Origin of the sequence: Noviherbaspirillum sp. Root189 (assembly GCF_001428545.1) — a bacterium.
In the GTDB taxonomy this organism is placed as follows: domain Bacteria; phylum Pseudomonadota; class Gammaproteobacteria; order Burkholderiales; family Burkholderiaceae_D; genus Noviherbaspirillum.
The window spans coordinates 57,347-226,649 of record NZ_LMHZ01000013.1; the positions used below are offsets into that span (position 1 = coordinate 57,347).

Below are 169,303 nucleotides of genomic sequence, written 5' to 3' on the forward strand. Positions count from 1 at the left end.
TGACTTGTGCCCTATTGCACTAATGGAACGTCCAGTGAAGCGCTGCAGCGACGGTATAATTCCAGCATGAATGCACCGCATCCCGTTCCTCGTCCGATACAGGCACTTTCCGACCAATTGATCTCGCAGATCGCCGCCGGCGAAGTCGTCGATCGCCCTTCTGCCGTGGTCAAGGAATTACTGGAGAACGCGCTCGATGCGGGCTCGACGCAGATTACCGTTCGACTGGAAGAAGGCGGCGTCAAGCGCATTGCGATTACCGACAACGGTCGCGGCATTCCGCCGGACCAGCTGCCGCTCGCGCTCGCGCGGCATGCGACCTCCAAGATCGCGTCGCTGGATGACCTGGAACATGTCGGCACCCTGGGCTTTCGCGGAGAGGCGCTTGCATCGATTGCTTCCGTGGCGCAGCTGACGTTGACATCGCGCTGCGCAGACGCGCCGCATGCCTGGGAAATTGTCGGCCACCAGACCAACCAGGTCACTCCCGCGTCGGGAGCCCAAGGTACCACGGTCGACGTGCGCGACCTGTACTACAACACCCCGGCGCGCCGCAAATTCCTGAAATCCGAACAAACGGAATTCGGTCATTGCGCGGAAGTGGTCCGTCGCATTGCCCTGTCTCGGCCCGATGTCACTTTCTCGCTGTCGCATAACGGCAAAACGATAGACCACTGGAATGTCTCGGGTGTCGAGAAGCGCAGCGCGCATATTCTTGGAGAGGAATTCGCCAGTGCCCGCCTGCCGCTGGACGAAAACTCAGGATCTCTGCGCCTGCACGGATTTGTCGGCCTGCCGACCGCATCCAAGGCACGCGCCGATAGCCAGTATTTTTATGTCAATGGCCGCTTCGTCCGTGACAAGCTGCTGACGCATGCGGTGCGTGCTGCCTATCAGGATGTTCTGCATGGCGATCGCTATCCCTGCTACGTGCTCGGACTGGACCTCGATCCCGCCCTGGTCGATGTGAACGTGCATCCGTCCAAGATCGAAGTGCGTTTCCGGGATAGCCGCGCCGTACATCAATTCGTGTTTCACGCAGTGAGTCGTGCGCTGGCCCAGACCTCGGCAACCGCATTCGGTACAGCGCCCCCGCCTGTCACGGCCACATCCGGCACGTTGGGCACATTGGGTACTTCGGGCACGCTGCCATGGGTGCGCGAACAGAAGCAGACCGCTTTCAGCATGCCGTTCTCTTCCGGTGCAGGCGTTGCGCAAACAAGCACGGCCTACGGCGCCCTGTTTTCCCCTTCTCCTTCTTCAATCACGCCAAGCGGAATGGAAGAGCGGCCTGGCAACATGCAGACAACAGGCTTCATTCCCGAATTGCAGCGCACCTATGGCGCGACACCGGCGCAGAGTCTGCCCGATGATGAATACCCGCTTGGTTTTGCGATTGCCCAGCTGCACGGCATTTATGTTCTTGCACAGAACACGAAAGGCCTGGTGCTGGTCGACATGCATGCGGCGCACGAACGCATCCTGTACGAGCATCTGAAAAATGCGCTCGATGCGGACGCCCTGCAAATCCAGCCGCTGCTGATCCCGGTGACCTTTTATGCAGATCCGGTTGAAGTCGGCACCACGGAAGAAAACCAGCAAGCCTTGCAGGCGCTTGGGTTCGATATCAGCGCATTGTCGCCGACCACGCTGGCGGTGCGTGCCATTCCTGCGTTATTGAAAGATGCGGATGCGCAGACGCTGGCGCGCGATGTGCTGCGGGATGTGCGCGAGTTCGGCGGTTCACGGGTACTGGTCGAGCGCCGCAATGAAATGCTCGGCACCCTGGCCTGTCATACCGCCGTACGTGCCAATCGCAGCCTGACAGTGCCGGAAATGAATGCGCTGCTGCGCCAGATGGAAGCGACCGAACGCGCCGACCAGTGCAATCATGGTCGGCCGACGTGGGTGCAACTCGCCCTGTCGGACCTGGACAAGCTGTTCCTGCGCGGCCAGTAAACACGTGAATACCGTCATCGGACCACTCGCGCAGTTCGCGCAAGCGCCCCTGCTGTTGCTCATCATCGCCTTCATGATGCTGCAACCCTTGTCGACCGATCTTTACCTGGCGTCGCTGCCGAGCCTGGCGAGCAGTTTCGGCGTATCGCCATCGACGGTACAACTGACGCTATCACTGTTCGTGATTGGCTTTGGCGGCGCGCAGCTGGTTATCGGACCGCTGTCCGATCGCTTCGGCCGTCGTCCTATCCTGCTCTGCGGACTTGCGCTCTATCTTGCGGCAAGCCTACTCTGCGGGCTGTCGACATCGATTGCCATGCTTATTTCAGCGCGCTTCCTGCAGGCGCTCGGCTGCTGCGCCGCGGTCGTCATTGCGCGCGCGGTGGTTCGCGATGCGTACGAACCCGAACACAGCGTACGCGTCGTGGCCAGTGCCAGCACCTGGCTGTCGCTGGCCCCGATCGTCGGCCCCATCCTGGGCTCGTATCTTCAGGTGACGTTCGGCTGGCGCGCCGCTTTTGCCGCGCATGGAATCTTTTCAGCCTGCCTGCTGGCAGTGTGCCTGCGGCATATGCCCGAAACCAATATGCACAAGAATCCGCGCGCCACCGAATTATCGGGCCTGCTGGCGAATTATCGGATGGTATTGGGCGCACGCGAGTTCTGGGCGCATGCGCTGCCCGGCGCTTTTTCCTACGGCGCCATCTTTGCATTTATTTCGGGATCTTCTTTCGTCCTGATCCAGGTGCTCAATGTGCCGACCGCATGGTTTGGCTACTGCTTTGCATTGGGCGTCTCGGGCTACATGATCGGCACTCTTGTCTGCCGCCGACTGCTGCCGCGAATTGGTGCCAGTGGAGCGTTCCGTATCGGCAGCCTGGTATCGTTGCTCGCCGGCGGCGGCTTCCTGCTTGCAGCGACGGTGGGCATTGCACATTGGTCGCTGATGCTGGCCGCCATGTTTTCGGCAATGCTTGCCCACGGGATCAATTTCCCGATCGCGCAGTCTGGTGCAGTCTCGCCGTTTCCTGCACAGGCCGGCACGGCGGCGGGTTTAATGGGAGCGCTGTATATGAGCGTTGCTTTTGCGGTAGGCACGATCATCGGCGTTACCCATAATGGCACGCTGTATCCATTGGCGATCATTTCCTGCATCTTGGGACTGCTGATCTTTATCTCGGTGCGCACCATTCCGGGCACCATCCTGAAAACCGCGTCATGAATTATTCCGCAAAGCCGCTGGTAGTGGCGATCATGGGCCCGACCGCGTCTGGCAAGACCGCTGCGGCGCTCAACATTGCACGTCATCTCCCGGTCGAGATCATTTCCGTGGATTCGGCACTGGTTTTTCGGGGGATGGACATCGGCACCGCTAAGCCGACACGTGAAGAACGCGCCCAGGCACCGCATCACCTGATCGACATCCTCGATCCGACTCAAGCCTATTCGGTCATGCAATTCCGCGATGACGCGATAAGACTGGTCGCGGAAATTGCAGGTCGCGGCAAGCTGCCACTGCTGGTAGGCGGCACCATGCTTTACTTCAAGGCATTGCGTGATGGTCTTGACGCATTGCCGCAAGCCGACCCGGATGTACGCGCCAGACTGGATGCCGAGGCTGTACAGGTTGGCATGCCCGCCATGCATGCCAGACTTGCCACACTCGATCCCGAAACCGCGGCACGCTTGAAACCTAACGATTCGCAGCGCATTCAGCGTGCGCTGGAAATCATCGAGCTGACCGGCCAGCCGATGTCCGAGTTGCTGGCAAAGGCTCCAAAGAGTGAGCTTCCTTTCGACCTGCTGCCGCTTTCCCTTGAACCATCCGACCGCAGTGTGCTGCACAAACGTATTGCGGACCGCTTTGTCGCCATGCTTGATCAGGGTGACAGCGGCCTGATCGGCGAAGTCAAACAGCTGCGCGCGCGCGGCGACCTGCATCTTGGCCTGCCCTCGATGCGCTGTGTCGGCTATCGTCAGGCCTGGGAATACCTGGATGGCCAGTACGGGTTTGAAGCGCTGCAAGAAAAGGGGATCGCCGCCACACGCCAGCTCGCCAAGCGGCAACTGACTTGGCTGCGGTCGATGCACGACCGCATCGTAGTCGACTGTATCAAGCCGGATGCATCGGCACAGATTGTTGACCAAGTGACAAATCATTTGCGACACCGGGCAACCAGTTCCACGTGACAATGCCGCTCGCACATCTTGACAGACGTAATCAGAGACCGCATAATCTATGGCTATTCTGGTGATATAGCTCAGTTGGTTAGAGCACAGCACTCATAATGCTGGGGTCGGTGGTTCAAGTCCACCTATCACCACCAAATACCGAAGGCCGTAACCTGTCAAATGGGTTACGGCCTTTTGCTTTGTATGACTGTTAGGCCAACAGTTCGTGATGCTTGTTGCCGATCATGGAAAACCATTCACGCTGAAATGAACATTCCCTCAGAAGCGGTGATCGACAACCGACGCGTCCAGATGGCGCCTCATGCAAGAATCGCCTCCGCGTTTACCTTGCCACCTGCTTCTATCCACAGCCCGATGTAGCCTCAATTCCCCTTCTGAACGTCGTCCATTTATCCCTCTTGGCGGATACGCCCCGTTCTCGTATTCCATTTCGCTGCATTTGATTGCGCTCGGCTCAAATCATGGCGCGAGCATGCATGCACGTTTTTTGCAGGAGCATTTTTTGAACATCACCGCACAGTCCGATATCAAAACCAATGTATTAAGCGGCATCACCGTATCGTTGGCGCTCGTGCCCGAAGCCATCGCCTTTGCCCTCGTCGCCCACGTGAGTCCACTGACGGGTCTTTATGCAGCCTTTATCGTTTGCCTGATCACTGCGGCTTTGGGCGGACGTCCCGGCATGATTTCCGGCGCGACCGGTGCGCTGGCCGTAGTGATGGTCTCTATCGTCGTGCAGCACGGACCGGAATATCTCTTTGCCACCGTCATTCTGATGGGGATGCTGCAAATCCTGTTTGCATTGCTGAAACTCGGCAAGCTCATTCGGATGGTGCCTCACTCGGTCATGCTGGGCTTCGTCAACGGTCTGGCGGTCGTTATCTTCATCGCACAGTTCGGCCATTTCAAACTTGCCGGCCCGGACGGCATGCCTGTCTGGATGGCGGGAACGGCGCTGTACACCATGCTCGGATTGGTTATCCTGACAATGGCAATCATTTATCTGCTGCCCAAAGTGACCAATATCATTCCCTCCTCGCTGGCCGCGATCCTGATCGTGTCGGGCCTGGTCGCCGGACTGGGCATTCAGACCAAAACCGTCGGCGATATGGGTTCCATTGCCGGCGGACTGCCGCAATTCCATATTCCCCAGGTTCCTTTGACACTGGATACGCTCTACATCGTTTTTCCCTATGCACTGATTCTGGCCGCAATCGGGCTGATCGAGTCGCTGTTGACCCTCAACCTGATTGACGACATCACGAACACACGAGGCAAGCCAAATCGCGAGTGCCTGGCGCAGGGCACCGCCAATGTGGTTGGAGGCTTCTTTGCCACGATGGGCGGATGCGCAATGATTGGGCAGAGCATGATCAACATTAACAACGGGGCACGGCAAAGATTGTCGGGTCTGGTAGCCGCCGTTTTTCTGCTCGGCTTCATCTTGTTTCTCTCCCGCTGGATCGAAATGATTCCGTTGGCCGCACTAGTTGGACTGATGTTTGTTGTCTGTGAAAAGACATTTGAATGGAGCAGTCTCCAGGCGTTGCGCAAGATCCCGAAGCAGGATGCGATGATCGTGGCGGGTGTCACGATCATCACCGTGCTGACGGATCTGGCCATCGCTGTTTTTGCCGGCGTCGTGTTTGCGTCCCTCGTGTTCGCATGGCAGCACGCTAAACAGATCCAGGCAAAGGCGACGATGGATGCTCAAGGCTGGAAGGTTTATGAACTGCAAGGCTCACTTTTCTTCGCATCGACGGCAAATTTCCTGAGCCTGTTCGATCCGGCCAACGATCCGCAGCATGTCGTGATTGAATTCCGGCATGCCCGCGTTGTGGATCATTCCGCGGTGGAGGCAATTGATTCGCTGGCGGCGCGTTATCAGCAGGCGGGAAAGACGTTACATCTTCGCCATTTAAGCGCCGATTGCCTTGAACTGCTGGACAAGGCAAAGGGTATGGTGAAGGTGAATGAATTTGAAGACCCGCACTACCATATCGCGGATAACAAGCTTGGCTGATTGTTATCGTCGTCAATGAACGGCCAGGGTAATACCGATCCCAACCCATAACGCACCATGAGATCGCGTCTTTTTCCGGGGGCGCCGAGCTGCCTGCCGGCGTTGCACTCGTCGTCAATAGCCCGCTATTGACTCCTCCTGCGCCTTGCCAGTCAAAAAAATCCATCGATCTCATTTGTCACGTTACTGGCGCCGGTTTCCCTGTGCAGTCGAAGCGGTAGGTGCTCTCGCCCTGTCCATCCCGTTTCAGGGTGAGTTCGACCTTGCAATTGGCATCCGGTTGCACGCTTACTGTTACCTGACCAAGTCGTGTGGGTCGTGCGGCGAGCGCGGTAATCTGCCCTTGCTGGCTGATGCGCGAAGTGCCGGCACCCGCCTGCTGAAGTACATCCATCCTGAAGCCGAGCCGAACGTCATTAACGCTCTTGACATACGGGACCATCACCATTTGCCCGCCGCCGGGAGTCGAGTCCAGCCAGACTTGAAGGTCTGCATCTGCCACCATGATGTAATTCCTTTAGAACGATGGTAAAAAGGCGGGCATATTGTGCCCGCCTTCAAAGCTGCGAGCCTCGCATCAGAGAGGCTCAACGTTCAACTATTAGTGCTGCCAGATAGCTGCATGGTTTGTGTTGCCAGCCTGATTGATCGATGCAACATGACCATTTCCGGTTTGCAGGATAGCAGCAGTATTACGTGCGGCGTAGCTCGCGCCATCGCCATGCTGCGCGATAGTCGCGAAGCTTCCATTGCCAGCCTGCGCAACGTTAGCATAGCTCCAATCACCAGTTTGAGCGATCGATGCATTCAATGCGTTACCGCCGCCCTGATTGATCAAGCCATCATTGTTGTTGCCTGCCTGAACGATCTTGGCCGAGGAATTGCCCGCGTTGTTTTGCGTCACGGATGCTGCGTTCAGTGTGCCGTCCTGTGCAATGGTTGCGGAACTGCTGTTACCACCGTTCTGCATGATTGTCGCTGTCTGGAACGAGCCGTTCTGGTAGACCGATGCGATATCCTTGTAGCCATTGGTCTGCGTAACGTTCGCGAGATTGCTATTGCCCGACTGAGTGATATTGGCATCGAACAAACCTTGTACCACACCGCCACCTGGGGAAACGGTACCACCGCTCTGGTGAATGCCTGCAACCTGGTTGTTGCCGGACTGGTCGATCGTTGCCTTGCTAAAGTCGGCCAGGCCGCCTTGTGTAATATTTGCCGTTTGCACCGCACCGGACTGGTTGATAGACGCGTTGCTCGACCAGGTATTCGTCTGCAGAACGTTGGCCTTGCTGCCGCTTCCCGATTGCACCACCGTTGCGCTGCCTTCTTTCGTGCCGGCATTCTGATTGATAACGGCACTCTGGTTGTCACCAGTTTGCGTCACGGTCGCGGTCTGGTTATAGGTGTTGTTCTGGTTTACCAGCGCATCGCTCTGATAGCCGTTTGACTGCGTTACCTTCGCTACGTTGGCATTGCCGCCAGTCTGGTTGACATTGGCGGTGAACTTGCCTTCAGAAACCGCCCCACCAGGGAAATAGCTTGCGCCGCTCTGATTGACAGTGGCATTTTGGTTGCTGCCGGACTGGAACACGTTAGCGTTGCTGTAATCAGCCAGACCGCCTTGAGTCACATTGGCAGTGTTCGAAGAATCGAACTGCGTCACAGTAGCGTTGCTGAACCAGGTATTGGTTTGCAGGACGTTTGCCTTGTTGTCGCTACCGGCTTGAGTGATGACAGCACTGCCGTCGTGCGAGCCCGCGTTCTGCGTCACCGATGCTGCCTGGCCGTTGCCGGACTGATTCACTTGCGCGGATTGGTTCTGCACGCCGTCCTGCAATACCGTAGCGGTATTACCAGCAGCGAAGCCATCAACCTGATTGACGGTAACACTGCCGTTGACGGAATTAACTGTTGTGACAGTCGCAGTCTGGTTTGCACCACTCTGGCTGACCAGTGCCTTGTTGACGGAGCCGGACTGGGTGATAGTTGCGTTCTGGCTGCTACCGGTTTGCGTTGCGACAGCCTGGTTGGCATTACCGGATTGGGAAGCAGTCGCCTTGCTGTTTGTGGCTGCATCTTGCGTGATACCAGCAACGTTGCCGTTGCCATTCTGGTCGATTGCGGCAGTCACGGCGCTGCTGTTCTTTTGCAGGATGCCTGGCACGGACGCTGGATCGCTTGGCGTTGCGCCCGGTACGCCTGCCTTGTTGCCGTTACCGTTCTGTGTGATGGCAGCGGAAGAACCCGACACGGCGTTTTGTTCAATGTACGCGTCGTTGCCGGAACCGGTCGACGAGATGGTCGCCTGTGCAAAGGCGGGCGATGCAGAGTAGGCGAGGCTGATACCGAGTGCGAGTGCTGTCAGTTTAATTTTCAATTCATTCTCCTAAATGATAAGGGCTGTAATGCTGAGGTGATCTAGTGCCCCTAGTACTGGATTACCTTTGCTGCAAGACCGTTTCCATGCTGCTGTACCAACAAGTTTGGACTGAGCGGATTCTGTTGAATGTTGACTACGTTGCGGTTGCCGGCCTGCTCGATCGCTATGCGATTGGCATCCCCCATTTGCGCCACGTTGGCGCGATTCGCATGCCCGGCCTGGACAAGGCTGATGTCGTTGCCGCTTCCCGCCTGACTGGAGGCAAACTGGTTCGATTTGCCGTTTTGAATCGCGTCAACTTCATTACCGTAGCCACTCTGGCTGATCTGCCCGGAGTGCTGGTTTCCTTGTTGTTTGAGGATGGCGTCATTCAACTCACCGACCTGGCTGATGCGCGCCTGATGACCGTGCGAGTTACCAGACGTCAGTTCGGCAGGACCGAGTTCGGAGCGAGCGGCCATGTCCATGGCGGATGCCAGCAATGCACCAGTCAGCCCTATCGCCAGAATGGCGGTATGTGCCGCTGTCCGGATTGCGCCGGCAGCGCGAGACAACGTAATACGCATGACGATGGCCATCATGGTACCTTTCATAAAATGGTGAAAAGGATGAGAAGTGGCGTAGTGGTCTAGTGGCCGACCATGCTGTCGTGTCTGGCTTCTGCGACAGGCGTGTCGTCGAGCTGGCTCAGGTATTCACTCTTTTCCTTCAGGTAAGCCTGCAAGATGGGAGAGTGCCAGTCGTCTTCACTCTTGAGTGCCCACATCTTGTCTTGCAGTCCCTGCACAATCAGGTGAGCCACCCCGGCTTCGATCGCTTCGTTGACACAGAGCTGAGAAGGTTCGTTGCGGGTATAACCCGCTTCCAGTTCGAGCAGTTCCTTGAAGTTCACGAAGCGAAACACGCCGGTCGACAATTCGTAGGAATAGATGGTCTTGGTGGTCGAGACCGCGTTGAGAATCTGGCCGCTGCGTATGTCCACCGTCCGCAGAGTCACAGTGACCTGGTCTACCCGGTATTGCGACTTTGGACCGACGCCGAGATACCGGGCACCTGCGCCGCCGGTCTTGACATTGGTTTCGTATGCGACGATACCGCCTTCGATCAGGATGGTTGCCGGAACCAGTGCCGGAAGATTGATCTGATGGCTCTTGTCCTGGGGCGTCTCGAGGGCGCGGACAATCTTGCGTTCGGTCAGGAGGTTTTGCAGATTCTCTCGCTCGACCGGCGTGAACCAACCGGAATCCTTGAGCGCTTTCACCAGCATCGATGCCGCGCCTTGAGTCACGGTTGTCGAGAAAGAACTGTCCGGTGAGGGCTTGTATTGGCCGGTTTGATCGCGGAAGCCATAGACGGCGGCAACCACCTTGCCTTTCGGTTCTGGCAGGCGCAGTAAATCGCGGGTCACGCGGGTCGGCGGTGTCAGCTTCGCATTAGCGGCGACATTGGATGGCGATTGCATCGACGCGCATCCTGTCAGGCCTAGCAAAAGTGAGCCGCACAATAATAAAGTCTTTGAGCAAGCAAAAATTCTTGCGGTGAAGGAGAGGACATTCATTGCTGCCCTACCTGAAAGGAAGTAGAGGCACCGGTTACCTTGTCCGTTGTGGTGACTTGCAGCAGACCGCCGCCGAGATCGCTGATCTGAATAGAAAAATTGCCGGTATTTACCGTGCCTGGCATAAGCTGCCCGTTCGACCCCATGATGCCGGAAGTCGCGGCAGAGGCAAGGCGACTGAGCACTGAGCGCTCCAGGATGTCGTTGAACTGCTGCAGCGAAGTCTGCTGTGTGCTCTGCGTGATCACAGGTGCGTCGGGATCCTTGGTTTTGTTCTGCGCCTGGGCGGCATTCAGCAACACGGAGCCATTGAGGGGGCTCCCGCCGAAAGCAGGGTTGACCGGCGTATAAACCAGTTCAGTCGCGCTGCATGCAGATGCCCAGCTAACCAGCGCAATGATCGCCGCGAGGCGGAAGATGTGGCAGAGTGGCTTACCGCTTTCCATTTGCTATACCCCTGTGGTTCAAAGTTCATCCGGGCCAAGGTCCGGCTCGCGGAATAAGAGACGCTCAACTTCCATATCGGCGACCATTTGTGCAACGACTTCGGTCGCCTGCTCGCTCAATGCCCGGATACCCACGCGGGCGGTCGGCAGGGGTGCCTGAAAGACCCGACGCCGCGCGAACTCGATCCAGATCTGGCTGCCCCAGCGCGCCGAAGGACGTTCCATGACCGAAATGGCATATCGCTCGCTCAAATCCCGGTCTCGCCATGCGGCGACAAAGCACTGAAAGAACTCCTGCCCGGCGACTGTGACGGTCTGGTTAACCACGATGCCGCCATAAGTCTCCGGTAAAGATGAAGGGGACATTGCTGCGGCATTCGAAGTCCCTCCGATAAACCAGGACGCGTAAAGAACGAAGCCAGCCGTGATGAAGCGAGGAATTATTTTTACTGCTTTCCCATCCCGGATCTGCACGTGCATAGCTTCAGTTCAACATTTGCCGATCGATGGCATCAGCGAGACGAATGCGCCCTCTTTGGTCATCAAAGAAGAGGCGAAAGCTCAAGCTCGTATCGAATAGGCAATCTTTAAATTTCATAAATAGTCTCAATACAGGTCAAGCTCGTGTTCTTTGGAAAGGCAATACGAGCGATTCACACATCAAAGATTATTAATTCAGCAACAAAAGAGCCGCGATGTTGATGTATGTTTTGACAATTGTCAATAATATAATTGACGAAATTGAAAGTTCTGTAAGCAAAGGTTGCGTTTGTTGCAATTGTTGCAATTGTTGCAATTGTTGCAATCAATCTAAGCCCTCGGCGGCAAGCCTGTTTGAAGGGGTAAAACACCTCGGTGCTATAATGCGGTCGCTTGTCTGCCAGACTTGGCCAACGTATTGGCCAACTCAACGACCTCGCAGACAGAAGCTGGATTGCCGCTGAACTCGCGCGGCGAGTTTTGCCCCGCTGGGGTGGCTTTTTAACTAACGGGGTTTTGAGATGTGGCGACGCCCCCTCTTCCTTTTTTCCTTTTTCCTCGTCCTGTCTTCTCTGGCATCTGCCATGGACAGGCCGTTTCCAGCGCACACCAAGCGAGGCAAGATGACGCCTGCGCCTTATCCCGGCATCGTGATTCAAGGGCAATCGCGACAGCTCGCCCCGGGCGCACGGATCTGGAATGAGGACAATCTGGTGCAGATGCCCGCGTCCCTGCGCGGCAGCGACCTTGTGGTCAATTACACCGAAGACGCCAACGGACACATAGACCGGGTCTGGATCCTCACCGCTGACGAGGCAAGCGAGCCGGTCAGCAAACAAACGAATAGCAGGCAGTAATCAGCCATGTCGAAAAAAGTCTTTATCAAAACCTTCGGCTGCCAGATGAACGAGTACGACTCGGACAAGATGGCAGACGTACTGAACGCCTCCGATGGCCTTGAGAAGGTGGAAACGCCGGAAGAAGCGGACGTCATCCTCCTGAACACTTGCTCGGTGCGCGAAAAGGCGCAGGAAAAGGTGTTTTCGGATCTTGGTCGCCTGCGTGAACTCAAGCAGGCGAAACCGGATCTGGTGATTGGTGTAGGCGGCTGTGTCGCTTCCCAGGAAGGTGAAGCGATCGTCAAGCGTGCGCCGTATGTCGACGTCGTGTTCGGACCACAGACCTTGCACCGCCTGCCGGAACTGATCAACCAGCGCCGCGCGACCGGTCGCTCGCAGGTTGATATCAGCTTCCCGGAAATCGAAAAGTTCGACCATCTTCCTCCCGCCAAGGTCGACGGCGCCACCGCATTCGTATCGATCATGGAAGGTTGCAGCAAATACTGCAGCTATTGCGTGGTGCCATACACCCGGGGCGAAGAAGTGTCGCGCCGTTTTGACGATGTGCTCACCGAAGTCGCCGGACTGGCGGCGCAGGGCGTCAAGGAAATTACCCTGCTCGGCCAGAACGTCAATGCCTATCGCGGCGCGATGGCTGATGGTGAAATTGCGGACTTTGCGCTGCTGATCGAATACGTTGCGGAGATTCCGGGCATCGAACGGATCCGCTTCGTGACCAGCCATCCGAAAGAATTTACCCAGCGCCTGATCGATACCTATGCGAAAGTGCCGAAGCTGGTCGATCACCTTTACCTGCCGGCACAGCATGGCTCCGATCGCATCCTGATGGCAATGAAGCGCGGCTACACCGTCCTCGAATACAAGTCGGTGATCCGCCGCCTGCGCGAAGTCCGGCCCAACATATCGGTGTCGAGCGATTTCATCGTCGGTTTTCCGGGAGAGACGGAAGCCGATTTCGACGCCTTGATGAAGCTGATCAACGATATCGGCTATGACACCAGCTTTAGTTTTGTCTTCAGCCCTCGCCCCGGCACACCGGCCGCAAACTTGCAGGATGAGACGCCTTACGAAGTCAAGCTGAAGCGTTTGCAGCACTTGCAGGCCACGGTCGAAGCCAATGTACGCAAAATCAGCCAGGCAATGGTCGGCAGCGTCCAGCGTATCCTGGTGGAAGGCCCGTCGAAGAAGGATCCGCAAGAACTCCAGGGCCGGACCGAAAATAACCGCGTGGTCAATTTCGCGGCGGGACCGCATCCGGAACGTCTGATCGGCCAGCTGGTTGACGTAGATATAGTGCAGGCTTTCCCGTATTCGTTACGCGGCGAACTTGTTATTAAACAGTGAATCTCAGCGACACCTATAACTCACTTTGACACTCAAAATTCCTGCTCATACTCAACAATTCATTCCCGAGCCGCTGGATAACAAGCGGCTCGCGCATCTATGCGGGCCGATGGACGAAAACCTTCGGCAAATCTCCGCCGCTCTGGATGTCACCATCTTCCGCCGAGGCGAAAAATTCATTATCAGCGGCAACAATTCGCCGCGCGCCGTGGAACTCCTCGAAAACTTTTACCAGATCGCTGAAAACCCGATTTCGGTAGAAGACGTGCAGCTTGCTCTGGTCGAGCAACGTGCGGTCAAACAGGAAGATGAAGAGAAGAAGGCTGCCGACGAACCCGACGATACCGAACTGGTTGCGCCTGCGCTAAAAACCCGCCGCAGTGACCTGCGTGGTCGTACGCCGCATCAGAACCAGTACCTCAAGGCCATCCTCGAGCATGACGTGACTTTTGGGGTAGGGCCCGCCGGTACCGGCAAGACCTACTTGGCCGTCGCCTGTGCCGTCGATGCGCTGGAACGTGATGCGGTCAAACGTATCGTGCTGACTCGTCCGGCAGTCGAAGCCGGTGAACGCCTTGGTTTTCTTCCAGGTGACCTGACACAGAAAGTCGATCCTTACCTGCGACCACTCTACGATGCACTGTACGATCTGCTCGGCTTCGACAAGACGCAGAAAATGTTCGAGAAGCAAGTCATCGAGATCGCACCGCTGGCCTATATGCGCGGCCGCACGCTGAACCATGCGTTCATCATTCTCGACGAGGCGCAAAACACTACGCCGGAGCAAATGAAGATGTTTCTCACGCGCATCGGTTTTGGCAGCAAGGCCGTGGTGACCGGCGACGTCACGCAGATCGACTTGCAGCGCACACAGAAAAGCGGACTGGTCGATGCGGTACAGATCCTCAAGAACGTCCGCGGTATTGCCTTTACTCACTTTACAAGCGCGGACGTTGTCCGTCATCCCCTGGTTGCCCGTATCGTCGATGCCTACGACGCTGTCAGCACACCGAGGAGCGCAATCGCAAGACATGTCGCAAAAAAATAAGCTGACGTTGTCTGTCCAGTATCCGGATACGCGACTCAAGGACCTGATTCCCCGCACAGACATCCGGCGCTGGGTGCAGGCTGCCTTGTTCGCGCCGGCCGAACTGACCATTCGCTTCGTGAATGCCGACGAAGGCCGCGTGCTGAACCGTGAATACCGGGGCAAGGATTACGCCACCAATGTGCTGACTTTCGCCTACACCGAGGATGAAGAAAGCGAAGTGACGCAAGCGGATATCATTCTTTGTACGGATGTGCTGCAGCGCGAAGCCGATGAGCAAAAGAAGTCGGTGCAAGCGCACACCGCGCACCTGGTGGTGCACGGTGTGCTGCATGCACAAGGTTACGACCATGAAACCGATGACGAGGCGACCGAAATGGAGCAGCTCGAAATAGAAATTCTGACAAGCCTCGGCGAAACCAATCCGTATGCGGAACAATAGAGCATTTTCGCCTAGACTGTACGAAACCAGCTCTAGATTTGGGACAAGTCCCGGCGGAAGCTTTTTTGAGTTTTTGACCACCCATTTGTTGTATCCTATACCCTCCTGAACTACGGCTACCCGCCATATGCAAGATCACCCTAGTGGTGCCAAATTCCTTGACACCAAACCACAGCGGTCACTGTTCGAACGCCTGACCGCGCTGATTTCCCCCGAGCCCGAAAACCGTGCGGAGTTACTCGAAATCCTGCACGACGCGCATGAGCGCAATCTCATCGACGCCGACGCCTTGTCGATGATCGAAGGGGTTTTTCAGGTATCCGATCTTTCCGCCCGCGACATCATGGTTCCGCGTCCGCAAATGGATGTGGTTGACCTGAGCAAGTCGATTGAAGAATGGATGCCTGCCGTGCTGGAAACCGCCCACTCGCGTTTTCCCGCGATTGATGGCGACCGCGACAAGGTCGTCGGCATCCTGCTGGCAAAGGACTTGCTGCGTTATTACGCCGAAGAATCCTTTGACGTGCGCGACATGCTGCGTCCCGCGATTTTTATTCCCGAGTCCAAACAACTGAATGTGCTGCTGCGCGATTTCCGTGCCAATCGCAATCATATGGCGATTGTCGTTGACGAATACGGTGGCGTGGCAGGACTGATTACCATCGAAGATGTGCTTGAGCAAATCGTCGGCGATATCGAAGACGAATACGACTTCGACGAAGAGGAAGACAATATTCTTCCTGTGAGCAACGGTTCGCGTGGCTTGCGCTGGCGCGTAAAGGCGCTGACGGAAATTGCACAGTTTAATGAAGCGCTGGGCTCATCGTTTTCCGATGATGATGTCGACACCATCGGCGGTCTGGTGGCCAACCATCTCGGCCGTGTGCCGCGCAAGGGCGATGTATTCGATATCGATCAGCTGCGCTTTGAAGTGCTGCGTGCGGATGCGCGTCAGGTCCACGTACTGCTGGTGGAAAAACTGCTCCCGGCCCAGCGTCCAGAGTCCATGTCTTGAACGTTGAAGGGCGCGGACTGTTCTCCCTGCTTTCTCATTGTGCATCGCCGCGTGAGGCCCGGCCTGCAAGCGCATGCACAGCGCAGCCACTGCATCGCCGGCATCATGCGGATTGCCCATGCGGCACGCGTGGCAGGCGCACTCTACGCAACCTGCAAGACTCATAACAACAACACACCCTGACTGCGTGAAACCCAGCCCATCCTTTCGCCCATCCTCGTATGCCGTCACACTCATCGCCCTTGTCGCAGGCGGTCTGAATGTGTTCGCCTTTGCGCCATTCCATCTGTGGCCACTGCAGATCCTGACGCTGGCATTGGTTTTCTGGATGGCCCTGCGCGAGTCCTCGCCTGCTCGTAGCGCATGGATAGGCTGGGCCTACAGCGCGGGTACGCTGATCACCGGCGTACATTGGCTTTACATCAGCATGCACCGTTATGGCGGGATGCCTGCATGGATGGCGGCGTTGGCCGTGGTACTGCTGTCAATGGCGCTCAGCGTATATGCCGGCATTGGTTTCGGCCTTGCCAACTGGTTGCGCCGTCGATGGTCGGCAACCACAGGTGTTACCGCGCTGATGCTGCTCCCTGCCATGTGGACCCTGGCCGAATGGTTGCGTGGCTGGATGTTGACGGGTTTCCCCTGGGTCAGTTCAGGCTACGCACATTCGGTGGGGCCGCTCGGTGGATTCGCGCCGCTGGTGGGCGTCTATGGACTGGCGCTGGGCTCGGCTCTGGTCGCGGGATGCATTGCCTTGCTGCCATGGAGACAAGGACCATTGGTGCTGGCCGCCGTTCTGCTCGTGCTCGGTTTTTCGCTTCGGCAAGTGGAATGGACAACACCGCATGGCGAGCCTATTTCTGTACGCCTGCTGCAAGGCAATGTGCCACAGGAAATGAAGTTTGCGCCTGAAGTATTGCAGTCAACCCTGTCGCTCTATCACGACATGATTTCAGCGCAACCGGCGAACCTGATTGCAACACCGGAAACGGCGCTTCCTTTACTGTCCAGCCGTCTTCCGCCGGATTACCTTGCTTCGCTGTCAACGTTCGCACGTGATACCGGCAGTCACGTGATTGTGGGCCTGCCCTTCAGCGATGGGCCAGGTCAATACGCGAACAGCGTGGTAGGACTCTCCCCTTTCTCGACTACATCGACCACATCGACCGTACCGACATATCGTTATGACAAGCACCATCTGGTGCCCTTTGGCGAATTCATTCCGCCTGGCTTCCGCTGGTTCGTCGACATGATGAACATTCCACTCGGCGATTTCGGTCGAGGCCAGCTATTGCAGGCACCGTTTGCCGTGCGTGATCAATGGGTCATGCCCAATATCTGTTACGAAGACCTGTTCGGCGAAGAGATCGCGGCACAGCTAGCGGCAGGCGGCATGTCGGGCAGGCCACAGCCGACCATCCTGCTTAATGTGTCAAACATCGCATGGTTTGGCGATTCGATTGCATTGCCCCAACACTTGCAGATTTCTCAATTGCGGTCGTTGGAAAGCGGCCGCCCGATGCTGCGCTCGACCAATACCGGCGTCACTGCGGTCATCAATCATAAGGGCGACGTCATTGCCCGCCTTGCGCCGTTCGAACGCGCGGTGCTGGCCGCCAATGTGCAGGGTTATGACGGCCTCACGCCCTACAGTCGTTTTGGCAATAGTCCTGTCATTGCAGCCACCATCCTGCTGATCGCCGCAGCGTTCTGGCGCCATCGTGGCGGACGCAAGAATGCGCCTGCTGCTGCCAAAACCCGCTAAAATCTACGGTTTGGCAATTTTCCCTCTTGGCCCCGGGCTGCTCGCACAGCCGGGCAACGATACGATGCTCACATTTCAACAAGTCATTCTCAAGCTGCAGGAGTATTGGGATGCGCAAGGTTGCGCGCTGCTCCAGCCCTACGACATGGAAGTCGGTGCCGGCACCTCGCACACCGCGACCTTCCTGCGCGCGATCGGACCGGAGCCCTGGCGTGCCGCCTATGTGCAGCCGTCGCGCCGCCCGAAGGACGGCCGCTATGGCGAGAACCCGAACCGCATGCAGCACTACTACCAATACCAGGTGGTGCTGAAGCCGGCACCGGAAAACATTCTCGACCTCTATCTCGGCTCGCTGCAAGCACTTGGCCTGGACCTGAAACAGAATGACGTGCGCTTTGTCGAGGATGACTGGGAAAACCCGACGCTTGGTGCCTGGGGCCTCGGATGGGAAGTCTGGCTCAACGGCATGGAAGTGACCCAGTTCACTTACTTCCAGCAGGTCGGCGGCCTCGACTGCAAGCCGGTGCTTGGCGAAATCACCTACGGTATCGAGCGCCTCGCGATGTACCTGCAGGGCGTTGAAAATGTCTACGACCTGGTATGGACAGAATGGGAAGAAAACGGCGTGACCAAGCGCCTCACCTACGGCGACGTGTTCCACCAGAATGAAGTCGAGCAGTCGACCTTCAACTTCGAACATTCCAATACCGAATTCCTGTTCTCGCTGTTCGGCAACTACGAATCCGAAGCCAAGCGCCTGCTGGAAGTGCCGCTCGCGCTGCCGGCGTATGAAATGATCCTGAAGGCGGCACATACGTTCAACCTGCTGGACGCGCGCGGTGCGATCTCCGTCACTGAACGTGCGGCGTATATCGGCCGTATCCGTAACCTGTCGCGCGCCGTCGCGCAGGCGTACTATGAGTCACGCGAGAAGCTGGGTTTCCCGATGTGCGGCGACGCGCGCAAGGCAGCCTGAGCCCAGGGTCCCGGGCCGCAAGCACCAGGCCTTAAGTTCCGAGCAGCTGGCACAAGGCCGGCCACCACCGTAAAGACAACCAGTCCCGGCACACGCCGGGACGACCGCAAAAAATGACACAAACACTGTTAGTCGAACTGCTTACCGAAGAACTTCCCCCAAAGGCGCTCGCCAAGCTGGGCGATGCATTTGCCAACGGTATTCTCAATGGCTTGAAGTCGCGCGATTTCGTCGAGGCCGATGCGGTTGCCACCGCTTACGCGACGCCGCGCCGCCTTGCGGTCACGGTCACCAGGGTACGCGCCACATCGCCGGACAAATCGATTCGCGAAAAGGTTTTGCCGGTGGCGGTCGCGCTCGACAAGGAAGGCAATCCCGCAGCGCCGCTGGCGAAGAAACTCGCTGCGCTCGGCTTCCCGGATCTCAAGGTCAGCGACCTGGAACGCGCTTCCGACGGCAAGGCGGAAAGCTTCTTTTATACCTACACCGCGCCTGGCTCGACGCTGCAGAATGGCCTGCAAACGGTGCTTGAGGAAACACTGGGCAAGCTGCCGATTCCCAAGCTGATGAGCTACCAGCGCCCGGACGGCAGCACCGTCCAGTTCGTGCGTCCGGCACACAAGCTGATCGCGCTGCATGGCGCCGACATTGTGCCGGTTAGCGCACTCGGCCTGAGCGCGGATCGCACCACGCTCGGCCATCGCTTCCTGTCGCAGGGCGAACTGAGCATCGCCGACGCGGAATCGTACGCCGCGACCTTGCAGGAAAAGGGCAAGACCATTCCCTCCGTCAGCGCGCGCAAGGAAAGAATCCGCGACGAACTGCTGGCGAAGGCCGGCGGCGACAAAGTACTGATGCCAGAATCGCTGGTCGATGAGGTCACCGCGCTGGTGGAATGGCCCGTTGTGTATGAATGCAGGTTCGAAGACACCTTCCTGTCGGTACCGCAGGAATGCCTGATCCTGACCATGCAGACCAACCAGAAATATTTCGCCCTGACCGATGCGGCCGGCAAGCTGCGTTCGCGTTTCCTGATCGTGTCCAACCTGGAAACAAGCGACCCGCAACACATCATCGGCGGCAATGAGCGCGTCGTGCGTCCGCGCCTGTCCGACGCCAAATTCTTCTTTGAGCAGGACAAGAAAAAGAAGCTGGCCGACCGCCTGCCGGGACTGGCCAATGTGGTCTATCACAACAAGCTGGGCACACAGGGACAGCGTACCGAGCGTGTCAAAACCCTGGCTGGCCGCATCGCAGCCATGCTGCAGGCCGACGTGGCGCTGGCCGAACGCGGCGCGCTGCTGGCCAAGGCGGACTTGCTGACCGACATGGTCGGCGAATTCCCCGAGTTGCAAGGCATCATGGGCACTTACTATGCGCGTCATGACGGTGAGCCGGACGAAGTCGCGCTCGCCGCATCGGAACACTATCAGCCGCGTTTTGCCGGCGACGCCCTGCCCTCCACCATGACAGGGACGGTGGTCGCGCTTGCCGACAAGCTGGAGACTCTGGTCGGCATCTGGGGCATCGGCCTGCAGCCGACCGGCGACAAGGACCCGTTTGCCTTGCGTCGCCACGCTCTCGGCGTGCTGCGCATGCTGGTCGAGAAACGCCTGCCGCTGTCGCTGAACACGCTGCTGCAGGATGCGGCCCAGCTGTTTGCCGGCAACGCGAACTTCAAGGATCCGACCGCTGAAGTCGCAGCCTTCATGCTGGATCGTCTGCGCGGCCTGCTGCGTGAGCGCGGCTATGCACAGAATGAAATCGAAGCGGTCGTCGCACAGAATCCGGACCGCCTGGACAACATCGTCGAGCGCCTGGATGCGGTCAAGGCCTTTGCCGCGCTGCCCGAAGCCGAGTCGCTTGCGGCAGCCAACAAGCGCATCACCAATATTCTCAAGAAGACCGACGGCGCCAACAAGGGCGTGCAGCAGGGACTGCTGAAGGAAGTCGCGGAAGAAGGCTTGTATTCGGCAATGACGCAGCTCAAGCCGCAGGTCGATGCCGCTTTTGCCAAGGGAGATTTCTCCGGCACGCTGAAGTCACTGGCGCAACTGCGCAACAACGTCGATGCCTTCTTCAATGACGTGATGGTCATGGCGGAAGACGAACAATTGCGCAACAACCGTCTCGCCCTGCTGTCGGACCTGCACGGCATGATGAACCAGGTGGCAGATATTTCGAAGCTGGCCGCTTAAGGCGGAGCAAACGCATGAAGCTCATCATTCTGGATCGTGACGGCGTCATCAACCATGACTCGGACGAATTCATCAAGTCGCCGGACGAATGGGTACCGATCCCCGGTTCGCTGGAAGCGATCGCCCGTCTGAACCAGGCGGGTTATCGGGTCGTCGTGGCGACCAACCAGTCCGGCATTGCGCGTGGCCTGTTCAACATCGTCACGCTCAATGCCATCCACCAGAAGCTTCATGCCGCGGCTCAGCAGGTGGGGGCCGATATCGATGCGATTTTCTTTTGCCCGCATGCCGCCGACGATCACTGCGATTGCCGCAAGCCGAAGCCCGGCATGTTGCAGGAAATCTCGCGGCGATTCGAAGTCAGCCTCAAGGGCGTACCGAACGTCGGTGATTCGCTGCGTGACCTGCAGGCGGGTTTCGTCGTCGGCTGCTCGCCGTATCTGGTACTGACCGGAAAAGGTGAAAAGACACGCGACAAGGGCGGTCTTCCCCCGGGAACGACTATCCATAACAACCTCGCCGCCGTCGTCGACCATCTGCTGAAAAGCCCGGCGGGTCTTCCCAGCGCGGCGTAAGCGGCTGCGGGTATTGCGCCAGGCCCGCCGCCACCCTTCTATAATCATTTTTTGCCGATGGCTCGGCTGTATCCGGAGATGTCATGTCCCACCCGATTCTTTTTCTGCGTTCGCTGATCTTCATGCTGCTGATGGCGATTGCCACGCTGATCTGGGCACCCATGTGCTTCGTGTTTGCGCCGCTGCCGTACAACCAGCGCTACTTCCTGACCGGCTTGTGGAACAAGTTTGTGATTAACGCCGCACGACTGGTATGCGGCATCCGGTATCAGATCAAGGGCGCTGAAAACCTGCCCGACTCGCCAGCCATCGTGCTGTCCAAGCACCAGTCCGCATGGGAAACGATTTTCCTGTTTTATGCATTGCCGCGGCCGCTGGTCTATGTGTTCAAGAAGGAGTTGTTGTACATCCCCTTCTTCGGCTGGGGACTGGCATTGCTGCGCATGATCCCGATCGACCGCAGCAAGACCAAGGACGCATTTGCGATGGTGGTCGAACAAGGCAAGAAGCGCCTTGCCAGCGGCCAGTGGATCATCATGTTCCCCGAAGGCACGCGCTCCTACGTCGGTTCACAAGGCAAATACAAGAGCGGCGGTGCGCGCCTCGCCATCGATACCGGCGTACCGGTGATCCCGATTGCCTTGAATGCGGGCGAGTGCTGGCCCAAAAATTCCTTCATCAAAAAACCTGGTTTGATCACGGTATCGATCGGCAAACCGATTCCCACCACCGGGCGGAATTCGAACGATGTCATTCAACAAGTTGAAAATTGGATAGAATCGGAGATGCGGGTGATTTCCTCGCCCGGAATTTATTCAAACAACAAGGTCCCAAATTCTCTTGAAGCTGCTACGCCAGACTCCGCCTGATCCCCAACAGCTCGCGCTGCAGCTCGACTTTTTTTCACCCGACACGCCTTCGTCGCAACCGCGTGTCGACCGGCCGGCACCGCAACATGTGCCGCCTACCGGCAACATCCCATCACGGGAAACGCCTGAACTTATCTCCCTGCCACCCGCATCCGGCCCCAAGGCGGCAACGCCAGGGCGACGCCGCGTGCAGGTTGGCGATTACCTTCTCGAATACCGACTGCAGCGCTCGAAGCGGCGCACCATCGGTTTTCTGATCGACGAGGATGGCTTGCGGATTACCGCGCCGAGATGGGTGCCGATCGCGGAAATCGAAAGCGCCATCCGCGAAAAGCAACGCTGGGTCCTGACCAAGCTCAGCGAGCGGCGTGAACGTTCCGCACGCCGGCTGCAGCCGCAGATGCAATGGTGCGACGGTGCAACCCTGCCCTACCTGGGCAACGACATCACGCTACGCATTCTTGCCACGCAGGCTGCCGGCGTTGCCTACGATGCGGATGCGCGCGAACTGACAGTCTGCCTGCCACCCGACGCGGGTGAACAACAGTTGAAAGACCGGGTCCAAGGATGGCTGCAGGCCGAGGCTAAACGCATCTTCGCGGAGCGCCTGCCTGTGTATGCAGAAAAACTGGGCGTGACGTATCAGTCGTTCGCGTTGTCGTCGGCAACCACGCAGTGGGGTTCCTGCACTGCCGAAGGCAGGATCCGACTCAATTGGCGGCTGATCCATTTTGGCCTGCCAATGATTGACTATGTCGTGGCGCATGAACTGTCGCACCTGCGCGAGATGAATCACAGCCCGCGCTTCTGGGCGACGGTGCAGTCCGTCTTTCCCGAGTTTCAGGCAGCAAAACGTGTCTTGCGTGACAGCGGACCGGAAAGCCTGCCAATTTTTTAAAAGGATTCAGTATGCGACTTCTTCACACCATGCTGCGGGTCGGCGACCTGCAACGCTCCATCGATTTTTATACCAAGGTGCTGGGCATGAGCCTGTTACGCACCACCGACCGCCCCGAGCAGAAATACACGCTCGCCTTCGTCGGCTACGGAAAGAACCCGGAACACGCCGAACTCGAACTGACCTATAACTATGGCGTCGACAAGTACGACCTCGGCACTGCCTACGGCCATATCGCGATCGAGGTCGACGATGCGTACAAGACCTGCGAAGCCGTCAAGGCACAGGGCGGCACGGTGACGCGCGAAGCAGGCCCGGTCAAAGGCGGCGACACGGTCATTGCCTTCGTGCAGGACCCCGACGGCTACAAGATCGAGTTCATCCAGCGTCATTGATTTCCTGCGTGAGATTTCCTGCGTGAGCACGTTCGGCCCACAGGCCCGGAACGGCTTGTATTCGCTAGCCTGCCTGACCAGGGGCAGGATTAGCGGCAGAATCGGAACACGAATGGTCCGAAATCTCTTTCCTGCGGGTGCCGTCAGGCTGCGACCACTTTGCGGCATACATGGCATTGTCTGCATGCTTGAGTAGCTGCTGCACTCTGTCGCCATGCTCGGGGTATTGCGCAATACCGATGCTGGGCGTCACCTCGACATGATACCCATCGAGATCGAAAGGCCGGTCGAAGGCGCCGCGGACTTTCTCGACGACCGACGTGATGTGCTCCTGCAGATGCACGCTTTCAAGGAGCACCACAAACTCGTCGCCGCCAATGCGGGCAACCGTGTCCGAATGCCGCACCGATTCCAGGAGGCGGCTTGCCACTTCCTGCAACAGCAAGTCGCCTGCGCTGTGGCCATACTCGTCGTTGATCCGCTTGAAGCCATTCAGGTCCAGAAAGAGCAGCGCCAGCTTGCCATGCTGTCGTTCCACCCGTGCGAGCGCGGATTCCAGGCGGTCATATAACAAGCCTCTGTTGGGCAGATTGGTCAGTATGTCGTGGTGTGCGGTGTGCTGCAAGCGCGCGTACAACTGCTTGCGCTCGATCGCAGTGGCAACCTGCGTGGAAACGAACTGCAGCAGTTCCTTTTCCCTTTCGGTGTAATGCACCCCACCTGCGTAGCTGGTTAAAACAAGGGCACCGATCGTGCCTCGCTGCGTATTCAGCGGAACGCCCAGAACGGACACCGCTTCCGCATCAACGAGCGCGTGTAATTCATGGGGAAAGGCATGCGGCAGGTCCGCCCTGAGCAGTCGCGACTGGCGGGTACGGATGATCTCTTCACAAAAGACCTCGATGGCCGACTGCCTGAGTGCAAGATCCTTGCTGTCGTATTCATCGACATGATAAGGAAAGCTGAGCCGCTGGTGCCTGTCATCGTGCAGTACCACGGAAAAATTCAGCGCAGGCAGCAGCTTGCCGATAATCTGATGAATCTGTCGGAACAGGCCGGGAAGGTCTTCCGCCACATGCGCGGCCTCGGAGATTTCGTACAGCGCGGCCTGCATCAGTTCGGCCTGCTTGCGCTCGGTGACGTCACGGGCAACAGCAATACGCAAGCGATCCGCTTCGGACCATCTTGCCGACCACATGATGTGCACCAACTGCCCGTCCTTGCGCACGTAACGATTCTCGAAATGCGGCATGGGCCGCCCCGACATGATGCTATTGGCAGCCTGCAACGTGCGGGCCCGGTCTTCAGGCGCGACAAACTCGATCATGTTCCGCCCTACCATTTCATCGGGCCTGTATCCAAAGATGCGTTCGCATGCGGCGCCAATGAATACAAAGTAGCCATCTGTGTCGACAACGCAGATGGCATCAAGCAGCATGTCGGTAAAACTTGCCAAAGTCGCAAAGTTCTTTGTATCCATGCGCGAGCCCATGATTTATTAAGGTGACAAAGCGCACTTGCCATTCCGGTGCAGAACGCCATAAGGCACGCGTGATTACGCTTAATTTAACATTGTCTACTCGTGAGCGCACATCCCGATACTGTTCAGTTCTTGCCTGCAAGCATGACGCGACGCAAGCCTCCGGCAGGTCGATGTAAACCGGCTTCAACCCGAAGGTGTTCCTGCTTGTCTTTAGTCTTTCTTGCCGAGGCGATTGGCCAACGCGACAAATTGTTCCAGCGGTACTGCCTCGGGCCGCGCCTGCGGATCGACACCGGCATCGACCAGATCGTTTTCGCTGAACATGCCGGCGACGCAGTTGCGGATGACTTTGCGGCGCTGTGAAAACGCCTTCGTCACGACCTGTTCCAGCGCGGTGACCTCACAGGGCAAGGGGTTCGTCACCGGAATCATGCGGACAATCGCGGAGTCCACCTGTGGCGGCGGATCGAAGGCCGTCGGCGGCACGACAAACAACAGGTCCATGTGATAGCGCCATTGCAGCATCACCGACAAGCGGCCATACGTCTTGCTGCCAGGTTCGGCCACCATGCGTTCGACGACTTCCTTTTGCAGCATGAAATGCTGGTCCTGCACCTGTGGGGCGATGTCGGCCAGATGGAACAGCAAAGGACTGGAGATATTGTAAGGAAGGTTGCCAACCACCCGCAGCTTGCGACCCGGCTCGGGCGTGATGGCTGCAAAGTCGAACTTCAGTGCGTCGCCTTCATGCACCTGCAAGCGTTGCGGATCGAAATTCTTGCGCAGCCGCGCGACGAGGTCACGATCGAGTTCGACCACATGCAGCTGCTTCAGCGATTCGAGCAACAAGCGGGTCATGGCCGCCAGTCCCGGGCCGATCTCGACCATGGTGTCGTCGGGCTGCGGATCAATTGCGCGAATGATGTCGTACAGCACGGCCTGATCGGTCAGGAAGTTCTGGCCGAAGCGTTTGCGAGGAATATGTTTCATGAATGGATAAGTTGTTTGCCTGGCTGGTGGCCTGGTGGGCATCAGCAAAGCCTGTGTTCAATGGCCTGACCGCGCCATGGCCGACGCCGACGCTGACGCGGCGGCCATGTCCGCCGCGACGCGGATCGCCACGACCATGCTGCCATGTTCCGCCCTGCCCAGTCCCGCAGCGGCGAGATCGAGTGCGGTGCCGTGGTCGACCGAGGTGCGAATGATGGGCAGGCCCAGGGTGATATTGACGCCGCGGCCAAAGCTGGCATGCTTCAGCACGGGCAAGCCCTGATCGTGGTACATGGCGAGTACGCAGTCGGCCTGTTCGAGATACTTGGGTTGAAACAGGGTATCGGCGGGATAAGGTCCGCTCGCCAGAATGCCCTTTGCACGCGCCGCTTCCAGTACGGGCGTAATGACGTCAATTTCTTCGCGCCCCAGATAACCGCCCTCGCCCGCATGCGGATTGAGTCCGGTAACGAGAATACGCGGTTGCGGCAAGCCGAATTTGCGCTGCAGGTCCGCGTGCACGATGTCCAGTGTACGCATCAGGCCATCAAACGTGATGGCTGCCGACACGTCCTTGAGCGGCAGGTGCGTGGTGGCGAGTGCAACCCGCATCAGCGGCTCGCCGCCGGCCAGCATCATCACAACCTGTGGCGTGCCGGTTTTTTCAGCAAGGTATTCGGTGTGGCCGGTAAAAGGCACGCCGGCATCGTTGATGACGCTCTTTTGCAATGGTGCCGTGACGACGGCATTGAAGCGACCTTCAAGCGCGCCTGTGATCGCCGCATCCAGCGTATGGAGCACCGCGTGGCCGTTACGTGGGTCGAGTCGCCCCGGCACTGCCGGTTCAGCGAGCGGACAATCGATGACCGCGATCTGGTCACGTGACAGACGTGGCAATCCGTTATTGGCCACTGCCATTGTCGACAGGGCGACCAGCCGGATGGCCGGATCAAGTTCGCCAGCGATCATCGACAACAACGCGGCGTCGCCGATCAGTACGCTGGTGACCTCGTCACGCAGTTCCCATGCGGCCCGGATCGAAATCTCGGGACCGATGCCCGCAGGCTCGCCGCAGGTAATGGCAATGGTTGGCCTGCTCATGGAGGGTCCGGGTCCGATCAGCGTGCGTCGTCGAAACGGTATTCGACGTAGGCACGGTCGCGCACCTGGCGCAACCAGTCCTGAGTCGCCTCTTCAAGCTTGCGTTCACGGATGGCCTGGCGCGCAATCAGGCGCTGACGTTCCTGGGACACATCGTCCTTCTTGCGCTCGACCACCTGGATCAGGTGGTAGCCGAACGGCGACTCGATCGGTTCGCTGACCTGCCCCGGTTGCAGCGCATCCATCGCGCGCTCGAATTCAGGTACGGTGTCGCCCGGATAGATCCAGCCGAGGTCGCCGCCACGGGAGGCTGACAAGTCGTTCGAGAACAGCTTTGCCAGGTCTTCGAACTTGGCTGCGTTGTTGTCGAGGCGCTGTTTGAGCTCAGTCAGCTTGCGCTTGGCGTCGGTCGGCGAAACGATCTGGTTGGTCTTGATCAGGATATGGCGCACATGGGTCTGCTGCACGGAAGCAGTACCCGGGCTCTTCATCACGCTGGCTTCACGCTCACCGCCAAACTTGACGACGTGGAAGCCGCTGTTGCTCCTGATGACGGGCGACACGTCGCCGGCTTTCATGTTGGCGATGGCTTCGACATACAGTTGCGGCAGGCGCTCCGGGGTGCGCCAGCCGAGGTCGCCGCCGGACAAGGCATCGGTGGAATCGGAATAGGTCGCGGCCAGCTTGGCAAAGTCGCCGCCGGTCTGCAACTGACGCTGCACTTCATCGGCCTTGCGGCGACGTTCGGCGATCTGTTCCGCGGTGGCATTTTCCGGAATGCGGATCAGGATATGCGCGACATTGAATTCCTTTTGTCCGGCGACGGTACCCTTTTCCGCTGCAAGGTAGTTATCAACCTCGGATTCGCTGATCTGGATCTTGTTGTCGACTTCGCGCTCGCGCAGGCGCTGCATCACGATGTCGTCACGGATGTCTTCACGGAAACGTGCGAAAGGCGTGCCATCCTTTTCAAGCTGTGTACGAAATTGCGAGAGCGTCATCTTGTTCTGCTCGGCGATGCGGGCAATCGCGCGATCAAGCATGGTGTCGTCGACCCGGATGCCGTATTCCTTGGCGAGCTGAAGCTGGGCGCGATCGACGATCATGCGCTCCAGCATCTGGCGCTGGAATTCCGCTTGCGGCGGCAAGGCGATGCCCTGGTTGCGCATGCGGCGCTCGACGAGACGCAGGCGCTCGACCAGTTCCTGGCGGGTGATCACTTCGTTATTGACGACCGCAATGATGGAATCGGCGAGGTAAATGCGTGGCGCGGCGGGTTGCGTAGCCGGTGCAGGCACGCCTGGTGCCATGCTTGGCGCAGGCGGCTGTGACGGCACCGGGCCGAGGCCAGGTTTGAACTGTGCGTGGGCCTGCAGCAGGAAGCCTGTGCCGCAAACGAGCACCGCCGCCAGTGCGATGCGTCGTACCGGATTCTTTGCGATTCGCTTAGTCTGGAATGTAGTCATGATGAAGGTGCTTCGTAAGGTGTCTTAAGGATTACCGGGCTGGTTGACCAGCTGGTAGCCGGGTATGTTTTCGCGCAGGGCGGTCAGCGGATTCGAACCAAGGCGCGTCAGGCCATTGAGTTCCAGCTGGAAAAAGAGCGACGACGTGGCATTCGATGCCGCGGTCGGGGTGCGCTGCCCGACGATACGGAATACCCAGCAATCGGCTTTATATTCCAGTCCGAGCAAGCCTTCCGCCACTTTATTATCGGGCAGCGAATAATTTACGCGTGAGACGCCGTACCAGCGATTGGCGAACGGCCACTGCGCGGAAACATCGATCTGCTCGAGGTTGTTGATGCGGTCGCGGCGATACTTCAGGTTCAGCACGCTCTTGGGCGCGGGCTGCCACTGAACGCCGTAGTTGGCGCGGCTGACCGAATCAAGAGTCTGGCTGTATTGGAGGTTGCCCTCGACACTGAAAGCCGATGTCAGGCGTCCGTAAGCGGACAACAGCAGATCGGACCGGCTTTCATTGCGCGTGGTGCCGAGCGTTACGCGTTGCTCATTGAAATAGAAGCGCTGGCCGATCGCCAGACGCATCCGCTCGGCGCCGGTCGGCTCGATGTAGCGCGAGATCAGCGCCGCAGTGATTTCATTGGCATCGCTGACGCGGTCGTTACCGACAAAGCGATTCTCGCTGAACAACTGGGCAAAACTGAGGTCGGCTTCAGCCGTATCGAAAATCGGAAACGCGCTTTGATCGCGATATGGCGTGTACACGTAGAACAGACGCGGCTCCAGCGTCTGCGTCATGGCGTTGCCGAAAAACTTTGCATCACGCTCAAACACCAGTCCGCTGTCCACCGACACGGTCGGCAGGTAGCGCGACAGCCGGTCCGGCGCTCCGGCAGGCTGATCGCGCAGGCTGTATTCGGTGCCATGCAGGGACAATTTGGGCGTAATGAAATAGCCGGGGCGGATAATCGGGTAGGAAATCCGCGGATTCACCAGGAAGCGCTCGCCGGTGATCAGGTCGGGATGATAGAAATGGGTCAGCTCCGTATCGACGTTCCAGTCGAACCCCGTGGCATCCTGCCTGCCCGTCTGCAAAGTCAGCTGTGGCAGGCGGTCATACGGGCGCACGATGGGCGCGGCCGGGTCCTGCAGTACCTGGAAATTCGATACGCGAGCCGCGGCCGTCCAGAAATTGCCGGCATAGGTCAATGCCATGTCGCGACCCAGCAGGCGCTGCGAACTAGCGGTCAGCGTCCGCGAAAAGTCGTCCGGATAGCGGTCATCCGAGGCGGCATTGATATTCCAGGCATAAGTCAGGCCGGGCGCAAGGTTCTGGGTATGCGTTGAAGAGATGGCATAACGGTCGGTGCCGGTCTGGCGGTCATGCGGCAGGTATTCGGCGCGTGTCTGGCCGAAATATCCATCCCCGAGGTAACGCGCTTCGGCTCCCAGCTGGAGGCCCCGCCGCGCATACAGCTTGGGATACAGCGTCAGGTCGCGGTTGGGAGCGATGTTGAAATAATAAGGCAGCGTGACTTCCAGTCCGCCCCGGTTGGTCGTGCCGATCGTTGGCGGCAGCACGCCGCTCTTGCGCTCCTTCGACAATGGGAAGGACATCGCCGGCGCGGCCAGAATGGGCAGGCCCTTGAAGTAGACGACGGTTTTCCTCGCATAGCCTTCCTCCCGCCCGGCATCCAGATTCATCGTGCTGGACTTCAGATACCAGTCAGGATCCGGGCCCTCGCAGGTACTGTAGGTACCATCGGTGACCGTGGCGCGGTCCTCTCCCTCGAAATCGATGCGTTCCGCGCCGCCCTGCGCATTGTTGCGCTGCAAATGGTAGGTGGGGTTCGTCACATACCCTTCCTGCGCTTCCATCTTCAGGCGCAGTTCATCTCCGGTATAGGTATCGCCGAAACGGCGCATCCTGATATTGCCGGAGGCTTCCACCTCGTCTTCCACGATGCGGTACGTCGCCGTATCCGAATTCACTGTTGTCGGGCCACGGATAATCTCGACGTCCTGTTCGAGAATCATTTCGCGGTCCGGACGACCGCTCATCTTTTCGGCACTGATCGTGGCCGGAGCGTTCTTGTCTTCCGCAGTCTGGCGGGGCGCAGGCCCGGTCTGGGCCGTTGCCAGCGACGGCACAACGGCCACCGTGACGGCGGCGGCCATTAGTCGAAGCAATAGTTGCGATGGTGGAAATGCGGAAAACCGGTTCATGAAAAGAAGGAGGGCGGCTGGGGCTTTTTTGGAATGAATCCCTTATTATATGGGAACTGTGCGACACGTCGTCGCGATCACCACTTCGTGGGAACAGTAGAAATGGTGCAGCAACAAGCACCTTTGAAACGCCATCTACACTGCAAGCCACTCGATAACTCTTTGATTCTTAGGAATTTTTAAGAGGGCAGCCTTGAGCAAAAATCGTGGGCTCTCTAATTGCGTCCAGCGCAAATAGTACTCCACGTCCGGCACAAAACCTTAAATATTTGCAATTTCGATACCGCAACGATCAGCTGGCTGACCGCCCGGTAGTGTTATTAGGAATTCATTTCGCTCAAAAAGCAGGTTAAGTGTTGCCTTAATACAACGAGAACTCGTAAACACCTAACCTACCGGTGCGCACTCGTTAAACAAACGTTCCGTACCCGGAGCGTGGAAGGCAAGTTACTCGTAGCTCCGGACATGGCTGCTGCATCACAAACAAGATCGCGCAACACTCTAAGATGCCTTGTCGTACCCGATCAGTGAAAGTCTTTCTCTGATTGATGCTGCGACCGAGTGTACGACCACTCGTTGCCTACTCGGGCATGCGTGACTGGTAACGGTCAGGTGTGAAGCCCCGACGACAATGTACCCCCGCCCCGGCGGCACATACCTTACGCAAGTAAGGTTGTGGACACTGTTAGCAGCAAGACGGTGAAGGGGCTAGGCAAATGCTGCATGGGTAACATATCGTGAACTGACGTTCGAACCCTCGTAAATATAAACAGGCCCAAGCTGCTTCTGGCCTGAACTAAACAGTATGTGATTGGTTATTCCTGTGGTTCCTGGGAATACGTCGTCATGTAATCACCGGGGGAGAGTCAGACCCTAAACAGCTAGTCACGATGTAGTCAATCGTGTCGACATCATAGGGAACGTGGTAAACCCGACTCGCCGCCAATCTAGTAGTTACCAAGTTGGCAAGTGACCCGCAAGGGAAGCCCACGGCGGAGCGGGTATGGGATGACGGAGAAAGCGAAAGCTGGGCTGTAATGGCCCAGATAGGGATTCCGAATTTGTCCCGACACGAAAGTGTGCAGACTTCCGTCTGGTGCAATAGTCGTCAAACGACTGTATAGGCAAAAACGTAGTTTTCACAATCACCCCGAAGGGATGTAGTCGATCCCTTCGGGGAGAGATTGCGTCCTCGGCGGATACCACTACCACGAGGTACAGCAATGGAAGTAATAACCAGCACTCTGGAAAATTCTGCGTCCTCGCGCATTCCCCTCGAATGGGCTGCCATTGACTGGCAACGCGTTCAGAAGAATGTGAGAGCCATGCAGATTCGCCTAGCGAAGGCAACGAAGGACAGCGACTGGCGTCGGGTGAAAGCCCTGCAACGGTGGCTGACCCGCTCGTTTAGCGCGCGAGCGCTAGCAGTTAAACGAGTGACCGAAAATCAAGGTAAGCGAACGGCCGGTGTGGACCAGTATCTTTGGGACACGCCACCACAAAAGTTCGCAGCAATTGCGGATTTAAAGAAGCGACGGTACCGACCCCTGCCTCTGCGTAGGGTTTACATCCCTAAGGCCAATGGGAAGGAACGCCCATTGGGTATCCCGACCATGAAGGACAGGTCCATGCAAGCGTTACATTTGCTGGCACTTGACCCGGTCTTAGAAAGCCTGAGCGACCCAAACTCGTACGGGTTTAGGAAAAATCGCTCTACAGCCGATGCAATGTCCCAAATCTTCCTACAGACTTGCCGGAAGACATCGGCGCAATGGGTGCTGGATGCGGATATTGAAGGCTTCTTTGATAACATCAATCATAAATGGTTACTTAGCCAAGTCCGTATGGACAAAGCAGTACTTCATAAGTGGTTGAGCTCTGGGGTAATTGACCGGAAGCAGTTGCTCGCTACCACAGCAGGAACACCGCAGGGTGGCATCATCAGCCCTGCATTAGCCAACTGGACGCTGAATGGATTGGAAACGGGTCTAATTTCACACCTTCGGACGAAATTTGGACCATCGAAACTAGCTAAATTGAAAGTCGGTGTGACTCGATACGCCGATGACTTCGTTGTGACAGGCGCTTCACAAGAGTTGCTGGAACGCGAAATCATGCCTTGGATTGCCACATTCTTGGCCGAGCGTGGGTTGCGGCTATCAACAGCCAAAACCAAGATCGTGCACATTGACGACGGTTTCGATTTCCTTGGGTGGAATTTCCGCAAATACAATGGAAAACTGCTCATCAAGCCTAGTAAGAAGAACGTGAAAGCGTTTTATGAAAAGCTAAGGAACACCATAAGCAACAGTCTCGGACTTACGCAGGCAACCTTAATTAACCTGTTGAATCCGATGCTACGCGGCTGGGCTCAATACCACAGCCCTGTAGTCGCTAAACAGGCGTTCTCTCGCTTAGAGTGGCTGCTATTTTGGCGGCTCATGCGGTGGGCGAAACGCCGACATCCAAATAAGAGCGTTGATTGGCTCCGCCAGAAATATTGGCGATCGGTTGGCGATCGGAACTGGGTGTTTGCGGCCGATGTGGAGGTTGATGGTACGAAAAATGCGATAGAACTATACTCGCTTGCTGGGACTACCATCCTGCGACATAAGAAAGTCAAAGGGACATACAACCCTTACGACTTACACGACGAAATGTATGGTGAAACTCTCCGTCAGGAACGCTTGTTGAAGAACATGCGGTATCGGAAGGAATGGGCAACGCTATACATTGCCCAGAGTGGCTTGTGCGCACACTGCGGCTTTGCGATGGATGTGGATACAGGGTGGCACGACCATCACGTCCAGCCAAGGGCTGCGGGGGGCTCCGATGCTCTCAGAAATCGCGTACTATTGCATCCAGAGTGCCATCAGCAGGTCCATCGCCTTGACATAAAAGTTACGAAACCGGTTCCTGTATAGGAACTTATATTGTGCTTGAGCCGTGTGCGGTGAAAGTCGCACGCACGGTTCTTAGGGGGGAGGGGTTCTGGCAACAGACTCTTCCTACCCTACCCTATCCCTAAACGGATTGTCTCCACTTCCCAGGTTGTTTCATGTCTGTAAATAACGCATCCGATACCCGTCTTAACGAAGCAAAACAATGGCTCGCAACACTGCCTGAAATCAAGATCCACACCGAATCGATCCGTCCGGCGTCCTCGGATGCCAGCTTTCGCCGGTATTTCCGGGTTGATGCCGCTGATGGCACCGGTAACAACACCTATATCGTCATGGACGCGCCTCCGCCGCAGGAAGATGTACGTCCATTCATCCACGTTGCTGAACTTTTTGGCAAGTCCGGCGCGTCGGTGCCCCATATCCTGGCTCAGGATGTGGAACGCGGCTACCTGCTGCTAAGCGACCTTGGTTCGACCACTTACCTGAATCAGCTTAACCACGACACCGCCCACAAGCTTTACCTGGACGCAATCGATTCGCTGATCCTGATCCAGGCGCAGAGCCAGCCCGGCGTGTTGCCGGAATATGACCGCGCCCTGCTGCAGCGCGAACTGATGCTGTTTCCCGACTGGTATGTCGGCAAGCACCTTGGCGTCACCATGACGGAAAAGCAAACCGAGACCCTGAACAAGGTGTTCGACGTCCTGCTGGCCAACAACCTCGCCCAGCCCCAGGTGTTCGTGCACCGGGATTACCATTCACGCAACCTGATGGTGACGGCCAAGGGCAATCCGGGCATCCTCGATTTCCAGGACGCGGTCTACGGCCCGATTACCTATGACCTCGTATCGCTGCTGCGCGACGCCTACATCCAGTGGGACGAGGAAATGGTGCTGGACTGGACCATCCGCTACTGGGAACGCGCCCGCCGGGCCGGGTTGCCGGTCAACCCGGACATCGATGCGTTTTACCGCGACTTTGAGTTCATGGGCTTGCAGCGTCACCTGAAGGTGCTGGGTATTTTTGCGCGCCTGTATCACCGTGACGGCAAGGATGCCTATCTCAAGGACCTGCCGCTTGTGATGGAATACACGCGCAAGGCGGCCGGCCGCTACATCCAACTGGCCCCGCTGATCCGTCTGCTGGACGAGCTGGAAGAAAAAGGCCCATCCGTAGGCTTTACGTTTTAAGGCATACAATTTACTGCGTCAGGGTAGGTGCACCATGTCCATGTGTAGCGCAATCTGGCTGTGCAGGGCTTGCCCGCCCGCCGTAGTCCATGCATTTCAGAAAGCCATTTAATGAAAGCGATGATTTTCGCCGCCGGTCGCGGTGAGCGGATGCGTCCCCTCACCGACACCTGCCCCAAGCCACTGCTGACCGTCCGGGGCAGGCCGCTGATCGTCTGGCACATCCTGAACCTGGTCCGTGCCGACATCAAGGATATCGTGATCAACCATGCGCATCTCGGCCACATGATTGAAGAGGCACTGGGGGACGGGTCCAAATTCGGCGCACGCATCAGTTACTCGTCCGAAGGCAAGGCGCTGGAAACGGCGGGCGGTGTGGCGAAAGCCCGCCATCTGCTGGGTGAGGAACCATTTGTCGCGGTCGCGGCCGATATCTATTGCCCGCACTTCGATTTCGAACAGGTGAAAGAAGCCTTGCAGGACAACGATATGTGGGGCAACCCGCATCCGGCCGACAAGCGCGACGTTGCATGGCTTTACCTGGTGAAGAACCCGGCGCACAACCTCAAGGGGGATTTTGCGCTGAACAGTTTTTCTATCGCCAATGAAGGCGATCCGCGCTATACCTTCTCCGGCATTGGCGTCTATCGCACCGAGATTTTCGATTCGGTTGAGCCCGGACAATCGGCGCCGATCGCTCCCATCCTGCGCGAGTATGCGTCGCGCGGACAGGTGGGCGGCGAAGTGTATCGCGGCGACTGGACCGATGTCGGCACCCCGGAACGGCTTGCTCAGTTGAATGTTTGAGTTGAATGGCTGGATTAAACGCCCAAAGAACGCCTAAAGGAAAACCGCAGATGAAATCATACGCAGCACGACGCGCAGCACTGATGGCCCAGATGCAGGCAAAAGGCGGCGGCATCGCCATCATTCCCACCGCACCGGAAGTCATGCGCAACCGCGATGCCGACTATCCATACCGGCACGACAGTTATTTCTACTATCTGTCCGGCTTTACCGAGCCGGAAGCGGTCATCGTGCTGGTGGCCGGCAAGACCAACCAGGCCATCCTGTTCTGCCGCGAAAAGAATCTGGAACGCGAAATCTGGGATGGCTACCGCTATGGTCCGGAAGCGGCGCGCGAAAGCTTTGGCTTCGACGTCGCCCATCCCGTCGCCGCGCTCGATACCGAGATGCCCAGGCTGATGGCGGATGCGCCGGCGCTGTTTTACGCGCTCGGCAGCGACAGCAAGCTCGACGCTCAGGTGCAGAACTGGCTGCAGGCGGTTCGCATGCAGTCGCGTGCCGGTGTGGCGGCGCCATCGGTCGTCCATGACGTGCATGTGCTGCTGAATGAAATGCGCCTGATCAAGGATGCCGATGAAATCGCCATCATGAAGCGCGCGGCCGCCATCTCGGCCGAAGCACATCGCCGCGCGATGCAGATTTCACGCCCCGGCTTGCGTGAATACCATCTGGAAGCGGAGCTGCTGCATGAATTCCGCCGCAATGGTTCGCAATATCCCGCCTACGGCTCCATCGTCGCCACTGGCGCCAACGCCTGCGTACTGCACTACCGCGCCAGCGACGCCGAAATCCACGATGGCGACCTGGTCCTGATCGACGCCGGCTGCGAGCTCGACAGCTATGCCTCCGATATCACCCGCACCTTCCCCGCGAACGGCAAATTTACCGGCCCGCAACAGGAGTTATACGAGATTGTGCTGGCGTCGCAGGCCGCTGCCGTTGCAGAGACGCGTCCCGGCAAGCGCTTCATGGATGGTCATGACGCTGCGGTGAAAGTACTCGCCCAAGGCATGCTCGACACCGGACTGCTCGACAAGAACAAGGTCGGCTCGCTGGACGACGTCATCGAAAAAGGCGCGTTCCGCCAGTTCTACATGCACCGTACCGGCCACTGGCTCGGCATGGATGTGCATGACGTGGGCGAATACCGCGAAATCGGCGCGACCGGCTCGGAAAAACCATGGCGCCAGCTGCAGTCGGGCATGGTGCTGACCATCGAGCCGGGCATCTATGTGCGTCCGGAAGCCGGTGTGCCGGAAAAGTACTGGAATATCGGCATCCGTATCGAAGACGATGCCGTGGTGACGGAGAACGGCTGTGAACTGATCACGCAGGATGCGCCGAAAACAGTTGCCGAGATCGAATCGGTCATGAAACGCTAATGTATCAACCGACGTACCAATCAACGATGGCAACGGTTACAACGATGGCAGGAACACCGTACGACATCGCCATTTGCGGCGCCGGGCCGGTGGGCCTGACGCTGGCATTGCTGCTCGTCAAACGCGGCATGCCGGCGAGCCGCATTGCGCTGATCGATGCAAAACTGCCCGAACAGTCCGCACAGGATCCGCGTTCGATTGCCCTGTCTTATGGCAGCCGGCAGATCCTGGAAGATGTCGGCTGCTGGCCGATTGACGCAGACGAGATCCACGAAATCCATGTATCGCGGCGCGGCCATTTCGGGCGTACGCTGATTGACCGCAATGAATACCGGTTGCCGGCGCTGGGCTATGTGGCGCGTTACGGGTCTGTGGTTTCAGCACTGAATTCGGTCGCGGCGCATGTGGGCATCACCATGCTGCGCCCGATGCATGTCAGCTCGTCGTCCGAGCGCCATGACCATGTGGAGCTCCAGTTTGCCGAAGGCCATTCGGTGACCGCGCAAATCATGGTGCAGGCTGAAGGCGGTGTGTTTTCGGATCAGGCTGCCAAGGCCCTACGGCGCGACTATGAACAGACGGCAATCATTGCGCATGTCGCCACGAGTGCGGCCTTGAAGCATCGTGCCTTCGAGCGTTTCACCGACCAGGGTCCGCTAGCCTTGCTGCCGCAAGATGGTGGCTATGCGATGGTGTGGTGTGTACGACCGGATACTGCTTCCCGACTTTACGGGTTATCCGATGCGGCGTTTCTTGCGGAACTTGGCACTGCCTTTGGCGGGCGCGTGGGACGGTTCACGGGAATCAGTCAGCGGGTGACTTATCCGTTGGGATTGAATGCCAATCCTGCGGCGTCGGCCAGGACGGTAGCGATTGGTAATGCGGCGCAGACCTTGCATCCGGTTGCCGGGCAGGGATTGAATCTCGGTTTGCGGGATGCGGTTGTGCTGGCGCGGTTGCTGGCGAGTGAATTGACGGCTTCGGCGTTGCAGCGGTTTGCTGAAGAGCGGCAGGTTGATCGCGGAGTGACGATACGGTTGACGGATGCGTTGGCGCGGGTGTTTGCGAGTGCGCCGGATGGGGCGTTGTCGCAGGCTTTGCTGGGGTTGGCGCTGGGGGTGGTGGATGCTGTGGGGCCGGCTAAGCGGGTGTTGGCGGAGCAGATGATGTTTGGGCGGCGGGCTTAGTTGTAGGTGGTTTGTAGTTGGTTTTTTCTTCTCTTCGGTGAATCGGTGCTGTTTTTTCTTCGTGGATGCTAGCCGGGACTGGCCCCGGCGGGCCACTTACCTTCTTTGCTTCGCCAAAGAAGGTAAGCCAAGAAAGGCGACCCCGCTTCGCCGCCCTTCGGGTTCCCAAAAGAGCAGNGCCGGGACTGGCCCCGGCGGGCCACTTACCTTCTTTGCTTCGCCAAAGAAGGTAAGCCAAGAAAGGCGACCCCGCTTCGCCGCCCTTCGGGTTCCCAAAAGAGCAGCGCCGCAAGCGGGAAGCGCAGAACTCGCCTGCGGCTCAGACAGCTGCTCTTCTTTTTCCGCTTGCAGCGCTGCTCTTTTGGCGTCTGCACAGGGGCATTTCAACCCATCCCCACCCTGACCCTCCCCTTGAAGGGGAGGGAACGTTCTTGATGTTGGAAAGTGGTGAAGATGGATTCCTGTTCGAGGAACGCACTGTCCGAAGGATGTGCCGTCCGCAGAGAGCATCGACTTCAGCAATCAGCAATCAGCAAGGCGATGCGCAGCGAGCGAGCCGAGGTTCCCTCCCCTTCAAGGGGAGGGCTAGGGTGGGGATGGGTTTAAAAAATCCCCTGTGCAGACGCCAAAAGAGCACGGGCCAAAACGGATAAAGAAGCGAAACCTGTCTGAGCCGCAGGCGAGTTTGTTTCGCTTCCCGTTTTGGCCCGCGCTCTTTTGGGTACCCGAAGGGCGGCGGCACCGATTCACCGAAGTGAAGTGAAGTGAAGTGAAGAAAAAAACCAATACATCAAGCCGACTTCAAAGACACCAACACCTCATCCAGCATCTTCTTCGCATCCCCAAACAACATCCGATTGTTTTCCTTATAGAACAGCGGATTATCCACCCCCGCATATCCCGAAGCCATACTCCGCTTCATCACAATCGACGTTTTCCCTTTCCAGACTTCCAGCACAGGCATGCCAGCGATCGGGCTGGTCGGATCCTCCATCGCCGCAGGATTGACGATGTCATTGGCGCCAATTACCATCGCCACATCGGTACCCGGGAAATCCTCATTGATCTCATCCATCTCCATGACGATGTCATAAGGCACCTTCGCTTCCGCCAGCAGCACGTTCATGTGCCCAGGCATACGGCCCGCCACCGGATGGATGCCGAAGCGCACATTCACCCCCTTCTCACGCAACACCTTGGTGATTTCAAATACGGTGTGCTGTGCTTGCGCAACCGCCATGCCGTAGCCCGGCACAATGATCACACTTTTCGCGTCACGCAGCAGTTCAGCCGTTTCCCCGGCAGTCACCGCAGTGACTTCGCCCTCAGGTTGGGCCGCCGCGCCAGCAACGGCTTTCGGTTTCCCGCTGTCGCTGCCAAAGCCGCCGGCAATCACGCTAAAGAAGTTGCGGTTCATCGCGCGGCACATGATGTACGACAGGATCGCACCGCTCGAACCGACCAGCGCGCCGGTCACGATCAGCAAGTCATTCGACAACATGAAACCGGTCGCCGCCGCCGCCCAGCCGGAATAGCTGTTGAGCATCGACACCACCACCGGCATGTCGGCGCCACCGATGGCCATCACCATGTGGATACCGAACAACAAAGCGATCACGGTCATGATGATCAGCGGGGTCATGCCGGCGGAAATCGATTCCGCGCGCAGGAACTGCACGCCAAACCAGATCACGATCAGCAGGCCGATCAGATTCAGCAGGTGACGGCCCGGAAGCAGCAGGGGCTTGCCACCGATGCGGCCGGACAGTTTGCCGAAAGCGATGATGGAACCGGAAAAGGTCACCGCGCCGATCAGCACACCGATATAGATTTCGGCTTCGTGGATCGCTTTTTCCGCCCCGGAGAAGTTCGCCGATGCCGCCGGATCGATAAAGCTTGCATAGCCGACCAGCGTTGCAGCCAGGCCGACCAGGCTGTGCATCAATGCGACCAGTTCCGGCATCTGGGTCATTTGCACCGTACGCGCCGCGTACAGGCCGATGGCGCCGCCGACCACCATGGCGCCGACGATCCACGGAATGCCGATTGCTGTGACATGCGGGCCAAAGATGGTGGCCAGCACCGCCAGCGCCATGCCGATGATGCCGTACAGGTTGCCACGCCGGGAAGTTTCCGGATTCGACAAACCACCCAGGCTCAGGATGAACAGGATGGCTGCACCAAGGTAGGCGACTGTTGTGAGACTTTCAGACATTGATCGCTCCCTTATTTGCGGAACATCGCCAGCATGCGGCGCGTGACGGCGAAGCCGCCGAACATATTGATGGTGGTAAGCACGATGCCGATCACGGCCAGCCAGCGGATCCAGTCACCCGGACGCTCGGCACCCGCGGCCAATGGCGGCGCAATCTGCACCAGTGCGCCGATGGCGATGATGCTGGAGATGGCATTGGTTACGCTCATCAGCGGTGTATGCAATGCCGGCGTTACGTTCCACACCACCATGTAGCCAACGAAGCAGGCCAGTACGAATACCGTCAGGTGACCGAGGAAAGCCGCGGGTGCGTAGGCGCCGATCAGCCAGAACAGGACGGCCGCTACACCGAAGATGATCGCGATGCGGCTGCCCGACGCCGGCGCACCGCCAGCGCCGTGGCCATGGCCCTTGGGCGCCGGCGCGATGGCCGGCTTGGCTGCCGGCGTTGCCGGAGCGGCCGAAAGTTTTGGCGGTGGCGGCGGCCAGGTGATATTGCCTTCCTTGATGACGGTGGTGCCGCGAATCACCTCGTCGTCCATGTTGACGTTGATGGTGCCGTCCTTGTTCTTGCACAGTTCTTCCGTCAGGCGCAGCAGGTTGGTCGCGTACAGCGTGCTTGCCTGCTTGGAGAGCCGGCTCGGCAGGTCGGCATAACCGATAATGGTCACGCCGTGCCTGACGACGACCTGGCCCGGTTCGGTCAGCTCGCAGTTGCCGCCCTGCTCGGACGCGAGGTCGACAATGACGCTGCCCGGTTTCATGGACTGCACCATCTCGGCGGTGATCAGCTTGGGAGCCGGTTTGCCGGGAATCAGCGCGGTCGTGATGATGATGTCGACTTCCTTTGCCTGTTTGGCAAAGGTGTCGCGCTGGGCTTTCTGGAAGCCTTCGCTCATGACCTTGGCGTAACCGCCGACACCGGAGCCTTCCTCGGTGTAGTCGACCCCGACGAATTCGCCGCCCATGGATTTAACCTGGTCGGCCACTTCGGGACGGGTATCGTTGGCGCGCACGATCGCGCCTAGTCCGGATGCCGCGCCAATCGCAGCAAGTCCGGCGACACCGGCACCGATCACGAACACCTTGGCGGGCGGCACTTTGCCTGCAGCCGTAATCTGGCCGGTAAAGAAACGGCCAAAATGATGGGCGGCCTCGATCACTGCACGGTAACCGGCGATATTGGCCATCGAGCTCAGGGCATCCATCTTCTGCGCGCGCGACATGCGCGGCACGCTGTCCATGGCCAGCACGGTGACTTGTTTTGCGGCCAGCTGCTGCATCAGTTCGGGGTTCTGCGCGGGCCAGAGGAAGCTGATCAGGGTGGTGCCCGGACGGATCAGGCCGACTTCTTCGGGGCTTGGCCCACGTACCTTGAACACAATGTCCGAAGTCGACCACAGCTGCGCTGCGTTATCGACAATCTGCGCCCCGGCGGCGCGATACGTGTCGTCGCTAAAGTTAGCCGCGTCTCCTGCCCCGGACTCGACAGTGACAGAAAAACCCAGCTTGATGAGCTTTTCCACAACGTCCGGTACGGTGGCAACGCGCTTTTCGCCGGGAAAAACCTCCCGGGGTACTCCAATGATCAGAGCCATACGCTTCCCTTATTGATATGAATTGTGATGTGTCCACCGCAGGGTGAGCATCCACCTTACGGTCGCAGTTTCAAGCCTAATATTACAAATGATTAATTTTTACGCTGATCTTACATGGATTTCAAAAATTAGCACAACCGTTCTTTTTTATATTTTTGTCGAAATTTGCTTCTAAATCGAGCGGTCTTGGGTAGCAAAGCGCGATTTCCACGCTCCGCCATGTTGAAAAAATTGAATGTACCAGCTTTTCTGGTGAAGTTGAGCAACGGACAAGTAGTGTTGCGGAAAATCAAGATGCCTTTTCGCCCGCGATGGAATATTCCAAGCCTCAACTTTTACCAAGGCCATCGACCTTCCCTAGGAAGACGGCGCAATGAATGCTTGCAGGGTAAAATGTCGCCCTCTTCAAGGAATACCATGTCTGACGTCTGGAAACCCTCTGTTACTGTTGCTGCTGTCATCGAGCGCGATGGACGCTTCTTACTGGTGGAAGAAGAAACCAGCGATGGAATCCGCTTTAACCAGCCGGCCGGTCACCTCGACCCCAATGAATCGCTGATTCAGGCTGTCTCGCGCGAAACGATGGAAGAAACCGCGCATGAATTCACACCGACAGCACTGATCGGCATGTACATGTCGCGTTATGTCTCTTCACGCACCAACCAGCAGGTTACCTATCTGCGTTTCGCGTTTTGCGGCGAAGTGGGCCGGGACCTTCAGCTCCCGCTCGACACCGGCATCCTGCGCACCGTCTGGATGACCCACGAAGAGTTGCTGGCCTGCGAAAGCAAGCACCGCAGCCCGCTGGTCATGCGCTGTATCGACGATTACCTGGCAGGCCAGCGGTCACCGTTGTCGACGATCTACACCCATCCCAGTGTGATTGGAGAGTTCCGTGGCTAAGAAGCGGGTTGTCATAGGCATGTCGGGCGGCGTCGATTCGTCGGTTTCGGCCTGGCTGCTGAAGGAACAGGGCTACGAAGTCATCGGCCTGTTCATGAAAAACTGGGAAGACGACGACGATTCGGAATACTGCTCGACACGCGAAGACTGGATCGATGCCGCCAGCGTCGCCGATGTGGTCGGGGTCGACATCGAAGCGGTGAATTTTGCCGCCGAATACAAGGACCGGGTGTTTGCCGAGTTCCTGCGCGAATACCAGGCTGGCCGCACACCCAACCCCGACGTGCTGTGCAATGCCGAAATCAAATTCAAGGCCTTCCTTGACCACGCGATGAAACTGGGCGCGGACCTGATCGCCACCGGCCATTACGCACGTGTGCGGCAGGGCGAAAACGGACGTTTCGAACTGCTCAAGGCACTCGATGCGAGCAAGGACCAGAGCTATTTCCTGCACCGGCTCAACCAGGCGCAGCTATCGAAAACCCTGTTCCCGCTGGGTGAAATTCCGAAGACGGAAGTCCGCAAGATCGCCGAACGCATCGGCCTGCCGAATGCAAGGAAAAAGGATTCCACCGGCATTTGCTTTATCGGTGAACGTCCTTTCCGCGAGTTTCTGAACCGCTATCTGTCGTACAAACCGGGACCGATGATGACACCGGATGGCACAGTCGTCGGCGAGCATGTCGGGCTGAGTTTCTACACGCTCGGCCAGCGCAAGGGGATCGGCCTTGGCGGCATCAAGTCCTACCAGAATGCGGAAGGCAGCAGCGACGCCTGGTATGTTGCACGCAAGGATGTGGAAAACAACACCTTGTATGTCGTGCAAGGACATGATCACCCCTGGCTGTTATCCGGTGCACTAAAGTCAGCCCAGGCAAGCTGGATCGCCGGCGAACCGCCAACGGCGGGGCAACTTGCGGCGAAGACGCGTTACCGTCAGGCCGACGTGCCGTGCGTTCTCGCCGTCGATGATGCCGAGCGATTCTCACTGTCGTTCGACTCTCCGCAATGGGCTGTCACACCGGGGCAATCAGCAGTACTGTACGACGGTGAAGTCTGCCTGGGTGGCGGCATCATTAATTCGGCCAGTAGCTGACAGCTGACGCCGGATATATTTTCCGGCACGCTCACCCATCATCGCTGGGCAAATCATTCCACGGTGCTTTCGTATCGACATAGATATGTTTCCGCACCGGAGTGCGGTACGGCGTGTCGAGCGTGCCCAGCGCGACCGACAGCACTTCGCTTTTATTATCGGTCATCCACTGCAGCGTCGATCCACAAACGCTGCAAAACGTGCGCTGTACCATCGGGGAAGACGTATAGGACGCTACGTATTCCGCTCCTTCCGTAAACCTGAATGCGCTTCTCGCCGTGTTCGCATACGATCCGAACGCGGCACCATGCGCCTTCTGACACATTGTGCAGTGGCAATGGCTGGCATCATCCAGTTCGCCATAAATTGCGTATTTCACCTTGCCGCACAGGCAACTTCCTGCGTACATCGTCCTTCCTCCAAGTTAAATGTTTCATGGCGTCAAGTTCTCCTCTGTTCTTCTTGATAATTCTCGCTCGAGTTACACAAAACCGCTTGCCAAGCCTGTTAAGTTGGACAATAATCTAAATAAGAATTGTTCGCATTTACAAAAGGACACGTAATGGACCGACTTACTGAGCAGAAGACAGGCACGACCTCGTTGACCGGTGCGACTACGGATTCCGATGCACGCATAGTGCGAATTAAAAGTGAAGACCTGTTGCAGCAGCAGCGTGAACTGGAGATAGATCACCACGGCCGGATTTACCGGCTGCGCCTGACTCAGTTGAACAAACTGATTCTGACGGCCTGATACGCCGCCAGCCACGCAGTTATTGCATTACCGACTCGTCTTCAAACAGTAAGCCCATGATTTGCCAGCCAGCCGAAGCCTCAGTTCGTGCGATAGCCAGCTACCAACGCCTCTCATTGCGAAAGGAAACTGCCATGGCTATCGACACGTTCGATCCGGCTTTTTTTGAACCGACGCACCTCCCGGCCCAACCTGAATTGCTGGTTTCGGCCGTGCTTCATCTGATGTCGCATTACACGGCAAACAGCCAGGAAAGCAGGGCCTGCACCAAGCTGGCATCGGTCATTGAGCGGCACCTCAAAGCACTGGCCGAACTGCCGGATCTTGCGCCGGTGCTGCGTGCCACCTGCCAGCAGTTGTCGGAGCAATGGGCCATGGTGGTGGAGCGGGCGATGACGCCGTCCCGACAAGGTCGTCTGCTCCGACTGGTTGCCGGAAATCGTTTCAACTAACTTGAGCGCAGTTTCAGATCAAAGATAACAGCAAGGGTGCATGAATGATTGTATGTGTTTGCCACAACGTCTCTGAACGCAAAATCCGCCAGGCCGTCGATGAAGGCCTCACTACGATGCCGCAATTGCGCGAAAAACTGGCGGTCGGTACCTGCTGCGGCAAATGTCATTCCTGCGCAAAGACCGTGCTGCGTGAAGCGCTGGAAGAACGTGAAATGGAAGGGCAACCCATCATGTTTCAGGCAGCGATCGCCGCATAATCAGCCTGACACACGTCGTTTCGGGAGTGGGCCATAGCACCGCGTCCCCTCCCCTCACGCGGGATCGAAGAACAACTGTCTTCCTCCGATCCTGGCTTTCCGACGATTCCGGAATACAGGTGATGTGGTCACTGCATGTCTTGCATTCCGCGCATTCCGTCCTTCCACTTGTCGGCCCCGCTACAGCCCCACTACCATCCGCTTGATGCTTGGTGCACACCGCTTATCCCACCTCTTTATGACTGTCCGACACTGCCCGGCGGCTTGTCAAAACTGACAGTCGTCAACTGCGGCAACCTTACCTACAATTTGCATCATTCTGAACTACCCCTGTCGACGTTTGCCAGTATGAGCGTGCTTCGCCGTGGACATCTACTTATCCCATCGCCCCGTTGAGCATCGGCTGCCACGCATGTCGCCCGATGGTTATGTTCGACTGCCATTGCGCAGCCTCGCTTCAGTGCCATTCGTACATCTGTTTTCCCATACCGACACAGATTTCCTGGAAGATCTCAGGGATAGCTCCATTGCTGTCAGCACGGCGGGTTTCTCCGAATGGAAAAGCGAAACACGACCGGATATCTCCCTTGGGTGGGGATGGTTTATCCAGTCGCAATCCGGACAAGTATTGCTCGCACCGGACGGGGTGCGCAGCAACCTGATGCTGATCGACACAACCGGTTACGACCTGGGACCGCTCAGGACTTCCAGTCTGCTGCACACCTGGCTCCAGGGGTTCGAGTGGCAAGGTGCGGTGAAAAGCGCATTGGATAAGGATAGCGCCGGTTCATTCTAGAGGTTGCCTGTCAACTTTAACAGTTTCCAAAGAATGGGCCGCAGCGATTTAATGCACTCGGGCAACCACAAAAGGGACCGAACATGCACACAATCTTTGGCAGATTTAATCTATCTTTTCCGGATATCGAAACTGCTCTCGCCCAGTACCGGCATAAGATCTTCATTGAGCGACTCGGTTGGCCGCTGCCGGTGGAAAATGGCCTGGAACGCGACCAGTTCGATCATCAAAACACCTTTTACGTGATCACCCGCGAACCGGACGGCGCCATCTGCGGTTGCGCCCGCCTCCTTCCAACGACAGAACCTTATCTCCTGAGCGAAGTGTTTCCCCATCTGCTGGCGGACATGCCGGCACCCCATGCGCACGATGTTTGGGAACTGTCGCGCTTTTCCGCTGCACCAATCGACGCCGCCTCGGCAGTCGATCTTGCGTTGAATACCCGTACTTTGCTTGCTGCCGCCGTGAGAAGCGCGATGGAACTGGGGGCCAGACGCCTGATCACGGTATCGCCCCTCGGCATCGAACGCCTGTTGCATCGTATGGGCGTGCATGCACACCGGGCCGGCCCACCGGCGCTGGCGGACGGCAAACCCATCTTTGCATGCTGGATCGAGATAGACGATATGACCTGCATCGCCCTTGGCATCGAGCAGGAGCTTCAACACGATAATCCGCAGCACATCAATAACCTGCGGTACGCCACGTACCCCCAGTCGCCGCTTGAGCGCACCATCCATGCAGCCCCCGCTGCTACCGCATGACCTCGGCGCATCGATAGGCGACCTCTCCTGCGCTGAATGCTGAGCATGCCACCAAATCAAGGTTAAAGTTGCTATTGCCATACTTGTCATCTATGCAATAATGCCCGTTCGCGGGAGGTATAAGCATGGAATGGTGGCGGGAAGATCTGTTGGGCGCATTGCTGGAGCGTGAATCGGAACACCAGCTGTTCGATCGGGCGGCCGGCATGGCGGCCGCAATTGGTTTCGAATATTGCGCATACGGCATCCAGATACCCGTGCCGATATCGCGCCCGAGTGTCACGATGTTCAGCAATTACTCCCGCCAGTGGCAGAGCTGCTATCACGAGCGCAACTACCTGCACGTGGACCCGACCGTACGACACGCTTTGCAATCCACCTTGCCGGTAGTGTGGTCCAATAGCCTGTTCGCCAATGCACAGGAAATGTGGGAGGATGCGCGCGAGCATGGTTTGAAATTCGGATGGGCGCAATCCTCACGCGATGCTCGTGGGAGCGTAGGCCTGCTGACACTCGCCCGCAGCACCGAACAGCTGTCAGAATGCGAACTTCATGCGAACCAGCCAAGAATGGTCTGGCTGACTCAGTGTATCCATGCCGCCATGTCAGAACGTCTGACCCCGAGGCTCGCTCCCGAGACGCAGGTTGGTATTACGGCCCGGGAAAAAGAAGTCCTGCGCTGGACTGCCGAAGGGAAAACCGCATCTGAAATCGCGCAGATCCTGGTCGTGTCCGAACGTACGATTAACTTCCACATCAGCAACATCGTCACCAAGCTTGGCGCCTCCAACAAAACCCAAGCCGCCGTCAAAGCCACCGCGCTCGGCCTGCTTTACTAGGGTACGCAGTTGATTAAGGGCAATTAAGAGCGGGCCAAAAATTTCCGTCAATATACATCGCACACTACCGCCGCTCACTTGGCGGCACAATTCCAGGCGGAAATCAAACCACGGCTTTAACGCAATGACTTCGACTTGAGCGTGCATGGCAACTGGATGCAGTTTCCCTGTGAATGGAAAAAGCATCATGGTTGATGGAAAAAACGACATGGTGCGCTATCATGGATGCCTGACAACCGGACGAACTGGCATCGACAGGTTCGCCGCCCCTAAGACATGACTGCAGAGGACTCCATGAAAGGCGACCCGAATATCATCAGGCTGCTCAACGCACAGCTGACCAACGAACTGACTGCAGTAAACCAATACTTTCTACATGCGCGAATGTATCGGCACTGGGGCTTCGGCAAGATCGCCAAGAAGGAATACGAAGAATCAATCGGCGAAATGAAGCATGCCGATAACCTGATCAATCGTATCCTGATGCTGGACGGACTACCCAACCTGCAGGCGCTGCACAAGCTGATGATCGGTGAGTCAACGCCGGAAATGCTGGAATGCGACCTGAAGCTGGAACAGGCGTCACAGCAAACCGTCAAGGATGGCATCAAGGCATGCGAAGCTACGGCAGACTTCGTGTCACGAGAAATCCTGCGTGATATCCTCGAAGACACCGAAGAGCACATCGAATGGATCGAAACCCAGCTTGACCTGATCAACACGATAGGTCTGCAAAATTATCTGCAATCCCAGATGGACGAATAACGCAGTCATGGCGGGCAAGACGCTCGTTCCATGGCAGCAAAAGCAAAGGGCAATCGATACACTCGATTGCCCTTTGTTGCTTATGCGTTGTCTATCTGCTCACCGGTCTAATACCAATCCCAAGCTATAACGTGACAAATGAGATCGATGGATTTTTTTGACTGGCAAGGCGCAGGAGGAGTCAATAGCGAGCTATTGAAGACGAGTGCAACGCAGGCAGACGGAAAAAGACGCGATCTCATGGTGCGTGACGGGTTGGGGTTGGTATAAAAAGCAGCAAGTGCGGGTCACGCACACTGGCGACAGCAGAACGCTTGCTTGACACACATCCTTTATTGCGGAATCGTATCCTTGAACGAAGGCCGCTCCGACAACTTGTCGAACAGCTTGGCAAGGTTGGGATAATCGCCGCGCCAATCGATTTCCGGAAAGCGGAAAGAAATCCAGCCCAGTGCGCATCCGACCGCAACATCGGCCAGCGTATAGTGATTGCCGCAGCAAAATGGTGTGTCCTTGAGGCCGGAGGACATCGCTTTCAGCCCCGCATGGACCTTGTCCATCTGGCGCTGTATCCATTCCGCGCTTTGCTGTGCTTCCGGACGCAAAGTGCGCTCGAGGCGCACCAGCACCGCGGCATCGGCAACGCCATCGGCCAGGGCTTCCCAGCACTTGACTTCGGCACGTTCGCGACCGTTCGGCGGAAGCAACTTGCACACCGGCGTCAGCGTATCCAGGTATTCGACAATGACGCGTGAGTCGAACATCGCGCCGCCATCTTCCATGACCAGGCAGGGAACTTTGCCAAGCGGGTTGGATTGCAGAATCCTGGTATCGGGCGCCCAGACATTCTCGATGACGAATTCATAGTCGAGCTTTTTTTCCGCCATCACGACGCGGACTTTTCTGACGTAGGGGCTGGCGAAGGAACCGATGAGTTTCATAGATGAGTATGGTATGAAGTGGCGTCGATTATAACATTGAGGAAGCTCACTATTCCTGCCCGGCCCGCATCCAAACCGAAGCGGCGCCAAGGCTTTTCGCGTTGGCCACAATGGTAAAATGCGGGATTGCACTTCATTGGCGCATCGGTTTTCCTGCTTTTGCGCACATTTTTACTCACTTCTCCCGCTTTTCACATCATGTCGCTTTCCGCCCTCTCCGCTCTCTCTCCGTTGGATGGCCGCTACGCCGCCAAGACCGACAAGCTGCGCCCGCTCCTGTCCGAAGCCGGATTCATGCACCATCGCGTGAAGGTGGAGATTGCATGGCTGCAGGCGTTGTCGACCGCCGGATTTGCCGAAATCACACCGTTTTCAGCCGCCGCCAGTGGCCTGCTTGACAAACTTGCCAATGAATTCAGCGAAGGCGATGCCGAGCGCATCAAGGCCATCGAAGCGGTGACCAACCATGACGTGAAGGCCGTCGAATACTGGCTCAAGGAAAAGGTAAAGGATGTGCCGGAACTGGTGGCCGCATCCGAATTCATCCATTTCGCCTGCACTTCCGAAGACATCAACAACACCTCGCACGGCATGATGCTCAAGGCGGCGCGCAACGATGTGTTGCTGCCGTCACTGCAGGCCGTCATCGCAAAGCTAACCGAGATTGCGCATGACAATGCCGCACTGCCGATGCTGTCGCGCACCCATGGCCAACCGGCCAGCCCGACAACGCTGGGCAAGGAAATCGCGAACGTCGTTGCCCGCCTCAAGCGTGCGGAGCAGCGCATCGCCGGCGTGGAGCTGCTCGGCAAAATGAATGGCGCGGTCGGCAACTACAACGCGCACCTGTCGGCCTATCCGGAATTCGACTGGGAGACCTTCTCAAAGAACGTGATCGAGCAGCGTCTCGGCCTGACTTACAATCCCTACACGATCCAGATCGAGCCGCATGACTACATGGCCGAACTGTTTGATGCCATTGCGCGTGCCAATACCATCCTGCTCGACCTCAACCGCGACATCTGGGGCTACATCTCGCTGGGTTACTTCAAGCAGCGCACCAAGGCCGGGGAAATCGGATCATCGACCATGCCGCACAAGGTCAACCCGATCGACTTTGAAAACTCCGAAGGCAACCTCGGCCTCGCCAATGCGGTGCTCAAGCATCTGTCCGAAAAGCTGCCGGTGTCGCGCTGGCAGCGTGACCTGACCGATTCCACCGTACTGCGCAATATCGGCGTCGCCTTCGGTTATGCCATCCTCGCCTACGACAGCTGCCTGCGCGGCCTCAACAAGCTGGAAGTCAATCCCGGGCGCCTGGCCGAAGACCTCGACGCCACCTGGGAAGTGCTGGCAGAGCCGGTGCAGACCGTGATGCGTCGTTATGGCATTGAAAACCCGTATGAGCAGTTGAAGGAACTGACACGCGGCAAAGGTATTTCGAAGGATGCACTGCGTGAGTTCATCAACGGACTCGCCATTCCACAGCAGGCCAGGGACCAGTTGCTGGCGATGACGCCAGCCAATTACATTGGTGTGGCGGAAAAGCTGGCAAAGGCGATTTAAGCGTTTTTCTACCGGTTTAGATAGTCCTATCTCGCCTTGGCCCTTCCCTTTAAAGGGGGAGGGAACCGGTTGACTCTCCCCTCGACCGTTTCGGTCACTCCTCTTTTCATCCTTGGCAAGCGGCATCATTAGCCGCTTGCCAAGTGCTTTCCTATCGCGTCGAAGTGCCAAGTTGCACATCACCCCAAGCGCGTCATACCCTTCGTCAACTTTCATGCTACATTAGTTCTAATACGAACTAATTATTAAATGGAAATCATGTCGCGGTATACCCTGCCGGCGATCATCCTGCACTGGTTGATCGCCCTGCTTATCATTGCGGCTTTTGCGCTCGGCATCACCATGGTGGATATTCCCGGGATTACGCCGACCAAGCTCAAGTACTTCTCCTGGCACAAATGGATAGGGATTACCGTTCTTGGCCTGGCCTGTCTGAGATTGCTCTGGCGCCTCGGCCATAAGGCACCCGCCTATTCGTCGGCCATGCCCGGTTGGCAGCAAAGCGCCGCGCATAGCTTGCATGGCTTGCTGTACCTGCTGATGTTTGCCATTCCGGTGTCAGGTTACTTTTACAGCCTGGCGGCAGGTGTGCCCGTCGTTTATCTCGGCGTGCTTCCGCTGCCGGCGCTGATCGACCCGAACCCGGAGTGGAAGGCGATCCTCAAGCAGGTGCACTACTGGCTCAACATGACACTGCTGGTCATGTTCGCGCTCCACGTTGTCGCCGCACTCAAACACCAATTCATTGACAGAGATGGCGTGCTCAAGCGCATGCTGCCCTGACCACTCGCTCGAAAGGATGACCCCCATGATGACTTCCGCATTGTTGCGCCGTACTGCGGCGGCGGCCGCGATTGCCTTCGCCCTGCCCGCGCTTGCGGCCGTGATGAAGACCGACCCTGCCAAAAGCAGCGTATCAGCGGTATTCAAGCAAATGAGCGTGCCCGTCGAGGCAAAGTTCAAGAAGTTCAACGCACAGATCGATTACGACAGCGCCAAGCCGGAAGCCGGCAAGGCCAGCGTCGATATCGACGTACCCAGCTTCGACCTGGGCGATCCGGAATACAACAAGGAAGTACAAAAGAAAGAATGGTTTAACGGCGCACAGTTTCCAAAGGCAAGCTTTGTGTCGAGCGCGCTTAAGCCGGCTGCCGGCGGCAAGCTGGATGTGTCCGGCAAGCTCACCATCAAAGGTAAGACCGCCGACGTCAGCTTTCCGATGACGGTAAAGAAGGAAGGTAATGCCCAGGTTTTCGAAGGCGCGCTGCCCATCAAGCGACTCGCCTTCAACATCGGCGAAGGCGAGTGGAAAGACACCAGCATGGTTGCCGATGAAGTCGTCATCAAGTTCCGTGTCGTCGCGACACAGTAAACACTCTCACTATCGAAACTAGGAGTATTCATGCAATTGAAGCATCTGAAGTACCTGAAGCACCTCGCCGCTGCCCTGCTCGCCATCAGCGCCGCATCGGCTTTCGCACAGACGTACACCATCGAACCGAACCACACCTATCCGAGTTTCGAAGCCGATCACATGGGCATTTCGCTATGGCGCGGCAAGTTCACCAAGACCAGCGGCACCGTGACGCTGGACCGTGCATCGAAATCGGGCTCGGTGGACATCAAGATCGATGCCGACTCGCTGGATTTTGGCCATGCCAAGATGAACGACCATGCAAAAGGCAAGGACATGTTCAATGTCGCGCAATATCCAACCATCACCTACAAGGGCAAGTCGATCAAGTTCAATGGCGACACCCCGGTAGCGGTCGAAGGCGACATGACCATGCTGGGTGTCACCAAGCCGGTGACACTGAACATCAACAAGTTCAAGTGCATTCCCCACCCGATGCTCAAGCGTGAAGTATGCGGCGCCGATGCGACCGCACAATTCAACCGTACCGATTTCGGCCTGAGCTACGGCACGCCGATGTTTTCACCGGAAGTCAAACTGGCAATCCAGGTCGAAGCGTTGAAGGCTGATTAAGCCAACAAGATGTTTTCCACGGAAAGCCGGTTGCATAAGCACCGGCTTTTTGTGTTTTTTAGTGAAGTGAATTCGCCATGATCAAAGAGCGTTATCTGCGCAGTATTCGCCTTCTGGCCGAGTGCTTCCACGCGTTCCAGCGGATATCGGATACCCATGTGCGCAAGCTTGGCTTGACGCCGGCCCAGTTCGATATCATTGCAACGCTGGGAAATACGCCAGGCATGTCATTCAAGGAACTAGGGGACAAGACGCTGATTACCAAGGGCACGCTAACCGGCATCGTTGATCGCCTGGAAGAAAAATCGCTGGTCATCCGCAGCGCGTCCATGGAAGACCGGCGCAGCATGATCGTGCGCCTGACTGATAAGGGCCAGGCGGAATTCGAGCGTCTTTTCGCTCCGCACATACAGTTTTGCAAACAGACATTTTTGGGCTACAGTGACGAAGACTTTGTCGCTCTCGATACGGAACTGACAAAGCTGAAACGACAGTTGGACTCAGCGCTCGCCGCGCCTGGTGTCGATTCCTGCAGCGGTACGTAACATACCTTGCCGACCGGCCGGCAATGACATCCTTACACAACCAACAAGAGGAGATTGTATGAAGTTTGCGTTAGCCAGCATCGCCCTGACCACCCTGATCGCCGTACCTTTCTCGGCGCAGGCGCAGTTTGCCAAACCTGAAGATGCAGTCAAATACCGCCAGTCCGCTTTCTCGCTGATGGGCACCCATACCGGTCGCGTCGGCGCCGTCGTCAAAGGCGAAAAGCCCTACGACAAGGCAGCGGTCGAAGCCGATGTCGCCGTGATTGAAATGATGTCCCGGCTCCCATGGACTGCCTTTCCTCAGGGTTCCGACCTGCCGAACTCGAAGGCCAAACCGGAAGTCTGGAAAGAGCAGGACAAATTCAAGGCTGCCGCGGAAAAGATGCAAGGCGAAGTCAGCAAGCTCTCCGCTGCCGCCAAGTCCGGTGACCTGAATGCGATCAAGACTGCCTTTGGTGGTGTTGGCCAATCGTGCAAGGCTTGCCACGACAACTATCGCAACAAGTAACAGTCTTCCTACATTGTGCGTGCAATGTGATCGCCTACAGGCTTTTCGCCGGCAGGTTCACGATATAAGAAACCACGAAGCCGCACAGCGCAAAGATCGCCAGTGCCAGCAGACGCATACCCCAACTATCGTTGGCTGGCTGCGCATCGAAGTCGACTTCCTGATCTCCGGTCAGCATGGGCTTGACCAAGTTTTGCTTTTTGCGGAAGTAATACACGGCAATCGCAATCACATGCATGGCGACCAGCAAGTAGATCAGGTTGGCGCTCACCTCCTTGTGGAACCAGGTGATCTGGTCCGACATATCCTTGCTGATGAACTTGACCAGCGGCCCTTCGCTGGCAATATCGTCATTGGCAAACAGTCCGCTTACCGCCTGTGCCAGCACCACACCGAGCAGTGCGAACACCGAGAGGCTGCCGAGCGGATTGTGGCCGAGATAATTAGCTTTGAGGGCAGCCTTGCCACCACGGATATAACCTGCGATGGTTGACGGACCATGCAGGAAGCTGGAAAAACGGGCATAGCGTGGCCCGATCAGGCCCCAGATAATACGGAAGCTGACCAGGGTCAGCACTGCGTAACCGATGCGAAAATGCCATTCCATTGCATTGCCGCCTATCTGCTGCGTCACAACGGCCATGACGATCAGGAGGGCAAGAGTCCAGTGAAACAGGCGGATCGGCAAATCCCATACTCGCACTTTCTTCATGTGATCTCCAAGTGAGGCTGGCAGCTTGCTTTAGTTTTTTCTGTTGCGCAAAAATAAGAGTGAGCGCCTTTAGTCTAACCGAAAAAAAAGCCGGCTCGAAAGCCGGCTTTTTTACTGTACTGACTGTACTTGGCGTACTAATACCAATCCCAACCCATAACGCACCATGAGATCGCGTCTTTTTCCGGGGGCGCCGAGCTGCCTGCCTGCGTTGCACTCGTCGTCAATAGCTCGCTATTGACTCCCCCTTGCGCCTTGTCAGTCAAAAAAATCCATCGATCTCATTTGTTACGTTACAGGTCGGGATTGGTATAAGTTTCTCGGCGCCCCGCTCACACCACGGCGCCGTCGGTCTCGTCTCGTTCCTTGACCGGCTTGATCAGGTCTTCACGCTTGACGCCAAGCCACATCGCTACCGCAGCGGCAACGAACACCGACGAGTAGATACCGAACAGAATGCCGATGGTCAGTGCAATCGCAAAATAATGCAGGGTTGCGCCACCGAACAGCAGCATCGACAACACCATCATCTCGGTCGAGCCGTGCGTGATGATGGTCCGCGAGATGGTGCTGGTGATTGCATGGTTCAGCACGTCTGCAGTTTCCATCTTGCCGTAACGACGATCGCGGAATGTCTCGCGCACCCGGTCAAACACCACCACTGATTCGTTCACCGAGTAACCTAGCACCGCGAGTACCGCAGCCAGCACGGTCAGCGAAAACTCCCATTGGAAAAACGCGAAGAAGCCGAGAATGATCACCACGTCGTGCAAGTTGGCGATGATGGCAGCGACCGCAAATTTCCATTCAAAACGGAAGGCCAGGTAGATCACGATGCCGATAATCACCATGCCCAGCGCGAGCAAGCCATCGTGCGTCAGCTCTTCACCGACCTGCGGGCCGACAAACTCAACACGATGCAACTGCACTGCCGGGTCTTGCGCCTTCAGCGTGGACATGACCTTTTCGCTTTGCTGCGCGGAACTGACGTCCTTGCGCGCCGGCAAGCGGATCATCACGTTCTGTGCAGTGCCGAAGCTTTGTACCTGCGTGTCGGTATAGCCGAGCCCTTCGATGGAAGTCCTGACTTTTTCCAGGTTGGCAGGCTTGTCATAGACTACTTCAATGACCGTGCCGCCGGTGAATTCGATCGACAGGTGCAGTCCCTTGTAAAACAGGAAAAATACTGCAGCGACAAAGGTAAGTGCCGAGATCACGTTGAAAATCAACGCGTGGCGCATAAAGGGAATATCCCTCTTAATTCGGAACAACTCCATGACTCTGTTTCCTTTCGCAGGATTCCTGCAGATGGCGTCGGCATGTTTGCCACGCCATCGTTGATGCATTCATGAAAACCGCAGGGGCCGCCGCAGACTTGCGGTCGGCCCGATGGTGCGAGTGTGCTTCAGCTATTCAGGTATCCGGCTTCCAGACCTGGCCGATCGATACGCCGGCCAGCTTCTTCTTGCGGCCGTACCAGAGATTGGCTACGCCACGCGACACGAATACCGCCGAGAAGATCGAGGTCAGAATACCGATGCAGTGCACCACCGCAAAACCGCGAATTGCACCGGAGCCGAAAATCAGCAGCGCAAGACCGGCGATCATCGTGGTGACGTTGGAGTCGAGAATGGTCGCCCACGCACGATCGAAACCAGCGGCAATGGCTGCCTGCGGCGAATTGCCATGGCGCAGTTCTTCACGTATCCGCTCATTGATCAGCACGTTCGCATCAATCGCCATACCGAGCGTGAAGGCAATTGCTGCCATGCCCGGCAGGGTCAGCGTTGCCTGCAGCGTCGACAACACGGCGATCAGCAGCATCAGGTTGACCGCCAGCGCGAAGACGCTGAAGAAACCGAACAGGTGATAGTAAATCAACATGAAGAGTGCGATAGCGGCGAAACCGTACAGCGTCGAGTTGAAGCCCTTCTGGATGTTCTCCGCACCAAGCTGCGGACCGATCGTGCTTTCCTCGATGATTTCCATCGGTGCGGCCAGCGAACCGGCACGCAGCAGCAGCGCGAGATCACTGGCGGCTTCAGCGGAGCCCATGCCTGTTATCTGGAAGCGCGCTCCCAGTTCGTCGCGGATGGTGGCCACGGTCAGGACTTCACCCTTGTTCTTTTCAAACAGAACGATGGCCATGGACTTGCCAATTTTGCTACGGGTGGCTTCGCGCATGCGTCGTCCGCCGTCGCCGTTCAGGTCGATACTGACCGCAGGTTGTTGGTTCGAGTCGAAGCTGGCACCGGCGCTGGAAATGTAATCGCCGGTAATGATCGGGTCCTTGTAGAGCACCACCGGCGCCCCCTTGCCAATCTTGAAGAGTTCGGAACCGAAAGGCACGGCGGCAGTTTCTTCGGTGCCGCGCATCACGCTTTCATCGACCATGCGGACTTCCAGTGTAGCGGTACGGCCGATGATGTCTTTCGCACGCGAGACGTCCTGCACGCCGGGCAACTGCACCACGATACGGTCCGCCCCCTGGCGCTGGATCACCGGCTCGGCAACACCCAGTTCGTTAACCCGCTTGGACAGCGTGCTGATGTTCTGCTGCACTGCCTCTTCTGTCGTGCGCTTGAGAGCTTCGGGCCGGATGGTACCGATCAGTTTCAGATCAGCGCCTTCAGCGGCATCCTGCAGTGCGAGCTCGGATAACTGCGAAGCAAGCACTTCACGCGCCTTGTTGCGCGTTTCCTCATCGCGGAACAGCACGACGACCTGATCGCCATTGCGGCTGATGCCGGCATGACGGACGTTCTTGTCACGCAGCATGCTGCGTACGCTGGTCTGCAAGCCTTGGAGTCGCTTGGCGACGACCGCCTTGGTGTCAACCTGCATCAGGAAGTGCACACCGCCGCGCAAGTCAAGGCCGAGGTACATCGGCATTGCGCGCAGCGATTGCAGCCACTGCGGTGTATTGGGCAGCAGGTTGAAGGCGACGATATAAGTCGGGTCAGCCGGATCGGCGTTCAGTTCTTTTTCCAGCAAGGTCTTGGCGCGGAACTGGGTGTCCGTGTCGCGGAACCGTGCCCGCACCGAGCCCTGCTTGCCGGTCACGTCGAACACCACGCTTTCAGGCGGCATGCCAGCCTTGTTCAATGCGTCGCTGACGCGACCCATCGTGGCCTGGTCGACCTTGACGGTAGCCTTGGCACTGCTGACCTGAACTGCCGGCGATTCGCCGAAAAAGTTGGGCACCGAATACAGCACGCCGAACAGCAGCGCGATCACGATGAGGATGTATTTCCAGAGGGGATAGCGATTCATAGGTGTCAACGTTACTTGTTGAGTGGGCCTGCCGGCCCGTGCAAAGCGCCTTGCCCGACGTGGGATAGCGCTTGCCAGGCGGTGTATTACAGAGCCTTGATGGTACCCTTGGGCAACAGCGTAGCGACAGCTGCCTTCTGGACGATGATTTCAGTACCGTTTGCAACTTCCAGTGTGACGTAAGCGTCAGTGACTTTCGACACCTTGCCCAGCATGCCACCGGCGGTGACGACTTCGTCGCCCTTGGCGAGCGCTTCCATCATAGCCTTCTGTTCCTTCTGACGCTTCATCTGAGGACGAATCATCAGGAAATACAAAACCACGAACATCAGGATAATGGGCAGGAAGCTCATCAGGCTGCTTTCGGGACCTGCGGCGGCGGTTTGCGCATAGGCGTTGGATATGAACACGTTTTAGCTCCAGATTGTAATGGTGATCAACCCGGCATTTTAGCACCCGATGCAGGGTTTCTTGGTGCTTCCGGAAAAGAGTGAGCGCCCTGGCAAGAGCCGTCACCCGTCAGCCGCTGACCGATGTGGATTTTTACAAGAGTCGCCCACTCAATGTTAAAAAGGAGGCAATGAACGTAACCAGCCAGGTCGCTTGCACCGGACAGAATGACCCGGTTATGGAATTTTCCCTATGTCCTAGACGCCGCGGGCGCGATCGGCATGAAACTGCACAACGAACGCCTGGAAGCGGTCGGCATCAATGGCGGCGCGCATTTCCCGCATCAGTTGCAGGTAGTAATGCAGGTTGTGAATGGTGTTCAGGCGTGCGCCCAGAATCTCGCCCGCGCGATGCAGGTGAAACAGGTAGGCACGGGAAAAATTGCGACAGGCATAACACTCGCAGCTTTCATCTAGCGGTTTTTCATCATCTTTATAGCGGGAATTCTTGATCTTCAGGTCACCAAAACGGGTGAACAGCCAGCCGTTGCGCGCATTCCGCGTCGGCATCACACAGTCGAACATGTCGACGCCGCTGGCCACGCCGGCCACCAGGTCTTCCGGTGTACCCACGCCCATCAGGTAGTGCGGCTTGTCGGCGGGCAGGCGCGGACCGATGTGCTCCAGCACGCGCATCATCTCCTCCTTCGGTTCGCCGACCGACAGACCACCGATCGCGACGCCGTCAAAACCGATGTCTTCCAGTCCGGCCAGCGATTCATCCCGCAGGTGCTCGAACATGCCGCCCTGGACGATGCCGAACAGCGCGTTGGGGTTCTCGCCCTTGTTGAACTCATCACGCGAGCGCTTGGCCCAGCGCAGCGACATGCGCATCGACTTTGCCGCCTCTTCTTCTGTAGCGGGACGGCCATCGATTTCGTAGGGTGTGCATTCGTCGAACTGCATGACGATGTCGGAATTGAGTGTGCGCTGGATCTGCATCGAGATTTCCGGCGACAGGAACAGCTTGTCACCATTGATCGGGGAGGCAAACTTCACCCCCTCTTCGGTGATCTTGCGCATCGCGCCCAGCGAAAATACCTGGAAGCCGCCGGAGTCGGTCAGGATGGGTTTGGTCCAGCCGATGAAGCGGTGCAGGCCGTCAAATTTATTGACCACATCCAGGCCGGGACGCAGCCAGAGATGGAAGGTATTGCCGAGAATGATCTGCGCGTCGATGTCATGCAGTTCCAGCGGCGACATCGCCTTGACCGAGCCGTAGGTGCCGACCGGCATGAAAATCGGCGTTTCGACCACGCCGTGGTTGAGGGTAAGGCGACCGCGTCGGGCCTTGCCATCGGTCTTGATGAGTTTGAAATTAAGCATGTCGGATCAGATTTTTGTCAGTAGCATGGCATCGCCATAGCTGAAGAAACGATAACGCCGGGCGATGGCATGGGCATAGGCGGCACGGATACGCTCGTAGCCGGCAAATGCGGACACCAGCATCAGCAGCGTCGATTTGGGTAGATGGAAATTGGTCACCAGGCGATCGACCGTCTTGAATGCATAGCCGGGCGTGATGAATAGCGCGGTGTCGGCACTGCCGGCCTGCAGCGCACCGGACTGGGATGCCGATTCGAGTGCGCGCATGCTGGTGGTGCCGACCGCAACGACATGCCGTCCGGCGGCCTTGGTTGCGCGTACTGCGTCGACGGTTTCGGCAGGGATCGTGTACCACTCGCTATGCATCTTGTGCTCGGCCAAGTTTTCGGTGCGCACCGGCTGAAAGGTGCCGGCGCCCACGTGCAGCGTCACGAAGGCAAACCGCACGCCCCTGTCACGCAAGCTGTCGAGCAAAGCCTGGTCAAAATGCAGGCCCGCTGTCGGTGCCGCCACCGCGCCCGGCTCCTTGGCATAGACAGTCTGGTAACGCTGTTCGTCGAATTCATCGGCCGCATGCTCGATATACGGCGGCAGCGGCAGGCGGCCGTGCGCTTCGATCAGGTCGAACACATCGGATGGAAACATCAGCGTATAGAATTCGCCGGCGCGTTCGCCAACCGTCACGTCAAAGGCATCGGCAAGGCGAATCCTGCCACCGGCCTGCGGCGACTTGGAGGCGCGGACCTGCGCGTGCACGGTACGGTTGTCGAGCACGCGCTCAACCAGGACTTCGACCTTGCCCCCGGTCTCCTTGACGCCGAAAAAGCGTGCCTTGAGTACGCGGGTGTTATTAAAGACCAGCAGATCGCCCGGCGTGAGCAAGTCGACAATATCGGCAAAGGCGCGATCCATGAGCTGGTCGCCATCGACATGCAGCAGGCGTGAGGCGCTGCGTTGCGGCAGTGGCAATTGCGCAATCAGTTCTTGCGGCAAGTCGAAATCAAAATCGGAAAGGGAATACATGCTTCAGGATCGCATAGAAGGTTGCAGCAGCCGGCGTTGCGCGGTAATACTTGTTATTCGTCAGGCAGGCCATGTATCCGGGCCAGCCGCTCTTAACAAAATTGCCATACAATGGCAGGCGCGCTTGCAAGTGCGCTGACTGCCGATTTCGCCGAACAAAACCCGCTATTTTACGCCTTGCCGCCCGATTCACGTATGCCCGCTCCGAAGAGCAAGCCTTCCACTGCCGCAAAACCCAAAGCCAAAGCTACGCTGGAGAGCAAGCTGGCCAAACTCGGCCTGCGCACCGACATGGACCTGGTGCTGCACCTGCCCCTGCGCTACGAGGATGAAACCAGGATTACGCCGATCGGCGAGGCCGGGTTCATGGGGGGCAATGCGGCACAGGTCGAAGGTGTCGTGACGGAATGCGATATCCAGTACCGGCCGCGCCGGCAGCTGGTGGTTACGATCGCCGACGAAACCGGGCCGCTGGTGATGCGCTTCCTGAATTTTTACGGTAGCCAGGTCAAGCAGCTTGCTGCCGGCACCCGCGTGCGCGTGCGTGGCGAAGTACGCCATGGCTTCTTCGGCGCGGAAATGGTCCATCCAACCTACAAGGTGGTGGAGGAAGGCGCCCCGCTGCCGACTGCCCTGACACCTGTCTATCCCGCCGGCGAAGGGCTGTCCCAAGCTTACCTGCGCAAGGCGATTGCCAATGCGCTCAGCCGCGTCGACTGGCGCGACACGCTGTCACCGGACTTGCTGGCCTCCCTGAAGCTGCAAGCGTTCGAGCCTTCGGTCAAGCTGCTGCACAATCCGCCGTCCGATGTGGACGAACATGCCTTGCTGGAACGCTCGCATCCGGCATGGATTCGCATGAAGTTCGATGAACTGCTGGCGCAACAGCTTTCGCTCAAGCGGGCGCAGGAAGCACGCCGCGCCAAGGGCGCATCCGCGCTGCCGGTGATCGGCGAATTGTCGAACGCCTTTTTGAACGCCCTGCCCTTTGCGCTGACCGGTGCGCAGCAACGCGTACTGGAGGAAATCCGCAGCGACCTGCGCGAATCGTTTCCGATGCAGCGTTTGTTGCAGGGGGATGTCGGCAGTGGCAAAACCGTTGTTGCCGCGCTGGCCGCCGCGCAGGCAATCGACAGCGGCTACCAGGCGGCGCTCATGGCGCCAACCGAGATTCTCGCCGAACAGCATTTCCGCAAAATCGCGATGTGGATGGAACCGCTCGGCGTCAAGGTGGCATGGCTGACCGGCAGCCTGAAAAAGAAAGAGAAGGAGGCGTCGCAGGCGCTGATCGAATCCGGCGAAGCCCATCTCGTGATCGGTACCCACGCATTGATCCAGGAAGGTGTGGAATTTGCAAAACTGGGCCTCGTGATCGTTGACGAACAGCACCGCTTCGGCGTCGGCCAGCGTCTCGCGTTGCGCAACAAGGGCCTTGACGCAGGCGCGCCGCAGACCGTGCCGCACCAGCTGATGATGTCGGCGACCCCGATCCCGCGCACACTGGCCATGACTTACTATGCCGACCTGGAAGTGTCGGTCATCGACGAGTTGCCGCCGGGCCGCACGCCCATCGTCACCCGCATCATCGACCAGAACCGTCGCGATGAAGTGATCGAACGCGTGCATGCGGCGGCGCTCGAGGGACGACAGGTGTACTGGGTCTGTCCCCTGATCGAAGAATCCGAGGCGCTGCAGTTACAGACCGCCACCGACACCCATGCAACGCTGTCGGCAGCACTGCCCGACTTGCGTGTCGGCCTGGTGCATGGCCGGATGAAGCCCGCCGAGAAACAGCTGGTGATGGACGCCTTCACACGGGCTGAAGTTCATGTGCTGGTCGCCACCACGGTGATCGAAGTCGGCGTCGATGTGCCGAATGCGTCATTGATGGTCATCGAGCATGCCGAGCGTTTCGGCCTGTCCCAGTTACACCAGCTGCGTGGCCGTGTCGGACGCGGGTCGGCCGCGAGTATCTGCCTGCTGCTCTACCAGAGCCCTTTGGGACAGGTCGCCAAGCAGCGCCTGATGACCATGCGGGAAACCACGGATGGCTTTGAAATCGCACGGCGCGACCTCGAGATTCGCGGTCCGGGAGAGTTTCTCGGCGCCCGGCAGTCAGGACAGGCGATGCTGCGCTTTGCCGACCTCGAAACGGATCAGTGGCTGGTCGAGAAGGCACGCAATCTAGCTCAGTCGTTGCTGCAACACGACCCGGCCACCGTAGAAGCACATCTGGCACGCTGGCTGGGCGGACGCGAAGAGTTTCTTAAAGTCTGATGCCCATTTTTACCATACCCGTTTTCACTTCATCGTGAACGCGTTACAAAATTTCCTGTCGTAACTGTCCTATTCTCCGGTGTTCTTGCGCGTCGGAGAGCGTGGATCAGTAAAGTTACCTGATTGCTAACAAGCCGGATATATATCGGCGAATGCCTGCAATTTTCCGCACTCTCTTTATACTGTCCCTATCGCGATTTAATTCTCGATTGATTTCCATACAAGAACGCCTTTACGGCCTTGTCATATAAAGAGCAGAGAACATGACGCTTACCGAATTGAAATATATTGTCGCCGTTGCCCGCGAAAAGCATTTCGGCCATGCCGCGGAAGCGTGTTTCGTCGCGCAACCCACACTTTCGGTGGCGATCAAGAAACTGGAAGACGAACTTGGCGTGACCATCTTCGAACGCGGCGGATCTGAAATTTCAGTCACGCCGCTCGGCGCACAAATCGTCGCGCAAGCCGAACGCGTACTTGAGCAAACCGCAGCGATCAAGGAAATCGCCAAACAGAACAAGGATCCGCTGGCGGGTCCGCTCCGGCTCGGCGTGATCTACACCGTCGCTCCCTATCTACTGCCACCGCTGGTCAAGACCATGATCGAGACCGTGCCGCAGATGCCGCTGGTGTTACAGGAAAATTTCACCGCGCGGTTGATTGAACTGCTACGCCAGGGTGAACTGGACGCCGCCATCATGGCCTTGCCCTTTGCCGATCAGGGTCTGATGGTACAACCCTTGTATGACGAACCTTTCGTCGTCGCGCTTCCCAAGCACCATGCCTGGGCGCAACGCAATGCGATCGATGCGGAAGAGCTGAAATCCGAAACCATGCTGTTGCTGGGGAACGGCCATTGTTTCCGCGACCAGGTGCTGGAAGTATGTCCCGAGATGGCGCGCTTCTCGACCAGCAGCGATGGCATTGCCCGTACCTTCGAGGGTTCGTCGCTGGAAACGATACGCCACATGGTGGCTTCCGGCATTGGCATTACGGTACTGCCGAAAGCGTCGGTGCCGGATATGCAATCGAAGGACGGGATGTTGCGCTATATCCCCTTCAAGGAGCCGGGCCCGTCACGCCGGGTGGTGATTGCCTGGCGCAAGAGCTTTACACGGCAACGCGCGATCGAAGCGGTACGTCAGGCGGTGTTGGCCTGCGAACTGCACGGCGTGACCATGCTGACGGAAGCGGAGACCGCTGAAGCCTGAGGCTGAAACGTGGGGCTGAAACGTGGGGCTAAAAAGGAAGGCATGACCATCACATGGTCATGCCTTTTTGACTAATCGTCGATGCGTCGTGTCGTCTGCGCATCGAACCAGTGCACTGCGCTGGCATCGAAACCGGCATTCACCCGCTGGCCTGCCTCGACCTGGATGCCGGCAGGCGCACGAATGACCAGCGACTGGCCGGCGGCAACTGCATGCACCAGCACATCCGCGCCCAGTGCTTCCACCATCTCCACCTGCATCGTGATACCCGGCTTGCCGAGAATCAGATGTTCGGGTCGCACGCCGAGTATGCATTCGCGCCCCGATAAACCGGTACGCGCCGACGGCAAGGCGACCTGTGCGCCATCGCCCAGCGCAAAGCTTGTTCCGCCTGACTCAAGCTGACCACGCAACAGGTTCATGGGCGGCGAACCGATAAAGCTTGCGACAAAGGTCGTTGCCGGCTTGCCATACACCTCCGCCGGCGTACCGATCTGCTCCGCGCGACCGGCGTTCATCACGATCATGCGCTGGCCCAGCGTCATCGCTTCTACCTGATCGTGGGTCACATACAGACTCGTGGTGCCCAGTGCGCGATGCATCTTCTGGATCTCGAGCCGCATTTGCACTCGCAATTTTGCGTCGAGATTGGATAAGGGCTCATCGAACAAAAATACCGCAGGCTCACGCACGATCGCCCTGCCCATGGCGACCCGCTGGCGCTGTCCGCCTGAAAGCTGGCGTGGTGTGCGCTCGAGCAGCGCGCCAAGCTCCAGTATCTTCGCCGCCTTCTGCACGCGGGCATCGATATCTGCCTTCGAGAACTTGCGGATCTTCAATCCATACGCCATGTTTTCATACACGCTCATGTGCGGATACAAGGCGTAGTTCTGGAACACCATCGCGATATCGCGATCCTTCGGTTCAAGCTGATTGACAACACGGTCGCCGATCACGATATCGCCGCCGGTAATCTCTTCCAGGCCGGCAACCATGCGCAGCAAGGTGGACTTGCCGCAACCGGATGGGCCCACCATGACAATGAATTCACCGTCATCAATGTCGATCGAAATGCCGTGGATGACGTCAACGCTTTTGGCGCCCTTGCCGTAGGTCTTGGTAATATTTTTTAAGTGAACTTGTGCCATGCGGTCCCTGATGCCTCTGTTCTGTATTCTGTGTTTTATCTCTGTGTTGCCATGTACGGGTCGACTGCTTTATCTGCAGGACAGCAATCTTATTTTTCCGAATCGACCAGCCCCTTCACGAACCATTCCTGCATCACCACCACGACAAGTCCGGGCGGCAGCATCGCGAGGATAAGGGTCGCCATCACCATGTTCCATTCGATCGCCGCATCACCGCCGGTGATCATGGTCTTGATGCCGATACCGATCGGGTACATGCTCTGCTCGGTCGCCACCAGCAGCGGCCACAGGTACTGATTCCAGCCGTAGATAAACATGATGACGAACAGCGCAATCACATTGGTACGCGACAGTGGCCACAGGACATCCTTGAAGAAGCGCATTGGTCCGGCACCATCGATACGCGCCGCCTCGGCCAGTTCGTCCGGCACGGTCAGGAAGAATTGCCGGAACAGGAAGGTAGCCGTCGCCGACGCGATCAGCGGTATCGTCAGGCCCGCATAACTGTTGAGCATGCCGAAATCCGAGATCACCTTGTAGGTCGGCGTGATCCGGACTTCGACCGGCAGCATCAGGGTGACGAAGATCATCCAGAAGAACAGCGAGCGCCCTGGAAAACGGAAGTAGACGATCGCGAACGCCGATAGCATGGATATCGCAATCTTGCCGATCGCGATGACCAGTGCGGACACCAGGCTGACCCACATCATGCGTGCGACGGGTGGCACCGATACGTTGCCGGATGCGCCGCTGACAATGACCGCCGCATAGTTTTGAAGGAACTGGTCGCCGGGGATCAGCGAAATGGGTGCCATGGCGGCCTGCTCGGGAGTCTGTGTGCTGGCGACGAAGGCGACATACACCGGAAAGGCAACAATGGCCACGCCGATGATTAGCACCAGGTGACTGATCAGGTCGAGTATGGGACGGCGTTCAATCATGATTGGCTCTCGTGTTTGTACGCGCAGCTTCCGGCAGGAGAACCATGCATGTCGATGTGAATGAAAAAAGAGCGATGATCATGAATACTGCACCTTGCGTTCGACATACTTGAATTGCACCACGGTGAGCGTGATGACGATAAACATCAGGATCACGGACTGCGCGGCCGAACTACCCAGGTCGCCGCCCTTGAAGCCGTCCTGGAAGACCTTGTAGACCAGGATTTCCGTTTCCTTGCCCGGACCGCCGTGGGTGGTCGCTTCGATGATCGCGAAGGTGTCGAAGAACGAATAGACGATGTTGATGACGAGCAGGAAGAAGGTGGTCGGCGACAACAGTGGAAAGACAATGGTAAAGAAACGCCTCACCGGCCCGGCGCCATCAATCGCCGCCGCTTCGATCAGCGACTTGGGAATCGCTTGCAGGCCAGCGAGGAAAAACAGAAAGTTATAGCTGATCTGTTTCCAGATCGCCGCCAGTACGATCAGGATCATCGCATGGGTGCCATTGAGCAGGTTATCCCATTCGATGCCGATACCGCGCAGCGCATGCGCAACCACACCCAGTGTCGGGTTGAGGAGGAACAGCCATAGCACACCGACCACGACCGGCGATACCGCATAGGGCCAGATCAGGAAAGTCTTGTAGACCGACGCGCCCTTCACAATGCGATCCGCGAACACGGCAAGGATCAGGGCAAGGGACAAGCCGAACACAGCGACCATGATGGAGAACATCGCGGTGGTCTTGAAGGATTCGAGATAGTTTGCGTCATTGAACAGGTCGCGGAAGTTGTCGAACCAGACGAACTGCGACGAGGTGCCGAAGGAATCCTGGATCAGCACGGACTGATAGAGTGCCTGCACGGCCGGCCAGAAAAAGAACAGCAGCGTGACGAGAATTTGCGGTGTGACGAGCGCATACGGCATCCATGCCGATTTGAAGCGAGCGCGTTTTTCCATGTTGGTTTTTTCTATACAAGGCAAGGTTCCCTCCCCTTTGCAGGGCGAGGGTTTGGGCGGGGCGGGCTGCGCAGACGTACGAAGCTTGAGCACGCACCTGCATCTGCTTCTGCATCACCACCCCATCCCGACCTTCCCTCTACGAGAGGGAAGGAGCTACGCAACAGGCAAGAGTAAAGTCAGTGAATGCCGCTTGACTTTACTTATTCGCCCTTTCGAACCGGACCAGCAATTCATCGCCGCGACGCACCGCCGTATCCAGCGCTTCCTTCGCTGTCTTCTTGCCGTTCCAGACGGTTTCGAGTTCTTCGTCGATGATCGTGCGGATCTGCGTGAAGCTGCCGAGACGGATACCGCGCGACTTCGCGGTAGTCTTGACGATCATCTGCTGGACCGCGACTTGCGGGTCAGGGTTCTTCTGATAGAAGCCGGACGACTTGGTCAGCTCATAAGCCGCATTGGTGATCGGCAGGTAGCCGGTCTCCTGGTGCCATTTCGCCTGGATTTCCGGTTGCGACAGGAACTTGAAGAACTTGGCGACCGCCTTGTATTCGTCGGTCTTCTTGCCGCTCATGACCCACAGCGATGCGCCGCCGATGATGGTGTTCTGCGGTGCGCCCTGCACGTCGTTGTAGTAAGGCAGCGTCGATGCCGCAAACTTGAACTTCGCATTCTTGCTGATGTTGGCGTAAGCCGAGCTCGACGAGCTCAGCATCGCGCATTCACCCGAGTAGAACTTGGCTTCCGGCTCGTTCTTGCGGCCGGCATACGTAAAGTAGCCCTGCTTCGCCCAGTTGGCGAGGTTCTCGATATGCTTGACGTGCAGCGGGCTGTTGAACTTCAGGCGCGCATCGAGGCCGCCAAAACCGTTGTTCTTGGAAGCGAACTCGACGTTGTGCCAGGCCGAGAAACTCTCGAGGTGCACCCAGGACTGCCAGCCTGTGGTGTACGCGCATTTCTCGCCGCTGGCTTTCAGCTTGGCGGCTGCCGATACCACTTCCTGCCAGGTCACCGGCGGCTTGTCGGGATCGAGGCCGGCCTTTGCAAAGGCATCCTTGTTGTAATAGAAGACAGTCGTCGAACTGTTGAACGGGAAGGACACCATGTCGCCTTTGGGCGAGGTGTAATAACCGGCAACCGCGGGCACGTAGACGGAGGAATCGAATTTTTCGCCGGCGGTCTTCATCACTTCGGTGACCGGCACAATCGCGCCCTTCGAATACATCATGGTGGCGGTGCCGACTTCGAAGACTTGCAGGATATGCGGTGCATTGCCGGCGCGGAAGGCGGCGATGGCCGCGGCCATGGCTTCGTCATAGCTGCCCTTGAAGATGGGCGTAACCTTGTAGTCGTTCTGGCTCTTGTTGAACTGGTCGGCGAGGCCGGCGACGCGGTCGCCCAGCGCGCCGGTCATCGAGTGCCACCAGGTGACTTCCGTTGCGGCGTGCGCCGAAGCGGCCATCATGGCCAACAGGCTGGCCGCAGCCAGGGGTTTCCATTTCAATTGCATGGTGTCGTCTCCAAAATGTTCTATTTTATGTATGCAATGTGACAGTTACATTACGATAACTGAAACGGTGCAGGTGCCGCTTATAATTCGATTTTGCAGCGCAATAATGCCGCGCCGGAATGTAAGTGTAGCCTTCCTGCGCAATTCGTGTCATTGCGACATCAATGTTTTGTCACTTCACCTGCCATGAACCGCCTCGCCCTCTACGCCCGCCTGGTCCGCCTCGACAAACCGATCGGCATTCTGCTGCTGCTGTGGCCGACGCTGATTGCCTTGTGGCTCGCCGCAGATGGGCGGCCCGACTGGCGGCTGGTCGTGATTTTCACCCTCGGCACCGTGCTGATGCGTTCAGCGGGTTGTGCGATCAATGACTATGCGGACCGCGATTTCGACAAGCATGTCAAACGCACTGCCGAACGCCCCCTGACCAGCGGAAAAATCGCTTCCTGGGAAGCGGTGGCAGTCGCGGCGGCACTGGCCCTGGTGTCGTTTGCGCTCATCTTCCCGCTCAACACCCTGACCAAGCAATTATCGGTGGCTGCTGTCGTGATTGCGGCCAGCTATCCCTACTTCAAGCGATTCTTCGCGATTCCTCAAGCGTATCTGGGCATTGCCTTCGGCTTCGGCATCCCAATGGCTTTCGCCGCCGTACAGGGCGATGTGCCGCCGGCGGCATGGCTGCTGCTGCTGGCCAATATTTTTTGGGCTGTGGCCTACGACACGGAATATGCGATGGTGGACCGCGACGACGACCTGAAGATAGGGATCAAGACATCGGCGATCACCTTCGGTCGTTTTGACGTGGCTGCGGTAATGCTGTGTTATGCGGTCAGCTGCGCCATTGTACTTGTCGTCGGCTGGCAATACGGACTGCGCTTCTGGTTCCTCGCGGGCATGCTCGTTGCCGCTGGCTGCGCGGTCTATCACTACAGGCTGATCCGTGATCGCGACCGCATGGGTTGCTTTGCCGCGTTCAGGCACAACAACTGGCTGGGCGCAGCCGTTTTTGCGGGCGTTGCGCTGGACTACGCGCTTGGATAAGCATCTCTTCAGGGCATTAACGACGGGACATAGTTTGACTTCGCGCAAAATGCGCACCTTTACAGTCCCTATACACTCCAACCAAGACATTTCAACATGACATGGAGGCGTATATGGAATCGAATGGTCAGTATGGATCGACCAGGGATCGGCTGCTGGACGATCTCAAGCTGATTTTGCGTGATGCGGAAGACCTGCTGCGCAGCACCAGCCAGCAAGCCGGCGAAGGCTACCAGGTGGCACGTGCGAAGTTCGAGTCCACCCTGGGAATGGCCAAGGACAACCTGTCCGACGTTGAGCAGATCGTGGCTGAAAACGCCCGGGTCGCCATGGATACGACCGACCGCTACGTAAAGGAAAACCCGTGGCAGGCCGTCGGCGTCGGCGCACTGGCCGGGCTGGTCGTGGGCCTGATCGTCGGCCGCCGCTAAGCAGCCAGCCACCTGCCGCGCAGACACGATGATTGCCGAATCGGCGGCCAGGCTGGCCGCCTCTTTCGTGACGATTCTTCAGACACGGGTGGAGCTGGCTGCTGAACAGCCAGGAATATCCGCAGACATCAATCCTTGCCAAATTCTTCGCCCAGTTCCTTGCCGCGTGCAGCGGCTGCTTTCAGCGCCTTGCCGATTGCGTCCTTGACGCCGCTGGCTTCCATGCTGGTGAGCGCGGCGTAAGTCGTGCCGCCTTTCGAAGTGACACGCTCACGCAACACCGATACCGGGTCCTGCGACTGTGCGGCCAGTTGTGACGCACCAACGAACGTGGCAATCGCCAGTTCATTCCCCTGCTCCGCGCTCAGGCCCATTTCCTGCGCTGCCTGCTGCATCGCTTCGATGAAATAAAACACGTAAGCAGGACCGCTGCCCGACACGGCAGTCACCGGGTCGATCAGCGCTTCATCGCTCAGCCAGACGGTAGCGCCGACTGCTCGCATGATGGCATCGGCGGCATCGCGCTGCGCCGGCGACACACCCGTCATCGCCACCATGCCGGTGATCCCTTTGCCGATCAGCGCGGGCGTGTTTGGCATGGTACGCACGATGGCGGTATGGCCATTCATCCAGCGCGACAGGTCCACTGCGCGGATGCCGGCGGCGATCGAGAGAATCAGCTGCGAACCGACATGCGGCTGCAAGGCAGCAACGACTTCTTTCATCTGCTGCGGCTTCACCGACAGCACGATCACATCGGCATTTGCCAGCGTCGCATCAATCTGTTGCGCCGTGGTGACACCAAACTGTTGCTGCAGGCGCGCAAGCGCTTCACCGTTCGGGTCGACCACATGGATGTTGGCGCCTGCAGTCAGCTTGCCGGCCAGCCCTCCGATCAGGGCGGTCGCCATGTTGCCGCCACCGATAAAGGCGATATTCAAATTATTTTGCATAGTGTCGTTGTCCAAAGATTGCTGTTCCGATTCTGACGATGGTGGCGCCTTCGGCTATCGCGGCGTCGAGATCCGCCGACATGCCCATCGACAGGGTGTCCAGTTGCAGACCCTGTGCGCGTAGTTCTTCGAGCAGCTGACGCAACTTCCGGTGCGGCGCGCGCTGCGCTTCGAATTCGGTTTCCGGCTCGGGAATCGCCATCAGGCCACGCAGGCGCAAGCGTGGCAGGACGGCAATGCGACGGGCGATGTCGAGTGCCTCCCCGGGCAGCACGCCACTTTTGCTGGCTTCTCCGCTGATGTTGACTTGTAAACAGATGTTGAGCGGCTGCCTGTCCGGCGGACGCTGATCCGACAGGCGCTCGGCGATTTTTTCGCGATCGACCGAATGGACCCAGTCGAAGTGTTCGGCGATGGGGCGGGTCTTGTTGCTCTGAATCGGCCCGATAAAATGCCATTCGAGCAAGAGATCGGGACGTTGCGCCTTGACCGCCGCGATCTTGTCCAGCGATTCCTGCAGGTAGTTTTCACCAAAAAGCCGCTGCCCGGCGTCGGCCGCCGCAATGACGGCCTCCGCTCCGAAGGTCTTGGACACGGCCAGCAAGCTGACTTCGTCCGCACGGCGCGACACTGCTTGTGCCGCAGCGGCGATGCTTTCGTTGACGGCTTGCAAGTTCCGGGATATTGGGGACATAATCAGTTTGCCTCCGGCAACACCTTCATGGCGTTGCGTAACATTCATGGCTTTTCGCCAACCCCGGGATTATAAATGGACATTTCCGAACTTCTCGCCTTTGCTGTCAAGAATAATGCGTCAGACTTGCACCTTTCCGCCGGCTTGCCACCGATGATTCGCGTACATGGCGATGTGCGCCGTATCAATCTGCCGCCGCTGGAGCACCGCGATGTGCATGGCATGATCTATGACATCATGAACGACGGCCAGCGCAAGGCGTATGAGGAAGTCCTGGAGTGCGACTTTTCGTTCGCGATTCCCGGCCTTGCCCGTTTTCGTGTCAACGCGTTCAACCAGGACCGGGGAGCTGCAGCGGTGTTGCGGACGATTCCTTCCAAGGTCCTGACGCTGGAACAACTGCATGCACCAAAGATCTTTGCCGACCTCGCGCTGAAGCCACGTGGCCTGGTGCTGGTAACCGGCCCGACCGGTTCCGGCAAATCGACGACACTGGCGGCGATGGTCAATCATCTGAACGAAACCGAATACGCACACATCCTGACGGTCGAAGACCCGATCGAATTCGTGCACGAGTCGAAAAAATGCCTGATCAACCAGCGTGAAGTCGGTCCGCACACGATGTCCTTCAACAATGCGCTGCGCTCGGCACTGCGTGAAGACCCGGATGCGATTCTGGTCGGCGAATTGCGCGACCTTGAAACCATTCGGCTCGCGCTGACCGCCGCCGAAACCGGCCACCTGGTCTTCGGCACCCTGCATACCTCGTCGGCAGCCAAGACTATCGACCGTATTGTCGACGTCTTCCCGGCCGAAGAAAAAGAAATGGTCCGGGCGATGTTGTCCGAATCGCTGCAGGCGGTGATCTCGCAGACGCTCCTGAAAACCAAGGATGGCAGCGGCCGCGTCGCCGCGCATGAAATCATGCTCGGCACCCCCGCGATCCGTAACCTGATTCGGGAGGCAAAAATTGCGCAGATGTATTCCGCCATCCAGACCGGCAGCAATATCGGCATGCAGACGCTGGACCAGAATCTGACCGACCTCGTGCGCCGCAATGTGATTTCGTCGGCAGCGGCACGCGCAGCAGCCAAGATTCCGGACAACTTCCCCGGCTAAGCGGCAACAAGCAATATCAAGCATAAAGGACAGGAAGCAACATGGAACGCGATCAGGCCACCAAATTCATGCACGACCTGCTGCGGCTGATGCTCAGCAAAAACGGCTCCGACTTATTTATCACTGCAGAATTTCCGCCGGCATTCAAGATCGACGGCAAAATGACGCCGGTGTCGAACCAGCCGCTGACCTCGACCCACACCGTCGAACTGGCGCGCGCAATCATGAACGACAAGCAGGCGGCGGAATTCGAGGCGACCAAGGAGTGCAACTTCGCGATCAGTCCCGGCGGCCTTGGGCGCTTCCGCGTGTCCGCCTTCGTGCAGCAAGGCAAGGTCGGCATGGTGTTGCGTACCATCACGACCACCATTCCAAAGCTCGAAGACCTCGGGGTGCCGGAAGTGCTGAAAGAAGTCGCGATGACCAAGCGCGGCCTGGTGATCATGGTCGGTGCAACCGGCTCCGGCAAGTCGACCACCCTGGCCGGCATGGTCGGCTACCGGAATGAAAACAGCTACGGTCACATCATCACGATCGAGGATCCGGTCGAGTACGTACACCCGCACAAGAATTGCATCATCACGCAGCGCGAAGTCGGCGTCGATACGGCCGACTGGTTTGCCGCGCTGAAAAACACGCTGCGCCAGGCGCCGGACGTGATCCTGATCGGCGAAATCCGCGACCGCGAAACCATGGACTATGCAGTCGCCTTTGCGGAAACGGGCCACCTTTGCCTGGCCACCATGCACGCCAACAGCGCCAACCAGGCGCTGGACCGCATCATCAACTTCTTCCCCGAAGAACGGCGCGCGCAACTTTTGATGGATTTGTCACTCAACCTCAAGGCGATGATCTCGCAACGCCTGGTGCCGCTGAAAGACACCAAGGGACGCTGTGCAGCGGTCGAGGTGATGCTGAACTCGCCGTTGATTTCGGATTTGATCTTCAAGGGCGAAGTCCACGAGATCAAGGAGATCATGAAGAAGTCGCGCGAACTGGGCATGCAGACCTTTGACCAGGCCCTGTTCGACCTGTATGAAAACGGCAAGATATCGTATGAAGATGCCTTGCGTAACGCCGACTCGGTCAATGACCTGCGTCTTTCGATCAAGCTGCAGAGCAAGGATGCGAAGGGACGTGACTTGAGCAAGGGCACCGAACACCTGGGGATTGTTTAAATGCCGACCGTCCACGACTTTACCGCCGAAAGCCTCGGCGGCGCCTCGGTCAAGCTTGCGGATTACCGCGGCAAGGTACTGCTGATCGTCAACACGGCCAGCAAGTGCGGCTTTACGCCGCAATACAAGGGTCTGGAAGCGGTGTACCAGCAATTTCGCGACAAGGGTGTGGAAGTGCTGGGTTTTCCCTGCAACCAGTTCGGCTCGCAGGAGCCGGGTACCGAGGAAGAGATCGGCGCATTTTGCGAAAAGAATTTCGGTGTGACATTTCCGCTGTTCGCGAAAATCGATGTCAACGGCAGCAATGCGCATCCGCTATACAAGCACCTGAAAAGCGAAGCGCCCGGATTGATGGGCACCGAAGCGATCAAATGGAATTTCACCAAGTTTCTGGTGAAGAAGGATGGCACGGTGTACAAACGCTATGCACCGCAGACCGATCCGAAAGACTTGACGGAAGATATAGAAAAACTGCTGGCACAGTAGATCATCATTGGTGGCGGTGGGTGGTGACTGCTTGTGGTTAATCCAGCCTGTGAATGACCAAGCAGTTCTGCTCATGCCGCACCAAACAGCTTCAGCACGAAAGGCAGCAGCAAGGCGGTCAGCACGCCGGACAGGCCCATCGCGAGGCCTGAAAACGCCCCCATCTCTTCGCTGACCTGAAACGCGCGTGCGGTCCCGATACCATGCGAAGTAACACCGAGCGCAAAGCCGCGCACGCCATGGTCATCGATCTTCATCAGGTTGAAAATCCAGCGCGCCGTGGAAGCACCCAATATGCCGGTCAGCATGACCAGCACCGCGGTCAACGAAGGCAAGCCACCAATTTTCTCGGACACCCCCATCGCGATCGGCATCGTCACCGCCTTGGGCGCCAGCGACAGGATGGTGGCGGGTGAAGCACCAAGCGCCCACGCCACACCCATTGCGGTCGCGATGGCAGCAGCACCACCCACCAGGGCACTGGTGATCAGCGCGAACCAGTTGCGCCTGAGTTTTTCCAGTTGCAAAAACAGTGGGATTGCCAGGGCGACCGTGGCGGGACCCAGCAGAAAATGCACGAACTGGGCGCCTTCAAAATACGTGGGGTACTCGGTATGCGTGCCAATCAGTACCGCGACCAGCAGCGCCACCGCGATGGCAACGGGATTAACCAGCGGATTGAATTTCGAGCGCGCATACAAGGCATACGCGAATTGATAGGCCAGCAGCGTGGCAGTCAGCCACAGCAGCGGCGAGGCCGACAGGTAGACCCATACCTTAGTCAGTCCCGGCGTCATTTTTGCAGCCCTCGCAACACCAATGCCGTCACTACCAGCGACACGGTGGCACTGATGACAAGTGCCGCAAGGATAGGCAGCCACTCGGTCGCCACGCGCTGCGCGTGCACCATGATGCCTACGCCGGCCGGAATGAATAGCAATGACAGATGCTTGAGGAATTCCAGTGTAGTGGGCGCGAGTCGCTGCGCCAGCGACGGACGCGCAACCAGGAAGCAGAACAGCAGCAGCATCCCGATGACAGGACCCGGTACGGGCAGGGAAAGACCATAGGCAATGGTTTCGCCTACGGTCTGGAATAGCAGAAGGATGGCAAAGGTATGGATCACGATGGCGTTGTCGGATTGGAAAACGCCTTTAGTGTATCGCTACTGCCCTGTTCGCGTTACGCTGACTGCCGCGCCATGTTGTGCTGCGCTGTCTTGTGCCGCGCTGTGCGCAATGAGCACGGCACGATCCTTAGCCGCTGCGAAAGCAATCGCGGCCCGCGTCCTTGGCCTGGTAAAGCGCACCATCAGCTCTCAGGCACACTGCACCGGCATGCTCGCTTCCTGTCGACACCGCAATACCGATGCTGACCGATACACGCAGGGACCGGCCTTGCACGCTGACCGGTTCCCTGATGGCAGCGATCAGCTTGGCGGCGATCGTCTGCGCCTCGGTTTGTGCCGTACCGCTCAGCCCTTCAAGAATAATGACGAATTCATCCCCACCCAGGCGTGCCACCGTATCGGTGCTCCGAATACTGTGCTTCAGGCGGCTGGCGATTTCGATCAGCACATCGTCGCCGCCCGCATGCCCGTGTCCGTCATTGATGCTTTTAAAGAAATCGACGTCCACATACATCAGAGACAACACCTGGCCTGTGCGTGCATTGCGTGCAAGCGCCTCCTCCAGTTTCTCCTCAAAGTGCCGGCGATTCGGCAGTCCTGTCAGGGCGTCATAACGCGCAAGCTGGTTAAGTTGCTGTTCAACCGCCTTGCGTGACGAGATGTCGATCGTCAACGCGTACACGCCTTCAACCCTGCCATCCTTGATATGCGGAATATAGGACGTTTCCAGGTAGCGCTTGATACCTAACGCGTCGGATGTCATCTCGAACTGTACCGGCGTGCCCGACAGCGCCGTCCTGAAATGCGTCTCCCTGGCTTCAATCATGTGGGTCGGAAGCGCTTCGCTGGCTGTCATGCCGATCAGCGCCTGAGGATCGATACCCAGCCATGACCGGTACGTTTCATTGGTAAAACGAAAACGCCGATCCTTGTCGATATACGAAATCAACACCGGCAAGCTGTCAGCAATGGTGCGCAGCCTGCCGGTGCTTTCACGCAACTGCTCAGTGGTACGTTTCAGTTCGGTGACATCCTGGACCGCAGCCACCGCGCCGCTGGCTTGTCCGCTCTTGTCCCGCAAGGTCCTGGCAGTCACGATGACATGGCGCGGCCCATCGCCATGTTCAATGGTCAGCTCAAGGTTCTGTACCGGCTCGCCCTTCAACGCACGGGCAAGTGCAGACTCCTGCATCGTGGTGGCATGCGTTCGATACAAGCCTGAGGCGACAGCCCATTCCTCCAGCGACAAGCCGCGCGCATCGTCGATCGAAATCAGCTCCCTCAGCGCACGATTCGCCAGCATGATGGTGCCATCCGCATCGCACACCTCGACACCGACATCGATTGTTTCCAGGATGGCGTTCAATAGTTGCCGCTCCTGTTCAAGCTTGCGCTCCAGCAGCTTGCGCCGGGAAATGTCATGCAGGAAGGCATGAAAGTGATAGCGGTCGCCCTGCTTGTTGGCGCCAATAGTCATCTCAACCGTCAGGATGGTGCCGTCACGACGCAGTGCAGGCAGCTCCGTCCGATTGCTGGCAACGAATTTGTCGCATGCGGCCACGAACTGCGCCATGCGCTCGTGATGTTCAGCGCGCGCATGCGCGGCAACAATCAGGTCTACGGCGTTCAATCCAAGCGCTTCCTGCTCGGTCCAGCCAAAGGTCTTTTCGGCTTGCTTGTTCCATTCGGTGATGCGCCCGTCCTGGTCCATTCCGACGAAGGCTTCGTTGGCATTGTCGATGAACTGCCGGATCCGCTCCTCATTGGCGCGCCTGTGCTCCTGGGCATCATGTTCTTCGGTCACGTCGAGCACGATGCCGGTGAAGGCAATTTCCTTATTGAAGATCTGTGTCGGCGACGACGTGCACTTGATCCAGCGCACCGAACCGTCGGGGCGCAGCAAGCGCCCTTCGAAGGACCATTCGGCATGATTGGCCACCGCGTCGTGAACGCTGTTCAAGAAGATTGCCATGTCCTCAGGATGCACCGGGGTGCGCGTCCAGTCGGCCATCAATGCCGCTGCAGGAACCCCGAACATTTCATCGCAGCGGCTGCTGATGTAGTTGTAGCCCTGGGCACCATTACTCCGCGAATACCACTGGAAAATCAATGCCGGTATGCGAGACGTGATTTGTTGAAGGTGCACTTCCCGATTACGCAACTCTTCCTGCGCGCGAACCCGCTCGGTGATGTCCTCGATAACGCCGACATAGTTCAGCAATCGCCCGTCCTTGTCACGCACCGGCGCCATCAGCAACTCGTTGTAGAACAACTGGCCATTCTTGCGGTAATTGCGCAGGACCACCTGGGATTCCTTGCCTGCAGCGATTGCCTCATTCAATATTCTGAGCGCATCCTGCTCACGATCGCTGCCATGCAGGAATTGACAGTTGCGGCCCAGGACTTCGACTTGCGCATATCCGGTGATGCGCTCAAAGGCAGGATTGCAATAGACGATCGGACTGTCCGGCAGATGAGGGTCAGTGATCAGGATACCGTTGCTGGCGGCGCGTAAGGCATCGCCCTGCACCCGTAATCTTTCCTGAATTTCCTGCTGCCGCGTCACGTCGCGGACGACACAATACAGGTCGCCATTGCCGGTGACGCGCGTATTCCATTCGAGCCAGCGGTAGTCGCCCGACTTGTGGCGGTAGCGATTGCGAAATCCCCTGAGCGGCCGGCCCTGATACACGGCATGGGTTTCAGCGGAGGTACGCGAACGATCTTCAGGATGAACGAAATCGAGGAGCGGCCGCGACACCAGTTCATGACTGGACCATCCCAGAGTTTGGGTCCATGCTTCATTGACTTTTTCGAGATAACCCATGCGGCAGGTAATGGCCAGCATATCCGGAGCGAGGTCGAAGAAAGCCTCGCGATCGGCCTCGGCACGCTTGCGGACGGAGATATCCTGGATCTGTGCGATGAACAGCTCGGGTTGACCGCTTTCATGGCGCACCAGCGAGCAGGTCAGCATGGCCCAGACCGAGTGTCCGTTGCGATGGATATAACGTTTTTCGAGGTTGAAAAAAGGGATTTCTCCCCTTACCAGTTCATCGACCAGATGAAGATCGATGCCGAGGTCATCCGGATGCGTGATGTCCTGGAAAGACATCGCTTCGAGTTCCGCCTTTGTGTAACCGACAATGCGTGCCAGCGCTTCATTGGCATCGATAAAGCGACCGTCGAGGCGGGTCAGCGCCATCCCGATCGCGGAATGCTCGAATGCATGTTGAAATAAATCTTGTCGTTCAGTGATCACGCAACGCTCTCCGCAATGAGGGCGCGCCATGTGGTCATGCAGCGCCCGCCCTGTGTTGTTCGACCGCTATCGAGTGCTTGTACTCACAGGTGCATGCTGCGAAGTGCAGATGCCGCTATAACAAGAGGTCAAGCGTTCAACTCGCTCCGGTCGTTTTGGGAACAGGGAGAAGTAGCGGTCAGGACCATTGACCAGCGACAGCCGGAATGGTTCTCAATGGAAATGTTAACTGCGGGGTGCGGCAGGAAGATGAAGGCATAGGGACGACTGTTTGCAAGGATTGGGCAAACAGTCGTCCACGAATATTCTTGAGTGCAACAATATTCTATCAGCGTGCCGAAGTTAAGGCGGTATCAATCAGTTCAATCCAATGACTGACTTGCATGTCAGTTCCCGACTGCAGATGCGTCTGGCAGCCGATGTTCGCCGACACGATCATGTCCGGCCTGGTGGCCTGCAGGTTGGCCAGTTTATTGTCACGCAACTGATATGCCATCTCGGGCTGCAATACCGAATAGGTCCCCGCCGAGCCGCAGCACAGATGGCTGTCCGCGCATAGCTGCACGTCGACGCCCGCCATGCGCAGCAATTGCTCGACCTTGCCGCGAATCTGCTGGCCATGCTGCAAGGTGCAGGGCGGATGGAAGGCGACGCGCTTGCTGATTTTGCCTTTCAGCTTTTGCTGCAGTTCCGTTTCGAATGCCGGCAGGATTTCGCTGATGTCGCGCGTCAGTTCGGAAATGCGTTTGGCCTTGGTTGCATAGCTGTCATCGTGCGCCAGCAGATGGCCGTATTCCTTGACCGTTGCGCCGCAGCCGGAAGCGTTCATCACGATCGCTTCGACGCCAGCTTCCACATGGGGCCACCAGGCGTCGATATTGTTACGCATGTCATTCAAACCGCCATCGTGGTCGTTCAAGTGATAGCGGATCGCGCCGCAGCAACCGGCCTTGGGGGCGACGATCAGTTGCACGCCAAGCGCATCGAGCACGCGGGCAGTTGAAGTATTGATATTCGGCGCCATGGAAGGCTGCACGCAACCGTCCAGCAGCAGCATCTTGCGCGCATGCTGGGTGGTCGGCCATGCGCCTGCATGCTGTTTTGCCGGCACCTTGTTCTGCAAAACCTTGGGGAGCAGCGGGCGCACCATCTGGCCGACCTTCATCGCTGGAGAGAACAGCCATTTGCGTGGCAGCGCCTCTTTCAACGCATTGCGTACAAGGCGTTGCGACAAGGGCCGCGGCACCTGGTCTTCGACGATTTTGCGGCCGATGTCGACAAGCCGTCCGTACTGCACGCCCGACGGACAGGTCGATTCGCAGTTACGGCAGGTCAGGCAGCGATCGAGATGAGTCTGGGTCTTTTGCGTCGCCGGCTTGCCTTCAAGCACCTGCTTCATCAGGTAGATGCGGCCACGCGGACCGTCCAGCTCATCGCCCAGCAATTGGTAAGTAGGGCAAGTCGCGGTGCAAAACCCGCAATGCACGCACTTGCGCAGGATGGCGTCGGCTTCTTCGCCTTCGCGGGTGTTCTTGATGAAATCAGCGAGGTTGGTTTGCATGCTTAAAACTCGGTGTACATCCGTCCCGGATTAAAAATCCCGGATGGATCAAAGGCATTCTTGAGGTGGCGATGTATCTTGCCGACCGCGGGCGCGAGCGGATGGAACACACCGAGCGACTTGTCGCCGCCACGGAACAACGTGGCATGTCCACCAACCTGCTCGGCAGCGGAGCGGATGGCATCGGCAGGCAATTCGGTACGCAGCCAGCGTTGCGCGCCGCCCCACTCGACCAGGTGCTCCCCTTCCAGCGCCAGCGGTGGCGTGACCGACGGCACGGACAGCCGCCACAGCGCGTTGGGACCGGTCGTCGCGCCGAAAAATTCGTTGTCGTGGTTGCGCAGCGCTTCCCAGAAACCAGCAGCCTGGCTTTCTTCTTCGCCGCCCATCTTTTGCTTCGCGGAGCTGACCGCCGCTTGGGCACCCGACAGGCGCACGATCAATACGCCGCCATGCCAGGCGCTTGCCGATATCGGCAGCGGCAGGCCGCCCCATTTGTTGAGTTGTTCGATGGCGTCGGCCTTGCCTATTTCATAGCGCAATGTCGTTTCTGCAAACGGCTTGGGCAGGACCTTTAATGACACTTCGAGGATCAGTCCGAGCGTGCCGAGCGAGCCGCAGAGCAACCGCGACACATCGTAGCCGGCGACGTTTTTCATCACCTGTCCGCCGAAATGCAGCACTTCTCCCTTGGCATCCATCAGCACGGCGCCGAGCACAAAGTCGCGTACCGCACCGACGGCCTGCCGGCGCGGTCCGGACAAGCCGGCCGCGACCACGCCGCCTATGGTCGATGCGGCGCCGAAGCGTGGCGGTTCAAACGCCAGCATCTGATTGTTTTTGTCCAGCACCGCCTCCACGTCGGACAGTAGTGTGCCGGCGCGCGCGGTAATCACCAGTTCGGTCGGGTCGTAGGCAATGATGCCGGCGTACTCGCGCGTATCGAGGATAGCGCCGTTCAGCGCCTGGCCGTACCAGTCCTTGGTGCCGCCGCCGCGGAGTCGCAGCGGCGTCTTGTTCGCCGTTGCCGAGACGATCGTGTCGCGATAATGTTGCAGAGCCTGTTCCATGAAATGTCCTAAAAGCGCGGCAGGTCGGCAAACTTCAGTTGCCCGCGTTTGACGTGCATCTTGCCGTATTCGGCGCAGCGGTGGAGCGAAGGGATCGCCTTGTCCGGATTGAGGAGGAAGGCGGTATCGAACGCCCGTTTCACCGCGAAGAAGACTTCCCGCTCGGCCGGTGAATACTGCACGCACATCGAGTTGATCTTTTCGATGCCGACCCCGTGTTCGCCGGTGATGGTGCCGCCGACCTCGACGCACAATTCGAGGATGTCGGCGCCGAAGGCTTCAGCCCGCTCGAATTCGCCCGGTGTATTGGCATCGAACAGAATCAGCGGATGCAGATTGCCGTCGCCGGCATGAAAGACGTTGGCGCAGCGCAGCCCGTACTTGCTTTCCATTTCGGTAATGCGCACCAGCACTTCCGCCAGGTTCTTGCGCGGGATGGTGCCATCCATGCAGTAATAGTCGGGCGAAATGCGGCCCGCGGCCGGAAACGCGTTCTTGCGGCCCGACCAGAACTTGAGGCGCTCGGCTTCGTTTTGCGACACGGCAATGGCGGTCGCGCCGGAGGCTTTCAGCACGTCGGTCATGCGTGCGATTTCTTCCTCGACCTCTTCCGGGATGCCATCGGACTCGCACAGCAGGATGGCTTCGGCATCGGTATCGTAGCCGGCCTTGACGAAAGGCTCGACCATGCGCGACGAGGTCTTGTCCATCATTTCCAGGCCGGCTGGAATGATGCCGGCGGCGATCACGTTCGCCACCGCATCGCCGCCTTTGACCACATCATCGAACGAGGCCATGATCACGCGCGCCAGCTGCGGCTTCGGCACCAGCTTGACGGTGACTTCGGTGACCACGCCCAGCATGCCTTCGGAACCGATGAAGACCGCCAGCAGGTCGAGCCCGGGCGCGTCCAGCGCGCCGCCGCCAAGTTCGACAACCTCGCCGTCAATGGTGACCATGCGCACACGCAGCACGTTGTGTACCGTCAGACCGTATTTCAGGCAGTGCACGCCACCGGAGTTTTCAGCCACATTGCCGCCAATGGTGCAGGCAATCTGAGACGAGGGATCGGGCGCGTAGTACAAGCCGTGCGGCGCGGCGGCTTCCGAGATGGCGAGGTTGCGCACCCCGGGCTGCACGACCGCCGACCGCGAAGCGGGATCGAGCCGCAGGATCTTGTTGAGTTTCGCGGTCGAGACCACGACACCGTCGGCAATCGGCATCGCGCCGCCCGACAGGCCAGTGCCTGCGCCACGCGGGACGATGGGCGCTTTCAGGTCACGGCAAGTCTTGAGCACATCGATTACCTGTGCCTCGTTTTGCGGCAGCACCACGACCATCGGCAGCTGGCGGTAAGCCGACAAGCCGTCGCATTCGTACGGACGGGTATCTTCTTCATTGAACAATACACAACCTGCAGGCAGCAGCTTGTCCAGTGCGGCAACGACTTCGCGCTGGCGTTCAAGGGTGAATCGGGGGTGTGCAGGTGCGGGGGCGTTCATGACCGGCTCCAGAGGGTGATCCGAAAGTGTAGCGAAATACGGCGTGGCTGAGTGGCAATTGCAGGCGATGGCCGCTGAAAAGCTTGATAAGGAAGCTTGAATTATTTTCACCGAAGGCCGCTGGCGGGCCATTGGATGCAGACAGGGATTATCCCGGTAAACGCGGGACGCTGCAGATGCGCGGCCTGCCCGGCCTACCGATCATTAAAAGTTTCAATTGCGCACAACCTGTCCGCGTTCGCCTCCGCATCGACACGTGACGCGTTTTACAGCTTGCCGAAGGTATCGCGCAGCCACTCGATGAAAGCCCTCACCTCGGGTCGCGTGCGGACCTGCGGTTCATAGACGACGTAGTACGCGTGCGGCGGCGTTTTCAGCTCGATGTCCTTGAACAGATGGACAATCTCGCCATTGGCCAGCAGGTCCTGCACGAAATGCTTGCGTGTCAGGCCGACGCCATGTCCGTGCCGCACCGCTTCGAGCAGCAATCCGAGGTCATCCAGACGCAAGCCATTTGATGGTTCCGGCCAGTCCAGCCCCGCTACTTCGAACCATGGCTGCCAGGGCTCCAGTGCCGAGCGCAGCAAGGTCGCCTTTTTCAGGTCGGCGGGTGTGTCGAGTCCGCCTGTTTTTGCGAGGTAGGCCGGACTCGTGACCGCGAACGTCGGTTCTTCGAACAGTTTTTCAGTGACAGTATCGAAGTACTTGCCCGCGCCGAAGCGAATTTCAACATCGCTTTCCGACAGGCTGAGGTCGTACAAGGGGACCGAGAGAAACAGTTCCAGCACGATCTCGGGATGGAGCGTTGCGAACTCCGAGAGCCGAGGCACCAGCAGGCAGCGCGCGAAAGTGGGAGTGACGGTGACCTTGATCCGCGGTTGCGCCGGCGCGGTGCGATGCGGCAACGGAAAATCGGTCAGCGTGCGCAAGGCTGCCTTCACCACATCAAGATACCGCCGGCCAAACTCGGACAGGCTGACCGCCCTGCCGTCGCGCAGGAACAGGCGCTCGCCGACAAACTCTTCCAGCAGCCGGATCCGATGTGACAAGGCCGAGGGCGTGATGCAGAGTTCCTCCGCAGCAAGGGCAAAGGAATGATGTCGGGCAGCGGCTTCGAAGGCGGACAAAGCATGAACCGGAGGAAGGCGTTGGGCCATATGGGCGATTAAGTTGATGTTCGGGACCGGAGCGGACCGGCGATGCTCCACGCCCTGCCTGTCGTGCGCGACGGCAGCAGGGCGGTGCGCGGCTTCACGGCTTCAGCCTTACCACTGAATGATCTTGCCGGGATTCAGGATATTTTTGGGGTCGAACGCATGCTTGAGGATGCGCATGCTTTCGATGGCTTCTTCGCCGTGTTCCTGCACCAGAAAATCCATCTTGTGCATTCCCACGCCATGTTCGCCGGTGCAGGTGCCGTCCATGGAAATGGCGCGTGCCACCATGCGGGCATTGACGCCTTCCGCCTTGGCGACATCGGCCGGATCATTCGGATCGACCATCATCAGCACATGGAAATTGCCGTCGCCGACATGGCCGATGATGGAATAGATCATGTCGTTCTTTTCGCAATCGGCCTTGGTGTCGAGGATGCATTCCGCGAGACGGGAAATCGGCACGCAGCAATCGGTCGAGATCGCCCGTCCGCCGGGGCGCATCTGCAGCATCGCGAAATACGCATTGTGCCGCGCGGTCCACAGGCGGGTGCGGTCTTCGGGCCGGGTCGCCCATTCGAAACCGATCGCGTTGTACTCCGCGGCAATTTCCTGGACCAGCTGCGCCTGTTCGGCCACCCCGTTTTCGCTGCCGTGAAATTCGAACAGCAGCAACGGCTTTTCAGGCAAGCCAAGCTTGTCGTGCGCATTGATCGAGCGCACGCTGTTTTCATCCAGAAACTCGACACGGGCGACCGGCACGCCCATCTGTATCGTGCGGATCACCGAATTGACCGCATCGGCGGTCGATGGAAACGAACATACCGCAGCGGACACGGCTTCCGGCTGCGGGTAGATTCTGACGGTGACTTCGGTAATGATGCCCAATGTGCCTTCGCTGCCGACGAAGATGCGGGTCAGGTCATAGCCGGCGGACGACTTTTTTGCGCGCGTGCCGGTCTTGATGATGCGCCCGTCGGAGGTCACCACTGTGAGAGCCAGGGTGTTTTCACGCATGGTGCCGTAGCGCACGGCGTTGGTGCCGGACGCGCGGGTTGCGGCCATGCCGCCGAGTGAGGCATCGGCGCCCGGGTCGATTGGGAAGAACAAGCCGGTATCGCGGATTTCCTGGTTGAGTTGCTTGCGGGTCACACCTGCCTGGACAGTCACTGTCTGGTCTTCCGCATGCACGGCCAGCACCTGGTTCATCTGCGACAGGTCGATGGTGACGCCACCGCGCAAGGCGAGGATGTGCCCTTCCAGCGAGGTGCCGGTGCCATAGGGAATGACGGGCACATCATGGCTTGCGCAGAGCTTGACCGTCTGCGCCACTTCTTCGGTGGTCTGAGCGAACACCACTGCGTCAGGCAGCATCGGATCGTAGGATGACTCATCGCGGCCGTGGTGTTCCCGCATGGCTTGCGAGGTCGACAGGCGATCTTCGAAGATGGATTCGAGTGCGGCCAGCAATTCGGCCGGAAGCGGCCTCTTGAGTGACGAGGCAGTGGCGGGATGGTTCATGGATGTCTCCGTTTTTGCGGGCGTTTGCCTGATTTTACTCCCTTGCGCCTTTGTGAACATCGTCACTTTCGTGACTGCATCGCGATCGGTTTTACCGTATGCTGGATGTTTTCATTTACCTATCACCATCATGGGCAACCGACTCTCAAAAATCGCGACGCGAACCGGCGATAACGGCACCACTGGCCTGGGCGACGGCAGCCGCGTCGGCAAGGACAGCTTGCGTGTCCACGCCATGGGCGACGTCGATGAACTCAATTCCCACATCGGCCTGCTGCTGTGCGAAGACCTGCCGCCGGCGTTGCGCGACGAGCTTGTCTCGATCCAGCATGATTTGTTCGATCTTGGCGGCGAGCTATGCATTCCTGGCTACACGCTGATCACCGACGTGCATGTGGCGCGACTGGACACGCTGCTGGAGAAATACAACGCTGATTTGCCGCCGCTGAAGGATTTCATCCTTCCTGCGGGTGCGCGCAGTGCGGCCCTTGCCCATGTTTGCCGCACGATCTGCCGTCGCGCTGAACGGGCGATTGTCAGCCTGGGGAATAGCGAAACGATCAATGACAATCCGCGGCAGTATATGAATCGATTGTCGGATCTGATGTTTGTATTGTCGCGGGTGTTGAACCGGTTTGCGGGCGGGAGCGATGTGTTGTGGGAGAAGGAGCGGAAGCGGGATGTTTGAAGCGGGAGCGCTTGAAGAGGCTTACTAACTCGTTGCCACTTTAAGTTCACCACGCAGTTGAACCGCACTACCCCCATCCTAGCCTTCCCCCTGCAAGAGGGAAGGGACCGGGCAGCGTAACGGTGAGAGCCGGAGCACTTGACCACGTTGCCCATAGAGGCTGTGGTGGTTGTTCCCCTGTGCCGACGCCAAAAGAGTGCGCGTCAAAACGGATAAAGAAGCGAAACCTGTTTGAGCCGCAGGCGAGTTTGTTTCGCTTCCCGTTTTGGCGCGCGSTCTTTTGGGRACCCGAAGGGCGACGGCACCGGGGTCGCACCTCGGCGGCCCCCTTTCTTTGCTTACTTTCTTTGGCGAAGCAAAGAAAGTGAGTGGCCCGCCGGGGCCAGTCCCGGCAAGCNGCATAGAGGCTGTGGTGGTTGTTCCCCTGTGCCGACGCCAAAAGAGTGCGCGTCAAAACGGATAAAGAAGCGAAACCTGTTTGAGCCGCAGGCGAGTTTGTTTCGCTTCCCGTTTTGGCGCGCGCTCTTTTGGGGACCCGAAGGGCGGCGGCACCGGGGTCGCACCTCGGCGGCCCCCTTTCTTTGCTTACTTTCTTTGGCGAAGCAAAGAAAGTAAGTGGCCCGCCGGGGCCAGTCCCGGCAAGCATCAACGGAGAGTTAGCCGCTCTGCCTCACCGAAGAAAAACAGCGGTTCTTAAAAAGCAAAACTGCGCCTCAGTTATTCACCACCAACCGCGGCTCCCCCTTCCCGAACCTCTTCCGCACAGAAGCCACAATCCCCTTGGCATCCAACCCGCACATCCCCAGCAACACCCCCGCATCCCCATGATCAATAAACCGATCAGGCAACCCCAGATGCAACACCGGCTTCACGATCCCCGCCTCCGCCAGCGCCTCGGCAACAGCCGACCCGGCGCCACCCATCACGGCACCTTCCTCGACAGTCACGAACGCCGCATGCGTCTGCGCCAACTCTTTCACCAGCGCCACATCCAGCGGCTTGATAAACCGCATATTCACTACAGTCGCATCGAGTTCCTCGCCTGCGGCAAGCGAAGGCGCAACCATCGTACCAAAGGCAAGAATCGCAATCTCCTTACCTTCACGACGCACTTCACCCTTACCCAACGGCAGCGTGGCCAGCGACTTGTCGATCGCCGCACCAATACCGGACCCGCGCGGATACCGCACCGCAGCCGGCCCCTTGTATTCATACGCGGTCGACAGCATCTGCCGGCACTCATTCTCGTCCGACGCCGCCATCACCACCATATTCGGAATACAGCGCAGATAGGCAATATCGTAATTACCCGCATGCGTTGCGCCATCAGCGCCTACTAATCCGGCACGATCAAGCGCAAACGTCACATCCAGGTTTTGCAAGGCAATGTCATGGATCAGCTGGTCATATCCACGCTGCAAAAAGGTCGAATAAATCGCAACTACAGGTTTCAGACCTTCACAGGCGAGGCCACCCGCAAACGTCACCGCGTGCTGTTCAGCGATTCCAACGTCATAGTAACGATCAGGATAGCGCTGCTCGAACTGCACCAGGCCGGACCCTTCGCGCATTGCCGGAGTAATGCCGATCAAGCGCGAATCCTTTTCCGCCATGTCGCACAGCCAGTCACCGAACACCTGCGTATAGGTCACCTTGCCGGCGCCGCCCGGCTTGATGCCTTCCGCCGGATTGAACTTGCCCGGCCCGTGATAGAGCACCGGATCAGCCTCCGCCAGCTTATAGCCTTGTCCCTTGCGGGTCACGACGTGCAGGAACTGCGGCCCTTTCAGATTCTTCAGGTTCTGCAACGTGGGCACCAGCGATTCGAGGTCATGACCGTCGATCGGACCGATATAGTTGAAGCCGAATTCTTCGAACATCGTGGCCGGGACCACCATGCCCTTCGCATGCTCTTCCAGTCGTTTGGCCAGTTCCAGCATGGGAGCGGGCAGCACGGTCTTGCCGACGTTTTTCGCCGCTGCATAAAACTTGCCGGACATCAGGCGCGCCAGGTAACGATTGAGTGCGCCGACCGGCGGCGAGATCGACATATCGTTGTCGTTGAGGATCACCAGCAGGTTGACATCGTCGTAGACACCGGCATTATTGAGCGCTTCGAACGCCATGCCGGCCGTCATCGCCCCATCGCCGATCACGGCGATCGCATGACGGTTTTCGCCCTTGGTCTTTGCCGCCAGAGCCATCCCGAGCGCGGCCGAAATCGACGTCGAGGAATGCGCGGTGCCGAAGGTGTCGTATTCGCTTTCGTCACGGCGCGGAAAGCCGGAAATGCCGTTGAACTGACGCAGCGTATTCATGCGGTCGCGCCGTCCGGTCAGGATCTTGTGCGGATAGGTCTGGTGGCCGACATCCCAGACGATGCGGTCTTCCGGCGTGTTGAAGACATAATGCAAGGCAATCGTGAGTTCGACCGTGCCGAGATTGGAGGACAGGTGTCCGCCGGTCTGCGATACCGAATCGAGCACGAAGGCGCGCAGTTCCTCCGCGAGCGGCTTGAGCTGGTTACGCGATAGTTTTCGCAGGTCGGCCGGACCGTCGATTTTCTTGAGCAGGTTCATCCTAGGCTTTCCGTTGCACGATCAGGTCTGCGATCTCACGCAGACGACGCGCTTTTTCTCCGAACGGCATGAGCGCATGATGCGCATCATTCCGCAATTTTTCCGCCAAGGTCTTCGATTCTTCGAGGCCGAGGATCGATACATATGTTGGCTTGTTATCCGCCGCATCCTTGCCTGCGGTTTTGCCCAGTGTCGCCGAGTCAGCGGTTGCATCGAGCACGTCGTCGACCACCTGGAACGCCAGCCCGATTGCCGCAGAGTACGCATCCAGCGCCGCCATCTCCGCAACGGACAGCGCCTTCCCTGCAAGGCCGCCCAGCACTACCGAAGCACGCAGCAGCGCGCCGGTCTTGAGCTGGTGCATGCGCTCGAGCTCGCCGAGCGACAGCGCCAGGCCAACACTGGCAAGGTCGATTGCCTGCCCGCCGCACATGCCCGCAGAGCCGGATGCCTGTGCCAGCAGAGCCAGCATTGACGACCTTCGTGCTGCGCTGCTGTTCTGCTCCTCAATACCTTCCGCCAGCACGATGAACGCCTGCGACTGCAGGGCATCGCCTACCAACAAGGCTGTCGCCTCGTCATATTTCACATGCACGGTAGGCTTGCCGCGCCGCAATGCATCGTCATCCATGCACGGCATGTCGTCATGCACCAGCGAATAGGCGTGAATCATTTCCACCGCTGCGGCGGCACGCTGCAATGTCTTGGTATCGGCGTCAAACAGGTCGCCAGCCGCAAACACCAGCAGTGGCCGTACGCGCTTGCCGCCATCCAGCACCGCATAGCGCATCGCCTCGTGCAGCCGGTTCGGCACAGTGGCGGGTGATGGGAGGAAGGCGGCAAGAGTATCTTCCATCATCGACTGGACATGCTTCATCCAGTCGCCAAAATTTGCGGATGCCGCTGTCATTCATCCGTCCCGGAAAGATCGCCATCATCACCGTCGCTGGCAAAGGGCTTGAGCATCTCGCCTTCCAGCACCTTGACCTGGCTATCCACCTTATCGAGCTGACCGGCGCAAAACTTCACCAGTTCGGATCCGCGCTTATACGCTGCGACCGACGCTTCCAGAGGCAGTTCACCGGCTTCCATTTGTGCGACAAGCTGCTCCAGCTCGGCCATGGCATCCTCAAAAGAAGCAGGTTGCTCGGAAGGCGCTGATTTTTTAGACATAGTGGACAATTTTGAAGTTTAGCCCGATATTTTAGAACAAACCATCTGATGCAGTTGGGTTGGGGCAATCGGAAATGTCGCATTTAGCTCGCCGAAAAGGTCGCTTTTGTGACTTGGATCAACACCAGATACATGTTTGGCAACTTTACATTGGCTTGGGGATCGTAGTCTAATGGGAAATGGTGCAAAAAACCTTTTGCGCCATGTTCACAGGCAGTACGCCTCTAATCAGACATGCAACTCCATCCTTTTATCCCCCTCCCACGTGACGGACCGACAGCAGTCGGCAAAGCAACACTCTGAGGTATAATCCTCGGTTCTGTCCAAAATTTCCGTTTCATCTTATTTGATACTGGTTTTTGCGGATTCTTTCTCTCTTAGGTTGGTGCAAATTAATTTGGGGGTGGGGATGTCCGATCTGGCTAATGTCGCCAATCTGGCGCGATCCAACGCGCAACTTCCGGTCAACGTCTACTTCGACGACACACTGTTACAGCAGGAAATCAAGCGGCTTTTCCAGGGTGGCCCGCGTTATGCCGGTCACGAGCTGCAGGTGCCAAACGTTGGCGATTACGCTACGCTGGCATGGGAAAACGAGGGCCGCATGCTGGTGCGTAACCAGCATGGCATTGAATTGCTGTCCAATGTCTGCCGCCATCGGCAGGCAAAAATGTTCGATGGCCGCGGTAACGCAAACAATATAGTCTGTCCGCTGCATCGTTGGACTTACGATCTCAATGGTGACCTCATCGGCGCGCCGCATTTCGGCGAAACGCCGTGCCTGAACCTGTCGCGCACGCCGCTGCAGAACTGGAACGGCCTGCTGTTCGAGCAAAACGGCGTCGATGTCGTCAAGATCATGTCCAGACTGGGTGTGGCGAAGGACCTCGACTTCAGCGGTTACATGCTGGACCATGTCGAGGTGCATGACTGCGACTACAACTGGAAAACCTTTATCGAGGTCTATCTCGAGGATTACCATGTCGAGCCATTTCATCCGGGCCTTGGCAGCTTCGTCACCTGTGATGACCTGCGCTGGGAATTCGGCGAGCACTACAGCGTGCAAACTGTGGGCGTCAATCATGCGCTCGCCAAGTTCGGCACACCGAAGTACAAGAAGTGGCAGGAGCAAGTGCTCAAGTTCCGCAATGGCGAACCGCCGCCGTATGGTGCGATCTGGCTGACGCTGTATCCGAACATCATGGTCGAGTGGTACCCGCACGTGCTGGTGGTCTCGACTGTCTGGCCGGACGGTCCGCAGAAAACGCGGAACGTCGTCGAGTTCTATTATCCCGAGGAAATCGTGCTGTTCGAGCGTGATTTCATTGCGGCCGAGCGCGACGCCTATATGGAAACCTGCATTGAAGATGACGAGATCGGCATGCGCATGGACGCCGGACGCCGCATCCTGATGCAGCGCGGCACCAGCGAAGTCGGGCCTTACCAGTCCCCGATGGAAGACGGGATGCAGCACTTCCATGAGTGGTATCGCAGCCGTATTGCGTTGTAGATTGACGCGGCAGCCCCGTGCTGTAATTTGCGGTGGGTGCAGGATGGATGCTGCATGCATCATCCATCCTGCTCTGCTGCATCCCTCCAGTCTGTCCTGGCGATAGCCTGGCCTGTGCGCCCGCACAGATACGCGTATCATCGAGGTCTTCCAAAAGCCCGTAGCGACCTCCCGTTATCGTCTCTCCTATGCAATCACTCTGGATGCTGTTTGCCAGCTTCGCGTTTTCCCTCATGGGGGTCTGCGTCAAACTGGCGTCTTCCGTCTATTCTGTTTCTGAAATCGTCATGTACCGCGGCATTGTCGGGGTAGTGTTCCTAGGTGGCCTGATCGCCGTGCGCGGCGGCACCTTTCGCACTTCGCTGCCATGGCATCATCTCTGGCGTGGGATCGTTGGCGTCATGGCATTGTCGATGTGGTTCTGGTCAATCGGTCGCCTGCCGCTGTCAACCGGCATGACGCTCAATTACATGTCCCCGATCTGGATCGCCGCCATCCTGTTTGTCGTCGGATGGTGGCGTGGACAAAGCCGCTTCGAATGGGGTCTGACTGCAGCCATTCTGCTCAGCTTCATCGGTGTCACCATGCTGTTGCGCCCGGCGTTCAGCGCCGATCAATGGTTGGCCGGACTGGTCGGCCTTGGTTCCGGTTTCATTTCCTCGCTCGCCTATTTACAGGTGCGCAAGCTTGGTCAGCTTGGCGAACCGGAATACCGTGTCGTGTTTTATTTTTCGCTGATCGGATTGCTAAGCGGTATTGCCGGCGTCGTGATCAATACGATGAACGGCCACCCTGCGGTGTGGCAGACGCACGACATCAAGGGCGTGCTGCTGCTGCTTGCGATCGGTGTGTCCGCCACCCTCGCGCAAATGGCAATGACGCGCGCCTACCGACTGGGCAAGACATTGGTCACCGCCAATCTGCAATACACCGGCATTGTATTTTCGACTGCATGGGGCATTTTGATCTGGGACGATGCACTGAGCTGGCTTGGCTGGAGCGGAATCGCCATCATTCTTTTTAGCGGCCTTGCCGCGACCTATTACAATACGCGCAACAGTGCCGCGCCGGCCAAGGCCAGCGTCACGCAAGCCAATGACCCGATAGCTACTGAAGTGTAGAGGAGATGTGCATGCCGTACACCACACTGATTTCCGCCCAGGACCTTGCCCGGCACTATCAGGACCCGGCCTGGGTGATCATCGATTGCCGACACGACTTGACCAATCCCGATGCCGGCGCTGATGCCTATGCCGGCGGCCATATACCGGGGGGGCGCTTCGCCAATATCGATACCGACCTCTCCGACAAAAGCCCCGGCCCGCATGGTGAATTCCGCGGACGACATCCGCTGCCGCAGCCGACCGCCTTTGTTGAAACACTACGCCGCTGGGGTGTCAATCACAGTTCACAGGTCATTGCCTACGATGCCCACGGCGGAATGTTTGCGGCGCGCCTGTGGTGGATGTTGCGCTGGGTCGGCCATGAAGCCGTCGCTGTCCTCGATGGCGGACTCGCTGCATGGCAGGCGCTTGGGTTACCGCTGTCCACCGACGCCGTTGCACCGGCACGCGGCAATGTCGAGCCACATTATCCGATCGTCACGACAGCCAATGTCGATGACGTCCTCGCCAACGTCAAGAACCCGGTCCGGACCATCATCGATGCGCGCGCACCTGATCGTTTCCGTGGCGAGAACGAGACGCTCGACCCGGTCGGCGGTCACATTCCCGGTGCAAAAAACCGCTTCTTCAAGGACAACCTGACGGCTGAAGGCCGCTTCAAGTCGTCGAATGAACTGCGAGAGGATTTCTCCGCGCTGGTCACCTCACCGGAAACCATCATCATGCAATGCGGCTCCGGCGTTACGGCTTGCCACAACCTGCTGGCAATGGAAATTGCCGGACTGTCAGGTGCGGCGTTGTATCCGGGGTCCTGGAGCGAATGGTGCGCCGACCCGGCGAGGCCGGTGGCAAAGGGCGCGTAAGGGGAGGTTTAGCGGGAATGGGTTGAAACGCCCCGAACGCTTTCGGGACCTACTTTCGGGACCTAAAGTGCGGCAGCGCTACTGATTCCGGCCAGCATCGACTACTCACGAACAGACCAGCATCATCAAACTGTTGGCAGGCGGAGAGAAACTCTCCTCTTAATGCCCATGATTCTGTCCCGTTAAAAACAACACTACCCCCACTCCCACAGCAATCAGCACCACCTGCGGAATCGTTTCCCGCAACGTGGCCCTGCGCTGCATCTGCGGCATCAGATCACTCACCGCAATATAAATGAACCCTGAAGACGCAAACACCAGCACAAACGGCACCCAATTCGTGGCCTGCTCCAGCGTGAAATACCCCAGCACGCCTCCCACCACTGCCATCAGGCTGCACAACAAGTTGTACACATAAGCCCGCGTGCGCGTGAATCCCGCATTCAGCAGTACGATGAAATCACCGATTTCCTGCGGAATTTCATGCGCAATAATTGCCACACCGGTAATCACACCCAGGCTGGGATCAGCCAGGAACGCCGCCGCAATCAGGATGCCATCCGTGAAGTTGTGCAAGCCATCGCCAACCAGAATCATCCATCCCGCCTTGCCAGCTTCATGCGCATCGTGCCCATGTTCATGGCCGTGCCCATCCCCTTCATAATGATGTGAATGCCGCAGAATCGCGAATTTTTCCAGTAAAAAGAAGCCTAGCAATCCGCCCAGCAAAGTCGCAAACAACGCATGCGTATCCGCATTGGACTCGAAGGCTTCGGGAAGCGCGTGCAACAGCGAAGTCGACAGCAGGATGCCGACCGACAGGCTGACCATGCGCTCGACCATTTTCGACAAGAGCGAAAACGAGAAGATCGCCGCAGCGGTAATGCTAATGACACCGGCAACCGTGGTGGCCAGCAGAATGGAAAGCAGTGCGGAGTCGATGGTGAGCCTCGCCGAATATGCAACAAAGTTGCAAATTAAAGCACAGACAAGCTTTTTCGGCAAATGGGATCGTCAAGATGCTGCACCAGCCAAACAAAAAAGCCGGCAATCCGCCGGCTTTTTTGCGATTTAGCGGTCTGCCGCCTCGCCAGTACTACGCCACACCTTGTTCCTTGAACCAGGCGACACAACGCTGCCAGCCTTCCCTGGCATCGCCTTCCACATAGCTGGCACGATAGTCTGCATGGAAGGCATGCCCGGAACCGGGGAATACGACGAATTCGGATTTGCTACCGCCCTTGGCCAGTGCGGCCTTCATTTTTTCAACGGTGTCGAGCGGAATGCCGGCATCCTTGCCGCCGTAGAGTCCCAGCACCGGCGTCTTCAGGTTCGCGGCAATGTCGACCGGATGAGCCGGCGTCAGTTCGGTCTGCTCGCCAACGAGGCGACCATACCAGGCAACGCCCGCCTTGACATTGGGATTGTGGGCAGAGTACAACCAGGTGATGCGGCCGCCCCAGCAGAATCCAGTAATACCCAGCTTGTCGGTATTGCCGCCGTTTTCTTTTGCATAAGCGACCACCGCGTCAAGGTCGCCCATTACCTGTTCATCCGGCACCTTGGAAATAATGTTTTTCTGCAGTTCGGGAATGCTTGTGTAGGCACGTGCATCGCCCTGACGGACAAACAACTCCGGCGCCAGCGCGAGATAACCAAGCTTGGCGAATCGACGCGCGACATCGGCAATGTGCTCATGCACGCCGAAGATTTCGGAGATGACCAGTACCACCGGCAGGTTGGCTTTTCCTTCCGGCTGCGCGCGATACACCGGCACTTTCTGGCCTTTGACGGTGATGGAAATCTCGCCGGCGGTGAGCCCCGTGGTATCGGTCTTGATCACGCTTTGCGCGGTAACCGGCATGACGGCCGCAGCGAAACCTGTCCCGAGCGCCGTCTTCAGAAAGCCACGGCGATCCACGCCGTCGGACAACGATGTTTTGGCAACCAGACTGTCGAAATCGTCCTTCAAATTCTGCATGCGAAACCCTCCGAGATGATTGAGTTGGTTATTGTTGCCCGCAGCAACACCGGGCTGCTTGTTGTTACCGCTCTGCTTTGACCGTTCGATGTTGAACCCTATTTGCCGTGGCTGCCGGCGCACTCAATGCGCCTCGTCCCAGTTCTTGCCGACGCCGACTTCGGCGATCAGCGGGACTTTCAACTCGGCAACGCCGCGCATCAGCTCCGGCAGCTTGTCACGAATATACGACAATTCCTTTTCGGGCACTTCGAGCACCAGTTCATCGTGCACCTGCATCACCATCTTGGCTTGCAGCCGCTCGGCCTCGATCCAGTCCTGCACGGCGATCATCGACAGCTTGATCAGGTCGGCCGCCGTGCCCTGCATCGGCGCATTGATCGCCGCACGTTCGGCCGCCTGACGGCGCGGGCCGTTCGGCGAATTGATTTCGGCCAGCCACAAGCGACGGCCGAACACGGTCTCGACAAAACCATGCGCCTTCGCCTGCGTGCGCGTCTCGGCCATGTACTGCGCAACACCCGGATAGCGCTGGAAGTATTTGTCGATATACATCTGCGCGGCGGAACGTTCGATACCCAGGTTGCTCGCCAGACCGAAGGCACTCATGCCATAGATCAGGCCGAAGTTGATGACCTTCGCATAGCGGCGCTGCTCGCTGGTCACGTCCGCCGGCGCGGCGCCGAAGATTTCCCCAGCCGTCGCACGGTGGATGTCCTCGCCTTCCGAGAAAGCACGCAGCAAACTGGCGTCACCCGAAATATGCGCCATGATCCGCAATTCGATTTGCGAGTAGTCAGCCGACACGATCACGCTGTCGGGCGGAGCAATGAAGGCTTCCCGGATGCGCCTGCCTTCTGCGGTACGTATCGGAATGTTTTGCAGGTTGGGTTCGTTCGACGCGAGGCGTCCGGTGACCGCAACCGCTTGTGCATAATTGGTGTGCACGCGACCGGTGTTCGGGTCGACCATCTTCGGCAATTTGTCGGTGTAGGTCGACTTGAGCTTGGACAGGCCGCGGTAGTCGAGCAGGATCTTTGGCAGCGGATAATTCTCGGCCAGTTTCTGCAGCACTTCCTCGTCGGTCGATGGTGTTCCGGAAGGTGTCTTCTTCACCACCGGCAACTGCAGCTTGTCGAAGAAGATTTCACCGATCTGTTTCGGCGAATTCAGGTTGAACGGCTGACCGGCCAGCTCATACGCCTGCTTCTCCATTTCCATCATCCGCGTGCCCAGTTCATGCGACTGGCGCGCCAGCAGTTCGGTATTGATCAGCACACCATTGCGTTCGATTTTCTGCAGCACGATTGAGGTTGGAACCTCGATCTTCTCGTACACAAACCGCAGTCCTTCGTTTTGCGCGACATGCGGCCACATGGTGTTATGCAGCTGCAGCGTGATATCGGCGTCTTCCGCTGCGTATTCGGTTGCGCGCTCGATGTCGACCTGATCGAAGCAGATCTGTGATGCGCCCTTGCCGCAGACGTCTTCATACTTGACGGTCTTGCGATTTAGGTGGCGCAACGCGAGGCTGTCCATGTCATGGCTCTTGTGCGACTCGAACACATAGGACTCAAGCAGCGTGTCGTGCGCGATGCCGCGTACCGTGATCCCATAGTTGGCAAAGATATGCGCATCGTATTTCAGGTGCTGGCCGACCTTGGGCTTGGACGCGTCTTCCAGCCACGGCTTGAGCACGCCGAGTACATAATCGCGCGACAGCTGGACCGGCGCATCCTGGTAACGGTGCGCCACCGGAATATAAGCCGCCACGCCAGGCTTGCAACACAGCGAGATGCCGACCAGCTGGGCCTGCATTGCATTGAGCGACGTGGTTTCGGTATCGACCGAGGTGAGTTCCGCGGCGTTGATGGTGTCAAGCCAGCGCGTGAGGTGCTCCTCGGTAAGCACGGTTTCATAATCAGTTGTGGTCACCGCGGCTGTGCTGTCGAACAGGCCACCCTGCATATTGTGCTGAGATTCTCCCTGCTGTCCCGGAGGAGCGGTCGGCTTGCCGCCCGCCGTCGGATCGCCGGTCAGTTCACGCAGCCAGGATTTGAATCCGTAACGCTTGAAGAACTCGATCATCGCATCGTTATCGACCGGCTTGGCGACCAGCGATTCCGGAATCGATATCATGTGCTTGGCTAGGTCGCAATCATGGCGGATAGTGATGAGCTTGCGGCCTGTGGGAAGCCAGTCGAGCGCGTCACGCAGGTTTTGGCCGACCGCGCCACCGATGGCGGACGCCTGCGCAATGATTTCATCGAGCGAACCGTATTGTGTCAGCCACTTGACCGCAGTCTTGGGGCCAACCTTGGCGACGCCCGGCACGTTGTCGACGGTATCGCCGATCAGGGTCAGGTAATCGATGATCCGCTCCGGCGGCACGCCGAACTTGGCGATGACGCCAGCGCGGTCAAGCTTTTCATTGGTCATCGTATTGATCAACGTGACATGGTCATTCACCAGTTGCGCCATGTCCTTGTCACCGGTGGAAATGACCGCTTCCAGCCCGTGCTCGACTGCCTGCACGGCTAACGTGCCGATCACGTCATCGGCCTCCACGCCATCCACCATCAGGATCGGCCAGCCGAGTGCGCGCACGGCTTCGTGGATGGGTTCGATCTGCCGGGCGAGGTCTTCGGGCATCGACGGTCGATGCGCCTTGTATTCCGGATACATGTCGTCGCGGAAGGTCTTGCCTTTTGCGTCGAATACGCAGGCCATGTATCCTGCCGCGTAGTCGTTGCGCAGCTTGCGCAGCATGTTGATCATGCCGTAAATCGCCCCGGTCGGAGCACCTTCCGGATTACGCAAGTCAGGCATGGCATGAAAAGCACGGTACAGGTAACTGGAACCGTCCACTAACAACAGGGTTTTATTCATATGGTGTCAAAGGGAAAAAACGTGCCGCGCTTGCGGCAGATCGCCGATATCAGCCGCGCCACGGAAAAGAAGGCGCGCGAGTCGTGGCATATGCTCACGATTATGGCAGAGTTTATCGAGTCGACCGAGCGGCTCGCGGAGTTGCGTCCGGCAGTGTCCATCTTCGGGTCGGCACGCACCAGTCCGGACGATCCGTTCTATGAAAAGGCGGTCGATATTGCGCGGCGCCTGTCGGACGCCGGGCTTGCCGTCATTTCAGGTGGTGGCCCGGGCATCATGGAGGCGGCCAACAAAGGCGGATACGAAGGCGAGTCAGCATCCGTCGGCCTCAATATCGAGTTGCCGCGAGAGCAGAAAGGCAATCAATGGCAAAACATTTCGATCAGTTTCCGGCATTTTTTTGCGCGCAAGGTCGCCTTTGTAAAATATGCAGATGCCTACGTGGTACTGCCCGGCGGTTTCGGCACGCTGGACGAGTTGACAGAAGTACTGACATTGATCCAGACCGGTACATCACGCCGTATTCCTGTCATCCTTGTTGGTACAACGTTCTGGAGAGGACTGCTGGACTGGTTCCGGACATCTCTTCTGGCCAACGGCATGATAGAGGCCAGGGACCTGGATCTTGTACAACTGATTGATGAGCCGGCAAACATTGTTGATGCCATCTTTGCATTTTACGAAGCACGCGAAGACCTGCTTTCTGCATACAGCAAGGAGCCGGGCGCATATTTGTGAAATTCCGTGCCGGGCGGCAGGTTCTGGTTTGTTAGAATGCTGCACCACGACTTGACTCTTTTCAGCATTGATGTCGGTCTGCTGTCATTTTAATAACAAGACACCTTATGATGCGCACACTCATGGCCATGGTCGTTACCGCAGCCGGCATTGCAGCCGCTGCCATGCCGTTGTCGGCACTGGCCCAGCAATCCGCCGGTAACGGTAACGATTCGCCACCACGGCCCCCGCAATTACAACCGCTGGAAGAAGGCGAAGAACCGGCTGTGACCATCCGCCCGCCTGACAACCAGGGCAAGATCAGCGAAAAGCGGGCTCCGGGCGGCAGAGTGACCGAAATCAAGGTTACCAGCGGCGGCAGCACGTATTACCTGAAGCCGGATGTGGCTGGAGGCAGCACCCTGCCTGGCGATGCACAGAGCAGCGGCCTGCGCGCCGCGCAATGGGAAGTGCTGGAATTCGATCTCAGCCGCGCGAAAGAAGCGAAAGAGGCGGACGCCGTACCAACCGACGCCACCGATGCCGCAGTTGTTCCGCCGCCCCCTGCGCCAAAATAAGCTTAACGCTCCCCTGGTTACCTGACACTTTTCTCTTTCGATTCCGCTCATGGCAGTTTTTACTCCGGTCAGCCTGGATGACCTTATCGACTGGATGCCCCAGTTCAATCTTGGAAAACCGCTCGCAATCAAGGGCATCGCTTCGGGTATTGAAAATTCCAACTTTTTCCTGACCACCGAGACCGGCGAATACGTCCTCACGATTTTCGAGAAGCTGACGTTCGCGCAACTGCCGTTCTACCTGCACCTGATGCGGCATCTCGCCGAACGCGGCGTGCTGGTGCCGGTACCCGTCGCCAACCATCAAGGGGAGATCATTCATTCCCTGCATGGCAAGCCGGCTTCCATCGTCACCAAGCTGGAAGGCAGTTCGCAAATGTCGCCTGAGCCGGTGCATTGTGCAGAGGTCGGTGCCATGCTCGCCAAGATGCACCTGGCCGGACAGGATTTCGGGATCCGCCAGCCCAATCTGCGGGCAATCGATTGGTGGCAGGCGACGACGCCGGTGGTGCTGCCCTATATTCCCGAAAGCCAGCAGCATCTGTTGCGTGCCGAAATGCATGCGCAGGAAGCATTTGCGGCCTCCCAAATTTATCACCAGCTGCCGAAGGGTCCGGTACATGCGGACCTGTTCCGCAACAATGTCATGTTTGACGGCGAACGGCTGACCGGTTTCTTCGATTTCTATTTTGCCGGCTGCGACACCTGGCTCTTCGATGTCGCCGTCACGGTCAATGACTGGTGCATCGACCTGGAATCCGGCGCGCTCGACGAGCCGCGCGTACGCGCCCTGCTCGATGCTTACCATGCGGTGCGGCCGTTCAACGAGGCCGAGAAGCAGGGCTGGCGGACGATGCTGCAAGCCGGCGCGCTACGCTTCTGGCTGTCGCGACTGTACGACTTCTACATGCCACGCAAGGCCGAAATGCTGACACCGCACGATCCCACGCATTTCGAGCGCATTCTGCGCCAGCGCATCGAACATCCAGTTCCTGTACTCTACTGAGCATGGAAAAATTGCCCGCAAACGCTGGCTGGCTATGGGTGAAACAAGGTTTTGCCTTGTTTCGCAAGCAGCCGGCCGAAATGGCGACCCTGTTTCTCGCCTACATGTTCCTGATGCTGATCATTGGCATCGTGCCTTTGCTCGGCCAGATTTTGCCGATGGTGCTGGTGCCGGTTTTCTCGATGGCATTCATGCAGGCCTGTACCCACATCGAACAGGGCAAAAAGGTCTATCCCAACCTGTTGCTGACCGGCTTTCGCAAACCGGCGTTTGCATCGCTGCTGAAACTCGGTGTGCTGTACCTGATCGCTGCGGTGGTGGCGGTCGCGGCATCGGCGCTGATCGATGGCGGCGTATTTTGGCAAGTGATGAGTAGCGACAAAGCACTGGATCGCGAAACCATCCGTAATTCCAACATGTCGCTGGGCATGATGTTTTCGGCAGCAATCTACATTCCTGCCGCAATGGCGTTCTGGTATGCAGCGCCGCTGATTTTCTGGCAGAAGATGAGCGTCGGCAAGGCCGTGTTTTATAGCTTCTTCGCCGTCAAGCGTGCGGGCAGCGCCTTTCTTGTGTACGGATTGAGCTGGATGTTGATAGGCGTCTTGTTACCGGCGCTCGTCAGCAGTCTGATTGCGATGCTGTTTGCAAAATCGTTCGTTGTCATGCTGGTCCTGCTGCCGCTGTCCCTGATGCTCACAGTCGTCATGTACTGCTCGTTCTATCCCACCTATACGGCCATCTTCGGGCGCCCGGATTCTACTGCGCCTGCCCTTCTGAACTAGAGCGCCCGCTTCCGGACTTTGCCCGGTATCAACGGCACCGTCGACTGCAACGCTCTCACTCTAAATAATGCCCCGTCGCAACAAAATGGCTATACTTGCCGCATAAGCAGCCAGGTCGGCTGCTGCCATGGGTCCTGTCCACAGGGGAGTCCCGATGATCAAGAAAATCGGCATTCGTCAGCTCAAAGTCGGCATGTATGTCCACGACCTCAGCTGTCACTGGATGGATCATCCATTCCTGCGCAGCCAGCTGATGATCACGTCGGATGAAGAAATCCGGAAGGTCGTCGATGCTGGTATCCATGAGCTGTATATCGACACGTCCAAGGGTCTCGATGTACCGGACGCGCCCACCGCGGAAGAAGCGAAGGCTTCGCTGGAGCATGAAATGCTCGATTTCGCCAGGCGCCAGGCGGCGCCAGCGATACGGGTATCCGTTGCGGAAGAAATGGCGCGGGCAGTCCAGGTCAAGAATCAGGCGCACCAGCTGGTACGCACCGTCATGCATGATGCGCGCCTCGGCAAGGCGATCGAGCTCGATCAGGTCGAGCCGGTGGTACAGAACATCACCGAATCCATCCTGCGCAATCCCGGCGCGCTGACCGGCCTGCTGCGCATCAAGAACAAGGACGATTACACCTTCCTGCACTCAGTCAGCGTATGCACGCTGCTCGTGGCATTTTGCCGCTCCGCCGGGATGGACACCGAGTTGACCCGCCAGGCGGGACTGGGCGGCCTGTTGCATGACACCGGCAAAGCGCTGGTGCCGGATGAAGTGCTGAACAAGCCGGGCCGCCTGACGGACGAGGAATTCGATGTCATTCGCAAGCATCCGAAAGACGGCTACGAGATCCTGCTGAAGACGCCGGGCGTCGGCAACATCCCGCTCGACATCACCTTGCATCACCATGAGCGCATGGATGGCAGCGGTTATCCGGACAAGCTGCCGGGCGAGCAGATCAGCACGCTGGCACAGATGGCGGCGATCGTCGATGTATATGACGCGATCACGGCGGATCGTTGCTATCACAAGGGGATGCCGGCGGCAGAGGCGCTGCGCAAGATTTTTGAATGGAGCAAATTCCATTTCAACCCGCAGCATGTACAAAGCTTCATGCGCTGCATCGGCATCTATCCGGTGGGGACGCTGGTGCTGCTGGAATCGGGACGGCTCGGCGTGGTGACCGAACCGCATGAGACCAATCTGCTGGCGCCAAAGGTCAATGTCTTCTTCAGCACCAAGTCCAATACCTATATCAAGCCGATACAGGTCGATCTTTCCCGCCCTCTCGGTATGGGAGGCGGCGACAAGATCGTCAGCCACCAGTCGCCGGAGAAGTGGCGCGTGGATCCGATGAAGTTTTTCAGTTTGGCGGCGTAGCGGCGCCTGCTTCTGTGGAGAAAGCTGGTGAAAGGTTGTTGCGGCAATTGTTTTGCCGGGCTGGCCGCGCGGGGTGAGGAACTTACGAACAACGGGTGTTGATTCGACCGTCACACCCCCACCCTAGCCCTCCCCCTACGAGAGGGAGGGAACCGGACAAAGGATAGGTGGACGTGAAGATATAGATTTGAAAATCCGCCAATCCACTCCGACGCCTTACTCCCTCACCCGCTGACCCGCTCCAGCTTCGCGATATTCAGATCCAGCAGCTTCATGCCATGCTTTCCGAAGTTGATATGCGCACGCGAATTGGTGCCGCCACCTTCGATGTTGACGATCACGCCTTCACCGAACTTCTGATGCGACACGGTCTCGCCAATACGCCAGCCAATATCCTTGCGCACGAAGCTTTGCGCAATGACATTGACGCCACTTTCGGGCGCATCATCCCATGCCGATTTCTTCTGGCCGAACCAGTGATGCTGCAACTTGGGCGATAGCCATTTCAATGAGCCTTCCGGCAGCTCGTCGAAGAAGCGCGACTTCATGTTGTAGCGGGTCTGGCCGTGCAGCATGCGCGTTTGCGAAAAGCTCATATACAGCCGCTTCTTGGCGCGAGTGATGGCGACATACATCAGGCGCCGCTCTTCCTCCAGCCCACCCTCTTCCTGCGCGCTGTTCTCATGCGGGAACAAACCTTCTTCGAGACCAGTAATGAACACCGCATCGAATTCCAGTCCCTTTGCAGAGTGCACGGTCATCAGCTGCAGTGCATCCTGGCCGGCCTGCGCCTGGTTGTCGCCCGCTTCCAGCGAAGCATGCGACAGAAAGGCGGACAGCGGCGACATCACTGTCGGCAATGGCGCATCGGCATCAATCACTTCATCGCCGTTCGGTAGCGGCGTGCCGGCAGAGGCATCCGCCTTCGGGCCGAGGAAAGCCGGGGTATCGATGCCGAATCCTTCTTCCGACACGAACAGCATCGCCGCACTGACCAGCTGCTCCAGGTTTTCGATCCGGTCTGCGCCTTCCTTTTCGTTCTGGTAATGCGGGATCAGGCCGCTCATGTCGAGCATGACCTTGACCATTTCCTGCAGCGGCAGATTTTGCGTTTCGAAGCGCATCGCCTCGACCAGCTTGACGAACGAACCCAGTGACGAGCCCGCCTTGCCGGCCACATAAGGCACCGCCGCGTACAGGGAAATGCCGTACTGGCGCGAGGCATCCTGCAACTGCTCGATCGACCGCGCGCCAATGCCGCGCGTCGGAAAGTTCACCACGCGCAGGAAAGCCGAATCATTGTGCGGATTGTCCATCAACTGCAGGTAGGCGATCGCATGCTTGATTTCAGCGCGCTCGAAGAAGCGCTGGCCGCCATACACGCGATAGGGAATACCGGCTGTAAAGAGGGCATGCTCGATCACGCGCGACTGCGCATTGGAGCGGTAGAGGATCGCAATTTCACTGCGCAAGGCGCCATCGGCGATCAGGCTTTTGGCCTCCTCGATAATCCATTGCGCTTCCTGGATATCACTGCTCGCCTCGTAAATGCGCACCGGTTCGCCATGACCGGCATCGGTACGCAGGTTCTTGCCGAGCCGCTTGCTGTTGTTGGCGATCAGCGTGTTCGCGGTATCGAGGATGTGGCCGTGCGAACGATAATTCTGTTCCAGCTTGATCAGGTTCTGCACGCGGAATTCGCGTTCGAACGCGACCATGTTGCCGACGTTCGCGCCACGAAATGCGTAAATGCTCTGGTCATCGTCGCCAACCGCAAAGACCGCATTGTTTTCACCGGCCATCAGCTTCAGCCAGTTGTATTGCAGGTTGTTCGTATCCTGAAACTCGTCGACGAGAATATGGCGGAAGCGCGACTGATAATGTTCACGCAGCGGCTGGTTGCGACTGAGCAGTTCATAGGTGCGCAACAACAGTTCGGCGAAATCGACCACGCCTTCGCGCTGGCACTGGTTGTCATAGGCATCATAGAGTTCGACGAAGCGACGGTTGTATTCGTCATGCGCTTCCACATCCCGTGCACGCAAGCCTTGGTCCTTGGCGCCGTTGATGAAGTACATCAGGTTGCGCGGCGGGTATTTTTCGTCGTCGACGTTCAAGGCCTTCAGCAGGCGCTTGATCATCGACAGCTGATCGGCCGAATCGAGAATCTGGAATGTCTGCGGCAGACCGGCATCGCGGTAATGCGCGCGCAAGAGTCGATTACACAAGCCGTGGAAAGTGCCGATCCACATGCCACGTGTATTGATCGGCAACATTGCGGACAGGCGCGACATCATTTCCTTCGCCGCCTTGTTGGTGAAGGTCACCGCAAGAATGCCTGCGGGAGAGACTTGCCCGGTTTGTATCAGCCATGCGATACGCGTGGTCAGCACACGGGTTTTGCCGGACCCGGCGCCCGCAAGAATCAGTGCGGGCTGGGCCGGCAATGTCACTGCTGCAAGCTGTTCGGGATTGAGATTGTGGAGAAGATTCTGCATCCACAGATTATATCCGTGCAGCGAAATCCCCACCGCCAATATCTGGCATTCATTGCTGCGCTGCAATGGCCTTACGCGCCTTATGCGGGTGGCGCAACGCGCGATGCTTAGGGATGCGGCGCGTGGTTAATCCGACAAGCCGGTGAACAACCGTGCAAATCCACGCGCCGCGCTTTCCGGATCCTCGACCATGTAGACACTGCTGATCACTGCCACCATGTCGGCGCCCAGCGCAACCAGCGGTGCTGCGTTTTCCTGTGTCATGCCGCCGATGACGACGCTGGGCAAGGGAATGCTTTCCCTTGCCTGCGTCACGATGTCGGGCGGCGTCTTGAAATCGTATTTCTTGACGCGTGACGGATAGAAACCGCCGAAGGCCACATAGCTTGCGCCTGCCGCCTGGGCGTCCTGCGCCAGTTGCAGCGTACCGTAACACGATGCGCCGACGATTTTCGATGGGCCGACCACCTTTCGTGCTTCCGCCACCGAGGCATCGGTACCGCCTACATGAATGCCATCGGCATTGAGTGCGATGCACAGATCAAGGTGGTCATTGATGATGAAAGGGCGTCCATATTTGCGGCAGAGACGTTGCAGTTCCCTTGCCTGCTCGTGGCGTAATTCGGGCGATGCCGTCTTGTGCCGATACTGTATGAATGCCGCCCCGCCGCGCAGACCCGCTTCCGTCGTCTGCAGCAGTTTCTGCGTGTCGTCCCAATCGGGAGTGACCAGATATAAACCTTTCATGCCTTGTTCTCCAAAGTTGCGCTGCGGTCAGGGATACGTTGTCCGTCCGCGATGGCATACGCTGACATCAGCGCATGCTGACAATAGGCCTGCGCCGACTCGATTGCCTCCATCATGGGTTTGCCGTGCGCCAGCAAAGCAGCGACCGCAGATGCAAGCGTACAACCGCTGCCGTGAAATCCGCCGTCCAGCCGCGGCCAGGTCCAGGTGCGTTGGCCGCTATCCGAGTACCAGCGATTGACGACATCCGGGCCACTGTCATGGCCGCCCTTGATCAGGACATTCGGACACTGGAACAGCAGTTTGTCGACCTGCGCTTCCAGTCTCCTTTCGCCTGCACACAGTTTTTCTGCTTCGGGCAGATTGGGAGTCACGAGCGTTGCCATCGGCATCAGTATCGCCATCGACTGCACGGGATTGTCTTCCGACAAATGATCGCCATGGCCGCTTGCCAGCACGGGATCGAGCACCACCGGAAGATTGGGCTTGCTTATTTTGAGTCGGCGCAGCGTGTCAGCAATCGCTTCGGCATTGTCGCGGTTGCCGACGATGCCGATCTTTACCGCAGCGATATCGATCTTGTTCATCAACACCTGCGCCTGCTGCCGCACCAGATCGGCTGCCACCGGTTGCACCTGATACACACGGTCGTTGTCCTGCACGGTCAGTGCGGTGATGACCGGCAGCGGATGCGCCCCCATGGCGGAAATGGCCTGGATGTCCGCCTGGATGCCGGCGCCGCCACTGGGATCGGAGCCGGCAAAAACAAGAACGCTGGGCCGTGTCACGTCGCGCGGCCTTCCATCGGCGAGGACGGCGACGCGGAGAAGCGCTTGGGAATACGTCCGGCGAGATACGCATCGCGTCCGGCTTCCACCGCCAGTTTCATCGCACGTGCCATACGAATCGGATCGCGCGCACCGGCAATCGCCGTGTTCATCAGCACGCCATCGCAACCAAGTTCCATCGCAATTGCCGCATCGGAAGCGGTGCCGACACCGGCATCGACCAGTACCGGTACCTTGGACTGCTCGATGATCAGTGACAGATTCCACGGGTTCAGAATGCCCATGCCGGAACCGATCAATGATGCCAGCGGCATCACGGCGACGCAGCCGATCTCTTCCAGCATCCTCGCCTGGATCGGGTCGTCGCTGCAGTAGACCATGACGTCGAAGCCATCCTTCACCAGGGTCTCAGCCGCCTTCAGGGTTTCCGGCATGTTCGGGAACAGCGTCTTTTCGTCGCCCAGTACTTCGAGCTTGACCAGCTTGTGCCCGTCGAGCAGTTCGCGTGCAAGCTGCAGGGTGTAGACGGCATCTTTCGCGTTGTAGCAGCCGGCCGTGTTCGGCAGGATGGTGTAACGCGACGGCGGCACGACGTCGAGCAGGTTGGGGGCTTTCGGGTCTTGTCCGATGTTGACGCGCCGGATGGCGACCGTAATGATTTCCGCGCCGCTGGCTTCGGTCGCCGCGCGGGTTTCTTCGAGGTCGCGATATTTGCCGCTGCCTACCAGCAGGCGGGAGCGGTAGGTTTTGCCGGCGATGGTGAGGCCTTGTTCGTCCGGACTATTGCTGTGCTGCCTGGTCATAAAATCTCCTCTTTCACTCCACTCAGGAAAAGTGTTACGCCCCTTGAAGGCTATTCATCACCTATAAGTCGTCAAGACCTTGATGTTCCCTCCCTTTCAAGGGGAGGGTTAGGGTGGGGATGGGTTCAAAGCATCCCAAATCACTTGCATCACCTCATCAGTTCGATACAACACTTCGTTATTCCAAAACCGCAGCACGATATATCCAGCGAACTTCAACTTTTCTGAACGTGCGTCATCGTATTGCTGGTTCTCCGCATGTTGCGACCCATCTACTTCCACAATTACCATTCGCTCCAGGCAAACAAAGTCAAGCACATACTTTTCGAATGGATGCTGCCGTCGAAATTTCACACCAAGCTGTTTTCCGCGAAGACGCTGCCATAAATGCAGTTCGGCGTCTGTCATCGCTTTTCTTAACGCTTTGGATGCTGGTTTGGAAAACGTGTTGGTTTGGCCTTGCATCTTTCGTTTGTCCCTGTGTCTTCAGCCCATCCCCGCCCTAGCCCTCCCCTTGAAGGGGAGGGAACGTCCTTTAGACTTAACCTGGCTGGTAACCTTCTTTACACATCAACCGCCGCCAATCGCCCGCACAATGTCCACGCGATCATTCGGACGCAAGGCCCGCTCAACCCACTGCTGTCGTGGCACGATTTCACGATTGATTGCCACGGCCAGCGACTTGCCAACCAGATCGAGCGACACGATCAATCCCTGCACGTTTTCATTGTCGGCAACCGCATGCGGCGCACCGTTCAGTTCGATCTGCATGGCCTTACTGCTTGCGATAGATTTCCGCGCCACTCTTGATGAACTCGACGGCTTTCACTTCCATGCCTTTCTTCAGCGCCTGTTCGTCGGAGATGCCTTGGCTGGCAGCGTAGTCGCGCACATCCTGTGTAATCTTCATCGAACAGAAATGCGGGCCGCACATCGAGCAGAAATGCGCGACCTTGGCCGAATCCTTCGGCAGTGTCTCGTCGTGGAATTCACGCGCCTTGTCCGGATCGAGGCCGATGTTGAACTGGTCTTCCCAGCGGAATTCGAATCGCGCTTTCGACAAGGCGTTGTCGCGAATCTGTGCTCCCGGATGGCCCTTGGCCAGATCGGCCGCGTGTGCTGCCAGCTTGTAGGTAATGATGCCTTCCTTGACGTCAGCCTTGTTCGGCAGGCCGAGGTGTTCTTTCGGCGTTACATAGCACAGCATCGCCGTGCCATACCAGCCGATCATCGCGGCGCCGATGCCCGAGGTAATGTGGTCGTAGCCGGGCGCGATATCGGTGGTCAACGGCCCCAGCGTATAGAACGGCGCTTCATGGCACTGCTCCAGTTGCAGGTCCATGTTTTCCTTGATCAGGTGCATCGGCACATGGCCGGGACCTTCAATCATCACCTGCACGTCATGCTTCCACGCGATTTGCGTGAGTTCACCCAGCGTTTTCAGCTCACCGAGCTGCGCTTCGTCGTTCGCATCGTAGATCGAGCCAGGACGCAGGCCGTCGCCCAGCGAGAACGACACGTCATAGGCTTTCATGATGTCGCAGATGTCTTCAAAGTGCTCGTACAGGAAGGATTCCTTGTGATGCGCAAGACACCATTTCGCCATGATGGAACCGCCGCGCGACACGATACCGGTCATGCGCTTCGCGGTCAGCGGCACGTATTGCAGCCGCACGCCGGCGTGGATGGTGAAATAATCAACACCCTGCTCCGCCTGCTCGATCAGCGTGTCGCGGAAGATTTCCCAGGTCAGGTCTTCGGCCTTGCCGTTGACCTTTTCCAGCGCCTGGTAAATCGGCACGGTGCCGATCGGCACCGGCGAATTGCGGATGATCCATTCGCGGGTTTCGTGGATGTGTTTGCCGGTCGACAGATCCATCACGGTATCGCCGCCCCAGCGGATCGCCCAGGTCATCTTTTCGACTTCTTCGCCGATCGACGAAGTCACTGCCGAGTTACCGATGTTGGCATTGATCTTCACGAGGAAATTGCGGCCGATGATCATCGGTTCGATTTCCGGGTGGTTGATATTGGCGGGAATAATGGCGCGGCCGCAGGCGACCTCGGAACGGACGAATTCCGGTGTGATCTCGGCGGGAATCGCAGCACCGAAGCTCTGGCCCGGATGCTGGCGACCCATCAGGTCAGCCAGTTTTTGTCCCATCGGGCCGGACGCTTTCAGGTTTTCCAGATATTCCTTGCGACGCATATTTTCGCGGATGGCGATGTATTCCATTTCCGGCGTGACGATGCCCTGACGTGCGTAATGCATCTGGGTCACATTCTTGCCGGCGATGGCGCGGCGCGGCTTGCGATGCAGGTTAAAACGCAGCTCCGCAAGCTTGGGGTCGTTCAGCCGCTCGATGCCGTATTTCGAGGTCGGCCCGGCCAGTTCCTCGGTATCGTTGCGTTCCGCGATCCATCCCGCACGTAGTGCGGCCAGGCCGGAGCGAATGTCAATGCTGACATTCGGGTCGCTGTACGGACCGGAGGTGTCATATACCGTGATCGGCGGATTTTTTTCCGCGCCAAACGAAGCCGGTGTATCGGCCTGGCTGATTTCACGCATCGGCACCCGGATATCGGGACGCGAGCCTTCGACATAGATCTTGCGGGAATTTGGGAGGGGCTGGATTGCGGCTTCGTCGACCGTGGCGGTCGCGGCGAGGAATTGGGGATTGGCGTTCATAAGGTTCCTTTGCTCAAAAAAAGCGAAAGGAACCTCGGAATGGGCGTGTTTTTCCGATTGCTTCCCTTCGCTGGCATTACCCAGATCAGGTTCGAGGGTATTTCTCACCCGGCCACGTGAATCATCGTAGGCCAGGACCCCTAGCGTCCCGCTTGTAAAACGTTGTAAAACGAATCGCATTATACCGGCCAAGCCCAGCCAAGTCAGCCGCGATTTTTATATCCTTTTGACAATCTTTTGTGAATTGCCGCCTTCTTCAAATTGCGCCAACACGCATCGGACAACGCGTCCTAATCAAAGCATTCGCGAGTGGAACTTTTGCAATCGGCTACCGCACTGCCAGCGTCGTCAAGGAGTCTGTAATCGCCATGGCGTCTACCGATCTACCACGCTCTATGCCAATGGAACTTATTCCCTCCCCGAAACCACCCACTACGGTACGCAATCGTTAAAAGCGTTAACGGATCATCCAAGTGAGAAAGGGCCGCAAGCGCGACCACGCACGCCAGTGCGAAGGGGAACACTCTGACAAAGCGCCAGCGGGACTCAATTAGTCTTAAATCAAACTTGCGCGGCACGATAGCAAGCAGAGGCAGAGAAAGATATGGCCATCAATAATCGTTTTCCCATCAGTTCCCCGACTGATCTGTCCGCGCTGGTTAGTTCGTCGCAGGCCACGCCCTTGCAGCAGCTTGAGCAAGCGATCACCAGATCGGATATCAATAGCTTCAAGAGGCTCGTAGGCGAAGTTGACATCTCTGAGCTCAAGCTCGACTTCCTGAGGAAAATACCCAACGAGCAGATGCGCGAGGCGGTGAAGTTTTACCGTAATCAGCAAAAACTCTATCCCAATCCAGGGACCTTGGCTCTGGATTGGGAGATGCACATCTGTCATTTCGATTTCACACCTGATTTCGTTCTCCGCTGCGGCCTAACAAATGAGATGCGCGCCCAAGTGATGGAAGAGGTCAAGGCGAACCATGCGCTTTCGGGTGAATCGCTGGACATGCTCCGTGCGGCGCTATTACTCACACCGATCTCAATAGACGAAGCGACTTGGCTGCGTGCAGCGGTGAAAGCTGGGCGCATTGATGACCCGGGCATAGTCCAGGTTATCAACACCTTGGTGCATCACAAAAAGGTGGGAGAGGGTTCACGCGAAAGTCTGAACGACGGGAAACTGCAGTTGCCTCCCGAGAGGCGCGGAGGGCCACGGATGACCGCATGGTGTCGGCATCTGACCCTCTTACTTCAGGAGGAATCCCAAAAGATCGGGGATGTCATGGACAACCCAGGCGGATTGCCAAAATTCGGCGGGCCGCGCATCAAATCGAATTTGGCTTCGTTTCAAGATGCAAAATCTCTCCAAGCGGCCCTTGATCGGAGTCTCAAACTCGAAGCGAAATATAAACGAGTGCTAGCTCAGGCAACTGAAACGTATTTCGTAAAGAATCGGGATTTCGGAGATGTTCTGGTCGGGCAATTCGAACAGATGGAGGCTGAGATGATGAGTGAAGGGCGGGACTCAGCCGGCAAACAGTTCGTCCTAGAGTCGTTCGTTCACGCCATGAACCTCGACCTTGTGATCAAGACGAAAGAGAACGGAAAGAAGCACTATGTTGCGCGCCTCTACGACCCCAATATCACCGGCGACCATGCGCGCCTTGATACAACCGAATGGGAAGGACTTTCGCTGGAGGGCCTGTCGACTTGGATTGAGGATCAGGAATCAATGGATCTCTATTTCGACAACGCCCCTGGTTGCATGTTGTACCGACGTCGCGAGGAAGAACTTAACGAGGACAAGCCGCCTATCCTGGACCGCACTGTGACAAGCTGCGGCCCTCTGAAGCACATTGAAGATTTCAAAGCCGCTCTGCAGTACTTTGTGCATAAAGGCTTTGCTGGAAGTATTCAGCAACTGAAGGATCAGCTCGAGAAATTAGACACCGGGGAGACATTCGATGTGCTGAAATGCGAAGCCCATCCCGATAGCCAAGGACTGCTTGATCGGGGTATCACATTGCCATGTACCACCGGAGCGGTCGACACTATTCTTGCCTATGGTCAATTATTGGAACTAGTCCCCTCGCACGCTGAGGAGCTGCTACGGCTTCGAGATAGCGATGGGAAAACCGCACTTCACCATGCACTAACGCCAGATAACTATACCGAGGTTCTTGCTGCCTTCACGCACGTCCTACCGAGAGGCAGTGCCGCAGCGGTGATGATGGACAAAACAGACGATAAAGAGCAGAACACTGTGCTTCACCTTGCGATGCTAACGGATGGCCAAGAGGTTGCAGCCCTTTACCCCCTTCTGGAGCGCGTTCCCCCTGAAGACCGTCTCCGCGTTTTTCAAGAAGAAAATGCTAAACGACAGAGGCCGTTGGATATCTTGTTCAGCGGTTTCCACATTAATGAGGAACAGAGTCGCGCGTGCGGGAAGCTGCTCACCTTGCTACCCGAGGCTGATGTCATGACATTGCTAGACGAGTTGCTAAAGAGCCTACCGACAAACGTAAAGGCGGCTCAAAATTTCCAACACCTATTGAACAGTAAGGGGCTGACTCGTCTTCACCTAGCATGCAACCGACAGCCCCCTGACCTCAATATGGTCAAAAACTTACTCTCCACTACAGGTAACGACGTCAACAAAAGAACCTCCGATGGTAATACGCCGCTCGACTTGATCTGGGACGCCGATAGAAGGTCACCCATCGCCACACTTTTGCTGGAGCGCGGCGGACTGTCTGCAGCGGAAAGACATATGGACGCGTTCAAAGAGACGTTGACGGAGATACTGCAGGCTGCGACCAATGCGGTGGACAAAGGAGGACAGTTGCTTCATGCGGCGGTAAATTTGAGTAATGCTAACGCCGCCAAGGTGGTATTGGACGTCGTCGGCGTAGACGCGGCTCGCATTGCAAACGAGAACGGCCACACCCCCTTGGCCGTTGCCTGCGGCAAGATAAATCTCCCCATGGCGAAGACGCTCCTGGAGTGGACAGGGCCGGACGGAACGGGGATCGATGTGGGCCAGAGGGACGCGGCAAGCAATACAGTTCTGCATTGGATAGCCAAGCTACGGATGGAGAGTATTCCCCCGCAGTCGCACAGCGACGCGTTCGCTTTGCTGAACCTGGTGTACGAACACATCAAGGCGAAGGTACCAAACTTCGACATCAACGCAAAAGCAAGCGACGGCTTTAGCCCGTTTGAGGCGGCGGTGGTTAGTCAAAACGTCGACATGGTGCGCCAGATGCTTGCGCTGCCCTATTCGTTGGATGAAACGGGACGGCTTACTTCAATCTCGATCAATCCCAACCAGTTGAGAATCTCCCTCAATCCACAATATGTGTCGGAGTCCGAGTTGTCCTTCGCGTTGGCGCTGGCTGCGCAGGGAGGTACAAAATGGGCGGACATCGCCAAAGCCTTGCTGAACGATCCGCGCGTCGATCCGAACCGGGCGATTAGATGGTTGAGTGCCGCCCGCCCTGGACAATTCACTCCGCCGATTCAAAGCGCGTTAGTCACGCTCGGCTTCTTGCCGGATAGGGACTCATGGATTTCGGTCCTCCAGACATGGGCGGACACGAAGCCGGTAGGGGTCGAGCAGGACATGACGTTTGTAGCATTTACCAACTCCCAGCTGGGCCATGCGCTGTATGTGAGCGCGCAGTCGGAAAGTAACCCGACAATCAGAATGAACACCTTGAAACACGCATGTGAGCGTTTTTCGCTCGCGCTGGTACAGCAACTGCAACAAGATCCTACCGGGACAAGCCCTGCGGCCCAGCAATATGCGCAGACCTATTGGAAGTCGGTCAACGTGGCGCAGAAAATGGTCCCTGAAATGGTCCCTGAAGAGTGGCGTGGCCAGCTCGTCCCAATAAGAAACAGCGAAGGCCACTCTCTGTTTTTCTCGGTTTTACAGACAGGAAATCGCGCCTTGGTAGATGGCCTGGGTGGTTTACTGATGACGCTATCGCCCGAGGAACGCATGGAAAGGCTCGTACCGCGCACAAAAGCTGACATCACCTCCATGTTGGCGTCGATCGACGCTTATTGTTCAGCGGTCCAAAAAGTATCCACAGACCTGGATTCCAATGCGAAAAACAAATTAATCAAGCGTATCGAAACAAGTCTGGATTCTGCCGAAGACGTCGCGACCGCAAACAGACTCACTAATTATCTCAGGATGGCGTTGTTTGGAACTGAAGTGAAAATCAGGTCCGTGGAAGAAGTGGAGACAGACTCCCCCGAGGAACGTATCGTCTTCGTAAAAATGAGGTCAGTGGAAAAAAGCGCCCGCGAGAAACGCCTCGTCCTCATGGCGGCCGATCGCTATCGGAAATACGACCCCGCCACCACTGAGTTACTCAAGCATGACATCAAATTAGAAGCATTCAACGTTCTTGATCCAAACGAGCAACTGGATTTTGTCAATAAGTTGCGGCGCTCGTCATCGTCTACGGATCAACAGCAATTGCTCAATTTGTTGCCCAAACTGACACATGCACAACGAGAGGCACTGACTCCCGAGTCGGCGTAGTCCTCCTCCGCGACATCGGCCGCGGAGATTCCCTCACGGTAGGAACCGTTATTCCCGCCAAACCGGTTGCTCTATTTCAGATGCAGGACAATGTTCAAGGCGTAGGTTGCGTCCCTAACGGGCAATCACTCTACAAAGGGGGAGTTTCAAGAACTGCAACACGCCCATTAGCGCTCAAGTACCGTTGCTACTTTGCTAGCAGTTCACTTTCATTGAGGGCGCATGTGTTTTATTCGGCGCGACTGCCATCATTGCTCCGCAGTGGTTCTTTGGTGACTGGCGAACAGCACACTCAGAGTTTCAAGGCTCATTCGCGATGGCTCCCTTATAATCGAGGTTTTCGCAAAGCATTCAATAAAATCATGGAATTAGCCAAGTCTTTCGAGCCCGCCGACATTGAGAAGCACTGGCGTACCGAATGGGAACAGCGCGGTTACTACACCGCGACGACCGACGCCAGCAAGCCGGCCTTCAGCATCCAGTTGCCGCCGCCCAATGTGACGGGCACGCTGCACATGGGCCATGCATTCAACCAGACGGTGATGGACGGCCTGACACGTTACTACCGGATGCGCGGCCACAATACCGCCTGGATCCCGGGTACCGATCACGCCGGCATCGCCACGCAGATCGTGGTCGAGCGCCAGCTCGATGCGCAAAAGATTTCGCGCCATGACCTCGGCCGCGAGAAATTCCTCGAAAAAGTCTGGGAATGGAAAGAGCACTCCGGCTCGACCATCACCGGCCAGATGCGCCGCATGGGCGCCTCCACCGACTGGAGCCGCGAATACTTCACGATGGACGAGAAGATGTCCAAGGCGGTGACCGAAGTCTTCGTCCGCCTGTTCGAGCAGGGCCTGATCTATCGCGGCAAGCGTCTGGTCAACTGGGACCCGAAGCTGCTGACCGCAGTCAGCGACCTCGAAGTGGTATCGGAAGAAGAAGACGGCCATATGTGGCATATCCGCTATCCGCTGGTCGATGGCAGCGGCCACATCACGGTCGCGACCACGCGTCCGGAAACCATGCTGGGCGACGTCGCCGTGGCCGTGGACCCGACTGACGAGCGCTATACCGCACTGGTCGGCAAGCTGCTGAAGCTGCCGCTGACCGATCGTGAAATCCCGATCATCGCCGATGACTACGTCGACAAGGAATTCGGCACCGGCTGCGTGAAGATCACGCCCGCGCATGACTTCAACGACTATGCGGTCGGCCAGCGTCATAATCTCGACAAGATCAGCATCCTCACGCTCGATGCGAAGATCAATGAGAACGGCCCCGCCAAGTATCAGGGCATGGATCGTTACGAGGCGCGCAAGCAGATCGTCGCCGACCTCGAAGCCGCCGGCCTGCTGGAATCGGTCAAGCCGCACAAGCTGATGGTGCCGCGCGGCGACCGTACCGGCGTCGTGATCGAACCGATGCTGACCGACCAGTGGTTCGTCGCGATGAGCAAGGCGGCGCCCGAAGGCACGCATTTCCCCGGCAAGTCGATCGCCGAAGTCGCGCTGGAAAAAGTCTCCGGCGGCGAGATCAAGTTCGTGCCCGAAAACTGGACCACGACTTACAACCAGTGGCTCAACAACATCCAGGACTGGTGTATTTCACGTCAGCTCTGGTGGGGTCATCAGATCCCTGCATGGTATGACGACGAGGGCAACATCTACGTCGCGCGCAATGAAGCGGATGCGCAGGCGCAGGCCGGCGGCAAGACGCTCAAGCGCGAGTCCGATGTGCTCGACACCTGGTTCTCGTCCGCGCTGGTACCGTTCTCCTCGCTCGGCTGGCCGGAAGAAACGCCTGACTACAAGATGTTCCTGCCCTCATCCGTACTGGTGACCGGCTTCGACATCATCTTCTTCTGGGTTGCGCGCATGGTGATGATGACCACGCACTTCACCGGCAAGGTGCCGTTCGAGACCGTGTATGTGCATGGCCTGGTGCGCGATGCCAGCGGTCAGAAGATGTCGAAGTCCAAGGGCAATACGCTCGATCCGATCGACCTGATCGACGGCATCGACGTCGAGTCGCTGGTCGCCAAGCGCACCACCGGGCTGATGAATCCCAAGCAGGCGGAAAGCATCGCCAAGGCCACCCGCAAGGAATTTCCAAACGGCATTTCAGCGTTCGGCACCGACGCGCTGCGCTTCACGATGGCGAGCTACGCATCGCTGGGCCGCAATATCAATTTCGACCTGAACCGCTGCGAAGGCTATCGCAACTTCTGCAACAAGCTGTGGAATGCGACGCGCTTCGTGCTGATGAATACCGAAGGCAAGGATTGCGGCTTCGACGGCGCTTCCTGTGGCGAAGGCGGCCGCGATTTCTCGCAGGCCGACCGCTGGATCGTCTCGCTGCTGCAGCGGACCGAAGCAGAAGTGGAAAAGGGTTTTGCCGACTACCGTTTCGACAACATCGCATCGGCCATCTACAAGTTCATCTGGGACGAGTATTGCGACTGGTACCTGGAAGTGGCGAAGGTCCAGATCCAGACCGGCAATGAAGCCCAACAGCGCGCAACCCGCCGCACCTTGTTGCGCGTGCTGGAGACCGTGCTGCGTCTCGCGCATCCGATCATTCCGTTCATCACCGAACAATTGTGGCAAAAGATTGCACCGATGACCGATCAGCAGCTTGATGCCAGCGGCGAATCGATCATGCTGCAGGCCTATCCGCGCCCGAATCTAGAAAAGATCGACGACAAGGCCGAAGGCTGGATAACGCAGTTGAAGGCCATGACCGATGCATGCCGCAACCTGCGTGGCGAAATGCAGCTGTCGCCCGCACAGCGTGTTCCGCTGGTGATCGAAGCCGCAGCCGGCGAGCAGGAGAACGTGCAGTCCTTTGTTCCCTATCTGCAAGCCTTGGCCAAATTGTCCGATGTGCAGGTTGTGACCGCGCTGCCGGAATCCCCGGCACCGGTGTCCGTGGTCGGCACCGTCAAGCTGATGCTGAAAGTGGAGATCGATGTCGCTGCCGAACGCGAGCGCCTGTCGAAAGAGATCGTCCGACTCGAAGGCGAAATTGCCAAGGCAAACGCCAAACTGGGCAATGAAGGCTTCGTCGCGCGTGCCCCCGCGCAAGTGGTCGCCCAGGAGAAAGAGCGTCTCGTGACCTTTGGAGCCACACTCGACAAACTGCGCGAGCAATTTGAGAAACTGCAAAAAAGCTAAGAAGCCCACACGGGACACGTGGATCTGTCGACTTTGCCGCTTCGCTTGCATGGCGGAATGGTCGGCAGACCCATCAGATTTCAGGAGATAAGAACACCATGATTAAAACAATGATGCGCTTCGGCATGGCTGTTGCAGTCCTCGCGGCATCCGCCGCCTGGGCGCAGGATGTATCGCCGGTAGGTTTGTGGAAAACCATCGATGATGAAACCGGCAAGCCGAAATCGCTGGTGCGGATTACCGACAACGGTGGCGAACTGCGCGGCAAGATCGAAAAGCTGTATCGCGATACCGGAGAAGATCAGAACCCCAAATGCGACAAATGCGAGGACGCTCGCAAGGACCAGCCCATCGTCGGTATGACCATCATTACCGGCATGAAGAAGGATGGCAACGAATACAACGGCGGCCAGATTCTTGATCCGGCCAGCGGCAAGGTCTACAAGAGCAAGATGTCACTGAATGACGGCGGCAAGAAACTCGATGTGCGCGGGTATATCGGCGTGCCGATGCTGGGCAGGACACAGACTTGGGTGCGTGCTGAATAAGCACACCACTCATAAAACAAAAATGGCGCCTTCTTCGCAGTAAGGCGCCATTTTTTTAAGCAATCCACCGACACGCAATGTCTACGGCATGCCGCTCAGTGGGTACAAGCTTCAGCTATGCAAACAAGCAGCCATCCATCACACAAATGACACCGTCAATCCCGGCAAACTCACACCCGAAAAGGCTGACGTCCAGGTTTCCCCCGGCTTGATTGGACACACATCTGTCCAGGTACCGGTCGTAATGATTTCCCCTTCGGTCAAGCCCGCAAACTGCGGCTGCTCCTTCAGCAGCTGGTGCAGATGCCAGAGTGCGTGCAGCGGGCTGCCCAACACATCGCTGCCAAATCCCGCGGAACGCAGTTCATCTCCGCATGACAGCGACAGGCTGGCATTGGCCAGTACCAGAGCCAGATTGCGCCGGCTGGCGGCCGACAGCATCTTCGGTTCGCCAACGATCAAGGATCCGTGCAGACCAAACGCGGCGATCGAGTCAGCGAGTTCAAATTTCCAGTCGGGAAAAGGACAGGTCACGATCTCGAAGGCGTGTGCCATCCATTCAACACATTCCGCCAGCTCTTCCATGGTCGCCTCCGGATCGGGCGTCCTACCCAGCTTGAGCACCAGTTCCGGGCCGATACGCGGCTGCATGGCGCCACGCAGGCACTGCAAGCCGCGATTATTTTCCGTGTAACGGACCGTGGCATCAAAGACCGGCGTCCAGATGGGCGCGCTGATCGGCTCGCGTTCGCCGTATTTCGACCAGATCTTGCGGTTGGTGAAACCGATTTTGCGCCCGATGGGCGTTTCACCCTGGGCAATACGAATGTCCATGGTGCAGCGGACGATGTCGTAGCTGTCTGCAATGGAAAGAGGCGATTCGGCGGACAACGGAGGCATTAGCTGCGCCTGCGCCCGCGCATCGAGAAGTTGATGCGCATAGCGGTTGGCTTGCGTGGACATGAGCATGGTGGAACTCGATCGGGGATGGAGAACGGGTTGAACGCCGCATCCTGCAGCAGGGTTGATACAGATGAACGCAAAGGTATCAATATTGCTGCGGAACGCGTTTTTCTTAAACAAAATAATGCGAAAAAAGTGCGACCGTGCTTTAACAGGCCATTATAAATTGATCTTTGTTGATTCCTTAAGAAGCATTATCGATACCGTATTTCTACGGATGACGAAATGACAACCTAATGGTTGTCGCGTTGATCAGACTACCTACTTTGCTGAAGGTTGCAGTCCAGCCGCCTGTGCCAGTACCAGTGCGTTGAAACGCGGTCGGCATGCCGAAGCGACCGGCCAACGGGCATTCAGGCATTAACCCGGCCCTTGGTTCCAGAGATCGCCGGTCGGACTTGTGCGCGGCGCCGTCACGCCGAAATGGGTATACGCGGCTGGCGTGGCAATCCGTCCGCGTGGCGTACGTTGCAGGAAGCCTTGCTGAATCAGGTAAGGCTCCAGCACATCCTCGATGGTGTCACGTTCTTCGCCGATCGCAGCAGCAAGGTTATCCAGTCCGACCGGACCACCGTTGAATTTGAACAATACCGCTTCCAGCAGCTTGCGGTCCATGATATCGAAACCGACCGGGTCGACATCCAGCATCTGCAGGGCCGCGTCGGCCATGGGCCGGGTGATTTCGCCATTGCCCTTGACTTCCGCATAGTCGCGCACACGCCGCAGCAACCGATTGGCGATACGCGGCGTGCCACGGCTGCGCTTGGCAATTTCCAGCGCCCCATCGGGCACGATCGCTGCGTTCAACAACGATGCGCTGCGTGTCACGATCCTGGCCAGCTCTTCGGGCGTGTAAAACTCGAGTCGGGCCACAATGCCGAAGCGATCACGCAGCGGATTGGTCAGCATGCCGGCACGCGTTGTCGCGCCGACCAAGGTAAAAGGTTGCAGGTCCAGACGCACGGAGCGTGCGGCCGGCCCTTCGCCGATCATGATGTCGATCTGGTAATCCTCGAGCGCCGGGTACAGGATTTCCTCGACGACAGGAGAGAGTCGGTGGATTTCGTCGATGAACAGCACGTCGTTCGGCTCAAGATTGGTCAGCAAGGCAGCGAGATCCCCTGCCCGCTCCAGCACCGGGCCGGAAGTCTGGCGCAGGTTGACGCCCATTTCGCGCGCGATGATGTGTGCCAGCGTGGTCTTGCCCAAACCCGGTGGACCGAACAGCAAGGTATGGTCGAGCGCTTCACGACGCTGGCGTGCAGCGGTGATGAAGATATCGAGCTGGGCATGGATTTTTTCCTGTCCGACATATTCATCGAGTTGCTTGGGACGCAGCGCGCGTTCGATCGCTTCTTCGTTGGAAGAAGCCGGCGTAGCGGAAATAATCCGCTGTTCGCTAAAGTCATCGGTTTGAATACTCATCTTGAGCCTGTCGTCTTCGGTCAGTCTTCAATCGTCGGTAGGGCGTTATCCCTTTGACAGTGCCTTCAGCGCAAGCTTGATGCCTTCCGAGACGCCCGTGCCGGCAGGGACCTGCTTCATGGCGAGCGCCGCTTCCTTGTCGGAATAACCCAGCGCGACCAGCGCATTGAGAATGTCCGAGGTGGCGTCGCTGTGCAATGCGCCGCCGGGGGTGCCGAGGTCTGCGCCAAGCTTGCCTTTCAGTTCCAGCAGCAGGCGCTCGGCGGTCTTCTTGCCGATACCAGGGATCCTGGTGAGGCGCCCGGCTTCCTGCAGCGTGATGGCCTGGGACAAATCACCGACCGACATCCCGGAAAGGATGGACAATGCAGTCCGTGCACCAACACCGGAAATCTTGATCAGTTGCTTGAAGACATTGCGCTCTTCGACACTGCCGAAGCCATACAACAGATGGGCGTCTTCACGCACTGCCATATGGGTCAGCAACACTACTTTTTCACCCATTGCGGGCAGGTTATAAAACGTACTCATAGGTACATCGACTTCATAGCCGACGCCATTGCAATCAATCAGCAATTGAGGCGGATTTTTCTCAAGCAGGGTTCCGGAGAGGCGACCTATCATGGTAACGATTCGAAATAATAGTCACTTGCATCATACAGGACATTCGCTTCTCAAACCCAATAACGGCAAGGGATTTCCCCTTGTCAGGCAGCGCTCCGGATAAGGATTTTTTCTGATGAACGAGGCTCCAATACAGCGGGCGCACGACGTGATCGATGTCGAGTTCACGCCGCGCGATGCATCCGGGCAGGTTCGCCTGCAACCACCTTTGAAGCGGCGAATGTTCCTGCAACTCCAACGCATTCTGCGCAGCAATGTACTGCGCCATCCTCTTTACTGGACCGGCACACTGCTCGGCATGGCATGGGCTTCGCCGCTGACCGCAGTCGGCCTGGCCATGGCCGTGCCGATTATTGTCTTCCGCGGCCACGGACAACTGGTGCGCGGACATACGGTGGCACTGCTGGTGCGCGGTAAGCTTGCTGATTTGCTATTGCGCCGTCATCCCTTTGGCGCAATGAATGCGATGGCGATCGGTCATATCGTCATTGCGTCGAGTGACGGCTTATCTTCACGCGTGCTGATTCACGAACTTGCCCATGTAAGACAGGCTGCAAGGTGGGGACCGCTATTTCCGTTTGCATACCTGGCGTCCAGTGCATGGGCAGCCTTGCGCGGCAAGGACGCGTATTGGCACAACCGTTTTGAAGTCGCCGCGCGCCGCGCGGAAAAACACTTTTAGCCGATCAGGCGACCGCGCCGCACACGCAGGCCTTTCTTTGCCAAGGCGGGTGCCAGTCCACCCAAGGTGGACAGGACATCGCCGCTATGCGCATGACAAATGGCAACACCGAGTGCGTCGGCAGCATCCGTGCTGGGCATGCCAGACAGGAACAGCAGGCGCTGAACCATGTCCTGCACCTGCTGCTTTTGCGCCTTGCCGTGACCCACCACCGCTTGCTTGATTTGCAGCGCCGTGTATTCGGCCACCGCTAGGTCGGCGTTGACCAGCGCACAGATTGCCGCACCCCGCGCCTGTCCGAGCAGCAGCGTGGATTGCGGGTTGACGTTGACGAAGACTTTTTCAATCGCCGCGCAATCCGGCGAATAGGTGCGGATGATTTCAGAGACCCCGGCAAGAATGGTTTTCAGGCGTTGCGGCAGATCGGCGTCCGGGGTTTTGATCGTTCCGGAGGCGACGTAGCTGAGTTTGTTGCCCTGCTTGTCGATGACGCCAAAGCCTGTCGTGCGCAAGCCCGGGTCGATGCCGAGGATTTTCATTGGACGAACTCCTGGCGTTGAATACATGCGGGACGGTGACGGCAAACGGGCATACGGAGTGTCATTTCATCAAGGCGCCGCGGTGGGATGAGGGGTATATCTTCAGGTGTATCCGCGGGTCATCATTGATTCTAGCGAATCAACTCGTCATGCACCAATTGAAATCGTCACCTGCGGGCATAGTTGACGCGCCATGGCGTCGTAGTCTCATTCAATGCTTGCCGAAATCGTAATTCGCCGCCCACTGGTGAAACGCGTCGCCGACTTCGGGATGGCGTTGACCGAATACCATGCTGGCCTGAAGATAGCCGAGCTTGGACCCGCAGTCATAGCGTGTACCTTGATACCGGCATGCCAGTACCTGTTCTTCTTTTAACAGCATCGAAATGCCATCAGTCAGCTGGATTTCCCCACCGGCGCCCTGCCCGACCTGTTCAAGATGCGCAAAGATGCGCGGGGAAAGAATATAGCGGCCAACGACGGCCAGCGTAGATGGCGCTTGATCGGGCGCCGGCTTTTCCACGATGTCGGTCACGTGTTCAAGTTGTTCCGACAGCGGCTGGGTACGGACGATACCGTAGCTTCCGGTGTCGGCACGAGGTACGTCCTGTACGCCGAGTACCGAAGCTTGATGCTGCGCGAAGACATCTACCATCTGCTTCATCACCGGAGTCGGACCGTCGAGCAAATCATCGGCCAGCAGCACGGCAAACGGTTCATCGCCGACGACCTGTTTCGCACACAGTACCGCATGGCCGAGGCCGAGCGCCTCCGCTTGCCGGATGTACACATAGTTCACGTTGGGAGGCAGCATGTTGCGCACCATCTCGAGCGTTTCCGCCTTGTTGCGCGCGATAAGCTCATTTTCCAGTTCATAGGCCTTGTCGAAATGATCCTCGATGGCACGTTTGCCGCGACCGGTAACGAAGATCATCTCGGTGATGCCGGCCGCCGCGGCCTCCTCCACCGCATACTGGATCAGCGGTTTGTCCACGACCGGGAGCATTTCCTTTGGACTGGCCTTGGTGGCCGGCAGGAAACGTGTGCCCAGGCCGGCTACTGGAAAGACGGCCTTGCGGATGATTTTTTTTGACATGAAGCGCTACCAATTCATCAACTTATACAGCTGACCATGCTGTTGATTGCATCGCAGCAAAGGCACCAACCAATGTTTGATGTTTGGCGCCCTTGCGACGATCACTGATCAGTGATCAGTGACGGAAATGACGTGTGCCGGTGAACAGCATCACGACGCCACGCTCGTCGGCGGCATCGATGACTTCCTGGTCGCGCATGGAACCGCCCGGATGGATCACGCAGGTCGCGCCTGCATCAACCACGACATCGAGACCATCACGGAACGGGAAGAATGCGTCGGACGCCACTGCGGTGCCGGTCAGCGACAGGCCTGCATTTTGCGCCTTGATCGAGGCGATGCGCGCGGAGTCGATGCGGCTCATCTGGCCAGCGCCGACGCCCATGGTCATGCCATTGGCGCAGAACACGATTGCATTCGATTTGACGAACTTGGCCACTCGCCATGCAAACATCAGGTCCTGCATCTGCTGCGGTGTCGGCTGCTTCTTGGTCACGACCTTGAGCTCGGACACGGCGACATTCTTGGCATCCGGCGACTGCAGCAACAGGCCGCCGCCGACGCGCTTGAAATCATAAGCATTGACCGCATTGGCGAGCGGGATCTCGAGCAGGCGCACGTTTTGTTTTGCGGCGAATACCTGCTTTGCTTCGGTAGTGAATGCCGGTGCAATCAGGACTTCCACGAACTGTTTGGCAACCGCTTCCGCTGCCTTGCCGTCGAGTTCACGGTTGAAGGCGATGATGCCGCCGAATGCGGAGGTCGGGTCGGTCTGCAATGCCTTGCCATACGCTTCGAGCGGTGATGCGCCAACTGCCACACCACAGGGATTGGCGTGCTTGATGATGACGCAGGCAGTCTCTTCAAACGTCTTTACGCATTCCCAGGCAGCGTCCGCATCGGCGATATTGTTGTAGGACAGTTCCTTGCCTTGCAACTGCTTGTAGTTGGCGAGCGAACCGGCGACCGGCGCCAGGTCGCGATAGAAAGCAGCCGACTGGTGCGGATTTTCGCCGTAGCGCATTTCCTGCACTTTTTCAAAGTGCAGGTTGAGCGTCTGCGGATAAGCACTACGCGTCGTGTGCTGCTTGTCTTCGCCGAGAGCGGTCAGGTAGTTGGTAATGGCGCCGTCGTACTGCGCAGTGTGCGCAAACACTTTTTTGGCCAGCGAGAACTTGGTGTCGTAGCTGACTTCGCCGTTATTGGCCTTCATTTCCTCAAGCACGCGGCCATAGTCGGCAGGATCGCAGACCACGACGACATCCTTGTGATTCTTGGCCGAGGAACGCAGCATGGTCGGGCCGCCGATGTCGATGTTTTCGATCGCATCTTCCAGCGTGCACTGGTCCTTGGCAACGGTCTGCTGGAACGGATACAGGTTCACGACCACCATGTCGATGGTCGGGATGCCGTGCTGTTCGAGCGCAGCCACATGCTCGGGGAAATCGCGGCGGGCGAGTATGCCGCCATGTACCTTGGGATGCAGGGTCTTCACACGACCATCAAGCATTTCCGGAAAGCCGGTGTAGTCGGCGACTTCGGTGACTTTCACGCCATTGTCGGCGAGCAGTTTTGCGGTGCCGCCGGTGGACAGGATGTTGACGCCCTGTGCGGCAAGCGCCTTGGCGAAGTCGAGTACGCCCGTCTTGTCGGAGACGGAAATCAGAGCTTGTTTGATCATGATGGACTTGCAGTGAGTGATGGATAACGTAAACGGTAGTGGTGGAGCGCTGCCCGCCTCCCTTGCTGCCTTCAGCGCACCGGGAGTCAGGCAAGGCGCCCCGAAGGACCACCCCTTACGTTATGAATCACAGCAACCCGTGCGCGTCCTGCGTGTTACAGCGGTCCGTGCAGATCACAGCAGACCGTGCTGTTGCAGCTTCTTGCGCAGCGTATTGCGGTTGATACCGAGCATGTCGGCGGCCAGGGATTGATTACCCTCGGCACGCTCCATCACGGCTTCCAGTATCGGCTTTTCCACGGTAAAGACTACCATCTCATAGACATTCGACGGCTGCTGCTCGCCGAGATCCCTGAAGTACTTTTCAAGGCTTTTCTTGACGACGTCCTGGATATTGTCTTTGCTCATGGGAATCTGTCTTGGTATTTTTTATGTGGTTCAGGCAGCCAGCTTTTGCGCGGCGAGGCCGTATTGTAACCGGTCACCGTACGCCAATTGCGATTCAAAGAAACCGTCGACGGCTGCCAGTTGTTCGTCACAGCTTTCCATCCGGTTCATGCGCTGGCGAAATTCCTCGCCGCCCGGCAGGTCGCGCACATACCAACCGATATGCTTGCGCGCGGTGCGCAGGCCCATGAAATCGCCATAGAACGCATAGTGCGCCCGCAGGTGTTCATTCATCAGCTGGCGTACTTCCGCTACCTGGGGTGCAGGAAGGTAAGTGCCGGTTTCCAGGTAGTGCACGATTTCACGGAAAATCCACGGACGCCCTTGTGCGGCGCGGCCGACCATCACCGCGTCGGCACCGGTCAGCGCCAGCACCTGCTTTGCCTTCTCCGGCGTGGTGATGTCGCCATTGGCCACAACCGGAATCGACACCGCGGCCTTGACCAGGGCAATCGTGTCGTACTCCGCCTCGCCGTTATAACGGTCGGCCCGCGTACGCCCATGCAGGGTCAACATGGCAATGCCGGCAGCTTCCGCCATTCTGGCAATCGTCAGCGCATTCTTGTTTTGCCGGTCCCAGCCAGTGCGAAACTTCAGCGTCACCGGTACGTCGACCGCGCTGACCACCGCATCGAGGATTTCACCGACCAGCTTCTCGTTCTGCAGCAAAGCCGACCCGCACCAGCTGTTGCAGACCTTTTTCACCGGACAACCCATGTTGATATCAATGATCTGTGCGCCGCGTTCCACATTGAACCTCGCACTGGCAACCAGCATGGCTGGGTCCGCGCCGGCAATCTGTACCGCCTTGGGTTCCATCTCGCCGTCATGGTTGATGCGACGCGACGTCTTCTCGCTTGCCCAAAGCCGCGGATCGGATGCTGCCATTTCCGATACGGCATACCCGGCGCCCAGCTGTTTGCATAACTGACGGAAAGGCCGGTCCGTCACGCCGGCCATCGGAGCGACAAAAACGTTGTTACGGAGGAAATGGGGACCGATGTTCACGGATTGGGGTACGCAAGCCAAACCGCTATTTTAGCCGGTTCGGCCCGCCCATCAAATTAGTGAAATTGCGGCATTGCACTAATTTCCCATGGCGACCGGGTGACTTTAACGCGCGATTTCATCCAGCGCGCCGTTTTCCAGCAACTCCAGATGAGCGACATCGCCCCAGTGTGACAGTCCGAGCGACCGTCCATCCCAGGTGAAACGATTGACGCTGGCATTGAAGATGTCAAAAGTACGCTCCTGGGCAAAGTCCATCCCGTGCGCAGCGCGATAGGCACATTCCAGCACGCCGCCATGCGCGACCAGTGCCAGCTTGCGGTACTTTCCGCTAGTGGCAATCCTGGAAATGGCCGTGATGGTACGTGTGGAAAACTCACGCATGGTTTCGGCGATATGCACGCCCGGCGGAAATCGTGCATCGATGTCCCGCGATTTCCACGCAGCATAGGCTTCCGGGTAGCGCTGACTGATTTCCGCATACAGCATGCCTTCGAATGCGCCATAGCAGCGTTCGCGCAGATCCGGCTCAATCTGTACAGTCATGCCACGCGGCCTGGCAATCGCCTCGGCGGTTTGCCGAGCGCGCATCAGGTCGCTGGAAAATATCGCATCAAACTCCTCGTCGGCCAAAGCCTTGCCAAGCGCCGCCGCCTGCCTCTGACCTTCCGTGTTCAGCGGAATATCGAGGTGGCCTTGCAAGCGCTTGATGGCATTCCACGCGGTTTCGCCATGGCGGATCAGCAGAATTTCTGTCACAGAATGAACCTTTGCTTTCTTTGCATTATTGAGAAACCGCGACTTGCGGGTTCAATGTGTAAGTGCCGACGACCTTGGCTTCACCCAGGATATGGCCGCGCATCGCGTCGCGCACCTGTTGCCCGGTAAATTTGCCATCGACGGGCAGCCGATCGACATCGAGCGCATACAGCGTAAAGACATAGTGGTGGACGATGGAATCGTTCCACGGCGGGCATGGGCCGTCATAGCCGTAGTAGTCGCCGGCCATGTCGGCATCGCCGGCAAACCAGCCGGTGTAGTCATTGAGCCCATGGCGACCGGGACGTCCGCCACCGATGTCAGGGCCGGCTTTACCGCGTGGCGTGACTTCGCCGCTGTACTGGCCGGCGGCAATCGATGACAGAGACGGCGGCAGATCAATCAGTGTCCAATGGAAAAAATCGACCCGCGGCAGGTCGGCCGGGACGGTCTTGCCCTCTTGGTTCACATCATCGCCGCGCGAGGGCACATCGATATCGTGGCAGATCAGCGCCAGGGATTTGGTACCGGCAGGAACGTCACTCCAGGCCAAATGTGGATTCCGGTTGGAAGACAGGGCGACATGCGCTGCCTTATCGATGACGCCAAACGCAAATTCGCCGGGAATCGGCTCGCCGTCCTTGAATGAATCGCTCCAGAGTTTCATCGTGATCTCCTGTATTTGGTGTGAATGCAGCAATTGAAGCTTGCAGGCAAGACTCTCGCACGAAGGACAAGTTGCGCCGCCGCGCAGTCCATATTGTCGTTCAAGTGGCGATTTGCGGCTTGACCTGCAACCAGAAGGTCACCGGTCCGTCATTGGTCAGCGAAACCTGCATGTGTGCGCCGAACTCGCCTGTCTCGACAATGGCGTGTGCGTTGCGGGCGCGCGACACGAAGTAATTGAATAGCCGACGCCCTTCGTCCGGTGACGCAGCTGGAGTAAACGAAGGGCGCGTGCCGGAGCGGGTATCGGCCGCGAGCGTGAACTGCGGTACCAGCAAGAGGCCTCCGCCGACATCGGCAACGCTGCGGTTCATTTTGCCGGCATCGTCGGCAAAGACGCGGTACGACAGCAGCTTGGCCAGCAACGCATCTGCTTCCTTCTCGGAATCGTTGCGTTCGGCGCAGACCAGCACCATCAGACCCGCACCAATCGCGCCGACCGTTGCACCGTCAACGAGCACGCGGGCTTCCAGCGCCCGCTGCAGCAAAGCAATCATGCACTCAAGACAGCGTGACGCGCGCAAACTTGCGCTTGCCGACCTGCAGCACGAAGGTGCCGGCGTCCACTTTCAAGCCCTTGTCGCTGACGGTGTCGCCATCAATGCGGACACCGCCCTGCTCGACCATGCGCAAGGCATCGGAAGTCGACGGGCAGAGGTTGGCTTGCTTGAGCAACTGGCCGATGCCGAGCGGTGCGCCAGACAGGCTGACCTCAGGAATATCATCCGGGATGCCCCCCTTGGCGCGGTTGTTGAAGTCGGCGAGCGCGTCTTCCGCCGCCTGCTTCGAGTGAAAGCGCGTGACAATTTCCTGTGCCAGCAGCACCTTGATATCGCGTGGATTGCGACCTTCTTCGACTTCCTTCCTGAACTGCGCGATGTCGGCAATCGAGCGGAACGACAGCAGGTCGTAGTAACGCCACATCATCGTGTCGGAGATACTCATCAGCTTGGCGAACATGGTGTTGCCCGGCTCCGTAATGCCAACATAATTGCCCTTGGATTTGGACATCTTTTCGACGCCGTCCAGGCCTTCGAGCAGAGGCATGGTCAGAATGCATTGTGGCTCCTGACCATAATCCTTTTGCAGTTCGCGGCCGACCAGCAGGTTGAACTTCTGGTCGGTGCCGCCGAGTTCCAGATCTGACTGCAAGGCAACGGAGTCGTATCCCTGCATCAATGGATACAGCAGTTCATGCACAGAAATCGGGGTGCCGGCTTTGAAACGCTTTGTAAAATCTTCGCGTTCGAGAATGCGCGCTACAGTATATTTTGCGGAGAGCTGGATCATTCCGCGCGCACCGAGCGGGTCCGACCATTCGGAGTTGTAGCGGATTTCAGTCTTTGCCGCGTCGAGCACCAGGCTTGCCTGTGCAAAGTATGTTTTGGCGTTTTCTTCAATTTGCTCGCGCGTCAACGGTGGACGAGTGATGTTCCGGCCCGAGGGATCACCGATCATCGATGTGAAATCGCCGATCAGGAATATCACGTTATGGCCCAGATCTTGCAGCTGCCGCATCTTGTTTAGTACCACCGTATGCCCGAGGTGCAAATCGGGCGCAGTCGGATCCAGTCCGAGCTTGATTCGCAAAGGCTTGCCGGTCTTTTCTGAACGGGCAAGTTTTTGGGCAAATTCGGATTCGATCAACAATTCATCTACGCCGCGCTTGGCGACTGCCATGGCTTCCAGAACGGAATCCGTCAAAGGCAGCGTCTGCGCTGGCGTATTGTTGTTTTGCAATTTCTGGGAAACGTCCATGTCCTGAGAAAAAATAAGGTTTGAGTATGAAAAGGCAATACCATGACTTTGGTATAATCGCCGCTACTTTTCAGCCATGCAATGTTATTTAAGCAGTGGCAGAAACAGCGGAGCCTGTAGCGCAATGCCGACATGATCCATGAGGGTCCCTGATCAGGACAGACGATGCCACCATCGTAGTATGAGTGGCACCGATCATCCCGGCTGGATTGCGATTCCGACGCACAAGCTCCTTGGCTAAACAGTAAATTCTAACTTATTGCATGCTCTCTACAGACAAAATCATGAGCCTGGGCTCGAGCAGCAAGCTACTTTTTGGGGCGTCGCGCAAAACGCGCATCGTGTCGTTGTCGGCAATCTTCCTCGCCGCCTGTGCATTTGGCGCAGCAGGCGTTGCTCCGATGGCACCAGACGCGGCCAACCTGCCGGTACGGTCGATTACCGAAGAACTCGCGGTTCCTTCGCTGGCCGAACAGATCGCTCAGTTGCAGGCCGCCGATCACGTTTATCTACGCGAAGAAAAAGTCCGCCCCGGAGACACGCTGGCCAGCCTGTTGTCCCGTCTTGGCGTGCAGGATGACGCCGCCGCCAGCTTTATCAAATCCGACAAGCTTGCCTATAGTGTCCTTCAACTCAAAGCCGGCCGTCGTGTGCAAGCGCAAACTAACAAGGATGGCCAACTGCAGCGCTTGAGGGCAACGCTGTCAGACAACAACGGTCAGCCGGTCAAGAATGTCGTCATTTCTCGCAGCAGCGACGGCTTCACTGCGACCGAATCTTCGGCCACGCTGGAACGTCGCGTGGAAATGCACTCCGGCGAGATTCGCTCCTCGCTCTTCGCCGCCACCGATGCTGCGCAGATTCCCGACTACATCGCTAGCCAGATCGTCGACATGTTTGCGACGAATATCGATTTTGCATCAGATCTGCGCAAAGGCGATCGCTTCAATGTCGTGTTTGAAACCTTCTGGCAGGACGGCGAGTTTGTCCGTGCGGGCCGGGTACTGGCCGGCGAGTTCATCAACGGTAATAACAAGTATCAGTCGGTATGGTTCGATGAGCCCGGCAGCAAGCAAGGCGGCAGCTATTATTCCTTTGACGGCAAATCGCTGAAAAAAGCCTTCCTGAAATCGCCACTCGAGTTTTCACGCATATCGTCCGGCTTCTCGCTGCGCCAGCATCCGATTTCCGGCCAATGGAAACGGCATGAAGGCGTTGATTTCGCCGCGCCGACCGGTACCGCGATCCGGGCGTCCGGTGACGGCACGGTGGAATTCGCCGGCGTACAGAATGGTTATGGCAATGTGGTCGTGCTCAAGCACTGGAACAACTATTCGACAGCGTATGCCCATATGAGCCGTTTTGCACCCGGACTCAAGAATGGCATGAAGGTCAGCCAGGGCGAAGTGATCGGCTATGTTGGTTCCACGGGCTGGTCAACCGGACCGCACCTGCATTACGAATTTCGCGTCAACAACCAGCCACGCGATCCGATGTCGGTCGATGTGCCGAATGCGCAACCTCTGGCCGGCGCGGAACTGCAGCGTTTCAAGACTGTAGCCAGCGAGATGTCGCATCGTTTTGCCCTGCTGAAGCCATCGGATAACACCGACGGCAAGGATGGCGGTGTCAAACTGGCAGCAAAATAATCCAGCCCCACCAGAGCAACAAACCGTTCCCCGGCCTGTAGAATCAGCAGGCTCGTGAACGGTTTTTTTATGCCACATTCCCAATCCCAGCTTTTCATCGGACTCATGTCCGGCACCAGCCTCGATGGCGTTGATGGCGTGCTCGCGCGCTTTTCCTTCGCCGAGGACCAAACCTGCGCCGATATCGCCACGGTGGCGACCGCCTACCTGCCTTTTTCGGATGCGCTGCGCGAAGAACTGATGCATCTGCAGGCGCCATCGGATAACGAACTTCATCGGGAAGCGCTCGCTGCCAATCAACTGGCAAGCATTTATGCGGATTGCGTGGCACAACTACTAACCGAGGCGGAGTTGACGCCTGCGCAGGTCAAGGCGGTCGGCGTGCATGGGCAGACCATACGGCACCGTCCGGAATCAGGCTATACCCGGCAGACCAATAACCCCGCTCTACTGGCCGAACTCTGCCGGATCGATGTGATTGCCGATTTTCGCAGCCGTGATATCGCAGCCGGTGGACAAGGAGCTCCCCTGGTTCCAGCTTTTCATCAGGCGGTCTTCGGAAGCCCCGACGAAGTCCGTGTGGTGGCCAATATTGGCGGCATCGGCAACATCAGCGTACTCGATCACAGTGGGCATATTCTTGGATTCGATACCGGTCCCGGCAATGTGCTGATGGATGCCTGGATTGCCGAACACCAGAGTAAGGCCTATGACGCCAACGGCTTGTGGGCGTCCGGTGGAACGGTGATACCGGATCTGCTGACCGAGCTGCTGAAGGAGCCCTTTCTTTCTCTCCCACCGCCCAAGAGTACCGGCCGCGACCTGTTCCATCGCACTTGGCTGGCGCACAAGCTGGCGGGTTTCGCGACGCTGTTACCGCAAGACGTCCAGGCTACGCTGGCAGCCTTTACCGCTGCGACGCTGGCCGACGCCATCGCCGCACATGCAAATGGAGCATCTGCGGTCTACGTCTGCGGCGGCGGTGCTTACAATGCGCATCTGATGCAGGTGCTGCAGGCTGCCCTTGGAGAACGCGAGCTTCGTGCATTCGTGCATTCGACCGACGTACTGGGCATTTCACCTAATCATGTGGAAGCCCTGGCATTCGCCTGGCTGGCTTATCGCCATGTGCACCGCGAAGCAGGCAACCTTGCAACGGTCACGGGTGCACGTGGTCCACGCATTTTGGGCGCTTTATATCCAGCCTAGAGGGTTTCGACTTGATGGGCGGCAAAGCGAATTGATGAGACAACAAGGCAAGGCGTGAGAGGTGCCGGAAAACCAGTGGCACAATCGATATCAAAATTAACATCGAGCCACGCCACCTTGCATGTCACCGTGACCAGTGAGAAGCAAAACCACCTCAATAGGGAATCCGCTTCAGGCTACAGCTACAGGCACGGACAACAAAAAAGCGCAGGACTCCCTGCGCTTTTTGTTGAATCCAACACCGTCCGTGTCGGATTTTTTTTAATAACCTGACATCTGAGAAACAGCTTATGCAGAGAACGACGATCCGCAACCGCAGGTCGTTGTCGCATTCGGATTCTTGATTACAAACTGTGCACCTTCGAGGTCATCCTTGTAATCGATTTCCGCTCCGACCAGATACTGATAGCTCATTGAGTCAATCAGCAGCTGAACACCATTCTTGGTCATCGTGGTGTCGTCTTCGTTGACGATTTCGTCAAACGTAAAACCATACTGGAAACCCGAGCAGCCGCCCCCCTGGACGAACACACGAAGTTTCAGGTCAGGGTTACCTTCTTCCTCGATCAATTGAGCAACTTTCGCTGCGGCACTATCAGTGAAGACAATCGGCGCCGGCATTTCTGCCACGGCGTTCTCGGTCATTTCGGCTACTGCATTCATGTGGTGGCTCCTGGCAAAGCAAAGGACAATGCTTGATTATAGACGCTTGAGGAAATTCACGTATTTGACAGTGCCAGCTTGAGTACCGGTTCCCCAACCTGATCATGGGCCAGTTTTCCAGACACCAGCGCACCACCATGCATTTCCAGCGCTTTGTAATACACATCTCCAGTTATGCGGGCGCGGGGCTGTAATTCAAGCAGTTCCGAGGAATGAACCGGCCCGACGATTTCGCCGTTGACCACCAGATGCGCCACGCGCACTTCGCCTTCCACCTTGGCATGCTCGGAAATGACCAGCATGCTGGGCTCGTCACCATCGGCGATCACATTGCCCTTGACGTGACCGTCAATGCGCAAACCGCCCTGAAAGTGCACGTCACCCTGAATGTTGGTCGAAATTCCAATCAGACTGTCAATCGTGCCTTTTGTCTTGCGGCCTAACATGTTGGCTCTCCTTTACAAACTTGCTGATAGCTGTGCCCGTACCTGACCTTTTTCCAGCACACGCGCCTGGAGCTGCTTGGTGCTTGCGCCTTCGGGCAGGGTGAGAACACCTTCAACGCGCTGGTAATACCTGAAGCTGAGCTTGAATTTTTCCTGCTCTGCCACGTTGGCGTCGGGGAAAGTCATCATAACATTCTTGCCCGACTGCAGCGTTGGAACCATTAGCTGCAGATTTCCGGTAAACAACTGCTCACCCTTGCCTCCTTGCATGACCAGCAAACGATAACGCAGTTGGTTCGGCGCGATTTGATCAATCTTCAACCGGCGAATGGTAATTCCCTGCGGTCCGGTCGCATTCGGCAACAAACTATCAAAAAATGCGAGGTCTTCCTTCAGCCTGACATTCTCCGCTTCGAGCATCTTAATCTGTGCAACGAGCTGCTTTTGTGCTGAACGCTCAATATTGAGCTGACTTTCGGCGGCATTGGCAGCTGCAGAAAGCTCGTTTCGCTCCGTAGTAAGCGCTTCCACCTGGCTTTTATATTTGGCAACCTGAGCGCGCGCATTGTCAGGATCAATGCCTGGCAGACCGCGACCGGTTTCGTAAGTCCACATGGCTACAGCACCGAGCATACCGATCGCCAGCACAAGAAGCGCCCGGACTGGCCATGGTAATTCCGCGCGGATCGTCAACTTCGGCGTCGATAAGGCACGGCGACGTGACATCCTGTGCTTCATCGGGCCGAAAGAAGTAGTTTGGGTCATGAAACTTAAATGTTTTCTTACGGCAATACTGGAATGTGCATCAATCCTGTAGATTCTTCAAGACCAAACATAATATTCATACACTGTACCCCTTGACCGGCGGCACCCTTCACAAGGTTGTCCTCAACGACAAGGATGACCAGCAAATCGCCGCCGTCCGGCCGGTGGACCGCTATACGAAGCTTATTGGACGCGCGTACCGAGCGGGTTTCCGGATGACTGCCCGGCGGCATGACGTCGACAAATGTTTCACCCTTGAAGTGGTTTTCATACAACGCCTGGAAGTCAATATTGCGCGCCTCCGGAAGGATATGTGCGTATAGCGTCGAATGAATGCCTCGGATCATTGGTACAAGATGCGGCACGAACGTGAGGCCGACTTTGCGTCCGGCAATCGCCTGCAAGCCCTGCGTGGTTTCCGGAAGGTGGCGATGCCCCTTGACGCCATATGCCTTGAAGTTATCCGACGCTTCAGCAAGCAATGTATGGACCTCGGCTTTGCGTCCAGCCCCCGATACCCCAGATTTGCAGTCGGCGATCAGCATGGCTTCGTTAACCAGCGGTTTTCCCTGCGCCAGCAACGGTGCATAGCCAAGCTGCATCGACGTCGGATAGCAACCCGGCAAACCAATGATACGAGCGCTTCGGATTGCGTCTCGATTCACTTCCGGCAAGCCATAGATAGCCTCTTCCAGAATGTCAGGACAGGAATGCGGCATGCCGTACCACTTTTCAAATACGGTAGTGTCCTTGATGCGGAAGTCTGCAGCGAGGTCGATGACCTTCACGCCGGCTGCAAGCAGTTCGCGCGCTTGTGCCATCGCGACGCCGTGCGGCGTAGCAAAAAAAACGACATCGCATTCGGTCAGATTCGCCTTGTCCGGCGAAGTAAACGCGAGGGACACGACACCTCGGAGCGACGGGTACATGTCGGCGACCGGCATCCCGTCTTCCTTGCGCGAGGTAATCGCAGTGAGCTGCACCTGAGGATGTGCTGCCAGAAGACGCAGCAGCTCCACGCCCGTATAACCTGTGCCGCCGACGATACCGACCTTGATCATGTTCTTTCCTTGCTGAGGAGGTTGAATAATTTAGAAATTTTAACAGTGCGCGACCGTATGCATTGACCCGCGTAGGCATAGATACGCGAGCTAAGCAGCTCTACGAACCAGCCGCCAAAAACAAAAAGCCGCCAGGCGCAAACCTGGCGGCTTTTCGGTGCTCTGAAAACGCAGATTAGCGCTTGGAGAACTGTTTTGCGCGGCGTGCTTTACGCAGACCGACTTTCTTACGCTCAACTTCACGTGCATCACGAGTGACGAAACCTGCCTTAGACAATTCGCCCTTCAAGCCTGCATCGTAGTCGATCAGCGCACGGGTGATACCGTGGCGAACCGCACCAGCCTGGCCGGACTCGCCGCCGCCATGGACGTTGACCATGATGTCGAAACGCTCGACATTGCCGGTCAGTTCCAGCGGTTGACGAATGACCATCAGACCAGTTTCACGCGAAAAGTATTCCGCAGCCGGCTTGCCGTTGACAACGATATTGCCGCTGCCGGATTTGATGAAAACACGAGCCACTGCACTCTTGCGACGGCCGGTTCCGTAGTTGTAGTTACCGATCATGTCCGTTCCTTAGATTTCGAGTGCTTTGGGTTGCTGAGCAGCGTGCGGATGTGTGCCGTCGGCATACACTTTCAGCTTCTTGATCATGGCGTAGCCAAGCGGACCCTTGGGCAACATGCCCTTGACGGCCTTTTCCAGCGCACGGCCCGGAAAACGCTGTTGCATTTTCAGGAAGTTGGTTTCGTAGATACCGCCCGGATAGGTCGAGTGGCGGTAGTAAGTCTTGTCCAGCGCCTTGTTGCCGGTCACACGCAGTTTGCCTGCGTTGATGACGACGATGAAATCGCCCGTGTCGACGTGGGGAGTGAACTCAGGTTTGTGCTTGCCGCGCAGTCGGAGTGCCACTTCGCTGGCAACACGTCCGAGGACTTTGTCCGTTGCGTCAATCACGAACCAGTCACGCTGTACCTCATGGGCTTTAGCGGAAAAGGTCTTCATGATGATGTCCTAAATAAATTAACTCGCTCAAATTGGCGGTTCCGCCCTTTGTAACCGGCGGACTCTTCCTTGTTGTCTTTTCCTGAGCGAACGGAAAGCCTGAAAGTATAGCCTTTTCAAAGACTTGCCGTCAAACCTTATCGGCTCAGGATGCAGACTCTCTTGAAAATGAGTGGTATGGCATGCCGCCCTGATCATTAATTTGATGCTTCGACATCATCAGCGGACATCAAATTAATAGTAATGGTCGAAAAAAAGCCCGAAACAATGTTTCGGGCTTAAATCCACACCAAAGGAGGAGGGTGGAGGAGACAATCGATGGGTTGAAGTCAGACAAACCTTAACAACCAGCAAGGAAAGTATAGTCCGTCTTATTGTGCAACGCAAGAAAAAGACCTTCGGGCGACGTGAATTTTTAGCTGATTTTTGCAAAAAATCATTTTTTTTCAAAAGCTTATGATGTTTCACAATATGAATATATCCTCCGCCATATGAAGCGTCGTGTCAAAACAGTGCCCAAAATGGTAATTTTTATCTGCCATTTCGTGTTTTTCATCCAGCTACGACTCCTTACCCGATCCGCCGAACCGTGTTGCGAAAGCAGTTACAATAATCGCTTCCTTTTTGAAAAGAGATAGCAAATGGAATGCACGGTACGGTGGACCGGACTCTCTGGAATGACGTTTTTAGCGGAGACGGGTTCCGGTCATGTAGTCGCAATGGATGGAGCGCCTGAAGGTGGCGGGCGCAATCTTGCTCCCCGCCCCATGGAAGTGGTACTCGCCGGCACCGGCGGCTGTACGGCTTACGATGTGGTGTTGATCCTGCGCAAGAGCCAGCAAGACATTCGCGGTTGCGATGTCACCCTTAAGTCTGAACGGGCGGAAAAAGATCCGAAAGTTTTCACCAAAATCCACTTTCACTTTACCGTACGCGGCCGCAACCTGAAACCGAATATGGTCGAGCGCGCCATCAAGCTTTCACACGAAAAGTATTGCTCGGCCTCGATCATGCTGGAAAAGACGGCCGAAATAACGCACTCGTTCGAAATCGTAGAAGACTTGGCGGACGCGCCGGCAGAGTAAAGGCGCAGCCCATCCCCGTTGACGCCTTGGCTTAATGAGCGCCCTTCCCGCCTTTTTTATAGGCGATAGGCCGTGATAGTCATGACCTTCGCCATTGCCCTCATCACGCCACGAAGTGGCGCCGGCATACTAGCCGCGCCCAATGCCTGAGCGTTAGCGCCGTGCGTGACTTCATCGACCCGCATCTGCTCGACAATGGCGCGGGACTTGAGATCGTTCGCTGGCAGCGTCGTCAGATGCTCCACTAGATGCGCCTCCACTTGCCGCTCGGTTTCGACAACAAAACCTAGACTCTTCGCATCCCCAAGTTTGGCCGCTATCGCACCTATTGCGTAGGATCCCGCATACCACAACGGATTCAATAGACTGGTTCGCGATCCGAGTTCACGCAACCGCTCGGCTGTCCAAGCCAGATGGTCCTCTTCTTCACGCCCCGCCTGCCTGAATTGTTCCTTCAGGAATTCACTCCTGGCGAAATGTGCCTGAGAATCATATAAGGCTTGGGCGCAGACTTCACCAACGTGATTCACCCGCATCAAACCCGCACTGTGGCGACGCTCGGCGTTGTCAAGTTGAACATCGCCTATCTTCGCCGCCGGGTTGCGGCGCGATGAGGTCGCTACTCCTGCGACAACGCGCAATATTTTGTCCAGTCCGACCACCACCTCATCCAAACGCTTCATTCCAACTCCTAAATTATTACCTTGGTAGCGTTTGCCGACCAAATTAAATGAAATGCGGAAAATTTAACCAAGACCAACTTTTACATTTCCATTTCGAAAAAATCCAGAATTCTGTTTGAAGACATCATGAAGCAAAATTATTTGCATTCCAAACAGTGCTTTATTTCATTGCCACTTAGACAGGGCATTGCAAAAACCACAACCAAACGGAAATTTCTGTTGTTCGAAAGCCACATAAACGGTGGCTAGTCATGCCTAATACCAAATTCTCTTTGCCGAAACCGCTCACATTTGATGAAATCACCATTAGCTTCTTGATCAGATGGTCGGAGGTTTCGGCGGGGACGCTACCACTAGTGACCACGCTGAGGGAAACAAAGGCAATTCAAAAAAATTTTAGCACGCCAACCCTTGGAGATTTATTAATGAAAAAGTCGCTTCTCGCCCTGGCAGTTCTGGGTGCATTTGCAGGTGCAGCTTCTGCACAAACTAGCGTTCAGATCTACGGTTCGTTCGACGGCGGTGTCCGCCACGTCACCAATGTCAACGCTGCCGGCGACAGCCGCACAACAATGGGTTCCAACGGCACCTACAACTCCAACCGTATCGGCTTCAAAGGCGTTGAAGACCTCGGCGGCGGTTTGAATGCTCACTTCACACTGGAAACCGGCTTCAACACCGGCACAGGCGCACTCGACAACGCAACTAACCAACTGTTCCAGCGTACCGCTGCTGTTGGTCTGGGCGGCGCATGGGGCTCGCTTGACTTCGGTCGTCAATACACGGTCGCGTTTAAGACGATCGCATCCTACGATCCGTTAAGCTACAAGTATCCTGGCATCGCTTCCGCTGTTCCGGCGACTGCAGGCACTCGTTACAACAACGACATCCAGTACATCGGCACATTTGGCCCGATCACCGCACGTGCTGAATACGCACTCGGCGAAACAGTTGGCAGCAATAGCACCAACTCCTCCACAGCGATCGGCGCAAGCTACAACGCTGGCCCGCTGAGCGTTGGTGGCGCATACACACGCCGTGACATCGCTACATTCGACAACGACCACTGGACTTTGGGCGCAGGCTACAAGTTCGGTCCGGCTCGCGTTACAGTTGGCTACGCTCAGCAAGAGCAAGACCTGGCCGCCACAACAGCACAGAACAAGACTCGCTGGGGCTGGGCTGGTATCAACTATGCCATCACACCGGCAGTTGAACTGACCTACGCTTACTATCAGACTCGTAACACTGGTACCCCGGCGTTTGAGGGCAAGAAGAACCTGCACATGCTGGCAGCAACCTACGCCTTCTCCAAGCGCACAAACCTGTATGCAGAATTCGACACAGCAAAACTGCGCGGCAATCTGAATACGATCGCTCCGGAAGATCGTCAGTCCGGCGTGTCGGTCGGTATCAACCACCTGTTCTAAGCATGTGGCCAGACGGCTCTTCCAAGCCCGTCTGATTTAGTGCATCAGTTGAAAGGCTCACCCTCGGGTGGGCCTTTTTTGGGTATGTAATGCTTGACGGCCTACTGATTCAGAGTGCCATTTTTACTTATTCAGAAACATGCCGTATCGACCCTCATAGCGCACAAATTTGGTGCAAAACAGGAAACCCGCGTCGCTTTTAAGCCTCATTTCGTTGCATAGTCACCACAAAATCGGGAATAAAAATGCCAAAACCGAAATTCCCTTTGTCCTGAGCGCCGATATTTGATGAAATAACCATCGGCTTCTTGATTAAATAATTAAGAGGCATAGCTTTCTGGCAGGGGCGTATTGCACTAGTGGCCTTGCCGAACGCACTACTAAAAATTTAGCTCGATAAACCTTTGGGGATTATTCAATGAAAAAATCGCTTCTCGCGCTCGCAGTTCTGGGTGCATTCGCTGGTGCAGCATCTGCCCAAACCAATGTCACCATCTACGGTGTTGCTGACGTTGGTATCCAGCGCATCGACACATCCGCAACCGAAGCTCGTTGGGGCCTGGACAGCGGCATCCAGTCCGGCAGCCGCCTCGGTTTCAAGGGCAGCGAAGATCTCGGTGGCGGCCTGTCCGCAATCTTTACTCTGGAAAGCGGCTACAACATTGACACTGGCACTAGCGCACAAGGTGGCCGTCTGTTCGGTCGTCAGGCTTTCGTTGGTCTGAGTGGCGGTTTCGGTGCTGTTAAGTTCGGTCGTCAATACACTCCGATCTTTATTGCACACGACACAATCGATCCGTTCGGCACTGGCATCATCGGCGACGGCAGCGGTATCTCCGCAGTCTTCAATCCGTACGGCATCCGTATGGACAACACCATCAACTACTCGCTGACAGCTGGCCCGATCTCCGGTCAAATCGCTTATGGCTTCGGTGAAGTCGCTGGTGAGAACTCCGCTGGCCGCCAGATCGGCGCATCGCTGGGTTATGCAAACGGCCCGCTGACAGTTGTTGGTGCATACCACACTGCAAACTCCCCGACAGTCGGCAGCCAAGCTGATGCAAGCACCGCTTTCATCGGTGGCGTGTTTGACTTCCGCGTAGTCAAGCTGCACGGCGCGTTCGCTGACAACCGTGGCGATTCCGCTACTGGCGCAACGGCAATCCGTGACCGTGACTACATGCTGGGCGTGAGCGCACCGATCGGTGGCGCAGGTAACGTCATGGCTTCCTACACACGTCACGACCAGCGTCTGACTGGCCTGGGCGGTGCAGATGCCAGCTACTGGGCACTCGGCTACACCCACAACCTGTCGAAGCGTACAAACCTGTACACATCGTACTCGACCATCCGCAACGACGCTGGTTCGGCTGTCGGCCTGCCCACAGGCGTTGCAGCTGGCAACGACATCAGCTGGGTTAACGTTGGTATCCGTCACAAGTTCTAATCGCTCGCGGGCTTAAGTCCGCTGTGATTTGACTATGCAGTACGAAAAAGGCACCTTTGGGTGCCTTTTTTTGTGTGTGGCATTGGCAAGGTTTACTCTTTCGAACCGAAATCTGCGATATAGCCGGTTACTTTGCAGGTAATAAAGCCGTTAAGCCACAGTTGAGTCCGGATTAATTGAAACGGTCATTCTGCCGTTTTGGCCTGAAGACAGTCGTATCGCCATAGAACGCTTCATCCTGTCTATCCCACCATCCTGGCACCCCAAGCACCGGCAGCGGGCTGAAATCGGTTGTTTTGAGCCCCCCAGCCAATGATTGCGCAACGGCTGTGTCCAGCCAGCGGCGCTTAGCCTCCCCATGCATTTCAAAGTAGGCGTCGTCTACAATCAGTACCCACGCATGTGCCGTGATGGATTTAAACGGCTTGACCAGTTTTTCCATCAAAGCATGGCCAAACAGCCAGACCTCGCAGTCCCTGATGAAGTCGTCGCGGTGTGCCAGCCATGCATGTTGCCAAGCATGTGCACGCAGACCTTCTACAAGGTCAACGTCTCTGCTGACGAGTAGCGCGGCATTCTCGTCAAATATCGTTGCGGCATCTCTTAGCGGACCACGTCTGGACTGATTTATTAGGTCAGACTGCCGTGACGCTTCGAGCGCTGAGGATTGCAGGGCATTGAGTTGAATTTTGGTTTGTGGAAAACTAAGCCAGACCAGCGCATTGAAGAAATCATGGAGATTTTCGCGCGTAGGCACTTTGCCAGTGACACTAATGAAGGCTTCATAAGCCATCCCGGGCGGGAGTTCGGCCTGAGGAACAAATCGGATTGGCATGCCGCGATGGTTGTGCAGACCAAGCGAGTTCGCCACGTCATTGAGTGCACCCTGCCAGTCGCCAGCATGTAGAACGGCGTCGGCTACCAACCGCAGTGGAGCAAGCCATGGCTTGCTCCAATCAATTGCGTCAAACATGTCTGCGTTTATCATTACCTAGGATCTCACCTGTGCGGTCATCGTCGGCATACTCTTCAAACGACGACCGGCAGACCCGTCTTATACCAATCAGACAAGTTTCCAGTGGATTGCTTCACCACCATTCAGGGGCACGACCGTCGTCTCTCCCATCGGCACCTCCGCTGGGAGCGTCCAGGTTTCACGCCGCAGCGTCACCGTGCCGCTGTTACGTGGAAGCTGGTAAAACGCCGGCCCATTAAAGCTTGCAAATGCCTCAAGCTTGTCGAGTGCACCGACCTGATCGAATGCATGGGCATATAATTCCATCGCATGCAGGGCCGTATAGCAACCCGCGCAACCGCAGGCGTGTTCCTTCAGCCCTTTGGGATGCGGTGCGGAATCGGTACCGAGAAAAAAGCGGGTATTGCCGGAGGTCGCAACCTTGACCAATGCCTGGCGATGTTCTTCGCGCTTAAGAACCGGCAGACAGTAGTAATGCGGACGGATACCGCCTTTAAAAATCTCATTGCGGTTATAGAGCAAGTGATGGGCGGTGATGGTGGCGCCAAGCGGGCCATCTGCCTGGCTCACGTACTGCGCGGCTTCGCGCGTTGTGATGTGTTCAAACACAACTTTCAATGCCGGCATGTCTCTGCGCAAAGGTTCCAATACGCGGTCTATGAATACGGCTTCACGATCAAACAAGTCGATATCGGTATCAGTCACCTCACCGTGCACAAGAAACGGCATGCCAACTTCCTGCATTACCTCCAGCGTCTTGTAGCACTTATTTAACGCGGTGACGCCGGCGTCGGAATTGGTTGTCGCGCCGGCAGGATAAAGTTTCACCGCATGAATAAAACCGCTTTCCCTGGCACGCCGGATTTCATCTGGTGGCGTGTTGTCGGTTAGGTACAGCGTCATCAGCGGTTCGAATTGCATGCCGGCCGGTAGTGCCGCGAGGATGCGCTCGCGGTAGGCAGCGGCCTGGGCCGTCGTGGTAACCGGCGGCTTGAGATTGGGCATGACGATCGCACGGGCAAACTGGCGTGCGGTATGTGGCAAGACACTGGCCAGGGTGGTCCCATCGCGCAAATGCAAGTGCCAGTCGTCGGGGCGGGTCAGCGTGATGCTGGAAACAGGGGATTTGGTTTGGGAAGTAGGCATGTCGGCTCTTTCTTGATACGGCGCTATTTTACCCGCCTGAGCCAACAAACTGGGCCATCCCAGGTCATCAAATAAAAAAGCCGCCCCTGCGAGCAGGGACGGCTTGGCACCCGATGAATCTATTGCTCTGTTACTAACGGTCAGAAACGGTCAGTGGATGATTTTTGCGAGGAAGTCACGTGCACGGTCGGAACGCGGCGCGCCGAAGAACTCTTCCTTGGTGCAATCTTCAACAATCAAACCCTTGTCCATGAAGACGACGCGGTTGGCGACCTTCTTGGCAAAGCCCATTTCGTGGGTGACCACCATCATGGTCATCCCTTCGTGCGCGAGGCCGACCATGACGTCCAGCACTTCATTGATCATTTCCGGGTCGAGCGCAGAGGTCGGTTCATCGAACAGCATCGCAATCGGATCCATTGACAATGCACGCGCGATCGCGACACGCTGCTGCTGACCACCAGACAACTGGCCTGGGAACTTGTCCTTCTGCGACAGCAAACCGACGCGATCAAGGTACTTCAGGCCCTTTTCAGTTGCTTCTTCCTCGCTGCGGCCCAGCACCTTGACTTGGCCGATCGTCAGGTTCTGGCGAATCGACAGGTGGGGGAATAATTCAAAGTTCTGGAACACCATGCCGATGCGTGCACGCAGTTTTGATAGATTGGTTTTCGGGTCACCGACCGAAATGCCATCGACCAGGATCTGGCCTTTCTGGAACGGCTCCAGTCCGTTGACAGTTTTAATCAGCGTGGATTTGCCGGAGCCGGAAGGACCGCAGACCACAACCACTTCACCCTTGGCAACATGCGTGGTGCAATCGGTCAGAACCTGGAAGCTTCCGTACCATTTGCTAACATCTTTAAGTTCAATCATGATTTCTCCTGGATACTATTCTGAAATATTCTGTCTTTGCCTGAGTCCGGATCCCTGCAGGCTTCTGCTTGCGCCGCACTCGATGAGGATGTCCCGGCGCAGCACAAGATGCGTTATCGGATAATCGCCACTTTCTGCTGCAGGCGCTTGACCAGCAGCGAAAGCCCGAAGCAGATCACGAAGTAGACGAGCGCGACAAACAGATACATTTCAATCAGGCGTCCGTCTCGTTGCGCGACCTTGGAAGCAGCGCCCACGAAGTCAGTGATCGACAAGACGTACACCAGCGATACGTCCTGGAACAGCACGATAGTCTGCGTGAGTAGAACTGGAATCATGTTGCGAAATGCCTGGGGTAGCACGATATTTCCCATGGTTTGCCAGTAGTTCATCCCAAGCGCATAACCTGCGGACACTTGCCCGCGTGGAATCGACTGGATGCCTGCCCGCATGATCTCGCAGTAGTACGCAGCTTCAAACAGCATGAAAGTAATCAGCGACGAAGTGAACGCACCGACCTTGATCGGTTCATTTGCGCCAATTATCCAGGCGCCGATATACGGCACCAGGAAGTAAAACCAGAAAATCACCAGGACCAGCGGAATTGAACGGATCAGGTTGACATAACCGGTAGCAACGAACGATATGGCCTTGTTGCTGGACAAGCGCATCATCGCCAATAGCGTGCCGATGATAATACCGCCCACCATCGCCAGCCCCGTCAGCTCTAGCGTGAACGCCATTCCTGTCTGGAAAAGGTAAACCCAGCTGCGTTCGATAACGTCGAAATCAAGATTAAGCATGATTACTTGCCTCCCGAACCGGAAGAGATATAGCCCGGTACCGCCACGCGCCGTTCGATGAAGCGCATGAGATTGACCACGACGACATTGACGAGGACGTAAATGATCGTCGCCGCGGTGAATGCCTCAAATACCTGGAAGGAAAATTCCTGCATTGAACGCGCCCGTGCGGTCAGTTCCATCAAGCCGATAGTCAGCGCCACCGCGCTGTTTTTCATAATGTTGAGAAACTCACTGGTAAGCGGCGGAATGACGATACGGAAAGCCATTGGCAGCAAAATATAGCGATAGGTTTGCGGAAGCGTCAGGCCGAGCGCCGTGCCGGCCAATTTCTGCCCCCGCGGCAGAGAATTGATGCCTGCGGAGACCTGCACGGCCACCCGCGCAGACGTAAAGAATCCAAGCGAGATGACCGCAGTAATAAAGGGCGAGTTCGGCAATTGCTTGAGCCAGTCGCCAAAGGATGCAGGGACAAGCTCCGGCATCACGAAGAACCAGAGGAACATCTGGACCAGCAACGGAATGTTGCGGAACAGTTCGACATAGCCGTTGGCCAGGCGCACCGCCCACTTGTGCGGGGTCGTGCGGATGGTACCGATGACTGCGCCGAGGATCAGTGCCATGATCCACGCAATCAGCGCGGTGGCCAGCGTCCAGTACAGTCCGGACAGCAGCGTGTCCATATAGGTGCCGACACCGTCGGGAGACGGCTCCCAGAAAATGCGCCAGTTCCAGTTGTAATTCATAGCTTGCCCTTGTCTCTTGCAGAGGTCCAGTGTGGTATTGCGCGCATCGCAGGGATGCGACTGTGTGACGCATGGCTGTCTGACGTCACCCTTCTAAGTATTTGTGCCCACTACAAAAAACGGGAGGCTACCTGCCCCCCGTTTTTTTCCATGCTGCTAGCGCTTATTTGTAAGCAGCGGGATCACCGGAATCCGTCGGATTCGCAATGACTTTCTTCAGTTGGTCGCTCATCGGCCAGTTCAGGTTGACACCCTTTGGCGGAATCGGGGACATGAACCACTTCGCGTAGATACGATTGATATCACCCGACTTGAAGACGCCATTGATGGCATCGTCCACGACTTTCTTGAATGCCGGATCGTCGCGGCGCATCATGATGCCGTAGGGCTCAAGCTCAAGCGCATCCTTGGTGATGGCGTAGTCATTTGGCGACTTGGACGTTGCAGCCAACGATGCCAGCAGAATGTCATCCATCAGGAATGCAACTGCACGGCCGGTTTCAACCATCAGGAACGATTCAGCGTGATCCTTGGCCGACAAAATGTTCAGGCCCAGGTTTTTCTCGGTATTGAGCGCGGTGATCTGACGCATAGACGTCGTACCTGCTGTCGACACCAGGGTTTTGCCCTTCATGTCGTTCAGCGAATTGATATTGGCAGACTTTTTGGCCAGCAGGCGGTTGCCCGACACAAAAGTGGTCGGCGCAAATGCAACCTGTTTCTGACGCTCGATGTTGTTGGTGGTGGAGCCGCACTCGAGATCGACCGTGCCGTTTGCCATCAGGGGAATACGGGTTGCCGATGTGACCGGGTTCATCTTGACGTTCAGCTGTGTCATGCCCAGGTGCTTCTGGATCGCACTCACCGCCTTCATGCAGAGATCGATCGAGTAGCCCTGATAGGACTGCTTGTCGTCAAGGTAGGAAAACGGAATGGAGGAATCGCGGACGCCCAGAGTAATGGTGCCGGAATCCTTAATCTTTTTCAGTGTGCCGCTCTCCTGAGCCTGTGCGGCCCCTGCGATGACCCCTGCGCCGATCAGGACAGCGATCAATTTTGCTAGTTTCATTTTATCTCCTGGAAAAAAATTAGCGAGTTAGTGTACCAAAAGCTATGTTTATAAAGCATGATTTCTGCTCGTTTCGAGGGGATAAGACCAGGGCCTCTCCCTTTGGTCGAACATGTTCTTGTTTTTATTGTCGCGCAATACGTAGTTTTACGGATTCCCAGTCCCGAGCATGGCTAGCGCCATGACTCGATTTCAGTCCCCTACCTTATCGGTCGGAAAACGGAATGTGTCGCGCAACAAGTGGCCGATCGGCATATTCATGTTCATGCCCTTGGGTGGAATCGGGCTCTTGAACCACTTGTCGTAGAGCTTGTAAATCTCGCCGTCGTTGATGATGCGCCCCATTTCCCGGTCGACGACGGCCTTGAACGCGGGGTCATCCTTGCGCAGCATGATGGCATAAGGTTCGGCGGACAGAGCATCTCCGACGACCGCAAAGCGGCTCGGGTTTTCCGAGTTTGCACGCAATCCGAACAAAAGTACGTCATCCATGGGAAAAGCGGCTGCCTGACCTTTCTCCACCATCGAAAACGATTCGGCATGGTCACGCCCTTCGATCAGTTTCAGGCCTAGCGCCCGCACTTTGTCGCGGTCATTGAGCAATTTGACTGTCGTGGTGCCTTTGGTCGTCACAACCTGCTTGTCGCGCAGATCGGACCAATTGGTAATCCCGGAATCGGTTCGCACCACCATGCGGGCGGCGGCGACAAAATGAGGGATGGTAAACGCCACCTGCTTGCGGCGCTCGGCATTGTTAGTGGTGGAGCCGCACTCCAGATCCGCTTTGCCATCGACGATGGCAGGGATACGGGTGGAAGGCGTGACGGCCAGAAATTCGACATTGAGACGGTCTAGCTTGAGTTCACGCTTGACCGCATCGGCGATCTTCAGGCATAGCTCGACAGCGTATCCAATCGGTTTTTTATCTGCGTTGTAATAAGAGAACGGGAGAGATGCCTCCCGGTATGCGATCGTGATCGTGCGCGTTTCTTTGATTTTTGCCAGGCCATCGGCAGCGTATGCCGAAGGGGCGAGCAGGCAGCAGGAAGCTGCAAGGCAGCCTCCTGCGATGCGACTTGTGATCGTAGGTCGGTAGTGCATAAGGTCTCCGTCTCATGCCGGGTGGTACAGCCTACAGGACGTCCGGCGGTGCAGTTAAATACGAAACTACGGCCGCGTCCTGTATGTGCAGCCGCCGGTGCATTGCCGGCAGCTTGCCAGTTTTCAGTGCAACCGAAGTATCAGGGGTACAGTCCACGCATTTCCCGTGCCTGCAGTACTCGGGTGCAGGCAACGATAAACGCGGCAGTGCGCAATGATACTTTCTTCTCGTCCGCCAGTTGCCACACTGCGGCAAATGCTTCACGCATGATACGTGTCAGGCGCTGGTTAATCTCATCCTCGGTCCAGAAGAAGCTTGAGAAATCCTGCACCCATTCGAAGTAGCTGACGGTCACGCCACCCGCATTGGCAATCACGTCTGGCACGACCAGCACGCCCTTGTCGTGCAGGATGTCGTCAGCTGCCGGGGTCGTCGGGCCGTTCGCTCCCTCCAGAATGATCTTGGCGCGGATCTTGTTGGCGTTGGCTTCGGTGATCTGCTGCTCCAGTGCGGCCGGGATCAGAATGTCGCAGTCGACTTCCCAGAAACGGCTGCGGTCGTTGACCGTGTCGGCGTTGGCGAAGCCGGAAACACTGCCATGCTGCGCCACATGCGCCTGCAGTGCCGGGATGTCGAGTCCGCCGTCACGCACTATCGTGGTGACATGGTCCTGCACCGCGACGATTTTTGCACCGGCTTCGGCGAACAAGCGGGCAGCAACGCCGCCGACGTTACCGAAGCCCTGCACCGCAACGCGTGCGCCTTTGATGTCTAGACCGCGCTTGGCGGCGGCTTCACAACCCACGACGTAGACGCCACGGCCGGTAGCTTCATGACGGCCCAGGCTACCACCGAGGGAAATCGGCTTTCCGGTAACGACGCCGGAGGCAGTGCTGCCCTGGTTCATGGAATAAGTGTCCATCATCCACGCCATGATCTGCTCATTGGTATTGACGTCGGGCGCCGGGATATCCTTGTTCGGGCCGATGATGATGTTGATTTCGCTGGTGTAGCGGCGGGTCATGCGTTGCAGTTCGCCAGACGACAGGGTCTTGGGATTGACGCGGATGCCACCTTTGGCGCCGCCGTACGGCACGTTGACTGCCGCGTTCTTGACTGTCATCCAGGCCGACAGGGCCATCACTTCGGACAGCGTGACGTCCTGGTGGAAGCGCACACCGCCCTTGCCCGGACCGCGGGAGGTATTGTGCTGCACGCGGTAGCCCTCGAAGTGGGCAATGGTACCGTCATCGCGTTCGATGGGAACATCAACGACGAGAATGCGCTTGGGACGCTTGAGCGTTTCAACCCAGCGGGCCAGGCTGCCGAGATGCGGTGTGACGCGATCGATCTGCTCGAGATAGACGCCCCAGGGGCCGATCTCGTGGGGTGTCAGGTAAGACGGGACTTCGTGGTGGACGGACATGGTGCCATGACTCCTTGTAGGTTTAAGCGGCCATCGTTGCGATGATGCGCTATACAGGGAAGGATGCTATTCCAACGCGGCGCAGCAAATCCAATGCTTTGTAGGCATGCAACTATGCATGGAATGCATAAGCTTTGATGCACTGCAAATGCGTAATCAGGCGGCTTTCCCAGCGGCGGTTCGGGGCTTGCGGTTGCGTGGTTTTGCTTCCCGGCTCTCGACCAGGTATTCCCACAGGCGGGACACGATCGGCTTGCCCGGACGCTGACCAGAAGGACGTTCCCGATAGAGGCGGATTTCCATGCTGAGTTCCCAGTCCGGCTGGCCGCCATCGGCGCGCGCCAAATGCTTTTGCTTGATTTCTCGTGTCACCGCAGACTCGGGAAGAAAGGCGATACCGTGGCCTTCCAGTGCCATCATCTTCAGGCCTTCCGCCATATCGGTTTCGTAGCGCTTTTCAAGGAACAGCGGGCGTTCGGCATCGGCAAGAATCATATCCACCATGCGGCCGAGATAAGCATTGCTGGTGTAAGACAGAAAAGGTATCGGCGCCTTGGCGCTGCCCGGCAGCAGCAAGCTCGGCACACCGGACTTGTCACAGCGCGCGTAGGCACGCAAGGTTTCGCTGCCCAGCGTCAGCATATCGTAGCGGCTGGCGTCGAGCTGTACGGGCTGGCGGGGATGGTGGTAGCACAGCAGCAGGTCGCAGCCGCCCTCCACCATCGTCATCACAGCGTCGTGCACGTTCAGGGCAATCAGTCGTGAATTCAGCGTACCGAAACCGTCCTTCAGCTCGGTGATCCACTTGGGCATGTAGGTCAGCGACAGGGTGTGCGGCACCGCGAAGTCGACCGTGGTATGGGCAGTCGGCCGTTTGCCGCGCAACAGGGCACGCGCATTATTGACCTGCCCAAGCATTTCCAGCGCCTGCTCGTAGAACACCTCACCGGCCGGGGTCAGCCTGGTCGGATAGGAGGTACGGTCGATCAGATCCGCGCCGAGCCATGCTTCCAGGGACTGAATGCGACGCGAAAATGCCGGTTGCGTCACATGGCGCAGCGCCGCCGAGCGGCTGAAGCTGCGCGTCTCGGCCAATGAAATGAAATCTTCGAGCCATTTGGTTTCCATGCCGCTATGTTAGTCGCCTTCGCGGCGGAAGCAAAGCAGCCCCAGCTGGAGACCCGAGTCACGCGACTGCGGCTTCCGCGTCCCTGTCGTCGGCCGACGGCGAAGCCGGGACTTCCTGACGTGCCTGCTGGCGTTCCCACATCTGGGCATACGCGCCGTTTTGCGCAATCAACTGACTGTGCGTGCCGCGTTCGATGATCCGGCCATGGTCGAGCACCAGGATTTGCGAAGCGTCGGCGATGGTCGACAGCCGGTGGGCAATCACCAGGGTGGTACGGTCCCTAGCGATTTCCTTCAGCTGCGCCTGGATCGCCTGTTCGGCGCGCGAGTCCAGCGCCGAAGTCGCCTCGTCGAAGATCAGGATGGCGGGATTCTTGAGCAAGGTGCGGGCAATCGCCACGCGCTGTTTTTCACCGCCGGACAACTTCAAGCCGCGCTCGCCGACCATGCTGCCGTAACCGTCTGGCAGGCTTTCGATGAAGTCGTGGATATAGGCAGCTTTCGCAGCCGCCACGATTTCTTCGCGAGTCGCATCCGGCTTGCCATAGGCAATGTTGTACTCGATGGTGTCATTGAACAGCACGGTATCCTGCGGCACGATGCCGATACTTTTTCGCAACGATGCCTGCGTTACATTGCGCAGGTCCTGGCCATCGATGGTAATGCTGCCGGCATTGATATCGTAGAAGCGGAACAGCAGGCGCGACAGCGTGGACTTGCCGGAGCCGCTGTGGCCAACCACGGCGGTCGTCGTTCCTGCTGGAATCGTGAAGTCGACATCGAACAGGATCTGGCGCTTGGCTTCGTAGCTGAAGTCGACATGCGAAAACTTTACTTCCGCTCCCTTTATAGCAAGCGGTTGTGCGTTCGGCACATCGGCCACTTCACGATGCTGGTCGAGCAGTTTGAATAGCCTTTCCATGTCGGCAAGGCTTTGCTTGATTTCACGGTAAATCACACCGAGAAAATTGAGCGGAATGTATAGCTGGATCATGAAGGCATTGACCAGCACCAGATCGCCCAGCGTCATCTTGCCGTCGATCACTCCCTGGGTCGCGCGCCACAGGATCAGCGTGACGGCGGTTGCGATGATCAGCGATTGTCCGGTGTTGAGGATCGACAGCGAGGTCTGGGATTTCACCGCTGCCGTTTCCCAGTTCTGCATGCTGTGGTCGTAACGACGTGCTTCGTAATCCTCGTTGCCGAAATACTTGACCGTCTCGTAGTTGATCAGCGAATCAATGGCGCGTGTGTTGGCCTTCGAATCAAGCTCGTTCATCGTCCGGCGGAAGTTGGTGCGCCATTCGGTCACCGCCACCGTAAAGCCGATGTACACCAGCAAGGCGGCGAAGGTGATGACGGCAAACCAGATGTCGTAATGCAGCACCAGGTAGCCGATCACCAGCGTAATTTCCACCAGTGTCGGCAGGATGCTGTATAGCGTGTAGGAAACCAGCGACGATACGCCACGCGAGCCGCGTTCGATGTCGCGCGTCATGCCGCCGGTCTGTCGATTCAGGTGGAAACGCAATGACAGCGAATGCAGGTGACGGAACACTTGCAGTGCAATGGTGCGCACCGCGCTCTGAGTAACCTTTGCAAATACGAATTCACGCAGCTCGGTAAACATCGTCGTGCACAGGCGCAGCAATCCATACGCGACAAGGATGCTGACCGGAAGTACCAGCAAGGCCTGAGGATTATCGGGTCTGATCGTCATATGGTCGATCAGCGCCTTCAGCACCAGCGGCACGCCGACGTTCGCCATCTTGGCGCCCACCAGGAATGTCAGGGCCAGCAACACGCGCCATTTGTATGCCCACAGGTAGGGAATCAGCGTCTTGAGCGTACCCCAGTCGTTGCGGGTGCCTTCGTTGGCGGGTGGTTCGGGAGATGAAACTGGATGGCGTCGCATGAAAGATTTATCTATGGAATGGTTTATGCTCTGGCTTTGACGATTGTAGCCCAGTGCCTGTGTTCCATCAGGTGAGGCGAAAAAGGAGAACCGCAATGACAAATAAACACCAGACCTCCCTTCCTGACGGAAAAGTGCCGCAGTTACGCGTGATGCCGATGCCAGCCGATGCCAATGTGCATGGCGATGTGTTCGGCGGCTGGATCATGGCACAGGTTGACATTGCCGGTGCGCTACCCGCGGTACGCCGCTCGAACGGCCGTGTCGCGACCATCGCGGTGAATTCCTTCGTGTTCAAGCAGCCCGTATTTGTTGGCGACCTGCTGTCTTTCTATGCCGATATCGTCAAGGTCGGCACGACATCGATTACCGTGAACGTGGAAGTTTATGCGGAACGCAATCGCCTTCAAGTGGAAACCGTCAAGGTAACCGAGGCAACGCTGACCTACGTTGCCACCGACGAAAACCGACAGCGCCGTGCAATTCCGCCGCTGGCCGACTAAGCAGAGTCCAACGTACTCTCCGGCAAGCTGAGATGCGAAACGACCGTCGGTTTTTTCTGGAGCAAACCGCGCGCCTTTTTTCCCTGGCGGCATTGTCGGCCGCGTTTCCGGGTGCCGCGCTGAGCAAGACGGCGCTCTACCCTTTCAGCCTCGGCGTGGCATCCGGATCGCCGCGTGCGTCGTCCATCGTGTTGTGGACACGTATCCTGCCCGACCCGCTCAATGCGGAATCATCCGGCAAGCAGCCTTTTTCTGTGCAATGGGAAATCGCAGAGGATGAGGGATTCACCCGCATCGCGGCTCAAGGCAACACGACCGCCCTGCCGGAGCTGGCGCACAGCGTGCATGTCGACGTCGTCGGCCTGAAGCCGGATCGCTGGTACTGGTATCGCTTCATGCTCGGAGATGCAGTCAGCCCAGTTGGCCGTACGCGCACGGCGCCGGCCGTCGATATCATGCCGTCTTCGCTGCGGCTGGCAGTCGCTTCCTGCCAGCACTGGGATTTCGGCGAGTATGCGGCGCATCGTCACATTGCTGCGGAAGCACCGGACCTGGTCGCTTTTCTGGGCGACTATATTTACGAATGGGGCCAACTTGCGCTTGCGCATCCCGCCTCGCCACGCAAGCGTATCAATGAAAGCGTGACCCTGTCCGATTACCGCGCACGCTATGCGCAGTACAAATCCGACCCGCAGTTGCAAGCGTCGCATCGGGTGGCGCCATGGATCGTCACCTGGGACGATCACGAAGTGGCCAATGACTATGGCAACGACCGCGACGAACGCCTCGATGCCAACTTCCTTGCGCGCCGCGCTGCCGCCTACCAGGCTTTCTATGAGCATATGCCGGTGCGCCTGCATGCATTACCGGAAGGCCCACAGTCACAACGCTTTGCGCAAATGCGTATCTACGACCGCTATGACTGGGGCCGACTGGCGCGCTTCCATGTGCTCGATAACCGGCAATACCGCTCTCATCACGCCTGTTCCGCACCAAATCGAGGTGGGTCGAGATCGGTGGATACGGGCTGCGGCGAACGACTCGCGCCGGCGCGTACGCTGCTTGGTAACGCCCAGGAACTCTGGCTGGCCGACAGCTTTGCCAGTTCCGGGGCACGATGGAATTTCATCACGCAACAGACATTGATGGCCCAGTGTTCTCATACGCCCATCGAGAAGGAAGAAGATGGTCGCTTCTGGAACGACGGCTGGGACGGTTACCCGGCCGCACGTGAGCGGCTGTTTCACGACATTCGCCACCATAAAGTAAGCAACCCTGTCGTGCTATCGGGCGATGTACACACCTTTTATGCGGCAGAGTTGCGACCGGACTTCAACCGGCCGGTATCCGCAGACAATCCCGTCATCGCCACGGAGTTCTGCGGTACTTCTGTCACCTCGAACTCGCGCCCGCAGGCGCGCACCGAGCAATATGTCGCGCAAAATCCGCATATCAAATATGGCCGCAGCGACGTTCGCGGATTCGTGATGATGGAAGTCAGCCCGGCGCAGGTCGTGACACGCTTTCAGGCACTGGCGGATGTGCGCGAGGCACGATCTCCGGTATCAACGATTGCCCGCTTCGTGGTCGAAGATGGCAAGCCGGGATTGATCAAGGTCGGTTGATCATAATGTCACCGACATAAAAAAACCGCCTGACTTGCAGGCGGTTTTTTTGTGGCCACGGAACGCAGCTTGAATGATGTGGAAAGACCTGATCAGGCCGCCTTCTTTTCATCGCGCAGTTCGCGGCGCAGAATCTTGCCGACATTGGTCTTCGGCAATTCGTCACGGAACTCGATGTACTTCGGCTTTTTGTAGGCGGTGAACTGTTCCTTGCAATAATTCATCAGTTCATCAACTGTCAGCGATGCATCCTTGCGGACCACAAACAGTTTGACTGCTTCGCCGGAGTTATTGTCAGGCACGCCGATGCATGCACATTCGAGCACGCCGGGATGTGCGGCAACCACCGCTTCAATCTCGTTCGGATATACGTTGAAGCCGGACACCAGAATCATGTCCTTCTTGCGATCGACGATCTTTACGAAGCCGCGCTCATCCATAATGCCGACGTCGCCGGACTTGAAGAAGCCATCCGGCGTCATGACCTTTGCGGTTTCATCCGGGCGGTTCCAGTACCCAACCATGACCTGCGGGCCCCGGATGGCGATCTCGCCAGGTTGTCCTAGAGGTACCGGTGTGCCATTGTCGTCCAGGATAACGATTTCCGTGCTCGGAATGGGCAAGCCGATCGTGCCCGAAAATTCGGTCGACAGCGCCGGGTTGCAAGTCGCGGTCGGTGCGGTTTCCGAGAGACCGTAACCTTCGATGATCGGGCAACCGGTGACTTTGAGCCACTTGTCGTTGACTGCCTGCTGCACTGCCATGCCGCCGCCGTTGCAGATCTTCAGTTGCGAGAAATCCAGCTTGGCAAAATCGGGATTGTTCAGCAAGCCGTTGTAGAGCGTATTCACTGCAGGCAGTAGGTTGAACTTGTATTTGCCGAGTTCCTTGACGAAGCCGGGAATGTCGCGCGGGTTCGGGATCAGGATGTTCATTGCACCCCAGCGGGTGCCCATCAGCATGCACGCGGTCAGCGCAAAGATGTGATACAGCGGCAGCGCGCAGACGATGGTCAGCGGATCGATCTTCGGTTCCTGTTGCAGCGCAGGCTGTGCCCATGCATCGTTTTGCAGCACATTGGCAATAACGCAGCGATGCGTCAATGTTGCGCCTTTCGACACGCCGGTGGTGCCGCCGGTGTATTGCAGGAATGCGAGGTCGTCATGATTGAGGTCGACCGGCTTGAGCGTCATGCGTCCGCCTTCCGACAATACCTGCTTGAAGCGGATGGCATTCGGCAGCGAGAACGCGGGCACCATTTTCTTCACATTGCGGACGACGAAATTGACCAGCATGCCCTTGGCACCGCCCAGCATCTCGCCCATGCTGGCGACCACTACATGCTTGACCTTGGTCTTGCCGATTACCTGCTCCAGCGTGGTAGCAAAGTTTTCCAGGATGATGATCGCTTCGGCGCCGGAATCATTGAGCTGATGTTCGAGTTCACGCGGGGTGTACAGCGGGTTCACATTGACCACGCAGTAGCCGGCGCGCAGTACGCCCGTGATTGCAACCGGATACTGGAGTATGTTTGGCATCATCACCGCTACCCGCGCGCCCTTCTTCAGGCCGCGCCCCTGCAACCATGCGCCGACTTTTTTAGATAGTTCGTCGACTTCAGCGTACGTCATGAACTTGTCCATGCAGACGTAGGCGTTACGCGATGAGAATTTCTTGAACGATTCCTCCATCAGATGCACCAGCGAGCGGTACTGGGTGACATCGATTTCCGCGGGAACACCGGGTGGGTAGGACTTCAGCCAAAGCTTTTCCATTGTCTGCCTCTAGTTTTATTGGTGGGATTGGTTGATTTGCCCAAAAAATCGAACGACCGATTCTTTTTTCAGCGTAGATGCTATCGGTCGACGCGCTCTCATGCAAGTCTTTTAATGATGTTCAGAATAATCCTTCTAGGGAGATTATGGTTTTGCAGTGCAGCAATTCTGATTACGCTAATTGGCGGCGGACGCACGTAAAAAAGCAGCCTCGAAAGGCTGCTCTATGTCGCATTCGGCTGCTACTCAAACCACTGAGTACTCCGTACTGAGCTGATGCGGTTGAATGAAAATCAGCTTGCCCGGCCTGAGCCCGCTTACCCAGGCGCTTAATGCAGATCTTCGGCGTGGGTGTTGCCCGCGGTGACCGCCGTGGCCTGACCAAAGCTGGCCAGCAGACGATGACGTTCATCCTTGCCTAGCGTGGACAGGTTGCGTACCGCTTCATAAAACTTACCGAGATCCTTTTGTTTGGTGAGTATGGCCTTGAAACCGGGCACGAAGTCATGATAGGTCGCCACGGCTGACAGATGCGCGTTCGACAATGGCTCGGCGAACCAGCGATCGTAACCGCTGTAGCCATCCCAACTTTCTTTCAGCACCAGATACTCTTCTTTCAATGCCTTGAAAATCGCCGCCTTTGCCTTGCGCTTTTCATCATCGCTGATGTCACTTTCGTAATTGGCTTTCAATGCCTTGCGCTGCTTCAGCAGCAAGGCCAGGAAATCACGCTTGCGTCCTTCGTAAGCTGCGTAAGCTTTTCGTGTCTTTTCATCGCCATGCAACTCCATCCAGCGCTCAACGCCTGCTTCCTCGACTGCAACAGCAAACGATTCATTGAATTTGGAATCACCCGGCACATAGACGACCTGGTGTGCGAGTTCGTGGAAAACCAGTCGCGCCAGCTCGCCGTCCGGGTATTGAATGAAGGTCGACAGTACCGGATCCTTGAACCAGCCGAGCGTCGAATAAGCCGGCACGCCGGACACCTCGACGTCGTATTTTTCGGCGCGCAATTCGGCAGCGTAAGCCTGCGCCTCATCCTTGCTGTAATAGCCACGATAGTTGACGCAGCCGGCAACGGGGAAACACCACTGCAAGGGCTTGAGCGAGAGCTCCGGTGTGGCGACGACATTCCACATCACGAATGGCCGCTTGAGGTCCGCATAGGTCGTGTAGCTGTCGTTGTCAGGCAGGCCGAGTTCCCGTGCGGCAAAGGCACGGATTTCCTTTACCCGGGTAAGGCGGTTCTTGAGTTTGCTTTCGGTGCCCGGACTGGCGATCCATTCATCGATCGGACGCGCTTCCGACAACAGCGAGAATTGACCGTGCGCCGCCTGCACGAAATAACCGATCTGCGCACAGCCTGCCAACGTTGCCGCCACACCGCAGAACACCAATGCCCGCCACTTCATCTTCATTTTCCTAAGCCTTCTCCACCTGCACCAGCACGTCGTAGAACGTTGGCGCGTTGCCCATATCGGTGAGGCGCTGGCTGGTCACTTCGTTGGCGTTTTTGCCATCGGCGGAAAACTTTTTCCACCAGATCGACAGACCAACCACCAGTCCCTTGCGTGCCTTGTCGGTCACGCGCGCTTTCGCGACGAATGATCCGCGGTCATTGAAGATGCGTACCTGATCGCCTTGCCCGATACCACGTTGCGCTGCATCGTCGGGATGGATATCAAGGTGCGGTTCGCCTTCCGTATCACGCAGACTCTCCACATTGACGAAAGTGCTGTTAAGAAAGTTCCTTGCCGGTGGAGAAATCATTCCCAGCGGATAGCGTTTTGCCAATTCCGGATTACTTGCGGCTGATTCATACGGCGCGATATAAGTGGGCAAAGGGTCAAGTCCATCTGCCTGCATGCGTTCACAATAGAACTCGCACTTGCCTGAAGGAGTAGGAAAGCCGCCATGAGCGAAGGGTGCATCGGGTGCATCAAGCTTTTGCCAGCCACGCTGCTTGAGCGAATCCCAGTCGAAGTGAATAGCGCGCGCATTCGTGCGGTCAAATGCCTGCGCTGCGATGTCGTCATCGCTCTCGCGGAAGCAAGGATCGTCAAAACCCATGCGCGCAGCCAGCAGCCGAAAGATTTCAGTGTTCGGTTTTGCTTTTCCCAGCGGAGCGATTGCGGCATTGTTTGCCATCATGTACAGATGACCATAGGTTGCATGGATATCCACATGCTCAAGCTGTGTTGTCGCAGGCAGCACGATATCGGCATAGTCCGCCGTGTCAGTCTGAAAATGTTCGAGCACGACAGTAAACAAATCGTCACGCGCAAAACCCTGCGCGACCTTGGGCGACTCGGGTGCGACTGCGACGGGATTGGCGTTGTAGACGATGACCGCTTCGATCTTCGGTCCAAATTGCGGCGAGGTCTCTCGCAGCAATTCGTCACCGATGGTGCTCATGTTGATCGTGCGTACCGGTGTCTGCAACAGGTCGGGCCGTTGCAGCGCTGCGCTGTTCTTTGGGAAGGTATCCGACGAGGACAATTGAACACCCCCCGCAGCATGTCGCCACGCACCGACCAAGGCAGGCAGGCAGCAGATATTACGCACCGCCATGCCGCCGCCGCGCACGCGCTGCAGACCGTAATTGATGCGGATTGCGACAGGATCGCCCTGCTGCGCGGCAGTCCCGTAATCGTGTGCGAGTTGTTCAACTTCGTCAGGCGTGATGCCGCAGATCTCCGCTGTGTATTGCGGCGTCCATTTCTGCACGCGTTCTTTCAACTGATCGAAACCTAGCGTGTACTGTTCAACATAATCGCGATCGATCAATGCATCTCTGATCAGCACATGCATCATGCCAAGCGCGAGCGCCGCATCGGTGCCAGGCAACAGCGCAATATGCTGATGACATTTTTCCGCGGTGAGCGAACGGTAAGGATCAATGGCAATCAGTTTGGCGCCGCGGCGTTTAGCTTCTTGCGCGCGCATCCAGAAATGCAGATTGGAAGCAATCGGATTACCACCCCAGATCACGATCAGTTTAGCGTTTTGAAACTGCTCAACGTCGGTGCCGATGCGTGCGCCCAGCGTGTACTTGTAGCCGGCGCCGCCGGCCGATGCACAAATGGTGCGATCCAGCTGGGATGCGCCGAGTTTGTTGAAGAAGCGCATCGCCATGGATTCGCCCTGGACCAAGCCCATGGTACCGGCATAGCTGTAAGGCACGACGGCCTGAGAGCTTCGGCTGACAACTTCCTTCAGTTTTGAAGCAATGGTATCGAGCGCTTCATCCCAACTGATCTGTTCAAACCGGCCTTCGCCTTTGCGACCGACGCGCCTCAGCGGATGCAGTACACGGTCCTTGTGATAAGTCCGCTCGGTGTAACGCGACACCTTGGTGCAAAGCACGCCGGCCGTTGTTGGATGATCGGGATCACCACGCACCTGGGTTGCCACACCGTCTTCGACGGTTACCAGCATGGCGCAGGTATCCGGGCAATCATGAGGGCAAGTGGCGCGTACAATTGTTTTCGTCATAATAGTTTCCATGGGCGTCTGGTCTTTCTCGTGGATAACCAGACTGGATACCGGCGCTAGGCGGATGCGAAAAGCGCGCGGCGTAGCAAGTCTGCAATCACCTGGTATCGAAGTGCACGATATCGCGTGTGCAGTCGTTAGAATAGCGTTGAACCGTCAATCGTAATATACCGAGATTGAGAAAGTACTGCATGCTGCAAGGCAACGTCGCCGACATACGGTATACATGGAGACCATAATGAAGTTGATCGACCCGATCGTCGAGTTTCAGTCAGAACTGCAACAGATCCGGCGTGACATCCACGCACACCCCGAATTGTGCTTTGAAGAACAGCGTACTTCGGAAATCATTGCGCAAAAGCTGACGGAATGGGGCATCCCCGTAATCCGGGGACTTGGGCTCACCGGCGTGGTCGGCGTGATCAGGAACGGTACGGGAAAACGTGCAGTCGGCCTGCGTGCCGATATGGATGCCTTGCCCGTGCAAGAAATCAACACCTTTTCTCATGCCTCAAAACATCAGGGCAAGATGCATGCATGCGGGCATGACGGACATGTGGCCATGCTTTTGGGGGCTGCGCATTATCTGTCCAGGCACCGCAACTTCGACGGTACCGTGTATGTGATTTTCCAGCCGGCCGAAGAAGGCGGTGGTGGCGCCAAACGCATGATGGACGACGGCCTGTTCGAGCAATGCCCGATGGCAGCCGTGTTCGGCATGCATAACTGGCCCGGCGTACCGGTCGGTACTTTTGGTGTGACCGCAGGGCCGATGATGGCGTCGTCGAATGAATTCGAGGTGGTCATCAAGGGCAAAGGCGCCCATGCGGCGCAGCCGCACAAGGGCATCGACCCCATCATGATCGCAGTGCAAATTGCACAAAGCTGGCAAACGATCATTACGCGCAACCGCAATCCACTGGATGCCGGCGTGCTGTCGATTACGCAAATCCATGCGGGCAGCGCAACCAACATCATTCCGGATGAAGCAACACTGATCGGCACGGTACGCACCTTCAGTACCGAAGTGCTCGACCTGATCGAATCCCGCATGCGCAATATCGCGCAACACACGGCAGCCGCCTTCGATGCCAGCATCGATTTTCGCTTTCATCGCAATTACCCGCCTTTGGTCAATCATGCAAAAGAGACCGCTTTTGCAATCGATGTCATGAAGTCCGTCGTCGGTGAAGATCGTGTCGATGCGCAAGTCGAACCGACCATGGGTGCGGAAGACTTTGCCTTCATGCTGCAGGAAATGCCGGGATGCTATGTCTTCATCGGCAATGGCGAAGGTGGGCATCGCACTGTCGGTCACGGTCTGGGACCGTGCAATCTGCACAACCCGAGCTATGATTTCAACGACGAACTGCTGCCGCTGGGGGCGACTTTCTGGGTGCGCCTGGCGGAAGCCTTCCTGCGTCCGGCGTAATGACACCCTCACCCGCCGAGATAATGACCGGGCCGCATGCACTTGCGGTTCATGCGCCGGCATTTGTGCGTGTGGCATTGAGCAACATCACGCAGGAGTATCCGCACAAGCTTGATCACTTGGTCAGACAGGCCGGCGATGTGCAAGCCCCGCGTGTATTGCATCCGGTGTTCTACGGCAGCTATGACTGGCATTCCAGTGTGCACATGCATTGGCTGCTTGCAGCGATAATGCGGCGCATTCCTCATGTCCACGGTGTGGACCTTGTCCGTGCAGTCTTCGATCGCCATTTCAGCGATGACAGCGTTGCGGCGGAAGTTCGATACCTGGCGCAAGCGCAACATCAATCATTCGAACGCACTTATGGCTGGGCATGGCTGCTCAAATTACAGGCCGAACTCATTGCTCTTGCCGAAGTCGACTCGCGTGCCGGAGCATGGTGCAAGACGCTGCAACCGCTGGCCGACTTGATCGTCGATCGCTACCTGCAATATCTGCCGTTCGCACAGTATCCCATCCGTGCCGGCACCCATGCCAATAGTGCATTCGGCCTGCTGTTTGCACTGGATTACGCCGAGCAAATCCAGCATCTGGCGCTGCGCAAGATAATCATGAGCAAAGCAAACAACTGGTTCGGTCGTGACGGGCGCTATCCAGCGAACTACGAACCGAGCGGTGAGGATTTTTTGTCGGGCGGTTTGTTGGAAGCGGCATTAATGCTGCGTGTTGTCGATGGTTGCAGCTATGCCGACTGGTGGGAAGTGTTTTGTCCTGCACCACAGGATTTGCTGGTCTGGCTGACACCAGTGGCCGTCAGCGATCGCAGCGATCCGCGTCTGGCCCACCTTGATGGCTTGAACCTGTCGCGCGCCTGGTGCTGGAAAATGCTATTGCCGCAGCTGCCACAACGGATGCAACAACCGGTGAGCGATGCGATTGCAGCGCACCTTCAGGCGTCCTTGCCGCAGGCTGACAACGGCCATTATGTCGGTACGCATTGGCTCGCCAGCTTTGCCTTACTTGCCTTGGCCAACGACTAATGATGACCCGGCACCTTCGGAACTGCGTTCTTCTGCAGTGAGAATGCCGCGCTGACGCAAGAGACGGATGTCGCCATACCAAGCTTCCACGGTTTCGCCCGTGTTGTCGGTATCCGTCAGCACCCCGACGCCGATCAACTTGCCCGGCTTTTCGCCAAAGGCTTTTTCATAATCGTCGACGATGTTGCGGGTGAAGTTGCGCCATTTGCCAACGCCTTCCGGTCCCTGTTCCGCCACCATCATTCGGATGCGACTGCTGTGCGTGCTTCGGATAACCGTGCCGACAGGTGCTTTGTTTTCCCAGATGTACATCAGGGTTGCATAGGGAAAGTCATAGCCGGTGACAATCTTGGCGGTTTCGAACAGGATCTGGTCCGCGAACGGCAGGTTATCCTTGTCACCGTCAAAACCGAGAATGATGCGTACAGGTGAATCTTCGGTTGTGCGCTGGGTATTGTCGGCGGTAGTGACCAGTTTGGAGATTTTCCATTGCCATTCCAGCCAGGGTTGTTGCATCGGGTCCGCGTGTACATGCTGCATGAGCCCGGAGGATGCGCCTTCGGCACGCGCATGCAGCACCGTACGGTTTTCCTTGGTTACCAGTTCGTATTGCGTCTTCTTTTTCGTGCGAAGAAGAACGAGCGGTTCCCATGCACTTGGTAGTCTGCCGGCCTCACTGTGGGAAAACAGCGAGAACGTTGCTGCCTGCGTCGATAACGGTGAACTGGTTGCCTGTGGCATGGTGGGCTGCTGCGCGCAGCCGGTGAGGCCGATCGCCAGCGCAAGCGTAGCTAGCACGAATGTCGAACTGGCATGTGCGAAAGCGGGTTGATCTGGCGTACAGGACAAGGCATGCCGAGTGCTCTGCGCGTCAAAGTGGCTTGGGGCGGCTGTGCGCCAATATCTAATCTGCTCTAGGATCCGATTCATGTCCGACTCTGGAATCGCGCGCCCGCATCCGATGTGAGCGCACTTGCAGCATTTATTCGATGCGTGTTTTCGATGCCAGAATTGTATAGCGTTGTTGCTGTGTAGCAAGCACTAACCCGCCGGTCTCGCCAGTATCTTCTTCAGCACGGACGAACTGCCAGCGAATCTGATGGTATTTGGCCACAGCGTCGCGATGCGCAATGCTGATAATGCTCACCCCCGGCAAATCTTCCAGGATCAGCTTGTACAGGTGTTCTTCCGTTTCCGCATCCAATGCACTGGTGGCCTCGTCGAGGAACAGTATGTCGGGCTTGGCAAGCAAGGCGCGCACGAAGGCCAGGCGCTGCTGTTCACCGGGCGACAGACGCTGGCTCCAGTTGTCTGGTTCGTCGAGCTTGCCACTTAAATGCGGCAGTTTGCACAGTTCGAAGTAATGCTGGATGGCGCGCTCTTTGTATGCGTTTTCCGCAGCGGGATAGGAAACCGCGGCACGCAAAGTGCCGATCGGCAAATAGCCTTTTTGCGGAAGAAATAACAAGCGTGCATCCTTGGGTATTTCGATGCTGCCTCCGCCGTAAGGCCAGATACCGGCAATCGCGCGGAACAAGGTCGATTTGCCGCATCCCGAAGGACCAGCCACGAGAATTCGCTGTCCCGGCAGGATATGCGCCTTGAGTGCCGCGGTCAGTGCTGCTCCGCTGGGTAACTCTAGGGTGACATCGTCAAGCAGGACGGCACCGACGTTATTGCGCGTGACCGTAATGCCCGAGACGCGGGTGCGCGCGGTCACCACCGCCGCATGGAATCCGGCGAGTCGGTTGACGCTGGCTTTCCAGCTTGCCAGCGAACTGAAGGCATTGATGAACCAGGACAAGGCGTCCTGCACATGGCCGAACGCAGAACTGATCTGCATCAGGCCGCCCAGCGTGATCGCTCCGGAGAAGTAGCGCGGAGCCCCAACCAGGAACGGAAAAATAATGGCGAATTGCGCATAGAAGTTTGAAGCAACATTTAAACGCTTGGTGGTGCGCATGATCGTCCACCAGTTATCCCAGATGCGCTGGAAGCGCGTGCCAAGCTGGCCTTTTTCCTGTTCTTCACCGCGATACAGCGCCACGGCTTCCGCATGTTCGCGGATGCGTACAAGGCCGAAACGAAAGTCAGCTTCAAAACGCTGCTGATAAAAATTTTGAAACACCAGTGGTCGCCCAATCCAGAACACGATCAGGGAACCAACACCGGCATAGGCAATTGCAAACCACACCATGTAGCCGGGAATGCTCCACTGCTGGCCATGGAATATGAAGGCAAGCGGTCCGCTCACCGACCACAAAATTCCGACAAACGAGGCGAGTGAGACAACGCTCGAAAGCAAACCGAGCGACAACGTGAGCGAACCATTGGTCAGAAACTGCAGGTCTTCCGCGATACGCTGGTCCGGATTGTCGGCCGTGCCGGTCTGCTCGAGACGGTAGTACGACTGATTCTCCAGCCATTCATGCAGATACTGTTTTGTCATCCATGCACGCCAACGCATCTCGAGCGCTTGCATCAGGTAAACGCGATAGATGGCCACGGCGATGTAGATAAAGGCCAGATAGGAAAAACGCCAGAGCTGGCTCCTGAACGCGACGAAATCCTTATTTTCGAGCGCATTGTAGAAATCGCGATTCCAGGCGTTGAACAACACGTCCAGGTACACCATGCCCAAGGCGAGCGCAATCACCGTCGCCAGCAAGCCGTGCGCCTTCCATTTTTCTTCGGACACCCAGAAGGGCTTGATAAGTTGCCAGACTGCTCGCCAGTCGGTGCCGGTGGCGCCCGAGGTGGCGATGCCTTTATCGCTTGTATTGATAGTGCTGCCGAATGTGGTTGCGGTCATAGATGCTGCATTTAAAAACGTCTTTCAATCCTGTTGAGTGGAAGACAGTCAAGGCCTTCGCCATCATCCCTGCTACGCTACGGGTGCTGAAATGGCACAACCAACCTGATCGGCTTGGTAGGGAAATTGTCTGCATTCGCGACGCCCGCGATGATCAATGAAATGGTGGCGGCGACATAGGCAGACACGGTCTTCAACTTCATGGCGTGTCTGCTTTTATCAAGGTAATTGATCTGGCCCAGTGCCAACCCGCTTGCCGGCGTTGATGCGCTCGAGTGCAAGCAGGGTTGCCGACTGGTCGGCATTCGGTACAAGCTCCAGGATGCTGCGATAAAGGGCGGTTACTAACTCGGCGACAGGGAGACGTACACCACCAGATGCCGCGGCGATTAAGGCGTTTTCCAAGTCCTTGGTCTGACTTTTGACTTGTCCGCCGGGGAGAAAATTGCGCTCAAGCATACGCTGTCCGTGGACATCCAGAATGCGGCTTTCCGCAAAGCCTCCCCGAATAGCAGTCCGCACAGCGGCAGGATCAGCACCGCCGGCTTCGGCGAGCATCAGTGCCTCGGCAACAATGCTAAGGGTGCCACCGACAATCAGCTGGTTGCAGAGCTTTGCGATCTGGCCGCATCCGGCAGGGCCCACCCGTGTCGGACGGCCAAGGACCTCTAATATTGGTCTGGCGCGAGCAAAATCGTCTTCACTGCCGCCCGCCATGATTGCCAGCGTACCGGCTTCCGCACCGAGAACGCCTCCCGACACCGGGGCATCAATAAAGCGCACACCCTGTGCCGCGAGTGTGGAATGGAATTCCTGCGCTTCTGACTGGCGGGTGGAACTCATGTCGATGACTAGTGTGTCTTGCTGCAAGCCTCTTGCCGCCTGCTCCAACACCGACCGAACAATTGACCCATCTTCCAGCATGGTAATAACGACATCCGCTTCGCCAACTGCGTCTGCCGGGTGGTCCGCGATGCGTGCATGCCAGGAAGCAAGAGGCTCGGCCTTAGCACGCGTCCTATTCCATATCGTCACAGGATAGCCTGCTTGCAGTAGGCGTTTTGCCATCGGCGCACCCATCAATCCGACACCGAGAACAGCGATCCTTTGTATTGGCGCAGAACTACTCACGCTTGTCTCCTCTACTGTTACTAATTGATTGCATAATGATGCCCATCATCTCAAAAAAACAACTTCCATGTCGACCGAAGAGATTCAGCCCTTAATAGACACACCGATGTTGCTAGGCGAGACACCGCTATGGCACCCGGGCGAGTCCACTTTATACTGGATCGATATCGCAGATAAATCTGTACATCGTTTTCGCCCGTCAGATAGGTCGCATCACCGATGGGATGTTCCGTCGGAGCCAGGATGTATTGCTTATTGCGCGGCGGGTGGTCTTCTGGTGGCCATGCGTTCCGGCATTGCCAAACTTGATACAGTGAGTGGCGAATTAGCCCCGTACATAAACGCACCATACGACACATCAAAAATCCGTTTCAATGATGGACGTTGTGATGCCAATGGACGGTTGTGGCTTGGGACACTTTCCGATGACCGAACACAACGAGCAGGTGAGTTATTTTGCATCGATAGAGGAACGCTTCGCTCCGTGGGACATTCTGTAACGGTTTCCAATGGCGTGGCGTTTAGTGGGGACGGTAAGACTTTGTACCATACTGATACTACGGCCCACACTATCATGGCGTATGAATTTGACCTGCCAGCGGGCGAAATCGGTACGAGCCGTGTCTTTCGGCATTTTTCGCCCGATAAGGATTCTGCATACGGTGGCCGCCCGGATGGTGCTGCGGTTGATAGCGAGGATGCTTATTGGTGTGCTATGTACGAGGGGGGACGACTACTTCGCCTTGCCCCCGATGGGACCGTCTTACGAGAAATTTCACTTCCTGCGCGCTGTCCGACAATGCTTGCATTTGGCGGAGACGACATGAAAACACTTTTTATTACTACAGTCCGCCATAACCGTTCGCAGGAAGAATTAGCCCAGTACCCTCTGTCTGGATACGTACTGACGTGCAGAGTCGAAGTTCCTGGAAGATCCGAGTATGGCTACATCGAATAAATTTATGCAAAACGGTACGCAAAGATATTGGACCAGTTTCCCTGCTAAGAAGTGTTCTTAAGGCATAAAGGTTGTCGGTCAGCAAACTTATGGTACATCTGCGAAAATATCCTTATTTGGCAACGTTGCGCACCAGGTTGCTCAATGAGTCGTTTAAAGGACATTCATGATAAAAAACATCCCTTTTTCCCGTACATTTATTGCTGCCGCTATCTTTGGAATACAAACAGCAGCGTTTGCTGTGGACGGTGCCTCACTTGAGATAGGTACTGGCAACAAGACACAGATGACCCGCGTTGGACTGCAGTGGAAGTGGGATAGCAAATGGTGGCAATCGAATGGAACACATATCGGAGGATACTGGGATCTGACCGTCTCTCAATGGCGTGCCGACCGCTTCCGCAATATCCCTGGCAACTCACAGAATCTAATTGATATTGGTTTTACACCCGTATTTCGGTGGCAGAGTGATAGCCTCAAGGGCTGGTATGCCGAAGCTGGGATTGGCGCCCATTATCTGAGTGAAATATACGACAACAACGATCGCCAGTTTTCAACGAAATTTCAGTTTGGCGACCATTTGGGCATTGGGTATGTGTTTAAGAATAGCCTCGACGTTGGGATACGGGTTCAGCACTTTTCAAATGCGAGTATCAAGCAACCGAATGACGGCGCTAATTTCGCCGTTCTGCGTGCGAGCTATTCTTTCTGAAGAAATTACGCCCATACAAGTATGAATGTTCTAGCCCTGCATCGACAGGGCTTTTTATCGCAAGTCGAATTTAAGAAAATCTAGGTCGTAGAAGCCAAAGATCTTTTCATTACGGTGCATGAGTCGATGCTTTCGCAGTGATACAGCAGATGTCGGGAACGCGCCGGTACGGGAAGATGCAGGGAAGAGGACTAAAGCGATGCTGGATGGGAAGGAGGCGCTGGAACGCAAAAAGCCCCATCCTGTTGGGGATGGGGCTTTTGGTAATACAAGCCTGACGATGACCTACTTTCACACTGGTTGCAGCACTATCAT

General features: G+C 57.3%; 152 protein-coding genes, 1 tRNA gene and 1 riboswitch. Of the genes, 69 read left to right on the top strand and 84 right to left on the bottom strand.

What is annotated here, in order from left to right; all coding sequences use genetic code 11:
• Positions 1–66: 66 nt before the first annotated feature.
• The 5 genes from mutL to ASE07_RS09825 all read left to right on the top strand — a co-directional run bounded on the left by mutL (position 67) and on the right by ASE07_RS09825 (position 6,175).
• On the top strand, positions 67–1,959 hold the full coding sequence (gene mutL / locus ASE07_RS09805) for a DNA mismatch repair endonuclease MutL (protein ID WP_057290640.1): 1,893 nt from the start codon (positions 67–69) through the stop codon (positions 1,957–1,959).
• Positions 1,960–1,963: 4 nt separating this feature from the next.
• Complete coding sequence (locus ASE07_RS09810; protein WP_057290641.1) at positions 1,964–3,181, top strand: multidrug effflux MFS transporter; 1,218 nt, start codon at positions 1,964–1,966, stop codon at positions 3,179–3,181.
• Complete coding sequence (gene miaA / locus ASE07_RS09815) at positions 3,178–4,149, top strand: tRNA (adenosine(37)-N6)-dimethylallyltransferase MiaA (protein ID WP_057290642.1); 972 nt, start codon at positions 3,178–3,180, stop codon at positions 4,147–4,149. Before ASE07_RS09810 ends, miaA begins: the two co-directional genes overlap by 4 nt.
• A 60-nt stretch (positions 4,150–4,209) precedes the next feature.
• Positions 4,210–4,286, top strand: a tRNA-Met gene (locus ASE07_RS09820).
• A 338-nt stretch (positions 4,287–4,624) separates the two neighbouring features.
• A complete protein-coding gene (locus ASE07_RS09825; protein ID WP_057290643.1) occupies positions 4,625–6,175 on the top strand; it encodes a SulP family inorganic anion transporter in 1,551 nt (516 codons plus the stop codon).
• 178 nt (positions 6,176–6,353) lie between these two features.
• On the opposite strand, the gene csgH is transcribed toward ASE07_RS09825, so the two are convergent.
• The 6 genes from csgH to ASE07_RS09855 all read right to left on the bottom strand — a co-directional run bounded on the left by csgH (position 6,354) and on the right by ASE07_RS09855 (position 10,928).
• On the bottom strand, positions 6,354–6,680 hold the full coding sequence (gene csgH / locus ASE07_RS09830) for a curli-like amyloid fiber formation chaperone CsgH (RefSeq protein ID WP_057290644.1): 327 nt from the start codon (positions 6,678–6,680) through the stop codon (positions 6,354–6,356).
• Between the two features lie 96 nt (positions 6,681–6,776).
• Complete coding sequence (locus ASE07_RS09835; protein WP_057290645.1) at positions 6,777–8,555, bottom strand: beta strand repeat-containing protein; 1,779 nt, start codon at positions 8,553–8,555, stop codon at positions 6,777–6,779.
• Positions 8,556–8,605: 50 nt separating this feature from the next.
• The gene (locus ASE07_RS09840) at positions 8,606–9,139 is read right to left on the bottom strand and encodes a hypothetical protein (protein ID WP_057290646.1); all 534 of its coding nucleotides are present in this window, start codon (positions 9,137–9,139) and stop codon (positions 8,606–8,608) included.
• Between the two features lie 47 nt (positions 9,140–9,186).
• Entirely contained in the window at positions 9,187–10,020 is an 834-nt protein-coding gene (locus ASE07_RS09845; RefSeq protein WP_235548418.1) for a CsgG/HfaB family protein, read from the bottom strand.
• 92 nt (positions 10,021–10,112) lie between these two features.
• Entirely contained in the window at positions 10,113–10,562 is a 450-nt protein-coding gene (locus tag ASE07_RS09850) for a curli assembly protein CsgF (RefSeq protein ID WP_057290648.1), read from the bottom strand.
• An 18-nt stretch (positions 10,563–10,580) separates the two neighbouring features.
• Positions 10,581–10,928 (bottom strand): CsgE family curli-type amyloid fiber assembly protein, encoded by a 348-nt coding sequence (locus tag ASE07_RS09855; protein WP_162256871.1) that lies wholly within the window; start codon positions 10,926–10,928, stop codon positions 10,581–10,583.
• A gap of 698 nt (positions 10,929–11,626) precedes the next feature.
• On the opposite strand from ASE07_RS09855, the gene ASE07_RS09860 reads away from it, so the two are divergent.
• The 12 genes from ASE07_RS09860 to gloA all read left to right on the top strand — a co-directional run bounded on the left by ASE07_RS09860 (position 11,627) and on the right by gloA (position 23,427).
• Complete coding sequence (locus tag ASE07_RS09860; protein WP_235548419.1) at positions 11,627–11,899, top strand: hypothetical protein; 273 nt, start codon at positions 11,627–11,629, stop codon at positions 11,897–11,899.
• 6 nt (positions 11,900–11,905) lie between these two features.
• Positions 11,906–13,246, top strand: coding sequence for a tRNA (N6-isopentenyl adenosine(37)-C2)-methylthiotransferase MiaB (gene miaB, locus ASE07_RS09865; protein ID WP_057290651.1), 1,341 nt, complete (start codon positions 11,906–11,908; stop codon positions 13,244–13,246).
• Between the two features lie 109 nt (positions 13,247–13,355).
• A complete protein-coding gene (locus ASE07_RS09870) occupies positions 13,356–14,294 on the top strand; it encodes a PhoH family protein (RefSeq protein ID WP_082584059.1) in 939 nt (312 codons plus the stop codon).
• Positions 14,278–14,736, top strand: a complete 459-nt coding sequence (gene ybeY, locus ASE07_RS09875; protein ID WP_057290652.1) for an rRNA maturation RNase YbeY — start codon at positions 14,278–14,280, stop codon at positions 14,734–14,736. The genes ASE07_RS09870 and ybeY overlap by 17 nt, the downstream gene beginning before the upstream one ends.
• A 127-nt stretch (positions 14,737–14,863) precedes the next feature.
• A complete protein-coding gene (locus ASE07_RS09880; protein WP_057290653.1) occupies positions 14,864–15,751 on the top strand; it encodes an HlyC/CorC family transporter in 888 nt (295 codons plus the stop codon).
• Positions 15,752–15,938: 187 nt separating this feature from the next.
• Positions 15,939–17,516, top strand: coding sequence for an apolipoprotein N-acyltransferase (gene lnt / locus ASE07_RS09890; RefSeq protein WP_057290655.1), 1,578 nt, complete (start codon positions 15,939–15,941; stop codon positions 17,514–17,516).
• Between the two features lie 64 nt (positions 17,517–17,580).
• Positions 17,581–18,492, top strand: coding sequence for a glycine--tRNA ligase subunit alpha (gene glyQ / locus ASE07_RS09895; protein WP_057290782.1), 912 nt, complete (start codon positions 17,581–17,583; stop codon positions 18,490–18,492).
• A gap of 113 nt (positions 18,493–18,605) precedes the next feature.
• Positions 18,606–20,690: a glycine--tRNA ligase subunit beta gene (gene glyS, locus ASE07_RS09900; protein ID WP_057290656.1), complete on the top strand. Its 2,085-nt coding sequence runs from the start codon at positions 18,606–18,608 to the stop codon at positions 20,688–20,690.
• A gap of 14 nt (positions 20,691–20,704) precedes the next feature.
• Positions 20,705–21,265, top strand: coding sequence for a D-glycero-beta-D-manno-heptose 1,7-bisphosphate 7-phosphatase (gene gmhB, locus ASE07_RS09905; RefSeq protein ID WP_057290657.1), 561 nt, complete (start codon positions 20,705–20,707; stop codon positions 21,263–21,265).
• Between the two features lie 83 nt (positions 21,266–21,348).
• Positions 21,349–22,134: a lysophospholipid acyltransferase family protein gene (locus ASE07_RS09910; protein WP_057290658.1), complete on the top strand. Its 786-nt coding sequence runs from the start codon at positions 21,349–21,351 to the stop codon at positions 22,132–22,134.
• A complete protein-coding gene (locus tag ASE07_RS09915; RefSeq protein WP_057290659.1) occupies positions 22,106–23,032 on the top strand; it encodes a M48 family metallopeptidase in 927 nt (308 codons plus the stop codon). The genes ASE07_RS09910 and ASE07_RS09915 overlap by 29 nt, the downstream gene beginning before the upstream one ends.
• A gap of 11 nt (positions 23,033–23,043) precedes the next feature.
• A complete protein-coding gene (gloA, locus tag ASE07_RS09920; protein WP_057290660.1) occupies positions 23,044–23,427 on the top strand; it encodes a lactoylglutathione lyase in 384 nt (127 codons plus the stop codon).
• A gap of 64 nt (positions 23,428–23,491) precedes the next feature.
• On the opposite strand, the gene ASE07_RS09925 is transcribed toward gloA, so the two are convergent.
• The 5 genes from ASE07_RS09925 to ASE07_RS09945 all read right to left on the bottom strand — a co-directional run bounded on the left by ASE07_RS09925 (position 23,492) and on the right by ASE07_RS09945 (position 30,690).
• Positions 23,492–24,907 (bottom strand): sensor domain-containing protein, encoded by a 1,416-nt coding sequence (locus tag ASE07_RS09925; RefSeq protein ID WP_057290783.1) that lies wholly within the window; start codon positions 24,905–24,907, stop codon positions 23,492–23,494.
• 213 nt (positions 24,908–25,120) lie between these two features.
• On the bottom strand, positions 25,121–25,900 hold the full coding sequence (gene rsmA, locus ASE07_RS09930) for a 16S rRNA (adenine(1518)-N(6)/adenine(1519)-N(6))-dimethyltransferase RsmA (protein WP_057290661.1): 780 nt from the start codon (positions 25,898–25,900) through the stop codon (positions 25,121–25,123).
• A 57-nt stretch (positions 25,901–25,957) separates the two neighbouring features.
• Entirely contained in the window at positions 25,958–27,001 is a 1,044-nt protein-coding gene (gene pdxA, locus ASE07_RS09935; RefSeq protein WP_057290662.1) for a 4-hydroxythreonine-4-phosphate dehydrogenase PdxA, read from the bottom strand.
• Positions 27,002–27,018: 17 nt separating this feature from the next.
• A complete protein-coding gene (locus tag ASE07_RS09940) occupies positions 27,019–28,467 on the bottom strand; it encodes a peptidylprolyl isomerase (protein ID WP_057290663.1) in 1,449 nt (482 codons plus the stop codon).
• A 24-nt stretch (positions 28,468–28,491) separates the two neighbouring features.
• Entirely contained in the window at positions 28,492–30,690 is a 2,199-nt protein-coding gene (locus ASE07_RS09945; protein WP_057290664.1) for an LPS-assembly protein LptD, read from the bottom strand.
• A 1,223-nt stretch (positions 30,691–31,913) separates the two neighbouring features.
• On the opposite strand from ASE07_RS09945, the gene ltrA reads away from it, so the two are divergent.
• The 5 genes from ltrA to ASE07_RS09970 all read left to right on the top strand — a co-directional run bounded on the left by ltrA (position 31,914) and on the right by ASE07_RS09970 (position 38,159).
• A complete protein-coding gene (ltrA, locus tag ASE07_RS09950) occupies positions 31,914–33,614 on the top strand; it encodes a group II intron reverse transcriptase/maturase (protein ID WP_057290665.1) in 1,701 nt (566 codons plus the stop codon).
• Between the two features lie 134 nt (positions 33,615–33,748).
• Positions 33,749–34,783 (top strand): aminoglycoside phosphotransferase family protein, encoded by a 1,035-nt coding sequence (locus ASE07_RS09955; RefSeq protein WP_057290666.1) that lies wholly within the window; start codon positions 33,749–33,751, stop codon positions 34,781–34,783.
• Between the two features lie 111 nt (positions 34,784–34,894).
• Positions 34,895–35,590: an N-acetylmuramate alpha-1-phosphate uridylyltransferase MurU gene (gene murU, locus ASE07_RS09960; RefSeq protein ID WP_057290667.1), complete on the top strand. Its 696-nt coding sequence runs from the start codon at positions 34,895–34,897 to the stop codon at positions 35,588–35,590.
• Between the two features lie 50 nt (positions 35,591–35,640).
• Positions 35,641–36,972, top strand: coding sequence for a Xaa-Pro aminopeptidase (pepP, locus tag ASE07_RS09965; RefSeq protein ID WP_057290668.1), 1,332 nt, complete (start codon positions 35,641–35,643; stop codon positions 36,970–36,972).
• A 26-nt stretch (positions 36,973–36,998) separates the two neighbouring features.
• Positions 36,999–38,159 carry a UbiH/UbiF/VisC/COQ6 family ubiquinone biosynthesis hydroxylase gene (locus ASE07_RS09970; RefSeq protein ID WP_235548420.1) on the top strand — a complete coding sequence of 387 codons (1,161 nt, stop codon included), beginning with the start codon at positions 36,999–37,001 and terminating at the stop codon, positions 38,157–38,159.
• A 790-nt stretch (positions 38,160–38,949) separates the two neighbouring features.
• On the opposite strand, the gene pntB is transcribed toward ASE07_RS09970, so the two are convergent.
• Both pntB and ASE07_RS09980 read right to left on the bottom strand, forming a co-directional pair.
• Positions 38,950–40,374, bottom strand: coding sequence for a Re/Si-specific NAD(P)(+) transhydrogenase subunit beta (gene pntB / locus ASE07_RS09975; RefSeq protein WP_057290669.1), 1,425 nt, complete (start codon positions 40,372–40,374; stop codon positions 38,950–38,952).
• Between the two features lie 11 nt (positions 40,375–40,385).
• Positions 40,386–41,972 carry a Re/Si-specific NAD(P)(+) transhydrogenase subunit alpha gene (locus ASE07_RS09980; protein WP_057290670.1) on the bottom strand — a complete coding sequence of 529 codons (1,587 nt, stop codon included), beginning with the start codon at positions 41,970–41,972 and terminating at the stop codon, positions 40,386–40,388.
• A gap of 417 nt (positions 41,973–42,389) precedes the next feature.
• Here ASE07_RS09980 and ASE07_RS09985 point away from each other — a divergent pair, with 417 nt between their 5' ends.
• Complete coding sequence (locus ASE07_RS09985) at positions 42,390–42,875, top strand: NUDIX hydrolase (RefSeq protein ID WP_057290671.1); 486 nt, start codon at positions 42,390–42,392, stop codon at positions 42,873–42,875.
• Positions 42,868–43,971 (top strand): tRNA 2-thiouridine(34) synthase MnmA, encoded by a 1,104-nt coding sequence (mnmA, locus tag ASE07_RS09990; protein WP_057290672.1) that lies wholly within the window; start codon positions 42,868–42,870, stop codon positions 43,969–43,971. The genes ASE07_RS09985 and mnmA overlap by 8 nt, the downstream gene beginning before the upstream one ends.
• Before the next feature lie 31 nt (positions 43,972–44,002).
• Here mnmA and ASE07_RS09995 read toward each other — a convergent pair whose 3' ends face one another.
• Entirely contained in the window at positions 44,003–44,380 is a 378-nt protein-coding gene (locus ASE07_RS09995; protein ID WP_057290673.1) for a GFA family protein, read from the bottom strand.
• Positions 44,381–44,533: 153 nt separating this feature from the next.
• Between ASE07_RS09995 and hemP the strand changes: the two genes are divergently transcribed.
• The 7 genes from hemP to bfr all read left to right on the top strand — a co-directional run bounded on the left by hemP (position 44,534) and on the right by bfr (position 48,601).
• A complete protein-coding gene (gene hemP, locus ASE07_RS10000; RefSeq protein ID WP_057290674.1) occupies positions 44,534–44,725 on the top strand; it encodes a hemin uptake protein HemP in 192 nt (63 codons plus the stop codon).
• Between the two features lie 134 nt (positions 44,726–44,859).
• A complete protein-coding gene (locus tag ASE07_RS10005) occupies positions 44,860–45,177 on the top strand; it encodes a hypothetical protein (protein ID WP_057290675.1) in 318 nt (105 codons plus the stop codon).
• A 44-nt stretch (positions 45,178–45,221) separates the two neighbouring features.
• Positions 45,222–45,437 (top strand): (2Fe-2S)-binding protein, encoded by a 216-nt coding sequence (locus ASE07_RS10010; protein WP_057290676.1) that lies wholly within the window; start codon positions 45,222–45,224, stop codon positions 45,435–45,437.
• Positions 45,438–45,801: 364 nt separating this feature from the next.
• Positions 45,802–46,233, top strand: coding sequence for a DUF4902 domain-containing protein (locus tag ASE07_RS10015; protein ID WP_156396520.1), 432 nt, complete (start codon positions 45,802–45,804; stop codon positions 46,231–46,233).
• A gap of 83 nt (positions 46,234–46,316) precedes the next feature.
• Positions 46,317–46,997, top strand: coding sequence for an acyl-homoserine-lactone synthase (locus ASE07_RS10020; protein WP_082584060.1), 681 nt, complete (start codon positions 46,317–46,319; stop codon positions 46,995–46,997).
• Positions 46,998–47,122: 125 nt separating this feature from the next.
• Positions 47,123–47,836, top strand: coding sequence for an autoinducer binding domain-containing protein (locus ASE07_RS10025; RefSeq protein WP_057290678.1), 714 nt, complete (start codon positions 47,123–47,125; stop codon positions 47,834–47,836).
• A 294-nt stretch (positions 47,837–48,130) separates the two neighbouring features.
• Positions 48,131–48,601: a bacterioferritin gene (gene bfr / locus ASE07_RS10030; RefSeq protein WP_057290679.1), complete on the top strand. Its 471-nt coding sequence runs from the start codon at positions 48,131–48,133 to the stop codon at positions 48,599–48,601.
• Between the two features lie 332 nt (positions 48,602–48,933).
• Here the strand turns inward: bfr and ASE07_RS10035 are convergent, their stop codons facing one another.
• Positions 48,934–49,542, bottom strand: a complete 609-nt coding sequence (locus ASE07_RS10035) for a glutathione S-transferase C-terminal domain-containing protein (protein ID WP_057290680.1) — start codon at positions 49,540–49,542, stop codon at positions 48,934–48,936.
• 198 nt (positions 49,543–49,740) lie between these two features.
• Between ASE07_RS10035 and purB the strand changes: the two genes are divergently transcribed.
• From purB to ASE07_RS10065, 6 genes are all read left to right on the top strand, one after another.
• Complete coding sequence (gene purB / locus ASE07_RS10040) at positions 49,741–51,108, top strand: adenylosuccinate lyase (RefSeq protein WP_057290785.1); 1,368 nt, start codon at positions 49,741–49,743, stop codon at positions 51,106–51,108.
• 258 nt (positions 51,109–51,366) lie between these two features.
• Entirely contained in the window at positions 51,367–51,891 is a 525-nt protein-coding gene (locus ASE07_RS10045) for a cytochrome b (RefSeq protein WP_057290681.1), read from the top strand.
• Positions 51,892–51,919: 28 nt separating this feature from the next.
• Positions 51,920–52,480 carry a YceI family protein gene (locus ASE07_RS10050; RefSeq protein WP_442946062.1) on the top strand — a complete coding sequence of 187 codons (561 nt, stop codon included), beginning with the start codon at positions 51,920–51,922 and terminating at the stop codon, positions 52,478–52,480.
• A 30-nt stretch (positions 52,481–52,510) separates the two neighbouring features.
• Positions 52,511–53,095 carry a YceI family protein gene (locus tag ASE07_RS10055; RefSeq protein WP_057290683.1) on the top strand — a complete coding sequence of 195 codons (585 nt, stop codon included), beginning with the start codon at positions 52,511–52,513 and terminating at the stop codon, positions 53,093–53,095.
• A 77-nt stretch (positions 53,096–53,172) separates the two neighbouring features.
• Positions 53,173–53,640 (top strand): MarR family winged helix-turn-helix transcriptional regulator, encoded by a 468-nt coding sequence (locus ASE07_RS10060; protein ID WP_057290684.1) that lies wholly within the window; start codon positions 53,173–53,175, stop codon positions 53,638–53,640.
• Between the two features lie 58 nt (positions 53,641–53,698).
• Positions 53,699–54,151: a c-type cytochrome gene (locus tag ASE07_RS10065; protein ID WP_057290685.1), complete on the top strand. Its 453-nt coding sequence runs from the start codon at positions 53,699–53,701 to the stop codon at positions 54,149–54,151.
• Positions 54,152–54,185: 34 nt separating this feature from the next.
• Here ASE07_RS10065 and ASE07_RS10070 read toward each other — a convergent pair whose 3' ends face one another.
• From ASE07_RS10070 to queA, 6 genes are all read right to left on the bottom strand, one after another.
• Entirely contained in the window at positions 54,186–54,863 is a 678-nt protein-coding gene (locus ASE07_RS10070) for a cytochrome b/b6 domain-containing protein (RefSeq protein ID WP_057290686.1), read from the bottom strand.
• Between the two features lie 332 nt (positions 54,864–55,195).
• Positions 55,196–56,140 (bottom strand): protein translocase subunit SecF, encoded by a 945-nt coding sequence (gene secF / locus ASE07_RS10075; protein ID WP_057290687.1) that lies wholly within the window; start codon positions 56,138–56,140, stop codon positions 55,196–55,198.
• Positions 56,141–56,276: 136 nt separating this feature from the next.
• Positions 56,277–58,136 carry a protein translocase subunit SecD gene (gene secD, locus ASE07_RS10080; RefSeq protein WP_057290688.1) on the bottom strand — a complete coding sequence of 620 codons (1,860 nt, stop codon included), beginning with the start codon at positions 58,134–58,136 and terminating at the stop codon, positions 56,277–56,279.
• Between the two features lie 86 nt (positions 58,137–58,222).
• Positions 58,223–58,489: a preprotein translocase subunit YajC gene (yajC, locus tag ASE07_RS10085; RefSeq protein WP_057290786.1), complete on the bottom strand. Its 267-nt coding sequence runs from the start codon at positions 58,487–58,489 to the stop codon at positions 58,223–58,225.
• 294 nt (positions 58,490–58,783) lie between these two features.
• Positions 58,784–59,911 (bottom strand): tRNA guanosine(34) transglycosylase Tgt, encoded by a 1,128-nt coding sequence (gene tgt, locus ASE07_RS28720; RefSeq protein WP_057290689.1) that lies wholly within the window; start codon positions 59,909–59,911, stop codon positions 58,784–58,786.
• A 6-nt stretch (positions 59,912–59,917) separates the two neighbouring features.
• Positions 59,918–60,934, bottom strand: coding sequence for a tRNA preQ1(34) S-adenosylmethionine ribosyltransferase-isomerase QueA (queA, locus tag ASE07_RS28725; protein ID WP_057290690.1), 1,017 nt, complete (start codon positions 60,932–60,934; stop codon positions 59,918–59,920).
• A gap of 195 nt (positions 60,935–61,129) precedes the next feature.
• Between queA and recG the strand changes: the two genes are divergently transcribed.
• Together recG and ASE07_RS10105 are read left to right on the top strand one after the other, a co-directional pair.
• Positions 61,130–63,211: an ATP-dependent DNA helicase RecG gene (recG, locus tag ASE07_RS10100; RefSeq protein ID WP_057290787.1), complete on the top strand. Its 2,082-nt coding sequence runs from the start codon at positions 61,130–61,132 to the stop codon at positions 63,209–63,211.
• 263 nt (positions 63,212–63,474) lie between these two features.
• Entirely contained in the window at positions 63,475–64,422 is a 948-nt protein-coding gene (locus ASE07_RS10105) for a hydrogen peroxide-inducible genes activator (RefSeq protein ID WP_057290691.1), read from the top strand.
• A gap of 71 nt (positions 64,423–64,493) precedes the next feature.
• Here the strand turns inward: ASE07_RS10105 and ASE07_RS10110 are convergent, their stop codons facing one another.
• The 4 genes from ASE07_RS10110 to ugpB all read right to left on the bottom strand — a co-directional run bounded on the left by ASE07_RS10110 (position 64,494) and on the right by ugpB (position 68,984).
• Positions 64,494–65,570: a sn-glycerol-3-phosphate import ATP-binding protein UgpC gene (locus tag ASE07_RS10110; RefSeq protein ID WP_057290692.1), complete on the bottom strand. Its 1,077-nt coding sequence runs from the start codon at positions 65,568–65,570 to the stop codon at positions 64,494–64,496.
• Positions 65,571–65,659: 89 nt separating this feature from the next.
• A complete protein-coding gene (gene ugpE / locus ASE07_RS10115) occupies positions 65,660–66,511 on the bottom strand; it encodes a sn-glycerol-3-phosphate ABC transporter permease UgpE (RefSeq protein ID WP_057290693.1) in 852 nt (283 codons plus the stop codon).
• A 78-nt stretch (positions 66,512–66,589) separates the two neighbouring features.
• Complete coding sequence (ugpA, locus tag ASE07_RS10120; RefSeq protein WP_057290694.1) at positions 66,590–67,474, bottom strand: sn-glycerol-3-phosphate ABC transporter permease UgpA; 885 nt, start codon at positions 67,472–67,474, stop codon at positions 66,590–66,592.
• A 199-nt stretch (positions 67,475–67,673) separates the two neighbouring features.
• Positions 67,674–68,984 (bottom strand): sn-glycerol-3-phosphate ABC transporter substrate-binding protein UgpB, encoded by a 1,311-nt coding sequence (gene ugpB / locus ASE07_RS10125; RefSeq protein WP_057290695.1) that lies wholly within the window; start codon positions 68,982–68,984, stop codon positions 67,674–67,676.
• Positions 68,985–69,170: 186 nt separating this feature from the next.
• On the opposite strand from ugpB, the gene ubiA reads away from it, so the two are divergent.
• Together ubiA and ASE07_RS10135 are read left to right on the top strand one after the other, a co-directional pair.
• A complete protein-coding gene (gene ubiA, locus ASE07_RS10130) occupies positions 69,171–70,025 on the top strand; it encodes a 4-hydroxybenzoate octaprenyltransferase (protein WP_057290696.1) in 855 nt (284 codons plus the stop codon).
• Between the two features lie 113 nt (positions 70,026–70,138).
• Positions 70,139–70,456 (top strand): DUF883 family protein, encoded by a 318-nt coding sequence (locus ASE07_RS10135; RefSeq protein WP_057290697.1) that lies wholly within the window; start codon positions 70,139–70,141, stop codon positions 70,454–70,456.
• 128 nt (positions 70,457–70,584) lie between these two features.
• Here ASE07_RS10135 and proC read toward each other — a convergent pair whose 3' ends face one another.
• Positions 70,585–71,409 carry a pyrroline-5-carboxylate reductase gene (gene proC / locus ASE07_RS10140; RefSeq protein WP_057290698.1) on the bottom strand — a complete coding sequence of 275 codons (825 nt, stop codon included), beginning with the start codon at positions 71,407–71,409 and terminating at the stop codon, positions 70,585–70,587.
• Positions 71,399–72,103 (bottom strand): YggS family pyridoxal phosphate-dependent enzyme, encoded by a 705-nt coding sequence (locus ASE07_RS10145; protein WP_057290788.1) that lies wholly within the window; start codon positions 72,101–72,103, stop codon positions 71,399–71,401. Before ASE07_RS10145 ends, proC begins: the two co-directional genes overlap by 11 nt.
• A 75-nt stretch (positions 72,104–72,178) precedes the next feature.
• Here ASE07_RS10145 and ASE07_RS10150 point away from each other — a divergent pair, with 75 nt between their 5' ends.
• The 3 genes from ASE07_RS10150 to ASE07_RS10160 are packed head-to-tail and all read left to right on the top strand — an operon-like array spanning position 72,179 to position 74,886.
• Positions 72,179–73,222 (top strand): type IV pilus twitching motility protein PilT, encoded by a 1,044-nt coding sequence (locus ASE07_RS10150; RefSeq protein WP_057290699.1) that lies wholly within the window; start codon positions 72,179–72,181, stop codon positions 73,220–73,222.
• 41 nt (positions 73,223–73,263) lie between these two features.
• The gene (locus tag ASE07_RS10155; RefSeq protein ID WP_057290700.1) at positions 73,264–74,400 is read left to right on the top strand and encodes a PilT/PilU family type 4a pilus ATPase; all 1,137 of its coding nucleotides are present in this window, start codon (positions 73,264–73,266) and stop codon (positions 74,398–74,400) included.
• Positions 74,401–74,886: a glutathione peroxidase gene (locus ASE07_RS10160; protein WP_057290701.1), complete on the top strand. Its 486-nt coding sequence runs from the start codon at positions 74,401–74,403 to the stop codon at positions 74,884–74,886.
• 71 nt (positions 74,887–74,957) lie between these two features.
• On the opposite strand, the gene ASE07_RS10165 is transcribed toward ASE07_RS10160, so the two are convergent.
• The 8 genes from ASE07_RS10165 to ASE07_RS10200 all read right to left on the bottom strand — a co-directional run bounded on the left by ASE07_RS10165 (position 74,958) and on the right by ASE07_RS10200 (position 86,085).
• A complete protein-coding gene (locus tag ASE07_RS10165; RefSeq protein ID WP_057290702.1) occupies positions 74,958–75,683 on the bottom strand; it encodes an LrgB family protein in 726 nt (241 codons plus the stop codon).
• On the bottom strand, positions 75,680–76,012 hold the full coding sequence (locus ASE07_RS10170; protein WP_057290703.1) for a CidA/LrgA family protein: 333 nt from the start codon (positions 76,010–76,012) through the stop codon (positions 75,680–75,682). The genes ASE07_RS10165 and ASE07_RS10170 overlap by 4 nt, the downstream gene beginning before the upstream one ends.
• Before the next feature lie 130 nt (positions 76,013–76,142).
• Positions 76,143–79,277 carry a PAS domain S-box protein gene (locus ASE07_RS10175; protein ID WP_057290704.1) on the bottom strand — a complete coding sequence of 1,045 codons (3,135 nt, stop codon included), beginning with the start codon at positions 79,275–79,277 and terminating at the stop codon, positions 76,143–76,145.
• A 328-nt stretch (positions 79,278–79,605) separates the two neighbouring features.
• Positions 79,606–80,838, bottom strand: a complete 1,233-nt coding sequence (gene glcF, locus ASE07_RS10180; RefSeq protein WP_057290705.1) for a glycolate oxidase subunit GlcF — start codon at positions 80,836–80,838, stop codon at positions 79,606–79,608.
• 2 nt (positions 80,839–80,840) lie between these two features.
• Positions 80,841–81,908, bottom strand: a complete 1,068-nt coding sequence (gene glcE / locus ASE07_RS10185; protein ID WP_057290706.1) for a glycolate oxidase subunit GlcE — start codon at positions 81,906–81,908, stop codon at positions 80,841–80,843.
• Between the two features lie 8 nt (positions 81,909–81,916).
• A complete protein-coding gene (locus ASE07_RS10190) occupies positions 81,917–83,410 on the bottom strand; it encodes an FAD-linked oxidase C-terminal domain-containing protein (RefSeq protein WP_057290707.1) in 1,494 nt (497 codons plus the stop codon).
• Positions 83,411–83,676: 266 nt separating this feature from the next.
• Entirely contained in the window at positions 83,677–84,567 is an 891-nt protein-coding gene (locus tag ASE07_RS10195) for a LysR substrate-binding domain-containing protein (RefSeq protein WP_057290708.1), read from the bottom strand.
• A gap of 108 nt (positions 84,568–84,675) precedes the next feature.
• Positions 84,676–86,085: an FAD-binding oxidoreductase gene (locus tag ASE07_RS10200; protein ID WP_057290709.1), complete on the bottom strand. Its 1,410-nt coding sequence runs from the start codon at positions 86,083–86,085 to the stop codon at positions 84,676–84,678.
• 130 nt (positions 86,086–86,215) lie between these two features.
• On the opposite strand from ASE07_RS10200, the gene ASE07_RS10205 reads away from it, so the two are divergent.
• Entirely contained in the window at positions 86,216–86,773 is a 558-nt protein-coding gene (locus tag ASE07_RS10205) for a cob(I)yrinic acid a,c-diamide adenosyltransferase (RefSeq protein ID WP_057290789.1), read from the top strand.
• A 713-nt stretch (positions 86,774–87,486) separates the two neighbouring features.
• On the opposite strand, the gene dxs is transcribed toward ASE07_RS10205, so the two are convergent.
• Genes dxs through ASE07_RS10220 form a run of 3 tightly spaced genes read right to left on the bottom strand, consistent with a single transcriptional unit; the run spans position 87,487 to position 90,525 of the window.
• Positions 87,487–89,352: a 1-deoxy-D-xylulose-5-phosphate synthase gene (gene dxs, locus ASE07_RS10210; protein ID WP_057290710.1), complete on the bottom strand. Its 1,866-nt coding sequence runs from the start codon at positions 89,350–89,352 to the stop codon at positions 87,487–87,489.
• Between the two features lies 1 nt (position 89,353).
• Entirely contained in the window at positions 89,354–90,262 is a 909-nt protein-coding gene (locus tag ASE07_RS10215; protein ID WP_057290711.1) for a polyprenyl synthetase family protein, read from the bottom strand.
• Positions 90,259–90,525, bottom strand: a complete 267-nt coding sequence (locus ASE07_RS10220; RefSeq protein WP_057290712.1) for an exodeoxyribonuclease VII small subunit — start codon at positions 90,523–90,525, stop codon at positions 90,259–90,261. The genes ASE07_RS10215 and ASE07_RS10220 overlap by 4 nt, the downstream gene beginning before the upstream one ends.
• Before the next feature lie 409 nt (positions 90,526–90,934).
• Between ASE07_RS10220 and ASE07_RS10225 the strand changes: the two genes are divergently transcribed.
• The 3 genes from ASE07_RS10225 (at position 90,935) to ASE07_RS10235 (ending at position 94,022) form a co-directional block, all read left to right on the top strand.
• A complete protein-coding gene (locus tag ASE07_RS10225) occupies positions 90,935–92,035 on the top strand; it encodes an aromatic ring-hydroxylating oxygenase subunit alpha (protein ID WP_057290713.1) in 1,101 nt (366 codons plus the stop codon).
• Positions 92,036–92,223: 188 nt separating this feature from the next.
• The gene (locus tag ASE07_RS10230) at positions 92,224–93,156 is read left to right on the top strand and encodes a DMT family transporter (protein ID WP_057290714.1); all 933 of its coding nucleotides are present in this window, start codon (positions 92,224–92,226) and stop codon (positions 93,154–93,156) included.
• Between the two features lie 11 nt (positions 93,157–93,167).
• Complete coding sequence (locus tag ASE07_RS10235; RefSeq protein ID WP_057290715.1) at positions 93,168–94,022, top strand: sulfurtransferase; 855 nt, start codon at positions 93,168–93,170, stop codon at positions 94,020–94,022.
• 159 nt (positions 94,023–94,181) lie between these two features.
• Here ASE07_RS10235 and ASE07_RS10240 read toward each other — a convergent pair whose 3' ends face one another.
• Positions 94,182–94,865, bottom strand: a complete 684-nt coding sequence (locus ASE07_RS10240; RefSeq protein ID WP_057290790.1) for a ZIP family metal transporter — start codon at positions 94,863–94,865, stop codon at positions 94,182–94,184.
• Between ASE07_RS10240 and ASE07_RS29265 the strand changes: the two genes are divergently transcribed.
• Positions 94,852–95,097 carry a hypothetical protein gene (locus ASE07_RS29265; RefSeq protein WP_162256870.1) on the top strand — a complete coding sequence of 82 codons (246 nt, stop codon included), beginning with the start codon at positions 94,852–94,854 and terminating at the stop codon, positions 95,095–95,097. The two genes, ASE07_RS10240 and ASE07_RS29265, sit on opposite strands and share 14 nt — an antisense overlap.
• 21 nt (positions 95,098–95,118) lie before the next feature.
• Here ASE07_RS29265 and ASE07_RS10245 read toward each other — a convergent pair whose 3' ends face one another.
• Together ASE07_RS10245 and polA are read right to left on the bottom strand one after the other, a co-directional pair.
• The gene (locus ASE07_RS10245; RefSeq protein ID WP_057290791.1) at positions 95,119–96,003 is read right to left on the bottom strand and encodes a dienelactone hydrolase family protein; all 885 of its coding nucleotides are present in this window, start codon (positions 96,001–96,003) and stop codon (positions 95,119–95,121) included.
• Positions 96,004–96,126: 123 nt separating this feature from the next.
• Complete coding sequence (gene polA, locus ASE07_RS10250; protein ID WP_057290716.1) at positions 96,127–98,892, bottom strand: DNA polymerase I; 2,766 nt, start codon at positions 98,890–98,892, stop codon at positions 96,127–96,129.
• On the opposite strand from polA, the gene ASE07_RS10255 reads away from it, so the two are divergent.
• From ASE07_RS10255 to ASE07_RS10275, 5 genes are all read left to right on the top strand, one after another.
• Positions 98,893–99,630, top strand: coding sequence for a TIGR00730 family Rossman fold protein (locus ASE07_RS10255; RefSeq protein ID WP_057290717.1), 738 nt, complete (start codon positions 98,893–98,895; stop codon positions 99,628–99,630).
• 107 nt (positions 99,631–99,737) lie between these two features.
• On the top strand, positions 99,738–100,187 hold the full coding sequence (locus ASE07_RS10260; RefSeq protein ID WP_057290718.1) for a DUF2782 domain-containing protein: 450 nt from the start codon (positions 99,738–99,740) through the stop codon (positions 100,185–100,187).
• 49 nt (positions 100,188–100,236) lie between these two features.
• Positions 100,237–101,193 (top strand): homoserine kinase, encoded by a 957-nt coding sequence (locus ASE07_RS10265; protein WP_057290719.1) that lies wholly within the window; start codon positions 100,237–100,239, stop codon positions 101,191–101,193.
• A gap of 2 nt (positions 101,194–101,195) precedes the next feature.
• Complete coding sequence (locus ASE07_RS10270) at positions 101,196–101,978, top strand: BPSS1780 family membrane protein (protein WP_057290720.1); 783 nt, start codon at positions 101,196–101,198, stop codon at positions 101,976–101,978.
• Between the two features lie 154 nt (positions 101,979–102,132).
• Positions 102,133–103,359, top strand: a complete 1,227-nt coding sequence (locus tag ASE07_RS10275) for an HD-GYP domain-containing protein (protein ID WP_057290721.1) — start codon at positions 102,133–102,135, stop codon at positions 103,357–103,359.
• A gap of 224 nt (positions 103,360–103,583) precedes the next feature.
• On the opposite strand, the gene ASE07_RS10280 is transcribed toward ASE07_RS10275, so the two are convergent.
• The 7 genes from ASE07_RS10280 to thiC form a co-directional block, all read right to left on the bottom strand.
• Positions 103,584–105,857 carry a UvrD-helicase domain-containing protein gene (locus tag ASE07_RS10280; RefSeq protein WP_057290792.1) on the bottom strand — a complete coding sequence of 758 codons (2,274 nt, stop codon included), beginning with the start codon at positions 105,855–105,857 and terminating at the stop codon, positions 103,584–103,586.
• A 126-nt stretch (positions 105,858–105,983) separates the two neighbouring features.
• A complete protein-coding gene (gene thiE, locus ASE07_RS10285; protein WP_057290722.1) occupies positions 105,984–106,604 on the bottom strand; it encodes a thiamine phosphate synthase in 621 nt (206 codons plus the stop codon).
• On the bottom strand, positions 106,601–107,392 hold the full coding sequence (gene thiD, locus ASE07_RS10290; RefSeq protein WP_057290723.1) for a bifunctional hydroxymethylpyrimidine kinase/phosphomethylpyrimidine kinase: 792 nt from the start codon (positions 107,390–107,392) through the stop codon (positions 106,601–106,603). The genes thiE and thiD overlap by 4 nt, the downstream gene beginning before the upstream one ends.
• Positions 107,389–108,195, bottom strand: a complete 807-nt coding sequence (locus ASE07_RS10295; RefSeq protein WP_057290724.1) for a thiazole synthase — start codon at positions 108,193–108,195, stop codon at positions 107,389–107,391. Before ASE07_RS10295 ends, thiD begins: the two co-directional genes overlap by 4 nt.
• A 108-nt stretch (positions 108,196–108,303) precedes the next feature.
• A complete protein-coding gene (locus ASE07_RS10300; RefSeq protein ID WP_057290725.1) occupies positions 108,304–108,660 on the bottom strand; it encodes an endonuclease domain-containing protein in 357 nt (118 codons plus the stop codon).
• A gap of 105 nt (positions 108,661–108,765) precedes the next feature.
• A complete protein-coding gene (gene thiS / locus ASE07_RS10305; protein WP_057290726.1) occupies positions 108,766–108,966 on the bottom strand; it encodes a sulfur carrier protein ThiS in 201 nt (66 codons plus the stop codon).
• Positions 108,967–108,970: 4 nt separating this feature from the next.
• Entirely contained in the window at positions 108,971–110,884 is a 1,914-nt protein-coding gene (gene thiC, locus ASE07_RS10310) for a phosphomethylpyrimidine synthase ThiC (protein ID WP_057290727.1), read from the bottom strand.
• Positions 110,885–110,929: 45 nt separating this feature from the next.
• Positions 110,930–111,036, bottom strand: a riboswitch (TPP riboswitch).
• 452 nt (positions 111,037–111,488) lie between these two features.
• On the opposite strand from thiC, the gene ASE07_RS10315 reads away from it, so the two are divergent.
• The 3 genes from ASE07_RS10315 to ASE07_RS10325 all read left to right on the top strand — a co-directional run bounded on the left by ASE07_RS10315 (position 111,489) and on the right by ASE07_RS10325 (position 119,163).
• Positions 111,489–115,439 (top strand): ShET2/EspL2 family type III secretion system effector toxin, encoded by a 3,951-nt coding sequence (locus ASE07_RS10315; protein ID WP_057290728.1) that lies wholly within the window; start codon positions 111,489–111,491, stop codon positions 115,437–115,439.
• A 362-nt stretch (positions 115,440–115,801) separates the two neighbouring features.
• On the top strand, positions 115,802–118,615 hold the full coding sequence (locus tag ASE07_RS10320; RefSeq protein ID WP_057290729.1) for a valine--tRNA ligase: 2,814 nt from the start codon (positions 115,802–115,804) through the stop codon (positions 118,613–118,615).
• Positions 118,616–118,713: 98 nt separating this feature from the next.
• Positions 118,714–119,163: a DUF2147 domain-containing protein gene (locus ASE07_RS10325; RefSeq protein WP_235548421.1), complete on the top strand. Its 450-nt coding sequence runs from the start codon at positions 118,714–118,716 to the stop codon at positions 119,161–119,163.
• Positions 119,164–119,301: 138 nt separating this feature from the next.
• On the opposite strand, the gene ASE07_RS10330 is transcribed toward ASE07_RS10325, so the two are convergent.
• The 3 genes from ASE07_RS10330 to ruvA all read right to left on the bottom strand — a co-directional run bounded on the left by ASE07_RS10330 (position 119,302) and on the right by ruvA (position 122,175).
• Positions 119,302–120,132, bottom strand: coding sequence for a 2-keto-4-pentenoate hydratase (locus ASE07_RS10330; RefSeq protein WP_057290730.1), 831 nt, complete (start codon positions 120,130–120,132; stop codon positions 119,302–119,304).
• Positions 120,133–120,486: 354 nt separating this feature from the next.
• Positions 120,487–121,551 (bottom strand): Holliday junction branch migration DNA helicase RuvB, encoded by a 1,065-nt coding sequence (ruvB, locus tag ASE07_RS10335; protein ID WP_057290731.1) that lies wholly within the window; start codon positions 121,549–121,551, stop codon positions 120,487–120,489.
• Between the two features lie 45 nt (positions 121,552–121,596).
• Entirely contained in the window at positions 121,597–122,175 is a 579-nt protein-coding gene (ruvA, locus tag ASE07_RS10340; RefSeq protein ID WP_057290732.1) for a Holliday junction branch migration protein RuvA, read from the bottom strand.
• 115 nt (positions 122,176–122,290) lie between these two features.
• Between ruvA and ASE07_RS10345 the strand changes: the two genes are divergently transcribed.
• Positions 122,291–122,857: a hypothetical protein gene (locus ASE07_RS10345; RefSeq protein WP_057290733.1), complete on the top strand. Its 567-nt coding sequence runs from the start codon at positions 122,291–122,293 to the stop codon at positions 122,855–122,857.
• Here the strand turns inward: ASE07_RS10345 and ruvC are convergent.
• The 9 genes from ruvC to tyrS all read right to left on the bottom strand — a co-directional run bounded on the left by ruvC (position 122,854) and on the right by tyrS (position 130,871).
• Positions 122,854–123,396 (bottom strand): crossover junction endodeoxyribonuclease RuvC, encoded by a 543-nt coding sequence (gene ruvC, locus ASE07_RS10350; RefSeq protein ID WP_057290734.1) that lies wholly within the window; start codon positions 123,394–123,396, stop codon positions 122,854–122,856. The two genes, ASE07_RS10345 and ruvC, sit on opposite strands and share 4 nt — an antisense overlap.
• A gap of 211 nt (positions 123,397–123,607) precedes the next feature.
• Positions 123,608–124,492 (bottom strand): UTP--glucose-1-phosphate uridylyltransferase GalU, encoded by an 885-nt coding sequence (gene galU / locus ASE07_RS10355; protein WP_057290735.1) that lies wholly within the window; start codon positions 124,490–124,492, stop codon positions 123,608–123,610.
• Between the two features lie 115 nt (positions 124,493–124,607).
• Positions 124,608–126,173, bottom strand: a complete 1,566-nt coding sequence (gene purH / locus ASE07_RS10360) for a bifunctional phosphoribosylaminoimidazolecarboxamide formyltransferase/IMP cyclohydrolase (RefSeq protein WP_057290736.1) — start codon at positions 126,171–126,173, stop codon at positions 124,608–124,610.
• A 174-nt stretch (positions 126,174–126,347) separates the two neighbouring features.
• Positions 126,348–126,581: a Fis family transcriptional regulator gene (locus ASE07_RS10365; protein ID WP_057290737.1), complete on the bottom strand. Its 234-nt coding sequence runs from the start codon at positions 126,579–126,581 to the stop codon at positions 126,348–126,350.
• 30 nt (positions 126,582–126,611) lie between these two features.
• Positions 126,612–127,628, bottom strand: coding sequence for a tRNA dihydrouridine synthase DusB (gene dusB, locus ASE07_RS10370; protein WP_057290738.1), 1,017 nt, complete (start codon positions 127,626–127,628; stop codon positions 126,612–126,614).
• A 105-nt stretch (positions 127,629–127,733) separates the two neighbouring features.
• A complete protein-coding gene (locus ASE07_RS10375) occupies positions 127,734–128,387 on the bottom strand; it encodes a histidine phosphatase family protein (protein WP_057290739.1) in 654 nt (217 codons plus the stop codon).
• A gap of 25 nt (positions 128,388–128,412) precedes the next feature.
• Complete coding sequence (locus ASE07_RS10380) at positions 128,413–129,054, bottom strand: YbhB/YbcL family Raf kinase inhibitor-like protein (RefSeq protein ID WP_057290740.1); 642 nt, start codon at positions 129,052–129,054, stop codon at positions 128,413–128,415.
• 100 nt (positions 129,055–129,154) lie between these two features.
• Positions 129,155–129,610: a D-aminoacyl-tRNA deacylase gene (dtd, locus tag ASE07_RS10385; RefSeq protein ID WP_057290741.1), complete on the bottom strand. Its 456-nt coding sequence runs from the start codon at positions 129,608–129,610 to the stop codon at positions 129,155–129,157.
• 4 nt (positions 129,611–129,614) lie between these two features.
• Positions 129,615–130,871 (bottom strand): tyrosine--tRNA ligase, encoded by a 1,257-nt coding sequence (gene tyrS / locus ASE07_RS10390; protein ID WP_057290742.1) that lies wholly within the window; start codon positions 130,869–130,871, stop codon positions 129,615–129,617.
• A gap of 263 nt (positions 130,872–131,134) precedes the next feature.
• Between tyrS and ASE07_RS10395 the strand changes: the two genes are divergently transcribed.
• Complete coding sequence (locus tag ASE07_RS10395) at positions 131,135–132,520, top strand: M23 family metallopeptidase (RefSeq protein ID WP_057290743.1); 1,386 nt, start codon at positions 131,135–131,137, stop codon at positions 132,518–132,520.
• A 69-nt stretch (positions 132,521–132,589) separates the two neighbouring features.
• The gene (locus tag ASE07_RS10400; RefSeq protein ID WP_057290744.1) at positions 132,590–133,729 is read left to right on the top strand and encodes an anhydro-N-acetylmuramic acid kinase; all 1,140 of its coding nucleotides are present in this window, start codon (positions 132,590–132,592) and stop codon (positions 133,727–133,729) included.
• A gap of 288 nt (positions 133,730–134,017) precedes the next feature.
• Here ASE07_RS10400 and erpA read toward each other — a convergent pair whose 3' ends face one another.
• From erpA to rplM, 6 genes are all read right to left on the bottom strand, one after another.
• Positions 134,018–134,392: an iron-sulfur cluster insertion protein ErpA gene (erpA, locus tag ASE07_RS10405; RefSeq protein WP_057290745.1), complete on the bottom strand. Its 375-nt coding sequence runs from the start codon at positions 134,390–134,392 to the stop codon at positions 134,018–134,020.
• Between the two features lie 56 nt (positions 134,393–134,448).
• Entirely contained in the window at positions 134,449–134,838 is a 390-nt protein-coding gene (locus tag ASE07_RS10410) for a bactofilin family protein (RefSeq protein ID WP_057290746.1), read from the bottom strand.
• Between the two features lie 12 nt (positions 134,839–134,850).
• Positions 134,851–135,486, bottom strand: coding sequence for a DUF6776 family protein (locus ASE07_RS10415; protein ID WP_327196051.1), 636 nt, complete (start codon positions 135,484–135,486; stop codon positions 134,851–134,853).
• A gap of 134 nt (positions 135,487–135,620) precedes the next feature.
• A complete protein-coding gene (gene argC / locus ASE07_RS10420) occupies positions 135,621–136,664 on the bottom strand; it encodes an N-acetyl-gamma-glutamyl-phosphate reductase (protein ID WP_057290748.1) in 1,044 nt (347 codons plus the stop codon).
• Positions 136,665–136,839: 175 nt separating this feature from the next.
• Positions 136,840–137,232 carry a 30S ribosomal protein S9 gene (gene rpsI, locus ASE07_RS10425; protein WP_057290749.1) on the bottom strand — a complete coding sequence of 131 codons (393 nt, stop codon included), beginning with the start codon at positions 137,230–137,232 and terminating at the stop codon, positions 136,840–136,842.
• A 9-nt stretch (positions 137,233–137,241) separates the two neighbouring features.
• Entirely contained in the window at positions 137,242–137,670 is a 429-nt protein-coding gene (gene rplM / locus ASE07_RS10430) for a 50S ribosomal protein L13 (RefSeq protein WP_057290750.1), read from the bottom strand.
• Positions 137,671–138,311: 641 nt separating this feature from the next.
• On the opposite strand from rplM, the gene ASE07_RS10435 reads away from it, so the two are divergent.
• Positions 138,312–138,755 (top strand): OsmC family protein, encoded by a 444-nt coding sequence (locus ASE07_RS10435; RefSeq protein WP_057290751.1) that lies wholly within the window; start codon positions 138,312–138,314, stop codon positions 138,753–138,755.
• Positions 138,756–138,811: 56 nt separating this feature from the next.
• Here ASE07_RS10435 and coq7 read toward each other — a convergent pair whose 3' ends face one another.
• A complete protein-coding gene (gene coq7 / locus ASE07_RS10440; RefSeq protein WP_057290752.1) occupies positions 138,812–139,438 on the bottom strand; it encodes a 2-polyprenyl-3-methyl-6-methoxy-1,4-benzoquinone monooxygenase in 627 nt (208 codons plus the stop codon).
• 251 nt (positions 139,439–139,689) lie between these two features.
• Here coq7 and ASE07_RS10445 point away from each other — a divergent pair, with 251 nt between their 5' ends.
• Together ASE07_RS10445 and ASE07_RS10450 are read left to right on the top strand one after the other, a co-directional pair.
• The gene (locus ASE07_RS10445; protein ID WP_082584063.1) at positions 139,690–140,868 is read left to right on the top strand and encodes a porin; all 1,179 of its coding nucleotides are present in this window, start codon (positions 139,690–139,692) and stop codon (positions 140,866–140,868) included.
• A gap of 418 nt (positions 140,869–141,286) precedes the next feature.
• Positions 141,287–142,315: a porin gene (locus ASE07_RS10450; RefSeq protein WP_057290754.1), complete on the top strand. Its 1,029-nt coding sequence runs from the start codon at positions 141,287–141,289 to the stop codon at positions 142,313–142,315.
• A 172-nt stretch (positions 142,316–142,487) separates the two neighbouring features.
• On the opposite strand, the gene ASE07_RS10455 is transcribed toward ASE07_RS10450, so the two are convergent.
• The 10 genes from ASE07_RS10455 to ASE07_RS10500 all read right to left on the bottom strand — a co-directional run bounded on the left by ASE07_RS10455 (position 142,488) and on the right by ASE07_RS10500 (position 153,502).
• Positions 142,488–143,288 (bottom strand): DUF3025 domain-containing protein, encoded by an 801-nt coding sequence (locus ASE07_RS10455; protein ID WP_057290755.1) that lies wholly within the window; start codon positions 143,286–143,288, stop codon positions 142,488–142,490.
• 90 nt (positions 143,289–143,378) lie between these two features.
• The gene (gene pyrC, locus ASE07_RS10460; protein ID WP_057290756.1) at positions 143,379–144,437 is read right to left on the bottom strand and encodes a dihydroorotase; all 1,059 of its coding nucleotides are present in this window, start codon (positions 144,435–144,437) and stop codon (positions 143,379–143,381) included.
• 150 nt (positions 144,438–144,587) lie between these two features.
• On the bottom strand, positions 144,588–145,313 hold the full coding sequence (locus tag ASE07_RS10465) for an amino acid ABC transporter ATP-binding protein (RefSeq protein ID WP_057290757.1): 726 nt from the start codon (positions 145,311–145,313) through the stop codon (positions 144,588–144,590).
• A 113-nt stretch (positions 145,314–145,426) separates the two neighbouring features.
• Complete coding sequence (locus ASE07_RS10470) at positions 145,427–146,119, bottom strand: amino acid ABC transporter permease (protein WP_156396522.1); 693 nt, start codon at positions 146,117–146,119, stop codon at positions 145,427–145,429.
• Positions 146,119–146,862 (bottom strand): amino acid ABC transporter permease, encoded by a 744-nt coding sequence (locus ASE07_RS10475; RefSeq protein WP_057290759.1) that lies wholly within the window; start codon positions 146,860–146,862, stop codon positions 146,119–146,121. Before ASE07_RS10475 ends, ASE07_RS10470 begins: the two co-directional genes overlap by 1 nt.
• Positions 146,863–147,025: 163 nt before the next feature.
• On the bottom strand, positions 147,026–147,931 hold the full coding sequence (locus ASE07_RS10480) for a transporter substrate-binding domain-containing protein (protein ID WP_057290760.1): 906 nt from the start codon (positions 147,929–147,931) through the stop codon (positions 147,026–147,028).
• A 192-nt stretch (positions 147,932–148,123) separates the two neighbouring features.
• Positions 148,124–149,032 carry an amino acid ABC transporter substrate-binding protein gene (locus ASE07_RS10485; protein ID WP_057290761.1) on the bottom strand — a complete coding sequence of 303 codons (909 nt, stop codon included), beginning with the start codon at positions 149,030–149,032 and terminating at the stop codon, positions 148,124–148,126.
• 140 nt (positions 149,033–149,172) lie between these two features.
• The gene (locus ASE07_RS10490) at positions 149,173–150,459 is read right to left on the bottom strand and encodes a Glu/Leu/Phe/Val family dehydrogenase (RefSeq protein WP_057290762.1); all 1,287 of its coding nucleotides are present in this window, start codon (positions 150,457–150,459) and stop codon (positions 149,173–149,175) included.
• 156 nt (positions 150,460–150,615) lie between these two features.
• Complete coding sequence (locus tag ASE07_RS10495; RefSeq protein WP_057290763.1) at positions 150,616–151,587, bottom strand: LysR family transcriptional regulator; 972 nt, start codon at positions 151,585–151,587, stop codon at positions 150,616–150,618.
• A gap of 58 nt (positions 151,588–151,645) precedes the next feature.
• The gene (locus tag ASE07_RS10500) at positions 151,646–153,502 is read right to left on the bottom strand and encodes an ABCB family ABC transporter ATP-binding protein/permease (protein ID WP_057290764.1); all 1,857 of its coding nucleotides are present in this window, start codon (positions 153,500–153,502) and stop codon (positions 151,646–151,648) included.
• A gap of 95 nt (positions 153,503–153,597) precedes the next feature.
• Between ASE07_RS10500 and ASE07_RS10505 the strand changes: the two genes are divergently transcribed.
• Together ASE07_RS10505 and ASE07_RS10510 are read left to right on the top strand one after the other, a co-directional pair.
• Positions 153,598–154,005, top strand: coding sequence for an acyl-CoA thioesterase (locus tag ASE07_RS10505; RefSeq protein WP_057290765.1), 408 nt, complete (start codon positions 153,598–153,600; stop codon positions 154,003–154,005).
• Positions 154,006–154,037: 32 nt separating this feature from the next.
• Complete coding sequence (locus ASE07_RS10510) at positions 154,038–155,630, top strand: alkaline phosphatase D family protein (RefSeq protein WP_057290766.1); 1,593 nt, start codon at positions 154,038–154,040, stop codon at positions 155,628–155,630.
• Positions 155,631–155,722: 92 nt separating this feature from the next.
• Here the strand turns inward: ASE07_RS10510 and ASE07_RS10515 are convergent, their stop codons facing one another.
• From ASE07_RS10515 to ASE07_RS10525, 3 genes are all read right to left on the bottom strand, one after another.
• Positions 155,723–157,405 (bottom strand): long-chain fatty acid--CoA ligase, encoded by a 1,683-nt coding sequence (locus tag ASE07_RS10515; protein ID WP_057290767.1) that lies wholly within the window; start codon positions 157,403–157,405, stop codon positions 155,723–155,725.
• Between the two features lie 329 nt (positions 157,406–157,734).
• Positions 157,735–158,820, bottom strand: coding sequence for an aminopeptidase (locus tag ASE07_RS10520; RefSeq protein ID WP_156396523.1), 1,086 nt, complete (start codon positions 158,818–158,820; stop codon positions 157,735–157,737).
• A 10-nt stretch (positions 158,821–158,830) separates the two neighbouring features.
• On the bottom strand, positions 158,831–160,903 hold the full coding sequence (locus ASE07_RS10525; protein ID WP_057290769.1) for a molybdopterin-containing oxidoreductase family protein: 2,073 nt from the start codon (positions 160,901–160,903) through the stop codon (positions 158,831–158,833).
• 238 nt (positions 160,904–161,141) lie between these two features.
• Here ASE07_RS10525 and ASE07_RS10530 point away from each other — a divergent pair, with 238 nt between their 5' ends.
• A complete protein-coding gene (locus ASE07_RS10530) occupies positions 161,142–162,335 on the top strand; it encodes a M20 aminoacylase family protein (RefSeq protein ID WP_057290770.1) in 1,194 nt (397 codons plus the stop codon).
• Entirely contained in the window at positions 162,335–163,375 is a 1,041-nt protein-coding gene (locus ASE07_RS10535) for a DUF2891 domain-containing protein (RefSeq protein ID WP_235548422.1), read from the top strand. Before ASE07_RS10530 ends, ASE07_RS10535 begins: the two co-directional genes overlap by 1 nt.
• Here ASE07_RS10535 and ASE07_RS10540 read toward each other — a convergent pair.
• The 4 genes from ASE07_RS10540 to ASE07_RS10550 all read right to left on the bottom strand — a co-directional run bounded on the left by ASE07_RS10540 (position 163,352) and on the right by ASE07_RS10550 (position 167,318).
• Entirely contained in the window at positions 163,352–164,305 is a 954-nt protein-coding gene (locus tag ASE07_RS10540; protein WP_235548423.1) for a DUF3047 domain-containing protein, read from the bottom strand. The two genes, ASE07_RS10535 and ASE07_RS10540, sit on opposite strands and share 24 nt — an antisense overlap.
• Positions 164,306–164,357: 52 nt before the next feature.
• A complete protein-coding gene (locus tag ASE07_RS10545) occupies positions 164,358–166,187 on the bottom strand; it encodes an ABC transporter ATP-binding protein/permease (protein WP_082584064.1) in 1,830 nt (609 codons plus the stop codon).
• 77 nt (positions 166,188–166,264) lie between these two features.
• Positions 166,265–166,390: a hypothetical protein gene (locus ASE07_RS30370; protein WP_268793417.1), complete on the bottom strand. Its 126-nt coding sequence runs from the start codon at positions 166,388–166,390 to the stop codon at positions 166,265–166,267.
• 16 nt (positions 166,391–166,406) lie between these two features.
• The gene (locus tag ASE07_RS10550; protein ID WP_268793418.1) at positions 166,407–167,318 is read right to left on the bottom strand and encodes an NAD(P)-dependent oxidoreductase; all 912 of its coding nucleotides are present in this window, start codon (positions 167,316–167,318) and stop codon (positions 166,407–166,409) included.
• A gap of 67 nt (positions 167,319–167,385) precedes the next feature.
• Here ASE07_RS10550 and ASE07_RS27995 point away from each other — a divergent pair, with 67 nt between their 5' ends.
• Positions 167,386–168,276 carry an SMP-30/gluconolactonase/LRE family protein gene (locus tag ASE07_RS27995; protein WP_082584066.1) on the top strand — a complete coding sequence of 297 codons (891 nt, stop codon included), beginning with the start codon at positions 167,386–167,388 and terminating at the stop codon, positions 168,274–168,276.
• Positions 168,277–168,442: 166 nt separating this feature from the next.
• Positions 168,443–168,988 carry an acyloxyacyl hydrolase gene (locus tag ASE07_RS10560; protein ID WP_057290773.1) on the top strand — a complete coding sequence of 182 codons (546 nt, stop codon included), beginning with the start codon at positions 168,443–168,445 and terminating at the stop codon, positions 168,986–168,988.
• Positions 168,989–169,303: the final 315 nt, after the last annotated feature.

Excerpts from the sequence above, each read along its gene's own strand:
- mutL (WP_057290640.1), top strand. The coding sequence starts at position 67 with ATGAATGCACCGCATCCCGTTCCTCGTCCGATACAGGCACTTTCCGAC.
- miaA (WP_057290642.1), top strand. The coding sequence starts at position 3,178 with ATGAATTATTCCGCAAAGCCGCTGGTAGTGGCGATCATGGGCCCGACC.
- ASE07_RS09825 (WP_057290643.1), top strand. The coding sequence starts at position 4,625 with ATGCATGCACGTTTTTTGCAGGAGCATTTTTTGAACATCACCGCACAG.
- csgH (WP_057290644.1), bottom strand. The coding sequence starts at position 6,680 with ATGGTGGCAGATGCAGACCTTCAAGTCTGGCTGGACTCGACTCCCGGC.
- ASE07_RS09840 (WP_057290646.1), bottom strand. The coding sequence starts at position 9,139 with ATGATGGCCATCGTCATGCGTATTACGTTGTCTCGCGCTGCCGGCGCA.
- ASE07_RS09845 (WP_235548418.1), bottom strand. The coding sequence starts at position 10,020 with ATGCAATCGCCATCCAATGTCGCCGCTAATGCGAAGCTGACACCGCCG.
- ASE07_RS09850 (WP_057290648.1), bottom strand. The coding sequence starts at position 10,562 with ATGGAAAGCGGTAAGCCACTCTGCCACATCTTCCGCCTCGCGGCGATC.
- ASE07_RS09855 (WP_162256871.1), bottom strand. The coding sequence starts at position 10,928 with ATGTCCCCTTCATCTTTACCGGAGACTTATGGCGGCATCGTGGTTAAC.
- ASE07_RS09860 (WP_235548419.1), top strand. The coding sequence starts at position 11,627 with ATGGACAGGCCGTTTCCAGCGCACACCAAGCGAGGCAAGATGACGCCT.
- miaB (WP_057290651.1), top strand. The coding sequence starts at position 11,906 with ATGTCGAAAAAAGTCTTTATCAAAACCTTCGGCTGCCAGATGAACGAG.
- ASE07_RS09870 (WP_082584059.1), top strand. The coding sequence starts at position 13,356 with ATGGACGAAAACCTTCGGCAAATCTCCGCCGCTCTGGATGTCACCATC.
- ybeY (WP_057290652.1), top strand. The coding sequence starts at position 14,278 with ATGTCGCAAAAAAATAAGCTGACGTTGTCTGTCCAGTATCCGGATACG.
- ASE07_RS09880 (WP_057290653.1), top strand. The coding sequence starts at position 14,864 with ATGCAAGATCACCCTAGTGGTGCCAAATTCCTTGACACCAAACCACAG.
- glyQ (WP_057290782.1), top strand. The coding sequence starts at position 17,581 with ATGCTCACATTTCAACAAGTCATTCTCAAGCTGCAGGAGTATTGGGAT.
- glyS (WP_057290656.1), top strand. The coding sequence starts at position 18,606 with ATGACACAAACACTGTTAGTCGAACTGCTTACCGAAGAACTTCCCCCA.
- gmhB (WP_057290657.1), top strand. The coding sequence starts at position 20,705 with ATGAAGCTCATCATTCTGGATCGTGACGGCGTCATCAACCATGACTCG.
- ASE07_RS09910 (WP_057290658.1), top strand. The coding sequence starts at position 21,349 with ATGTCCCACCCGATTCTTTTTCTGCGTTCGCTGATCTTCATGCTGCTG.
- gloA (WP_057290660.1), top strand. The coding sequence starts at position 23,044 with ATGCGACTTCTTCACACCATGCTGCGGGTCGGCGACCTGCAACGCTCC.
- ASE07_RS09925 (WP_057290783.1), bottom strand. The coding sequence starts at position 24,907 with ATGGATACAAAGAACTTTGCGACTTTGGCAAGTTTTACCGACATGCTG.
- rsmA (WP_057290661.1), bottom strand. The coding sequence starts at position 25,900 with ATGAAACATATTCCTCGCAAACGCTTCGGCCAGAACTTCCTGACCGAT.
- pdxA (WP_057290662.1), bottom strand. The coding sequence starts at position 27,001 with ATGAGCAGGCCAACCATTGCCATTACCTGCGGCGAGCCTGCGGGCATC.
- ASE07_RS09940 (WP_057290663.1), bottom strand. The coding sequence starts at position 28,467 with ATGACTACATTCCAGACTAAGCGAATCGCAAAGAATCCGGTACGACGC.
- ASE07_RS09945 (WP_057290664.1), bottom strand. The coding sequence starts at position 30,690 with ATGAACCGGTTTTCCGCATTTCCACCATCGCAACTATTGCTTCGACTA.
- ltrA (WP_057290665.1), top strand. The coding sequence starts at position 31,914 with ATGGAAGTAATAACCAGCACTCTGGAAAATTCTGCGTCCTCGCGCATT.
- ASE07_RS09955 (WP_057290666.1), top strand. The coding sequence starts at position 33,749 with ATGTCTGTAAATAACGCATCCGATACCCGTCTTAACGAAGCAAAACAA.
- murU (WP_057290667.1), top strand. The coding sequence starts at position 34,895 with ATGAAAGCGATGATTTTCGCCGCCGGTCGCGGTGAGCGGATGCGTCCC.
- pepP (WP_057290668.1), top strand. The coding sequence starts at position 35,641 with ATGAAATCATACGCAGCACGACGCGCAGCACTGATGGCCCAGATGCAG.
- ASE07_RS09970 (WP_235548420.1), top strand. The coding sequence starts at position 36,999 with ATGGCAACGGTTACAACGATGGCAGGAACACCGTACGACATCGCCATT.
- pntB (WP_057290669.1), bottom strand. The coding sequence starts at position 40,374 with ATGTCTGAAAGTCTCACAACAGTCGCCTACCTTGGTGCAGCCATCCTG.
- ASE07_RS09980 (WP_057290670.1), bottom strand. The coding sequence starts at position 41,972 with ATGGCTCTGATCATTGGAGTACCCCGGGAGGTTTTTCCCGGCGAAAAG.
- ASE07_RS09985 (WP_057290671.1), top strand. The coding sequence starts at position 42,390 with ATGTCTGACGTCTGGAAACCCTCTGTTACTGTTGCTGCTGTCATCGAG.
- ASE07_RS09995 (WP_057290673.1), bottom strand. The coding sequence starts at position 44,380 with ATGTACGCAGGAAGTTGCCTGTGCGGCAAGGTGAAATACGCAATTTAT.
- hemP (WP_057290674.1), top strand. The coding sequence starts at position 44,534 with ATGGACCGACTTACTGAGCAGAAGACAGGCACGACCTCGTTGACCGGT.
- ASE07_RS10005 (WP_057290675.1), top strand. The coding sequence starts at position 44,860 with ATGGCTATCGACACGTTCGATCCGGCTTTTTTTGAACCGACGCACCTC.
- ASE07_RS10010 (WP_057290676.1), top strand. The coding sequence starts at position 45,222 with ATGATTGTATGTGTTTGCCACAACGTCTCTGAACGCAAAATCCGCCAG.
- ASE07_RS10020 (WP_082584060.1), top strand. The coding sequence starts at position 46,317 with ATGCACACAATCTTTGGCAGATTTAATCTATCTTTTCCGGATATCGAA.
- ASE07_RS10025 (WP_057290678.1), top strand. The coding sequence starts at position 47,123 with ATGGAATGGTGGCGGGAAGATCTGTTGGGCGCATTGCTGGAGCGTGAA.
- bfr (WP_057290679.1), top strand. The coding sequence starts at position 48,131 with ATGAAAGGCGACCCGAATATCATCAGGCTGCTCAACGCACAGCTGACC.
- ASE07_RS10035 (WP_057290680.1), bottom strand. The coding sequence starts at position 49,542 with ATGAAACTCATCGGTTCCTTCGCCAGCCCCTACGTCAGAAAAGTCCGC.
- purB (WP_057290785.1), top strand. The coding sequence starts at position 49,741 with ATGTCGCTTTCCGCCCTCTCCGCTCTCTCTCCGTTGGATGGCCGCTAC.
- ASE07_RS10045 (WP_057290681.1), top strand. The coding sequence starts at position 51,367 with ATGTCGCGGTATACCCTGCCGGCGATCATCCTGCACTGGTTGATCGCC.
- ASE07_RS10050 (WP_442946062.1), top strand. The coding sequence starts at position 51,920 with ATGACTTCCGCATTGTTGCGCCGTACTGCGGCGGCGGCCGCGATTGCC.
- ASE07_RS10055 (WP_057290683.1), top strand. The coding sequence starts at position 52,511 with ATGCAATTGAAGCATCTGAAGTACCTGAAGCACCTCGCCGCTGCCCTG.
- ASE07_RS10060 (WP_057290684.1), top strand. The coding sequence starts at position 53,173 with ATGATCAAAGAGCGTTATCTGCGCAGTATTCGCCTTCTGGCCGAGTGC.
- ASE07_RS10065 (WP_057290685.1), top strand. The coding sequence starts at position 53,699 with ATGAAGTTTGCGTTAGCCAGCATCGCCCTGACCACCCTGATCGCCGTA.
- ASE07_RS10070 (WP_057290686.1), bottom strand. The coding sequence starts at position 54,863 with ATGAAGAAAGTGCGAGTATGGGATTTGCCGATCCGCCTGTTTCACTGG.
- secF (WP_057290687.1), bottom strand. The coding sequence starts at position 56,140 with ATGGAGTTGTTCCGAATTAAGAGGGATATTCCCTTTATGCGCCACGCG.
- secD (WP_057290688.1), bottom strand. The coding sequence starts at position 58,136 with ATGAATCGCTATCCCCTCTGGAAATACATCCTCATCGTGATCGCGCTG.
- yajC (WP_057290786.1), bottom strand. The coding sequence starts at position 58,489 with ATGAGCTTCCTGCCCATTATCCTGATGTTCGTGGTTTTGTATTTCCTG.
- tgt (WP_057290689.1), bottom strand. The coding sequence starts at position 59,911 with ATGCTTAATTTCAAACTCATCAAGACCGATGGCAAGGCCCGACGCGGT.
- queA (WP_057290690.1), bottom strand. The coding sequence starts at position 60,934 with ATGTATTCCCTTTCCGATTTTGATTTCGACTTGCCGCAAGAACTGATT.
- recG (WP_057290787.1), top strand. The coding sequence starts at position 61,130 with ATGCCCGCTCCGAAGAGCAAGCCTTCCACTGCCGCAAAACCCAAAGCC.
- ASE07_RS10105 (WP_057290691.1), top strand. The coding sequence starts at position 63,475 with ATGACGCTTACCGAATTGAAATATATTGTCGCCGTTGCCCGCGAAAAG.
- ASE07_RS10110 (WP_057290692.1), bottom strand. The coding sequence starts at position 65,570 with ATGGCACAAGTTCACTTAAAAAATATTACCAAGACCTACGGCAAGGGC.
- ugpE (WP_057290693.1), bottom strand. The coding sequence starts at position 66,511 with ATGATTGAACGCCGTCCCATACTCGACCTGATCAGTCACCTGGTGCTA.
- ugpA (WP_057290694.1), bottom strand. The coding sequence starts at position 67,474 with ATGGAAAAACGCGCTCGCTTCAAATCGGCATGGATGCCGTATGCGCTC.
- ugpB (WP_057290695.1), bottom strand. The coding sequence starts at position 68,984 with ATGCAATTGAAATGGAAACCCCTGGCTGCGGCCAGCCTGTTGGCCATG.
- ubiA (WP_057290696.1), top strand. The coding sequence starts at position 69,171 with ATGAACCGCCTCGCCCTCTACGCCCGCCTGGTCCGCCTCGACAAACCG.
- ASE07_RS10135 (WP_057290697.1), top strand. The coding sequence starts at position 70,139 with ATGGAATCGAATGGTCAGTATGGATCGACCAGGGATCGGCTGCTGGAC.
- proC (WP_057290698.1), bottom strand. The coding sequence starts at position 71,409 with ATGCAAAATAATTTGAATATCGCCTTTATCGGTGGCGGCAACATGGCG.
- ASE07_RS10145 (WP_057290788.1), bottom strand. The coding sequence starts at position 72,103 with ATGTCCCCAATATCCCGGAACTTGCAAGCCGTCAACGAAAGCATCGCC.
- ASE07_RS10150 (WP_057290699.1), top strand. The coding sequence starts at position 72,179 with ATGGACATTTCCGAACTTCTCGCCTTTGCTGTCAAGAATAATGCGTCA.
- ASE07_RS10155 (WP_057290700.1), top strand. The coding sequence starts at position 73,264 with ATGGAACGCGATCAGGCCACCAAATTCATGCACGACCTGCTGCGGCTG.
- ASE07_RS10160 (WP_057290701.1), top strand. The coding sequence starts at position 74,401 with ATGCCGACCGTCCACGACTTTACCGCCGAAAGCCTCGGCGGCGCCTCG.
- ASE07_RS10165 (WP_057290702.1), bottom strand. The coding sequence starts at position 75,683 with ATGACGCCGGGACTGACTAAGGTATGGGTCTACCTGTCGGCCTCGCCG.
- glcF (WP_057290705.1), bottom strand. The coding sequence starts at position 80,838 with ATGCAAACCAACCTCGCTGATTTCATCAAGAACACCCGCGAAGGCGAA.
- glcE (WP_057290706.1), bottom strand. The coding sequence starts at position 81,908 with ATGGAACAGGCTCTGCAACATTATCGCGACACGATCGTCTCGGCAACG.
- ASE07_RS10190 (WP_057290707.1), bottom strand. The coding sequence starts at position 83,410 with ATGAACGCCCCCGCACCTGCACACCCCCGATTCACCCTTGAACGCCAG.
- ASE07_RS10195 (WP_057290708.1), bottom strand. The coding sequence starts at position 84,567 with ATGGCCCAACGCCTTCCTCCGGTTCATGCTTTGTCCGCCTTCGAAGCC.
- ASE07_RS10200 (WP_057290709.1), bottom strand. The coding sequence starts at position 86,085 with ATGAACCATCCCGCCACTGCCTCGTCACTCAAGAGGCCGCTTCCGGCC.
- ASE07_RS10205 (WP_057290789.1), top strand. The coding sequence starts at position 86,216 with ATGGGCAACCGACTCTCAAAAATCGCGACGCGAACCGGCGATAACGGC.
- dxs (WP_057290710.1), bottom strand. The coding sequence starts at position 89,352 with ATGAACCTGCTCAAGAAAATCGACGGTCCGGCCGACCTGCGAAAACTA.
- ASE07_RS10215 (WP_057290711.1), bottom strand. The coding sequence starts at position 90,262 with ATGACAGCGGCATCCGCAAATTTTGGCGACTGGATGAAGCATGTCCAG.
- ASE07_RS10220 (WP_057290712.1), bottom strand. The coding sequence starts at position 90,525 with ATGTCTAAAAAATCAGCGCCTTCCGAGCAACCTGCTTCTTTTGAGGAT.
- ASE07_RS10225 (WP_057290713.1), top strand. The coding sequence starts at position 90,935 with ATGTCCGATCTGGCTAATGTCGCCAATCTGGCGCGATCCAACGCGCAA.
- ASE07_RS10230 (WP_057290714.1), top strand. The coding sequence starts at position 92,224 with ATGCAATCACTCTGGATGCTGTTTGCCAGCTTCGCGTTTTCCCTCATG.
- ASE07_RS10235 (WP_057290715.1), top strand. The coding sequence starts at position 93,168 with ATGCCGTACACCACACTGATTTCCGCCCAGGACCTTGCCCGGCACTAT.
- ASE07_RS29265 (WP_162256870.1), top strand. The coding sequence starts at position 94,852 with ATGCGCTCGACCATTTTCGACAAGAGCGAAAACGAGAAGATCGCCGCA.
- ASE07_RS10240 (WP_057290790.1), bottom strand. The coding sequence starts at position 94,865 with ATGGTCGAGCGCATGGTCAGCCTGTCGGTCGGCATCCTGCTGTCGACT.
- ASE07_RS10245 (WP_057290791.1), bottom strand. The coding sequence starts at position 96,003 with ATGCAGAATTTGAAGGACGATTTCGACAGTCTGGTTGCCAAAACATCG.
- polA (WP_057290716.1), bottom strand. The coding sequence starts at position 98,892 with ATGAATAAAACCCTGTTGTTAGTGGACGGTTCCAGTTACCTGTACCGT.
- ASE07_RS10255 (WP_057290717.1), top strand. The coding sequence starts at position 98,893 with ATGGTGTCAAAGGGAAAAAACGTGCCGCGCTTGCGGCAGATCGCCGAT.
- ASE07_RS10260 (WP_057290718.1), top strand. The coding sequence starts at position 99,738 with ATGATGCGCACACTCATGGCCATGGTCGTTACCGCAGCCGGCATTGCA.
- ASE07_RS10265 (WP_057290719.1), top strand. The coding sequence starts at position 100,237 with ATGGCAGTTTTTACTCCGGTCAGCCTGGATGACCTTATCGACTGGATG.
- ASE07_RS10270 (WP_057290720.1), top strand. The coding sequence starts at position 101,196 with ATGGAAAAATTGCCCGCAAACGCTGGCTGGCTATGGGTGAAACAAGGT.
- ASE07_RS10275 (WP_057290721.1), top strand. The coding sequence starts at position 102,133 with ATGATCAAGAAAATCGGCATTCGTCAGCTCAAAGTCGGCATGTATGTC.
- ASE07_RS10280 (WP_057290792.1), bottom strand. The coding sequence starts at position 105,857 with ATGCAGAATCTTCTCCACAATCTCAATCCCGAACAGCTTGCAGCAGTG.
- thiE (WP_057290722.1), bottom strand. The coding sequence starts at position 106,604 with ATGAAAGGTTTATATCTGGTCACTCCCGATTGGGACGACACGCAGAAA.
- ASE07_RS10295 (WP_057290724.1), bottom strand. The coding sequence starts at position 108,195 with ATGACCAGGCAGCACAGCAATAGTCCGGACGAACAAGGCCTCACCATC.
- ASE07_RS10300 (WP_057290725.1), bottom strand. The coding sequence starts at position 108,660 with ATGCAAGGCCAAACCAACACGTTTTCCAAACCAGCATCCAAAGCGTTA.
- thiS (WP_057290726.1), bottom strand. The coding sequence starts at position 108,966 with ATGCAGATCGAACTGAACGGTGCGCCGCATGCGGTTGCCGACAATGAA.
- thiC (WP_057290727.1), bottom strand. The coding sequence starts at position 110,884 with ATGAACGCCAATCCCCAATTCCTCGCCGCGACCGCCACGGTCGACGAA.
- ASE07_RS10315 (WP_057290728.1), top strand. The coding sequence starts at position 111,489 with ATGGCCATCAATAATCGTTTTCCCATCAGTTCCCCGACTGATCTGTCC.
- ASE07_RS10320 (WP_057290729.1), top strand. The coding sequence starts at position 115,802 with ATGGAATTAGCCAAGTCTTTCGAGCCCGCCGACATTGAGAAGCACTGG.
- ASE07_RS10325 (WP_235548421.1), top strand. The coding sequence starts at position 118,714 with ATGATTAAAACAATGATGCGCTTCGGCATGGCTGTTGCAGTCCTCGCG.
- ASE07_RS10330 (WP_057290730.1), bottom strand. The coding sequence starts at position 120,132 with ATGCTCATGTCCACGCAAGCCAACCGCTATGCGCATCAACTTCTCGAT.
- ruvB (WP_057290731.1), bottom strand. The coding sequence starts at position 121,551 with ATGAGTATTCAAACCGATGACTTTAGCGAACAGCGGATTATTTCCGCT.
- ruvA (WP_057290732.1), bottom strand. The coding sequence starts at position 122,175 with ATGATAGGTCGCCTCTCCGGAACCCTGCTTGAGAAAAATCCGCCTCAA.
- ASE07_RS10345 (WP_057290733.1), top strand. The coding sequence starts at position 122,291 with ATGAACGAGGCTCCAATACAGCGGGCGCACGACGTGATCGATGTCGAG.
- ruvC (WP_057290734.1), bottom strand. The coding sequence starts at position 123,396 with ATGAAAATCCTCGGCATCGACCCGGGCTTGCGCACGACAGGCTTTGGC.
- galU (WP_057290735.1), bottom strand. The coding sequence starts at position 124,492 with ATGTCAAAAAAAATCATCCGCAAGGCCGTCTTTCCAGTAGCCGGCCTG.
- purH (WP_057290736.1), bottom strand. The coding sequence starts at position 126,173 with ATGATCAAACAAGCTCTGATTTCCGTCTCCGACAAGACGGGCGTACTC.
- ASE07_RS10365 (WP_057290737.1), bottom strand. The coding sequence starts at position 126,581 with ATGAGCAAAGACAATATCCAGGACGTCGTCAAGAAAAGCCTTGAAAAG.
- ASE07_RS10380 (WP_057290740.1), bottom strand. The coding sequence starts at position 129,054 with ATGAAACTCTGGAGCGATTCATTCAAGGACGGCGAGCCGATTCCCGGC.
- dtd (WP_057290741.1), bottom strand. The coding sequence starts at position 129,610 with ATGATTGCTTTGCTGCAGCGGGCGCTGGAAGCCCGCGTGCTCGTTGAC.
- tyrS (WP_057290742.1), bottom strand. The coding sequence starts at position 130,871 with ATGGACGTTTCCCAGAAATTGCAAAACAACAATACGCCAGCGCAGACG.
- ASE07_RS10395 (WP_057290743.1), top strand. The coding sequence starts at position 131,135 with ATGCTCTCTACAGACAAAATCATGAGCCTGGGCTCGAGCAGCAAGCTA.
- ASE07_RS10400 (WP_057290744.1), top strand. The coding sequence starts at position 132,590 with ATGCCACATTCCCAATCCCAGCTTTTCATCGGACTCATGTCCGGCACC.
- erpA (WP_057290745.1), bottom strand. The coding sequence starts at position 134,392 with ATGAATGCAGTAGCCGAAATGACCGAGAACGCCGTGGCAGAAATGCCG.
- ASE07_RS10410 (WP_057290746.1), bottom strand. The coding sequence starts at position 134,838 with ATGTTAGGCCGCAAGACAAAAGGCACGATTGACAGTCTGATTGGAATT.
- argC (WP_057290748.1), bottom strand. The coding sequence starts at position 136,664 with ATGATCAAGGTCGGTATCGTCGGCGGCACAGGTTATACGGGCGTGGAG.
- rpsI (WP_057290749.1), bottom strand. The coding sequence starts at position 137,232 with ATGATCGGTAACTACAACTACGGAACCGGCCGTCGCAAGAGTGCAGTG.
- rplM (WP_057290750.1), bottom strand. The coding sequence starts at position 137,670 with ATGAAGACCTTTTCCGCTAAAGCCCATGAGGTACAGCGTGACTGGTTC.
- ASE07_RS10435 (WP_057290751.1), top strand. The coding sequence starts at position 138,312 with ATGGAATGCACGGTACGGTGGACCGGACTCTCTGGAATGACGTTTTTA.
- coq7 (WP_057290752.1), bottom strand. The coding sequence starts at position 139,438 with ATGAAGCGTTTGGATGAGGTGGTGGTCGGACTGGACAAAATATTGCGC.
- ASE07_RS10445 (WP_082584063.1), top strand. The coding sequence starts at position 139,690 with ATGCCTAATACCAAATTCTCTTTGCCGAAACCGCTCACATTTGATGAA.
- ASE07_RS10450 (WP_057290754.1), top strand. The coding sequence starts at position 141,287 with ATGAAAAAATCGCTTCTCGCGCTCGCAGTTCTGGGTGCATTCGCTGGT.
- ASE07_RS10455 (WP_057290755.1), bottom strand. The coding sequence starts at position 143,288 with ATGTTTGACGCAATTGATTGGAGCAAGCCATGGCTTGCTCCACTGCGG.
- pyrC (WP_057290756.1), bottom strand. The coding sequence starts at position 144,437 with ATGCCTACTTCCCAAACCAAATCCCCTGTTTCCAGCATCACGCTGACC.
- ASE07_RS10465 (WP_057290757.1), bottom strand. The coding sequence starts at position 145,313 with ATGATTGAACTTAAAGATGTTAGCAAATGGTACGGAAGCTTCCAGGTT.
- ASE07_RS10475 (WP_057290759.1), bottom strand. The coding sequence starts at position 146,862 with ATGAATTACAACTGGAACTGGCGCATTTTCTGGGAGCCGTCTCCCGAC.
- ASE07_RS10480 (WP_057290760.1), bottom strand. The coding sequence starts at position 147,931 with ATGAAACTAGCAAAATTGATCGCTGTCCTGATCGGCGCAGGGGTCATC.
- ASE07_RS10485 (WP_057290761.1), bottom strand. The coding sequence starts at position 149,032 with ATGCACTACCGACCTACGATCACAAGTCGCATCGCAGGAGGCTGCCTT.
- ASE07_RS10490 (WP_057290762.1), bottom strand. The coding sequence starts at position 150,459 with ATGTCCGTCCACCACGAAGTCCCGTCTTACCTGACACCCCACGAGATC.
- ASE07_RS10495 (WP_057290763.1), bottom strand. The coding sequence starts at position 151,587 with ATGGAAACCAAATGGCTCGAAGATTTCATTTCATTGGCCGAGACGCGC.
- ASE07_RS10500 (WP_057290764.1), bottom strand. The coding sequence starts at position 153,502 with ATGCGACGCCATCCAGTTTCATCTCCCGAACCACCCGCCAACGAAGGC.
- ASE07_RS10505 (WP_057290765.1), top strand. The coding sequence starts at position 153,598 with ATGACAAATAAACACCAGACCTCCCTTCCTGACGGAAAAGTGCCGCAG.
- ASE07_RS10510 (WP_057290766.1), top strand. The coding sequence starts at position 154,038 with ATGCGAAACGACCGTCGGTTTTTTCTGGAGCAAACCGCGCGCCTTTTT.
- ASE07_RS10515 (WP_057290767.1), bottom strand. The coding sequence starts at position 157,405 with ATGGAAAAGCTTTGGCTGAAGTCCTACCCACCCGGTGTTCCCGCGGAA.
- ASE07_RS10520 (WP_156396523.1), bottom strand. The coding sequence starts at position 158,820 with ATGAAGTGGCGGGCATTGGTGTTCTGCGGTGTGGCGGCAACGTTGGCA.
- ASE07_RS10525 (WP_057290769.1), bottom strand. The coding sequence starts at position 160,903 with ATGACGAAAACAATTGTACGCGCCACTTGCCCTCATGATTGCCCGGAT.
- ASE07_RS10530 (WP_057290770.1), top strand. The coding sequence starts at position 161,142 with ATGAAGTTGATCGACCCGATCGTCGAGTTTCAGTCAGAACTGCAACAG.
- ASE07_RS10535 (WP_235548422.1), top strand. The coding sequence starts at position 162,335 with ATGACACCCTCACCCGCCGAGATAATGACCGGGCCGCATGCACTTGCG.
- ASE07_RS10540 (WP_235548423.1), bottom strand. The coding sequence starts at position 164,305 with ATGAATCGGATCCTAGAGCAGATTAGATATTGGCGCACAGCCGCCCCA.
- ASE07_RS10545 (WP_082584064.1), bottom strand. The coding sequence starts at position 166,187 with ATGACCGCAACCACATTCGGCAGCACTATCAATACAAGCGATAAAGGC.
- ASE07_RS30370 (WP_268793417.1), bottom strand. The coding sequence starts at position 166,390 with ATGAAGTTGAAGACCGTGTCTGCCTATGTCGCCGCCACCATTTCATTG.
- ASE07_RS27995 (WP_082584066.1), top strand. The coding sequence starts at position 167,386 with ATGTCGACCGAAGAGATTCAGCCCTTAATAGACACACCGATGTTGCTA.
- ASE07_RS10560 (WP_057290773.1), top strand. The coding sequence starts at position 168,443 with ATGATAAAAAACATCCCTTTTTCCCGTACATTTATTGCTGCCGCTATC.